Below are 230686 nucleotides of genomic sequence, written 5' to 3' on the forward strand. Positions count from 1 at the left end.
TATGAAAAAGTCTATAATCGGCTGACCGGCCGATATCGCCATGTCGGCGATGTCCTGTCGGCTTCCTCGACGCGATTGATCCATGCGCATTTCCTGCAGGATGGGGCGAACATCCTGTCCCTTGCCGCGCGACGGAACATACCGCTGGTGGTCACCGCCCATGGCTATGATGCAACGGTGACGGCGCGCGAACATGCGCGCCGCACCGAAGGACTTTGGTATCTGATGCTCAAGCCCTTCCTTCTGCGTTACGCCCATGGCATCATCTGCGTATCCCAGTGGATCAAGCAGTGCCTGCTCGACGCAGGTTATCCCGACCACAAGCTGCGCGTCATTCCGCTGGGTATCGACACGTCCAGCCTGCCGCCGCCACCCGCCGCCCATGGCCGCCGGGGCGCCCTCTTCGTCGGCCGTCTGGTCGAAAAGAAGGGGGTCAATTTCCTGCTCGACGCCTGGGCGAAACTGCCAGAACGCGTCCGAAGCGAACCGCTCACCATTATCGGCGACGGCCCCCTGATGCCCGCCCTGGTCGCCCAGGCCCACCGGCTTGGCATCCAGCCGCATTTCCTGGGCGCACGATCTCGCGCGGAGGTCTTCGCGGCCATGGCCCGTCACCGCATCTTCGCGATGCCGAGCGTGCGCGCGTCAAACGGCGATTCCGAGGGGCTTCCTATCGTGCTGATGGAAGCGCAGGCGATGGGCATGGCGGTAATCGCGTTTGACGATGGCCCGATGCGCGAAGCGATCAAACCCGGCATGACCGGGCTGCTCGCACGATCGCGCAACAGCCACGACTTTGCCGACCATTTGCAAACGCTTCTGGGCGCGCCGGACCTGTGCGGCGATTTTGGCCGAGCCGGCCGGTCCCATGTGGCCGCCAAGTTCGACCTCCGCAACCGCGTAGCCGCCCTGGAAGATTATTATGACGAGATTCTTGCCAGCACGGAGGCCCGTTCATGATCGGACAATCCGCCGCAAAGCCACAGCCGGTTCACGCCGAAGGACACCGCGTCCTCATCATCTCGCGCCATGACTATCGGACCCGGCGCCGCGCGAGCGTGCATTTCGTGGCGCGCCATATGGCGCAACAGGGCCATCAGGTGACCTTCATGTCGATCGGCTACAGCTGGCTGTCGCGCCTGCGTGGCGACAGCCGGGCCGATCTGTTTGATCGCGCCAATGCCTGGGAACAGGTGGATGGGCTGCAAGCCTATCTGTGGCGCAGCGCATGGCATCCGGTGAAGTTGCCGGTCTCGGGCAAGGTGGAATCCTGGCTTTACAGCAAATGGGCCAGAAACCGCTGCACCGCGCTGGACGAAGCGGCAGGCGCGGCGGACATCATCATCGTCGAATCCGGCATTGCGCCGGTATTGCTGAAGCGCATCCGAGCCGTCGCACCCTCGGCGCGGATCGTCTATCGGGCCACGGATCTTCTATCCACCGCCGGCGTGCCTGAATGCATTGAAGACATGCTTTGGCAATCGGAGGCCGATATCGACCTGATCGTGGTCGTCGCCCGCTCCATGCTCCCGCATTTCGAGGCCTTCAGCTGCCCCAAATTATTCATTCCGCATGGCGTCGACACTGCTTTGCTTAATCAGGCAACAGACAATCCCTATGCGACCAAGCGCAACGCGGTCACGGTCGGATCGATGCTGTTCGATGCCGGGGCGATCCGCACCCTCGCGCTGGCACGCCCGGAATTCACCTTCCACACCATCGGATCGCCCAAGAGCGTCTTTCCGACCAATGTGATCCAGCATGACGAGATGCCTTTTGCGCAAACGCTCCCCTATCTCCAGCATGCCGATGTCGGGATCGCGGCCTATCAGCGCGCGGCTGCCGCCGCCTATCTCGCCGATTCCAGCCTCAAACTCCTGCAATATAAGGCAATCGGCCTGCCCGCCGTTTGCCCCGATTTCGCCGTTGGCGACCATGCCCTGCGCTTTGGCTACCGGCCTGATCATCCGCAGGAGATCGTCGAGGCTTTTGATCAGGCGCTGAACGCTGGCCGCAGCCCGGTGGCGAGCAAGGATTGGAGCGACGTGGCCGCCAGGCTCGTCGAGGCTTCTCTTGGCTGAGATTGCCCTTTCTCCGCCGGCTCGCGCGCGGCGCGACGCGGTGCATCGACGCAGCCTGATCCATGACAGGCTCGTCAACTATGTCGCCGCCGGACTGCTGGTCGCCACGGTACTCTTCAATCCGGCCTTGGCCTGGGTCAACGCGCATCTGTTCCCGATGACAGCCGGAATCGTGTCCGCCGCGCAGGCGGGCATAGTTCTGACCGCCCTGCTCGTTGGGATCACACAACCGGTCCAATATAGTTTCCGGTGGCTTGCGCTGACCTGGATCATGGTCGTTTCGGCGCTGCTGACGAGCGCGATCAAGGGATATTTCGAACCCAAGATCCTGGGCGACATATTGTTGATCCCCGCCTTCATCCTGCTTGGAACCCGCATTGAAGGCGCGTTGCTGCGTCAGACAATGTTGTCGTTGCAATTGCTGATCATGTTGGTGGGCCTGTGGGAACTGGCGAGCCCTGGCGGCTTTGGTTCGACCTTTCGCGTGATCGACTATTATGTGCAGACCCGTGGCTATGACGCAGATGCCTTCTGGGCTGGCGGCGACCTGTTTCTCAGTTCGGAACGTCCCGGCGGCCGCATGCTGCTCGACGGCCTTGGCCTGCATCGCGGATCATCGCTGTTTCTGGAGCCGGTATCGCTCGGCAACTGGGCGATCGTCGGCACCATCTTCACGGCAGCCATGTGGCGGTCTCTGTCGAACGGTGCGCGACTATTCATGCTGGTTTCGACGGCGGTGCTGCTGGTCACGTGCGATGGCAGGCTTGCGCTCAGCGTGATCCTGCTCTTCTGCCTCTATCTGCCGATCAGCGCCTATGTTCCGGATCAATGGAGCGTCGCCTATCTGCCGTTGCTGCTTCTCGCATTGGTCGGGGGCGAAGCGCTGGGAATTTTGGCGGAGCATCAAGACAATCTTCCCGGACGGCTCAGCGTCGGGCTCGATGCGCTGCGATCGATGGACCTTGACCAGTTGTTGGGCATCCGCGCGGATCGGGTCCGGTTCGATGACGCCGGCTGGGCCGATTTCGTCCAGGCCCAATCCGTGGTGATCGCGATCGGGCTCTGGTTGGCACTCGCCTGCAGCAGCTTCGGCCGCGATCCCGGCAACCGGATGGCAAAGCATGGCATTATGCTCTTCCTCGCACTCTGCCTGCCCATCAGCAATTCACTGCTGTCAATCAAGACAGCCGCTCTGATGTGGGTCGTCTACGGCTTCTGTTATGCCCGCGGACGCCTGACGCGCATGGAAGGAAACGCCGCATGAGCCCTGGCCGTCATATACCGGCGCTCGACGGCATCAGAGGCTTTGCTGCCCTGCTCGTCGTATTCTGCCACTTCCGCACGTTCGGCTATCCCGAACTTCTGCATCCGCGCGCCGGCGATTATGGCGTCCTGCTGTTCTTCACGCTCAGCGGCTTTCTCATGGGCCATCTCTACCTCCCCAGAACGCCCGACCGAGATGCGTTGGCATCCTACGCTGCGGCGCGCATAGCCCGCATCGTGCCGCTCTACGCCTGTGTCTCGCTGCTATCCTTCCTCATCTATCGCTTCGTCTACGCCGATTTCATCTATCCGATCGGACTGATCGAACTGGTCCGGCAGGGAACATTCACCAGTACCGTATCGGTCTTCTGGTCGATCGGGCCGGAGTTCCAATTCTACTTTCTCTTCCCGGCGATCTGGGCGGCAACCTATGCGAACCAACCGCTACGCGGCTGGCTATACTTGGCGATCGGGGTAATTATCGCGATCTGCTATGTAACAAGCCCGTGGTTGCCTGGCATTTTTGCCTTAGCAAAGATGCATATCTTCATGACCGGCATTATCTGCGCCGTCCTGGTCCGAAAGGTTCCCGAAGCGCGCATGGTACGGTTATTCGCGCCGCTACTCCTATTCACCGGCTTGTTCTTCTGGATGCTTATTGCCCCCCCCCTTTCGGCACGGGCGTGGATATTCCCACCGGTGACGGACGATCCCAAGCATATTATCTATTATGCCGATCCATTGAAGATTGCGGCCTGCGCGCTGGTGATCATAGGCGCGACCATTCGTCACCCGCTGAACAATATCCTATGGGGAAACAAGCTCATGCGCCGGCTCGGTGCCTATAGCTTTTCGCTATATCTTCTCCATATGCCAGTCCTGCAGCTTGTCCGCCTGGCTGGCGCAAGGTTGCACCTAAACATGCCGGAACAGATACTCTGCGCGATCATCTTGTCTCTCGCCGTCGCCGGTCTGTCCCATGAACTGTTTGAACGCCCCGTCGGCAACTGGAGCAGGCGCAAGCTGAGCGACGTCTTTAACGGACGAAACCGGCGACAGCTCATGCCCCAAGCGGCAGAGAGCCGCTCGTCCTGATCGGTAAAAATCCCACAGGTTTCGGACGAACGCGAACTGCCCTTGTGCAGACCATTCACGACGCCGGCTTATACCGGGGTGCCGGCCTTCATAGCGAAGCTATCTGGGCAGCGGCCTCATAAATGTCTGAAGGGCGCGACAATGCGCCCCTGCCATGAGTTCCCCACCACCTGCTACAACCGTTTCATGCGAAGGCGGGAGCGTGGGACCGACTAATGGATGCCATCAGCGCCGCCCATGCCGGTGACATCCAGATGATCGACAACAGCTCGCGGTCAACTTCCTCACCATGATGCAACTCGCCTCTATCCGGCTGTACGGCGACCTTATGAAACTACGACCCAATCTGAAAACCGCCGCCGATCGCTAAACCGGCGGCGATGTGTGTCGATAAATGACCCGCGCTTACTCGCAATAGACGTTGCCGCGATCGATCTCACGGCCCAGCGCGCCGCCGACGCCTGCGCCCAGGATCGTGCTCAGCACGCCGGAATCGCCGTCACCCAGCGCATTGCCTAGGAGGCCGCCGACGGCGGCGCCGACAATCAGGCCGGTCGATCCATCATTGCGACGGCAATAATATCGCCCGTTACCACCGCGATAGATGCGCGTGTTCCGGTCGATGCGATAGCGGTCGCGCGACGAACCCGGGCGATAATGCTGGTCAGGATAATATTTGCCGCCGTGAGAGGCGGAATGGGACGGCTTGCCCGGTGCCGGCGGGCGTCCATTATTATGGGATGGCTTGCCGTGGGATGCGCCAGGGCCCGGCCCGCTATTATGGCCCGGCGGTCGGTTGCCCGGACCGTTGCCATTATTGTGCGAAGGCTTGTTCTGCCCATGGCCGGGCGGCTGGGCCGTTGCCGCAATCGGGGCCGCGATCACAGCCAAGGCCAATACCATCGCAAATTTCCTCATGCCTTTCTCCTTCCGCCGGAACATCCGGTCCGCATCGCACAGGCGCAATGCGCAACGGCCTGTCAGCGCAAGAGTTCCCCATTTTCATTGCAGGACCAAAACAAAAAAAGGGCGCTGCCATCGGCAACGCCCTTCCCTGTTTCTCGCCTGTGGTCGCGCCTCAGCTCAGCGCACCATGGCAATGCTTGTATTTCTGACCCGAACCGCAGGGGCAAAGCGCGTTGCGGCTGATGTCGAGATTGGCGAACTCGCCCGGCGCGACATTGTCCACCGGCGCGCGCGGAATGGTGGTGGTGATGCCCGCCAGCTGGCTGCCATCGATATCCGCGCTGTTATCCTCGCCCGAGAAGGGGTCGATATGGGTGGTGATGAAGTCCGGCAGCACCGGCAGGTCGAACTGCGGCTGCGGCGCTTCCATACGGAACTGCACCCGCGCGATCGAGCTGGTCACGTCCTCGCGGATATTCTCGAGCATGCGCTCGAACAGGGCGAAGGCTTCCTGCTTATATTCGTTGATCGGCGTCTTCTGCGCATAGGCGCGCAGATGCACCACCTGGCGCAGCGCGTCGAGCGTCGAGAGATGCTCCTTCCAGTGATGGTCGAGGCTCTGGAGCATGATGCTCTTCTCGATCATGTGCCAGTCGGCCGCTTCGACTTCCTGCGTCTTCTCGGCAATGGCCGCGTCGGCCAGACCGGCAAGCCGCTCCTCGATCATTTCCGGATCGACGGCGTCCTCGGCCAGCCAGGCGTCGAAATCAGGCTCCAGACCCAGCACTTCGGCGGTGCGCAGCTTCAGCCGCTCCATATCCCATTGTTCGGGATAGGTGCCCGGCGGGCAGGATGCGCCGACCAGGTCATTGACCGTTTCATGGCGCATGTCGGTGACGACATCGTCCACCGTTTCGGCGTCCATGATGTCGCTGCGCTGCTCGTAGATCACCTTGCGCTGGTCATTCATGACATCGTCATATTCGACGACCTGCTTGCGGATGTCGTAGTTGCGGGCCTCGACCTTGCGCTGGGCGGTCTCGATCGCCTTGCTCAGCCACTTGGACGGGGGCAGTGCCTCGCCATCCTCCAGGTTGGAACGGATCATCTTGGCGAACATCGTGTCCGGGCCGAAGATGCGCATCAGGTCATCGTCGAGGCTGAGGTAGAAGCGCGACAGGCCGGGGTCTCCCTGACGGCCCGAACGGCCACGCAGCTGATTGTCGATACGGCGGCTTTCGTGCCGCTCGGTCGCCAGAACGAACAGGCCGCCGGCGGCCAGCACTTCCTGCTTCTCCGCCTCGATCTCGACCTCGATGCGGGCGACCGCTGCGTCGCGCTCCGGGCCTTCCGGCATATCACGCAGCTCGTCCTCGACGCGCATCTCCAGATTGCCGCCCAGCTTGATGTCGGTGCCGCGGCCAGCCATGTTGGTGGCGATCGTCACTGCGCCCTTGCGGCCTGCCTGGGCCACGATATGGGCTTCGCTCTCGTGGAAGCGCGCGTTCAGGACCGCATGCTTGACGCCTTCCTGATTGAGGAATTCCGACAGCATTTCCGACTTTTCGATCGACACGGTGCCGACCAGCACCGGCTGACCCTTTTCGGCATGTTCCTTGATGGTGCGCGCGATGCCCCGGAACTTGTCTTCCAGATTCTTGTAGAACGTGTCTTCTTCGTCGACGCGCTGCACCGGCCGATTGGTCGGGATGGTGACGACGTTCATTTTGTAGATTTCGTAGAATTCGGTCGCCTCGGTCGATGCGGTGCCGGTCATGCCCGAAATCTTGGGGTACATGCGGAAATAATTCTGGAAGGTGATCGACGCCAGCGTCTGGTTTTCCGGCTCGATCTGGACGCCTTCCTTGGCTTCCACCGCCTGGTGCAGACCGTCCGACCAGCGGCGGCCATCCATCATGCGGCCGGTGAATTCGTCAATGATGACGACCTTGCCGTCCTTGACGATATAATCGATGTCGCGGCGGAACATCACCACCGCGCGCAGCGCCTGGTTGACGTGATGGACGACCTGCGTGTTCTCGAAATCGTAGAGATTATTGCCCTGGAGCAGGCCGGCGGCCTCCAGCAGGCGCTCGATCTTCTCGGTGCCGTCTTCGGTCAGCGTAATCGTGCGCTGCTTCTCGTCCTTCTCATAATCCTCCTCGACCAGCTGCTTCACGATCGCGTCGACCGCGACATACAGCTCCGACTTGTCGTCGGTCGGACCGGAAATGATCAGCGGCGTGCGCGCTTCGTCGATCAGGATCGAATCGACTTCGTCGACGATCGCATGGTTGAACGGGCGCTGGACCATCGCACCGCGATCGAACTTCATGTTATCGCGCAGATAATCGAAGCCGAGTTCATTGTTGGTCGCATAGGTGATGTCGGCATTATAGGCCTCGCGGCGCTGGTCTTCCGACAGGTTGGGCACGATCACACCGGTGGTGAGGCCCAGGAAGCGATAGACCTGACCCATCCATTCGCAGTCACGGCTGGCCAGATAGTCGTTCACGGTGACGACATGGACGCCCTTGCCCTCAAGCGCGTTCAGATAGGTGGCGAGCGTCGCCACCAGCGTCTTGCCCTCACCGGTGCGCATTTCGGCGATCTCGCCGCGATGCAGGACGATGCCACCGATCATCTGGACGTCGAAGTGACGCATGCCGAGCACGCGGACCGAGGCTTCACGAACGGTCGCAAAGGCTTCGGGCAGCAGGCCGTCCAGCGTTTCGCCATTGGCCAGGCGCTCACGGAAGCGCGCCGTCTGGTTCACCAGTTCATCATCGCTCATCGCCTGGATCGTCGGTTCGAAGGCGGCGATCTGGTCGATGACCTTGCCCAGCGATTTCACATAACGTTCGTTGGACGATCCGAAGATAGACTTGGCGAGTGCGCCGAACATGCAAATTCCTGACAATGAGGGGGCCATGGGTCCAACGGACACATGGGCAGATATGCGCCGCGATTTAGGCACGGCACAGCCGATAGTCAATCAATGCGACGGACTGTCGCACGGCTGTAACGGCTTTGCCCGATGCGGTTTTGCCGCAGCCGCGCCGTCCTGCCGTCGTGCAGGCGCGACGCGCCGCCGAAAATATTTTGCGTTTGGGCGCACGCCGCCGCAAGAGCGCCACGACAACAAGGGTCGCAAACAGGGTGTATCGTTCCATTTCCATGGCGCCGTCGCGCCGATTGCGCCTGCCTCTGGCGGCGCTGCTGGTTAGCGCATTGACCGGCTGGTTCCTGATCGCCGCGATTGCCGCACCCTTCGATCATGACGAAAGCCAATATGTCGCAGGCGCCTATTTCAGCGGCCATGCGGTCATGTTTCGCGACTTTCTCTATCTTCAGCCGCCGCTGCACGCATGGGTGCTGGCACCGCTGAGCCTATTGGCATCGGGCCATATGGTACTGGCGATGCGCCTTGCCACCGCCGTCATGGCACTCGCGACGCTTGCGCTCATCTGGGCGGCCCAGCGTGCGGCAGACATATCCCGCTCCAGCGCTACCCTGGCCATGTTACTGATGGCGGCGACAGCCGCGTTCCAGTTCAGCGGCTCCGTTGTCCGGAACGATATGCTGCCGACCCTACTGGCCTCCGCCGCCATGCTGCTGACCTTGCTTGGCCTGCGCCATCGCTCGGACAGCCACTGGCTTGGGGCCGGCATGCTGTTTGGCCTTGCGATCACGACAAAGCTCAATTTCGCTCCGCTCGGCGCGACCGTCGGCCTGTTCGTCATCGCCAGCGGCGGCCGGCACGCTGTTCGCGCCGCCCTGTTCCTGGCACTCGGCGCGCTGCTGGGCATGGTCCCCATGGTCATTGCCTGGGCATCCGGGCCGGACGGCTTTCTCTACGGCATCCTGACCTATGGCGTGACCGCGCCCCACGCCTGGTATGCCGCCAACGGCGCCGCGCAGGAGCTGGCGACGGCGGAAAAGCTGCGCGACCTTGTCAAATATCTCTGGAAGGGGCCGGCGCTTGTCGCCTTGCTGCTGCTCATCGCCAACTGGATCGCGACCCGTGGCCGCACGCGCTCATCCGGGCGTCGGCTGGCGATCTGGATGAGTGCCGGCGCGCTGATCGGGGCCGCGCTGCCGACCCCTACGCAATTGCAATATCTGATGCCGCTGCTGCCGCCGCTCGCCCTTGCCCTCGGCTATCTGCTCGACGATGCCCGTCACTGGTGGCCGCTGCGGCGCAAGGCGATGCTGGCGCTGCTCTGCCTGGCAGCGATCCCCGGTCTCATTCCCTCGATCCGGGATCTGGCAACGGCCGCCCGTACCGGATCGCCGCTATTGGCTGCACAGGCCAATGCCCATTGGCTGGGCATGACGGTGCGCGCCGCAGGCGGCGCCGATATCCTCACCCTCTCCCCGCATCTCGCAATCGACAGCGGCCTGGCGCTCGATCCGCGCCTTGCAACCGGCCCGTTCGTCTATCGCACCGGTTGGACGCTCCGCCCCGAGCAGGCGCGCCGGCTCCATGCGCTGACGCCTGCCTCCCTGCCAGGCCTGGATCGCGCCATGCCGGCGGCAATCCTTACCGGCTATGAAAATGGCACACGGAAATTGCCGCTGCGGCCCGACGACAGCCTGGAAAATTATGCCCGTCGCCATGGCTATCGCATGCTCCCGATGCCCGATGGCGTCGGGCGCCTCTATCTGCGGGACTAGCGCCCGATCGGGCCATTGACGCAAAGGGGGATTTCGCTCATGCCGCGCCCCATGACCGACCGTTCCCCCCTCGCCCCCGCCGCCTTTCCCGCCCTGCCCGCCATTGCCGGCGTGACGCTGCGTGTCGCCAAGGCGCGATACAAGAATTGGGACCGGTGCGACCTCACCTATGTCGAGCTGGACGCAGGCACGGCGGTCGCCGGCGTGACGACGCAGAGCAAATGCCCCTCGCCCGAGGTCGAATGGTGCCGGGACGCTATCCCGATGGGCCAGGCCCGCGCCGTCGTCGTCAATGCCGGCAACGCCAACGCCTTCACTGGCCATCGCGGCCGCGCCGCCGTGGAGGCGATCGCGGCCAAGGTCGCCAATCACCTGTCCTGCCAGCCCTCCAATATTTTCGTCTCCTCGACCGGCGTGATCGGCGTGCCGCTGCCGATCGACAAGGCCGAGGCAGGCCTCGAAGCCGCCTTCACCGCCGCGCCCTGCGGCTGGGAGGATGCGGCGAACACCATCGGCACCACCGACACCTATGCCAAGGGCGCCCATGTTTCGGCGATGATCGGCGACACTCGCGTCGACCTGGTCGGCATCATCAAGGGATCGGGCATGATCGCGCCCGACATGGCGACGATGCTCGGCTATATCTTTACCGACGCCGCGATCGATCCGGCGCTGCTGCAGCAGATGCTGTCAGCTGCCAACAAGCGGACCTTCTCCTGTATCACCGTCGACAGCGACACCTCGACCAGCGACACGGTGCTGGCCTTCGCCACCGGCAAGGCCGGCAACGCCCCGCTCGCGTCGATGGAAGATGCTGGCGCCGACGCCTTCGCCGCCGCGCTCTCCGACCTCTGCCGCCAACTCGCCCATCTGGTCGTGCGCGACGGCGAAGGCGCCAGCAAGTTCATCGAAATCACGGTCGAGGGCGCCGAAAGCGACGCCAGCGCCCATCGCATTGCCCTCTCCATCGCCAATTCGCCGCTGGTGAAGACCGCGATCGCGGGCGAGGACGCCAATTGGGGTCGCGTCGTCATGGCCGTCGGCAAGGCGGGCGAACCGGCCGAGCGCGACAAGCTGGCGATCCGCTTCGGCGCGACGCAGGTCGCCGCCGGCGGCCTGGCGCTGGACGGCTATGACGAGGCGCCGGTGGCCGCCCATCTCAAGGGCCAGGATATCGTCATCGGCGTCGATATCGGCCTGGGCGAAGGCCGCGCCACGGTGTGGACCTGCGACCTGACGCACGGCTATATCTCGATCAACGCGGATTATCGCAGCTAAGGGGACCGGCGCATGATGGTGGAACTGCATGATCCCGTCGTCGCGCTGATGCGGCAGGTGGGGCGCGACATCGTCATGCCCCGCTACCAGAATCTGGCGGCGGAAGAGATTAGCGAGAAGGCGGCGAACGACTTCGTCACCATCGCCGACAAGGAAAGCGAAATCCGGCTGGCCGAAGGGCTGACGTCGATCCTGCCCGAAGCCGGGGTCATCGGCGAAGAGGCCTGCGCAGCCGACCCGTCGATCCTCGACCGCGCCGGCGACGGCCTCAACTGGATTATCGATCCGATCGACGGCACGGGCAATTTCGCGTCGGGCAAGCCGCCCTTCGGCATCATGATCGCGCTGGCCGACAATGGCGCCACTTTGGCCGGCTGGATCCTCGATCCACTGACCGGGCGGCTATGCCATGCGACCCTGGGCGGCGGCAGCCATGTCGATGGCGAACGGATCATGGCGAAGGAAAGTAGCGGCGACCTGCCGATCGCTGCCATTTCCACCATCTTCATGGAGGCGGCGGAACGGGCCGAGATGGAGCGCAAGTCGCAGGCCATTTTCACCATGGTGGACATTCCCCGCTGCGCGGCGGAGCAATATCCCCGGCTGGTGCTGGGCCAGAATGACGTGTCGATCTTCGCGCGCGTGCTGCCCTGGGACCATGCGGCCGGCACCCTGTTCGTCAATGAGGCAGGGGGCTGCTGCCAGCGGCTCGACGGCAGCGCCTATCGGGTCGGTGAACAGCGTCGGGGCCTGATGGGCGCGTCCTCGCCGCGCCTGTGGGATCTGGCGGCCAAGACCTATTATGCCTGACCGAAGGAAGACCGACTATGCTGACGATCTGGGGCCGCCTCAATTCGCATAATGTGAAGAAGGTCGCCTGGTTCGCGCAGGAAATCGGCCTGCCCTTCGTCCGCCATGATGTCGGCATGGAACATGGCATGTCCGACGCCTATCTGGCGATGAACCCCAACCGGCTGATCCCGACGATCGAGGATGGCGATGTCATACTGTGGGAGTCGAACGCGATCCTGCGCTATCTCGCCCATCGCTATGCGCCGGAGGAGATCTATCCTGCCGACCCGGCATTGCGGGCGCAGGGCGACAAATGGATGGACTGGCAATTCAGCTTTGCCGATGCCCAGCGCGACGCCTTCATCCAGTTGGTGCGACGCCAAGATGGACAGCGAAATTTACAGGTCATCGAGCAATCGGCGCAGGCGTCGGGCGCGGCGATGGCGATCCTCGACCGGGCGCTGGCGGATCAAGAATGGCTTTCGGGTGTCAATTTCGGTGTCGCGGATGTGCCTATGGGCGTCTACGCCCATACCTATTTCACGCTCGAAATACCGCGGCCCGCCCTGCCGCATCTGCGCGCCTGGTATGACCGGCTGCGCGAAAAGCCGGCCTATGCCGAACTGGTGATGATCCCGCTCAGCTAATAAAAAGGGACGGCAGCCCGGCTGCCGTCCCTTTTTTAGATTTACCAGCGACTTAGAGGACGCTTTCGATCCAGCCCTTGAGCGCGCTCTTGGGTGCGGCGCCGACCTTGGTCGCGGCGACTTCGCCATTCTTGAACAGGATCATCGTCGGGATGCCGCGCACGCCATATTGGCCCGGCGCATCGGGATTTTCGTCGATGTTGATCTTGGCGATCGTGACCTTGTCGGCCAGTTCCTCGCTAATCTCTTCCAGAGCCGGGCCGATCATCTTGCACGGGCCGCACCATTCGGCCCAGAAGTCGACAAGGACGGGCTTGTCGGCGTCGATCACGTCCTGCTTGAAGCTGACATCGGTAACTGCCTTGGTGGCCATAACTGCAAACTCCTTAAGTTGGTCGATATCTAGGATGGCTGCGCCCGCTGCTCAACGGGTCACAGCAGCAAATATTGCTGCGTGGGCGAAAAGCCCGGCTTGTAGGGCGCCAGTTGGGCAGCCGGCAGCGCGATGAGCCGCGCCGCGCTGGTATAGAGCAGGGCCGCCTCCACCGTGCGGCCCGGGAAGATCACTTCCAGCGCCGCGACATAGGCCGCCATCTGCCGGACATGGGCGACCGGCACTTCCTCCGCATCGCGCGGCGTCATCCGCCCGGTCTTGAAATCGACCAGCTGGACCCGGTCCGCCTCGACCCGCAGCCGGTCGACGGTGCCGGCAATCACCGCTTCGCCCACCACCGCGGCGATCGGCGCCTCGGCGAGCGCGCCCGGCGCAAACAGGGCGGCGAAATGCGGATCCTCGATAACCCGCAGTGCATGGTCGATCACGTCCCGGCGCAGTGCGGCATCTCCCGCCACCTGCTGTTCCAGCCAGCGTTCGGCGCCCTCGCGCCGCCGCTCGGCCGGCAGGTCGGGCAGGCGCTGGAACAGGGCATGAAGCCAGCGACCGCGTTCGGCCGCCTGGCGCATCGCAGCCGTCGGCGGCGGGTTGGGGACATCATCCTCGACCGGCGCGGACGGCGCCAGCGGCCGGGGCGGACGCTGTTCCGCCGGCGCCTGCGCGCGCAGCCACTCCGGCTCGACCACCACGGGCTTGTCTTCGGCGCTTTCGGGCTGCACGGCCTTGGGCGTCAGCACCTCGGCCCCGCGCCAGCGCCGGCGGGCGCCCCAGAGCGGATCGGCCTCCCAATCACAGCCCATGTCGACCATCGCCGCATCGACCGCGCCATACCAGCTTTGCGCCTTCACCTCGCCCTTCGCCCTTGGCCCGAGCGATCCGGCAACGATCAGTTTCTCCTCGGCACGGGTCAGCGCGACATAGAGAAGGCGCCAATGCTCCTCCCGCTCGATTGCCGCGGCATCGGCCGCGACGTCGCCGATCGGCCCCAGTCGCTCGCCCTTGCGCGGGGCCAGGATCGGCAGGCCGTTCCATTCAAGCGAATCCATGCGGTTGCCGGCGTCGGGATCAAGACAGGCATCGGCGAGGATCACGATCGGCGCCTGCAATCCCTTGGCGCCATGCACGGTCAGCAACCGCAGCGCATCGCCTTGCGCCGCCGCATCGCGGACGATTTCGACTTCGCCGCGATCGAACCAGTCGATGAAACGCTGGAGCGAGGGATGGTCGTCCGCCTCGAAACCTAGCGCGGCGTTCAGCAATTCCTCGATCGGGTCGGCCGCTTCCGCGCCCAGCCGCTCGATCAGCCGGCGGCGCCCGTCCATCGGGCCGGACAGGATCGCCTCCAGATAGCGATAGGGGGTGGTGAAATCCGCCTGCCCCAGCAATTGGCGCAGCGGCAGCAATTGCGCATCATCCAGCCGCTGGAGCAGATGACGCCACAGGCCACCCTTGCGCCCGATCGCCCGCTGCATCAGCTCGTCCTGGGTCCAGCCGATCAGCGGCGACACCAGCAGGGCGGCAAGGTTCAGGTCATCGTCGGGCTGCGTGGCAAAGCGCAGCGCGGCGAGCAGGTCACGGACCGCCAGCGGCGCATTGAGGCGCAGGCGGTCGATGCCGGCAACCGCCACCTTCTCTTCATACAGGCGCGCGACGATCAGCCGGGCCAGTTCGCTGCGGCGGCGGACCAGGATCATGATGTCGCCAGGGCGGACCGGGCGGCCCCGTGCCTCCAGCATCATCTTGTCGTCGATCCATTGCCGGATCTGGCGCGCGATCTTGCCGGCCAGTTCCCGTTCCTGATCGGCGACCCAATCCTCCTCGCCCTCCACCTCGTCGGCCAGGCCCGCAATCGTCGGCTTCCACAGCAGCACCTCGCCGGGATGGCGATTGGCGCTGATATGCCGCACTTCGCCCTCGGTCAGGCCCAGCGACTGCGCCCGCAAGGTGGCGATCGTCCGGTCTACCAGATCCAGCACCGGCGGCGTCGAGCGGAAGCTGCGATCGAGCGATAGGTCGTGGAAGGCATGGCCGGCCATGTCGGCATGGCGGGAAAAGACCATCTGCGCGGCGGCGAAGGCCTGCGGGCTGGTCCCCTGAAAACCGAAGATCGCCTGCTTGAAATCGCCCACGGTGAAGATGGTCCGAACCTTGTCGGCCTTGGCACCGTCACCGGCGAAGAACTCGGCCGCCAGCGCGCCGACGATCGCCCATTGATGGACGTTTGTGTCCTGCGCCTCGTCGACCAGGATGTGGTCGATCCGCTGGTCCAGCTTGTAGCGGATCCATTCGGCGATCCCCTCCTTCTGGAGCAGGGACGCTGTGCGCGCGATCAGGTCGTCGAAATCGACAGCGCCGGCGAGCCGCTTGGCTTCATCATAGGCGCGGGCATAGGCACGGCCGGCATGGAGCGCGCGGGCCAGCAGGGCGGCATAGTCCGCCTGGAGCTTGACCCCGATCAGTTCGGCGCAGCGGGCATGAAGCCGCGCCGTTGCCTCGCCATAGCCGTCGATCGGCGGTACCCAGCCCTTGGCGGAGATGAGATCGCCATCCGCCTTGGCCCAAGCGCTGTGCAAGTCGGTCAGGGTTGCGGCACGCGCGGCGGGATCGCGGCCGCGCCAGGCGGCGATCCGGTCGCAGCGCTCCAGTGCCCGCCCCGTGCCCCAGTCGGCATTGGCCTGCGCCACCCAGGCGAGGCTGCGCATGTCGAACATGGCGTCGCTGCACTGTTCCGCCACCCAGGCGTCGATATCGCCTTCGGGCAAGCCCAGTTCGCGCGCCAGCCAGGGACCGATATCGCCGGGTAGCTCTGTCAGTGCGGAGAGGCGCGCGGCACAGCGCAGCAGGAAAGTCTCGGCCGCCCCCTCTCCCAGTCGCAGGCTCAAAGCCTGCAACGCGTCGATCAGGTCGCCATCGCCCAGTTCCTCGGCGCGGATGACCATGTCGGCCAGCGTCTGGCGGGCCAGCACACCCTGTTCGCGTGCGTCGAGCGGACGAAAGCCGGGGGCGAGATCCGCCTCCAGCGGGAAGGAGGCGAGCAATTGCTGACAGAAGCCATGGATGGTCTGGATGCGCAGGCCGCCACCGGTCGATTCCAGCACTTCGGCGAACAGGCGGCGGGCGCGGTCGCGCGCTTCCGGTCCGCTCTCTTCGCCCAGCGCTTCCAGATCGTTGAACAGATCGCGTTCCTCGGCCTGCACCCAGGTGGCGAGCCGATCATGGATGCGGTCGGCCATTTCCGCCGCGCCAGCCTTGGTAAAGGTCAGGCAGAGGATATTTTCCGGCCGCACACCCTGCAGCAGCAGGCGGAAGACACGCGCGGTCAGCACATGGGTCTTGCCGGTGCCGGCGGAGGCCGACAGCCAGACATGGGCGTCGGGCGCAGCGGCCAGCGCCTGCGCGCCGGCCAGCGGTTGCAAAGGGCTGGAGCCTTTAGCCATCGTCGCGCCCATACCATTCCTCCAGCCGCATCAGTTGGTCATAATCACCATAATTGGCCACTTCCGGATTGACCTGCGCGGCGAAGGGCGCAGCGCCGGTCAGCCAGGTTTCGGCCGCGTCGCGGAACTGGTCGTAGACGAAGGCGGTGAAATCGGCGGTGACCACCTTGTCGCGCTTGCCCATCGGATCGACCGGGCTCTCGCGATAGCCAAAGGCGTCGCCCTTCTTGGCGAGCGACCAATATTCGAAACTGCCCGCCACCCGCGCGCCGGCCACGCCGGGAAAGGCGCCATCGGCGGATTCCGCGATCAGGCCGAGCAGGCCCAATTGCAGCGCATAGCCGCCGCGCACCTGCCTCGCGCTGGGCGGCTTGCCGGTCTTGTAGTCGACGATGCCGATGCTGCCATCGGGCATCCGGTCGATGCGATCGGCCTTGCCGGTCAGCAGCACGCCGGCAATCTCTGCTTTCCCTTCGGTCTCCACAGCCAGGATATGGCGGCCCGCGGACTGATCCTTCGCCACTTCGGCCGCGATCCAGCGGATCGCCTCGATCAGGCGCGGCTGCCATAGGGCGCGGAGCAGCGGATGGACATCGGGCCGGGCGAACATGGCGCGGGCGCGCGCCTCCAGATCGGCCGGATCACGGCTGCCGCCCTGCGCCCAATGCTCCAATATCTCATGCACGACCGTGCCGCGCCAGGCCGGGCCGGCATCGGCATCGACCGGATCGAGGCGATTGAGCTTCAGGATACGCCGGGCATAGAAAGCAAAGGGATCGGCCTTCAGCCGGTCGACATCGGTGACGGGGATGCGGGTCGGACGGACGGCGAGCGGGGGCACCGGCGCGGGGCGCGCGGACGGCCGGTGGCTAGGTGGCAGGTCCAGCGCATCGGCCAGCAGGCGATAGCGATCAGCGGTTTTCCATTGCGGCCCTGCCATCGCCTTCAGGCGCAGCCAGAAGCGCGAGGCGATCGCCGGCCCACCGCTGCCGCGCCGGGCACGGGTGATCAGGACATGCGGGGCGCCGAGCGCGCTCGCAAAATCATGCGCAGCAAGGCCGATCCGGGTTTCCAGGCCCGGCAAGCCCAGTTCGCGGCGGATGCGCGGCGCCAGCCAGGGATCGGGCGACGGCAGGCCCGGCCAGCTACCTTCGTTGAGGCCGCCCAGGATCATCAGGTCCGCCTGCACCAGTTGCGCCTCGACCAGGCCCAATATGGCAATGCGCGGATGCCCGCCCTGCGGCGGGCGCACCGACACGCCGCCCAGCATATGGTCGAGCAGCGCCGGCAGCGATCGGATATCGGCCTGACGCGGCCCTTCGGTGGCGGCCGCCTCCATCTCGGCGAACAGGTCGGCCGCGGCATGGCCCTGATGCCCGGCCCAGAGCGCGTCATTGGTGAGCGCTCCGGCCTGTTCGCGCACCGCCGCCAATTGTCCCGCCAGATCGGGCGCGAGCGCGAAGGCGGCTTCCAGCGGTTCGAGCAGATCGCGCGCGCAGGGCCACCAGGCGCGAGCCTGCGCGCGCAGCTCCTTCTGCCGGTCATCACCCTCGCGCGGCTCCAGCAGCAGGTCGATGCCGCGCAGCCCCGCCTGTGGACGCGGTCCGCGCAGCAGCAGGTCGAGTTGGCGCACGCCCTCCAGCCAGGGCAGGCGCATCTCGCCGCGCATCACCAGCGGATGCTTGAGCAGGGTCAGCAGCGCCACTGGCGCAAAGCGCTCGGCCGCCGCCTCCGCCATCGCGATCAGCAGGGTGCCGGGCGGCAGGCGGGAGAGCGGCTGACCGGCGGAATCGTCGGCTTCTATGCCCCAGCGGCGCAGATGGGCGGAGACGCGCACGGCGAGCTGCCGGTCAGGCGTCACCAGCGCGGCGGTGCGTTCGGGCGTTTCCAGCGCCTCACGCAGCGCAATGGCAATGGCCTGCGCTTCTTCGCCCGGCGTCGCCACCTCCAGCGCCTCGACCCCGGCGAGCGAGCGGTCGGCGGTCTTGAGGTCGCGCCAGCGGCTGGTCAGGCGCGGCGGCAGCATCGCGTTGGAAATATTGCGGCCGCGTACGGCGCGGGCATCATGCTCGCTGCCCCAGCGCCACTGGGCGACATCCTCGCGGCTGGCGCTCATCCGGTCGAGCAGACGCTTCAGAGCATATTGCGGATGGGTCTCATGCCCGGCTGCGCTGCGGCCGGTGACGGGATCGGGCGGGAACGGACCGATCGCCGCCCAGGCGTCCTCGTCCAAATTCTGGTCGAGCCCGGCGAACACCACCTGGCCGTTGGGCAGTTCGGCGATCCGCCGCAGCAGCCCCGCGATCGCCGGCGCGGTGGCGCTGATGCCGGCCGCGACGATGAAGCCCGGCGGCGGGGCCTCAGCCCAACGTGCAGCGACCCGATCGAACAGGCGATTGCGCCGATCCGCAAGGTCGATGAAGCCCAGCCGCGCCAGTTCGGCCGGCCAGCGGGCAATCAGGATGGAGAAGAGGTCGAGCGATTTTTCCCAATGGCTCGACAGCCCCTCGATCAGGTCGAGCTTCGACAGCGCATCGAGCGGCGCCCGCTCCACCTGCATCTGGTCGAGCACGGCGCCGAGCGCCTGCCCCAATTGCAGCGCCTGGCCGGCATCGGCCGCGCCGCCAGCATCCTGCACCATGCGCGCAAGGATCATCTGCCGTCGCATCGGCGGGATGGCGGCGGGAACGGCATCGCCTTCCCACAGCGGATCGAGCGCGCCGCCAACTTCCTCGCCCAGTTCCGGATCGCCCAGCGCGACCAGACGGGGCAGCAGCAGGCCGCCCTCGGCCCGACGGACAAAGGCATCGCTGACGGCGCGGACGGCGCGATTGCTGGGGAGCAGGATCATGCCCTGCGCCAGGCGGACGGGATCGCTTCCTTGCTGCGCCAATATGCCGGCGACCAGCGCGTCGGCGAAGGCGCGGTGCGCCGGGATGGTGTACAGCGCCGGCTTGGTCCGGTCACCCATGGGCGATCATCGACTCCACGACGGGAATGGCCTGCGGCGTGCCCACGTCGAACCACAGCCCCTGATGCACCGCGCCATAGAGACGCCCGGCCGCGATCGCACGGTTCCAGAAGATGTTCGTCGAAAAGACATCCGCCGGCGGATCGACCAGCAAGCGAGGCGAGAGGATCTGGACGCCGGTGAACACGAACGGCGCGACGTGGGCGGTCTTGCGCCGGGTCAGACGGCCATTGGCATCCATATGAAAATCGCCCGGTCCGCTATGGCAATTGGCCCGCGCCAGCGGCACCAGCAGCAGCAGCGCGTCCATCCGTTCGGGATCCCATAGCCGCTGCATCATGCCCAGCGTTTCGGCCGGGCCATCGATCCACAGATTGTCGCTATTGGCGCAGATGAACGGCTTGTCGCCGAGCAGTGGCCTGGCGTGGATCAGCCCGCCGCCGGTCTCCAGCAGCTTGGCCCGCTCGTCCGAGATGCGGAAGTCCATGTCCTTGCGCGTCCTCAGATGCGCCTCGACCGTGTCAGCAAGATAATGGACATTGACCACCACCGTCTTGATGCCGCCGGCCGCGAGCCGATCGAGCGCATGGTCCATCAGCGCCTTGCCGGCGACCTTTACCAGCGGCTTGGGCCGCGTTGCGGTCAATGGCCGCATCCGCTTGCCGAGGCCTGCTGCCATGAGCATGGCGGTATCGATCATGCCTGGGCAAACTCCGCGAGCGCATGATGGCGCTTGTCGGCAGGGATATTGGCGTCGAACCAGACCTTCACCGGCGCCAGCGCCGGATGGGCGAGATCGCGTTCCAGCAGCCCCCACATGCGCGGCAGGTAGGACAGATAGCGCGGCTTGTGGTCGCGCTTCCAAAGGCGGGTGAAGATGCCGATGATCTTGGCGTTGCGCTGAGCGCCCAGCACCGCATAGGCGGCATCGAAATCGGCCGGCGGATTGGCGACCGCATGATAATGGGCGAGCATCGCCGCCTCCAGTTCGGGCGACACGTCGCGCCGGGCATCCTGCAGCAGCGAGACGAGATCATAGGCCGGATGGCCGGCCAGCGCGTCCTGAAAATCGAGCAGGCCCAGGCCTCGCACTTCGGGCCGGTCAATCAGCATGATATTTTCGGCATGATAGTCGCGCAGCACGGTGACGACAGGGCTTGCCGACTGTTCGGCGATCGGCAGCACCGCGTCCCAGGCCGCATGATATGCGTCGGCATCGACATCCAGCTCCAGCGCCGGGCAATACCATTCGGTCAGCAGCCCGACCTCGCGCTGATAGACCGCGCGGTCATAGGGCGGGACATCCGCTGCGGGCAGCTTGTGCAGGTCGGCCAGCAGATCGATCGCGCGGCGATAGACCGCCAGTTCACCCGCCGGATCCTCCTCGACATGCTCCTTCAGGCGCTCGTCACCAAAATCTTCGATCAGGACGAGGCCCTGCGTCAGATCCTGCGCCAGGATTGCCGGCGCGGCAAAGCCCTGACCCAGCAGATGCTGAGCAATCACGATGAACGGACGCGGATCTTCATGCGGCGGCGGCGCGTCCATCAGCACGGCACGGCGGCCGCCGTCGACCACGCGGAAATAACGACGGAAGGAGGCATCGCCGGCAAGCGGCACGATGGCGGCGCCATCCCAACCCGCCTGCGTGAGGAAAGCGGGGGCGGTTGCGGGGGGGATCATATCTGTGACCATCGGTCCGTCCAAGCGTCGGGCACGCGCGCTGTCAAGCGCCGTGCGCCATCCGGCTCGATCATGATGGTCAGAAACAGGGCGTGCGACCAGAGCCCATCGCCCAGCCTGTCGGGCCATTCGATGATCAGCAGGCTGTCCTGCAGATATTCGTCGAGCGCCAGCTCGGCCGCTTCCTCCGCATCATCAAGCCGGTAGAGATCGACATGGGCGACCGGCAGGCGGACATCGGGAATGTCATAGGGCTGGACAATCGCGAAGCTGGGGCTGGGCGCCTCCCCTTCCAGGCCGAGCCCCTCCAGCAGGCCGCGCGCCAACGTCGTCTTGCCGGCGCCAAGGCCGCCTTCCAGCGCGATGACGTCGCCGATGCGGACATGGCTCGCCAGTCGTCGGCCCAGATCGAGCTGAGCACCCTCGCCCTCCAGGATCATATCCAGCTCAGCCACGCGGCAGCTCGATCACGACCATCGTTCCCTGCCCCGGCTCCGACACCAGTTCGAACGTGCCGCCATGGGCTTGTGCCAACTGCTTGACCAACGGCAGGCCGATCGTCGCGCGCGCGCCCTTGCGATTCTGTTCGGCGCGGCTGATCGCATCGAAGATCGTGGCTTGCCGGGTGGCATCGATGCCGGGGCCATTGTCCGACACGACAAGGCGGGCGAGATCGGGACCGCCATCGCCATGCAACAGCACCCGTGCGCCCGAGCCGCAATAGCGCACCGCATTTTCCAGAAGATGATCGACCGCCTGGCCGATCCGGCGTGCATCGCCCTGGATCACCCCCAGCGTATCCTGCAGGGTAACGGCAAGATCGATCCCCTTGGCCTTTGCCTCGGCGTCGATGCGCGCGACGCTGGCGCGCACCAGCGCCGCCAGATCGACCTCGCTGCGTTCGATCGGCAAAGTGCCGGCCTCGCCCTGGGTCAGGTCGAGCACATTGTCGATCAGCATCGACAGGCGTCCGGTGCTCTGCAGGATGCCGTTCACATATTCGACCGCACTGTCGCTGAGTTCGCCGGCATAGCCCGCGCTCATCATCTCGGCAAAGCCGGCTATGGTCGTCAGCGGCGTGCGCAATTCATAGCTCATGTTCGTGACGAAGGCGGTCTTGACCTTGTCGGCCTGTTCCAGCGCCTCATTGCGATCGCGCAGCATCTGCTCGACCCGCCGGCTGTCGGTGACATCCAGCATGGTGAACAGCGCATTGCCATCCGGCAGCGGAATGGCGGCAAATTCGAAGATGCGCCCGTCGGCAAAGCCGACATGGCCGACACGCTGCTTGCGCTCGACCGTTGCCGCGCGGACCAGTTCGCGCACCAGATTGCTCTGCTGCGGCTTGGCAAGCCGGCTCTGCACGGCGCGCATCAACTCATCGATGCGGGGATGCTTGCCCAGCGCCTCTTCACTGATGTCCCAGATTGTGCGGAAACGGCTGTTCCACAGATGCAGGCGCCCATCCGACGAGAAGACGCCGATCGCCTCGAACAGATTGTCGAAGGTCGCTGTCCGCACCCGCAGCAGCGTATCGCGCGCGCTCGACAATTGCACCTGCTCGGTCCGATCCTCGAAGATCAGCAACAGGCCACCGTCGGGCAGCGGCTGGGCATAGACGCGCAAATGCGTGCCATCGACCAGCAGCCAGTTTTCCTCCAGCGGATCAGGCGACAGGAACCAGTCGCGCCGCTCCGCGCGCCAGGCCGGGAAGTCACGATTTTCCGGCAGGCGGCGGGCATCGCGCATCTGATCGAGCACACGCTCGAACAGCGGTGCATCCGTGAGCGCTTCCTGTTTCAGGCCGAACAGGCTGATGAAGGGCTGGTTCCAGAAACGCAGCGCCCGGTCGGGACCAAAGCGCGCAACACCGGCCGACAGACGATCGAGCAGATCGCGCTGCGCCGCTTCCAGCCGACGATGCTCGACCCGCGCCTGTTCCAGTTCATGCTGGTCCATCGCGAAACCTGCGACACCGGCCGCGCCCAGCGGCACGTCGACGACGCGCATCGTCCGCCGTTCGCCGTCGATCGTTGCCGGAACGATACGGGCAAGAGAATTGCCCTCGTCGAGCGCCTGTGCTGCGGCGTCCTGCGGGCTGAAGCCGTTCACATTCTCGACCAGTTCGGTGCCGTTCATGATCACGTCATGGGCGCCAGCGCCGTCGACGGCGCGGACATAGGCGCTGTTGACCAGGCTCAGGCGCAGGTCGGGCGTGCGGTGCCACATCGGGAAGGGCGCCGCTTCCACCAGTCCGGCGAGCGCCTCCAGCGCCTCGCGCAATTGTCCGACGGTCGCGCTCAGCGCCTGGATCTCCGCCTGGCTGTCGGTCGCGTCGAAGATCCACAGCACGACGCCGCCATTGGCGGCCAGCGCCGGCCCGGCGGGCGCACCGCGAACCAGCAGCGTGCGCGACGAGCCGCTGCCCCGGATCGGCAGCGAAAAACTCTTGCCCGCTTTCTGTGCGGCGCCGATCTCGCGCCCCAGTGCAGCCGCATCGGCCGGCTCAAGCCCGCCATCGGGCGCCGTCAGTTCGGACACGAAGGTCGGTACGCGGTCCCGGCCCAGCCATTTGCCCAGCCGGTCGGCGGCCTCCATCCGGCCGTCGGGATGAATGATGACGGGCGCAGCCGGCGCCGACGCGAGCAGCGTCGTCAGTCGATCAAGCTTCCCCTGCGCCTGCATGCCTGCGCGGCGCATGCGCTGACCCGTGATCAGCGCCCATATCGCAGCCCCCAGCCAGCCGGCCATCACCGTGCCCAGCAACAAAGTGGCAAGCGGGCTCATAGACCCCATTGCGCCATTCCCATCCCGTTCGCGACCAGTTGTTTATCGTTCATACAGACCAATGGCCACGGGCCTAACGCAACTTGGCGCCGGCGGAAAGCGCCCAGATATGATGAATGCCCGGCACAGCATGGTCCGGGCATCGGATAAGGTAAAAGGGGGAGGATGGCCTCCCCCTTTCCAATTTTTAGTAGCGGTAATGGTCCGGCTTGAACGGGCCTTCCACCGGCACGCCGATATAGTCGGCCTGACGCTGGCTGAGCTGGGTCAGCTTCACGCCCAGCTTTTCCAGGTGCAGCGCGGCGACCTTCTCGTCCAGATGCTTGGGCAGGACATAGACGTCGTTGCCGTAGGTTTCGCTCTTGGTCCACAGCTCGATCTGCGCCAGCGTCTGGTTGGTGAAGCTGGCCGACATCACGAAGCTGGGATGGCCGGTGGCGTTGCCCAGGTTGACCAGGCGGCCCTTCGACAGGACGATGATCTTCTTGCCATCGGGGAATTCGACTTCGTCGACCTGCGGCTTGATCTCGGTCCACTTCATGTTGGCGAGGCCGGCGATTTCGATCTCGCTGTCGAAGTGACCGATGTTCGACACGATCGCCATATTCTTCATGGCGCGCATATGATCGACGGTCAGAACGCCTTCGTTGCCGGTGGCGGTGACGAAGATGTCGGCGCGCGGCGCGGCTTCTTCCATCGTCACGACTTCATAGCCTTCCATCGCGGCCTGCAGGGCGCAGATCGGATCGATTTCGGTCACGAGAACGCGGGCACCGCCGTTGCGCAGCGATGCGGCCGAACCCTTGCCGACATCGCCGAAACCGGCAACGCAGGCGACCTTGCCAGCCAGCATGACGTCGGTGCCGCGACGGATGGCGTCGACCAGCGATTCCTTGCAACCATAGAGGTTGTCGAACTTCGACTTGGTGACGCTGTCGTTCACGTTGATTGCCGGGAAAGGCAGCTTGCCCTTCTTCGACAGTTCATACAGACGATGCACGCCGGTGGTGGTTTCTTCCGACACGCCCTTGATCGACTGGACGGTCTTGGTCAGGAAGCCAGGACGCTCAGCCAGCACGCGCTTCAGCACGGCGCAGAAGATTTCCTCTTCCTCGTTCGACGGCGTGAACAGCTCTTCGCCGGCTTCGACGCGGGCGCCCCACAGGGCGAACATGGTGGCGTCGCCGCCATCGTCGAGGATCAGGTTGCAGACGCCGCTGTCGTCATTGTGCCAGTCGAAGATGCGCTCGACATAGTCCCAATATTCCTGGAGGCTCTCACCCTTGACGGCGAAGACCGGCACGCCCGACGCGGCGATCGCGGCGGCGGCATGGTCCTGCGTCGAATAGATGTTGCAGGTCGCCCAGCGGACCTGCGCGCCCAGCGCGGTCAGCGTCTCGATCAGCACGGCGGTCTGGATCGTCATGTGCAGCGAACCGGTGATGCGCGCGCCCTTGAGCGGCTGCGACGCACCGAATTCGGCGCGCAGAGCCATCAGGCCGGGCATTTCGGTTTCGGCGATCTCGATTTCCTTGCGACCAAAGGCAGCAAGGCCGATATCGGCGATCACATAATCCTGCGCCTTGTCAGCGGGTACGGTGGCCACGAGCCTGTCTCCATCATTAGAAATTGACCGGCCGCCGGCATAAGGAAGGCGGCGGCGATGGTCGGGCTTTACCAATCGCCGCCAAGCATGGCAACTCAATATAAAGTTTTCTTTATGTGTTAATTGGCCGGACCCCGAGCCTGTGCGGACGGCAGGCGCGCTGCTCCTTCGGCCATGGCGATGGATCGGCCCACAGAGCCGCCGCTTACACCTTCGTCGGCCAGCAGATCATTGGCCAGCGCGATCGCCATGTCGCACTGGGGCGCATCGATCCGCGGCGCGATGCCGGCAGATTCCGACAATTTCCAGATCGCCGCCCGATTGGCCGGGACCGCATTGGCCGCCGCCTGAATCGCCTGAAGATCCCGGCACTCCAGCCCGCCGGCACCCGCGCCATAGCTGTTCGCCAACATGATGACATAATCATCATAGGCATCGAGGCCGCCTTCCAGACCCGCAACATCCGCAAAGTGGCTGCGCAGCGCGTCATTCACCTCGACCAGAGCCGTCCGCTTTTCACGCACGAACTGGTTATAGGCCGGCAGGAAATCATAGGCGCTGGTGTTGCAGCGAAGCGCCGACACCATCAGCATCATCTCGAAATTGCGGACCTGGGCCGCCTCGACATGATCCTTCTTCCAGCAGGTCGCCGCCGACGCCGGCGCGAGCGGCATTGCTGCGGCAAGCGCCGCACAGATAATCTTCTTCATGAAATAAACCCCGCATATTCCCCAGAGACGAAGAATGGGCGGAACCAATTGCTGCAATCTATCGCGCTATGGTTAAGGCGAATTTACCCTAAACGGTTCAGTTACGATGTCAGAACAAGCGGCCAATGGCTGTTGTTGTTATACCCCTGAAACGGCCGAAAATCGACAGCGCAACGGATCGAAAAGTCAGGCCGACCCGCCGCCGCTCACCAGATGGGCCGAATCGACCCCTGCAGCGGCATAGGCCGCGCGCCATTTGCGGTGCGCAGGCGTGTCGAACAGCAGGGCCGCATCACCCTCGGCCAGGAACCAGCTTTCGCCCGCCATTTCCCGTTCCAGCTGGCCCGCGCCCCAGCCCGCATAGCCCAGCGCGACAAGATAGCGGCTCGGGCCGCGCCCTTCGGCAATCGCCTTCAATATATCGAGCGAGCCGGAAAGTCCCCAGTCCGGCCCGGACTGCACCATATCCTGCCCCGCCCAATCGAGCGAATGCAGCACGAAGCCGCGCCGCGGCTCCACCGGCCCGCCCTTCAGAACAGGCTGGTCAGGAATGGCCGAAGCGTCGATATCGAAACTCTGGAGCAAGTCGCGCAAGCCGACCCCCTCGACCTCCTCGCTCAGGGAAATGCCCAGCGCCCCATCCTCGTCATGCACGCACAGCGCAATCACGGAATGGTCGAAGCGCTCATCTTCCATGCCCGGCAATGCCAGTAGGAAGCGGCCGCCATAGAAGCGCGGATCGGTCATGCTGCGGAATATAGGCAGAAACGCGCCAATGCCAATCGGCGACCGTCGCGACAAAGGGGCATCGTGCCATATTCCGCGCCCGCACCCTTGACAGCGAAGGCGCGAGCAACGAACTCCGCGACGCCACAGGCCAGGAGACAAGATATGACCATCGCCAAGGGTGATCGCCTTCCCAGCACGACCTTCATGAAGATGACCGAAAACGGCCCCGAACAGGTTGTTTCGGACGAATATTTCGCGGGCCGCACCGTCGCCCTCTTCTCGGTGCCCGGCGCCTTCACGCCGACCTGCTCGGCCAAGCACCTGCCCGGCTTCATCGAAAAGGCCGACGCCCTCAAGGGCAAGGGCGTCGACGAGATCGCCTGCACCGCCGTCAACGACGCCTTCGTCATGGGCGCATGGGGCAAGTCGGCCGGCGCCGATGACAAGGTGACCATGCTGGCAGACGGCAATGGCAGCTTCGCGCAGGCCGTGGGCCTGACCATGGACGGCAGCAAGTTCGGCCTTGGCGAGCGCGGCCAGCGCTTCTCGATGATCGTCAAGGACGGTGTCGTCGAGGAACTGAACGTCGAAGCACCGGGCGACTTCAAGGTCTCCTCGGCTGACTTCATGCTCGAGCAGCTCTGAATTTTCCGGTCGCGCGCCCGGCCGGATCGGTCGGGCGCGCGATTGTTTCGCTGGCATCTTCCTTCCGTCACACAAGTGCGGTAGCAAGAGGTGATGACACAGAGCATCGGCACAGCGATCGTCGCGCAACTCGACGCCATCTATCAGACATCCATCGAAAATCTGCGGGAGGCCATGCGCGCCTATGCCCGCGATGGCAGCATACCGCCGCCCGAGGCTCGGGCCGACCGGCGCTTCTGCTATCCCGAACTGCGGGTCACCTATCAGGATGACAGCCAGGCACCGCCGCCGGGCCGCTCCTTCGCGCGCCTGTCGAAGCCCGGCCGCTACGTGACCACGGTCACCCGGCCCGCGATGTTCGCCGATTATCTCGCCGAACAGATCGACCTTCTGGTCCGCGATTATGGCGTGGAGGTCGAAACCGGCCTGTCGGATCAACAGATCCCCTTCCCCTATGTCCTCGACGGGCTCGACATCAATGCGCTCGACGGCACGCCGCCGACCGAACTGGCGCGCCACTTCCCGGCAACGGAACTGGCAGAGATCGGCGATGAGATCGCCGACGGACTGTTCACGCCCGATGCCGAAGGGGACCGTCCGCTTGCCCTGTTCGACGGGCTGCGCACCGATTTTTCGCTGGCGCGCCTGAAGCACTATACCGGCACGCCGGCGGAGCATGTGCAGCGCTATATCCTGTTCACCAACTATCATCGTTATGTCGACGAGTTCGTGGACTGGGCCTGCAAGGAACTGCAGCGCCCGGACAGCCGCTTCACCGCGCTGTCGGGTGCCGGTGGCGTCTATGTGACGCCCGAAACCGCCGACCCCGCACAGATGATCGCCGACAGCGCCTGGCGCAAGCACCAGATGCCGGCCTATCATCTGATCGCACCGGGTCGCAGCGGCATCACCCTTGTCAACATCGGCGTCGGCCCGTCCAACGCCAAGACCATCTGCGACCACCTGGCCGTGGTGCGCCCGGAAGCCTGGCTGATGATCGGCCATTGCGGCGGCCTGCGCCCCAGCCAGCGGATCGGCGACTATGTGCTGGCCCATGCCTATCTGCGCGATGACCATGTGCTGGACGAAATGCTGCCGCCGGAAATCCCGGTGCCGGCGATCGCCGAGGTCCAGGTCGCAATGGCGAGCGCCGCCGAAGCGATATTGGGCGGCGGCAATCCGGAGGATTTCAAGCGCCGCCTGCGCACCGGCACGGTCGTCACCACCGACGATCGCAACTGGGAATTGCGCTATTCCAGCTCCGCCCTGCGCTTCAGCCTGTCGCGCGCGGTCGGCATCGACATGGAGTCGGCCACGATCGCGGCGCAGGGTTATCGCTTCCGCGTCCCCTATGGCACGTTGCTCTGCGTATCGGACAAGCCGATCCATGGCGAACTGAAGCTGCCCGGTCAGGCCAACCGTTTCTATGAGGAAGCCATTGCCGGCCATCTGCGCGTCGGCCTGATGGCCTGCGAACTGTTGCGCCAGGAAGGCCCCAAGCTGCACAGCCGCAAGCTGCGCGCCTTCAACGAGCCGCCTTTCCGGTAAAGCGGAAGTCCCCGCGTCGTTGCCCGATCCGACGGATCAGGCGGCGGCGCGGGATACCGTGACCCGGTTCTTGCCCTCGCGCTTCGCGGCATAGAGCGCCGCATCGGCCCGCGCGACAAGGTCGTCCAGTTCCCGATCATCCGGCCGTAAATCGGTAACGCCAAAGCTGGCGCGCAGCAGCGCCTGGGGCGCCTCGCCAAGGCGCAGGCAGCTGATTTCCGCCCGCACGCGCTCCATCGCATCGGCCGCGACTTCGGCGCCGGTATCCACCATCAGCAGGCCGAACTCGTCGCCACCCAGGCGGCCGACCACATCACCGCGCCGCACCGCGTTGGTCAGCAGATGGGCAAAGCCGCGCAGCGCGGCATCGCCCGCCATATGACCATAGCCGTCATTCAGCCCCTTGAAGCCATCCAGATCGCAAATAACCAGCGCGACAGGGCGTCCCTGTCGCCGGGCATTGGCGATCGCCCGTTCGGCCGCTTCCTCGATACCGCGACGATTGAGGATGTTGGTCAGCGGGTCATGCATCATCTGCTGCCGAAGCTGCTGGGCCAGGTCGCCCGCCACGACCAGCACCGCCGTAACCGCCGTGCCGACATAGACGGTTGGCATGAAAAGCCCCAGGATCGCGCGATAGAGTTCCTTGCCCTCCTCGGGGCCGCGGATCAGAGCTGCCGATGTGGCAAGCGCCAACTGACCCAGGGCAAAGGCGAGCAGCGCGGCGAAAAAGGCCAGTTCGGGCGGCGTGAAGGATCGATTGCGCGGCCAGAGCGACAGCGCACTGACCGCCATGAGCAGACCGACATAGGCAGGAATGATCATCCCCTGCATGATCTGACTGCCCACCGGCCCGATCGCAATCGCCATTGCCAGGCTCACCAGGACAGCCGGGACGGCAAAGGCGAGCAACTGCAAGGGGCGGCCCGAACGCTGACGGATGCCGATCGCCAGTAGCGACGCGCTGACAATGAGGCCGATGCCGGTCAGGATGAACAGCCAGCGGCTGTGCAGGAAATAGCCGCCGGCATTGGCGATCCATTGGAGGATGGCGACCGCATAGGATGCGGTCCAGGTCAGCACATGTCTCTGGCGGCCGAAATGCAGCCATGAAACACCCATGGCGATGGTCATCACCAGGGCAGTACCGAAAAGCAGGGAAAGAATAACGGCCGGCGCGCTCATGCGCCGGCCATTTACCAATTTTTACGGCGACTTACCAGCCGCAGGACTTGCCCTTATTCTGCGTCTTCAACCATGTCTGAAGCGGCGAAAAATAATTGACCAGCGCCTTGCCCGACATCTCGCGGCTACCGGTGAAGGCCTGCAGCGCATCGGGCCAGGGCTTGGACGCGCCCATCTTCAACATAGCGTCAAGTTTCTCGCCTACCGCCTTGTTTCCATAGAAGGAACAGCGATGGAGCGGCCCCTTCCAGCCGGACTGGCGGCAGGCCGCCTCGTAGAATTGGAACTGCAGCACGCGGGCCAGGAAATAACGGGTATAGGGCGTATTGCCGGGAATATGGAATTTCGCGCCGGCATCGAACTTCGTCTCGTCACGGGACACCGGCGGGATGATGCCCTGATACTGACGGCGCAGGTCGGTCCAGGCCGACTCATATTTGGATTCCGGGATCGATCCGTCGAACACGCCCCAGCGCCATTTGTCGATCAGCAGGCCGAACGGCAGGAAGGCGACCTTGTCCATCGCCTGGCGCAGCAACAGACCCAGATCCTTGTCGGTGCCCGGCACCTTGGCCGGATCGAGCAGGCCGATCTTCACCAGATAGTCGGGCGTGATCGACAGCGCGATGAAATCGCCAATCGCCTCGTGGAAGCCGTCATTGGCGCCGTCGAGATAGAGCGGCTTCTGGATATTATAGGCGCGCTGGTAATAATTATGGCCCAGTTCATGATGGATGGTGACGAAATCATCGCCATTCACCTTGGTACACATCTTGATGCGGATATCGTCCTTGTTATCCAGATCCCAGGCGGAGGCGTGGCAGATCACTTCACGGTCGCGCGGCTTGGTAATCTGCGACCGCTCCCAGAAGGTCTGGGGCAGCGGCGCAAAACCAAGCGAGCTGTAGAAGCCCTCCCCCGTCTTCACCATCTTGATGGGATCGTAATTCTTGGCCGTCAGCAGGTCGGTGACATCATAGCCGAGGTCACCGGCACCGGCGGGCGCGACGATGTCATAGATATTGCCCCATTCCTGCGCCCACATGTTTCCGAGCAGGTCCGCGCGGATCGGCCCGGTCTTGCCCTGGACCGCATCGCCATATTTCTCGTTGAGCTTGGTCCGGGTATAGCAGTGCAGATCATCGTAGAGCGGCTTCACCTCGGCCCAGATCTTGTCGGTCAGCTTGGCGAAGTCATCGGCCGGCATGTCATATTTCGACCGCCACATCGCGCCGGTGTCGGCAAAGCCCAGTTCCTTGGCCCCCTGGTTGGCGATCGTCACCAGCTTGGCATAGTCGCCGCGCATCGGCGCACCGACATTGTCGTGCCAGCTGACCCACATTTCCTTGAGTTCATCCGGATTGCGGTCCGTGCCCATCTTCTCTTCAATGTCGCTGCCGTTGATCGGCTGGCCGTTCAGCGTGCCCTTGCCCTTGCCATAGGTGGACTGGAGCTTGGTCGCGAGGTCATTCAGTTCCTGCGAGGCGCCCGGCGTGGTCGGCGCAGGCAAGGTCAGCGCCGTGCGCAACAGCGTCAGGCGACGCTTGGTCTCTTCGCTCAGGCCCGGCGCGGTGGCGAACTTGGCGGCCTCCAGTGCATAGTCGACCCGCATCGTCGTATCGATCGCCCCGAAATAGGATGCGAGCGCATCGGTATCGTCGGTGATGTAGGTTGCGTTGATCCAGGCGGCCCGGCTGCTGATCAGCGACTGATCGAACAGCGCCTTCTCCGCCTTGGTCAGGAAGGCTTCGGCCTCGGCCGCGGTCGGCTGCTGCGTGGTCGGCACCTGCTGCGCCAGCACCGGCGATGCAACAAGGGCAGCCGCAAGCGCGGCGATCGAAATGGCGATTTTCATGGAACTTGGCCCCTCAGGTCTTCTTATGGGGCCAAGGTGGATTAGGCGGGCGAGACAGTCAAGCGGTCAGGAAATCGACCATCGCCTGGCCCAGCTCCTTGCGGGTAACGGCGTTCATATGATTGCCCGGAATCTCGACATAGCGGCCGTTGGGGAGCGCATCCACCAGTTCCTGGGCAATGCCGTTGTCCTGATCGTCGGCGCCACAGATCACCTCGGTCGGCTGCTGGAAGCCGGCAATGGTCGCCTCGTCGGTATCGACAAAGGTATTGAGGATATGCAGCATCGCCACCGGGTCGCCCTTGGTGGTCTTGAGGAACGCCTCGGTCATCCATTCCGACGTGCCGCGCTCGAACGTGCCGAGATTGGTCAGCACCTTCTTGTAATAGCCGCCCTTGTCGAGCGTCTTGGTCAGGCCGCGCAGACCCATGCCGGCCAGGATCACCCGGCGCGGGGTCGCGCCGCGCGCCAGCATCCGCACGGTCGTGCGCGCGCCTAGCGAATAGCCGCCCAGATCATAATCGGTCAGCCCCATCTGCTCGACCAGCGCCAGATTGTCGTCGGTCAGCGCATCGGCCGGATAGTCCGCTGCGTCATGTGGCTTGCCGCTTTCGCCATGGCCGCGCAGGTCCGGCATGATCAGGCGGAACCCCGCCTCCACCAGCTTGGCGGCATGACCGTAGCGGATCCAGTTGGTCCAGGCGTTGGAGAAATAGCCATGGATGAGTACCAGGTCGCGCCCCTGTCCCACGACATGCACCGCGATCGGCAGGCCGCCCAGGCCCTTGATATCATGGCGTTCGATCTGCAGGTCGGTCATTGCGCTGGTCCTTTGGGGCTTGGGGTCTCGCCGATAGGATCTCTGCCGCGCCCGCGCAAGAGCGCGATCAGGGCCAGGGTGCTGCCGATCTGGGCGGCGGCCATGTCCTTCTGCGGATCCCACACATCGCCCTGCTGGCCATTATAATAATCGGCGGTCTCGCCGGCGGCGATCACCGTCAGCAGCCATTCGAATATCTCGTAAAGCGCACTGCCAAGGCCGATCGCGGCAAAGGCGAAGGCCAGGCTCCAGCCATGGCGCAGGCTGCCCTTGCGTCGCGCAATCTCCGCCACCGGTGCGGTCAGCAATGCCCCAAAGGCGAAATGGACGAGCCGGTCATAGGCATTGCGATGGAGGCCAAGCAGGCTGGAAATATCATGTCCGCTGAGCATTCGCGCCCAATCGTCATAGGGCAAATAGCTGTAGATCCAGCGCGCGCCGAATGTGTGAAGCAGCAGGAACAGCCAGATGCAGCCGACCGATTGGCTCGACAGCGGCCAGCGTCTCAGCATCCAAGGCGCGCCGATCGTCAGCAGCACAGTCGGCCCATGCTGCAACGGCGCGAGATCGGGAAAGGGCTGCGCGACATTGGCCAGCCCGATTGCCACCAGCAGGGTGGCGATCATCCGGCGCTGCGCGACAGGAAGGGCTTTCCATGTCGCGACAGCGCCGGAGATCATGGTCGGGCTCAGCCCTTCTTGAGGTGGCGACGGCCCAGTAGTTCGGCGATCTGCACCGCGTTCAGCGCCGCGCCCTTGCGCAGATTGTCGCTGACGCACCACAGGTTGATGCCGTTCTCGATGGTCGAATCCTCACGCACGCGGCTGATGAAGGTCGCGAAATCGCCAACGCATTCGATCGGCGTGATGTAGCCACCGTCCTCGCGCTTATCTACCAGCATGATGCCCGGCGCTTCGCGCAGGATGTCCTGCGCTTCCTTGGCCGAAATCTCATTCTCGAACTCGATGTTGATCGCTTCGCTATGGCCGACGAACACCGGCACGCGCACGCAGGTCGCGGTCAGCTTGATCTTGGGATCGAGGATCTTCTTGGTTTCCGCGACCATCTTCCATTCTTCCTTGGTCGAACCATCGTCCAGGAAGACGTCGATGTGCGGGATCACGTTGAAGGCAATCTGCTTGGTGAACTTCTTCGGCTCGGCCGGATCGCCGACGAAGATGTTGCGCGACTGCTCGAACAGCTCGTCCATGCCTTCCTTGCCGGCGCCCGACACCGACTGGTAGGTAGCGACGACGACGCGCTTGATCTTGGCGGCGTCATGCAAGGGCTTGAGCGCCACGACCATCTGCGCGGTCGAGCAGTTGGGGTTGGCGATGATGTTCTTTTTCACATAGCCATCGATCGCGTCCGGGTTCACTTCGGGCACGATCAGCGGCACGTCCGGGTCCATGCGATAGAGCGACGAATTGTCGATCACGACGCAGCCGGCAGCCGCCGCCTTGGGCGCATATTCGGCGGTCGGGCCGGAGCCGGCCGCGAACAGGGCGATGTCCCAGCCGGTGAAGTCGAAATGTTCAATATTTTTGCATTTGAGTGTCTTGCCGGTGTCACCGAAATCAATTTCGGTGCCCTGCGACCGGGGCGATGCAACCGCCGCGATCTCGTCAATCGGGAATTCGCGTTCGGCGAGAATGGTCAGCATCTCGCGGCCCACATTACCGGTGGCACCAACGACGACGACCTTATAACCCATGACTTAACACTCCACTCCATGCAGTATTGCGGGGTGGCGCATAGCGCAGTGGCACGATTTGTCCAGAAAGAAGGGCTATTGCCAGCGATAGTCACGGGGTGGGAGGTGGCGTCAGCACGGCCGACGCCACCCATCCGTTACTCTCTACGCCCGGCCTTCACTTTGCCGGATCGACACCCTGCTCGCGCAGGAAATTTTCGATCGTCGTCCAAAGGTGAACACTGATCTTCGGCCCGCCGACGCGATGCGTCTGCCCCGGATAGACCATCAGCTCGAACGGCACGGCCGCGCCCTGCATCTTCGCCATCAGCGCGGTCGAATTGTCGAAGACGACATTGTCGTCCGACATGCCGTGGATCAGCAGCAGCGGATCCTTGATCTTCACCGCCTCATCGACCGCGTCGGAGCCCGGATAGGCGCTCGGCTTGTCCTGCGGCTGGCCCAGATAGCGTTCGGTATAATGGGTGTCGTAAAACTCCCACTTCGTCACCGGCGCGCCCGAGACGATCGCGGCGAAGGTACCCGGCGCCTTTTCCGCCAGCTTGAGCGACATATAGCCGCCATAGGACCAGCCATAGGTGGCAATCCGCTCGGGATCGACAAAGGGCTGGGCCTTCAGCCATTCGACGCCCTTCAGCTGATCGTCGACCTCGACCGTGCCCATGGCGCGATGGATCTGGTCCTCGAACGCCTTGCCGCGATCGGGCGTGCCGCGATTGTCGATCGAGAAGACGATCCAGCCCTGGTCGACCAGATATTGGTTCAGCGCGCCACTCCATGTGTTGGTCACCTGGCGCCCGGCACCCGGACCGCCATAATGGATCATGAACACCGGATAGCGCTTGCCCGGCTGCATCGGCGGAGTCAGCATCTTGGTGTAGAGGGTACTGCCATCGGCCGCCTTGACGGTGCCGAACACGGTACTGGCGTGGCTCGCCAGATAGGGCGCGTAGGGATGATCGCCCTTCAGCGCATTTTCCGAAATCCACTGCAGCTGCTTGCCGCTGCTATCGGCGAGATAGACCTGCTTGGGCTGATCGGCATTCTGGCGGGTGACGACGATCCGGCTGGCCGCACCATCCATCACCGCGTCGTTCCACCAACCCTTGGCGGTCAGCGCCTTGAGCGGACCGGCCTTGGCCAGCGACGTGACATAGAGCTGCTGCTCCAGCGGCGTGTCGCGATTGCCGGTGAAATAGACCAGGCCCTTGCCCTCATCCACGCCGACAATGTCGCGCACTTCCCACTCGCCGCTGGTCAGCGCGGTCCATTTGCCGTCGCGCACATGATAGAGATGGCCATGGCCGGTCTTTTCCGACCACCACAGGAAGCTGCCGTCGCTCAGCGGCGTGAAATTATTGCTGAGGTTGATCCAGCTTTTCGACGTTTCGGTGAGGATGATCTTCGCCTTGCCGGTCGTCGGATCGACCGCAAGCAGGTCAAGCCGCTGCTGGTCGCGGCTTTCGCGCTGGACATAGAGGGTCTTGCCATCCTTCGACCAGTCGACGCGGGCGAGATAGACATTCTTGTCGGCGCCAAGGTCAACCTGCACCTGGCCCGAACCGTCCGCCTTCATGACGAAGAGATCGACGATGGCGTTGGGCGTGCCGGCTGCGGGATAGCGCTGCTGATAGACCTTGGTCCCCTCGCCGCCGATCGCGGTGCGGGTGACGATGCCGACCGGGCTTTCATCGACCCGCGCCACGGCGATCTGTGCATCGGTAGGCGACCACCAATAGCCGGTGCGCCGGTCCATTTCCTCCTGCGCGACGAACTCCGATACGCCCCAGCTGAGCGTCTCGCTCGCGCCCTGGGTCAGTTGCTTCTCGCGGCCATTCATCGGCTGCACGAACAGGTTGCCGCCCCGCACGAACGACACGAAGCCGCCCTTTGGGCTGACCACGCCGTTGAGTTCGCCATCCGGCGTGTCGGTGAGGCGGGTGACCTTGCCGTCCAGCGCGGCGAGATAGAGGTCGCCATCGACCGGCACCAGGATAGTCTTGCCGTCGGGCGACCAGTCATAGCTTGTAATACCCGTGCTGCCGGCGACCGAGCGGTCGCGCTCGCGCTGCATCTTTTCCGCTTCGCTCAGTTCCGCGCCGCTGCCGGTCTTCTTCGAATCCACCAGCATGCGCTCGGCGCCGGTCGCGGTGTCGATCGCCCACAGGTCGAGCCGCTCCTTCTCGTCAGCGCGCGGCTTGAGCAAGGTCACCAGCTTGCCGTCGGGCGAGAGCTTGAGCGCACGCGGCTGCGGGCCGGCAAGGTCGGGGCTGGCGAACACCTGCTCCAGCGTCAGCTTTTGCTGCGCCTGCGCGGCGGTGACGGGAAGCAGCAGCAAGGCGCCCAACGCAGCGCCGGCCTTCAGATATGGGGACATGCTCATCCTTTCCGGGCAGCGCCCGATCGGGCGCCACGATATCGGCCGGGCTTAGCGCGATGCGACGGAAAAGATCAATCGGTTGGAAGAATATGTCCTCCATCCACGGGAGCCCCTGACACTCAGACCAGCCCGCTCCGCACCTGCCATTTGCGCGCAATCACCGGCCAGTCAGCAAAGGGCTGGGCCGGATCGCCGCGCAGGCCGACGCCATGGCTGCCCTCGTCGAACAGATGCATGTCGATCGCGCCCTGCGCGGCCCGCACCGCCCCGAACAGGGTCAGCGACTGATCTACCGGCACGGTGCGGTCATGGACCGAATGGAACAGGATCATCGGCGGCGTGGTCGACGCCACGATCTTGTCCAGCGAATAGGCAGCTATTTGCGCGTCGGTCGGATCGTCGCCGATCAGCGACCTTCGGCTCCCGCCATTGGTGGCGCCGGCCATCGTCACTACCGGATAGAGCAGGATCGCCCCGTCCGGCCGGGCCGACAGATGGTCTGCGCTTTCGGCCATCGGATAGATGCGGTCATTGGGCCGCATGCACAGGCTCCCGGCCAGATGACCGCCGGCGGAGCCCCCCAGCACCAGCACCCGCTGCGGATCGACGGTCCAGCCGCCGCTGCGCCCGGCCCGGATCAGCCGCATCGCCCGCTGCGCATCCTGTAGAGCGACATCGGCCCCCACCGCCCAGCGATCGGCCGGCAGGCGATAGCGCAGGACGAAGGCATGGATGCCCATGTCGGCCATCCAGCGCGCACATTCATAGCCTTCCCGATCAATGCCGACCCGCGAATAGCCGCCGCCAGGAATGATCAGCACTGCCGCGCCCGTGGGCTTGGCCGCCGCGAACCAGGACAGGGTCGGCCGCGTCACATGAATGCCGACGCGGTAGCGATAGCCCAGCGTGTCGATCTGGTCGTCCACCACTTCGGTGATGGCCGGCATCTTGCCGCCCGGCACGCCGTCGGGCCAGAGCGGGATGATCTGGGTCGGCTCTTCGGTGGCCGCGGAAAAGCGGCCGAACAGCGGTGAACTTGCCACCGCCGCCAGAAATTCGCGTCGACTGCCGATCATCCCGTCTCCCTTTCAGTTCGTGACCTGCGTCAGATAGACGCTGCCGGTGGTGCTGTTCACATCGGTCGGCGCGGCGCCGTAGATGATATCGGTGTCGGCCGACAGCGGCACCGTGGCAAGCCGGGTTATCGCCTTGCCGGGCGCGAGGTCGGTGATGGTCCAGCCCGACGCCGTCGATGTCTTGAGCCCCTGGCGCAGCCCTTCGCCGGTGGTAGCGAAATAGACGCGGACCTGCGCCGCCGTGCGCGATATGCCCAGCGCTGCGGGCACATTGTTGCTGGCCGTGTAGATTTTTTCCCGACTGGTCCAGCCGGAGCCGCTCCAGCGCACGCGCCACACATCGAAATTGGCGTCCCCGCTGCCATCGGTCGGACGATAGCGATAGGCGATGGTCGGCTGGTTATAATCGTCGAGCGCCAGCTTGGCGCTCTGCAGCCCCTTGAGCGTCTGGTTGGTGGTGAAGACCTCGCCCGACTGGAGCGGCAGGAAGAAGAGGTTGGCATTGGCGAGGCCCACCGGCAGTGTCGCCGCCGTGCCATCGGCATAGCTCCAGCCGCCGCCGGTCGGCGAATAGCGCAGATAGCTGCCATAATGGCGCAGCGACCGGGGCAGCGACTTGGCCCATTCCCACAGCAAATGAACGCTGCCGTCGCTACCGAATGTCATGTCGTCGGGATAGACGACCGCGTCATTGGCGGCGGCAAAGGTTCCGACATGGCTCCAGTTGCCACTGCTGCCAGACATCGCCCAGCGATACAGTTCACCCTCGCCATCATAGGTCGCTGCATCATAGCTGCGGATCATCAGATAGACGTCGCCATTGGGCGCCCGCTTGGCGACCGGATAGGTATAGAGGCCGGTCGCGGGGATATCGGTCTGGCGGGTGAAGCTCATGCCACCGGGCGCATCGGCGCGGAAATAGCGCATGCCGTCCGACAGATTATGCATGTCGGCCCAGACATGCAGCACGCCCGCGCCGTCGACCGCGATGGTCGGCTGCTTGTGCCCGATATCGTCCGCCTCGGTCCAGACCGTTCCGTCGGGATTGCGCAGCACGGCGAAGGTCCAGGTGCCACTTGTGTCGCGCTTGCCGATCTTGACCTCATGGCTACCGGTCGCGCCGGAGGCTGGCGGACTGTCGAAGGCGACATAGAGCGTGCCATCGGGCGCCAGCGCGATCGGCACCCACCAGGCGGCCTGGTTGGAGGAGTCCGCGTCGCGCGGCACCCGCTCGACGCTGATGCTGGCGGCGAGCGCAGCGGCCATCGGTTCTTCCGCCGTCGCCTGTAACGGGCTGCCGAGGCTGACCCAGTTGGCGATAGCGCTGGTCGATCCGCCGGTGCCGCCCGTGGTCGTCGCATCGCTCAACAGCAGCGCGGCCGACGCCGTTCCGGCAAGGGCCAGGACCCCTGCCAGTCCATAGAAACGCTTCATCTTCCTCTCCCACTTATTGTTATGCGTGGACGAGTTGGCCTTCCCCATTGGATCGGCGCGCACTGCGCAGCGCCAGGAAGGCAAGCAGAAAGGCGATCGGATGGAGCAGCGCCATCAGCAGGAAGCTGCGTTCAAACGCACCGCCCGCGACAAGCTGGCCAACCAACTGGGTCGAGAGCAGACCGCCAAGCCCGCTGCCCGCCGCCACCACGCCGAACACGGTGGCGACGATGCGGGTGGGGTAGAGATCTACGATCAGCGTGCTGATGTTGATCTGGAACACCAGATGGGCAAAGGCCACGGCAGAAGCGAGCGCGAACAGGATCGGCAAAGCGGGATGGCTGGCCGCGATCGCGCCGAACGGAGCCACCAGCGCGGCGGCGCCCATCACGATGATGCGGCTGGTTGCCGGCGCCACACCGCGCGCGATCAACCGGCTGGAAAAGAAGCCGCCGCCGATACTGCCAAGGTCGGCTGCGAGATAGACGATCCACGCCATGGAGGCGACCGCGATCAGGGTCAGGCCATAGATGTCCGTCAGATATTTGGGGAACCAGAAGAGGTAGAAATACCAGACCGGATCGGCGCCCGCGCGGGCGCCGGCGAGCAGCCAGACCGACCGGTCGCGCAGGATGCGGCCCCACAGCGCGCCTTCGCTGATCCGCTCTTCCTTGGCTTCCGGCGCGCTGCGCGGATAGATTGTCAGCCAGACGACCAGCCAAGCAAGGCCCGCCGCGCCAGTGGCGATGAACGCCGCGCGCCAGCCGAAATGCAGCGCGATGCCGGCGATCAGCGGCGGCGCCAGCGTCGCGCCGATCATCGCGCCGGCCGTATAGATGCCGAGCGCAATGCCGCGTTCCCTGGGCGGAAAATGTTCTGAAACCGCCTTTGGCCCGGCGGTGTAGTTGCCCGCCTCGCCCAGCCCCAGCGTAAAACGCGCCGCGCCCAGCTCCCCTGCCGACCGGACGAAGCCGGTCAGCAGGTTCGCCAGCGACCACCAGCCCACGAACAGCGCCAGCGAGAGGCGCGTGCCCAGCCAGTCGGTCACCCGGCCGGCCATCAGATAGGCGAAGGTATAGGCAATCAGGAAAGCCTGGACGACGCGCGCATAGGCGATGTCATCCATATGCAGGTCTTGCTGCACCGTCGTCGCCAGGATCGAGAGCGCCTGCCGGTCGAGATAGTTGATCACGGTCGAGGCGAACAGCATCGCCAGGATTGCCCATCTGATCTTGCGGGCCTTCCCCTCGATCATGCGGCCGCCGCCTCCATGCGCGCGGCGATCGCCGACAGGCCGGCCAGCGCTGTGCCGTCGCCCGCCGCCTTCTCGGTCGCGATCCCCAGCCGGTCGCAGACCCGGCCATAGAGATCGACCAGCAGCTCCGCGCCGACCAGGACGATGGTGTCCACCGCCATGCCCCGCGCGCGATGGGCGGCGACCGCGTCGCGGACCTCCGCAGCGATCATCAATCCGGACAGGAAGGATGGCGCGGCTTCGCTGGTCAGTTCCCCCATCAAGATACGACTGCGCAGCGCGAACAATCCATGCTCGATCGCCAAGGTCGGATCATCGACCACCAGCCCGGCACCTATATCGAAGGCAGTCATGTCGGTCGGCGCGGCCGGATCATAGGGCTTGGCCAGCGATCGACCCAGCAGGCCATGGGCGAGCAGCAACTCGCGCACTTCCCCCTGCATCGAGGTAACGAAATCCAGCACCGTCCGTCCCCGCGTCCGCACCCATTTGGCGTGGGTGCCCGGCAGGCAGATCAGCCGTTCGGCATCATCATCCGCCACGGCCGCCAGCCAGCCGAACAATTGCACTTCCTCGCCGCGCATCACATCGGGCTGGCCGAAGATGTTGCGGCAGGACAGGCCCGGCACGATCGCGATAGGGCATCCCGCCGCCTCGAACCGCAGCAGCGCGCCGGCCATCGCCTCGGGCCCGGCGGGGCAAGGCAGATAGGCTGCCTCACGCCAGCCGATGGTCGACCCGATCATGCCCGACAGCAGCACCGACATCGGACCATGGCGATCGATCCAGTCACCCGCCGCCGCGCGAAAGGCGGTTTCATGATCGGCCACATCCTTGGCGCCCTTGCCGCGCACCGTCTCGACCGGGATCAGCCGCCCCTCCTCCACCCGGCACAGGTGGAGGCGCATGTTGCTCGATCCCCAATCGCCCGCGATCAGCATAGTCATCCTGTCCTCAGAACTTGAAGTTGGCGCCGATGGCGAAGCGGCGGCCCTGCTCGGCATAGAGGGCGATCGCTTCGGGCGCGCCGGTATAGCGGATCTGCTTCTCGTTGGTCAGGTTGCCGGCCTCGGCATAGATACCAAAGGCGCCAAAATCATAGCGGATCGATGCGTCGATCGTCTCATAGGGCTTGAAGAAGGAGCCTTCGCCGCCCGCCGTCACGCTGTCGAGATAGCCCGAGCGATAATTATAGGCGACGCGCAGGCCGAACCCGTCCTTTTCATAATAGCCGACCAGATTGGCATTATGCTTGGACAGCCCTTCCAGCGGCAGGGTGGCGCCGGTGCGGGCATTCACGAATGGCGTGCTGCTGTCGATATAGCTGTAGTTCGCCAGGATGCCGAAGCCGCTGGCAAAGCCATCCAGGAAGTTGAACGGCAACTGCAGCATCACTTCCGCGCCCTTGAGCTTGCCGCCCTCGCCATTGACCTTGCGCGTGACCAGGAATTGCTGGGTCTCGCCCGGCACATCCTCGAAGGTCGAGCGGGTGGTCAGGAAGGAGCCGATATCCTTGTAGAAAAGGCCGACCGTCAGCGCCGAACCCTGGCGGAAATACCATTCCAGCGACACGTCATACTGGTCCGCGCGGAAGGGCTTGAGGTTCGGATTGCCGCCGGTCCCGGTATAGACGATGCGGTTGAGCAGCAGGCCGGGGCTCAGATCCTGCGAGTCCGGCAGGCCGACGACTTTGGCCGCACCGACACGGGCCACCAGCTTGTCGGTCAGGTCGAATTTCAGCACCGCGCTCGGCAACCAGTCCTCATAGGAGGGCGATGCGGTGACCGGCTGGAACGTGCCGTCGGCGCGGCGCAGCGCGGATACCGCATCGCGATCGGTGCGGGTGTAACGCAGGCCGATATTGCCGGAGAAGGGAATGCTGCCCAGATCACCCTTCAGATTGAGCTTCACATAGCCCGCCTTGGTGACTTCATCGAGCTTGTAGGAGGCGGTGGGGTCCAGCACGCGCGGCGTGCAACTGCCCAATATCGCCTCGCAGGCAAAGTCCGCGCCAGTGCCGAACGGATTGCCGACCAGATAGGATTGGGCGAAGGGCGCCTTGCCACCCAGCAGATCGGGGAAGCTGCCGACCTCATAGAGCGCCGCATCCCGATCGGTCAGGCGGACCGAGGAGGTGAGCTGTGACAGCAGCGAATTGCGCGCGGTCTTGAGCTTGGCGATACGGCCGCCGACCTCGAAGGAGTCCAGCACGCCGCTTTCGATCGCATAGCGCAGGTCGACCCTGCCGGCATATTCCTTCGCATTGGATTCAAAGCGGTTATCGAAGAAGTTGGAATAATTGTAGAGCGATGGATCGAGCAGGTCGACGCCCGACGGCAGGGTCAGTTGCGGCACGCCGCCACCGGTGAAATCGAACGAGGTCAGATAGGATGCCCGCGTCTGGGTGCGGACATAGGTCTGATTGTAGTTGAGCTGGGCGTCCGAATAGCTGCCCTCCGCCTTGATCGTCCATGGCCCCTTCTCATAACGCAGGTTGAGCGCGCTGGAGAGCGAGTCATCCTTGATCGTCAGTCGCTCGTCATTGCCCTGCAGCGGCCGGCGGACCGTGCCCGCGACCAGCACCTCATTGGGCGAGAAGCTGTAGTCGACATAGTCCGCGCCATTGCTGGTCAGCGCGACGGCGAACCAGTTGCGGCGGCGCTTGGCCTTGCCGGCGGCATAGACGGTGTCCAGCGACAGCTCCAGTTCGTCGGTGGGTCGCCATTGCAGCACGACATTGGCGCCCAGTCGCTTGCGGCGTTCGCGCAGCCGCTGATAGCGAAGGTCGGCGATATAGGTGCCGGCCAGACCGTCGCCATTGGGATCATTGTCGGCCACGCCATCGCCATTGGGGTCGAACGCGCCGGTCAGCGGCAGGAAGCCGGCGAAGCTGTTGAAACTGTCTTCCTGGATCGGCCGGTCGGATGCAGTCACATTCACCAGCACGCCGAACCGATCATCGAAATTGCGCGAATAGAGCAGCGAACCGCTGACACCCTTGCGGTCGAGCATGTCGGCATAGCTGCCCTCGATCCGGCCGGCGACCATCGTGTTCGGCGCGTCGAGCGGCTTGCGCGTGATGATGTTGACCGTGCCGCCCAGCGACCCGTCAATCTGGTCGGCCGACAGCAGCTTGGTGACTTCCAGGCGGCTGATCAGTTCGGCGGGATAAAGCGACAGCGGATTGAAATCGGCATCGGCCGGCACGCCGGGACCACGTCCGAAGGGGCTGACCAGCGACCGGCCATTCACCTCGGTCCGGTTCTGACGCAGGCCGCGGATCGACACGCTGGTGCCATCGCCCAGCGAGCGGCGGATCTGCACGCCCGATACGCGTTGGAGCGATTCCGCGATATTCTGGTCCGGCAGCTTGCCGACATCCTCGGCCACGATCGAGTCAACGAAGGTGACAGCCTGGCGCTTGGTCTCGATGCCCTTGCTCAGGCTCTGACGAATGCCGGTGACGACGATATCGGCAACCGCGCCATCGACCGCCTGGGCGGGTTGCGGCTCTGCGGTTTCCTGGGCGGCTACGATCGTCGGAAACGCGGCCGTGGTGGCCAGTACCAACAGGCTCGCGCATTTTGCTACCTTGCGCATCTTCATCCCCTCCTGTGCGAGCGTTGTGCTTCTGAGGGGGAAATTGTTGCACAATTAGCGACGTGTCAATCCCGAAATCTGAAATTTGTTGCTTCTATATCGATTTAATTGGCCAATTTTGTGGAATAAAATCGATATGGCAGCATATTTGTATCACATGAAGCAACACTTACTCCCCGATGCGCTGCGCCGCCTCGCGCAGGGCCTCGACCAGCGGCGCCGTCGCCCCCTCGGGAATCCAGCCCGACATGGCAATGCCGGCATGGACCGGATCGCCCATCGACACGGACACGATATGATGGTCGCGCTCATCCGCGACATGGACGCGCGCATAGCCCAGCGCACGAACCTCGCTCAGCTTGGCGAGCAGGCTGTCGATGCCGTCCGGGAACATCGGAATGTCGCGCCCTTCATACAGCTCGCGCACATCCGCATCCTCCAGTTCCGCAAGCAGCGCGATGCCGATGCCGCTGGTGGTCGCCGGCAACAGGCCGATACGGCCCAGGCCGCGCGACGCCTCGATCCCCGGCGGGGCGTGGAAGAGATAGGAGACGCTGTCGTTCCACAGCACGCCCATCGCCACCGTATGACCGTAGCGGCGCAGTTGCTCCAGTTCCGGCAGGGCGCGGCGGATCAGGCCGGACGCAAACAGGCTTTGCGCGGCCAGCACATGCATGCCCGGCCCGGCGGTATATTTGCGGTTCGCGGTCTGTCGCGCGATGCCCAGATAGGCCAGCGTCTTGAGCAGGCGGTTGATCTTGGTCGGATCGGAATCCAGCTGTCGCGCCAGTTCGCGGCAGCCGATCGGCTCGGGCGAGGAAGCGAGCGCCTGAAGCGTGGTGATCCCATCGATCAGGCTCTGGTTGGGCTGGGCGTTGATTTTCGTGCGCATGGCCGTTTCTAGCGTCCGACCATGGCGTTTAGCCAGCCCAGATATCTCATTGCCGCCCCCGCGTTACATGGTTCCAGAAGGCCGCGTTCGGCGCCACCCCCAGCCCCGGCCCTTCGGGCAGGGCAAAGGCGCCGGCCGTGCAGGACAGGCGCCCGTCGAGCAGCAACGCCGAACGCGGCAGGATCGAATGCTGATATTCATGATAGGGCAGGTCGCGCACCGCTGCGGCGGCATGCAGGCTGGCCGCCGCGAAGATGCCGACGCCGATGGTCGCATGCGGCATCACCCGGACATGATGGGCCTCGGCCAGACGAGCGATGCGCATGAACTGGGTGATGCCGGTATGGCCCATTTCGGGCTGCACGATAGATACCGCGCGCGATTCCAGTCTTGGCCGGGCGTCGAACACGCTGCGCCATTCCTCGCCCGCCGCGATCGGTGTCGCGACGCGGACGGCGACATCGGCCAGCCCCGCCACATCCTCGGGCTTGACCGGCGCCTCGGCGAAATAAAGGTCATGCGGTTCCAGCCGGCGGATGAGCGCCACCGCCTCGGCCGCTGAATACATCCAGTGCAGGTCGACCATCAGCTTGACGTCCGGGCCGATCGCGGCGCGCAAGGCCCGCGCCTCCGCCTCGATCCCGTCGAAGCTGACCACGCCCGCGAACTTGATCGCGTCGAACCCCTGGTCGACGAAGCGCTTCGCCAGTGCGCAGCGCGCCTCCAATGTCGGTTCGGGCAGGCCGGAGACATAGGCCGGAATGGTCTCGCGCCGCTGCCCGCCCAGCACGCGGCAAAGCGGCAGGCCGACGGCGCGGGCATGGATATCCCACAGCGCGATGTCGACCGCCGCCATCGCATCCAGCCAGAAACCGCCCTGATAGCCGCGCACCCGCATCAGGTCGTAGAGATCTTCCCAGATCACCTCGACATCATGGGCCGATCGGTCGATCAAGATCGGCGCGATGACATCGTCAACCAGTTCATGGATCGCCCCCGGCGCGACCAGGCCATAGGTCTCGCCCCAGCCGACCAGCCCTGATCGGGTGGTGGCGCGCACCACGACCGATCGGTCGACCGTCGGATAGATGGTGCCGTTGCGGCGCCGGACGATATAGCCGGCCGCGTTGACTTCCTCGCCCGGCCCCAGCGCGCCCAGATAGGGCACGTCGCGGGGTATGGTGACGGTGAAGACGTCCAGCCGCTCGATCACATCGTCCATCGCGCCCATATCCTTCAGCCCCGCACCACGCCGATACCGGTCCAATCGTCGATCCGTGCGAGGATGCGGTCAAGCTCGCGCTGGTCGCCCTCGTCCAGTTCCGGGCCGAGCGCGCGGGTGAAAGCGTTGGCGATCAGGCCGCGTCGGCGCAGCACTTCCTTGGTCAGGCGCCAGCGAAACACCGCCTGCATCATCAGCAGCGGCAGCATCCGTTCATAATGGGTGCGCACCGCATCACCGTCGCCGGCCAGATGGGCAGCCATCAGCGCGACATGCGCCTCGGGCAGTTCGGCCGCCGGCATGGTGCCGATCGCGCCGCGCGCCAGTTCATCGGTGATGTAACGGCCACCGGCACCGCCGAACACGCCCAGCAGATGATCGGGCGCGGCGGCGCGGATCGCGCTGATCCGCTGGCCACAGGGCATATTCTCTTCCTTGACCCAGTGGATGGCGGGGACGGCGCCGACCACGGCGATGACATCCTCGGCACTCAGGCCCGCCCCCATCGGTCGGGGTGCATTTTGCAGCATCAGCGGCAGGCCGACCTCGCCCAGTTTGCGATAATGGGCGGCCAGCGCGTCATTGTCGCCGGCCAGCGCGCCCGGCGTCATCACCATCGCGCCGGCGGCGCCCGCTTCCTTGCCCGCACGGATCAGCGCCAGGCTTTCTTCGATATCGGGGCTGGATGCACCGATGATGAAGCCGATGCGGCCATCGATGCGCGCGGCGATCCGGGCAATGAGGCCGATCCGCTCGTCGAGCGAGAGCATGTCATATTCGCTGGCGAGGCCCGGAAAGACTGCGCCGTCGACACCGCAATCGACGACGAAATCGACAATCGCATCCATGCCGCTATCGTCGATAGCGCCCGACGCATCGAACGGCGTGGGCAGAACCGGATATACGCCACTGACCTTCATGGAACCCCTTCCTCTCCTGTTTCCGCATCAATTATCGCTCATTTAGCAACACGTCAATCTGACATTGTCAGAATTATGTCATTGCGAGCGCATAGCCAGATGATATGTTGCTTTTATAAATACGAATGGAGAAGATATGCCCCGCCTGTCCGGTAAGATCGCTCTCGTCACCGGTGCAGCCGGCGGCATCGGCGCGGCCATTTGCGTCCGTTTCAAGGCGGAGGGCGCCCATGTCGTCGCGATGGACCGGATCGCGCCTGATGCGGGGGACGAGGCATGGGTCTGCGACCTGGCCGACGACGCCGGCATTGCGCAGGGCGCGGCCGACCTGCTGGCACGGCTTGGGCCGCCGGACATCATCGTCCATGCCGGCGCAGCCACCGAACAGGCGGACATCTTCACCTCCTCGCCCCAGGCCTTCAATGCGGTCTATGACGTGAATGTCGGCGGTGCGGTCCGCCTGGTCCAGGCTTTCGCACCTGCCATGCAAGACGCGGGCCGGGGCAGTTTCGTCTTCATTTCCTCGATCAATGCCCGCATGGGCGCGCCCAGCCTGGCGGCCTATGCCGCATCGAAGGGCGGCCTCGAAACCTTCATGAAGGGCTTTGCGCTGGACGTCGCGGCCGACGGCCTGCGCGCCAATTGCGTCGCCCCGGCCTCGATCGACACGGCAATGCTGCGCGCCTCCTTCGACCGGCAGCCCGATCCGGCGGCCGCGCTGGCCGCCAATATCTTGCGCCACCCGCTCGGCCGGCTCGGCACCGTCGAGGATGTTGCCAATCTGGTGCTGTTCCTCGCGTCCGATGAAGCCGCCTGGATCACCGGTGGCGTGTTCCCGGTGGATGGCGGCGCCGGCATCACCCGGCGATAGGCTGGGGGACAGGGAGCAGGCTGGCGATCGCGCGCCAGCCCCTCCCCTGTCCGGTCGTTACAGCGCCTGCTGTTCCGAATTGAGGTTGCGCTTCGCCGGCAATTTGGCGCCGGCATCGGGCATCGCACCATTGAGGCTCGCCGGCACCTCGACATAGGGCAGGCCCAACGTCTGGCTGGTCATGCGACGGATGCGGTTGGTGAGATCCGGACTGGCATTGAGCTTCTGACCATAGGAAGGCACCATCGCCGCCACCTTGGGCTTCCAGCTGGTCGCCATCTGCTGCGGGAAGGCGCGGCGCATCACTTCCAGCATGATCGCCGGCGAGGTGGAAGCGCCAGGCGAGGCGCCCAGCAGCGCGGCGATACTGGCATCCTTGTCGGTGACGATCTCGGTCCCGAACTGAAGCACCGTGCCCTTCTTGGGATCATATTTGATCACCTGCACGCGCTGGCCGGCGGTGATCAGCTTCCAGTCGCCGCGCTTGGCATTGGGATAATATTTGACCAGTTCGGCCTGGCGCTGGGCATCGGTCAGCGTCGCCTGCTGCGCCAGATAGCGGACCAGATCCAGATTTTCCGCGCCGACCTTCATCATGCCGCCGACATTATTCTTGTAGATGGAGGCGAACAGATCGAGCGGCGAGCCATTTTTCAGGAATTTCGTGCTCTGGAGTGCGAAGGGACCGAACAGGGTGACCGACTTGCCGTCGAGCTTGCGCGCGTCAAGATGCGGCACCGACATGGGCGGCGATCCGGCCTCCGCCTTGCCATAGACCTTCACATTGTGACGGCTGGTCGCGGCCGGCCCCTCGAACGCCAGGAACTGGCCGCCGACCGGGAAGCCGGCATAGTTTTTCGATTCCGGAATGCCCGACATCTGCAGCAGCTTGAGCGAGGCCCCGCCCGCGCCGATGAAGACGAACTTCGCCTTCACCACGGCGTCGCTGTTCTTCTTGAGGTCATGGACGGTGACGTTCCACGTCTTGTCCGCATTCTGATGCAGGCCGCGCACCTCATGGCCAAGCTGCAGGTTGAAATTGGGATTGCGGGTCAGCGCATGGGTCAACTGGGTGGTGATGACACCGAAATTGACATCGGTGCCGAGCGGCATGAACGTCGCCGCCACCTTCTGCTTCGGGTCGCGCCCCTCCATCACCAGCGGCGCCCAGCGGCGGATCTGTGCCGGATCCTGCGAATATTGCATGCCGTAGAAAAGCGGGTTCTTGACCAGCGCATCGCGGCGCTTGTGCAGATAGGCGATATTGTCGTCACCCCAGACGAAGCTCATATGCGGCGTCGGGTTGATGAAGTCGGTCGGCTTGGGCAGGCGGCCCTGCTTGACCTCATGCGACCAGAACTGGCGCGAAATCTCGAACTGCTCGGCGATGTCCACGGCCTTTTCGGTCGCGATCGATCCGTCGTCCTTTTCCGGCGTATAGTTCAGCTCGGCAAAGCCCGAATGGCCGGTGCCGGCATTGTTCCAGCCATTGGAGCTTTCCTGCGCGACCTTGCCCATCCGCTCATAGATGTCGATCCGCCAGTCCGGCTCCATTTCCTGGAGATAGGTGGCCAGCGTCACGCCCATGATGCCGCCGCCGATCACCAGCACATCGACCGGCTTGTCATTGGCGGCCGCCTTGCAGGCGGGCGAGGCCATCGGACGGAACAGGAAGGCGGTGGCGGCGATCGCCAGCACCAGGAGGAGGATGGCGAGGGTAAGGAGGATCTTCTTGAACAGGGGCCGGCGGCGCGGTGCCGCCGGACTGGAGGAGGATGTCATGATCGTGGGTTCCAAATCTGCGTGGAAAGGGGCCGGGCGGCCGGATGCGCGTTCGCCAATCTTGTCCGTCAGGTCATGCGCACCACCCCATCATCCTCAGAAGCGGAAGCTCAGCCAGCCGGCCAGATAGTCGCTGTTGCCATAGCCGGCACGGCTGAGCACCGGTCCCGCATCCAGATGCTCGTAGCGCCCGACAAAGGACAGGCGCGGCGTGATCGACCATGTGATCTGTGCGCGGATCGATTCGCCGATCTTGTGGCCGGGAACCGATTGGGTGCCGGCGAAGATCGACTTGTTGGCGCGATAGACCGCATCATTTTCATCGGCGCGCCAGGCGAACTGATATTCCATCGTCGCCTTCACGCCCTTGAGCGGCGACAGGGTCAGGCTGGGCGCCAGCGTCTTGAGGTTGGTCGGCGTCATGCACAGCTGGTAGCTGTAATAGATATTATTGCCGAAGGGGGCATAGGCGGCCTTCAGCGTACCGCCCTCGAACGTGCCGCCGCCGCTCGCATAATCGGCGTGGAAGCCGATGCGCGGCCCCATCGGCAGGTCGCCCGGCAATTTGTAGCTCTGGTTGAAGAACAGCTGCCAGGCGCTGATATCGCGCCCGTCGAAATCGCCGAACTGGTGGTTGACGGTCCAGTCGAGATTGACCGGGCCAACCTCCCCCCACAGGCGCGCGCCGGCATAGAAACGCTCAACCCGGCCGGTTACGCCGCCCCACAGCGCTTCACTGGTGCGCAACCGCCAGAAAAAGGGATCGAGATAGAGTTCCGATCCGCCCAGCGCCGTTTCCGGAATCCGGATGCCGGTGGTGAAGCCGGAAAAGCGCCGCCCCTGCTCGACCTTGTCATCGTCGATGCCACCATTGCCCAGCGCGGTCGGCTTGAAGTCGAAGGCGTCGATGCGCAGCGATCCCGTCCGTGCCCAGGCCCGCACGCCGTTCAGCGCATAGCGGATCGTATTATTGTCGCGCTGCGACGTCAGCAGATTGGGACCGTCGGTAAATTCCTGCCGCCCATAGCGCAGGCCCAGGTCCATGCCCGCAACCCGGCCCTTCAGTTCGGCGAAGGACTGGAGCAGCACCAGATCATTGCGCAGCGATCCCGACGGCGTGCCGATATTGTCACCGGACATGCCGCCATGGGCGATTTCGCCATAGAAGCGCAGATGCGGCCCGACATGCAGGTCGGCGCCGCCGACCAGCCGGTTGATGTCCTGCCGCTGGCTGCCGGCGTTCCGCAGGTTGAGGTTGGTCGTGTAATTGACCCGCACCCGCGCCTCGCCGCTGAGCGTCAGATAGATGTCACCGTCATCGTCGAGCGGCAGATATTTGAGGCGATCGAACAGGTCGTCGCGCTGCGCCGGATCGGCCTTGCCGCGCCAGTCCTCCGCCCAGCGCGACAGGGCATAGCCGCCCGACACCGATCCTTCGCCGACGGCATCGGCGGGATAGAGGCTGGCGGGTTCAGCGGGCATGTCGTCGGCCCATGCAGGCGTGACGAGCAAGGTGGCCAGGGTCAGAGCGGAGACGGCGACGGGGCGGCGCGTAGCCGCGCAGGAGAAACGAACCATGGTGGCTGCGCCTCATTCCGCCGGTACGGCGCTGGCGAGCGCCGGGGCCGTCGGGGACGGCACCCCGCCCTCGCCCCGCATCGCGGCCTGCAACTGCGTCCGGTCCAGCTTCCCTTCCCAGCGCGATACGACGATCGTCGCCACCGCATTGCCGATGAAGTTGGTGAGGCTGCGGCATTCGCTCATGAAGCGGTCGACGCCCAGGATCAGGGCCATGCCGGCGACGGGCACGGAGGGGACGATGGAGAGGGTTGCCGCCAGCGTGATGAAGCCGGCACCGGTCACGCCCGCCGCGCCCTTGGACGAGAGCATAGCGACGCCCAGCAACAGGATCTGGTCGCCGATCGACAGGTCGACACCGGTAGCCTGCGCGATGAAGAGCGCGGCCAGCGTCATGTAGATATTGGTGCCGTCGAGGTTGAAGCTGTAGCCGGTCGGCACGACCAGCCCGACGATCGACTTGGGGCAGCCGGCCCGCTCCATCTTCTCGATCAGGGCCGGCAGCGCGCTTTCCGACGAGGAGGTGCCCAGCACCAGCAGCAATTCGGTCTTCAGGTAACGGATCAGGCCGAAGATCGAGAAACCGGCGGCACGGGCGACCAGACCCAGGATCACGACCACGAACAGCGCCGAAGTGAGGTAGAAAGTGCCGACCAGGAAGGCGAGATTGGCGAGCGTGCCGACGCCATATTTGCCGATGGTGAAGGCCATGGCGCCGAACGCACCGATGGGCGCGGCCTTCATGACGATGGCGACCAGCTTGAACACGGCGGTCGAGACATCTTCGAGCAGGTCGAGCACGCGCGCACCGCGATCGCCGATCAGCGCCAGCGCGACCCCGAACAGGATCGCGACGAACAGCACCTGCAGGATATTGCCGCTGACGAAGGCGGACAGGAAACTGTCGGGGATGATGCCGGTCAGGAAGCCCGTCAGCGTGCTGTCATGCGCCTTTTCCGCATATTCGCTGACCTTGCTGGCGTCGAGCGTGGCGGGGTCGATGTCGAGGCCCGCGCCCGGCCGCACCACATTGGCGACGATCATGCCGACGACCAGCGCCAGGGTGGAGAAGAAGAGGAAATAGGCGAAGGCCTTGCCCGCGACCCGGCCGACGCTGGCAATGTCGCGCATGCCGGCGATGCCGGTGACGATCGTCAGGAAAATGACCGGGGCGATGACCATCTTCACCGCCTTGATGAAGGCGTCGCCGACCGGCTTCATCGCCTCCCCCAGATGCGGCGCGAAATGGCCGAGCGCCACGCCAGCGATGATCGCCAGCAGCACCTGCGCATAGAGATGGAGATACCAGGGACGCCGGGCGACCGGCGCGTCGGAGAAATCGGAAATCTGCATGACAGTTGTCTTTCTGGCCCTCGCCAAAAGCCTTCCCGCCTTCTTGGTTGGGCGGGTCGGGAATTGAGGGGACCAGTATCGAGCCGTCAGCCATGCGCGACAAATTGCAGGAGGAATGAAATTAAATCATTATAATTCAATATATTGATACGATTTCCATGCCTGCGGCCAGTTCATTTAGTGCATATAATTGCTCACCAATATCACGTGATGTGCCAAAATTTGCACATAGCCTGCCGGCGCGATATGCAGGGCTATGGACAGCGCCCGCTTCCCGAATCGCATCCTGTGGATCGCCCTGTTCCTGGGCGTGGCCGGCGGTCTGCTCTGGCTGTCGGGCGAGGTTGCCGAGCGCAATGCCATTGCCCGGCTGAGCGCGGAAACGCGCGGTGCCGCGATCCTGCGCCAGGCCTATCTCAAGAGCGAGATCGAGCGGTTCCGGCTGTTGCCCATCGCCCTGTCCGACGACAGCGACCTGGTCGCCGGCCTCACCGGATCGCAGACCGCGCTGCGCGCACTAGACCGCAAGCTGCAGGCGCTCGCCCGCACCACCGGCGCGGCGCAAATCTATGTGCTCGATGCATCCGGGCGCACCGTCGCATCGAGCAACTGGGGCAGCGAGCGCAGCTTTGTCGGCCAGGACTATTCCTTCCGCAATTATTTCAAGCTCGCCGCCGCGCATGGATCGGGCGCGCAATTCGCCCTCGGCACGATCAGCGAACGGCCCGGCATGTATCTGTCGCGGCGATCGCGCGGCGGCGGCTATGTCGTGGTGAAGCTGGAATTTGACGGGATCGAGCAGCAGTGGGCGCGGCTCGGCGAGATCACCTTCATCACCAGTCGCGAGGGCATCATCCTGATTACCAGCCGCCCCGACTGGCGCTTCACCACCATCCATCCGTTGTCGGCGCAGGCCAAGCAGCGCTTCCGCGCCGAATTGCAGTCCGGCCGCGGCTCGCTGCTGCCGGTGCCGCTCAGGGGCATGGGCGATGCCGATGGCCGGCAGATCGTCAGCCCCGCCGACGAACCGCGCCGCCGCCTGCTGTGGCAATCGGTCGCGGCCGGCGAACCGGGCTGGCAGCTCAACATGCTGACGCCGCTGCATGGCGTGGAAAGCTTCGTGCGCACGGTGCGGCTGGCGACCCTCTTGCTGCTGCTGCTGCTCGCGGGCGGTATCTGGATATTGCGCGAACGCGCCCATCGCCGCGCCGAACGGGCCGCCATGGCCGCCGCCCGCACCAGCGAACTGGAGGCGATGGTCACCGCCCGCACCCGCGAACTTCGTCGCGAGATGGAGGAACGCGCCGCCAGCGAGACACGCGCCGACACGCTGCGCGAAGGGTTGCGCCAGGCCAATCGCCTGGCATCGCTGGGCCAGATCACCGCCGGCATCGCGCATGAAACCGCCCAGCCCGTCGCCGCAATCCGCAGCTATGCCGCCAATGGCCGACTGTTGATCGAGCGCGGCGATGCCGAGGCGGCGGCCGAGAATATGGCGGCGATCGAACGGCTGACCGACCGGATCGGCAAGGTCACGGCCGAACTGCGCGGTTTCTCACGCAAGGCGACCGGCGCGATCGACGCCATTCCGCTGGCCGGGCCGATCGAGGGCAGCGTGCTGATCCTCAAATCGCGGCTGGCGCGGGTCGACCTGCACCTGCCCGACCTGCCTGCCGATCTGCGCGTGATGGCCGACACGATCCGGCTGGAACAGGTGCTGGTCAACCTGCTGCAAAATGCGCTCGAAGCGCTGGAGGGCGTGGCCGCGCCCGCCATCCGCCTGTCGGTCGCGCTCGATGCGGAGACGGTGCTGTTGTCGGTGATCGACAATGGGCCGGGCATCGATCCGTCGGTGCAGGGCCAGCTTTTCACCCCCTTCGTCACCAGCCGCCCGTCGGGCCTCGGGCTCGGCCTCGTCATCGCCAGCGACATCATGGCCGACATGGGCGGGTCGCTGCGCCTGCTGCCCAGTGAAGTCGGCGCCCATTTCCAGCTGAGGCTGCAACGCGCATGACCGACATGCCCCCGCGTCCGATCGCCCTGGTCGACGATGATGATGATTTGCGCGCCGCCATGGCGCAGACGCTGACGCTGGCAGGCCATGATGTTCGCGCCTTCGCCCGCGCTGCCGATGCGCTGACGGCGATCGATGCGGACTTTCCCGGCGTGGTGGTCAGCGACGTCCGGATGCCGCATATGTCGGGCATCGACCTGTTCCGGGCGCTCCATGCCCGCGACGCGGAACTGCCGGTGATCCTGGTCACCGGCCATGGCGATGTGCCGATGGCGGTGGATGCGCTCAAGGCCGGCGCCTGGGACTTCCTGACCAAGCCCTTTGATCCCGACGCGTTGCTGGCGTCGGTCGCGCGGGCGAGCGAGAAAAGGCTGCTAGTGATCGAGAATCGTCGCCTGCGCGCAATGGTCGATACCGCCGTCGCCTCCCCGCTGATTGGTCATTCCCCGGCGATCGAGCGGCTGCGCGACATGGTGGCGACATTGGCCGACACCAATATCGACATATTGGTCGAGGGCGAGACCGGCACCGGCAAGGAACTGGTCGCGCGCATGATCCATCAGCGCAGCCGCCGCGCCAGCGCCCAGTTCGTCAGCATCGCCTGCGCCGCCGTGCCCGATACGATCGCCGAGACCAGCCTGCATGGCGAAAGCCTGGCCGGACGCGCGCCGCTCGAAGGCCGGCTGGCCCGCGCGCATCAGGGCACCTTGTTCCTCGACGATGTCGACCAGTCCGGCCCGGCGCTCCAGGCGCATCTGATCCAGTTTCTGGAGGATCGACTGGTCCGCCCGGTCGGCGCGCGCGAACCCCAGCCGGTGGACCTGCGCGTGATCGGCTGCATGACGCAGCAGGGCCAGGCGGCGACGATCCAGCCGGCCCTGCTCTATCGGCTGGCGGCGGTGCGGCTGCACATCCCGCCGCTGCGCGAACGGCGCGAGGATATTCCGCTGATCTTCGCCCATCTGCTCGATGCCGCCGCCCGTCGCTTTCGCCGCGCGGTGCCGCCGGTCAGCCGCGCGGTGCTGGCCCATCTGCTGGACCATGACTGGCCCGGCAACGTCCATGAACTGGGGCGGCTGGCCGAACGGCTGGCACTGGGTCTGGAGCAGGAACCGGTTGCCGATGGCGCGACGCTGCCGCTCGACGCGCGCATGGATGCGTTCGAGCGCATGGCGATCATCGAGGCGATCCAGGCGACCGGTGGCGACATGGGCCAGGCCATCGAGCGCCTCGGCCTGCCGCGCAAGACCTTCTATTATCGGGTCCGGCGGCTGGGCATCGACCTGCGGAAGCTGCGCGGGCTGGATGGATAGGGCACCAGCCACATGACAGAAATGTAATGTTTGATATGTTGTAACATCATGGGCATGTTTTTAGAGACGCAAGACAGCCTCCAGCGCGACCGAGCAGGGCGTGGAGGTCAGAATAATGTCGCTCCATCCACCTCGGGGGATCCAAGTCCATGCAATTCCAGTTTCTCGCCGGCTGCGCGCTTGCCGTTCTCGGCGTTTCGACAGCCGCCCATGCGCAAACCGCATCGGATGACGCCGCCGACGGCTATCATCAGGCGGCCCGTTCCGACATCATCGTCACCGGCATATTGCCGACCCGTCGCCAGGACATGCTGTCCAGTGTCGCCGTGGTCGAAGGCAAGGATCTGACCCAGGCGATCCGCCCGTCGATCGGCGAGACGCTGGAACATCAGCCGGGCGTATCCGCCACCTCCTTCGGCCCCAGCGCCTCGCGCCCGGTCCTGCGCGGCCTGCAGGGCGAACGCGTCAAGATGCTGACCAACAGCCTGTCGACCGTCGACGTGTCCAACACCTCGGTCGATCATGCGGTCGTCGTCAATCCGCTGCTTGCCGAACGGATCGAGGTGCTGCGCGGGCCGCAGTCGCTGCTCTACGGATCGTCGGCGATCGGCGGCGTCGTCAACGTCATCGACAAGCGTATCCCCACGGCCATCCCGGATGAGCCGGTCCATGTCGATGCGATCGGCACCTATGGCTCGGCCGCGGACGAGCGTTCGGGCGCGGCCTCGGTCGACGTGCCGCTATCGGGCGGCTGGGTCGCCCATGCCGATGGCAGCTATCTCAAGAACGACGATGTCCGCATCGGCGGCCATGCCCTCACCCCTGCCCTGCGCGATCAGGCGCTGGCATCGAGCCTGCTCCCCGCCGACGACAGCGAGGAAGCGATCGACTTCGCCGGCAATGCCGCGGTCAAGGGCAAGCTGCCCAATTCGGCGGCCAAGACCTGGACCGCCGGCGGTGGCATCGCCTATATCGGCGACACCGGCAATATCGGCATTTCCTACGACCATTATGACAGCCTCTATGGCGTGCCGATCCGCTTCGCGACCCAGCCGGGCGACGAACAGGAAGCCCCGCGCCTCAGCATGAAGCAGGACAGCGTCAACCTGCGCGCCGAAGTGAATGGCGACGGCAATGTACTGGACAAGGTTTCGCTGCGCCTGGGCTATGCGGACTATACCCATGCCGAACTGGAGGAAGATGGCTCGGTCGGCACCGCCTTCTTCAGCAAGGGCATGGAAGCCAGGCTGGAACTGACCCAGGCCAAGCATGGCGCCTGGCGCGGCGCGACCGGGGTGCAACTGTTCAATCGCGACTTCAACGTGATCGGCGAGGAAGCCTTCCTGCCGAAGAATTCGACCACGCAGGTCGGCGTCTTCACCCTGCAGCAGCTCGATTATGGCGCGCTCAAGTTCGAGCTGGGTGGCCGCTACGAACATACCAGCCTGACCGCCAATCCGCTGGAGGATCAGGAGCAGTTCTTCACCGGCCAACGCAGCTTCGACGCCTTCTCCGGCTCGGTCGGCGCCTCCTATGGCCTGACCGACAGCTGGCGCATCGGCCTCAATCTGTCGCATACCGAACGCGCGCCGGCGGCTGAAGAATTGTTCGCCAACGGCCCCCATGCCGGCACCCAGGCCTATGAGGTCGGCAATCCCGACTTCAACCTGGAAAAGGCCAACAGCGTCGAAGCGATCCTGCGCGGCAGCGGCGACAATTACAGCTTCGAGGCGTCGGCCTATCACACCTGGTTCTCGAACTTCATCTATGAGGATCTGACCGGCGAGGAAGAAGATGGCCTGCCCGTCTATGCGTTCAACCAGGCGGACGCCCGCTATTATGGCTTCGAGGTGCAAGGATCGCTGACCCTGGCCAAGCTGGGCGACGGCAAGATCGTCGCTGATGGCTTGGCCGACTATGTCCATGCCAATGTGAAGAGCGTCGGGCCGGCGCCGCGCATTCCTCCGCTCCGTCTGCTCGGTGGCCTAGCCTATCAGGCGACCAAGTTCGACCTGCGCGGCGAAGTCGAGCGTGTCAGCAAGCAGGACCGGGTCGCCGAGTTCGAGACCACGACGCCCGGCTACACCATGGTCAATGCCGAGCTGAATGTTCGCCCGTGGGGCAAGGAACGTCCGCTCAGCTTCGCCCTGTCGGCCAACAACATCTTCGATGTGGTCGCTCGCCGGGCCTCGTCCTTCCTCAAGGACTATGCCCCGCTCACTGGCCGCGACATCCGCGTGACCGCGCGGGTCAGCTTCTGATTTGGAAGAACCGGGGCGGGTCGACCGCCCCGGTTCATCGGGCTCAATTCTCCCTGAGCACAGGATAGAGATGATGATAGGGGCTGCGATCGGGCAGCCGGGCCGACAGCCAGTCGAGCCGCGCGTCGCCATCGGCCGCAAATGTAGCATCAGCGGCCAGTTTCGCCTCGAACTCTGCGCGAAGCTGCGCATCAGCGGCCAGCAGCGCCTCGGCGATCGGCGCCCGGACAAAATCCTCTGCCCCGGAAGGCGCCGCCAATATCTCCGGGAAGAAGCCCCAGGCAAGGAAACTGTCCTGGCTTTCCGGCTCCAGCAGCGCGGCCGCCAGCAGGCCGAGCGGCTGGTCGGCCTGCACCCGCACCGTACCGACGGGCAGCGTTTCGGTCACGGCTTCGTGCCGCAACTTCGTGTCCAGCGGGATACGCGCGTCGCGCACCGGCATCGATTGTGGGTCGACCAGCCGCGCCCGATCGAGCGTCAGCGTGCGCGGCGCGTCCAGCACCTCATAGCGGATGCCGTGCAGCGTCAGCCGGTCGATTACCTCAGCCTGCCCGGCCGGTATCCACCAGGCCCTCGGCAGGCGCACCGTCTCGACCGGTTCCTGGCCGATGATCGGCATCCGCCAGTCGACGGGGCGACCCAGCCATTTCTGTTCCCTGCGTCCGCTCGCTGGTGAGACATAGGTGTCGAAGGCGATGCCCTTGAACCGTTCGACCCAGCCGATCGGCTGCGCAGCGGGTTTCCACCGGGTCAGCATTTCGGCGGGGCGCGATGCCCGGTCGCTGGCCTTCGCCTGCGCAATCGCTCCGGCATCCTGTCCGGCCAGTTTAAGCGCCGCCTCCAGCAGGACATAGGTGCCCAGCACCCGCTGGCGATAGGGCTTCATCATATGGTTTTCGACCAGCACGGTCGGAACGCCGATGAAATCGCCATAGCCGGTCGAATAGCGCGGTCCTTCGGGCGCCTGGCGAATACCCTTGGTCGGCTCGCGGGTATCGATCGGGCTGGGATAGATGGTGGGGACATGCCCGGCCTTTTCCAGCGCCGCCGTCACGCTCGGTCCGAAACGGCCCTGCAGCCAGTCGGCGGTGGCGCGATGATAGGCATAGCGGCCCCAGCCGGCATAGGTGAATGTGATGTCATATTGCATGTCGAAACCGTCGCTGACATGGCAATCGACATAGAGGATCGGGTCCAGCCGGCGCAGCAGGCCGATCATCGCCCGGCTTTCGGGCGCGTCCGCTTTTGCATAGTCGCGGTTCAGGTTGATGTTGCGGCTATTGCCGACATAGCCCTTCTCCGCCGGGCCGCGCAGCGCCGGGAAGTTCCAGCGGCTCATCTTCTCATGCCCGTCGATATTATAGACCGGCACGAACACCAGATCGACCTTGTCGAGCAGGCTGTCCTTGCCGCGCAGCGCGATGTCGCGCAGCAGCATCAGGCCGGCATCCTTGCCGTCAATCTCGCCCGCATGGATGCCCGCCTGCACCAACACGACCGGCTTGCCTGGCCCGCCCTTGCTGGCGCGGACGAGCAGCATGTCGCGCCCTTCGCCGGTGCGGCCGAAGGTTTCGAGGCTGATGAGGGGCGAAGCGGCGTCCAAGCGCTTCAACCACGCCGTAACCTCGGCATAGCGCGGCGTGATGGAAAAACCTGCCTGCTCGGCCGGCGTGATCCAGGGATCATCCTTGCCGACGACCAGCTTCTCGCTGGCGCCGGACCAGGGCAGCGTTGGCGGTAGCACCGAAGCGGGCAGCCCCGGCAGCGGCGCCTCAGTCGGCGGCTGCGCGATGGCGGTGCCCGCGACACAGAAAGCGGCGGCGCCCAGAAGGCGCGTCATCGTCTTGCTCATCTCTCTATCCTTCCGGCTCAGAAGCGGGCGCGCACGCCGACGGTGGCGGTGCGCGGCGTGCCCGGCTGCACCCAGACGGAGCTGTAGCTGCTGGCATACCATGTCTCGTCAAACAGGTTGCTGATCGTCCCGAACAGCTCGACACCCTCGATCACATCGACGCTGCCGAACAGGCGGAACAGGGTGTGCGACGGCAGGGTGAAGTCCGTGCCCGTCTCGCCCAGCCGTTCGCCGACATATTGCATGCCCGCGCCCAGTTGCGCCCCGCGCCCGGCCAGTTCGAAATGCTTGGCAACCTGGATGTTGAGATTGTGATCGGGAATGTTGATCAGCCTGTCCCCCGGCAGGATCTGGGTGGCGAAATTGGGATCGTTCACCGCCTCCCGCGCTTCGGCATCGGTATAGGCGTAGCTCAGCAGGACATCGATGTCGCCGGGCAGATGGCCGTTCACGTCCAGTTCGATGCCACGACTGCGCGCCTTGCCGATCGCAACGGAAAAGCCGGGATTATTATTGTCGCTGGCCAGCACATTATCCTTAGTCAGCTGATAGACGGACAGGGTGCCGGTCAGCGCGCCGCCGAGCGCGGTCAGCTTGACGCCAGCCTCGATCGACTCACTCGTTTCCGGGTCGAAGATATTGTTGAAGAAATCCGCGCCGACATTGGCGCGATAGCCCTGGCCATAAGCGGCATAGAGGGTGATCGGATCGCTGAGGTCATAGACGATGCCGGCCTGCGGGCTGAACCGCTCATATTTGCGGCTGTTGTAACGGTTGGCCTCCGGAAGGGTGCGATTATCGACCTTCAGCGTCAGATTGTCATAACGGCCGCCGATGCGGATCTGGAGCCGTTCGGTCAGTTCGATCTGGTCCTGCACATAGAAGCCAAAGCTGCGCTGGGTATCCAGACGATTTGTCAGCACCGACGTCGCAGGCAGCGGATATTGGCCATAGACCGGATTGTCGATGTCGATGACATAGCCGGCCTGGTCACTGGGGTTGGTACTGACAGCTGGCGGGCGGAAGCGCGTGAAATAATTATCATATTCGAACTGGTCGAAATCGCCGCCGATCAGCACCCGATGGCGCAGCGATCCGGTCTCGAACTTGCCGGCAACTTCGGCGCGGATCACGCTATGTTCCGCATCATAGCGACGCGAGTGGCGCTGGCGCGACAGGGAATGGCCGTCGACATAGAGTTTCTGACGCGACGCGGTCTGCTCCGCGTCGGACGAAAAACCGGTCAGCAGCGTGTCGCGATGGCTGGCCCCGACCAGCAGGCTCCAGTCATCATTGAACTGATGGTCGAGCCGCAACTGGTGGCCGGTGGCGCGCGCCACCGTGTCGCCATCGCCCGGCTCGCCCAAGAAGCGCGAGCGCGGCACGGTGTCGAAATCATTGTTCAGGACGACGATGCCGCGATCAAACGGGACTTCCACGCGGGTCCATTCGAAATCATAGGTCAGGCGCGTCCGATCGCCCAGCGCAACGCCGATCGAGGGCAGGAAGCCCCAGCGCTTTTGCGACACATAGTCGCGGAAGGTGTCGCCCTTCTCATAATAGCCGATCAGCCGCGCGGTGATGCCGTCGGTCAGCGCCAGATTGGCGTCGGCGTCGGCGCGGAACCGGTCATAGCTGCCATATTGCAGCGATCCGCTGCCGAAGGTCCGGCCGATTTCGGCCTGCTTGGTGACGAGGTTGATCGTGCCGCCCGGCTCGCCGCGCCCGATCAGCGCCGCCGCCGGCCCTTTCAGCACCTCGACCCGCTCGATCCCGGCCACGTCGCGCTGGCCGCCAAAGCCGCGCCCGGCGTTGAAGCCATTGACCAGGTAGCCGCTCGGCAGATTTTCATCTCCGGCAAAGCCGCGAATGGCGAAACTGTCCCACAGCCCGCCCAGCGTATTCTGGCGCGCGACCGAGGCATTCATGTCCAGCGCGTCGGTCAGGCGCAGGATATTATTCTGCTGCAGCGTCTCCGCGTCGATCTCGGTGCTCGCCTGGGGAATTTCCTTCACGGAGAAATCCCCGCGATAGGCCTGGCGCACGCCGTCGACCGTGATGGCACCCTCGCCCTCCGGCACATGATGAACCGCGTCGCCGGTCTGCGCCTGGGCTGGAAGCCAGGCCAGGACGGCGGCCAGCGGCAGCGCGCGGGCGATGTGATGGAAGCGACGGGAACGGACGGGCGCAGCGCAGGCGCGCGGCAGGAACTGGATCGACATATTTTCCCCTGAATGAAATGAGACGAAATCTCATTCGCCGTCGCCCCTAGGATAGGCCCGTCGCACCCGTCAATGGAAATGTTATATTATTTCATTGACAGATTGCTGCATCGCCGAAATGGTCCGGCGCAACAGCCAAGGAGCCTTGCCCCCATGTCCCTGACCGCCACCGGCCAGCCCATAATATTGTCCGACGTCAACCTGTCCTATGGCAGCCAGCCTGTGCTGCGCGGCCTGACCCTGCATGTCGATGCCGGCGAAATCTATGCGCTGCTCGGCGGCAATGGCGCGGGCAAGTCGACCACCATGTCGACCCTGCTGGGCTTTGCCCGGCCCGACAGCGGCACCGTGCTGGTGGCCGGTCATGACCCGGCGGAGCAGCCCGACAAGGCGCGCGAGCAGATCGCCTATGTCCCCGAGAATGTCGCCCTTTACGAGCATCTGACAGCGCGCGAAAATGCCGCCTATCTGCTGGCACTGGCCGGCCGCCACCCGGCCTTGCAGGAGATTGACGGCGCGTTCGAGGCGACGGGCCTGCAGGCATCGGCCTGGGACAAGCGGCTCGGCGGCTTTTCCAAGGGGATGCGGCAGAAGGTGGCGATCGCCATCGCCCTGCTGCGCGAGGTGCCGGTATTGCTGCTCGACGAACCCTCTTCCGGCCTTGATCCGCGCGCGACCGCCGACTTCAACCGACTGGTCCATGATGTCGCGCGCAAGGGCGCGGCCGTGCTGATGGTTACCCACGACCTGCTGTCGGCCGCCGACATTGCCGACCGGATCGGCTTCCTCGAATCCGGCCGGATCGTCGACGAGGCATCGGCGCAAGGCACGGACCGCTTTGACGTGCGCGACCTGCACCGCAAGTTCGCGCGGGAGGCTGTCACCGCATGAGCGCCATCACCCTGATCGCGCGCGACGAATTGCGGCTGATGCGGCGAAACCGCGTCGCCGTCATCGCCTTCGCGCTACTCGTCCTGCTGACGCTCGCCGCCGCCCTCATCAGTTGGTCGCACCAGAGCGGCATCGCCGAAACCCGCGCCCGGTTCCAGGCCCAGGCCGCCGAGGCGTTCGAGGCGCAGCCCGACCGCCACCCCCATCGCATGGTCCATTTCGGCAATTTCATCTTCCGCCCGCTGCCACCGCTCGCCGCCTTCGATCCCGGCGTCGATGCGTTCACCGGCAACAGCATCTTCCTGGAAGGGCATCGCCAGAACAGCGCCAATTTCGGCGATGTCCGCCAATCCTCGCTGCTGGTCCGCTTCGGCCAGCTCACCCCGGCCTTCGTACTGCAGGTGATTGCGCCGCTGCTGCTGATCTTCCTTGGCTATGGCACGGTCGCGCGCGAACGCGAACGCGGCACGCTGCGCCAGATGCTGGTGCAGGGTGTGTCCGCCCGCGCGCTCGTCATGGGCAAGCTGCTGGCGCTGGCCATGGTCGCCGCGCTGGTCGGCCTGCCCGCGCTCATCGCCTTCCTGCTGATTGCTGGGCAACCGGGCGCGCTGGCCGGGCCGATGGCGGTGATCGCACTTGGCTATGGCGCCTATCTGGCGCTCTGGTCGATCATCGTCATCCTCGTCTCCGCGCTGGTAAGGCGCGGGCGCGACGCACTGCTCGCGCTGCTCGCGCTCTGGGCGGTGCTGGTCATCCTGCTGCCGCGCGTGGCACCCGACATCGCGGCGCAGGCCCATGGCCTGCCCACCCGCCTGGAAACCGACATCGCCATCCAGCAGGATCTGCATCGCCTTGGCGACGCGCATAATCCCGACGATCCCTTCTTCAACGCCTTCAAGCAGAAGGTGCTGCGCCGCTATGGCGTCGACAAGGTGGAGGATCTGCCGGTCAATTATAACGGTCTGCTCGCGGTAGAGGGCGAAAAGCTGACATCGCGCCTGTTCGACACCTATGCCGATCGCAGCTTCGCGACCCAGCAGGCGCAGAGCCGGCTGACCGATGGCTTCGGCATCATCAGCCCAGCCATCGCGCTGCGTCGCTTGTCGATGGCGGCGGCGGGCACCGATCTGGCCGGCCATCGCCGCTTCCTCGCCCAGGCCGAATCCTATCGCTACACCATGGTCCAGCATCTGAACCAGTTGCAGGCCGATGCCGTCAGCTATGCCGATGACAAGGCCAAGGATGCCGGCGCCGACCAGCGCAAGCGCATCTCCGCCGACCATTGGCAGGCAATCCCGCAATTCCGCTTCATCGCGCCGACCGCCGGCGACCTGGTGACGGCCAGCCTGCCCGGCCTGGGCCTGCTGCTCGCCTGGCTGGCACTCGCGCTGCTGGCGCTGCTGCCCGTCGCCCGCCATCTTCAGAAAGCCCGCCCATGACCCTCCTCACCCATGAACTGCGCCTGCTGCTGCGCTCGCGCATGGCGCTGCTGGCGCTGCTGCTGGTCGCCCTGCTCGCCATCGCCTCGGTCGCCGCCGGCATGGCCGAAGTCGCCCGACAGCGCGCCGTCATCGCCCGCATCCAGCCGAAACAGGCACAGGATATCGCGGCCGTCGTGCAATGGGCCGGCAAGACGCAGGATCCCGGCAATGCCGCCTATTACAGCTTCCATGCCACCTGGGATGCGCCCGCGCCGCTCGCCTTCGTGGCGCTCGGCCTGCGGGACGTCACGCCCTACATCCTGCGTGTCCGCGCGCTGGGGCTGGAGGCGCAGCTTTACGATGGCGAGGCGTTCAATCCCGAACTGGCCCTGCCTGGTCGTTTCGATTTCGCCTTCGTGCTCGTCTATCTGACGCCTTTGTTCGTGATTGCCCTGTTCCACGACCTCGTCTCGGGCGAGCGGGAAGCCGGGCGGCTGCGCATGCTCGATGCGCTCGCAGGATCGGGACGGCATCTCTGGGCGCGGCGCGTGCTGCTGCGTGGCGGCCTGCTGTTCCTCGCGCTCGCCCTGCCTGTCACCATCGGCGCAATCCTCTCGCATGTGAAGCTTCTCCCGCTGCTCGCGGTACTCGGCCTGGTCGCCCTCTATCTCGCCTTCTGGATCGGCGTCACGCTGCTGGTAGGGCGGCTGCGCTGGAGTTCGGTCACCAATGCCGCGACGCTCGCCGGCCTGTGGCTGCTGCTCACCCTGCTGCTGCCGACCATCGCCCATGTCGCGATCAATCGCGCCATCCCGGTCGGCCAGGGCGTGGAACTGACGCTCGCCCAGCGCGAGGCGGTCAACCGCGCCTGGGACATTCCCCGCGAACAGACGATGCGGGCCTTCTATGCCGGCCATCCCGAATGGAAGGACAGCCCGCCGTTAGGCCACGCATTCCACTGGAAATGGTATTTCGCCTTCCACCAGGTCGGCGATGAAAGCGTCGCGCCCAAGGCGACTGCCTATCGCCAGGGGATCGAGGCGCGCGACGCCGCCGCCCGTTCGGTCGGCTGGCTGCTGCCCTCAGTCGGCGTACAGGCGCTGCTCGCCCGCCTCGCCGACACCGACATGCAGGCGCAACTGGCCTATCAGGACCGCATCCGCGCCTTCCATGCCAGGTTGCGCAATTATTATTATGCCTATCTTTTCACCGACAAGCCGTTCGGGCAGGCCGATTTCGAAGGCGCCCCGCGCTTCGACGATATGTGAGAGGCCGTGATGGCCGGGGATGCAGGCGAAATTGCCCGCTTCGCTTCATCCTCGGCGACGACCATCGATTTCCGGATGAATACAGAGGTGCGAGGGCAAGCCTGTGCCCGCGACGATCATCTATCGATGCTGAAATCTCCGACCATGTTCCAACGCAAATCGCTGAAATCATGGTGGGCGCGACAGGGATTGAACCTGTGACCCCACCCGTGTGAAGGGTGTGCTCTACCGCTGAGCTACGCGCCCCCTGTAAGGAGGAGGCGGCCTTTCGCATCCGATGCCTGACCTGTCAAGCGCCGCCTTGCAGCTTTTTGGAAATTATCTCTGTCCAGCGCGTTTGGCCGCATTATACAGGCCCGACCAACATAGATCAGAAAGTGCATCATCCATGCGTCAGACCGTCGCTCTCGTCCTTGCCTCCATGCTCCTGTCCGCGCTCGCCGCCTGCAACACGGTGCAGGGCGTCGGCCGCGACATCGAATCGGTCGGCACTGCCGGCAAGGAAGTCATTCACTGATAGCGGAGACACTGTTAACGGAGACGGGGCGGCGTCCTGCCGCCCTGCATCATTGCAGGATGCGTGGAAAGGCCGACTTCTTGCGCAGCCGCACACCGTCGCAATCCGGCTCGCCGCATTCGCACGCCTCGATCGCATAGCGCACGCCACACATCACCAGAACATCCTGGTCGAACGAATAGTTGGCAATACCCGCGCGCTCGACCTTTTCTTGTGCTCTGGCCTTGAGAGTCATGAGTAGCTTCCCTCCATTTGGGACGACCGACAATGATTGCTGCGTTGCACAATGTCAATTCATCGACATTGGTTCCTTAACCGACAGTCAGAAATCGTCCCGCAAATCGCACGTTTCGGCGGCGGCCTCGTGTTTCTACATAGACGCTTGCAGCGCTTGACTGCCGCTCCCATATGCGGGGTCATGAATGACCATAACCGCTCGTCCATGCCGGTCTGGCATGGCACCACCATCATGTCGGTCCGCAAGAATGGAAAGGTCGTCGTCGCCGGCGATGGCCAGGTTTCCATGGGCCAGACCGTGATGAAGCCCAATGCGCGCAAGGTACGCCGCCTGCATGACGGCAGCGTCATCGGCGGCTTCGCCGGCGCCACCGCCGACGCCTTCACTTTGTTCGAGCGGCTCGAAGCCAAGCTGGAACGCCATAATGGCCAGTTGATGCGCGCCGCCGTCGAACTCGCCAAGGACTGGCGCACCGACAAATATCTCCGCAACCTGGAAGCGATGATGATTGTCGCGGACAAGGACGTGACCCTGATCCTGACCGGCAATGGCGACGTGCTCGAGCCTTTGGGCGGCGTCGCCGCGATCGGCTCGGGCGGCAATTATGCCCTCGCCGCCGCCCGCGCGCTGGTGGAATATGAGGAAGATGCCGAAACCCTCGCCCGCAAGGCGATGGGTGTGGCGGCGGATATCTGCGTCTACACCAACGACCAGCTCACCATCGAAACGCTCGACAGCGCAGCCTGAGATTTCAAGAAAAGACCATGAACGACAATCTGACCCCCAAAGCCATCGTCGCCGCGCTCGACGCGCATATCATCGGCCAGCATGATGCCAAGCGCGCCGTCGCCGTCGCGCTGCGCAACCGCTGGCGCCGCCAGCACCTGCCCGCCGACTTGCGCGATGAGGTGACGCCCAAGAATATCCTGATGATCGGGCCGACGGGCTGCGGCAAGACCGAGATCAGCCGTCGCCTGGCGAAGCTGGCCGACGCCCCCTTCGTCAAAGTCGAAGCCACCAAGTTCACCGAGGTCGGCTATGTCGGTCGCGACGTGGAACAGATCGTCCGTGATCTGGTCGAGGAAGCGGTGCGGCTGGAGAAGGACCGCCGCCGCGAAGCCGTGCGCGAAGCCGCGTCGGAAGCCGCCATGGCCCGCCTGCTCGATGCACTGACCGGCAAGGATGCCAGCGAAGCCACCCGCCTCTCCTTCCGCCAGAAGATCGAGGGCAACCAGATGAACGATGTCGAAGTGGAGGTGGAAGTCGCCGACACCCCGTCGATGCCGATGGAAATTCCCGGCATGGGCGGCCAGGTCGGCATGATCAACCTCAGCGACATGATGTCCAAGGCGTTCGGCCAGCAGCAGAAGAAGCGCCGCAAGATGCGCGTCGCCGACGCCTGGGACAAGCTGGTGGAGGAAGAGCAGGACAAGCGCCTCGACCAGGACGATGTCGCCCGCGTCGCCATCACCAGCGCCGAGCAGAATGGCATCGTCTTCCTCGACGAGATCGACAAGATCGCCGTCAGCGACGTGCGCGGCGGGTCGGTCAGCCGTGAAGGCGTGCAGCGCGACCTGCTGCCGCTGATCGAGGGCACGACCGTTTCGACCAAATATGGCCCGCTCAAGACCGACCATATTCTCTTCATCGCGTCGGGCGCCTTCCATGTGGCCAAGCCCAGCGACCTGCTGCCCGAGCTTCAGGGCCGCCTGCCGATCCGCGTGGAATTGAAGGCGCTGACCGAGGAGGATTTTGTCGCGATCCTGTCCGACACCAAGGCCAGCCTTGTTGCGCAATATCGCGCGCTGCTGGCGACCGAGGAAGTGACGATCGACCTGACCCCGGAGGGCATCCGCGCGGTCGCGAAGATCGCCGCCGAGGTGAATAGCGAGGTCGAAAATATCGGCGCTCGCCGCCTGCAGACGGTCATGGAAAAGCTGCTGGAGGATGTGAGCTTCGAGGCGGAGGATCGCCGCGGCGAGACGCTGGTGATTGATCAGGCCTATGTCGACAAGCAATTGTCGGCGGTCGCCCATGACACCGACCTCAGCAAATATGTGCTGTAACTGAGCGCATAGCTTAAATCCGGGCCGGCCATTGCTTTTGGCCGGCCCGGAATCTTTCCCCCTGCCCGCCATCATGTCAGCCTCCGCCATGCGATTCGCAGGGAGGGAATATGATCCGCACTTCGGCCTGGCTCTTGGCGAGCCTCAGCATTGCCGCACTGTCCACCACCGCCCAGGCGCAGACCGCCCCCAAACCACCCATCGCGGCCAGGAAGCCGCATGAGGTGAAGGCGCCCTTCGGCGCGACGCGGCAGGACCCCTATTATTGGTTGCGCGACGACAGCCGCAAGAACCCCGAGATGCTCGCCTATCTGGCGGCCGAAAATGCCTATGCCGACGCGCTGCTGGCGCCGACCAAGCCGTTGCAGGACAAGCTCTACGCCGAAATCACCGGCCGCATCAAACAGGACGACAGCAGCGTTCCCTATCGCAAGAAGGGATACTGGTATTATAGCCGCTTCGAGACCGGCGGCGACTATCCCATCGTCGCCCGGCGCAAGGGCAGCATGGACGCGCCCGAGCAGATATTGCTCGACGAGCCCAGGATGGGTGCGGGCAAGGGCTATTTCGCGATCGGCGGCAAGGAAGTCAGCCCCGACGACAGGCTGCTCGCCTATGCAGAGGATCTGGTCGGCCGCCGCCAATATGTGATCCGGGTCAAGGGACTCGCTGACGGCAAGCTACTGAGCGACGAAATCCCCAATGCCGAACCTGATTTCGCCTGGGCCGATGACAGCAAGACGATCTTCTATGTCGAGAAAGACCCGACCACCCTGCTCGGCAAGCGGGTGAAGGCGCATGTGCTGGGAACGCCTGTCGGCGCCGATCGGCTGGTCTATGAGGAGAAGGACGATAGCTTCTACATGGGCCTCAAGAAGACGACGTCGGACAAGTTCATCTGCATCGTCCTGCAATCGACCGTTAGCAATGAGGAGCGCTGCGCGCCTTCTGCCAATCCGGCAAGCTTCACGCCGCTCGCGCCGCGGGAACGCGACTTCCTCTACAGCAGCGACAATGTCGGTGGGCAATGGACGATCCGCACCAACTGGCAGGCGCCCAATTACCGGCTGATGACCATATCGGACGCCGATGCCGCCAAGGGCCGCGCCGCCTGGACGGACATCGTGCCGACCAGCGCCAACGTCTTCATCGAGAATTTCCAGCCCTTCGACAGTTTCCTCGCGATCGAGGAACGCTCCGAAGGCAATAAGCGCCTGCGCCTGCTGACCAAGGCCGGCAAGAGCAGCTTCGTCAATGCCGACGAGCCCGCCTATGCCATGGCGCTGGACGTCAATGCCGAAAGCGGCACGCCCTGGGTCCGCTACACCTATGACAGCCTGCGCACGCCCGAAACCACCTATGAGGTGAATGTCGACACGGGCGAACGCAAGATACTGAAGGTTCAGGAGGTTAAGGGCTATGACCCCGCCAAATATGTGACCGAACGGGTCTGGGCAACCGCGCGCGACGGGACGAAGGTGCCAGTCTCGCTCATCTACGCCAAGGGCTTCAAAAAAGACGGCAGCGCCCCGCTCTACCAATATGCCTATGGCAGCTATGGCTATTCGACCGACCCGGCCTTTTCGCCGTTGCTCCCCAGCCTGCTCGATCGCGGTGTCGCCTATGCCATCGCCCATATTCGCGGCGGCCAGGAAATGGGTCGCCAATGGTATGATGACGGCCATCTCAAGAACAAGATGAACAGCTTCACCGACTTCATCGACGTGACCCGCGCGCTGGTGGATCAGGGCTATGCGAAGAAGGGCCGTGTCGCCGCGATGGGCGGCAGCGCCGGCGGCCTGCTGATGGGCGCGGTCGCGAACATGGCGCCGCAGGATTACAGGGTCATCATCGCGCAGGTGCCGTTCGTGGATGTCGTGACCACCATGCTCGACCCGACCATCCCGCTCACCACCGGCGAATATGACGAGTGGGGCAATCCCGAGCAGAAATCCTGGTATGATGTAATGCTGGCTTATTCGCCCTACGATCATGTCGAGGCGAAGGCCTATCCCAGCCTGTTCGTCGGCACGGGGCTATGGGACAGCCAGGTCCAATATTATGAGCCGACCAAATGGGTGGCCAAGCTGCGCGCGACCAAGACCGACAGCAACCCGCTGGTCTTCCGCATCAACATGGAGGCCGGCCATGGTGGCAAGTCGGGCCGCTTCCGCCGCTATCGCGACCAGGCGGAATATAGCGCCTTTGCGCTGGAGCAATTGGGGGTGGAGTAAAGCTTGCTCCCCTCCCTTCCAGGGAGGGGCCGGGGGTGGGTCTGCCGCGTAGCGGCAGCGAAAGGCTCGCTTCGCTCGCTACCCACCCCTTAATCCCCTCCCTAAAAGGGAGAGGAAATAATGTTCAGTAGCTCCGGCCCACCAGCACGCGCTCCACCGCCGTGCCGCCGGTGAAGATGCAGGCGCCGTCCGCCGCTTCCGCATCGGTCGGCACGTTGCGCAGGGTCAGCTTCTCGCCCTTCAGCCACTGCACGACCTTCTCCAGTTCCGCGCCGGTCGGCTTGGCCCACTGGACGAGCGCCCAGCCGGGGTTCTTGCTGGCTTTGAAATAGGCCTTGAGCGCGTCGAGATCGGTGATCGACCTGTTGATATTGCCGTCGAGCCGCGCCTTGGCATCAGCGAACAGCGATGCCTGGATATCTTCCAGCATTGCGGTCGCACCGGCAACGAAATCGCCCTTGGCGACGATCTGGCTGTCGAGCTTGCCATCCGCGCGATAGAGGCGATCACGGCGGATGATCGAGACATTGCCACCGGCCACGTCGCGGCCGCCAACCTCGATCACGATCGGCGCGCCCTTCTTGACCCAGCCCCAGCGCTTGGTCGCGGCCTTGGACGGGCGCTTGTCGAGCAGCGCGCGGACGGGTTCGCGAAACACGTCCAGGCCGTTCAGCTGGTTCACCAGGTCGGTGCAATAATCGACGATCGCGGCGTCTTCCTCGGTATCGCGCAGCATCGGCACGACCACGACCTGATAGGGCGCGACGCGCGGCGGCACGCGCAGGCCATCATCGTCGCCATGCACCATGATCAGGCCGCCGATCATCCGGGTCGACATGCCCCAGCTGGTGGTCTGGGCCAATTCCTGTTGCCCTTCGGCATTCTGGAACTTGATATTCTGCGCCTGGCTGAAGGTCGTGCCCAGGAAGTGCGAGGTGCCGGCCTGCAGTGCCTTGCCGTCCTGCATCATCGCCTCGATCGAATAGGTCGCGACGGCGCCGGGGAAACGCTCATTCTCCGGCTTCTCGCCCGCGACGACCGGCAGGCCGACACATTCCTCGGCAAAGCTGCGATAGACTTCGAGCATCTTCATCGTCTCTTCCATCGCCTCGTCGACGGTCGAGTGCGCGGTATGGCCTTCCTGCCACAGGAATTCGCTGGTGCGCAGGAACATGCGGGTGCGCATTTCCCAGCGGACGACATTCGCCCACTGGTTGATCAGCACCGGCAGGTCGCGCCAGCTCTGGACCCAGCGGCTGAAGGCTGCGCCGATCACGGTTTCCGACGTCGGGCGCACGACCAGCGGCTCTTCCAGCTTCGCTTCGGGATCGGGCACCATCTTGCCGTCCTTCTGGATCAGGCGATGATGGGTGACGACCGCCATTTCCTTGGCAAAGCCGTCGACATGCTCGGCTTCCTTCTCGAAATAGGAAAGCGGGATGAACAGCGGGAAATAGCAATTTTCGTGGCCAGTCTGCTTGATCCGCGCATCGAGCAGGGTCTGGATCCGTTCCCAGATGCCATAGCCCCAGGGACGGATCACCATGCAGCCGCGCACGCCGCTTTCCTCGGCCATGTCGGCTTCGGTGATGACGGCCTGATACCAGGCAGCGAAATCCTGTTCGCGGGTAACGTTAAGGGCGTGTTTCACGGGGTCTGTCGCCTGTATTGAAGTGGATGGGGCGCCATAGGCCAGACCCGCCATCCCTGTCGACCCCCAAGCAGCGGCCGGGCAGCGCTCAGTCGGCGTCGGCGCCCAGTCGCTCCAGCCAGGCCTTGGCCTGCTTGGGTTCGCCCACCGCATCGGCCGCCGGCTTGCCGCGCGCGGCCAGAAACTGTTGGTGCAAGTCAAAGCCTTCGAAACCCAACTGTTCTCGCAGCCGATCTATATCGGCTGCCAGCTCTTCCAGCTGATCCACCATGGGCTTGGCGTTTTCACGCGTCCATCGGTCACTGTTATGGCCAAACAGGCCCCAGCGCCCGCCAGCGGTCACGCGCAGCGCCGCAATCAGCGCCGCGCGATATTCCTCTTCCAGTTCCGCCCGGCGGATATCCAGGCGCTCCAGTCTATCCGCCTTGGCCATGGTGGATCAGCGCAGCTTGTCGATCTTCGCGTTGAGCGCAGCCAGCTGCGCCTTCAGGACGGCGATCTCGTCATCCTTGCTTTCTTCGGTCGCCGCCGGCGTCGGGCTGGGCGTGGCGCCCGGCATGCCCGGAACGCCATTGCCGAACGCGCTCGCCGCGGCCTCGAACATCTGCATGTTGCGCTTGGCGATCTCGGCCAGCGGACCGCCGCCAAAGGCGCCCTTCATGGCTTCCTGGAACTGCTGCTGGTTCTTGCGGAAGGCGTCCATCGACGCTTCGAGATATTGCGGCACCATCGACTGCATGGAATCGCCATACATGGCGATCAGCTGGCGCAGGAAGTTGACCGGCAGCATGTTCTTGCCGCGCTGTTCTTCTTCCATGATGATCTGGGTCAGGACATTATGGGTGATGTCCTCGCCGGTCTTCGCGTCGACGACGACGAACTCGCGCCCCTCGCGGGTCATCTGCGACAAAAGGTCCAGCGTGATATAACTTGAAGTTTCGGTGTTATAGAGCCGCCTGTTAGCGTACTTCTTGATAACCACCGGTTCGGATTCATTAGCAGCCTTCGATTTGGCCATGCCTGTCTCTCCCTCACCTGCTCATCCCGCATTAGCACAGGGCGATGCCGCGCCGCAACATGGCCCGCGTCCTTTACCCCTTTTTCTCAACATTTTATGGCGCGAAACAGAGCATGATCCTGATTTGCGTCGCCGCGCCTTCATCGGCCTGCGTCGCTATCAGGAGGCGCAGCGTCCGTCCCCACCACCATCATGCCCCATTGCCGCAACGGCGGGCAGTGCCCGGCTGCTGCGGTATCAGGCTGATTTGACACCGGAAAGCGATCGGGCGCCGGTCGTCTTCATCCCCTCCCTGATCAACCCGCCACAGGTGCTGGACCTGTCGGAAAGCCGCTCCATGCTGCGCCACATGGCCGCAGCGGGCCATGACGCCTATCTGGTCGATTGGGGCGCGCCGACGGCCGCCGACCGCAGCCTCGGCCTCGACGGCCATGTCACCGAACGATTTATCCCGATGCTCGCTGCATTGCGGCGCCCACCGATCCTTGTCGGCTATTGCCTGGGCGGCACGATCGCCATTGCAGCCGCAGCATTGCATAGGGTCGCAGCTCTAGCGACGATCGCCTCACCCTGGGACTTTGCCGGCTTCCCGCCCGCCGACCTTGCCGAGATCGCCGCCCTGTGGCGCGGCGCGAAGCCGGTGTGCGATCGGCTCGGCTATGTGCCGATGGAGGCGCTGCAATCGGGCTTCTGGGCGCTCGATCCGCAGCGGACCGTGCAGAAATATGCAGCCTTCGCCGACATGACACCCGGCTCCGACGAGGAGCGCGCCTTCCTCGCGGTCGAGGACTGGGCCAATGAGGGCGCACCGCTCACCTATGCCGCCGGGCAGCAATTGTTCGAGATGCTCTATGCGGCAAATGCGAGCGGGCGAAAGGAATGGCACATCGACGGGACCGTCATAGACCCGGTCTCGCTCCCCTGCCCCAGCGTGTCGATCGCTTCTGCAACCGATCGAATCGTGCCCGCCACGGCCGCCCCGTCCCTTACGGAAAGCCGGATATTGAACCTTGGCCATGTCGGCATGATATTGAGCCAGCGGGCACCCGACATGCTGTGGCATCCGCTGTCCCTTTGGCTTTCCCGCCATGGCGGATGATGTTATGTGCGCCTGCGAAAACAACATTACCACTAGTGAGGATCGAGCCTTTGTCAGACATCGTCATTACCGCCGCCAAGCGTACCGCCGTGGGCAGTTTCATGGGCGCCTTCGGCACGACTCCGGCCCATGAACTGGGCCGCCAGGCCATCCTCGCCGCGCTGGCACAGGCCGCCGTCGCGCCCGAAGAAGTGGACGAAGTGATCCTGGGCCAGATCCTCACCGCCGGCCAGGGCCAGAACCCCGCCCGCCAGGCCGCCGTCAACGCCGGCATCCCGGTCGAGCGCACCGCGATCGGCCTCAACCAGCTGTGCGGGTCGGGCCTGCGCGCCGTCGCGCTCGCGGCGCAGGCGATCAAGGCTGGCGACGCCCGCATCATGGTCGCCGGTGGCCAGGAAAGCATGTCGCTCGCCCCCCATGCCCAGATGCTGCGCGGCGGCACCAAGATGGGCCCGGTCAGCTTCGTCGACACGATGATCCATGACGGCCTGACCGACGCGTTCCAGGGCTATCATATGGGCATCACCGCCGAGAACCTGGCCGAGAAATATCAGATCAGCCGCGAGGCGCAGGACGAGTTCGCCGTCGCCAGCCAGAACAAGGCTGAAGCCGCGCGCGCATCGGGCCGCTTCGCCGATGAAATCCTGCCCGTGACCATCAAGGGCCGCAAGGGCGACACCATCGTCGACCAGGACGAATATATCCGCGCCGGCGCCACGATCGAAGCGCTGCAGGGCCTGCGCCCCGCCTTCAAGAAGGACGGCACCGTGACCGCCGGCAATGCCAGCGGCATCAATGACGGCGCCGCCGCGCTGGTGGTGATGAGCGCCGATGAAGCCGCCAAGCGCGGCGCCACCATCCTCGGCCGCATCGCCAGCTTCGCCACCTGCGGCGTCGATCCCTCGATCATGGGCATCGGTCCAGCCCCGGCCAGCCGCAAGGCGCTGGAAAAGGCCGGCTGGTCGGTCGCCGATCTCGACCTCATCGAAGCGAACGAAGCTTTTGCCGCGCAGGCGCTGGCCGTCGGTCAGGAACTGGGCTGGGATCCGGCCAAGGTCAACGTCAATGGCGGCGCGATCGCGATCGGCCATCCGGTCGGCGCATCGGGCGCGCGCGTGCTGACCACGCTGCTCTATGAAATGGCCAAGCGCGACGCGAAGAAGGGCCTTGCCACCCTCTGCGTCGGCGGCGGCATGGGCGTGTCGATGTGCATCGAGCGCTAATCGCCAGCGACTGAATAGCGAAGGGCGCCGGTCTCGCGATCGGCGCCCTTTTCCTTGTTAGAGCCCGTTTGAAAAATCGCGAAAGAGCGATTTTTCGTTACGGTACCAGACCGCTCCCCCGCCCAATCCAGTGTCATCCTGTCGGGTGGTTGGGCGGGGGAGCGGGCCGGAACCGGTTTTCTAAAACGGACTCTCAGGTCCAAATCCGGCCGAACCGTTTGCCCAGGCCCGTCAGCAGCTCATATTGCGACAGGCCCGACGCCTGCGCTGCCTGCGGCAGGTCATAGTCGATCGTCAGCCAGTCGCCCTCCGCAACATCCGGGCGCGCGCCGACATCGACCGCCAGCAGATCCATCGAGACCCGGCCCAGCACCGGCAGGCGGATGCCATCGACCAGCGCCGCGCCGCGCCCCGAAAATCCGCGCAGATAGCCGTCGGCATAGCCGATATTAAGGATGGCGATCTCCATGTCGCGCTCGGCGCGATGGGTCGCGTTATAGCCGATCGTGTCGCCGGCGATCACCGCGCGGCGTTGCAATATCTGGGCCTGCGGCTGGACGACCGGGCGGAGATGCGGCGCCGCATCGGGATGCGGCACGCCGCCATAAAGGGCGATGCCCGGCCGGGTCAGGTCGAAACCATAGTCCGCGCCCATGCAGATACCGGCACTGTTGGCGAGGCTGTAGCGCTGTGCCGGCACTGCGGCCCGGACATCCCGGAAGCGGGCCAGTTGCGTCGGGTTGAGATCGCTGTCCTCGTCCGCAGACGCGAGATGGCTGAGCAGCGTGACAATCTCCAGCCCATCAACCAGTTCGCTGAGGTCGGCGCGCCAGTCGAGGCCCAGCCGGTTCATGCCGGTATCGATCATCAGATCGCAGGCGCCACCACCCGCCGCCTTCCAGCGCGCGACCTGCCCCGGCGTGCAGAGCACCGGGCGCGCCCGCGAGGCCAGCGCCTGCGCCATATCTTCGTCGCGCACGCCGTGCAGGACGGCGAAGTTCACACCGTCCATCTGCGCTTCAAGCGCCGCCGCCTCGCCCCAGTTGGACACGAAGAAATCGCGGCAGCCGGCACTTTTCAGCCGCTGCATGACGCCGGCCGCGCCTAGCCCATAGCCATCGGCCTTGATCGCCGCGCCACAGGCCGGGGCGCCGCCCTGCCGCGCCAGCCAGCGCCAGTTGGAAAGCAGCGCATCGCCATCGAGGCGCAGGCGGAGCGGAGCGATATAGCCAGTCATTGCCCGCAGCCGATAGCGCGCCGGGGCTCAGGCGTCGAGGGGGCGTCCTTTCGTTTCCGGCAAGGCGACGAGGCAGGTGACCAGCGCCAGCGCCACCACGACGATCGTGTACCACAGCCCGGCATAGGGATCGCCTGTCCGCGCGACGATATATTGGCTGACCAGCGGCAGGAAACCGCCGAAATAGCCGGTGCCGATATGATAGGGAATGGAGAGCGAACTGTAGCGGATGCGCGCCGGGAAATATTCCGACAGAAGCGCCGCGACCGGGCCATAGGTCGCGCCCGACAGGGTCCAGAGCAACAGCAACGCGGCGAACAGCATCAGCGCACGCGGCCAGTCGGGGCGGACGACGCCGAAATCATAGCCCTGCGCCGTCAGCACGGCATCGATCCCGTCACTGCTGAGGTCCGCCACGGCCACGCCGCCGATGCTGACCGCCGGGGCCGCGCCGCTGCGCTTCTCATAGGGGATGCCCCGCTTGGAAAAATGATCGAGCAGCTTGCCGCAGGCGGTCGGCTGAATCTTGGCGAAGGGATCGAAACGGCAATCGGGGCCGCTCACCACCACCGGCGCCCGTGCCGCCGCCTGCGTCAGGGCCGGGTTCGCGGTCGCGCCCATAAACTGGTAGAGCGGCATGACCAGCAGCAGCACCAGCGCATAGCCGATGACGATCGGCTTCTTGCGCCCGACCCGGTCGGACAGCCAGCCAAAGAAGATGAAGCTCGCCATGCCGGCAAAGGCGCTGCCGCCGACCAGCAACTGGGCGATGCCCGGCGCGACATGCAGGCCGCTCTGCAGGAAATAGAGCGCCTGGAACATCACCGTATAGGCAATCACGGTGAAGCCTGCCGCGATGCCGATCATCGCCACCAGCATCCGCTTCCTGTTGCCCGGCGCGGTGAAGGCTTCCTTCAGCGGGTTCTTCGCCTGTTGCCCCGCCTTCTTCATCGCGGTGAAGACCGGGCTTTCGCGCAGCATCAGCCGCATCCACAGCGAAATGGCGAGCAGCGCCAGCGAGAAGATGAAGGGAATGCGCCAGCCCCAGGCATCCCAGACCTCCATGCCGACGATCCACTGGGTGCCGACCACGACGATCAGCGACAGGATGAAGCCGCCAATCACGCCGGCCTGGATGAAGCTGGTATAGAAGCCGCGCTTTCCGGCCGGGGCATGTTCAGCGACATAGATGGCCGCGCCGCCATATTCGCCGCCCAGCGCCAGCCCCTGCGCGATGCGGAGCGATATCAGGATTATGGGCGCGGCAACGCCGATGCTGGCGGCCGACGGGGTGAGGCCGACGCCCGCCGTCGCCAGCCCCATCAGGACGATGGTGGCCAGGAACGTATATTTGCGCCCCAGCCGATCGCCCAGATAGCCGAACAGCATCGCGCCCAGCGGCCGGAAGCCAAATCCGATCGCGAAGCCGGCCAGCGAATAGAGAAGTTCGACGGTCGGATTGTCGGTCGGGAAGAAGGTGCGGCCGATGATCGGCGCCAGCACACCGTAGATGTAGAAATCATACCATTCGAACACCGTGCCGAGTGCCGAAGCGGTGATGACCAACCGGTCCCGCTTCGCATCCATCACATAGTCGCCCCCGACCGCCTGCGTCATCCCGCCCCCTTAACTTCCCACTTTTCCCGTATATTTTGACATCTTCATGCGCCAACGGGAAAGGAAATTTCCAACAGCACGCGCATAGCCGCCATGCCGACTGCCTAACATGGCTCGGCCCTTGTAGGACAGGTTCAGAACAGGCGCGAACCGTTCGGCACGGGCTTGTCGGGCGCGAACAGCATGACGGCGCCGGCCGCGTCGGCGAAGCCCAGGGTCAGCACCTCCGACATGAACTTGCCGATCTGGCGCGGCGGGAAATTGACCACGGCGGCGACCTGGCGGCCGGGCAGGCCTTCCAGCGCGTGATTTTCTGTGATCTGGGCGCTCGATTTCTTCTGGCCGATCGTCGGGCCGAAATCGATCAGCAGCTTGTAGGCGGGCTTGCGCGCTTCGGGATAGGGCTCGGCCGAGATGATCGTGCCGACGCGGATATCCACTTTCAGAAAATCGTCGAAGCCGATCGGGTCGGCGGCGGGGGCGCTGGGGTCGTGGGTCAGGTGCATGCAGGAACTCCATCTCCTCCCCGCCTGCGGGGAGGTGGCGGCGAAGCCGACGGAGGGGGCGTGCCCCAAATGCGAGGCCGCGTCCAGAAGCATCCCCCCTCCACCACTTCGTGGCCCCCCTCCCCGTTCCGGGGAGGATTGGTTACTCCAGTTCCAGGATCACCGCGTCCACCGGCAGGCTCTCGCCCTGTGCCGCCGACACGCTCTTGACCGTGCCCGCCTTGCCGGCGCGCAGGATATTTTCCATCTTCATCGCCTCGATCACGGCGAGCGGCTGGCCGATCTCGACCTTGTCGCCCTGCTTGACGTTCAGCGCGACCAGCAGGCCGGGCATGGGGCAAATCAGATATTTCGACAGATCGGGCGGGATCTTCTCGATCATGTGCGCGGCATAGGGCGCGGCGTGGGCGGGCAGGATGCGAAGCTTGTGGCTGGCGCCATGCGCCGTCAGCACGAAGCCCGACCGCATCGGCGCGATCCGCACCGCCAGCTGCTCCTCGCCAAACTCCGCCTCGATCAGGCGATCGCCGGGCGTATATTCCAGCGCCATGTCGATGCTCTCGCCATCGACCGTCACTTCGTCGCCGTCGATCACGACGTCATGAACGGCGTCGCCGATCTTCACCTGCCAGCCGGTGGGCGGCGACAGGCGACGGCCAAGCTGCCCGTCGATCCGCCGCGCGCGGTCGGCCTGCGCCATCGCGGCAAAGGCTCCGATCGCCGAAAGGCGCTGGAGCAGTTCAGGCGACGCGGGCGCGCCGGTGAAGCCTTCGGGATATTCCTCGGCGATGAAGCCGGTGGTGATGTTGCCCGAGCGGAAGCGCTCATGCTGCATCAGGGCGGAGACGAAATCGATATTGTGACCCGGCCCCTCGATCTCGAACTTGTCGAGCGCCTCGATCTGCTTGTCGATGGCTTCCAGACGCGTGGGCGCCCAGGTGATCAGCTTGGCGATCATCGGATCGTAGAAGATCGATACCTCGCCGCCTTCCTGCACGCCGTCATCCACGCGGATCAGCGCGCCGCTCTCATCCGTGCCGGTTTCGGGCGGATTATAGCGGATCAGGCGGCCGGTGGAGGGCAGGAAGCCGCGATAGGGATCTTCGGCATAGACGCGGTTCTCGATCGACCAGCCGTTGATCTTCACATCCGCCTGACCGAAGGACAGCTTCTCGCCATTGGCGACGCGGATCATCTGTTCGACCAGGTCGACACCGGTGATTTCCTCGGTGACGGGGTGTTCGACCTGAAGCCGGGTGTTCATTTCGAGGAAGTAGAAGCCGTCGCCGGTCTTGTCCTCGCCGCTGACGATCAGTTCGACCGTGCCGGCGCTGAAATAGCCGACCGCGCGGGCAAGCGCGACGCACTGTTCACCCATCTTCTTGCGCATCTCCGGCGACACGAAGGGCGAAGGCGCTTCCTCGACCACCTTCTGGTGGCGGCGCTGGATCGAGCATTCGCGCTCGTTCAGATAGACGATATTGCCATGCTGGTCGCCCAGCACCTGAATTTCGATGTGGCGCGGGCTTTCGATGAACTTCTCGATGAAGACGCGGTCGTCGCCGAAGCTGTTGAGGCCTTCGCGCTTGGTCGCCTCGAAGCCTTCGCGGACGTCCTGTTCGGAGTAGGCCAGGCGCATGCCCTTGCCGCCGCCGCCGGCCGAGGCCTTCATCATCACCGGATAGCCGATCTCGTTGGAGATGCGGACGGCGTGCTCGGTGTCGTCGATCACGCCGACGAAACCGGGCACGACATTGACGCCCGCTTCCATCGCCAGCTTCTTGGACTCGATCTTGTCACCCATCGCGGCGATGGCATTGGCCGGAGGGCCGACGAAGATGATGCCCTCGGCGTCGAGCGCCTTGCGGAAGCTCTCACGCTCGGACAGGAAGCCATAGCCGGGATGGACCGCATCGGCGCCGGTCGCCTTGCACGCCTCGATGATCTTGTCGGCCAGCAGATAGGACTGGGCGGCGGGCGACGGGCCGATATGGACGGCCTCGTCCGCCATCAGCACATGCGGCGCGCGGGCGTCGGCATCGGAATAGACCGCGACGGTCTTGATGCCCATCTTCTTGGCCGTGCGCATGACACGACACGCAATTTCGCCACGGTTCGCGATCAGGATCTTGGTGATTGCCATTATATTTCCTGTCCCAGTCCTTGTTCAGTTTCGTTCGCCTCACTTTTTCAAGCGAGGCTCAATCCCATTCCGGTTATCGACCTCTCCAGATCGATTTCAGGAAAATGCCCTGCCCGATCATCAGCATCACACCGAAAATCGCCGCAGCCTCTCCAAAAGGCATCTTCCCACCCGTCGGACACGGGTCCGCATCCGAGCATTCCATCATCGACCAGCCGAACAGCAGCAGGAGAACGGGAACGAGCGAAAGGCTGGTCCACACCGTCACCCATATATGCCGGCGGCGCGTCATTCCTTCCATTCAAACACCAAACCCACCTTCGTCATGCCGGACTTGATCCGGCATCCCGCTTTCTTCCCGCGCGACGGCAAAGAAGAAGCGGGACCCCGAATTAAATCCGGGGTGACGAAGCTGGGCGCGAATTTCACTCCGCCGCCTCCAGTTCGACCTTCACTTCGGCCTGCATCGGCACGACGCCCAGCTTGGCGAACAGCGCCGCGTCGGCATTGTCGCCGGCGTTCGCCGTGGTCAGCAGCTTGTCGCCGGTGAAGATGCTGTTCGCGCCGGCCATGAAGCAGAGCGCCTGGCAGCTATCCGACATGCTCTCGCGGCCCGCGGACAGGCGCACCATCGATTCCGGCATCACGATCCGCGCGACCGCGACCGTGCGCACGAACTCGATCTCGTCAATCTTGGCGAGCGGGGTGTCGGCCAGCATATTGCCCAGCACCGTGCCCTTGACCGGGACCAGCGCGTTGATGGGCACGCTCTGCGGATGGACCGGCAGCACGGCCAGCGCGTGCAGGAAGCCGACGCGATCCTCGCGCGCCTCGCCCATGCCGACGATGCCGCCCGAGCAGACGTTGATGCCCGAATTGCGGACATTTTCCAGCGTCACCAGACGATCGTCAAAGGTCCGCGTCGTGATGACCTTCTCATAATGTTCGGGCGAGGTGTCGATATTATGATTGTAATAATCAAGGCCGGCTTCCGCGAGCATGTCGGCCTGGCTTTCGCTCAACATCCCCAGCGTCATGCAGGTTTCCATGCCCATCTGGCGCACGCCCTTCACCATCTCGACAATGGCGGGCATGTCGCGATCCTTGGGGTTGCGCCAGGCCGCGCCCATGCAGAAGCGCGAGCTGCCCGCGTCCTTCGCCTGCGCCGCCGCCTGCATCACCGCCTGCACGCTCATCAGCTTCTCGGCCTTCAGGCCGCTTTCCGCCGAGGCCGACTGATTGCAGTAACCGCAATCCTCCGGGCAGCCGCCGGTCTTGATCGACAACAGGGTCGACAGCTGCACCTCGTTGCGCGGGAAGTTGGCGCGGTGGATCGACTGCGCTTCGAACATCAGGTCGCCAAAGGGCAGGTCGAACAGCGCGGCGATTTCCTCGCGCGTCCAGTCGTTGCGGGCGGTCAGGGTGCAGGGGGTATTCATTTACGCAGCTTCCTCTAGCCCCGCCGGGGGCATGTTGTGGCCGAGCAGGCGCAGCACATCGGCGGCGCACTCCACGACATTGGAACCCGGCCCATAAATGCCCTGAACCCCTGCGTCACGAAGATAGTCATAATCCTGCGGCGGGATGACCCCGCCCGCGATCACCTTGATGTCGCTGCGTCCCTTTTCGCGCAGCCGGTTGATCAGTTCCGGGATCAACGTCTTGTGCCCGGCGGCCAGAGAAGACGCGCCGACCACATCGACGCCGCTGTCGAGCGCCAGCACCACCGTTTCCTCCGGCGTCTGAAACAGCGGCCCGGACACGACATCGAAGCCCATGTCGCCGAACGCCGACGCGATGATGTTGGCGCCCCGGTCGTGCCCATCCTGCCCCATCTTGGCGACGAGGAGTTTGGGCTTGCGGCCGAGGCGCCGTTCGACGGCCTGCACCCCGTCGAGAACCTGTTTCCAGCGGCTGTCATCCTTGTAGGGCGCGCCATAGACGCCCTTCACCGGCGTCGGCTGCGTGCCATAGCGGTTGAAACTATCCTCCATGGCGGCGGAGATTTCACCCAGCGTGGCGCGCGCGCGGGCGCACTCGACGGCGTGGGCGAGGAGGTTCGTCTCGATCGACTGCGGCGCAGCGGCGGCATCGCGCAGCGATTGCAGCGCAGCCTGGCAGGCATCCTCGTCGCGCTCGGCCTTCACCCGGTTGATGCGGGCGATCTGCGCCTCGCGGACCTTGGTGTTGTCGACTTCCAGCGTTTCGAGCAGATCCTCGTTGGCGAGGCGATATTTGTTGACGCCGACGATGACATCCTCGCCCCGGTCGACGCGGGCCTGACGGGCGGCCGCCGCGGTTTCGATCATCGCCTTGGGCCAGCCCGCGCCCACGGCCTTGGCCATGCCGCCTTCGGCCTCGACGCGGTCGATAATCTCCTGCGCGGCGTCGACCAATTGCTGGGTCAGCGCCTCGATATAATAGCTGCCGCCCAGCGGATCGACGACATTGCACATGCCGGTCTCTTCCTGGATGACGATCTGCGTGTTGCGCGCGATGCGGGCGGAAAAGTCGGTCGGCAGCGCGATCGCCTCGTCCAGCGCATTGGTGTGGAGCGACTGGGTGCCGCCCAGCATCGCCGCCATCGCCTCGATCGTGGTGCGCATGACGTTGTTGTACGGGTCCTGCTCGGTCAGCGAGACGCCCGACGTCTGGCAATGGGTGCGCAGCATCTTGCTGCGCTCGTCCTGCGCGCCGAGCTTGGTCATGACGCGATGCCACAACACGCGGGCGGCGCGCAGCTTGGCGATCTCCATGAAGAAGTTCATGCCGATGGCGAAGAAGAAGCTCAGCCGCCCGGCGAACTTGTCGATGTCGAGGCCGCTCGCCACGCCATAGCGCACATATTCCGCGCCGTCGGCGATGGTGAAGGCCAGTTCCTGCACCTGCGTCGCGCCGGCTTCCTGCATATGATAGCCGGAAATGGAGATGCTGTTGAACTTGGGCATCTCGCGCGACGTATAGCCGAAAATGTCGCTGATGATCCGCATCGAGGGTTCGGGCGGGTAGATATAGGTGTTGCGGACCATGAACTCCTTGAGGATGTCGTTCTGGATGGTCCCGTCGAGCAATTTGCGCTCGACCCCCTGTTCCTCGCCCGCGACGATGAAGAAGGCCAGGATCGGGATCACCGCGCCGTTCATGGTCATCGACACGCTCATCTTGTCGAGCGGAATGCCGTCGAACAGGATCTTCATGTCCTCGATCGTGTCGATCGCCACGCCGGCCTTGCCGACATCGCCGACGACGCGGGGATGATCGCTGTCATAGCCGCGATGGGTGGCCAGGTCGAAGGCGACGGAGAGGCCCTTCTGCCCGGCGGCGAGGTTGCGGCGATAGAAGGCGTTGGATTCCTCGGCGGTCGAGAAGCCTGCATATTGGCGGATGGTCCAGGGACGGCCCGCATACATGGAGGCGCGCACGCCGCGGGTGAAGGGGGCGAAGCCCGGCAGGCCCGGATCGACGGTCACATCCTCGGCGGTGTAGAGCGGCTTCACCACGATACCCTCCGGGGTATCCCAGTTCAGATCCTTGCCCTTCACTTCCTTGGCGGCAGCGGCGGCCCACTGGTCCAATGTCGGCTTCTCGGTCATCCTAGTCCCTACCTTATTCCTCTCCCGCAGGCGGGAGAGGATACGCAGGCTTGCCAACTTGTTGGCTAGCCGAAGTTGGAGTGGGCTGTCCCGTGCCCACCCCGCTGCGACTAGGCGGCAAAGCCGCCAAGTCTCGCTGCCCCTCCCGCAAGCGGGAGGGGTGATATCAATGCGCGCCGTCCTTCGGCGTCTCCATGATCTCGGTCAGCACCCCGTTCATGTCCTTGGGGTGGACGAAGAAGATCGGCGTGCCATGGGCGCCGATGCGGGGTTCGCCCAGCACCTTCTTGCCCAGCCCCTCGAACCAGGCCTTGGCTTCCATGATGTCGGGCACTTCATAGCACATATGATGCTGCCCGCCGGCCGGGTTCTTGGCGATGAAGCCGTGGATCGGGCTGTTCTCGCCCAGCGGCTCGATCAGCTCGATCTGCGTGCCCGCCGTGCCGCCTTCGCCAGGCGTATCCACGAAGCACACCTTCACCCCCTGCGCCGGCAGGTCGAACGGTTCATGCGTCAGCGTCGCGCCCATGATATCGCGATAATAAGCGAGCGAAGCCTCCAGCGAAGGCGTCGCTATGCCGATATGGTTGAGACGGCCGAGTTTCACATCCTATCCTTCGTCATTGCGAGCGAAGCGAAGCAATCCATGCGACGTTTCACCCTTGAGCGATGCCCTGATACAAACCCTGCCAATCGGGATTGAACCCGGTAATCAATGCTAGCTTCTTCGCCCGCGAGCCTGACTTGATCTGCTTCTCGCGGGCGATGGCTACCTCCATCGTTTCCGCCATTTCGTACCAGACCAGCATCTTGCAGCCGTACCGTTGCGTGAACCCGACGGCGATACCCTCCCGATGCTGCCACACACGCTGCGGCAGGTTTGAGGTGACACCGGTATAGAGCGTCCCGTTCCGTCCGCTCGCCATGATGTAGACCGCCGGTCGCATCACCTTCCTTCCATACCCCCGTCATTGCGAGGAGCCGCAGGCGACGCGGCAATCCATACGGCGCGCCAGTGGATTGCTTCGCTGCGCTCGCAATGACGAATGTGGAAGGCGCGGACATCATCTATCACAGCGGAATATTATCGTGCTTCTTCCAGGGGTTCTCCAGCGCCTTGTTCCTGAGCTTGCGCAGGCCCAGCGCGATCCGCTTGCGAGTCGAGTGCGGCTGGATCACCTCGTCGATGAAGCCCTTGCTCGCTGCCACGAAGGGGTTGGCGAAGCGGTCTTCATATTCCTTGGTCTTTTCCGCGATCTCTTCGGGCGTCTTGCCGCGGAAGATGATCTCGACCGCGCCCTTGGCGCCCATCACCGCGATTTCGGCGGTCGGCCAGGCATAGTTCAGATCGCCGCGCAGATGCTTGGAGGACATGACATCATAGGCGCCGCCATAGGCCTTGCGGGTGATGACGGTGATCTTCGGCACGGTCGCCTCGGCATAGGCGAACAGCAGTTTCGCGCCATGCTTGATGATGCCCGAATGTTCCTGCGCGGTGCCCGGCAGGAAGCCCGGCACGTCGACGAAGGTGACGATCGGGATTTCGAACGCATCGCAGAAGCGCACGAAGCGGCCGGCCTTCTTGGACGAGTTGATGTCGAGCACGCCGGCCAGCACCATCGGCTGGTTGGCGATGATGCCCACCGTCTTGCCCTCGATCCGGCCGAAACCGCACAGGATATTGCCCGCATGGGCCGGCTGCACTTCAAAGAAGTCGCCCTCGTCCACCACCTTGCGGATCAGCTCGTGCATGTCATAGGGCTGGTTGGCATTGGCCGGGATCAGCGTGTCGAGGCTGTCCTCCAGCCGGTCCCACGGGTCGGCGCTCGGCCGCTCGGGCACTGGTTCCTTGTTGGACGCGGGCAGGAAGTCGACGAAATCGCGCACCGCCAGCAGCGCCTCGATATCGTTCTCGAACGCCACGTCCGCCACGCCCGACTTGGTCGTGTGGGTGATCGCGCCGCCCAGTTCCTCCTGCGTCACCACCTCGTTGGTCACCGTCTTGACCACGTCAGGCCCGGTCACGAACATGAAGCTGCTGTCCTTCACCATGAAGATGAAGTCGGTCATCGCCGGCGAATAGACCGCGCCGCCCGCGCACGGCCCCATGATGACGCTGATCTGCGGCACCACGCCCGACGCCAGCACATTGCGCTGGAAAATCTCCGCATAGCCGGCGAGCGAGGCCACGCCTTCCTGGATGCGCGCGCCGCCGCTGTCGTTGAGGCCGATCACCGGCGCCCCGACCTTCATCGCGATGTCCATGATCTTGCAGATCTTCATCGCGTGCCGTTCCGACACCGCACCGCCATAGACGGTGAAATCCTGGCTGAAGACATAGACGAGGCGGCCGTTGATCGTGCCCGATCCGGTGACCACGCCGTCGCCCGGAATATGCTGTTCGTCCATGCCGAAATCGATGCAGTTATGCTCTACATACATGTCCAGCTCTTCAAAGCTGTCCTCGTCCAGCAGCACTTCGATCCGCTCCCGCGCGGTCAGCTTGCCCTTGCCATGCTGCGCGTCAATGCGGCGCTGGCCGCCGCCCATGCGGGCGCCCTCGCGCTTGGCTTCCAGCTGTTCGATGATGGCGAGCTTCGACATGAAAGGCTTCTCTCCAAATTCGTGGCGTCAATAGCTTGGCCGACGCCGCCTTGCCCTTCCCCTACCCAGCCGCACGCAAAGTTCGCAAATGTAAATTTGCCAATTTGCAAATCGCGACTTCGCAAATTAGGGTAAGGATTATGGCACGCGGCAATCGTATATTCGCAGGTCCACGCCTGCGCCAGCTGCGCCTGGACCATCGCATGGACCAGGCGACGATGGCGCAGGCACTGGGCATATCCGTATCCTATCTTTCGCAGATGGAAAATGACGATCGCCCGCTGACCGCCAAGGTCAAGGCCGCGCTCGCCAATGCCTTTCCCACCGACTGGGCCAGTTTCGACAGCCGTGAGGATGAGCAATTGCTGGGCGCCTTCGCCTTCGCCCTGTCCCATCCCGAACTGCCCGGCCCGGCGCTGGAACCGGAACGGATCGAGAAGCTGCATCTGCAATTTCCCGAGTTCGCGGCCCGCTATGTCGATCTCTACAACGCCCATATGCGCGCCAATGAGCGGATCAACATGATCGAGGAGGCGATCGCCAACGATCATGAGGTGCAGGCCCGCCTGCCATGGGAGGCGGCGCGCGACTGGTTTCATGAGGCGGGCAATTATGTCCATAGCCTCGACTGCCTGGCCGAGGAGATGGCCGAAAGCTTTGCCCAGGGCCAGGTGCTGGACGAAGGGATGCTGGTCGAGGCGCTGGCCCGCCGCCACGGCATCGAGACGCTGATCGCCGAGACGCCCGACAGCGCGCTGCGCGCCTATCGCGCCGCCGACCGGCAATTGTTCATCAACGCCGCCCTGCCGACCGAAAGCCGCAAGTTCATGCTGGCACACCAGCTGATGATGCTGGAGGGACAGGCGGTGATCGCCGATGTGGTGCGCAAGGCCGGCCTGCCGGTCACCGGCGCCGACCGGCTGCTCGCGATCGGCCTTGGCAATTATGCCGCCGGCGCGCTGCTGATGCCCTATGCCCCCTTCCGCGAGGCGGCGCGGACGATGCGCCATGATATCGACCGGCTGGCCCGCACCTTCGGCGTCAGTTTCGAACAGGCCTGCCATCGCCTGTCCACGCTGCAACGGCCGGGCCTGCGCGGCATCCCCTTCTTCTTCTGCCGGGTCGACATGGCCGGCAACATCACCAAGCGCCACAGCGCCACCCGCCTGCAATTCGCCCGCTTCGGCGGCGCCTGCCCGCTGTGGAACGTGCATGAGGCCGTCGCCGTGCCCGACCGCATCAATGTGCAGCTTGGCGAGACTCCCGACGGCGTGCGTTATGTCTCGATGGCCAAGGGGCTGGTGAAGCCGTCCGGCAGCTACAAACGCACCCCGCGCCGCTTTGCCGTGGTGCTGGGCTGCGAAGTCGCCCATGCGGCCAATTTCGTCTATGCCGACGGCCTGCATCTGAACGAGGAAGGCGCCGCGACGCCGATCGGCATCACCTGCCGCCTCTGCTCGCGCCAGAGCTGCGACCAGCGCGCCTTCCCACCCGCCGACCGCCCGATCCATGTCGATCCCGACAATCGCCAGATCGTGCCCTACTGGATCGGCTGACATGAAGTAATAATTACACGAAAATCCGAAATAAAATCCGACATTACTTTTACATTTCAATACTCATCTTCAACCATGAAGATCGTGCAGCATATTGAAATATAATTCACTTATATGTCGTGTCACTTTTAACAAAATTGTCATAGCGAAATCCCAGTTGCAGGGCGGGACTGTCACGGACAGCTCGGTGCCAGAACAGATAATCGGCACCCTTGTCGCACATGGTAAAAAGGGATTTCGGGTCAATGAAACAGCTATTGATGTGCAGCGCCGCGCTGGTCGTGGCCGCTGCGCCGACGATCGCGCTTGCGCAATCGACCGGCTCGCAGGATTTCGAGGACAGCATCATCGTCACCGGCGCGCAGGGCGACCAGAGCGTCGGCGGCGTCAAGATTCCCGAAACGCCCAAGGCCAAGGTCACGCTGGACCAGGAGATCATCGCCCGCCAGCGCCCCGGCCAGGCGATCAACGAAACGCTGAACCTGGTGCCCGGCGTCAGCTTCTCCAACCAGGACCCGTGGGGATCGCTGGGCGGCAGCTTCACAGTGCGCGGCTTCAGTTCCGACCGCGTGTCGCAGACGATCGACGGCATTCCGCTCAATGACTCGGGCAATTACGCGCTCTACACCAACCAGCAGCTCGACCCGGAAATCATCGAGGCGGCGACCGTCAGCCTGGGTTCGACCGATGTCGACAGCCCGACCGCCTCGGCCGCCGGCGGCACGATCAACATCCGCTCGCTGATGCCATCGGACGAGATGGGCGCGATGATCAGCGCCAGCTATGGCAATATCGTCGCCCGCGGCAATGACGATGATCGCGCCTATCACCGCATCTTCGGCATGGTCCAGACCGGCGTCTTCACGCCCTTCGGCACCAAGGCCTGGTTCGCCGCCTCGCGCGCGACCAACAAGTCGACCTACACCAATTATGGCGGCGTCGATAAGCAGCAATATAATGGCAAGATCTACCAGCCGATCGGCAGCAATGGCGACTTCATCGCGCTGGCCGGCCATTACAACCAGAACCGCAACACCTTCAACGGTTCGACCTATACCACCGCGACCTTCCCCGGCACGACCGACGGCCGCTTCTACGACACCGCGACCTGCACCGTGGACACGCCGCAGACCGGCGTCACCGACTATGCCAATAGCTGCGGCTCGGCGTTCGAGCGGCGCTACAACCCGTCCAACACCGGCAATGTCCGGCTCAATTCGCGCTTTACTCTGGCCAGCGGCCTGACCCTCACGGTCGATCCCAGCTTCCAATATACCAAGGCCAATGGCGGCGGCACATCCTATGCCTATGAAGGGGCCAGCGCCGACGGCAATACGGGCGGCTATTATCTCAAGGACAGCCGCAACACCGCCACCAGCAGCTCGACCCAATATTATTATGTCGGCGGCGTGGACCTGAATGGCGATGGCGACACGCAGGATTTCGTCCGCGTCCTCTCACCCAGCCAGACCGTGACCAAACGCTATGGCGTGATCGCCAACCTGTCCTACGATATCGACCCCGACAACCGCCTGCGCCTGTCCTACACCTATGACCGCGCCCGCCATCGCCAGACCGGCGAAGCCGGCTATCTGGAACTGGACGGCAGCCCGGTCGATGTCTTCCCGATCAACAATCCGATCGTCGATGCCGACGGCAATGTCGTGCAGAAGCGCAACCGCCTGTCCTATGCGACGCTGAACCAGATTTCGGGCGAATATCGCGGTTCCTATCTCGACGATCAGGTCATCCTGTTGCTGGGCGCGCGCATGCCCTTCTTCAGCCGCGACCTCAATCAATATTGCGTCACCACCGACGCATCGGGCAACGTCAACTGCCCGGCGACCCAGGCCGGCATCGATGCCCAGCTCGACGCCAACAGCGCCTATGCCGCGCCGCAGTCGCGCAAGTTCGACTATAACAAGCTGCTGCCCAACCTTGGCGTCACCTACAAGTTCACCAGCAAGGCCAGCGTCTTCACCAGCTATGCCAAGAACCTGTCCGTGCCCGGCACCGACGCCCTCTATGGCGCGCTTTATTTCGACGAAGGCTCCAGCTCGGGCAATCCCAAGCCGGAAACGTCAGACGCCTTCGACCTTGGCGTGCGCTATCAATCCGGCATCGTTCAGGCGCAGCTCTCGGGCTGGTACACCCGCTACAACAATCGCCTGGCAACCGCCTATGACGCCGATTGCGATTGCAGCGTGACCCGCAACCTCGGCCGCGTCGACAAATATGGCATGGATGGCAGCGTCGCGGTGCGGCCGGTCAAGGATCTGATGCTCTACGTCTTCGGCTCCTACCTCAAGTCGGAGATCAAGGACGATGTCCAGACCGGCGCCAGCACCTATGCCGCAACCGCCGGCAAGCGTGAGGCCGGCGCGCCGGTCTATACGCTGGGTAGCCGCATCCAGGGCACGCTCGGCCCGGTCGATCTCGGCCTTCAGATCAAGCGGACCGGCGAGCGCTATGTCAACGACATCAATACGGTGAAGCTGCCCGGCTATACGCTGGTCGATCTCGACGCCCGCTTCTCGCTGGAGCAATGGGGCCTCAAGAAGACCTTCTTCCAGCTCAACGTCACCAACCTGTTCGACAAGGTCTATATCGGCTATTCGGGCACCGGCCTGACCAGCACCGCCACCACCGCCTATCTCGGCTCGCCCCGCGCGATCAGCGGATCGATGGTCGTGGCCTTCTGACCGGACGAAGGGGCGCCGGCATCGGCGGGCGCCCCTTTTTCCTTTCGCATCAAGATCAAGGCTGTGGCTTCGCGCGCGCCTTGGCCGGCAACGGCGCAAAAATGGGGTGAAAGCTGATTTCAACCCGTCGGTTCTGACGTTCGGCGACATTTGCGCCCGTGGCTAAGCGCTGACGTGACGCTCCACGGGCTTTGATATCAATATCATCTTCCGGAATGCCATGCGCTGACAAATAGGCCCGCACCACCTTCGCGCGCCTTCGCCCAAGCGCGGGATTTTCGCGCGTGTCGGCATGCCCTTCAATCACGGTCCGACCATAGCCGCAGTTCGCAGCAAGGCGACTGACCCGGTCAAGAATATTCCGCGCCTCTTCGTCCACATAGGCAATGTCGGAATCGAAGGCGATGATGAAGGGACCGGTAAAACATTCAAAGCTGTTAGCCTGGCTGGGTAGCCCCAATGCGAGCAGCGCGCATGCTACGGATAGAATTTTGCCGGTTGAACGCATATCGTTTCCGCACCCCTCAGGCAGTTGATCATAAAACCCAAACCTGTAGCCGAGAAGCGCTCAGTCAGGCATCTTCATCGCTCCGTCCAGATAGTCGAGAAAAGCGCGCACCCGCGCAGCGGTGCGGTCTTCTGCGGCGTAGAGGGCGTGAATATCCTCGCCGTCGCCGGGGTTATAGTCGGCCAGCACTTCGACCAGGCGCCCCGCCCTGATGTCGCTGGCGACATGGAAATGGCCGTGCCGGGCGATGCCGCCGCCGGCGATCGCCATCTGGCGTACCACTTCGCCCGAATTGCCGTAGAAGCTGCCCTGCACCGGTCGCTGCACCAGCTTTCCGCCGATGCGGAACGGCCAGCCGTCGATCGAGCGGCGGAAGCTGAAGCGCAGGCAGTCATGATCGTCCAGATCGTCCGGCGTCTGCGGCGTGCCGCGCCGGGCAAGATAGGCCGGGCTCGCCACCAGCACCATCGCGCTATGGCCCAGCTTCTTCGCCCGCAGGCTGGTGTCGCGCAGCGGGCCGATGCGGATGGCGATATCGGCCCGTTCCTCGACCAGATCGACGATCGTGTCGGACAGGGTCAGGTCCACCGTCACCGCCGGATAAAGTTCTCGGAAGCCGGGCAGGATCGGGATCAGGCATTCGATGCCGAAGGAGGGCGAGGCGTTGATCCGCAGCAGCCCGCGCGGCGTCGTGCGATCCTCGCCCAGCCCCGCCTCCAGCGCCATCATGTCGCCCAGCAGCACCGCCATCCGGTCGCGATAGGTGACGCCCTCCGGAGTCAGCGCCAGCGCGCGGGTGGTCCGCCGCAGCAGGGTGACACCCAGCCGCTGTTCCAGTCGCGCGATCGACCGGCTGACCGCCGATGGCGTCAGCCGCAGCGCCTTGGCCGCCGCCGCCAGACTGCCCTCGCCCGCCACCATCAGGAAGGTTTCGATGTCGCCGAACCGGTTATCCATGATTTCAAATCACTTCTGAAATGCGAAAGTGCAATCTAATCATCAATGCAAAATGCTCTATCTTGCTGTCAACTTCGCTGTCACTTTTCAGAGGAATGCACCATGGATCTTCAGCTTTCGGGCAAGACCGCCCTCGTCACCGGATCGACCGCCGGCATCGGCTTCGCCATCGCCAAGCGCCTGGCTGAGGAAGGGGTCGAGGTCGTCATTACCGGCCGCAACCAGGCCAAGCTGGACGCTGCCACCGCCGAGCTTTCGCAGGCCGGCACCATCCGCCCGGTGCTGGCCGACCCCGCCACCGCTGCGGGCGCCGACGCGCTGATCGCCGCCGTCCCGGACATCGACATCCTCGTCAATAATCTCGGCATCTACGAGGCCAAGGACTTCACCGACATCACGGACGCGGACTGGCATCATCTGTTTGAGGTCAATGTCGTGAGCGGCGCCCGCCTCGCCCGCCATTATTTCCCGAAGATGCTGGCGAAGAACTGGGGCCGCATCCTGTTCATCGCCAGCGAAAGCGGCCTGCTGCCGCCGGCCGAGATGATCCATTATGGCATGACCAAGTCGGCCCAGCTCGCCATTTCGCGGGGCCTGGCCGAACATACGCGCGGCACCGGCGTCACCGTCAATTCGGTGCTGCCCGGTCCGACCCGCTCGGAAGGCATTGTCGAGTTCATCCGCTCCGTGGTCGAGAATAAGGACGCGTCCGAAGCCGAGCGCGAGGCCGAATTCTTCACCAAGCTGCGCCCGCTCTCGCTGATCAAGCGGCTGATCGAAGCCGATGAAGTCGGCGCGATGACCGCCTATCTCGCCAGCCCGCTGGCGGCCGCCACCAATGGCGCGGCGGTCAAGGTCGAAGGCGGCATGGTGCCGACGATCTACTAGGCCGTAGACTCATAAGCGCGGAGCCAGAGGCGCACTGAGGCAAGTTGGACCATGGCGAGGAAGTTCTCTGCCAGCTTTTCGTAGCGGGTGGCGACGCGGCGGAAGTGCTTGAGTTTGGAGAAGAACCGCTCGATCAGATTGCGCTCGCGGTATAGCCGTTTGCTGAAGCAGGACTTCCACTTTCGATTGGATTTGGCCGGGATGTTGGGCGTGGCGCCCTGTTGCTCGATCAACGCGCGGATGCGATCGGCATCGTAGGCCTTGTCGGCAAGCACGATCATGTGCGGCCCAAGATGGTTGAGTAGATCGTCCGCAACTTGGCCATCATGCGCCTGCCCAGCAGTCAGGCCGAGCCGGATAGGGAGGCCTTGCGTGTCGACGACCGCGTGGATTTTGGTCGTGAGCCCTCCCCGGGAGCGACCGAGACAATGATCTCGATCCCTCTTTTTGCCGTCGCAGCCTGTTGGTGCGCACGGATGGAAGTGCTGTCGATCATCTGGATGTCCCCATCATAGGCAGCGGTGATGGCGTCCATCAACCGCTCCCAAACGCCGGCCTTTCGCCATCGCACGAAACGATTGTAGCAGGTGGTGCGAGGGCCGTAGCGCTCGGGTAAATCGCGCCATGGCGCACCCGATCGCAGCACCCAGAAGATGCCGTTCAGCACACGGCGGTCATCGACGCGCGGAACGCCTCGCGGCTTATTGGGAAGCAGCGGTTCGATCACGCGCCACTCGAAGTCGGTCAGATCATATCGGCTCATATGGAGCCTGAATCCGAATTTTGAGCGATGGGGAAGGCTTCGATGACGAACCCATATTTGGGGAGTGCCGGCCATGTGATACTTGGCATTATGACGAGACTCATTCGCACCATAATGGGCGCCGCTATTCTCGCGCTCTGCTCTTCTCAGGCTGCAGCATATAGCTCGGTTTGCAGTAATCCTAAACGGGCGCGGATCTTCGCCACAGCCGTCATCATTTTGCCTGACGATGATATAAAAAAACTGGAAGCGGCGTTTGAGAAGCTCTCCACGCGGGTTGGCATGACCACATGGGGTGTCGGTAGCTCAGAAGGAGGGCGAACCCTGAGCCAAACGTTGGGGCTTCAAAGTCCTAAAATCAGCGTCAGTATCACTGCTCGTTGGAAACCAGGAAAACGTAACGCGCTGTTGAAAGTCGAGCGGACTTGCATCAACGACGACCTTGAGCCTTGGGCTGGATATTGGCGGAAAGTCCGCAGCGAGCTGACGCAAGCAGGCTACAGATTACAATAGCCCGACGGCCTCACCAATTTATGGGTTCACGACCTAAAAACTCCATGTCCGTTCGTTTCGAGCTTGTCGAGAAACGGAAGCATGGCGCTTGCCGCTTCTCGACTTCGCTCGAAGCGAACGGGAGTTAGCATCCTGCTTGTGGCAACTGGCCCTGTCGCTCGTTTCCTCCTCTGCCTATGAGGATGGAAATGAGCGATACGGACTGCCTGCCCACCATCGACCAGGCGCTGGAACAGGATGGCTATGCCCGCCTGGCCGGCGCCGACCTGCTGCGCCAGCTGGATATCGGCGCGGCCGACTGGGCGCCCTTTGCCCGCAGCTGGGACGATCTTGGCCCCGACCTCTTCATGGCCGATGGCGGCCGTTATCGCCGTCGACGCCACGCCACCTTTCGCTGCGCCGCCGGACAGTTCAGCCGCCAGCCGCACCAGCCCCATTATCAGAGCCGCGACTATAACCCGCTGAACGGCGACGTGCAGCGCTGGTTCGATCCGGTCGAGGACGCGACGATCGCGCTGCCGGCGACGCAGGCGCTGCTGGCCTTTTGCGCCGGCCATTTCGATCCGGCATCATCGGGCGACTGGCATGTCGAGATGCACCAGTTCCGGATCGAGGCGAAGCCCGGCGAGCTTGGCCGTCCCACACCCGAGGGCATGCACCGCGACGGCGTCGACCGGGTCTTCGTGATGCTGGTCGAGCGCCGCAATGTGCGCGAGGGCGTCACCCGCATCGGCGCCGCCGACGGCACGCCGATGGGGGAATTCACCCTGGCCCAACCGGGCGACGCGATGCTGATCGACGACCACCGCATCTTCCACGGCGTAACCGAAATCCACGCCGTCGATCCCGCCCAGCCCGCCTGGCGCGACGCGCTGGTGATCACCTTTCAATCCTCCCCGGCACGGGGAGGTGGCATCGCGCAGCGATGACGGAGGGGGCTGGCCGACGGCACGCCCCCTCCCCCCCCGCGAGCGGGGAGGATTATTTCAGCAGCACCAGTTCTTCGGCCATGCTGGGGTGCAGCGCCACGGTATCGTCGAAATCCTGCTTGGTGAGGCCCGCCTTGACCGCGACGGCGGCTGCCTGCAGGATTTCCGGCGCATCCGGGCCGATCATGTGCAGGCCCACCACCTTGTTGGTGGTCGCATCCACGACCATCTTGTAGAGCGCCCGCTCGTCGCGTCCGGCCAGCACATTCTTCATCGGCCGGAAGTCGGAGGTATAGACCTTCACCGTGCCATATTTGTTCTTGGCCTGCGCTTCGGTCAGGCCGACGCCCGCCAGCGGCGGATGGCTGAACACGGCCGACGGCACGCAGCTATAGTCGACGGTGCGCGGATTGTTGCCGAACGCGGTGTCGGCAAAGGCATGGCCCTCGCGGATCGCCACCGGGGTCAGTTGCAGCCGGTCGGTGACGTCGCCCACCGCATAGATGCTCTCACAGCTGGTGCGGCTATATTCATCGACCTTGATCGCGCCCTTGTCGTCGATCTCGACGCCGGCATTCTCCAGCCCCAGCCCGTCGGTGTGCGGACGGCGACCAGTGGCGAACAGCACGATGTCGGCCGCGACCGGATCGCCATTCTTGAAGTGGACGCACAAGGTGCCATCCTCCTTCTTCTCGATCTTCTCCATCTGCGCGTTGAAGCGGAAATTAATCCCCTTCATCGTCGAAATCTGGAGCAGGCGGTCGCGGATCTGCTCGTCATAGCCGCGCAGCAGCGTGCCGCCCCGGTTGACCATCGTCACATGGCTACCGAACTGATGGAAGATGCCGGCAAATTCATTGGCGATATAGCCGCCGCCGACGATGACGATGCGCTTGGGGCATTCGTCCAGGTGGAACACCTCGTTGGAGGTGATGCCATGTTCGGCGCCCTCCACCTCGGGGATCAGCGGCCAGGCACCGGTCGCGACCAGAATGACCTTGGCCGTCACCTCGCGGCCGCTGGCGAGCTTCACGCTGTGCGGCCCGGTCACCGTCACCCGCTCGGCGATCAGCTCGACCTTATGGCTGTTCAGCGTATTGGTGTAGAGCCCTTCGAGCCGGTCGACATCGGCCAGCACATTGTCGCGCAGCGTCGCCCATTCAAAGCCGCAGTCCGGCACGTTCCAGCCAAAGCGGCGGGCGTCCTTCAGATCCTCGGCGAAATGCGCGCCATAGATGAGCAGCTTCTTGGGTACGCAGCCGCGGATGACGCAGGTGCCACCGACGCGAAATTCCTCGGCCACCGCGACCTTTGCGCCATGCGCGGCGGCGACGCGCGACGCGCGCACCCCGCCCGATCCTGCGCCGATGACGAAAAGGTCGAAATCATAATCGCTCATGCCAGTCTCCGCTCGGCGCACCATCTTGCTTGGCGGCGGATATGGCGGCTGGACGGCGCAGTTACAAATGGGAATTTCCTCCCCGCCTGCGGGGAGGGGGACCATGCGCAGCATGGTGGAGGGGGTGCGCCGCCAGCCCGGCGGAGAAGGATAGCCCCCTCCACCGGCCTGCGGCCGGTCCCCCTCCCCGTGCCGGAGAGGATTATTCGCCCAGTGCGATCTCGATCAGCGCCATGGTCGAGGGGTCGAAGCCGGTCGGGCCGTTGGCCTCGATCGACTTGGCGATCTCCTTGCCCAGCTCGACGCCGAACTGGTCATAGGGATTGATCCCCATCAGCACGGCATTGGCGAAGGTGCGATGCTCGTAGAAGGCGATCAGCGCGCCCAGCGCTTCCGGATTCACATCGTCCATCAGGATGGTGGTCGACGGGCGGTTGCCGGCATAGGCGCGCGCCGGGTCTTCATTGTCCTTGCCGCGCATCAATGCCGCGCCCTGGGCGAAGCAGTTGACCAGCAACGCGCGATGATGCGCCGGGTCGAGCGCATTGCCCGGCTCGATCGAGGCGATGAACTCGACCGGGGTCAGGATCGTGCCCTGGTGCAGCAACTGGAACACGGCATGCTGCGCATCGGTGCCGACACCGCCCCAGGTGATCGGCGCGGTCGGCCCATCCACCGGCGAGCCGTCCAGCTTCACCGACTTGCCATTGCTCTCCATCTCCAGTTGCTGGAGATAGGAGGGCAGCAGCGCCAGCCGCTCGTCATAGGCGAACAAAGCGCGGGTCTCACAGCCCAGCACACGGGCATAATATTGATCGACGAAGGCGGCGATCAGCGGGATATTCTCGCGCGGATCGGTCAGCTGGAAATGGCGGTCCATCGCCGCCGCGCCCTCCAGCAGGCTTTCGAACGCATCCCAGCCCAGCGCCAGCGCGGCGGGGAAGCCGATCGACGACCAGAGCGAATAGCGGCCGCCCACGCTTTCGGGGAAGGGCAGGATGCGGGTCTCGTCGACGCCCCATTCCATTGCCTTTTCCGGCGCGGCGGTGAGCGCAATCACCTTGCCATAAGGGTCTTCGACACCGGCCTCGACCATCCAGTTGATCGCGCTCGCCGCGTTCAGCATGGTTTCGCTGGTGGTGAAGGTCTTGGACGCGATCGCGATCAGCGTGGCGTCGGGATCGAACGCATCCATCGCCTTTTCGAGCGCCGTGCCGTCGACATTGGAGACGATCGCGACATCGTAACGCATGCCGTCGCCGCCCAGCGCATCGACGATCAGGTCGGGCCCAAGCGCCGACCCGCCGATGCCGATATGCAGGATATGCCGGATCGGGCCGAGCGCCTCTGCCTCGATCGCGTCGATCAGCGCGCGGGTGCGATTGTGCAGCGCCTTGGCCAGCGCCACGCTGTCGGCATTGCCGACGCCGCGCTGCGCGGTGTGCTCGGCGGCGCGTCCTTCGGTATTGTTCACCGCCTCGCCGGCGAACAGCGCTTCGCGCCGGCCGGTGAAATCCTGTTCCTGCGCCAGCTTCAAGAAGCCGTCGACCAGATCGTCGGTCAGATGCGTCTTGGACCAGTCGAAGCGCAGCGGCCCATGGCTCAGCACCAGCTTGGACAGGCGGTCGGGATCACTCTCGAAGATGGTCTTGAGTTCAGCTTGAGGCAGGGCGGCAAGGGCCGCCAGTGCGGGACTGGACATGCGGGAGATCCTCTTGGTCGTTGGTCGATATCGACGCTGCACCGGTCGATTCTTCCTCTCCTTATCCAAAAGCGGCACGCATTGCATCGTCCACGCGCTTGACGCGGCGCGGGCGACCCCGCAAAAGCCGCGACAGGCCGCAGTGACACGTCGCAGCGCGGCACGATCTTGAAGGAACATTAGGCAGACATGAGCGCAAAATCGGAAACGCGGGACTTCATCTGGTTCCTCGCCAAGCTGGCGGTGTTCGTCTTCGTCCTGCGCAGCTTCATCGTCTCCCCCTTCAACATCCCCTCGGAATCGATGCAGCCGCGCCTGCTGATCGGCGACTATCTGCTGGTCGCCAAATGGCCCTATGGCTATTCGCGCTATTCGCTGCCCTTCTCGGTGCCGCTGATCCCCGGCCGCATCTTCGCCTCGACGCCGCAGCGCGGCGACGTGGTGGTGTTCAAGGCGCCGCCCAGCCAGAAGAACGACTATATCAAGCGGGTGATCGGCCTGCCGGGCGACATGATTTCGGTCCGGGGCGGCACCGTCTATCTGAATGGCCAGGCAATCCCGAAGCAGAAGGTCGCCGACCTCGTCATCCCCGTGACGCCGAATATGGAAGATGCCGCGCAGAAGGAAGGCAGCCCCTCCCCCTGCTACCGCCCCGAATTCGAGCAGTCCGCGCCGGGCGGTGGCAAGCAGTGCCGCTATCCCCAGTTCCGCGAAACCCTGCCGGGCGGCAAGAGCTACAATGTCCTCGACCTTGTGCCCGATGGCGCCGCCGACGACCGTGACACCGTGCTGGTGCCGCAAGGCCATCTCTTCATGATGGGCGACAATCGCGATCGCAGCGCCGACAGCCGCTTCCCGGCGGTCGAGGGCGGTGGCATTGGCCTGGTTCCCGAGGAAAATCTGGTCGGCAAGGCGCTCGTCTCCGTCTTCTCGACCGACGGCAGCGCCAACTGGCTGCTGCCCTGGACCTGGTTCACCGCCGCACGCTGGAGCCGGATCGGGGAAGGCTTTTGATGGTGGCTTCGCACAGGCCTGATACCGCAGCCTGGCTGATCGCGCTGATCGGCCGTGCGCCGATCAACCCCGCCGCCTTCGAACAGGCGCTGACCCATGGCAGCGCCAAGGCGGAAAATTACGAGCGGCTGGAATTTCTGGGCGACCGCATTCTGGGGCTGCTGATCGCCGAATGGCTTTTTGACCGCTTCCCGGCCGAGCCGGAGGGCAAGCTGTCGCGCCGTTTCAACGCGCTGGTCTCGGGCGAGACCTGCGCGCAGGTGGCCCGCGCTGCCGGCGTGCCCGCCCATCTGGTGCTGGGCAAGCAGGCCCGCGACGATGGCGCCGCCGACAGCGACAATGTGCTGGGCGACGTGATGGAGGCGCTGATCGGCGCCCTCTATCTTGAGGCCGGGCTGGACGAGGCACGCACGCTGGTCCGCCGTCTGTGGGGTGACCGGGTCGACACGCAGACCGCCGCGCCGCGCCATCCCAAGTCGGCGCTGCAGGAATGGGCCGCGTCGAACAAGCGCAAGCCACCCGAATATGTGATGACGGACCGGTCGGGGCCGCACCATGCGCTGCGCTTCACCGTCACCGTCTCGATCAAGGGCGCGGGCGAGGCGAGCGCCACCGGCGGCTCCAAGCAGGAAGCCGAAACCGCTGCCGCGAAAGCCCTGCTGGAGCAATTGGCGGGCTAAGCCTGTCCCCAACATTCATTTTGGTTTAGGAAGACGTCTCCGCGCATTGGCGTGGAGCGAACGGAGCATGTGATTGACCATCGAGTTTGAAAATCAGCGCTGTGGCGTCATCGCCATCGTCGGCGCCCCCAATGCCGGCAAGTCGACGCTGGTCAATGCGCTTGTCGGGCAGAAGGTGGCGATCACCAGCCCCAAGGCGCAGACCACGCGCACCCGCGTGATGGGCGTCGCGATCGAGGGTGACGCACAGATGGTGCTGGTCGATACGCCCGGCATCTTCGCGCCGCGACGCCGGCTCGACCGCGCGATGGTGCAGGCCGCCTGGGGCGGCGCGCAGGGCGCCGACCTGATCGTCCTGCTGGTCGATGGCAAGGCTGGCCTTGGCGCCAAGATGGAGCCGATCATCGCTGCGCTGAAAGCCCGGCCGGAACGCAAATGGCTGGTGCTCAACAAGGTCGACATCGCGGTCAAGGAAAAGCTGCTGGTCCATACCCAGCGCCTCTATGAAGAGCTGGAATTCGAGGAGACCTTCTTCGTTTCCGCCGCGACCGGCGATGGCCTGCCCGAACTCAAGGCCGCCTTTGCGAACGCCATGCCCGAAGGGCCGTGGCACTTCCCCGAGGATCAGGTGTCGGACGCGACCGACCGCATGCTCGCCGCCGAAATCACCCGCGAACAGCTTTATCACCAGCTCCACGCCGAACTCCCCTATGCCGCCGCGGTCGATACCGAGCAGTATAAGGAACGCGACGACGGTTCGGTCGAAATCCACCAGCAGATCCTGGTCGGCCGCTCCAGCCAGCGCGCGATCGTGCTGGGCAAGGGTGGCCAGCGCCTCAAGGAAATCGGGTCCAAGGCGCGCGCCGAACTGGCCAACCTCCTGGGCGTCAAGGTCCATCTCTACCTCCACGTCAAGGTGAAGGAAGACTGGGAAGAAGACCGCTTCATCTATCGCGACATCGGCCTCGACTGGGTCGACTGATCCACTTCGCTGCACAAGCGAAACATAATCGCCGCCCCGGTCGTTGAGCCATCATGCTCAAGACCATCATGGTGGCCACGTGGGATCGCGCACGACTGGCCGAAATTACCAGCGTCGCGACCCGCTTCGGCCTGGACATGCTGCTCGCCCGGCTGGGACTGGCGAAAGGCGATGACAGCGCCACCGCCGATCCGCCCGACCTGCCCCGCCGCACCCGGCAGGCGATGGAAGCGCTCGGCCCGACCTATGTGAAGCTGGGCCAGATCCTCGCCACCCGGCAGGATCTTCTGCCCGAGGCGTGGATCGCCGAATTCGGCAAGCTGCACAGCGACGCGCCGACCCTGCCCTTCGAGCAACTCCGCCCGCGCCTCGAAGCGGTGCTTGGCGAACCGGTCGAGACCGCCTTCGCCCGCTTCGACATGGCCCCGCTCGCCGCCGCCTCCATGGCGCAGGTCCATCGCGCCACGCTGACCGACGGGCAGGAGGTGGTGGTCAAGATCCGTCGCCCCGGCATCCGCAAGGCGATGGAGGCGGACCTGCGCCTCATCACCCATCTGGCCGGCATCGTCGAAGCGAGCAGCCGCGAGGCGCGCCGTTTCCAGCCGCAGGCGCTGGTGCAGCAATTGCTCGACACCGTGCTGGAGGAACTGGATTTCACCCAGGAAGGCCGCAATGCCGACCGGCTGCGCGACGATCTGGCCGACAATCCGGACGTGCTCATCCCGGCGATCCACTGGACCTATTGCGCGGAAACCGTGCTGGTGATGGATTATATCGACGGGGTGCCACCACGCGACGGCGACGCCTTGCGCGCCGCCGGCATCGATCCGGCCGCGATCGCCGACCTTGGCGCGGCGCTGGTGCTCGACATGGTGCTGGTCCATGGCCGTTTCCATGGCGATCCCCATCCCGGCAATCTTCTCTGCCTGCCCGGTGACCGGCTCGCCTTGCTCGACCTCGGCCTGATCGGCCATGTCAGCGCGCGGCGGCGGCAGGAATTTCTCTCCTTCATCCTCTCGCTTCGCTCCGGCGACGCGCGCACCCTGGCCGACACGCTGCTGCTCTGGTCAAAGGCCAGCGCGCCCGATCCCGGCCGGGTGCTGGACGCCGCCGAACAACTGGTCGCGCGCCATGGCAGCGGGCCGCTGGTGCTGACCCGCATGGTCGCCGACTTCTTTCCGCTGCTGCGCAAGGAGGGGCTGGTGCTGCCGCCCGACCTCGCCCTCATCTTCAAGGCGCTGATCACGATGGACGGGGTGCTGGGCGCGATCCAGCCCGGCTTCGACCTGTCGCAGGCGCTGCAAAAGGCGCGCGGCCGGCTGGTGATGAACCAGGTCGCAGCCGCCCATGCCCCGGAAAAGACCGTCGCCCTGCTGCTCGAACTCTCGCGCATCGCGGACGACGCCCCGCGCCTGCTGCGCGCGCTGACCCGCCGGCTGGAGGCAGACGCAACAGCAGCCACGCCACCGTCGCCCGACAATGGCACGAAATGGATCGCCGCCGCCATCCTGGCCGCCGGCGCCCTGATCGCCGCCGCGTACATTTGGGGCTAGGCGATGGCCGGTTCCAATCCGCGCAGCAGCGCCGCGTCGCGCAACGGCGGATTGCCGAACATCCGCGCATATTCGCGGCTGAACTGGGACGGGCTTTCATAACCGACTCTATAGGCGGTCGCGGCCGCATCGCCATGAGTCTCAGTTAGCATCGGGGGCATCGACTGTTATGCCTGTTGCCAGTCGCACACGCTCCTTCTCCAGCAGTTCCAGCGCCGTATCGGTTGCAGCCGTCGCCAATTGCCGATCCCTGGAGTCCCGCAATGTGCGGATCTGATCATCGATCTTCTGGATCTTGTCCATCTTCTCGAACGCTTCGCGTTTCTCCACCGCGTCCATTACGATCTGGAGCCCGGTGCCGAAAGAGCAGGCCTGATGATAGGCGTTCACATCGCGGATCATCGCATCGACATTATATTTGCCGCTATCCAAAGCGAGGTTCGGCTTCATCACATCAAAAATACGGCTTCGTTCCGTATCGATGGCCTTGGTGATCGTCTGGATGATCTGGTTGCGATAAACATGGGTATTCACATGATCGCGACTGCCACTGGTAATGGCCGCCCCGCCTGACAGGATCGATTTCGCCAGTTCCCCGGTAACGATCGTCGATACGGTAGACAGGCCAGTGGTCGCGATGCTGAGCCAGCCATTCACTTCAGCCTGACGCTTGAGCAGCAGCGCCTTTTCCGAGGTGCAGACATCGTCGGCCTGCTTAAGCAGGATTGCGGCCAGACGATTGCGGTCGGCACTATTGCCGGCCGCACGGGCATAAGCCGTCAGCCTTGCATTTTGCTTCTTGTTGGCCGCAGGCTGCTCTGCATCGACATTTTCGTCTTCCGGGAAACGAAAGCAGGACAGGTCGATTGCGCCCGGCCGGAAATCATCAGGCTGGCGATCAGTAAGCCGCACATCCTGCGGCTTTCGCACCTGCCCGCAGCGCTGGCCATCGGGATAGACCGCCATGGTCACCGGCTCAACGCGCGCGGATCCCGCGCTGATACACCCCGAAAGAAGTGAAGAGAGCGGTAAAAGCACCGCAGCCAAATGAATTCTGGAAACCATCATGCACCACCCCCTGATAGTGCGACCTGATTTCTAGAATATTTCGGATTCGAAATGAGGTCAAGAATGGGGTGATATCGGGGCATTGCGCTGCCCTGACATCACCCCTTCGATAATGATCCCTATTCCGCCGCCGCCTTCTTCTTGGCCGGCGCCTTCTTGGCGGCGGGCTTCTTTTCGCCCGCTTCCTTCTTTGCCGCAGGCTTTTTGGCCGCCGCCTTCTTCGCCGGCGCCTTCTTACCCTTCTTGGCCGGGGCCGCCGCTGCGCGCGCGTCGATCAGCTGGGCCGCTTCCTCCAGCGTCAGCGCGTCCTGCTCGATCGTCTTGGGCAGGGTCGCGTTGGTGGTGCCGTCGGTGACATAGGGGCCATAGCGGCCCGCCATCAGCTTGATTTCCGCCTCGGTGCGCGGATGCTTGCCCAGCACCTTCAATGGCTCGCGCGACGAACCGCCACGACCGCCCTTGTTCGCCGCATCGGCGAGCTTGGCGACAGCCATGTTCATGCCCACCTCGAAAATCTCGGCGGTGGAAGACAGGCGGCCATATTTGCCGTCATGCAGCAGATAGGGACCGAAGCGGCCGATATTGGCGACGATCGGCAGGCCGGTTTCCGGGTGCAGGCCGACTTCGCGCGGCAGGCTCAGCAGCTTGATCGCCCAGTCGAGCGTCATCTCACCATCGGGCAGATCCTTGGGGATCGACCCGCGCTTGGCCTCCTTGCCCTCGCCCATCTCGATATAGGGGCCGAAACGGCCGGACTTCTTGACGATGTCCTGCCCGGTTTCGGGATGCTGGCCCAGTATCTCGGGGCCGGTATCAGCGCCATCGCTACCGCCGGGCTGGCCGAACTTGCGGGTATATTTGCACTCGGGATAGTTGGAGCAGGCGATGAACGCGCCAAAGCGGCCACCGCGCAGCGACAACTGGCCATCGGCGCAGAGCGGGCAGGCGCGCGGATTGCTGCCGTCCGCCTTGGGCGGGAACAGCATCGGCTCCAGGAACTTGTCCAGCTCGGCCGTGATGTCCGACGGCTTCTGCTCCATGATCTCGGCGGTCTTGGGCTTGAAGTCCTTCCAGAAGGCTTCGAGCACTTCCTGCCACTGGGCGCGGCCGCCACTAATCTCGTCCAGCTCGTCCTCAAGGCCGGCGGTGAAATCATAGGAGACATAGCGCTCGAAGAAGCGCTCCAGGAAGGCCGTCACCAGCCGCCCGCTCTCCTCGGCGAAGAAGCGGTTCTTCTCGACGCGGACATAGTCGCGGTCCTTCAGAACCTGCAGGGTCGAGGCATAGGTCGACGGGCGACCGATGCCCAGCTCTTCCAGCTTCTTGACCAGCGAGGCTTCGGAATAGCGCGGCGGCGGCTGGGTGAAATGCTGTTCGGCGCTCACCTTCTTCTTGGCCGGCGCGTCGCCTTCGCTCAGGCGCGGCAGCAGCTTGCTGTCATCATCCTCGGCGTCGTCGCGACCTTCTTCGTAAAGGGCGAGGAAGCCGGGGAAGATCACCACCTGGCCGGTGGCGCGCAGCGTGTGGCTGCCGCTGCCGTCGACCATGTCGATGGTGGTGCGTTCCAGCCGGGCCGAGGCCATCTGGCTCGCCAGCGCGCGCTTGAAGATCAGGTCGTAGAGGCGCGCATGATCGCCGCCGCCGACCTTGTCGCGATGAAATTCGGTCGGGCGGATGGCTTCGTGCGCTTCCTGCGCATTCTTCGCCTTGGTCTGATATTGGCGCGGCTTTTCGGGCAGATAGCCGCCGTCATAGCGTTCCGCGATCGCCTTGCGCGCGGCCGAGATGGCGCTTCCGTCCATCTGCACGCCGTCGGTACGCATATAGGTGATCGCGCCATCCTCGTAGAGCTGCTGCGCGATCCGCATCGTGTGGCTGGCCGAAAAGCCCAGCTTGCGCGCGGCTTCCTGCTGCAGGGTCGAGGTGGTGAAGGGCGGCGGCGGATTGCGGGTGAGCGGCTTGGTCTCGACCTTGTCGACGGTGAAACGGCCGGCCTCCACGTCCGCCTTGGCGGCCATGGCATCGCCTTCCTTGCCGATGGTCAGGCGGTCGATCTTCTCGCCCTTCCAGCGGACCAGGCGCGCGGTGAAGCCCTGCCCGCCCTGCTCCATCTCGGCCGAGATCGACCAATATTCTTGGGGGCTGAAGCTTTCGATCTCGCGCTCGCGCTCCACCACCAGGCGCAGCGCGACCGACTGGACGCGGCCGGCCGACTTGGCGCCGGGCAGTTTGCGCCACAGCACCGGCGACAAAGTGAAGCCCACCAGATAGTCGAGCGCCCGGCGCGCCCGATAGGCGTCGATCAGATCCTCGTCCAGCGCGCGGGGCTTCGCCATCGCGTCCAGCACCGCCGCCTTGGTGATGGCGTTGAACGTCACCCGGTCGACCGTCTGCGGCAGCGCCTTCTTGGCGCGCAGCACTTCCTGCACATGCCAGCTGATCGCCTCGCCTTCGCGATCAGGGTCAGTCGCGAGGATCAATCGCGTGGCCTTCTTCGCCTCGTCGGCGATGGCCTTGAGCTGCTTGCCCTTGTCGCCATAATTTTCCCACGACATGGCAAAGCCGTTGTCGGGATCCACCGACCCATCCTTGGGCGGCAGGTCGCGGATATGGCCGTAGCTGGCCAGGACATGGAAATCCCCGCCCAGATATTTCTCGATGGTCTTCGCCTTGGCCGGCGATTCGACAATGACAAGTTGCATTCAGGCCCCGGTTTGGAAGTCTCTCACGTATACGCGCGAGTGTGGAAGGCGATGACGGCGGGCGTCAAGCGGAGGGTTATTGCATCGCGTGGCCGTAGCCAATCACTTCGTTCGCTACTATCGATTTCGATGCTGCGGACCATTTTGCGTGTGATGATCCAATAAGGGAGCAGACGGGATGAACCTACTTCGGGCGTTTGGCCTACTTCCCTCGATCATGGCCGTCACCGGCTGTGGTCCGGTGGAGGTTTGCCAAATTTGTTTAGGAAACGATCCCAACCAAGCCCTCAGCAAGGAGGAGGTCAGCAGGGTATATGTCTATCACAATCGCGAGACGCTACCCTCACTTGCAAAGAACATATATTATGATGAGCATTGCGGCATAGATTGCAGAGCAATCGTCCGCTTTGATGTCCCTTCATGGCAAGCCAACGAAATAGCCGCAAAGCTCAGCGGACAACCAATCAAGCCGCTCAATCCGAACGACGTGCATAATTTTCTAAGAGACAACAACGCCGGCAGGTCGTGGTGGCTACAGCCAAAGACGGAAGATTTACAGGGCGCTGTGGGCGATGTGGGAAGCGGACAATTGGCGCGCGTGGCTATTCTGTCTCAAGGCGCCACATCGCGTATCTATCTTGTCAGTTGGCAAATGTAAGGCCAACGGGTCACGACACGAAACTCACCCGCCCCCCCGCCTGCCGTTCCAGCCCGCCCGCCAGCTCCAGTTCCAGCAGCACCGTCTGCACGATAGCAGGCGACAGGCCGGACAGGCGGATGATCTCGTCCACGGCCACCGCGACCGGTCCCAGCAGGGCGATCACCGCCGCGCGATCGGTATCGGCAACATCGCTCGACACGTGCTGGCCGATGAAGTCGAAGCTGCCCTGCCGCACCATGCGGGGATCAAGCCCGCCGACCGCCTCCAAAATGTCGTCGGCATTCTGCACCAATGTCGCGCCTTCGCGGATCAGCAGGTTGCAGCCCTGGGCGCGGGGGTCGAGCGGCGATCCCGGCACCGCCATCACCTCGCGCCCCGCCTCGGTCGCCAGTCTTGCGGTGATCAGCGACCCGGACTTGGGCGCGGCCTCCACCACCACCGTGCCCAGCGCAAGGCCGGCGATGATCCGGTTGCGCGCCGGAAAATGCCGGGCGAGCGGCTGGGTGCCGGGCGGATGCTCGGTCACCAGCAGGCCGCGCTGCGCCACATCTTCCTGCAAGACTGCATTTTCGGGCGGGAAGCCGATGTCGATGCCGCTGGCGATCACGCCGATCGTGCCGCTGTCGATCGATCCGCGATGCGCTTCGGTATCGATGCCGCGGGCCAGGCCGGACACGACCACCGCACCGCGATCGCCCAGTTGCTGCGCCAATATCCGGGCAAAGCGGCAGGCGGCGCCCGACGCGTTGCGCGCGCCCACCATGGCGATGCAGGGCCGCCCCGCGATCGCAGCATCGCCGCGCACGATCAGCGCCGGCGGCGCGCCCTCCATCTCGGCCAGCAGCGCGGGATAGTCGGCATCGCCCATCAGCAGATAGCGGGCGCCGATCGCGCGGGTCGCGGCAATCTCCCGTTCGATCGCGGCGGCATCGGCCACGCGCGCCTGGCCCCCGCCGCGCGCGGCGAGCATGGGAATGGCGCGCAGCGCCTCGGCCGCGCTGCCGAAACGCGCGAGCAACTGGCGGTAGCTGACGGGGCCGATCCGCGGGGATCGGATCAGGCGGAGACGGTCGAACCGCTCCTGCCCGCTCACTCGGTGGCGGCTTTCTGCTTGGAACTGCCGACCTTGGGCTCCTCGCCCTTCAGCAGCCGGGCGATATTGGCGCGGTGCCGCCACAGCACGATCAGCGCCAGTGCCAGGCTGACCGGCACCAGATCGATCCGGCCAAAGGCAAACATGGCGATCGGCGCACTGACCGCGGCGGACATGCCGCCGACCGACGACCATTTGGTGCCGAACAGCGCGCCCAGCCACACGACCGCAAAGACGATGCCGGCCGGCCAGTACATGGCCGTCACCACGCCCATCATCGTCGCCACGCCCTTACCACCGGCAAAGCGCAGCCAGACGGGGTAGCAATGGCCGATGAACGCCATGGCGCCCGCCATCGGCCCGCCACCATCCACCAGCGCCGCACCGATCAGCACGGCCGCCGCACCCTTGAGCAGGTCGAGCAGCAAGGTCGCCGCCGCCAGCCCCTTGCGCCCGGTGCGCAGCACATTGGTCGCGCCGATATTGCCCGACCCGATCTGGCGCAGGTCGCCCGCGCCGGTGAAGCGCGTCAGCAGCAGGCCAAAGGGGATCGAGCCGAGCAGATAGCCCAGCACCAGGACAAAAGCGGGAAGCAGCCAGGGAGGTGTCATGAAATTCGCCAGTATGATTTGCGCGCGACCATAGCGTGACAGGCGCGGGGAGCAATGGGCAGTATCGGTTTACCGCACCCGCGCGGGATTGCCGATCACGGTTGCGCCGGCCGGCACGTCGCGTGTCACCACGCTGCCCGCACCGATCAGGGCATCGTCGCCGATCGTCACGCCGGGCAGGATGATCGCGCCGCCGCCGATCCACACATTGCGGCCGATGGTGATCGGCACGCCCCATTCGACGCCGGTGGCGCGCTCGGCCGGATCGCGCGGATGGTCGGCGGTCAATATCTGCACCCCGGTGCCGATCTGCGTGCCATCGCCGATCGTCACCGGCACGACGTCCAGGATGACGCAGTTGAAGTTCAGGAACACGCCCGCGCCCAGGAAGATGTTGAAGCCATAGTCGCAGTGGAAGGGCGGCCGGATCGTCGATCCAGCCCCCAGCGCGCCCAGCCGCTCGCGCAGCAGCGCCTCGCGCTCGGGCGGCAGGGTCGCGTTGAAACGCTGCATCCATGCCGCTGCGGCCAGCTGGTCCGCGATGATTTCCGGGTCGCTCGCATGATAGGGCTCACCCGCGATCATCTTCTGCTTCATGCTGGGCTGGGTCATCCTGTACTCCTTCGGTCGGCCCGCGAGGTGGCAGCGACCGGCCCGCTTTGCAAGCACCGGGCGTTGACACTCCCGCCCCATGCCGCGACACAGGCGCGCATGACGGTCGCACCAGACGCTCCCATCCTTTTCTTCGATTCCGGTGTGGGGGGCCTGTCCATCCTCGCCCCGGCCCGCGCCGCCTTGCCGAACGCCCCGGTCGTCTATGCGGCCGACAGCGCCGGCTTCCCTTACGGTACCAAGAGCGAGGCGGAGATCGCCGCGCGCGTGCCTGCCCTGCTCGGTCGGCTGGTGGAGCGCTATCGCCCGCGCCTCGCCGTCATCGCCTGCAACACCGCCTCGACCATCGCCCTGCCGCATGTGCGCGCCGCGCTCGACATTCCAGTGGTCGGCACCGTCCCGGCGATCAAGCCGGCGGCGCTATTGTCCAAAAGCCGGGTGTTCGGCGTGCTGGGCACCAATGCCACCGTGCGCCAGCCCTATGTCGACCGGCTCGCAGCCGAACATGGCGCCGACTGCACCGTGCTGCGCCATGGCAGCGCCGCGCTGGTGCAACTGGCGGAAGCGAAGCTGCGCGGCGAAACGCTCGATCCCGCCATCGCCCGCGATGCGCTGGCGGGGCTTCTCGACCAGCCGGGCGGCGACCGGATGGACATGGTGGTGCTAGCCTGCACTCATTTTCCATTGGTGGAACAGGAACTTGCCGCCGCCGCGCCGCATCCGATGGGCTTCGTCCATGGCGGCGAAGGGATCGCCCGGCGCATCGCCTTCCTGACCGATGGCCAGCCCTGGCCGGACGCGCCCTCGCCCGGCATCGCCGTCTTCACCCGTGTCGATGACAAGGTCGATGCGCTGCGCGGCGCACTGGCCGGCTATGGCCTCGATCGGATCGATGCGCTCTGAAACAGGGGTAGGCCATTTGTCCAATGGCAAAGCATTTCGATCACACTGATAGGGAATCTGCGTATCGTTGCGAGCGGTTATCGCTGGCAATGGCAGACGCGCGCAGGTAAATGCACTCCTCAGGCAGAGGATGGCGCGACCATAGAAGAACCGGCGCGCGAGCAACGGGAAGAACGGCGTAGTGAATTACAAGCATATCTTTTCGCAGGCGATCGATCGGCTCCACAGCGAGGGCCGCTATCGCGTGTTCATCGACATCTTGCGTAACAAGGGCGCGTTCCCCAACGCCCGCTGCTTCCACGGCCATAACGGCCCGAAGCCGATCACCGTCTGGTGCTCGAACGATTATCTCGCCATGGGCCAGCATCCCAAGGTGGTCGCCGCCATGGAGGAAGCGCTCCATGATGTCGGCGCCGGATCTGGCGGCACCCGCAATATCGGCGGCAACACCCATTATCATGTCGATCTGGAGGCCGAACTCGCCGACCTGCATGGCAAGGAAGCGGCCCTGCTCTTCACCTCGGGCTATGTCTCGAACGAAGCGACGCTCTCGACCCTCGCCAAGATCCTGCCGGGTTGCATCATCTTTTCGGACGAGCTGAACCACGCCTCGATGATCGCGGGCATCCGCAATTCGGGCTGCGAAAAGCGCGTCTTCCGTCACAATGATCTCGATCATCTGCGTGAACTTCTCGCCGCCGAGGATCCCGAGGCGCCCAAGCTGATCGCCTTCGAAAGCGTCTACTCGATGGACGGCGACGTCGCGCCGATCGCGGAAATCTGCGACCTGGCCGACGAGTTCAACGCGCTCACCTATCTTGACGAAGTCCATGCCGTGGGCATGTATGGTGCGCGCGGCGGCGGCATTTCGGAGCGCGACGACGTCGCCGATCGCCTGACCATCATCGAAGGCACGCTGGGCAAGGCGTTCGGCGTGATGGGCGGCTATATCGCCGCCGACCAGATGATCGTCGACGTGATCCGCAGCTATGCGCCCGGCTTCATCTTCACCACCTCGCTCTCGCCCGTGCTGGTCGCCGGCGTGCTGGCGAGCGTGCGCCACCTGAAGGGCTCCAGCGCCGAGCGCGAAGGCCAGCAGGCATCGGCGGCCAAGCTCAAGCAGTTGATGCGCGACGCGGGCCTGCCGGTGATGAACTCGGTCACCCATATCGTGCCGCTGATGGTGGGCGATCCGGTCAAGGCCAAGCGGATCAGCGATATCCTGCTCGCCGAATATGGCGCCTATGTACAGCCGATCAACTATCCCACCGTGCCGCGCGGCACGGAGCGGCTGCGCTTCACCCCCGGCCCAGCCCATAATGAAGAGATGATGCGCGACCTCGTGTCGGCGCTGGTCGAAATCTGGGATCGGCTGGAACTGGAACTGCTGGAACGCCAGGCAGCCTGACGGTCCCGACAGGTCACTTACCTCTTCCAAGGCCCAGGGCAGGACAGCGTGTCTGCCCGGGTCTTTCGGGCGCGAATATGTTATAGCGGCAGCGCGAACGCGCCGGAGTCGCGCGTCCTGCGAGAGGAGCGCGCCATGTCCGCACCGATCGACGAAGCCAAATTACACGCTTTTACGAGCAAGATGCTCGGGGATCTTGGCGGTGCGATGAGCGTGCCGACCGTGCGTATCGGAGTAAGGCTCGGCCTTTTCGATATATTGGCGAACGGACCAGCATCCGCGGCCGAACTGGCGACGCGCGCCGGCAATCTGCACGAGCGCTATGTCCGTGAATGGGCCTATGCCCAGGCTGCAAATGGCTATGTCGATTTCGACCCTACGACGCAGCAATTCAGCATGACGCCCGAACAGGCGATGATCTTCCACCATGTCGACAGCCCGGTCTATCTGGTCGCGGCTTTCGAGATGGTCGCCGCGATGATCGAGGCGGAATCCAAGGTGGAAGAATGTTTCCGAAACGGCAGCGGTGTACGCTGGGGCGATCATGCTGGCTGTCTTTTCTGTGCGACCGGCGCCTTCTTCCGCCCCGGCTATGTCAATAATATCGTCCAATATTGGATCCCTGCCCTGCAAGGCGTGGAAGCGAAATTGCGCGTGGGCGCCAAGGTGGCCGATGTCGGATGTGGCGTGGGCTTTTCGACCCTGCTGATGGCGCAGGCCTATCCGGAGAGTCGTTTCATCGGCTATGATTTCCATGCGCCATCGATCGAGGAAGCGCGGCGCCATGCCGCAGCCCATGGGCTGGCGGACAGGGTTCAGTTCGAGGTTGCCACGGCAAAGGAGGTGCCGGAAGGCGACTTCGACCTGGTGACCATGTATGATTGCCTGCATGACATGGGCGATCCGCGTGGCTGCGCGAGCCATATGCGGCGGATATTGGCCGCCGGTGGCAGCTGGATGATCGTGGAGCCAGCGGCCGGCAATCGCCCGCAGGACAATTTCAATCCGGTCGGCCGGCTCTATTACAATGCCTCCACCATGATCTGCGTCCCGACCTCGCTGGATCAGGAGGTCGGCGAGGGCCTGGGCGCCCAGGCAGGCGAAGCCCGACTGACGGAGGTTATCCGCAGCGGCGGGTTTGCAAATGTGCGTCGCGCTGCCGATGGGCCGTTCAACATGGTGCTGGAAGCCTGGTAGCCCGCTCACTCAAACCCGGATCAGCCCGCCCCTGACCGCATAGCCGCGATAGAGCGTCCGGACATGGGGGAAGCCGCCCATATCCTGTGCCAGCCGGTTGATCGCGCCGTTGAGTTCGCGCCGGGGCGAAACGTGGAACCGCTCCAGCCAGCCGAACAGCGCCCGTTTCCAGAGCGCTGGCAGTTCGTCCTGCTGGCCGAAATCCACGATCTCCAGCTTGCCGCCGGGCGCCACGCAGCGCGCCGCCTGGACCAGCGCCATTTCCCATTCGGGGATCATCGACAGCGCATAGCTGATGAACACCCGCTCGAAGCTCGCCCGACCGAACAGCGCCTGCGGATCGAAGCCGCAGGCATCGCCCTGCGCCAGCGTCACCTGATCCGCCATGCCCGCCTTCGCGACCGAAGCCCGCGCGGTGTCCAGCATCGCATCGCTGATATCGACGCCATAGAGCCGCGCCTTGGGCCATGCCTTGCCGACCGCGATCAGGTTGCGGCCAGTGCCACAGCCAATCTCCAGCACAGCGCCGCCGGCGGGCGGATCGAGATCGGCGATCAGTCCGTCACGGCCCAGCAGATAATATTTGCGGGTCAGGTCATAAATGTGCCGCTGGTAGCGATAGACCCCGTCCATCAGCTGCCCATGACCACTCATGCGTCGGCGCCCTTCAGCACATAGAGATGCACGCCGCCATAGATGGCCGACCGGTCGCGCGCGGTATAGTCCCGCGAGGCATCGGCCCGATAATCCCAATGGGCCAGCACATCATCGGCAACCCGGCCGGGCAGGATGCTGGGTTCGCCAGCCGTGCGGAACAGCACGCGGGCGCCGGGCTTGGCGGTGCGGGTAATCTGCGACCAGAGCGCGTTCAACTGCTCGTCATCCATCCAGTCCTGCGCGTCGAGCAGGATATAGCGGTCGCACGATGCCGCTGGCTGGTTGGCGAGGAAGTCGGTGAAGTTGATATGACGGACATCGACCCGCTCGGCCCGGTCGCGCACCGCGCGATGATTGGTCGCCTGCAGATAGGGCGGCAACGGTCCCTCGCCACCTGCATAGCCACGGCCGAACGCCTGAACCGCGAAATAATTGTCCTGCAGGTCGAAGTCGCAGGCCAGTTTCTTCAGCCGCGCCTTCAGCACATTGTCCATCCGGTCGTCGCCGGCCAGCGCCTCGAACTGGGCAGGCGGGATGCCGAGGCCGAACAGCGAGGCTGGCTGGCTGGTCAGCCAGCGGACGAAACCCTTGTCGAAGATCGGCGCCAGTTCGCGCTCGAAGATCGCAAGCTGTTCGTCACGGCTTTGCGCGTCCAGCATCCGCTTGGGGTTCACGCCATGCAGCCGGGCGAGCAGATGGGCTGCGCCGATGAAGCGGCCGAGCAGGCCATGCCTGTAGATGCCCCGCGCAAAGCCGCCGATGCGGCGGCGACCGGTCATGTCGCGGCCTTCCCAATAGCGGCGCGTCGCCTCATCCAGGCGCGGCGCCACGATCTCGCGATAGGCGGCGATATTCGCCTTGTCGTCCGCCCGCGCGAAGAAGCGGTGGAAGGCGGCATGATCGGGCAGCGCCTGCGCCGCCATCAGCTTCAGCCGGTTAAGCGCGATATGCGCCGTATTGAGGTCGACCGCGGTGATCTTCGCCGGATCGGCGGTGAGATAGGACAGAACATTGCAGCCGCCCGACGCGATCGTCACCACATGGCTGTCGGGCGTGATCGCCAGCGCTTCCATGTCGACCGCCGGGTCTTCCCAGATCTGGGCATAGACTAGGCCACGGAAGGCGAAGGTGAAGGCGCGTTCCAGCAGCCCCTGCTTCGACAGATGGCGGTGACGATGTACTGCGTTGGTGACTTTCTTGTGGGCCGATGCGGCCATGGGCGCACTCCTCGCTGCCGGGTCGTTCGGTCGGCCGATAGGGCAGACGCGTGTCGTGCGCATGACCGCCCGATGACGCAACGATGACGGCCCTTGCGGAACCGGGACCGCCCCTCCCATCTTCTGCATCTGATGGCGCACTGGATCGAACCCCACCCCACCGGCATCTATGTCCGCCCCGCCAATGCGTGGATCGACCCGTCCCAGCCGCAGGAACGGGCGCTCGTCACCCATGGCCATGCCGATCATGCGCGTGGCGGCCATCGCCATGTCTGGGCCACGCGCGAAACGCTTGCGATTATGGCGCTGCGCTATGGCACGGCCAGCGGCACGGCGGTCGGCTATGACGAAGAGATCAGGCTGGGCGGCGTCACCATCCGCTATGTCCCCGCCGGTCATGTGCTGGGGTCGGCGCAGATCATCCTGGATCATGCCGGCGAGCGGGTGGTGGTGACCGGCGACTACAAGCGCCGCGCCGACCCCACCTGCCTGCCGTTCGAACCCGTCCCTTGCGACATCTTCGTGACCGAGGCGACCTTCGGCCTGCCCGTCTTCCGCCACCCCGACACCGGCAGCGAGATGGACCGGCTGCTCCATGCGCTCCATGCCAATCCCGATCGCTGCGTGCTGGTCGGCGCCTATGCGCTGGGCAAAGCGCAGCGGGTGATCTGCGAGTTGCGGGCGCGCGGCCATCATGACCCCATCTATATCCATGGCGCGCTCGAACGCATGTGCGCGCTCTACCAGGATTTAGGCGTCGACATGGGGCAGTTGCGCGGCGCGACTGGCGTGGCGGCCAAGGATATGCGCGGCGCGATCGTGCTGGCGCCGCCCTCCGCGCTCAACGATCGCTGGAGCCGTCGCCTGCCCGACCCGATTGCCGCCATGGCGTCAGGCTGGATGCGGGTGCGCCAGCGCGCCCGGCAGCGCAATGTCGAACTGCCTTTGGTCATTTCCGACCATGCCGACTGGGACGAACTGACCGACACGATCCGCGAGGTCGCGCCGAGCGAGACCTGGATCACCCATGGCCGCGAGGAAGCCCTGCTCCACTGGTGCATGACCCACCAATATCGCGCCCGCGCGCTCGCGCTGGTAGGCCGCGAGGATGAGGAGGAAGGGTGATGGACATTGGGTCACCACGTCCGTTCGGTTCGAGCCTGTCGAGAACCGGTGCGCATGGGTTCTCGACAGGCTCGAACCGAACGGGACAAGAAGGATGAGGCAATTCTCCCAACTGCTCGACGGCCTCGTCTACACCCGCTCGCGCAATGGCAAGCTGGCGCTGATCGCCGCCTATATGCGCGAAGCGCCCGATCCCGACCGGGGTTGGGCGCTGGCGGCGCTGACCGGCAATCTCGACCTCAAGGCGGTGAAGGCGTCGGCCATCGGCGAGATGATCCGCGCCCGCACCGATCCCGTCCTGTTCGAGATGAGCCGCGACTATGTCGGCGACCTGGCCGAGACCGTCGCGTTGCTCTGGCCCCGCCCCGGCAATGAACCCGCCGAACTGGACGACGGCTCGCTCAGCCTGTCCGGCGTCATCGACCGGCTGCACAATGTCAGCCGCGCCGCCGCGCCGGATGCGCTGGCGCAGATGATGGACCATCTCGACGCATCGGGCCGCTTCGCCCTGCTGAAGCTTGCCACTGGCGGCCTGCGGGTGGGCATTTCCGCCCGCCTCGCCAAGACCGGCTTTGCTCAGGCTTTCGGGCTCGACGTCGATGATGTCGAACAGGTCTGGCACGCCCTCGCCCCGCCCTATGCCGCGCTGTTCGACTGGGCGGAGGGCCGCAGTGCCCGTCCCGATCCGGAAGGCACGCCCTATTTCCGCCCGTTCATGCTTGCCCATCCGCTGGAGGCCGACAGCGTCGACCTTGCCGACTATGCCGCCGAATGGAAATGGGACGGGATCCGCATCCAGATCGTCGGCACCGGCCCAAAAAATGGGGGCGAAACCCGGCTCTACAGCCGCGCGGGCGACGACATCACGGGCAGCTTCCCCGAAATCGCGCAAGCCTTCACCGGTCACGCCGTGCTGGACGGCGAATTGCTGGTGAAGGGGGAGTTTCAGGGCGCCAAAGAACATGGAGGCGCTGCGGCCAGCTTCAACGCCCTGCAACAGCGGCTCGGCCGCAAGGCCGTGAGCGCCAGGATGATGGCCGACTATCCCGCCTTCGTCCGCCTCTACGACCTGCTGATCGAGGGCGACGAGGACGTGCGCGCCCTCCCCTGGACGCAGCGTCGCGCGCGCCTCGAAGCCTATATGGCGCAACTATCCCCCGACCGTTTCGACCTCTCCGCCGTCATTGACGCGCCCGATTTCGCGGCGCTGGCCGACATCCGGGCCGGCGCCCGCGATGCCGCGATCGAGGGTGTCATGCTCAAGCGCCGCGACAGCCCATATGTCGCCGGGCGCAAGGCGGCGCTCTGGTACAAATGGAAGCGCGATCCGCTGACCGCCGATTGCGTCATGATGTATGCCCAGCGCGGCCATGGCAAACGCTCCTCCTTCTATTCCGACTATACGTTCGGCTGCTGGACGGGTGATCCGGAAAATGGGGGCGAATTGCTGCCGGTGGGCAAGGCCTATAGCGGGTTCACCGACGAGGAACTCAAATGGCTCGACCGCTTTGTCCGGGGCAATACGGTGAACCGCTTCGGCCCGGTCCGCGAAGTCGAGAAGACGCTGGTGCTGGAAGTCGCGTTCGACTCCATCCATGACAGCAAGCGCCACAAATCCGGCCTCGCCATGCGCTTCCCCCGCATCGCCCGCATCCGCAAGGACAAGCCGGCAGCGGAGGCGGATACAGTCGAGGGATTGAAGCGTCTGGTCAGCTGAAGCATAAGGACCAGAAGGAGAAAGAGGATGGCCTATAGCGGAAGCTGTCATTGCGGCGCCGTCACCTTCACGGTCGATGCCGATCCGCCCAGCGAGGCGATGAGCTGCAACTGCTCGCATTGCGGCCGCAAGGGCTTCATCCTGACCTTCGTTCCGGTCGACCAGTTCCGCCTCGACAGCGGCGCCGATCAACTGACCGACTATCTCTTCTACAAGCACGCCATCACGCATCAATTCTGCAAGACCTGCGGGACGGAAGCCTTCGCGCTCGGCAAGTCGCCCCAGGGTGAAATGCGCGCGATCAACCTGCGATGCGTGCCTGCGATCGATATTGAAGCACTGACCATCCAGAAGATCGACGGGGCCAGCTTCTAACTCTGACTTTGCTCTGTCACGCGACGCCCCTATATGGGCGCTTTCGCGCGTCCGGCGCGACCACAGTTATGGAGCAGTTGAATTGAGCAAGGTTCTGGTCATCGGCGCAGGCGGCGTCGGGTCTGTCGCGGTCCACAAGATGGCGATGAACCCTGATATTTTCAGCCACATCACGCTGGCCAGCCGCCGCCTCATCAGCTGCGAGAAGGTCGCCGAATCGGTGAAGAAGCTGGTCGGCGTGGATATCGACGTGGCCCAGGTCGACGCCGACAATGTCGAAGAGACCATTGCCCTCATCCAGAAGGTCCAGCCCAAGCTGGTCGTGAACCTGGCGCTGCCCTATCAGGATCTGGCGATCATGGACGCGTGCCTGGCGACCAAGACCGACTATCTCGACACCGCCAATTACGAACCGCGCGACACCGCCAAGTTCGAATATAGCTGGCAGTGGGCCTATCAGGAGCGCTTCAAGGAAGCCGGCATCATGGCGCTGCTGGGTTCGGGCTTCGATCCGGGCGTTACCAGCGTGTTCGCCAGCTACATCAAGAAGCATTTGCTCGACACGATCGACACGCTCGACATTCTCGACTGCAATGGCGGCGACCATGGCCAGCATTTTGCCACCAACTTCAATCCGGAAATCAACATCCGCGAAGTGACCGCCCCGTCGCGCCACTGGCTGAACGGCGAATGGGTCGAAGGCCCCGCGCTCAGCCACAAGCAGGTGTTCGACTTCGACCAGGTCGGCGAAAAGAACATGTACCTCATGTATCATGAGGAACTGGAAAGCCTTGCCACCCACTATCCCGAAATCAAGCGCATCCGCTTCTGGATGACCTTCGGCGACGCCTATCTCAAGCATCTCGAAGTGCTGCAGAATGTCGGCATGACCCGGATCGATCCGGTCATCTATAATGGCCAGGAAATCATCCCGCTTCAGTTCCTGAAGGCCGTTCTACCCGAACCGTCGAGCCTGGGTTCGACCACCAAGGGCAAGACCAATATCGGCGACATCGCGACCGGCCAGAAGGATGGTCAGGAAAAGACCGTCTATATCTATCAGGTCTGCGACCATGAGGACGCCTATGCCGAAACCGGTAACCAGGCGGTCAGCTACACCACCGGCGTGCCTGCGATGATCGGCGCCGCCATGATGCTGACCGGCGCCTGGAAGGGCGAAGGTGTGTTCAACATCGAGCAGTTCGATCCCGATCCCTTCATGGATATGCTCAACAAGCATGGCCTGCCCTGGCAGGTGAAGGAACTGGACGCGCCGCTGGCCTTCTAAGCGACACGCGATATCACATGCCGCTCCACTCATTGAACCTCGCGTTCATAGGAGTGGGGCGGCATGTTGTTCCGTGACAGCGGGATGATGGAGGGGATGGAATGCGAAAGCTGATGAGCGCCGTTCTGGCGCTTTCTCTTTTTGGAGCGCCGGTTTCTGCGCAGCAGCCCGCCGATCCCTATGCCCCTGCCAAGGCCATCGTCGCCGACGTCAACCGGATCGTGACGCCGAATGGCGTCCAGGAAAATCTGGTCGTGACCTTGGGCGGCGCGCGGCAGGCGATCAATGTGCGCGGCGCCGATCGCGCCAACCCGATCCTCCTCTATGTGCATGGCGGCCCCGGCGCGGTGGAAATGCCCTTCGCCTGGTCGTTCCAGCGGCCATGGGAGGATTTTTTCACCGTCGTCCAGTGGGACCAGCGCGGCGCTGGCAAAAGCTATGCGCTCAACGATCCCAAGGTGATCGCGCCGACCATGACACTGGATCGCTATCGCGACGATGCGATCGAACTGATCGACTATCTCAAGGCTCGCTATGCCAAGCGCAAGGTCTTCCTGCTCGGCCATAGCTGGGGCTCCGCCGTCGGCCTGTCGGTCGCGATCAAGCGGCCCGACCTGCTCTATGCCTATGTCGGCATGGGCCAGGCGATCGACTTCCGCGCCGGCGAACGCATGGGCATGGACTGGACCATCGCGCAGGCGAGGAAAGCCGGCAACGCCGAAGCCGTCAAGGCGATCGAGGCGCTTGCTCCTTATCCCGCCAGCGGGCCGTTCACGATCGACAAGGCGGACGGCTGGCGCCGCTATGCCATTCCTTACGGCTCGCTGATGGCCGACCGGCCCGACCCGACGCTCTATTTCCAGACGCCGCGCCTGTCGCCCGACTATACGCCTGAAGACCGAAAAGCCTGGGGCGTGGGCAGCGAATTTTCGACCACGACCCTGTGGCCGCGCGTCGCCGATGTCAGCTTCGCCAAGGTTCACGAGATGAAGCTGCCGGTGATCATGCTGCTCGGCCGCACCGACTATACCGTGCCCTCGCCGCTCGCCGCGCAATGGATGGACCGGTTGAAAGCCCCCGCCAAGAAGACCATCTGGTTCGAGCATTCGGCCCATATGCCGATGGTCGAGGAACCCGGCCTGGTCCTCAAGGCCCTGATCAACGATGTCCGCCCGCTGGCGGATCAGGAGTAATAATTTCATGGAAACCAAGGCTGGCGATCCCGCCGCTTTCGCCCATTTCGACCTGTACCGCGTCCCCTCGCCCGCCTTCGTCGTCGATGAAGCGGCGGTGCGACGGAACCTGTCGGTGCTGCGCGATATCGGCGACCGCGCCGGGATCAAGGTTCTGGGCGCGCTCAAGGCCTTCTCCATGTGGTCGCTGGGCGGCGTGCTGGGCGAATATCTCGACGGCGTCTGCGCCTCGGGCATCTACGAGGCACGCCTCGGCCGCGAGGAATATCAGGGCGAGGTCGCGACCTATTGCGCTGCCTACAAGCCCGATGATCTCGCCGAAATCCTCAAGATTTCCGACCATGTGATCTTCAACAGCCCCGGCCAGATCGCCCGCATGAAGCCGGTGATCGACGCCGCGCGCGCAGAAGGTCGCATCTTCGACATCGGCCTGCGCATCAATCCGCTCCACCCGGAGGGCGAGGTACCCAAATATGACCCCTCGCAGCCGCACAGCCGCCTTGGCTTCCCGATCGACCAGCTGCGCGCCGAGCATCTGGAGGAGGTGGACGGCCTCCACGTCCACAATCTGTGCGAACAGGATTTCCTGCCGCTCCAGCGCACCTGGGCGGCGATCGAGCCGTTCGTCATGCCCCATGTCGCCGGCCTCAAATGGCTGAACTTCGGCGGTGGCCACCATGTCACCCGCGCCGACTACCAGATCGACGAGCTGATCGCCTTCCTTCAGGCGATCAAGGCGCAGACCGGGCTTGAACTCTATATCGAGCCGGGCGAAGCGATGGCGCTCGATGCGGGCATCCTGATCGGCGAGATCCTCGACGTGATCGACAATGGCATGCCCGTCGCGATCACCGACATCAGCGCCACCTGCCACATGCCCGACGTGATCGAGGCACCCTATCGCCCCGCCATGCTGCATGAGCAGGACGAAGGCCCGGTCACGCGCCTGGGCGGTCCATCCTGCCTGGCGGGCGATATCATCGGCGATTATCGGGTGCCTGGCGGCGCCGAACCGGGCGCCCGCATCGCCTTCCTGGACCAGGCCCATTATTCGATGGTGAAGACCAACACCTTCAACGGCGTGCCCCTGCCCGCCATCTGGCTGTGGAATTCCCAGAGCGATGAACTCCGGGAAATCCGCAGCTTTTCCTACGCGGATTTCAAGAGCCGCCTGTCCTGATTCCATTCCTGTTTCTGTCCGGCCGGGCGTGTGAAATTCCGCGTTAATTTTGCGGAAACTATCTTTCGTCCGGCCGAAATATCCTGCCTTTTCAACGACCCATCCAGGATGACGCACGTTTCATAGCGGGCTGCGCAACAAAATTTTCATATGCGCTTTACAGGGGGGACCCCACCGCATATATCGGCCGCTCGCTGCCCCATGGGACTTCCACCGCAAGGCAGCTTTTTCGCCCTGAACTACACTGGAGGTCCCTTGAGTTGCACAAGCATCATAGCGCGCTGGGGGTAGCGACCGCCCTCACACCGGCAGCACCGGTAACGCTGATCCGTCCCGAAGCCGCAGCTCGGGCCGCCCGTTTCTTCACTGAGAAGTTTCCGGGTCGCTCGCTCTATGCAGTCAAGGCGAATCCGTCTCCTGATCTGATCCGTACGCTTTTCGATTCGGGCATCACGCATTTCGACGTGGCCTCGATCGCCGAAGTGCGTCTCGTTGCCGAAACGCTCGAAGGCAAGGCCAAGCTCTGCTTCATGCACCCGGTCAAGGCCGAGGAAGCGATCGCAGAAGCGTACCATGTCCATGGCGTGCGCACCTTCTCGCTCGACACGATCGACGAGCTGGAAAAGATCATGCGCGCCACCGGTGATGCGACCGATCTGGAGCTGTGCGTGCGTCTGCGCGTCTCGTCCGAACATTCGGAACTCAGCCTGGCGTCGAAGTTCGGCGCGGAGCTGGGCGAGACCCGCGAGCTGCTGATGGCAACCCGTCAGGCCGCCGATGCGCTGGGCATCTGCTTCCATGTCGGCAGCCAGGCGATGAGCCCCCAGGCCTATAGCGATGCGATCGAGCGCGTGCGCGCCGCGATCGTGGACGCAGCCGTCACGGTCGACATCATCGATGTCGGCGGCGGCTTCCCGTCCATCTATCCGGGTATGGAGCCGGTCGCGCTCGAAAATTATTTCGAGGCGATCCATCGCGGCTTTGAAAGCCTGCCGGTCAGCTACTCGTCGGAACTGTGGTGCGAACCCGGCCGCGCGCTGTCGGCGGAATATAGCTCGATCATCGTGCGCGTCGAACGCCGCCGTGGCCAGGAACTCTACATCAACGACGGCGCCTATGGCGCGCTGTTCGATGCCGCGCATATCGGCTGGCGCTTCCCCGTCGCCCTGCTGCGCGAGGATGAGAGCGAGGAAGAGTTGGAAGGCTTCTCCTTCTATGGCCCGACCTGCGACGACATGGACCATATGGTCGGCCCGTTCATGCTCCCGGCGGACGTGAAGGTCGGCGACTATATCGAGATCGGCATGCTCGGCGCCTATGGCGCGGCGATGCGTACCGGCTTCAACGGCTTCACCTCGGAATCGACGATCGAAGTGTCGGACGAGCCGATGGCCAGCCTCTATGCCGAAACGCTGCCGGCCCGTCGTCGCGCAACTGTCATCAAGCTCGGTTAAGACGGGCGTCGCTCCCCTTTAGGAGAGGATGCCCGTCCAACGGCCCGCATAGGCCGAGGATCGAACGAAAGACTATATCCCTCGCTGCCGCCCCCTCGCAGCGAGGGATTTTCTTTGGGGCATTTGCCCCCTCAACGACGGTGTGAACTTCGCAGGAAATCGCTCAGGGGCGCCGGAAAATCCCGACCAGTTCGACATGGGTCGACCAGCGGAACTGGCCGACCGGCATGACGCTGTCGAGCACATAGCCACCCGCCACCAGATGCGCGGCATCGCGGGCAAAGCTGCCCGGATTGCACGAGACATAGGCAATCAGCGGCACGGTCGACTGCGCCAGTTGCATCGCCTGTTCGCGCGCACCAGCACGGGGCGGATCGATCACCACGGCGGCAAAGCGGTTCAGTTCCTCGGGCGTCAGCGGCCGGCGGAACAGATCGCGATGATCCGCCACCATGCGCCGCTGCGCGCGATGGCCGGCAAGCTTGAGCGACAGCACCAGATCGCGCGCGCCCTCCGCCGCATAGACCGGCCGATTGGCGCCGATCGCCAGCGCAAAGGTGCCGAGACCGCAGAACAGGTCGGCGACAGCCCCGGTTGCCGGCAGCGCATCCTGCACTGCCTTCACCAGCGCCGCCTCGCCATCAGGTGTCGCCTGCAGGAAGGAATAGGGCGGAAAGCCGACCGCGACGCCACCAAAGCTGACGGTCACCGGTTCCGGCTCCCACCGCGTCTCCGGGCCATCGCCCTGGTCGATGGTCAGCCGTGCCAGAGCGTGCCCGCGGGCGAAATCGCCCAGCGCCTCGTCCGCCGCCAGCCCCTCGACCTTCACGCCTTCCAGCAGCAGGTCGACGCCCTGATCGGTCAGCGACATGCGCACATGCGCGGCGCGCTTGTCGGGCAGGCAGGTCAGCAGCATCGTCCGCAGCGGCGCGATCAGTGCAAACAGGCGCGGATCCAGTATCTCGCACATCGTCAGGTCGACCAGAACATGGCTGCCCTGCTCGGCAAAGCCGATGGTGATCCGCTTGCCCTGCCGCGCGGCACGCAGCGAGGCACGGCGACGCGTGCGCGGTGGCGAAACATGGGCCGGCAGCACCATCTGCGGCACTACGCCCTGCCCGGCCAGCGCGCCGGTCACGCGGGCGCTGACGAAATCAGCCAGGCTCGGCTCGTCGATCTGCTGCAGTTCGCAGCCACCGCATCCGGGAAAATGGATGCAGGGCGCGTCGACATGATGCGGGCCAGCGATGATGCTGCCGTCGGCAGCGATCCGGTCGCCCGGTGCTACCAGTGCGAAATGCCGCCCATCGGCGGTGACGCCATCGCCCTTGGCGGCGATGCGGAGGATGAGATCATTATCTTGGGTCACAGCCGCGAGCCGATAGCGGCTGGAAGCGCGGCAAGCAAATCATCCGCGACAAAAGCCGGCCCGGCTCGCCGTGCGGCCTCCCCATGCAGCCAGACCGCCTCGCACGCCGCGCGAAACGGATCGCCGGTCACGGCCAGTCGCCCGGCGGCTAGCCCCGCCAGCACATCGCCCGTGCCAGCGGTCGACAACCAGGTCGAAGCACTCCGCGCCACGGCTACCCGGCCATCCGGCGCGGCGATCACGCTGTCCGCACCCTTGTAGACCACAACCGAGCTCGCCATGCGCGCACCGGCCAGCGCCCGATCGATCTTGCTGCCCGGCAGATCGCCGAAAAGCCGGACGAATTCGCCCTCATGCGGGGTCAGGATCGATCCGGCCGGGACATGGGTAGCCGCCCTTCCTGCGAGCAAGGTGAGCGCGTCGGCGTCCAGCACCAGCGGCCGTCCGCATGCCAGCGCTGCATCAAGCCGCGCCTGCGCCCCATCCTCCCGACCCAATCCCGGACCGACCAGCACGGCCGCCAGCCTAGGGTCGGAAAGAGCGTCGCTCAGGACAGCCTCATCCTCAACCTGCTGATGAACGATGGCATGTGGCCCGGCCTCACAAGGCGATGCGTCATAGCGCCTCACCATGCCAGCACCGGAATGGGCCGCCGCGGCTGCCGCCAGCGCCGCCGCGCCCGGCATAAGACCGCCGACAACCCCGACCAGACCTCGGCTATATTTATGCGCAGCAGCGTCAGGCGCACGAAGCTGCGGCGGTGCAAGCATATGCATGTCCTGCGGCATGGCGAGGCCAATGTCCGCCCGCACCAGCTTTCCCATAAGACTAGCCGCCGGTTGCAACAGATGCGCGGGCTTGAATGCGCCCAATGCGATCGTCACGTCGAACTTCGGCACCGCCGACAATAGCCGGCCATCATCCGTCCCCACCCCGCTGGGCAGATCAATCGCATAGCTGTGATTGGCATGCGCCACCAATTCGCCCAATCGGTCCGCCACCGCCGCATCCAGGCCGCGCGTCAGCCCCGTGCCGAACAGCGCGTCGACCAATTGTGCCGCCGGCGCGGCATCGGCCAGCGCCTCTACCGGGCCGTCCCATAATGCCCTGGCCCGCTGGGCCGATGCGGTTCGGCTGTCCCCCAGGGAGGAGACCCGCACCGGCACGCCCAGTTCGCGCAATATACGCGCGATAACAAAGCCATCACCGCCATTATTGCCAGGACCACAGAGGATCAGTGCATCGCGTCGATGCCCGGCACGCCAGATGATCTGCGCCGCCGCAGCCCCCGCCCGTTCCATCAATGCATATGGATCGACACCAGCATCAAAAGCCGCCTGCTCGGCCGCGCGCATGGCCTCTGCCGTCAATATCGGGTCGGGCACCATCAATTCGGCTTGGCCGCCACGGTAGCGGGCAGCCGATACCGGTCGGCACCGATCGTCACTTCGACCAGCCCCTTGTCGATAATGGTGAGCTTCGCCTCCTCGGCGCCATCGGCCGAAACCAGGCCACGCCCGTCCTGCACGATCCTGAGCCGCCGGAACCCGCCATCGGGATGGCGCAGGGTCAGCATGTCGCCCTCGCGTTCGACGCCGCAGGCCCGCGACCAATCACCCTTGCCGATCGCGCAGTCGGTCAAGCTTTCGTCATCGGCGATCGCCCCGCTCCCGCCGCCCTTGCCGTCACATCCCGCCAAGGCCAGCCCCGCCAGCAATAATGCGCCAGACAATCGCAGCCCCATCAGAACATCCCCTTTCGACATCCTTATAACCCGGCGCGCCAGGCCCGACCATCAACTCAGTCGGTTACGGCACTCCAGCACGATCGGTCCGAGCAGATCGGCAAAGCGGCGCTGCCCCGCAGCCTCGTCAACCAGATCCTGCCGCATCTCGATCCCCAGATAGGGGATGCCATTGGCTTCCGCATGGCGGTTCATGGTCGCGTTGAGCAATTGCCCCGAATAGGGCAGTTGGTCGCCGACATTCAGGCCGGCCGCCTCCAGCATCGGAATGGCGATCCGCGCCGCCCGATCATCCTGATTATAGAGAATGCCGATATCCCAGGGCCGCTGCTGCGCCGGATCGCTCGCCAGGCGCGGCGTGAAACTATGCACGGACAGGATGAAGGGTGACGTCATGCCGTCAAGCATGGCCGCCACCTGATGATGATAGGGATGATGGAAGCGACGCATCCGTTCGGCCAGATCAGCGTCCCGATTACCCGGAATGGCATGGCCGTCGCTCATCACCGGCAACAGGCCAGGCGCATTCTCTTCGCGGTTGAGATCGATGACCAGGCGAGAGATACCGGCCAGGATCGCCGAGCAGTTCAGTTGCGCCGCGAGCAACTGGCTGACCTCCGCCACGCCGATGTCGATCGCGATATGTTCACGAAGCAGCGTCGGATCGATGCCCAAGTCGATATCGTCGGGGACATGGGCCGAGGCATGATCGACGATGATCAGCAGGTCGAGATCGCCCTCGCGCACGGTGATGAAGGCTTCGCTCATGATGTCCTGATCCTCGTTTCCATCACCCACCAATCCGGATGATCATGGCGGAGGGCCGTCGCGGCCTGCGTCATTGCCTGCCCGTCATCGAACAACGCGAAACAGGTCGCGCCCGACCCGGACATACGCACCAGCCGGGGAGCTTGCGCCTGCAATGCCTGCAGCACATCACCGATCACCGGCGCCAACAGCCGGGCCGGCGCCTCCAGATCATTGCGGCCGGCGCGCGCAAGCCCGTCAATATTCCGAGCATCGAGCGGGCCACGATCGATCCTGTCCCAGCCGGCAAAGACCGATGCCGTCGACACGCCGACCCGCGGATTGACCAGCAGCATCGGCCGGCACGACAGGTCATCCAGTGCCTGCGCCTCCAGCAGTTCGCCACGGCCGCGCACCAACTGCGTGGTACTGGCCAAGCAGGCCGGCACGTCCGAGCCAAGCGACAGGGATAATTGCTGTAATACAGCGCCTTCCACGGTGATATTCCAGAGACGCATCAGCAGGCGTAGCGTCGCAGCCGCATCCGCCGAACCGCCACCGATACCCGACGCAACCGGCAGTCGCTTATCGAGCCGAATATCGGCGCCGGCCGTTATCCCGGTGGCCGCCTGAAGACTTCTCGCCGCTCGCATGACCAGATTGTCCTCGTCGCCGCTCAGGCCAGCACCACAAGGGCCTTCCACGGCGAGCGTGATAACGCCATCGTCGCGATGCCCGGCGCGGAGAATGTCCCCATCCTCGGCAAAGACGAACAGGCTTTCCAGCGCATGATAGCCATCCGCGCGACGCTCTCGCACATGCAAGGCAAGATTGACCTTTGCATAAGCAATTTCAGTTAGTTGATCAGATATATTCACAGAATTTCAATGCAATCTCAGGGCGCGGCATATTCGGGTTTCAGCCCTTCACGGGCCTTGGCGTCAAGCCGGTTGGCGACATCCCCTTCCGCGAAGACGGCCGCTGCGCGCCATGCATAGCGGGCTTCGTAGCGGCGACCGGCGGTCCACAGCGCATCGCCCAGATGCTCGTTGATCGTCGCATCGCCGGGCGCTCCGGCTGCGGCGCGTTCCAGCACCGGGACAGCGCCCTTGACGTCCCCGGTCACGAACTTGGCCCAGCCAAGCGAGTCCGTGATCGAGGCATCCTGGGGCTTGAGCGCACTCGCCTTTTTCAGCAGGTCGAGCGCCACATCGACATTCTGCCGCCGTTCGATCTGGGCATAGCCGAGATAATTGAGGATGACCGGTTCATTCGGGGCCATGACGGCCGCCTTTTCGAGCACCGCACGGGCTTCGTCCCACCGCTTGCCCTGCTCCAGCGCACTGCCTTCAAACAGCAGCAGCGCCCAGGGCAGGCTGTCCGCCGAATAGCCCGCCTGCGCACGATGAAAGGCCGACGCAGCGCCGTCGAAATCACCGGAGTCTGCCAGCAATCGTCCAAGCCTTACAAGGCGTTCCGGCTCAGCGTTGAGAGCCGATGCCAGGCTCTGTGCCAGTGCAATCGCGCCGTCGCGATCTCCTGATGCCGCCAGTGCCTCGACCAGTTCCGCCTGGGCGAGCGCGCCATACCAGCCAGTCGCCGGCACCTTGCGCGCTTCCGCCGCCGCATAATTGGCAAGATCACCCGCCACCAGCAGTTTCGCCGCCACCAGATGCGGCTCGGCAGCGGCCGGATCGGCAAAGGTCGCGATCCGCGCCAGACGAATGCCCAGCGCCGTGCCCGTTTCATCAGACGCGATGTCGACCGCGAGGCGGGCCAACAATTGCGCAAAGCCCTGCCTGGGTGTGAAGGGCGCGGCAATCGCTCCCGGCACCTTGCCGCGGGCAACGTCCGTACGGGCCTTGGCGAAGCTCGCCTCATCGGCGGGCAGCAGGGCCAGGGCATCCGCCTTCGCCCGGCGCCCGGCCAGTTGCGCGGCGAAGGTCAGGCGCAGCGCTTCGTCGTCCGTCACGCGCAAGGCCAAGGCGCGACGCATCGCGCCGATGGCCTCTTCCTTGTCGCCCCGCGCCATGGCCTGCAACGCCACATGTTCGTCAAGATAGCGGGCGCCCAGCGCGCCGAACTTGTCCTTGCTGTCGATGACGGGCGCCACATAGCGGCGCTGGCCCAGCGATATCCAGCTTTGCACGATCGGGGCGAGGAAGGAGAAATTGCCCTCCTCCACCAGGCGATCGGTGAAGGTCTGCGCCGTCGCCCAATCCTTGCGGCCCAATGCGTCGCAAATCCGCAGCAAGGTGCCGTCGCGCGGCAGCATGCCGCCCTCATCCAGCAATGCGGCCGATTGCAGCGCCAGCGGCATGTCGCCACTTTCCAATGCCTGCACATAGGAACGGCGGGCAATGGCGAGGCTCGTCGGATCGCCGGCGAGGGCCACACGATAGCTGTCGACCGCAACGCCCAACGCGCCTTCACCATCGGCAAGGCGCGCGCGGGCATAGGCATGCAAGGCCATATCGGGATCAACCGATGCGCCGGCCGCAGCCGGCAGCATCAGCAACAGTCCTGGAATCAGGCCCCTACATGTTCGGATAATTCGGTCCTCCACCGCCCTCGGGCACGACCCAGTTGATATTCTGGGTCGGGTCCTTGATGTCGCATGTCTTGCAGTGGACGCAATTCTGCGCGTTGATCTGGAAGCGAGGCTCCCCTTCTTCCAGACCGACCACTTCATAGACACCGGCAGGACAATAACGCTGAGCCGGCTCGTCATAAAGGGGCAGATTGTAGGAAATCGGGACCGACGGATCCTTGAGCTGCAGATGGACCGGCTGGTCCTCCTCATGATTGGTGTTCGACAGGAACACAGAGGACAGACGGTCGAAGCTGATCACGCCATCAGGCTTGGGATAGGCGATCTTCTCGCACTGGTCCTTGCGCCACAATTTCTCGCAATCGGGCTTGTGCTTCATGGTGAAAGGCAGGCCGATCTTGAGCGTGCGCATCCACATGTCGATGCCCGCCAGCAGCGTGCCGATGGTGTTGCCGAACTTGGCCAGCAGCGGCTCGGCATTCTTCACCAGCTTCAGTTCGTCCGCGATCCAGCTGGAACGCAGGCGATCCTCATAATCGTGCAGCACGTCGCGCGCGCGCTCGTCCTGGATCGCCTCGAACGCGGCCTCGGCGGCCAGCATGCCCGACTTCATGGCGGTATGGCTGCCCTTGATGCGCGGCACGTTGACGAAGCCGGCCGAGCAACCGATCAGAGCACCGCCGGGGAAGACCAGCTTGGGGATCGACTGCCAGCCGCCCTCGTTGATCGCGCGCGCGCCATAGGAAACGCGGCGACCGCCCTCCAGGAACTTGCGGATTTCCGGATGCTGCTTCCAGCGCTGGAATTCCTCGAACGGATAAAGGTGCGGGTTGCGATAGCCCAGCCCGACAACGAAGCCGAGCGCAACCTGGCCATTGGCCTGATGATAGAGAAAACCGCCGCCATATGCGTCAGTTAGCGGCCATCCCTGCGTATGGATGACAAGGCCCGGCTGATGCTTGGCGGGATCGATGTCCCACAATTCCTTCATCCCCAGACCATAGACCTGCGGCTCGCAATCGGCCTCCAGGTCGAACTGGCGCTTGAGGATCTTGGTCAGGTGGCCGCGCGCGCCCTCCGCAAAGAAGGTATATTTGGCGTGCAGTTCCAGGCCCGGCTGATAGTCCGCCTTGCGCTCGCCATCACGGGCAATGCCCATGTCGCCGGTCGCGACGCCCTTCACGCTGCCATCCTCATTGTAGAGGATTTCGGCAGCGGCGAAGCCGGGGAAGATTTCGACGCCAAGACCTTCGGCCTGCTCGGCCAGCCAGCGGCACAGATTGCCCAGCGATCCGGTATAGGTACCCTTATTGTGCATCCAGCCCGGCGTCATGATGTGCGGCATCGCCATCTTGCCCGCCTTGGACAAGACCCAATGCTGGTTGTCGGTGACCGGAACATCGGCCATCGGGCAGCCCTGTTCCTTCCAGTCGGGGATCAGCTCATCCAGCGCCCTGGGATCGACCACCGCGCCCGACAGGATATGGGCGCCGATTTCCGACCCCTTTTCCAGCACGCAGACGGCCAGTTCCTGCCCGGCGGCATTGGCCAATTGCTTCAGCCGGATCGCTGCAGACAGGCCAGCCGGTCCCCCACCGACGATGACGATGTCATAGGGCATCGAATCCCGTTCGCTCATAATCCCTCCATAAAGGCGCCCGCCAGCACATGCCCGGCCATCCGGTCGCCTTATTACTCCAACGTTTTGACATTCCACGCGATGAAGATTCTTGACCCTCGCGTCAACCTCTGGCCCAAGGGCATCGTGATGCGGGGATTAGAGCGGGACTTTGGAGCCGCAGCGCCTGACGCCTATCTGGCGTGGTGGTCGCTGGCGGGGGTGGACGGCGCCGTAGCGGAAGCACCAGTCAACTGGTTGCGGCCCCAGCCGACACGCGCGCAGCTGGCCGAGCAGGCTGCGAAAGCCTTTGCCCCGCCACCGCCCGAAAAACCCAAGACGCTCGACGCCTATCTCGAATGGCTTGCCAGTGATTCGGCCCAGCCCGAACGCAAATGGCCCGGCACCCCGATCCTGCCGACCGGCCCGGCCGAAGCGCCGCTGATGGTCATCACCGACATGCCCGACATGGCAGATGCCGGCGCGGGCCATTTGTTCGCCGATCGCGCTGGCGCTTTGTTCGATGCCATGATGCGGGCCATCGGCCTGCGCCGCGACGATATCTGCCTGGCCTCGCTGTTTACCGTCCGCCCCGCCGGCGGCATGGTGGAGGCAAGCGATCTGGCCCATGTCGCCGATCGTATCAGGCTGCATGTCCATCTCGCCGCACCGCGCCGCCTGCTCCTGCTCGGCGATCGGACGGCCCGTGCGCTGCTTCCGACCGATGGCGCCGACCGGCCCGCCGGTTTACGCCCCTTTAACCATGATGGCGGCACTGTGCCCGCCATTGCCACATTCCATCCGCGCCTGCTGCTCAGCCAGCCCGCGGCCAAGGCGGAATGCTGGCGCGCCCTGCAAAGCCTGATTGAGGAAGATCGCCCGTGATTCGCGTTGCAACCCGCATTTCCAGCCTTGCCCTGCTCAGCATGAGCGCGGCGCTGGCGATCCCGGCCAGTGCCAAGGCGGCCGAAACCCTCCCCACCTTGCCGACCAGTTCCACCGCCGGCACGCCGCTGCAGCTGTCCGATGGCGACAAGGCGCGCTACAATGCCATCTTCGCCGCCCTGCGCGACCAGAAATGGTCGGATGCCAAGGCGATGATCCTGGCACTTGACCCCCAGGACGCGGTCCGTCCGCTCGCCCTGTCGGAACTTTATCTTGCCAAGGGGTCGCCGCGCGTCGAGCTGTTCGATCTGCTCGACCTCGTCAACAAGGCGGCCTGGCTGCCCAAGGCCGACCAGCTTTCCCGTCTGGCGCAGAAGCGCGGCGCGACCATCCTGCCCGATCTGCCGCAGGTGCAGAAGCTGGTATGGCTCGGCTCCGCCCCCCGCCGCCAATATGTCAGCGGCAGCAAGACGGACGTTCTCGCGCAGAGCCTGTCGGCCCAGATCCTGACCTTCATCAAGAATGACGATCCGGCCGGCGCGGAAGGACTGCTCACCGCTGGCGAAGCGGGGCTGACGCCCGAAGGCCTGACCGAGGTGCGCCAGCGTGTAGCCTGGGCCTATTATATCGAGAGCGACGACCTCAACGCGCGCCGCATGGCCGCGCGCGCGCTCGAAACCCGTACCGGCGGCGACTGGACCGTGCAGGCCCACTGGACGACGGGCCTTGCCGCCTGGCGCCAGAATGATTGCCGCGCTGCGGCCCCGGCCTTCGCCAATGTCGCGGCGCTGGCGGGCGATGCGGACATGCGCGCGGCCGGCGCCTATTGGGCATCGCGCGCCTATATGGTCTGCGGCGAGGCCGAGAAGGTCGAGAATATGCTGAAGCTCGCGGCGCGATCCGACGAGACCTTCTATGGCCTGCTCGCCCGCGAGAGCCTGGGCATGCCGCTGGGCGGCGCGACCATGAACGCGCGTTTCAGCGACAATGACTGGCGCCAGCTCAAGGACAGCCCCAATGTCCGCAGCGCGATCGCACTGGCCGATATTGGCGAGAATGGCCGCGCCGACGAGATTCTGCGCTATCAGGCGAAGCTGGGCGGCACCGCCCAATATGATGCGCTGCTGCGCCTGGCCAGCGCGCTCAACCTGCCCGCAACCCAGCTCTGGCTCGCCCATAATGGCCCGGCCGGCAAGCAGCCCGACAGCTTCGCCCGCTTCCCGGCGCCGGCCTGGCGGCCGGACGGCGGCTGGCGTGTCGACCCGTCGCTGATCTACGCCCATACGCTGCAGGAATCCGGCTTCCGTTCGGACGTCGTCTCCAGCGCCGGCGCCCGCGGCCTGATGCAGGTGCGCCCCGGAACCGCCGGCGATGTCGGCCTTTCCAACGCATCGCAATTGTTCGTGCCGTCCACCAACATGGAATATGGCCAGCGCTATCTGGAATCGCTCCGCGACATGAGCGCAACCGGCGGCCTGCTGCCCAAGGTGATGGCCGCCTATAATGCCGGCCCGCTGCCGGTCGAACGCTGGAACAGCGAGGTGAAGGACAAGGGCGATCCCCTGCTCTTCATCGAATCCCTGCCCTATTATGAAACCCGCGCCTATGTGAACATCGTCATGCGCAACTATTGGATGTACCAGATCCAGGCAAAGGGCGAGGCGGATTGCCTGACCGGTATGGCGCAGGGCATGTGGCCAACCTTCCCCAATGCCAAGGGCGTCAAGCTGGTGCGTCTCAGCAAGGCCGATGGCCGGGCGATGATTGCCGGCGGATCGGATTGATGCCGATCGACGAGGGCCGGACCTTCCTGCCCGTCCGCATTGCCGTCCTGACCGTTTCCGACACCCGTACCTTGGCCGACGACCGGTCCGGCGACACGCTGGTCGATCGCCTGACCGGCGCGGGCCATGTCCTGGCCGACCGACTGATCGTCACCGATGATCGCAGCGCCATCGTCGCGCGCCTTCACGCCTGGATCGACGATCCGCAGGTCGATGTTATCCTGACTACTGGTGGCACCGGCGTCACCGGCCGGGATGTCACACCCGAAGCACTGGCCCAGGTGCAGGACAAGGAAATTCCCGGTTTCGGCGAACTGTTCCGGTGGCTCAGCTATCAGTCGATCGGCACATCGACCATCCAGTCGCGCGCCACCGCCTGCGTCGCGCGCGGCACCTATATCTTCGCCCTGCCCGGCTCGACCGGCGCGGTGCGGGATGCATGGGACGGCATTCTCGCCAGCCAACTCGACAGCCGGTTCCGCCCCTGCAATTTCGTCGAGCTGATGCCGCGCCTCACCGAGCGCTAAACGCCTGTTTGAAAAATCGCAAAAGGGCGATTTTTCGTTACGGCTCCAGCCCGCTCCCCTTCACTTCTTGAGCGTGGGCGCCGGGTTCTCCTTGAAGAATTTGCTGAGTTCGCCGAGCATCACTGACCACCAGTCGACCACATCGGCAAAATTCTCCTGATTGAGACCGCCGATCGTGCTGACATCATAAGACACGTCCAGCGTCTTGTCGTCGGCCAGCGACATCTGGATGAAGCGCTTGGACTGGTTCCACTTGTTCGCCAGCTCGACCGTGTTGCCGCCATCATCCGCGAAATTGATACCGAACTGCAACGAGTTGCAGTCCTTCATTTCTTCGCAGCCATAGAAATAGATGGTGAAATTATAGCCGCTGGCAGCGCTCTCGATCATCGGGTTACCGGTCGACTTGCTCTTGGTCAGCGCCGCCTTGTAGCCCGCCGCCTGTAGCGCATCGACCACCGACTGTGGCCGGCTGGCGCAGACCATATTTGCGGCACAATCCGTCGTCGGCGTCGCGGCATCGGCCGCGCCTGCCATCATCATCAGAGCCGGAACAAGCCACCAGGCACGCATGATATTTCCCCCTGCTTTCAAGGGGGCAGCCATGACGCGTCGGAAGCGACCTTGTCAATAAGTTCATGATATGTTCTTATTCCCAGATGGCAAACATCCCCGGACGCGGCGCAACGCACAACCAGGCAAGCAGCCGGTTCAACCTGGCCGCGCGCGAGGCGGACGGCGACTGGCTCGACGCCGCGCAGGCAATCGACGGACCGGCCCAGAAGCTACGCACCAGCGTTTCGCTGATCACGCCCCGCACGATCATCTCGCGCAACGCGTCGCCCGACATCGCCTTCTCCCAGTCGATCAACGCCTATGCCGGCTGCGAGCATGGCTGCATCTATTGCTTTGCCCGGCCGACCCACGCCTATCATGACCTGTCGCCGGGACTGGATTTCGAGACGCGCCTGTTCGCCAAGCCGGATGCAGCGACATTGCTGCGCAAGGAATTGTCGCACCGGAACTACAGCGTCTCACCGATCGCCATGGGCACGAATACCGACCCCTATCAGCCGATCGAGAAGGATTGGGAGGTCACGCGCCAATTGCTGGAGGTGATGGTGGAATGCCGCCATCCGGTGTTCATCACCACCAAGTCCGACCGCATCCTGCGCGACATCGACCTGCTGGCCGATCTGGCGCGCGACAATCTGGTCGCGGTGATGATTTCGGTAACCTCGCTCGATCCCAAGGTCGCGCGCACGCTGGAGCCGCGCGCGCCCCATCCCGAACGACGGATCGCCGCGATCAATCGCCTGGCCGAAGCCGGCGTGCCGGTATCGGCCAACATGTCCCCGATCATCCCGGCGATCAACGATCATGAGATCGAACAGGTGGTGGCGCGACTTGCCATGGCCGGCGCGCAGGACGTCAACTACATCCTCGTCCGCCTGCCGCATGAGGTCGCGCCGCTGTTCCGCGCCTGGCTGGAAACCCATTATCCCGATCGCGCCGCCAAGGTAATGGCGATGATCCGCGACATTCGCGGCGGCCGCGACAATGATCCCGATTTCGGCAGCCGGATGCGCGGCCAGGGCGTCTGGGCCGACCTGACCCGCACCCGCTTCATCAAGGCACGGCGCAAGGCCAATCTGGGGCAGGCGCGAATCAGCGTCCGCACCGACCTGTTCAGGCCGCCCGAGGGCGCGCAGATGCGGCTCTTCTAGAGGTCGATCAAATCTCGACCTGGCTGCCCAGTTCAACCACGCGGTTGGTCGGCAGGCGGAAGAACTCCATCGCGCTTTCCGCGTTGCGGAGCATCCAGGCGAAGATCTTCTCGCGCCACAGCGGCATACCGGGATTGGCCGAAGGCAGCAGCGTCTGGCGCGCCAGGAAGAAGCTGGTGTCCATCATCTTGAACGCCTGGCCGCAGCCGGTCACATTCTTGAGCGCGGCCGGAACATCCGGCTCCTGCATGAAGCCATATTGCAGCACCAGACGGAAGAAGCCGCGCCCCAGATCCTCCAGCTTGCAGCGGCCGTCATCCTCGACCACCGGCACATCCTTGATCTTGACGGTCAGCAGGATCACCCGCTCATGCAGCACCTTGTTGTGCTTGAGATTATGCAGCAGCGCATGCGGCACGCCATCGGGCGTCGAGGTCATGAAGACAGCGGTGCCCGGCACGCGCACCGCACTGTTAGCGGCCGAAGCCACGAATACCGGGATCGGCATCGCTGCCTCGCGCAGCCGTTCCTGCACCAGCCGGCGCCCGCGCGACCAGGTGGTGAGCAAGGTGAAGACGACGAAGCCGATCAGCAGCGGGAACCAGCCGCCGTCGGGTACCTTGGTCAGATTGGCCGCCAGATAGGCGCCATCGACCAGGTAGAAGACGGCAAGCAGCGGCGCGGCATAATACCATTTCCAGTGCCACAAGCGGTACAGCACCACGGTCAGCAGCACATTGTCGATGAACATCGCACCGGTGACGGCAATGCCATAGGCTGCGGTCAGGTTGGACGAGGTCTTGAACACCAGCACAAGCAGGATGACCATCACCATCAGTCCCCAGTTGATCAGGGGAATGTAGATCTGGCCGGCCGTCGAGGCGCTGGTATGCTCGATCCGCAGACGCGGCATGAAGCCGAGCTGGATCGCCTGCTGCGTGACCGAGAAGGCACCGGATATCACCGCCTGCGACGCGATGATCGCCGCCAGCGTGGCAAGGCCGATCAGCGGCAGCTGCATCCATTGCGGCGCGAGATTGTAGAAGGGGCTGTGCAGCGCCGCGGCGCCCTCCCGGAAGAGCAGCGCGCCCTGCCCCATATAGTTGAGCATCAGCGCCGGCAGCACGAAGATCAGCCAGGACACGCGGATCGGGCTGCGGCCGAAATGGCCCATATCGGCATAGAGCGCTTCGGCGCCCGTCACCGCCAGCACGACCGAGCCCAGCGCCAGGAAGGCGGGCAGCGGATCGGTGGCGAAGAACATGACCGCCCAATAGGGATTGAAGGCGTAGAGAATGCCCGGCGTCTTGACGATGCTGAGCACGCCGAGCGACGCGATCGTCACGAAATAGATCAGCATGATCGGGCCGAACAGGGTCGCGACTTTGTTGGTCCCCAGACCCTGGATCCAGAACAGGCCGAGCAGGATCAGCACCGCAACCGGCAGGATCGCCGGTGCCAGGTTGGCGTTGTAGACCGCCAGACCTTCCACCGCCGACAGCACGGAAACCGCCGGCGTGATCATCGAATCGCCGTAGAAGAGGGCGGTCGCGAACACGCCCAGCAGCACGATGCCGCGCGACCAGCGCTGTGTCTTGGTCTGGCCGTTGATCAGCGCCAGCAGGGCCAGGCTGCCGCCTTCGCCCTTGTTGTCGGCGCGCATGATGATGCTGACATATTTGAGCGTCACGACCAGCATCATCGACCAGAACATCAGGCTGATGACGCCCAATATATGGTCGGGATCGAGGTCGAGATGATGGTGCCCCGCAAAGGTTTCGCGGAAGGCGTAGAGCGGGCTGGTGCCGATATCGCCGAAGACGATGCCGATCGCGCCGACGACCAGCTTGGCCGTGGCTTTCTGGCGGGCATGGCCATGCCCTTCCTGCTCGCCGTCTTCGGGGACGGCGACCGCGCTGTCATCAGCCATGAAGGAAATGCCCGATCATCAATATCATGTCGCAACCCTTGCCAGGGCAATTCTCATTCCAAGGACGGAGCCCAGCAAACCGCCGGCCCCTACCATGGGCACAGGGTTCACGCAATGATCGCCCCGATGCGGATCATCGCGAAGCCGCATCCATCGCCAGCATAGCATCGATACGCGCGATATTGGCCTGCAGTTCCGCCTTGATCTTGCTGCCTTCGGGCGCCGATTGCGCCAGCGGCAACCATTGTTTGCGCGCGGCGTCCAACTGCCCGGCTTGCGCCAAAGCAAGCCCATAGAAATAGCGTGGCGCCGGCCCTTCCGGGTCCAGCCGCAACGCCTGGCGATAGGCATAGTCCGCCGCTGGCGCGACCACGCCATCGGCATGCGCGACCAGCGCATTGCCCATGCCCAGCCACAGATTGGCGTCTTCCGGCGTCTGCTTGAGGCCGGAGAGCAGGATATTGGCCGCCTCCTTGGTCAGGCCGCGCCGCCCGTAGGAATCCGACATGATCAGCCATTGGCCAGCCGGGCCATAGCGCTCCGCCAGACTGCGGCGTCGCTCCGCCAGTTTCTCATCGAACTGCGCTTCCTTCTCGGCCGCGACCTGACGCGGCGCGCCAGCAAGGCCGGGATGCCCCTGCCAGGCATAGCCCGCGAGGCCGACCAGAAGAGCGGCGGCAACGATCTCCCGCGTCACGCGCGGGATACGCCCGATGAAGCAGAGCGCCGCCATGGCGAGGATGGCGATGCCGAAAGCGATGATCCAGCCCGTCATGCCCGCGGCCTCCGCTTGATCCGTCCGCGCATCAACAACAGCCCTAATGCAAGCAACACGATCGGCGCCGCCCAGAGCGGCCAGAGGATCGGCGCGGTCGTCGGCTCATAGCTCACCCAGTCGCCATAGCGCTCGATCAGCCAGCGCCTGATATGCTCCGGCTCCTCCCCCGCCCTGATCCGCTCGCGTATCTCGGAGCGCATGTCGCCCGCCATGCTGGCGTTCGAATCGGCGATCGACTGGCTCTGGCAGGTAAGGCAGCGGATGGTTTCCATCAGCGCCTTCGCCTTGCGCTCCAGCACCGGGTCATCAAGCTGCCGGTCGGCATAGGGCGCGGGCGGCAGAGCGGTCTGCGCCTGAACCGGCGCTGTCAGCATCAACAGGAGAAGAGAAAGCAGCCCCCGCATCATTGCGCGTCCTTCAGCCGTTGCAGCAGCATCGGCACGTCATCGGCGCGGATGTCGCCAATATGCTGATAGGCAATCCTGCCCTTGCCATCGATCACGAAGGTTTCCGGCACGCCCGACGAGCCCAGCGCGATCTGCACGCCACTGCGCGCATCCAGGCCGATCCGGCCATAGGGATTGCCGTTGCGCGCCAGGAAGGCGTCGACATCGGGCCGGGCATCACGGATTGCAATCGCATCGATTTCCACCCCAGCCTGCTTGAGCGCCATCAGTTGCGGCGCCTCCGCCGCGCAGGGAATACACCAGCTGGCAAAGATATTGAGCAAACGCGGCTTGCCATCCGCCAGTTGCGTGCTGGCAAGCGCCGGCCGATCGCTGGCGGCAGCCGGCAGGGTGAAGGCCGGCAAAGCCTGGCCGATCAGCTTGGAGGTGATGACACGGTCATCCGGCTTGAACAGGCCGGTGGCGAACAGCGCGAAGAAGCCGAGGAACAGGACAAGCGGTAGCCAGATTAGCAGCTTCCTCATGCCATTACCCTCCGCGCCCGCCATTTCATCAGCCAGCCGCGCCGCTCTCGCCCGACCAGCGCCAGCAGACCGCCCAGCGCGATCATGATGCCGCCCAGCCAGATCAGCGTCACGAACGGCTTCCACCAGATCCGCATCTGCCAGCGGCCGGCATCGGCTTCCTGCCCCAGCACGACATAGAGCTGGCCATTCCACCGGGTCAGCAGGGCCGCCTCGGTCGTGGTCGTCGGCGGCGAGGCGAAGAAGCGCGACTGCGGATGGATCACCACCGCCCGGCCGCTGCGCTCCGCAATGACGTCCGCCTGCAAAGCCGTCCAATTGTCGCCGGCAAGTGGCAGGATACGCTGGAAGCGCAGCGTCCAGCCGGCCGTCTCGATGCTGTCGCCCGGTCGGACTGCCACCAGCTTCTCGACCGTGAACGCCGAATCGCAGGCCATGCCCGCCAGGCTGACGGCACAGCCCAGATGGGCGATCACCATGCCATAGGTGAAGAGCGGCGTGCGGCGCAGGTTGCGCTTCCACAGCGGCGCGAGCGATCCTACGCCGACGGCCAGCGCCACCACCAGCCCGCAATAGGGCAACAGGCCGATCCGCCCCCAGGCCAGCGCACCGACCAGCACCACGGCCGCCAGTGCGACCGCCGCCGGAATGAGCATCCGCCCGGCCACGGCGCGTGCCTGATCCCGGCGCCAGCGGGTGAGCGGCCCCGCCGCCATCACGATCAGCAGGATGAGCGCGATCGGCCCGGCAATGCGATCGAAATAGGGCGCGCCAACCGACACCTTGTGCCCGAATGCTTCGGTCATCAGCGGGTAAAGCGTGCCGATCAGCACCAGCCCGAGGATCACCGAGAGTAACAGGTTGTTGACCACCAGGAAGGTTTCGCGGCTGACCAGTTCGAACGGCGCGCCCTCGCGCACCGTGCCGATCCGCCAGCCGAACAGGGCCAAGGCTCCGCCAATATAGAGTGCCAGCAAGGCCAGGATGAAGCTGCCACGCTCGGGATCGACGGCGAAGGCATGGACGCTGGTCAATATGCCCGACCGGACCAGGAAAGTGCCGACCATCGACATGGAGAAGGCGACGACGGCCAGCATCACCGTCCAGGCGCGCAGCGCGTCGCGGGTCGCGAGCACGGTCACGCTGTGCAGCAGTGCGGTCGCCGCCAGCCAGGGCATCAGCGACGCATTTTCGACCGGATCCCAGAACCACCAGCCGCCCCAGCCCAGCTCATAATAGGCCCAATAGCTGCCCGCCGTGATGCCAAGCGTCAGCATCACCCAGGCGGCCAGCACCCAGGGCCGCATGGCGCGTGCGAACGCCGCATCCACCTGCCGCGTCAGCAAGGCCCCGACCGCGAAGGAGAAGGCGACCGACAGACCGACATAGCCGAGATAGAGCGTCGGCGGATGGAAGGCGAGGCCGGGATCCTGCAGCAACGGGTTGAGCCCCTGCCCGTCCGCCGGTGCCGGGGAAATGCGGGCGAAGGGATTGGAGGAGAAGAGCAGGAAGGCATAGAAGCCCAGGCTGATCGCCGCCTGCGCACCCAATGTTGCCATATGCGCGTCACGCTTCAACGCCCGCTCGAACAGCGCCACGGCCGCGCCGGCGACGCCCATCACCGTGACCCACAGCAGCATCGACCCTTCATGATTGCCCCAGGTTCCGGCGAACTTGTAGAGCCAGGGCTTGGCCGAATGGCTGTTGGTCGCCACCAGCAGCACCGACATGTCGGACCGCAGGAACAGGCTGATCAGCGCGACAAAGGCAGCGGCCGTCAGCACGCCCTGCAAAATAGCGACGGGTCGAACGGCGCCCAGCACCTCGCCCTTGCCGCCCGCCAGCCCCATGCCGACCAGAAACAGCTGGAGCAGCGCGAGGACCGCGGCAAACCACAGGGCGGCGAGACCGGCTTCGGCGATCATGGCGCGGCCTTCATCTCATGCGTGGTTTCATTATAGGTCATGCCGTCCAGTTCGCGCGGCATGTAGCGTTCGTCATGCTTGGCCAGCAAATTGGTCGCGACGAACCGCCCCTGCCGGTCGAAAGCGCCCTCCGCCACGACACCGCTGCCTTCCTTGAACAGGTCGGGCGCGATGCCGCTGAAGGTCGCCGGCACGGTCGCCTTGCCGTCGGTCACGTCGAAATTGATCGTTACGCCATCGGCCGCACGCTTGAGGCTGCCCTTCACCACCATGCCGCCCAGACGGATCGCCTTGCCGGGTTCCACACCCTTGGTCTTCACGTCGTTGGGCGCATAGAAATAGGCCGCCTCGTCCTTCAGCGCCGATACGGCGAGCAGCCCGGCGCCGATGATCGCCACCAGCGCCGCGAGCGCCAGGATCAGCCGTTGATGCTTGGCCTTCATGTCCGGTCAGACAGTCGTTCGGCCTGACGTTCCGCCGATCGCATCGCGCGCCAGCTGGCGATGGTGACGATCGCCGTGCCTACGGCCGTCACGGCATAGGCGGCGATCACGAAAGCCCATTGGTTCATCTCTACCCTCTTGTCAGGCGCTGCATCCGCGCCTCGACCTTATTTTGTGCCAATATTGCCCGCATCCGCATCAGCACGATCGCCGCGAACAACAAGGTGAAACCGAACAGCGTCAGGCCGAGTGGCCAGAGCAACGATCCGTCGATGCTCGATCCCCGCATCGTGATGCTGGGCCCCTGGTGCAAGCTGTTCCACCAGACCACGGAACGGTTGATGATCGGGATGTTGATCGCGCCGACCAGGCCGAAGATCGCCGTCACCGGGCTGACCCCGCCTTGCCCCTGCCGCGCCGATGCGTTGGCCAGAGCGATATAGCCGAGATAAAGGAAGAGCAGGACCAGCATGGAGGTCATGCGCCCGTCCCATTCCCACCAGGCGCCCCAGGTCGGCCGGCCCCAGATCGAACCGGTCATCAGGCAGATGGCGGTGAACAACGCGCCCGGCGCCGCGATCGCGCGTCCGGCCACGGAAGCCAGCGGATGGCGCCACACCAGTTGCATCAGCCCGGACACGGCAATGCCGGTCCAGCCAGCCATGCCCAGCCACGCGGCCGGCACATGTATATAGAGTATGCGCACCGTATCGCCCTGCAGATAATCCGCCGGCGTCAGGAACAGGCCCGAAGCGCAGCCGGCCAGCAGCAGCACGAGGCCGGGCCAGAACAGCCAGCCCGTCATCGGACGAGCGATCTTCAGGAAGCGGGCGGGATTGGCAAAACGGTGCATGAGTACAGGTTTCTTAGCGACACCCGAACGCCAACGCCAGTGGCCGTTTAGCCCATGGAAAAGCCGGCAAAACGCAGCGTTGCCACGATTGGCCACGCTTTTTTGTTACAGGCAGGCGACAAATCGACCGGGAAGGACTATATGCGCGCGAAAGGTCGCCCCAGAGGGGTGGTCAGGAACGGCAATGGACCCGCTCACACCCATGATTACGACGAATCCTTTCGACGACGACAAGTTGCGCGAAGAATGCGGCATTTTTGGCGTATCTGGCGCAGAAACCGCGTCCGCGATGGTAGCGCTCGGCCTTCACGCCCTGCAGCATCGCGGCCAGGAAGCGGCAGGCATCACCAGCTGGGACGGGCATGATTTCCATACCCATCGCGCCATGGGTCATGTCGCCGGCAATTTCGACCGCGACGAGGTGATTCGGGGCCTTCCCGGCGACACAGCCTGCGGCCATGTCCGTTACTCGACTACCGGCGAGACCTCGCTGCGCAACGTCCAGCCGCTCTATGCCGAACTCAATTCCGGCGGTTTCGCGGTTGCCCATAACGGCAATATCTCCAACGCGATGAAGGTCCGCCGCGAACTGATCCGCCGCGGCTCCATCTTCCAGTCGACCTCGGACACCGAAGTCATCATCCATCTGGTCGCTACGTCCAATTATCGCACCCTGCTCGACAAGTTCATCGACGCGCTCAAGCAGATCGAAGGCGCTTATTCGCTGATCGTGATGACCCCCGAGGGCATGATCGCCTGCCGCGATCCGCTCGGCATCCGCCCGCTGGTGATGGGCAAGCTGGGCGATTCGACCATCTTCGCTTCGGAAACCGTCGCGCTCGACGTGGTCGGCGCCGACTATGTCCGCTCGATCGATCCGGGCGAACTCGTCATCGTCACAAAGGATGGCGAAATGCGCTCGATCCGCCCGTTCGGCGAAGTGCATCCGCGTCCGTGCATCTTTGAGCATGTCTATTTCAGCCGCCCCGATTCGATCATCGACAATTCCAGCGTCTATTCGGTCCGCAAGGCGATCGGCGCGCAGCTGGCGATCGAAAATCCGGTCGAGGCCGACTATGTCATCCCGGTGCCCGACAGCGGTGTGCCGGCCGCCATCGGCTATGCGCAGGAATCGGGCATCCCGTTCGAACTGGGCATCATCCGTTCGCACTATATCGGCCGCACCTTCATCCAGCCGGGCGACAAGGTCCGCCACCTGGGCGTCAAGCTGAAGCATAATGCCAACCGCGCCCTCATCCAGGGCAAGCGCATCGTGCTGATCGACGACTCGATCGTGCGCGGCACCACCTCGCTGAAGATCGTGCAGATGATGCGCGAAGCGGGCGCCGCCGAAGTGCATATGCGCATCGCCTCGCCGCCGACCAAGCATAGCTGCTTCTATGGCGTCGATACGCCCGAGCGCACGAAGCTGCTGGCGCACAAGCTGGACATTGGCGGCATGCAGGACTTCATCCACGCCGACAGCCTGGCCTTCATCTCGATCGACGGCCTGTACAAGGCGCTGGGCGAGGCGAAGCGCGCCGACATCCGTCCGCAATATTGCGACGCCTGTTTCACCGGCGACTATCCGACCAAGCTCACCGACCAGGATGAAGCCGTGGTCGAAAACCAGTTCGAACTGCTGGCAGAACGGGTCTCCTGATCCACGGGCAAGGCCCGACCGGGCGGGGTCGCACGACCCCGCCCTTTCCTTTTCCCACGACGACACCCGGCATCGGTCGGGGCGAACGGAGAGCCGATGTCTGATACCTTGCCGCTGTTCGGAAAACTTGCGCTCGTCACCGGCGCCAGCCGGGGCATCGGCGCCGCGACGGCAGAGGCACTGGCCGCAGCCGGCGCCCATGTGATCCTGACCGCGCGCACCAGCGGCGGACTGGAAGAGGTGGAAGACCGCATTCACCAGGCCGGCGGCAGCGCCACCATCGCGCCGCTCGACCTGATCGACGGCGAAAGCATCGGCCGCCTGGCCCAGGCCATTTCGGGCCGCTGGAAGGCACTGGACATCCTTGTCCTCAACGCAGCGACGCTCGGGTCGCTGGCATCGGTTCCGGCGATTGATGCCAAGGAATTTGCCCGGCTGCTGATGCTCAACATCGCTGCGCCCCAGGCGCTGATCGCCGCCTTCGATCCGATGCTGCGGGCCAGCGCCGACGCGCGGGTGATCGCGCTGACATCCTCGGTCGGCGCCACGCCGCGCGCCTATTGGGGCGCCTATGGCGCGTCCAAGGCGGCACTCGAAACGCTGGTCGGCGCCTATGGCGAGGAGGTGAAGAACATCTCCGCCATCCGCACCCATATCGTCGATCCCGGCGCCACCCGCACCGCGATGCGCGCCCGCGCCTTCCCCGGCGAGGATCCGGCAACGCTCAAGGGGCCGGAGACGGTCGCCAGGGCCATCCATGATCTGGCGCTGAGCGATGCGCCGAACGGCCATCGCCTGCGCGTCGAGGGTTAAGCGGCCGGCTTTGCCAGCGTGACCTGGGCGACATCAATGGTCCCGCCCCGGAAACCGCCTTCGCAATACATCAGATAATAGCGCCACAAGCCGACGAAATGCTGGTCGAAACTGGCCGGCAACCGTCCCTCGTCGATCGCCCGATCGAACCGCTCGCGCCAGCGGCGCAGCGTTTCGGCATAATGACCGCCGAAATGGCGCGCGTCGCGCCATTCCAGCCCCCGCTCCTGCGCCAAGGCCCGAAAACGACTTTCGGATATCAGCATGCCGCCGGGGAAGATGTAGGTCTGGATGAAATCGGCGCCGCGCACATAATGATCGAAGATCGCATCGTCGATCAAAATATACTGGATCGCGGCGCGCCCGCCGGGCTTCAGCAGGCGCGCAACCGCATCCAGATAGTCGGGCCAATAATGCTGGCCGACCGCCTCCACCATTTCCACGCTGGCAATGGCGTCATATTGGCCCTGCGCGTCGCGATAGTCGGTCAGGTGGATCTGCGCGCCGGATCCCAGCCGATCGCGCGCATAATCAGCCTGCTCGACCGACAGGGTCAGCCCGTCATATCGGATGGCGCAGCGCTCCATCGCCTGTTCGGCGAGGCCGCCCCAGCCGCATCCGATTTCCAGCAGCGCCTGTCCGTCGCGCAGGTCCAGCCGTTCCAGCAGGGCATCTACCTTGCGCTGCTGCGCCCGTTCCAGACTTTCGATCCGATCCTCAGGATTGAGGAACAAGGCACTGGAATAATTCATATTCCTGTCCAGCCATAGGCTGTAGAAGTCATTGCCCAGATCATAATGGAAGGCGATGTTCCGACGCGAGCCGTTACGGTTGTTCCGCCGCGCCCAGTGCAGCAACCGTCCTGCCCAGCGGGCCGGCCCATGAGGCCGGGCAACGCGGCCCAGCGATACCGCATTGGCCATGAACAGCGCGAACAGCGGCACCGGATCGGCACTGCGCCACTCGCCCGCCGCCCAGGCGCGATACCAGCCCGCCGAGCCACCCATCGCCAGTCGCACCAAGGCGCGCCAGTCGACCAAGTCCACAACACAGTCGAACCCTGGCGCCCGCCCGCCCAGCAGCCGGCGCGTGCCGTCCGGCAAAGTGGCGTCCAGCGAGCCCTGCTCCAGTCCCAGGTCGATCCGATCGAGCATGCGATGGAAAAGCGGCGCGAACAGGCGCGCGCGCCATCCCGGCGTCCGGTCTGCCGGCGGTCGCCGGATCGACAATGCGGCCTTGCCGCGACGGGGGTCGACTGCATTCATCGGGCCTCTTTCTGCCCCATGCCGCGCGTCGCTGCAATCACCCCTTCATCTGGCGATAGGCCGCCAGCGCGCGCTCGCGACCCTCGCGATGGCCAATCCGCTTTTCGGGATAGGATGATGGCCTAACCCCATGAAAATCCGGATCATGGATGACGCGATCGTCCAGATGCGCCAGTTCCGGCACCCATTGGCGGATATAGTCGGCGGCATCGAACTTGTCCGACTGGGTCAGCGGCGCCATGATCCGGGTGAAGAGATTGGCATCGACGCCGCTGCCCGCCACCCACTGCCAGTTGACGCTGTTATTGGCATAATCCGCGTCGACCAGCGTGTCCCAGAACCAGCGCGCGCCATGGCGCCAGTCGATCAGCAGATGCTTGATGAGGAAACTGGCCGCGATCATCCGCACCCGATTGTGCATCCAGCCCGTCTGCCAGAGCTGGCGCATGCCGGCATCGACGATCGGATAGCCGGTTTGCCCTCGTTTCCACGCGGTCCAGTCGCCCCGCGCCTCGCGCAGATCCCGCCAGTGCATCGCATCGAAGGCCGGCTGGGCATTTTCCGATCCATAGGTCGGCAGGGCCGAGACCTGATTATGCGCGTAATCACGCCAGATCAGTTCCTTGAGATAGACGGTCGCGTCCCCCGGCGCCTGCGCCACCCGATGCCAGACCTTGGCGGGCGAAATTTCCCCGAAATGGAGATGCGGGGACAGGCGGGACGTTCCCTCCTGCGACGGCAGATCGCGCGCGACCGCATAGTCGCCGACCTCGCCCAGAAAACTGTCGAGATAGCGCTTTGCCCCTTCTTCGCCCGGTGACCAGTCGGCAGGGAAGCCGCTCGCCCAGTCCGGATCGCGCGGCAGCAGCGTCCAATCCTCCAGCCTGTCGCTAACCGGCCAGTGCGATGGCGCCGCGATCCGCTGCGGCGCTGGCTGTGGTGGCGCGGGTGGCATGTGCAGCATCACCGCGCGGAAAAAGGGCGTGTAGATGCGATAGGGCGTCCCGCCACCCGTCCGCACCGCCTCCACTGGCAATAGCAGTCCGCCGTCATGAAGCCGCAAGTCGATCTGCCTTGCGACCGCCTTTTCAGCATTGCGCCACCAGGGCTCATGATGGCGGATGGCATGCACGACCTGCGCACCACTTTCCTCGGCCACCTGCGCCAGAACATCGGCGCAGCGTCCGCGCCGCAGGATCAATCGCGAGCCCTTGGTCCCCAGTCGCTCGTCCAGGCTGGCAAGGCTGTGATGCAGCCACCAGCGCGACGCACCACCCATCGCCCATTGGCGCGGGCTTTCATCGTCAAGGATATAGAGCGGAATGACCGGGCCGGCCTGCGCGGCAGCGGCAAGCGCCGCCTGATCCGAGAGGCGCAGATCCTGGCGGAACCAGATTATGGTGGGGGATGGCATGATCGCCAAATGCCTGCCTAGTCCCCCGGTTCCAAATGAATTTTCCGCGCCCTTCCGGGAGATGACCTGCAAATCCGATGAATGTCGATTCGGCCAATGGACGCGCGCATCGCCGCCGCCTATTCTGGAACCCAATACACTAGCCATGGGTCGCCAACCGGCCATGGCTGCAGCGATGCAGGGGAAGACATGGCGTCGATGCCAGATAATGCAGAACTGAATTACCGGCCGTGCGTCGGGATCATGCTGGTCAACATGGCGGGCAAGGTCTTCGTGGGTCAGCGCCTCGATAATGTCGTGGAAGCCTGGCAGATGCCGCAGGGCGGGATCGACGAGGGCGAAGACGCCAAGGCGGCGGCGCTGCGTGAGCTGGGCGAAGAGACCGGCATCACGCCCGAACATGTCGAGATCATCGCCAAGAGCCGCGACGAGCATTTCTACGACCTGCCGCCCGAACTGATCGGCAAGCTGTGGGGCGGCAAATATCGCGGCCAGCGCCAGATCTGGTTCCTCGCCCGCTTCCTGGGCAAGGACAGCCATATCGACATCCAGACCAAGCATCCCGAGTTCCGGGAATGGAAATGGGCAGCGCCCGAAACGCTGCCGGAACTGATCGTGCCGTTCAAGCGCAAGCTTTACCGCGACATATTGCAGGAATTCCACGACTTGATCTGATGGGGGCTTAAAATCCCCGGTCGGTTCGCTATGACAGCGGGATGCGTCACTGTCTGGCTATCCTGCCCTTCCTCTTTGCCACCCAGGCGTGGGCCAATGCGCCCGCGCTGCTGCCGCCGTCCGTCCGCGAAATGCTGGAGGCGGCGATTGCCAATGGCAATGAGACGGAAATCGCGACCGTCGCCAAGATCGCCAAGCAGACCAATCCGCAATCGGCCGACCAGATCCAGCAGATGGTCAACAGCTGGAAGGAACGGACCAAGGCGACCCATGACACGGTGATTCGCGAAGCGCGCTTCACCGAATTATGGACCGGCAAGCTGGAGGCCGGCGGCTTCCGCTCGACCGGTTCGACGAGCGAAATCGGCATCAGCGCCGCGGCGCAGGTCAAGCGCGAAGGGCTGGAGTGGAGCCATAAGCTTAGCGCCACGGTCGATTATCGCCGCGCCAATGGCGTCACCTCGCGCGAACGCTACACCGCCAGCTATGAGCCGCGCTATCAGTTCGATCCGCGCGGATTCGCCTATGGCCTGACCCAGTTCGAACGCGATCCCTCGATCGGCTATGACGAGCGCTACACCGCCTCGGCCGGTATCGGTTACAAGGTGATCGTCAGCAAGCCGATCGACCTGTCGCTCGATGTTGGCCCGTCCGTCCGTCATGCCAAATATGTGATCGGGCCGCGCGAAACCAAGCTCGGCGCGCGTGCATCGATGGACCTGGCCTGGCGCCTGGCGCCCAATGTCACCTTCAAGCAGACCGCTGCAGGTTATGCGGAAACTGACGTATTTTCAGTCAATTCCCTGACACAGTTGCAAACCAAGGTGAGCACGCGCCTGTCCGCTGGCCTCTCCTATACGGTGCAGTATGAGTCGGAGACCCTGCTGTCCGCGCGCGACTTCGACACGCTCAGCCGCCTGACCCTCAGCTACGATTTCTGATCGGGGTGGAGCAGGCGCCCGCGCTCTGATAGACCTCCGGGATGAACGGCATCCACCCGCCCGTAACTGCCCCTGAAACCGCCCTGCTGGAACAGGCCGCCGCCGCGCCGATGCTGGCACAGGTCGAGGCATGGGCCAGCATCAACAGCGGATCGCGCAACCTGACCGGGCTCGCCGCCATGGCTGCCACGCTCGCCGACGCCTTTTCGGTGCTGCCGGGCGAGGTAGACTTGATCGACCCCGATCCGGTCGAAACCGTGGCGCCCGATGGGGGGATATCGGTGATCCGTCATGGTCAGCATCTTCGCCTGACCGTCCGCCCCGATGCGCCGGTCCAGCTGCTGCTGACGGGCCATATGGATACGGTCTTCCCGGCCGACCATCCATTTCAGACGCTTCGCTGGCTAGAACCCGGCGTCCTTAACGGCCCCGGCGTCGCCGACATGAAGGGCGGCATCGCCGTCATGCTCGCCGCCCTGACGGCAATCGAGCATAGCGAGGCGACCCGGACGCTCGGCTATCAAGTCGTGATCAACAGCGACGAGGAAGTCGGCAGCCCCTCCTCCGCCGCCCTGCTCCGTCAGGCCGCAGCCGGCAAGCGCGCCGCCTTCACCTATGAACCCGCCCTGCCCGATGGGACGCTGGCCGGCGCGCGGGCGGGCAGCGGCAATTTCTCGATCATCGTCACCGGCCTCAGTGCCCATGCCGGTCGCAATCCCGACGATGGCCGCAATGCCCTGCTCGCGGCCGCCGACCTTGCCCTGCGGCTGAAGGCTGGCAGCGGCAGCGGCTTTTCCTGCAATCCCGCCAAGATCGACGGCGGCAGCCCCAATAATGTCGTGCCCGACCATGCCGTGCTGCGAGTCAATTTCCGCCCGCGCACGCCGGACGATGAAATCGCAGCCCGCGCCTTGCTGGATCAGGCCATGGCCGATGTCGCCCGCGACCATGGCGTCAGCCTGCATCTCCATGGCGGCTTTGGTCGCCCACCCAAGCCCATGGATGCCAAGGCCGAGCGCCTGTTCGGCCTGGTCAGGCGCTGCGGCACGGACCTCGGCCTCGACATCGGCTGGCGCGACACCGGCGGCGTGTGCGACGGCAACAATATCGCGGCCTGCGGCGTCCCGGTGGTCGACACCATGGGCGTGCGCGGCGGCAGCATCCATAGCGATGCCGAATTTCTGATCAGCGACAGCCTGGCCGAACGCGCGCAACTGTCCGCTCTGGCGCTGCTGCGGATCGCCCAAGGACAATATTGAGAGAGAGGACCGCCTTTTGAGTTTCTACATGCGCACCGCGCGAGCGGACGACCTGCAGACCCTGTATGAAATGGCGAAGCTGACCGGCGGTGGCTTTACCAACCTGCCGCCCGATCGCGCCGCCCTGACCGCCAAGCTGGAACGCACCGAACAGGCGCTCAGCCGGCAGGATGGCGGGATCAAGGATGATCTGATCGTCTTGGTGCTGGTCAATGCGCAGACCGGCCAGGTGCGCGGCACCTGCCAGATTTTCAGCACGGTGGGGCAGAGTTGGCCCTTCTATTCCTATCGCCTGGGCGTGCTGACCCAGCATAGCCGCGAACTGGCCCGCACCTTCCGCGCGCAGATGCTCTCGCTCACGACCGATCTGGAAGGATCGACCGAGGTTGGCGGCCTCTTCCTCCACCCGCGCGAACGGGCCGAGGGGCTTGGCCTGCTGCTCGCGCGCAGCCGCTATCTCTATATCCGCAACCATCGCGATCGCTTCGGCGACCGGGTGATTGCCGAATTGCGCGGCGTGATCGACGAAGCGGGCGGCTCGCCCTTCTGGGACGGTCTTGCCGGTCGTTTCTTCGGCATGAATTTCCAGGAAGCCGACGAGTTCAACGCCGTCAACGGCAACCAGTTCATCGCCGACCTGATGCCCAAGACGCCGATCTACACCGCGATGCTGACCGACAGCGCCCGCGCCGTCATCGGCCTGCCCCATCCCAATGGTCGCGCGGCTATGCGGATGCTGGAGACCGAGGGCTTCACCAACGCCGGCTATGTCGACATTTTCGACGGCGGCCCGACCATGGTGGGCCAGATCGACCAGCTCCGCACCGTGGCCCAGGCACGCGACGTGACGCTGGCGGCCACCCATGACAAGGGCGGCGACAAGATGCTGGTGTCGACCGGCCTGCTGGCCGATTATCGCTGCACCTATGGCTATGTGCAGGAGGGCGAGGATGGCAGCATCTCGCTCGACGCAGCCAGCGCCACGCTGCTGCAACTGGACGTCGGACAGGCATTCACCATGGCGGGGCGGGCATGAGCGTGCGCGAGATCAATTTCGACGGGCTGGTCGGCCCCAGCCATAATTATGCCGGTCTCAGCCTTGGCAATCTGGCGTCGTCCCGCAATGCCGGCGCGGTATCGCACCCCCGTGCGGCGGCCCTGCAAGGGATAGAGAAGATGCGCGGCAATCTGCGCCTCGGCCTTGCCCAGGGTATTTTCCTGCCGCAATGGCGTCCTGACGGCGCCTGGCTCGCGACCCTTGGCACCGACATCAGCAATGCCGATCCGCATGTCCGCGCCGCCGCCATGTCGGCCTCGTCGATGTGGGCCGCCAATGCCGCGACCGTTTCGCCGGCCGCCGACACGGCCGATGGCCGCATCCACCTGACCGTCGCCAATCTCGTCACCATGGCGCATCGCAGCCATGAATGGCCCCAGACGCTGGCGCAACTGCGCCTCGCCTTTTCCGACACCCGCGCCTTTGCCGTGCATGGCCCGATCCCCGCCCCCTTTGGCGACGAAGGCGCGGCCAACCATATGCGCCTGAGCGACAGCCATGGCGCACCGGGCGTCGAGGTGTTCGTCTATGGCCAGTCGGGCGGCCCCTTCCCCGCCCGCCAGCATGTCGAGGCCAGCAAGGCCGTGGCCCGCATCCACGGCCTCGATCCGGCCCGCACCCTGTTCGTGCAGCAGTCGCAGGAGGCGATTGCCGCCGGCGCCTTCCACAATGACGTCGTCGCCGTCGCCAATGAGCGCGTTCTCTTTACCCATGAACAGGCCTTTGCCGACAAGCAGGCCTTCTACGCCTCGCTGCGCACGCTGTTGCCGTCGGTCGAGATCGTCGAAGTGCCTGCCAGTGCCGTCAGCCTGGCCGACGCGATCAAGAGCTATTTGTTCAACGCGCAGCTCGCCACGCTTCCTGACGGCACCATGGCGCTGATCCTGCCGAGCGAGGCGCAGACGGTCCCGGCCGTATGGACCTGGCTGGAACAGATGATCGCCGGCAATGGCCCGATCCGTCGCCTCATCCCGGTCGATGTGCGTCAGTCCATGGCCAATGGGGGCGGCCCCGCCTGCCTGCGCCTGCGCGTGGTCGCGGATCCAAAGGATATCGACCCGCGTTTCCTGGTCGATGAGGCGCGCCTGGATGAAATCGCCCGCATCGTTTCGGACTATTGGCCCGAAACCATTGCGCCCGACGACCTGTCCGACACGCGCCTTATTGCCCGGATCGAACAATCATGGTTAAGCCTTGTTGACCATTTGCAACTTTCGGGCGACTTAATGCCTTAGAAGATGGACGAAAGCCTCGGATGAGTCTGATGGAACGGATCAAACGCCTCTTCACGATCAAGACCAAGTTCGAGGCTTTCCTCGTCATCTATGCGCTTGCGCTGGGCGCCAGCGAGCGCGGCGTCGTCTATATGCATCAATATCCCGGCGTCGGCGGCCAGTTGCTGGCCCTCGCCTGCTCCGGTGCCGTCTTCATGGCGGGCGGAAAAATGCTCGATGCCCTGGAACTCCAGCGCAGTTACGGCTCTTTACACTGTTTGAACACCATTGCTCGCAAAGCAACACCAGTTCGCCGCACATAAGGGATATTACTTAGCCGTCATCCGTTGGTGGGGGTCTTTGTGCCTGCACCCAGATTTGGGAGAGGGTCAATTATGCCGGACGACATAAGCGACAGGAGTGTCACCGCTGCGGAGCTGGTCCGCAACTTCGCCCATTGGCGCGAGATCGGTGCGCGACACCCCCTGCTGATCACCCATCATGGCCGCGAAACCCATGTGTTCATGGGGCTGGACCGGTTCAAGGCGCTCGCCAGCCAGGACGAGTTCGACCAGAATCCGGATCGATTGCGCGAACTGGCGGTGCGCATGGCCCAGGGCCTGATCCTGTGCCGCGCCGATTTTCGCATCGACCTGATCAATCCGGTCGCACTGGCCATGGCACGGCGCTGGGACCGTCGGCTGGAAGGACAGATGCTTTGGGACGCGCTGCCCGAACTGGTCGGCACGCTGACCGAGGCGCATGCCCGGCATAGCCAGGTGTCCGGCGAAATCAGCGCTGCGGATATTCCCTCCCCCTTCCGCGACGATAGCTGGCTCCACGTCGAAACCTTTCCCTTCGCCGACGGGATCGGCCTGCTGCTGCGCGACATCACGTCGGACGTGCAACGCCATCGCCTGGCCGACGTCAAATCGGCCATTCTCAAGGCGATGGGCATTCATGGCGGCGTTGGTTATGCCCGCCTCTCCAACCGGGGTTTCATCGAATATGTCGATGCCACCATCTGTACCCTGGTCGGGCTACCCGAAGCTCGCCTGATCAACGCCTATATGACCGACCTCATCGCCCTGCCACAGCGGCCGCAATTCCGCCAGGAACTGGAAGCCGTGCTGCGCGGCGAGGGCGACCGCCGGGTCCAGGCCCATCTGCTCACCAATGGCGGCGCCTTGCTTCCCATGGAGGGCGCCCTCGTTCAACTGCGCGGCACCTACGGAACGGAGGGCGTCGTGCTGGTAATGACCCCGCCCTGCTTGAGCGAAAACGACCAAGCCGGACCCCAATGATGTAAAATCCAGCGGTCATAGCGGATTTGTCCGTGTAGACCGTTCAGTATCTCCCCGAAATGTCCGAAAAGCCCCGAAAATGCGGCTTCGGATTTACACAATTCGCACAAAATGTGCGCGAATTTCGCATACCGCTTTTTGAATGTTGCGCCTTTATTGGAGTGACATGCGGAACCCTCCCCTCCATGCGGTGCTTCGCCTCGCCCGACTAGGCCAGGCCATGTCCCGTCATGAGCGTGGCAGCGTGCTTGTCGAAGCCGCCTTCGCCCTCCCCCTGATGATCATCCTGTTGCTCGGCATCCTGCTCTATGGTGGCTGGTTGATGACCGCCCATAGCCTGCAGCAGGCGGCCAATGACGCGGCACGCGCGGCCGTGGCCGGCATGACCGCGACCGAGCGCCGGGCGCTGGTCGACGAAAGCGTCAATGCCAGCCGCCCATCCTTTCCGCTGCCGGGGGCACAGACGATCGGCGTCGCCGCCAATTCCAATAGCGGCTATTATACGGTCACCCTGACCTATAATCTCAGCAACGCGCCCTTCTTTTCCGCCGCCATCTTTCCGATGCCCGCTGCCCAGATCCAGCGGAGCGCCGTCGTGCGGATCGCATCATGAGCCAGCCGCACAAGCGCATGCGCAACCTGCTCGTCGACAAGCGCGGCGGCATCAGCGTTCTGCTGGCGGGATCGCTATTCATGCTCGCCGGCGCCGCCACGGTGGCCGTCGATCTGGGATCGGTCTATCTCGCCAAGCGCCAGTTGCAGGGCGTGGCCGATGCGGCTGCGCTGGCGGCCAGCAGTGGCGGGCGATCGGCCGCCGAAGCCTTGCTGACCAAGAGCGGCGTGCCTGGCGTGTCCCTGGTGGCGGTCCAGACCGGTTATTATGACCAGAACAGTGCAGTCGCGGTCGGCAATCGCTTCGTATCGGGCGACCCGCGTGCCAGCGCGATCCAGGTCCAGGTCCAGCGACGCACCCCGCTGTTCTTCGGCCGCCTGCTGGTCGGCAAGGATGGCGTCGATGTGCGCGCCCATGCCACCGCCGCGCGCTCCGACGCCGCTGCCTTCTCCATCGGCACCGGCCTTGCCTCGCTCAGCGGCGGCCTGCCAAACATGCTGCTGTCCGCCCTGGCCGGGACGGAACTCAATCTGTCGGTCATGGACTATCAGGGGCTGGCCAATCTGAACGTCGACCTGCTCCATTTCGCCGACGCGCTCAAGGTCCGCACCGGACGCAATGATGCCGCTTATGGCGAATTGTTCGGCGCCAATATTCCCTTGTCCGACGTCATCGGCGCCATTGCCGACACTGCGGACAATAGCGGCACGGCCGCCCTGCTCCGCAATATCGGCGGGAAACTGCCGGGCAAGAGCGTCCGCCTCAGCGATGTCATAGATCTGGGACCGATGAAGGGGACCGGAAGTTCGACCGGCCAGCCCAGCCTGCTGCTCGACTCCTTCTCGATGCTGCGCATGGTGCTGAGCCCGCCATCCTCGACCGCCGTGCCACTGGACCTGACCCTGAATGTTCCGGGTCTCACCAGCACGCGGCTGAAGCTCATCACCGGCACCGGCCAGGCCAGCACCCCCCTGATCAGCATCACCAACGACAAGAATTTCATCCTGCGCACGGCGCAGACCCGCATCTTCCTGGAGAGCCGGGTCGCAACCTTGCTGACCGGGATCGCGACGATCCGCATCCCGCTCTATGTCGAACTGGCATCGGCCGAAGCGCAATTGTCGAATATCGTCTGCGATCAGGGTGCCATCAACAATGGCGTGACGCTGGCGGTCAAGCCGTCGATCGGCACGGCGGTGATCGGTGACGTCGATGAAGCCGCGCTCACCAATTTCGCGACGCCCGCCAATCCGCGTACCGCGACTCTGGCCTCGGTCCTCGGATCGCTGACCCAGGTCCATGCCTATGCCAATGTCGCGCTGGGCGGCGTGACCCAGCAGAATGTGCTGTTCACGCCCAGCGATATTTCCGGGCAGCAGAGCAAGACCATCAGCACCCAGGATCTGACCCAGGGGGTCGCCTCCAGCCTGGCCAACCAGACCAAGGTCACGGTCACGCTCGCGGGCCTGCAACTGCCGCTCAGCCCCCTGATCTCGCCCGTCATGGGCCTTCTGGGTGAAACGGCGCAGATTCTCGACGGCTTGCTAAACAACCTCACCGCCATCCTTGGCGTGAAGCTCGGAACCGCAACGGTCAAGGTCCACCAGATGCGGTGCGGGATGCCCACCTTGGTCGCCTGATGCGCTAAGCGCTTGCCATCATTGCCGCCGGCTTGCAGGAACAGGCCATGGGCGCAATCATGCTGCAGGGAACCGGATCGGACGTCGGCAAATCGGTGCTGGTGGCGGGGCTATGCCGCGCCCTGCTCCGCCGGGGTTATCGCGTCCGGCCATTCAAGCCACAGAATATGTCGAACAATGCGGCCGTCACCGTGGACGGCGGCGAGATTGGCCGCGCACAGGCGCTGCAGGCGATCGCGTGCGGGGTGGAGGCGCATACGGACATGAATCCGGTGCTGATGAAGCCCCAGGCCGACCGAACGTCCCAGTTGATCGTCCATGGCCAGGTACGCGGCACATTGGGCAGCGGCAATTTCCGCAGTGCGCGCGGGCAGCTATTGGGCGCCGTGCTGGAAAGCTATGAGCGGCTGAAGGATCAATGCGACATCGTCGTGGTCGAAGGCGCGGGATCGCCGGCCGAGATCAACCTGCGCGCCGGCGACATTGCGAACATGGGCTTTGCCCGCGCCGCCGATGTACCGGTGCTGCTGGTCGGCGATATCGACCGGGGCGGCGTGATCGCGGCGATCGTCGGCACCAGGGCCGTGATCGACCCGGACGATGCCGCGATGATCCGCGGCTTCCTGATCAACAAGTTCCGGGGCGACCCCGCGCTGTTCGAAGATGGCTATCGCCAGATCGAGGTGCTGTCAGGCTGGCGCGGCTTTGGCGTCGTCCCCTGGCTGGAGGATACCGCCCGCCTGCCCAGCGAGGATGCGGTTGTGCTGGAGCGGACAGCACAGCCCGGAACCGCGCGCACCGTCATCGCCTGCCCGATCCTGCCGCGCATTTCCAATTTCGACGATCTTGACCCGTTCAAGCTCGATCCCGGCGTGGAGTTGCGCATGGTGCCACCCGGCCAGCCAATACCGGCCGAGGCCGCGCTGATCGTCCTGCCCGGCTCCAAGGCGACGATCGCCGACATGGCGGCTATGCGCGCGCAGGGCTGGGACATCGACATCTTGGCGCATCATCGCCGCGGTGGCGCGATCCTGGGCATTTGCGGGGGATATCAGATGCTGGGGCACCATATCGCCGATCCCGACGGCATCGAGGGACCGGCCGGCACGGTCGCGGGCCTGGGCCTGCTCGACGTCGAGACGCGACTGTCGACGGGCAAACGGCTGGAACGGGTCGAAGGCTTGGCGCTGGGCGCCGTCTTTGGCGGTTATGAGATGCATATCGGCGAAACGAGCGGCCCCGACAGCGACCGCCCCTTCGCACGCCTGGGCAGCAATGCAGACGGCGCGATCAGCACCGACGGCCGGGTGATGGGCACCTATGTCCATGGCCTGCTCGCCAGCAGCCCGCTGCGCGCTGCCCTGCTTGCCCGGCTGGGCGCCGATGGTGGCGTGGCGAATTATGACCAGTCGGTCGACAGGGCACTGGATGCCATCGCCGCGCAATTGGAGGATCATCTCGACATCGAGGCAATCGTCGCCTTGGCACTCGGCTGATCGCCTAGCTCCAGAAAGCCAAATGGGCCGGAAACCTTACGGTTTCCGGCCCATTTTATTCCTGTGAAGGAATGGTGCACCCGGAACGATTCGAACGTCCGACCCTCAGATTCGTAGTCTGATGCTCTATCCAGCTGAGCTACGGGTGCGTTGTGGAGGCGCAGATATAAGGGCCCGGCTGATCTGGCAACCCCCAAAAATCATCAATGTGAAATTTATGCGAAAATTGCCGACAAAAGCCCGTATTTCCGGGACTTGCCCCTCGCCGCCTATTGCTTGCGTCGCGGCCAGGGATGGAGAATCGGGATGTAGATGGCGGCAATGATGCCCAGCGCCAGGAAAGTGAGGCCGATCGCCAGCGCAATCACCCAGTAGCGCGGGTCTTCCTGCGACACGAACCATCCCGCAATCAGCGACGGAATGAACAGAAGGAGGCGTGCGATCCAGACCATGGATATTCCCCGCATGTCGAACGATGCACCGATCCTAGCATGCTGACTTCGGCAGGGAAAATAATCTGGAAGCCGCTTTGGCCTCTGATCGGTCATTCCCGATAGGGCGGCCGCAGCCGCATGCCCTTGGTCCGGCTGGTCAGATGATATTGGCGACACAGCGCACAGCGATAAGGCCGCAGAACGATATCGGCCCGATGGACGACCGCCCAGGCCTCCTCTTCCGTGGCATAGCGTGCCTTGCGGGTGCAGATGCCCAATGTCGTGCGCATGATGGAATGCTTCGCCAGATCGCGCCCGGCGTCAATGCCGATTTACGCAGCAAAATCTAAAGCAACTACAGTCAGTTGCGTTCGATCGTTCAGCGATGAAGGAAAATGGTGCACCCGGAACGATTCGAACGTCCGACCCTCAGATTCGTAGTCTGATGCTCTATCCAGCTGAGCTACGGGTGCGTTGGATGGCGCTGTTAGAAGCGTCCGGCGGTGCTGGCAAGCACTTTCTTTCACTTTTTTCGACAATGCCCGAACGACGGGCGTTTTCGGCAACTTCCCGGCGGGCTGATCGTTTCGACGCTGGAAAGGATGCCGACATGAGCTTCACACCCAATGAGATTGCGCTGCTGCTGGTGGCGCTGCTGGCCGGCCTGGTTCTTGGCCTGATGATGAGCGGCCGAGGCAAATATAAGCGCCTGTGGCGCGAGGAGCAGAGCGCCCACCATCACGCCATCCGGGATCGCGATGCGCGGCTGAATGCCGCCAATGAACGGATCGCCGAGTTGGAGCGCCAGTCTGCCCCGATCGGCCCCGGCACGGCCACCGCCGTGGCCGGCGGCGTGCATGGCCGCGATGACCTCAGCCGGATCAACGGCATCAGCCAGACACAGGAGGTCGCGCTCAACGAGGCGGGCTATCACCGCTATGGCCAGATCGCGGCGCTGAATGGCGAGCAGGAGGCGACGCTGGAAGCCCGCCTGGGCCTCAAGCCCGGCACGATCGCGCATGAGGACTGGCGCGGCCAGGCGCATGATCTGGAACGGGGCGAGAAGCCGGGCCTGCTGAGCCGCCTCACCGGCCAGGCCTGACCCCCTGAAACGAAGAAGGGCGGGAGTTGCCTCCCGCCCTTTCCGCTTACTTCTTCGCCAGAGCGGCCTGCGCCGCGGCCAGGCGGGCGATCGGCACGCGATAGGGCGATGCCGAGACATAATCGAGGCCGGTCGCCTCGCAGAAGGCGATCGAGGCCGGGTCGCCGCCATGTTCGCCGCAGATGCCCAGCTTGATGCCGGGGCGGGTCGCCCGGCCGCGTTCGGCCGCCAGTTCGATGAGCTGGCCCACGCCCTCCACATCGATGCTGACGAACGGGTCGCGGGCGAAGATGCCCTTGTCGACATATTGCGTCAGGAAGCGGCCGGCGTCGTCACGGCTGATGCCGATCGTCGTCTGGGTCAGGTCATTGGTGCCGAAGGAGAAGAATTCGCCGACTTCGGCGATCTCGCCAGCCTTCAGCGCAGCGCGCGGCAGTTCGATCATCGTGCCGACCAGATAGTCGACCGACGCCCCCTGCTCGGCGAACACGTCCTTGGCGACCTGATCGACGATCGCCTTCATCAGTTCCAGCTCCTTCTTCGTCGCGACGAGCGGGATCATGACTTCGGGGATCGGCGCTTCGCCGCTCCGTTCCTTCACGATCAGCGCGGCTTCGAAGATGGCGCGGGCCTGCATCTCGTAGATTTCGGGATAGGTCACGCCCAGGCGGCAACCACGATGGCCCAACATCGGGTTGAATTCGTGCAGTTCGGCGGCGCGACGCTTGAGCGCCTCGACACCGACGCCGGCCGCCTTGGCCACTTCCTCGAACTCCGCTTCGCCATGCGGCAGGAATTCGTGGAGCGGTGGATCGAGCAGGCGGATGGTCACGGGCAGGCCGGCCATCACCATGAAGATCTGGGCGAAATCGTCACGCTGTTCGGGCAGCAGCTTGTCGAGCGCGACGCGGCGGCCCTTCTCGCTGTCGGCCAGGATCATCTCGCGCACGGCGGTGATGCGGGCCGCGTCGAAGAACATATGCTCGGTCCGGCACAGGCCCACGCCTTCGGCCCCGAAGTCGCGTGCGGTCTGGCAGTCGAGCGGGGTTTCGGCGTTGGCGCGCACCTTCAGGCGACGAACCTTGTCGGCCCAGGCCATCAGGATGCCGAAGTCACCGGCCAGTTCGGGCTGCACGGTCGGCACTTCGCCCGCCATGACTTCGCCGGTGGCGCCGTCGATGGTCAGGATATCGCCTTCCTTCAGCTCGCGGCTGCCGATGCGCAGGATCTTGTTGGCGTTGTCGATCGACAGGCTGCCCGCGCCCGAGACGCAGGGACGGCCCATGCCGCGCGCCACCACGGCGGCGTGGCTGGTCATGCCGCCACGCGCGGTCAGGATGCCCTTGGCCGCGTGCATGCCGTGAATATCTTCGGGGCTGGTTTCGACGCGGACCAGGATGACGGCATCGCCCAGTTCGTTGCGACGCTCGGCCGTGTCGGCATCGAACACGATCGCGCCGCTGGCCGCGCCCGGTGAGGCCGGCAGGCCCTTGGTCAGCACATCGCGCGGCGCCTTGGGATCGAGGGTCGGGTGCAGAAGCTGGTCGAGCGCGGCGGGATCGACGCGGGCGACGGCTTCTTCCTCGGTGATCAGGCCTTCACTGGCCATTTCGACCGCGATCTTGAGCGCGGCCTTGGCGGTGCGCTTGCCCGAACGGGTCTGGAGCATCCAAAGCTTGCCCTGCTGGACCGTGAACTCGATGTCCTGCATGTCGCGATAATGGGTTTCGAGGATGTCGAACACCCGTGCCAGTTCGGCATAGGTTTCGGGCATCGCCTCTTCCATCGACAGTGGCTTGGCCCCTGCCCGCTCGCGCGCCTGCTTGGTGAGGTACTGCGGCGTGCGGATGCCGGCAACGACGTCCTCGCCCTGGGCGTTGATCAGATATTCGCCATAATAGGCGTTCTCGCCGGTGGCGGGGTCGCGGGTGAAGGCAACGCCGGTGGCCGAGGTGTCGCCCATATTGCCGAACACCATCGCCTGCACATTGACCGCAGTGCCCCAGTCGCCGGGGATCGAGTTCAGGCGGCGATAGACCTTGGCACGGTCCGCCTGCCAGCTGCCGAACACGGCCGAGATCGCGCCCCAGAGCTGGTCGGCGACATCCTGCGGGAAAGGCTTGTTCCAGAGCTTGGCGACCAGCGCCTTATATTCCGAAACCAGCGCCTTCCAGTCGTCGGCCGTCATTTCGGTGTCGAGCGTGTAGCCCTGATCTTCCTTAGCGATTTCAAGGGCTTCCTCGAAAGCGCCATGATCGAGTTCGAGCACCACGTCCGAATACATCTGGATGAAACGGCGATAGCTGTCCCAGGCGAAACGCTCGTCGCCCGATGCGGCGGCCAGGCCCAGCACGGTCTCGTCATTGAGGCCGAGGTTGAGGACCGTGTCCATCATGCCCGGCATCGAGATGCGCGCGCCCGAGCGGACCGAGACCAGCAGCGGATCGGCCGCGTCGCCGAACTTCTTACCGGTGACCGCCTCGATATGGGCGATGCCATTGGCGACTTCCGCCTTCAGGCTTTCGGGATAGACGCCGCCATCGGTATAATAGCGGGTGCACATTTCGGTGGTGATGGTGAAGCCCGGCGGCACCGGCAGGCCGATCGCGGCCATGCCGTTAAGGTTCGCGCCCTTGCCGCCCAGCAGATTCTTGTCGCCCTTGCCCCCGTCGTTCACGCCACCGCCGAAACGATAAACATAGCGCGTCGAAGTGGTGCTCATCTGGGCCTCTTCCGTCATAACCATATACCGGCTCTCCCTGCACTGATTGCCGAGTTGTGCGTTGCAATAATAATGCCGCAATTAGCGGCTCAAGCCATTAGGGGATAGGACTTATCCCGCTTAACTTCGCATATTTCCCGCAGATTTTGGAATTTCGTTTCCTTATCCTGTAATCTTCGAAAAGTCGGCGACATTGTGCACTGCATCACGGACCCGCGCCAGCAGCGCGAGGCGAGTCGTGCGCTTCGCCGGATCAGCATCATTCACCGTCACGGTCTCAAAGAAGGCGTCGATCGGCGCACGGAGCGTCGCAAGCGCAGCCATGGCGCCTTCGAACTCCTCGGCCGCGACAGCCTGTGCCGCCTGCGGCTCCGCCGCGTCGAGCGCAGCGATCAGATCAGCCTCGGCCTTTTCGGGTTCATAGGAAAGCCCCAAATTCGTCATGCCAGCGGAAGCTGGCATCTCAGGCGTCGGCGCGCCATCGCTCGAGACCCCAGCCTTCGCTGGGGTGACGGTCAGATCGGGCGCTTCCTTCTTGAGGATATTGGCGGCGCGCTTGTAGCCGGCGAGCAGATTGGCACCGTCATCGGTCGCGATGAAGGACTGAAGCGCCTTCACGCGGGCCAGCAGGCGGACAAGGTCGTCCTCGCCACCCAGCGCGAACACCGCGTCGATCAGGTCATGACGAACGCCCGCTTCCTTCTGCTGCACCTTGAGACGGTCAGCGAAGAAGTCGAGCAGGTCGCCCTCTGCAACAGGCATACGCAGACCATTGGCGGTCACGATCTGGATCACGCCCAGTGCTGCGCGGCGCAGCGCAAACGGGTCACGCGAACCAGTCGGCTTTTCATCGATACCGAAGAAGGAGCGCAGCGTATCCAGCTTGTCCGCCAGGCTGACCGCGACCGTGACCGGCGCGGTGGGGACGTCATCGCCCTGCCCGACCGGCTTATAATGGTCGCGGATCGCGTCGGCGACGGCGTCGGGCAGGCCTTCGGCGCGGGCATAATAGCCGCCCATAACCCCCTGTAATTCAGGGAATTCGCCGACCATTTCGGTGACGAGGTCGGCCTTGCACAGTTCCGCCGCCTGACGCGCCAGCGCCGGGTCGCAGTTCGGCACGATGCCTTCGCTCGCCAGCCATTCGGCCAGCTTGGCAATCCGCTCCACCTTGTCGGCGACGGTGCCCAGCTTTTCATGGAAGGTGATGCGGCCGAGCTTCTTCGCCTGCTCGGCGAGCGGGGTCTTGCGGTCCTGCTGCCAGAAGAAGCGGGCGTCGCTTAGGCGTGCAGCCAGCACCTTGCGGTTGCCGGCGACGATCGCCACGCCGCCATCCTTTGCCTCGATATTGGCGGTGCAGATGAAGGCCGGAGCCAGCTTTCCGCCCGCATCACGCAGAACAAAATATTTCTGGTTGATACGCAGGGTTAGCTGAATGACTTCAGGCGGAACCTCAAGAAATTCCGGATCAAAATCGCCCAGCAAGGGCACCGGCCATTCGGTAAGGCCGGCATTTTCCGCGACCAGGCCCTTGTCCTCAATCACGCTATAGCCCTTGGCCGCCGCAGCCTCGCCGGCCTTCGCCTCGATGATCGCCTGACGCTCCTGATGCGAGACGATGACATAGGCGGCGCGCAGCTTGTCGGCATAGTCGTCGGCGCCGTCGATGCGGATCGCCCCGGTCGAATGGAAGCGATGGCCCACCGTCTCGCGGCCAGCCTCGATCCCTTCGATCGACAATTGCACGATCTCGCCGCCGAGCAGCGCGATGATGCCCTGCAGCGGGCGGACCCAGCGCAGGCTTTCGGTGGTGGCACTGGCCGCGCCCCAGCGCATCGACTTGGGCCAGGGGAAGGCACGGATGACTGCCGGCACGGCTTCGGCCAGCACGTCGGTGGTGGCGCGGCCGGGCTTGTTCACCACGGCGAACCAGACGCCGTCGCGATCCTCCAGCTGCTCCTGGGTCAGGCCGGTCTTGCGCAGAAAACCTTCAAGCGCCTGCGCCGGGGCGCTGGTGCGGGGGCCCTTGAACTCCTCGCTGACCGCCGCGGTTTCCAGCGGCAGGTCGCGGGCGATCAGCGCCAGGCGGCGCGGCGTGACGAAGCTGTCGATCGACGCGGGCTTGAGCCCGGCCTTGGCCAGTTCCTCGGTGAAGAGGCGGGCCAGATCGTCAGACGCCTTCAATTGCATGCGCGCGGGAATTTCCTCGCAGCGCAGTTCGAGGAGGAAATCGGTCATCAGGCGGTCCATCCGTTGGTCTTCATCCACGCTTCGCAGCTACCCTTGGCCATGTCGCGGACCTGGCCCATATAGCTGGCGCGTTCCTGCACGGAGATCACGCCGCGCGCCTGCAGCAGATTGAAGGTGTGGCTGGCCTTGATCGCCTGCTCGAAGGCCGCGAGCGGCACATCATTGGCGATGCACTGGTCATATTCGGCCTTGCAGTCCTTGAACCAGCGGAACAGTTTCTCGGTGTCGGCGACCTCGAAATTCCATTTCGACATCTGCCGCTCATTTTCCAGGAACACGTCGCCATAGGTGACGCCCTGGTCGTTGAACTTCAGATCATAGACGCTGTCGACGCCCTGAATATACATGGCGAGGCGTTCGAGGCCATAGGTCAGCTCGCCCGCGACCGGCTTGCAGTCATAGCCGCCCATCTGCTGGAAATAGGTGAACTGGGTGACTTCCATGCCGTCGCACCAGACTTCCCAGCCCAGGCCCCAGGCGCCCAGCGTCGGGCTTTCCCAGTCATCCTCGACAAAGCGGATGTCGTGGACCAGCGGGTCGATGCCGATTTCCCGGAGGCTGCCCAGATACAGCTCCTGCAGGTTTGCAGGGCTGGGCTTCATGATCACCTGATATTGGTAATAATGCTGCAGCCGGTTCGGGTTCTCGCCATAGCGGCCGTCGGTCGGACGGCGGCTCGGCTGGACATAGGCCGCGTTCCAGGGCTTGGGCCCCAGGCTGCGCAGCGTGGTCGCCGGGTGAAATGTACCCGCCCCCACTTCCATGTCGTAGGGCTGAAGAATGACACAACCCTGCTTGCCCCAATAGGCGTGCAGGGTGAGAATGAGGTCCTGGAAGGAAAGCGCTTTGCCCTCGGCCACCGGTGGTCCTTGCAATAATGACAGATTATGGTCGGCCGCGCCTTGGCGCAGCGCGGGCCAAGGGTCAAGGAAAAGCCGCGTCGAACAGGGTTAAGCCGCTTGCCCTGCGCGCCCGGCGCCCGCATGGAAGGGATATGAGACTGACCGCTTTCCCGTCCCGCTGGCTTTCCGCGGGACTTTTGCTGCTCGGCGCCTGGGGCCAGGCCCAGCCCGTCACCGCCCGCGAACCCGTCAACATCGCTGTCAACGTCGCCCCTGCCCTGTGGCAGGTGAAGGATGCCGACACGACCATCTATCTGTTCGGCACCGTCCATGTGCTGAAACCGGGGATCGACTGGTTCAAGGGCGGGGTGAAGCAGGCGTTCGACGCAGCGGACGAACTGGTGCTGGAAATCATCGAACCCGACAATCCCGGCGAGATGGCGCAGATGATGGCGGGCAAGGCGATGGCAACCGACCGGGTCGCCCTGTCCACCCGGCTCGCGCCCGACGCCGCACAGAAATATCGCGCGGCGATGGTGGCAGCCGGCGTGCCATGGCAGTCGTTCGAGGCGTTCAATCCGTGGATGGCCGGCATGATCCTATCGGTCGCGCCATTGCAGAAGCTGGGCTACCAGTCCGACATCGGCGCGGAAAAGATATTGCGCGCCGCAGCCGAGAAGGCCGGCAAGAAGGTCGGCGCGCTGGAAACGGTGGAGCAGCAGCTCAATTTCTTCGCCGACCTGCCGATGGCGCAGCAGGTCCAGTTCCTCAACGCCACGGTCGAGGGGATGGACGGCATGGAAGGCGAGTTCGCCGCCCTGCTCAACCATTGGCAGACCGGCCAGCCGGAAAAGCTGGCGGACGAGATGAATGATTCGCTCAAGGCCACACCCGAACTGGCGCAGGTGCTGCTGATCAACCGCAACGCCAATTGGGCCAAGTGGATCAAGGCGCGACTGGATCAGCCCGGCACCGTGTTCGTCGCGGTCGGCGCGGGCCATCTGGCCGGCAAGGGCAGCGTGCAGGATCAGTTGAAGACGCTGGGCATCGCCAGCGCGCGTGTGAAGCAGGGGGAATAAGGCCATGAAAAGCTGGGTGATCCGTTTTCTGGCCCTTTGCGGTCTTGCCCTCATCGCCGCGTGCGGCAGCGAACAGAAGGCCCCTGCCCCCAAGGTCGAGGCCGGCCAAGGGCCAGCGCTGTGGCGGATCGAACGCGCGGGCCTCGACGGCTGGATCTTCGGCACCATCCATGTCCTGCCCGAAGGGGTCGACTGGCAGACGCCGACGATCAAGCAGGCCTGGAAGGATGCCGACCAGTTGGTGCTGGAGGCCGCCGACCTGCAGGACCAGCAAAAGACGCTGGGTCTGTTCGAAAGCATGGGCCGCAGCCCCAACCTGCCTGCGCTCGACGCGCGCGTGCCGGCGGGCGAGCGCCCCGAACTCGACCGCATCGTCAAGGAAGGCGGCACCAGCGCGCAGGCGCTGTCGGGCTATGAAAGCTGGGCGGCCGCCATGCTGCTGTCGGCCGCGTCGCAGGAAAGCCTGAACGTCAGCCAGGCCAATGGCGTCGAGCCGGTACTGATCGCCGCCTTCAAGGGCCGGCCGATCGGTGGCCTCGAAACCGTCGAGCGCCAGTTCGGCGCCTTTGACGGCCTGCCCGAAGCGGCGCAGCGCAAGCTGCTGATCCAGACCATCCATGAAGCCAAGGATATGAAGGCGCTCTATAATCGCATCCTGACCGCCTGGGCCAAGGGCGACATGGAGGCGATCGCGAAAGAGGACCAGAATGGCGAGCAGCCCGACCCCGTGGTCGAGGACGCGATCCTGACCGCGCGCAACCGCGATTGGGTCGGCGCGGTCGACAAGCTGAAGGGCCGCCCCTTCATCGCGGTGGGCGCCGGCCACCTGACCGGCAAGGACAATCTCGTCGATCTGCTCAAGGCCAAGGGCTACAAGGTCACGCGCGTGCAATAAGCCAACGCTAAACTTGCTTTATCGCCGCTTTCTGCTACAGGGCCGCCTTCCCGCGATGGTCATCCCTGGAGGCGTGGCGGGAAAATTGTATCAAATTTGCTTTTGGAGACACGCAATGAGCGAGCAGCTTACGCTGTCGGCCGAGGCACGCGATCGGGCAGGCAAGGGAGCCTCCCGCGCCCTCCGCCGTGAGGGCCGCGTACCCGCCGTCATCTATGGTATGAACGAAGAACCCCTGTCGATCCACGTCGAGGAAAAGCTCCTCAACAAGCAGCTCGGCACCGGTCACTTCTTCAATTCGGTCATCATGGTCGAAGTCGGCGGCAAGACCGTCCGCACCCTCGCCAAGGATGTGGCCTTCCACCCCGTGACCGATCGTCCGCTGCACGCCGACTTCCTGCGCGTTTCGGAACATGCCACCGTGACCGTCGCTGTCCCGGTGCGCTTCGAGAATGAAGACGCCTCGCCCGGCCTCAAGAAGGGTGGCGTGCTGAACGTCGTCCGTCACGACGTCGAACTGGTCGTCGATGCCGCCGAGATCCCCGATGACGTCGTCGTCGACCTCAAGGGCTTCGAAGTCGGCGATTCGATCCACATCAGCGCCGTGACCCTGCCCAAGGGCGCGAAGGCTGCGATCGAAGACCGCGACTTCACCATCGCCACCATCGTCGCTCCCTCGGCTCTCAAGAGCGCCGAAGGCGAAGCCGCCGAGGGCGAAGGCGAGTAATCGTCTTACAGCTTGCTTGCAGGCTGGAAATTCCGATCCCGTCCGCCTAACCGGCGGGCGGGATTTTTCTTTTCATGCGAGATAGACGATGCAGATCTGGGCCGGCCTCGGCAATCCGGGGCAGCAATATGCGATGCACCGGCACAATGTCGGCTTCATGGCCGCGGACCTGATCGCCGACATGTATCGCTTCTCGCCGCCCAAAAAGCAGTTCCAGGGCTGGGTGCAGGAAGGGCGGATCGGCCCGGAGAAGATCATCCTGCTCAAACCCGCCACCTTCATGAACGAAAGCGGCCGCGCGGTCGGCGAGGCGATGCGCTTCTACAAGCTGACACCGCAGGACGTGACCGTCTTTCATGATGAGCTCGATCTCGCGCCGATGAAGGTCAAGGTGAAGCGCGGCGGCGGCAATGCCGGCCATAATGGCCTGCGTTCGACCGACGCCCATATTGGCAATGATTTCCGCCGCGTGCGGCTCGGCATCGGCCATCCCGGCCATAAGGACAAGGTCCATGGCTATGTGCTGGGCAATTACCACAAGAGCGAGATGGACGCGCTCGCCGACATGCTGGGCGCGATCGGTGCCGAGGCGGAATGGCTGGCGAAGAATGACGACGCCCGCTTCATGAACGAAGTGGCGCTGCGGCTGGCCGACTGAGGCCGATCAGAATCGGGCCGAGAGGCCCAGTAGCGGCCCTTCCTGCGAGACGTTCCAGCGAAATTGCTGGCCGGTAAAGTCGCGCATCCGATATTGCTGGTGAACGAATCGATAGCCAGCGCGCACGGTCAGCGGCAGGCCGGCGAGGCGCAGCCGGTAGCCAATCGTTCCTTCGCCATCCATGCTGGATTTGCGGTCGCTAAAGCCGCCGGCATTCAGGCGCGCGTCGATCACCCAGTGACGGTCGATATCGCCGGCCGTGCGGACGCCGGCCAGCACCTCCGTCCAGTCGGCCTTGCGATTGGCCGTCAGGCCCAGCGCCGCGACATCGGCCGACAGTTTCGACCAGCGCAGACCGACGACCGGCGCAAAGGTGAAGCGGCGCCGATCCCCATGAACGGTCCGCTCCGCCATGCGATGGTCGATGATATTGTAGAAGAGGCCGCCCGACACATGGGTCTTCCTGATGCCCAGTCCCACCTGCTGATGATAGACGGATGCGTCCTGGCTGGTCTTCACATATTGGCCGTCGACATAGGCGCCAACCTTGCCATTGCTCAGGACGACTTCGCCCATGGTAACGAAGTCGAGATGGTCGAATATCTCGGAGAAAGGCATGTCGACCCTGGTGCGGACCCCCGCCAGTTCCGCATTGCCGTGCAGCGACGCCGCCCAGACATAGGGCGAGACGGTGAGATGCCAGCCCTGATCGGGCGTGTCATCGGACAGGTGCGCCGGCGCCTCCTGCGCCAAGGCCGGTCCGGCATAGACAAGGGCATTGGCGAGCAGGCAGCATAGAGGAAGATATCGCATGGCGGCGCCCCCAGCCGATCAGGACAGTCCCAGGAATTTGAAGGCCGGCGCATCCTTGAACTGGCCGCCGACCTCGCCTGAATAGGTCTTCGTCTGGTTCGGACCAAGATCGAGCTTCTTCACCTTGGCCGACGGCGCAAAGTCGATCGTCTTGAGGTCGACCCAGAAGCTGTTCGGCGTCATGGCGGATTCGAAGAAATAGAGCTTGCGCTTGTGGTCCGCGACCGTGCGCCAGCGGGTCGAGGAGATATTGGGCTGGTCCGGGGTCGAGATGCCGAATGGCACCGAGACATTGCGGATCACGCTGAACACGCTGGCCAGCGCCGTCACCGGGTCTTCGCTCTTGGGAATGGCCTTCACATAGAAGGAGGCGCGGGCGAAGCGATCGGCCGAGCGGTTGGTGCCCGGCAGCATGGTGGTGCCGCCAATATCCTTCCAATAGGCGTTGAGCGCCAGTTGCTCGTCGAAGATCGGCGAATTGGTCATCACCGGATATTGCGGGCCGTGATGGATCACCAGCTTGCCCTTGATATATTCGAAGATGGCACTGTCGCCCGACGCATCCGAAATCGCGAGGTGGAGCGTGCCGAGCCGTTCCTCGCCGGGAATATTGTCGGTGACGACGACGAAGCTTTCCTTGGACAGCGCGTCGACTGCCTCCTTCACCGTGGCAAAATTGTCGAGCACATATTGGGTCCAGATGGCGATGCTCATGCCCGGCTGCTTGCCGTCGAAATGCGGATATTCGGATTCGACCAGCCACAGGAGATTGGCGGTCAGCCCCGCCTCGTTCATGCCGTCGGTGGTGGAAATGTCGTAACCGGTGGCGATCACACTGCCATAGCGGGACGTCCATTTGACCGAATTGGGGCCCGCCTCCCCACTGCGCGCGATGCCGCGTGGAAAGATCCAGAGGTTGGTGCCGACATCGACCTTCCAGTCCATTGACCGGGCGGTGATCACATCGTCATTGGCGCCATGATAGACCAGGCGCGTGCAGGCATCGGCCGATACCGACGCCAGTTGCGCCGAGAGCAGCGCAAGACCGGACAGGAAAGCAGGCAGACGAGACATGGAACCTCCTACAAAGGTCACGATACTGTCACTGAAAATGCCGATTTTCTGAATAGTTGCCATGGGTGATAACCCGCATGACGGCTTTGGCCAACCCGCCTCTTGCGCAGTAATCGCATGCGATCACGGCCGCCCGCACCTTCGGCGCGACAAAGCGCATTGCGCAGTGCAGCATGAACAAGCCATAGAGGCGTAACGACTTATTAGGCAAAGCAGGGGACAGAGGTGATCCAGACCGTCGCGACCACGCCTTTCGACGACCAGAAGCCCGGCACATCGGGCCTGCGCAAGAAGGTTCGGGTCTTCCAGCAGCCCCATTATGCGGAAAATTTCATCCAGTCGGTGTTCGACAGCCTGGACGGCTATGCCGGCCAGACCTTGGTGATCGGCGGCGATGGCCGCTATCTCAATCGCGAAGTCATCCAGATCGCACTCAGGATGGCGGCGGCCAATGGCTTTGGCCGGGTGCTGGTTGGTCAGGGCGGTATCTTGTCCACCCCGGCCGCGTCGCACCTGATCCGCTCGTCCGGCGCCTTTGGCGGGCTGGTGCTGTCGGCCAGCCATAATCCGGGTGGCCCGGACGAGGATTTCGGCATCAAATATAATGTGTCGAACGGCGGGCCAGCCCCCGAAAAGGTGACCGACGCGATCCACGCGCGGACACTGACGATCGACAGCTATCGCATCCTCGATGCCGCCGATGTCGATATCGACACGCTGGGGACCAGCCAGCTTGGCGCCATGACCGTCGAAGTGGTCAATCCGGTCGCCGGCTATGCCGCGCTGATGGAAAGTCTGTTCGATTTCCCTGCGATCAAGGCGATGATCGCCAGTGGCTTCACCCTCGCCTTCGACTCGATGAGCGCGGTGACCGGCCCCTATGCGACCGAGATTTTCGAAAAGCGCCTCGGCGCGCCGGCCGGCACGGTGATGAACGGCACCCCCCTGCCCGATTTCGGCCATCATCATCCCGATCCCAATCTGGTCCATGCCAAGACGCTCTATGACCGGATGATGGCCGCCGACGCGCCCGACTTCGGCGCCGCATCCGATGGCGACGGCGACCGCAACCTGATCATCGGCCGCCATTGCTATGTGACGCCCTCGGACTCGCTCGCGGTGCTGGCCGCCAATGCCCATCTGGCGCCGGGCTATGCCGGTGGCCTCAAGGGTATCGCCCGCTCCATGCCGACCAGCGGCGCAGCCGATCGGGTGGCGGAGAAGCTGGGCATCCCGCTCTACGAGACGCCGACCGGCTGGAAATTCTTCGGCAACCTGCTCGACGCCGGCATGGCGACGATCTGCGGCGAGGAAAGCGCCGGCACCGGGTCCGACCATGTGCGCGAGAAGGACGGCATCTGGGCGGTGTTGCTGTGGCTCAATATCCTGGCCGCGCGCCAACAGAGCGTGGCGGACATCATGGCCGATCATTGGGCGACCTATGGCCGCAACTATTATGCCCGCCACGACTATGAAGCGATCGCCAAGGACAAGGCCGAAGCGCTGATGGCCGCTCTGCGCGACACGCTCGCCAGCCTGCCCGGCACCGGCAACAGTGGCGGCACGGTGAAGGCGGCGGACGATTTCGCCTATACCGATCCGACCGACCAGTCAGTGAGCCGGAACCAAGGCGTACGTATATTGTTCGAGGATGGATCGCGCGTGGTGTTCCGCCTGTCGGGCACCGGCACCGAAGGGGCCACCTTGCGCGTCTATATCGAGCGCTATGTCGGGCCGGGCGGCGATCTGGCGCTGGCAACCGGCGATGCGCTGGCACCGCTGGTGGCGGCCGCACAGGAACTGGCCGACATTGCCGGCTATACCGGCATGGACCAGCCCAGCGTCATCACCTGAACCGGTTCACCATCGCTTACCCCGCAGCAACGGGACAGCAATGACAGCAACCTAAAGGCGGTGGGAATGTCGCTTTCCACCGCCAGAGGTTTCATGCGTTTCCCGTCTCTTGCTGTCGCCCTGTCCCTTCCCGTCCTGCCCCTTGCCACCCTCGCCCTGCCCGCCCAGGCCGCGACGCGCGAGGACGAGCAGCTCTGGGTCAATCTGACGGCGATGGGGTCGATCAAGGACGAACTGGTCTATTTTGCGGAAATCCAGCCGCGCCTCGGCGACGGCGTGTCGCGCATCGACCAGGCCCTGTTCCGCGGCGCGCTCGGCGTCAAATTGTCGCGCGACGTCACCCTCTATCAGGGCTACGCCCATGTCGTCGTGCCGATCGAGGGCGGCAAGGACGTCAATGAGGAACGCAGCTTCCAGCAGCTGAGCTGGACGCTGGCGCGGCCAAAGGACGCCGAGATTTCCTCGCGCACCCGGCTGGAGCAGCGCTGGCGCTCGAACGGCAGCGACATGGGCTGGCGCCTGCGCGAAATGCTGCGGGTGGAACATGCGCTCAAACCCGGCAGCGACGCGGTCAATGCGCTCGCCTATGGCGAGGTCTTCTTCGCCCTCAACGACACCGATTGGGGCGCCCGCAAGGGCTTCGACCAGCTCCGCAGCTTCGCCGGGGTCGAGATCGGCCTGCCCGGCGCCTCTACCATGGAAGTCGGCTATCTCAACCAGCTGATCGACCAGGGCGGCAGCCGCCAGCGCGTCAACCATGTCGCATCGGTGACGCTGTTCTTCCGCCACTGATCCTCCCGATCAGACAAATTCGTTGGTGGCGGCGGAATAACGTTTCTGCCCCAGCCGCCCATCGTCCTTGGCGACCTTGATTGCCGCGCGCAGCCGATTGTTACGCCCGCTCCAGGCGGCATCATTGACCTTCAGCAGCGCCTCGACCGGATTGGCGCTGCTGAGCAGCGGCTTGACGGCGGCGAAGGTCGAGCGCCCCTGATGGAAAATATCCGCCACGATCGCGCAGATGATGTCGGACTTGCCGTCCAGCGGCAGCTTCCGGGCGTAGCGCGCGGACATCTTGCGCTGCAGGATATCGGCGGCGGTCCGCACCTGGGCCAGCCGGGCAGCCGGATCATGCTGCGTCCAGTGGATCAGCCGCGCCGCCTGCAAGACTTCCTGGCGGTCGATCGGCACACGCTGGGGGTTGAGATAGTTCATGAACAACATGATCTGCCGTTCGCCGTTGCTGGCGGTGAATTCCTGCTCCAGATCCGTAGCTCCGCCATCGGAATCGACCCGGAACAGGCGCCCGCCCCGCAGTTCCAGCTCGGGAAAATAGCCCTTGAAATCCGGCAATTCGGCCAGCCGGTGGAACATCAGGATCAGATTGTCCTGCGGCGTGTGCGCGGCCAGTTGATAGAAGCCGAAGGTGAATTTCGCCCGATCATAGGTGTTGACCAGATTGAAGTGATTTTCGCTCTCACAGGCCCCCGTCACTTCCAGCAGCGTCGCCCAGGTCCGTAAGCTGGGTCGATAGTCCTCTGCCCGATAAATCTCGCCCCAATAGCTGGCGCCCGGCATGAAGATGCCGTGATATTTGCGGACGGCGTCATTGACCTCCTTGCCTACCAGGAAGAAATCGGGTTCGCCCATCAGTCGCGCTTTCCAGCGACCATCGACGGGATCGGGCAGTTCGAACTTCTTGTCGGCGCTCACCGATTGCGGTTCCGCCTGCACGTCGAGCCGCAGATTTTCGCCCGGTATCCAGCCATAGAATAGCCCCTGATTACCGGCATAGAGCGCCTGGAACTTGGCAAGGAAGCTGTCGGGCGATTCCGATGTTACCTGATCGGCAGTGTTGCTGTAATGATAGACCTTCCCGCCATGATAGACGCCGATATGCTTTTGCGGGATGTTGACCATCTCTTTGCGGGCAATGTCGACATTGCTGGCCAGCGTCACGAAAATCAGCTGGGTCTTGGTGATATCGGCATCATCCCAGCGCCCCACACGTGGGCATTGGGCAAATATCTCATGCACCCGGACATTGGCGCCAGGCTTGCCTCCACCAGCGAACTGCTTGCAGTTAAAGGAAAATGTCAGATCACATATGTGCGAAACGAAATGCGCACAGTGATTCGCTGCCGGATCGTGAAATTTGTTTCCGCATATCTTGTTGATGTTCTTGCCAAGAGCCGCATCAAGCCTTGTCGCGATGGTCATAATCGTCTCCCGATTGCCAGCGCGACCCGCTTATTTTTCAGCCATATTAGAAAAAGGCTTCTTCCCCACAATAAGGGCCACCCCGGAGGAATGCCCGAAACAGCAGCCGCATCCACTGTTTTCCTCCCCCGCATCGTGGAAATGCTGGCCTTGCAGGCGGGAAGGCGCTAGCGGGCAGAGCATCAATCTGCGTCTTCAAAGGTTTCGATAATGGGTTTTCGTTGCGGTATCGTCGGGCTTCCCAATGTGGGCAAGTCCACCCTGTTCAATGCGCTGACCGAGACGCAGGCGGCGCAGGCGGCGAATTATCCCTTCTGCACGATCGAGCCGAATGAGGGCCGCGTCGCCGTGCCCGACGACCGATTGCAGACCATCGCCAGGATCGGCGGCAGCGCCAAGATCATCGAGACGCAGCTTGCCTTCGTCGACATTGCCGGCCTGGTGCGCGGCGCGTCGAAGGGCGAAGGACTGGGCAACCAGTTCCTGGCGAACATCCGCGAGACCGACGCCATCGTCCACGTCCTGCGCTGTTTCGAGGATGACGACATCACCCATGTCGAAGGCAAGGTCGATCCGATCGCCGACGCCGAGACGGTGGAAACCGAACTGATGCTCGCCGACCTCGAAAGCCTGGAAAAGCGGGTTCCCAACCTGCTCAAGAAGGGCGCGCAGGGCGACAAGGAAGCCAAGGCCGCCGCATCGGTGCTGGGCCAGACGCTGGAACTGTTGCGCGACGGCAAGCCCGCCCGCCTGACCCAGCCGCGCGACGAGGAAGAAGCCCGCCTGTTCGCCCAGGCGCAGCTGCTGACCGCCAAGCCGGTCCTCTATGTCTGCAATGTCGAGGAAGGCGCTGCGGCCGAGGGCAATGCATTTTCCGCCCGCGTGTTCGAGAAGGCAGCCGCCGAGAATGCCAGCGCGGTCATCGTGTCGGCGGCGATCGAGGCCGAACTCATCACCATGCCAGTCGAGGAACGCGGCGAATATCTCGAAGCGCTGGGCCTGACCGAAGCCGGTCTCGCCCGCATCATCCGCGCCGGCTACGAACTGCTGGGCCTCATCACCTTCTTCACCGTCGGCCCCAAGGAAGCCCGCGCCTGGACCGTGGCCAAGGGCAGCAAGGCCCCGCAGGCCGCCGGCGCGATCCATTCGGACTTCGAAAAGGGCTTCATCCGCGCCGAGACCATGGCCTATGCCGACTATGTCCAGTTCAATGGCGAAGCCGGCGCCAAGGAAGCAGGCAAGTGGCGTTCGGAAGGCAAGGATTATGTGACGCAGGACGGCGACATCATGCTGTTCCGCTTCAACGTCTGACAGCAAAAGATACGCTGACATGGAAAGGGCCGGAGGAGCGATCCCCCGGCCCTTCTTCGTTCAGCGCGGCGCGCTTTCCTCTTCCGGGGCGTCAGCGGCTACTGGCTCCGGCTCTAGCGGAGCGACCTCCTCCTCGCCCTTGCCCAGGCGGCGCTTGATCCAGCGCCAGCCGCCACCAAAAACCAGGATGATCGGGATCAGCAGTTTCTTGCCAAAGGCCAGGATCAGCGCGATCAGGCCCAGCTTCTTGGCCGCCAGAAGGCCGGCACCCGCCGCGATCATCCCGCCAATGCCATATTCGGCGACCTTGTCGACATTGGGCACATAATCGGCATAGCGCGCGCCTGCATCATAGCTGACCGAAGCACCGAACTTGGCTGCCGCCGCCTTCACCGATGGCAGTTGCGACATGGTCGACACCATGTTGAGGCTGAGCACGCCATAGCGCCCGAGCAGGCGGACGTCATAGTTCAGCGTATCCTCCTGCGCATTGCCAAAACGCATGTCGCGCGCCCAGATGACGCTGTGATGCGCCTTGTCATAGGCCGGGCGCTCGGCCCAGCCGACCAGCTGGATGGCGGGATATCCGGCGTCGGCACGCTCCTTGTTGCGTTCCTCCTCACCCGACTTCATGTCGGCCATCAGCGCGTCATAATCGGTCGAGGCGGCGTCATCGTCCTTCACATAGCCGCTCTGCTCATAGGTGATGACCGCGCCCCAGGCATCGTCATCGACGAAGGTCTTGCCGGCCGGAAAGACCAGGCCCAGCACACCATCGGCCTGGGCCGACGGATTGCCCCACATGTCGACGATCACCTCGCGCGCCTGCGCCGCGTCGAGATAATAATAATCCTGGCCCAGATGCAGCACGGCCTTGGCTTCGGTCAGGGTGATGTCGCCATTTTGCGGGCGCTGCTTCGCCAGCACCGCCTTCACCTTGGCCTCATAGGCGCGCTGTTCCGCGCTCGCCGCCGGACCGGCAGGCTGGTCCGACTGGGCAAAAACCGCTACCGGCATGGCGCCGATCAGCAACATGGCGCCAATGGCGCTCCACATCTTCTTCATCAGATCCCCCCTTGTGACGCGCAATCTTTTAGAAACAAAAGCTTGGAAGGCAATGACCCAACCGCCCCGCATCATGCCCGTCCGCCGCAAGATCGCCTTTCCGCCCAGCGTGGACGCGGAAACGCGGCTGCTGATCCTGGGCAGCCTGCCCGGCGACGCCTCGATCAAGCAGGGCGAATATTACGCCCATCGCGGCAATGCCTTCTGGGCGCTGGTCAGCGATTTACTAAGCGAGGATCTGCGCAGCGCACCCTATGCGATGAAGCTCAAACGGCTGCGCGCACGGGGCGTCGGCCTGTGGGACGTGATCGAGAGCGCCGATCGCGACGGCAGCTTGGACAGCAGCATCCGGGGTGCGGAACTGCGCGACCTCAGCGCCTTCCTGTCCCGCCTGCCCAATCTCCGCGCGATCGCCTTCAACGGCAAGACCGCCGCCCAGCATGGCCGCCGCCAATTGGGGGAAAGGTCCGATCTGGTGATGATCGACCTCCCCTCCTCCAGCGGCGCCTATGCCAGCCTTTCACGCGATGCCAAACGACAGGCCTGGAACGCGCTGGCCCCCTATGTCGATCCGACATGAACCATTCGTCACTTTACCGACATGGTTAGACTGCTAAGCAGCGGTCAAATCTTCCCTTTTGCCATGAGGCCTTGATGTCCGCCCGTCGCCTGTCGCTCGCGTTTGCCCTGTCCGTTTCCACCCTGCTCGGCGCCTGCGCCCCGGTGCAGCAGCATCCCGCCAGCGTCGCTGCCGCCCCGGCCGAACAGCGCGCGCCGGTGACGATCCTCGTGTCGATCGACGGCTTCCGTCCCGATTATCTGACCCGCGGCGTCTCGCCCCATCTCAACGCGCTGGCGGCCGGCGGCACCGAGGCGTCAATGCGCCCCTCCTTCCCGACCAAGACCTTCCCCAATCATTGGGCGATCGTGACCGGCGACCGGCCGGACCGCAGCGGCATCGTCGCCAATAATATGGAAGATGACAGCCGGCCCAAGGACAAGTTCACCATGGCCAGCGACGATCCATACTGGTGGAACGAGGCCGAGCCGATCTGGATCACCGCCGAAAAGCAGGGCGTGCGCACCGCGACCATGTTCTGGCCCGGCTCCAACGTCGCCTGGGGCGGCAACAAGGCGGCCGAATGGCCCTACAGGATCAGCGGCGGATCGCGCCCGAGCGACTGGGCACAGTTCAACGAGGCGATCAGCCCGACCCAGCGCGTCAATGGCGTGCTGGACGTGCTGCGCCGCCCGGCCGACATCCGCCCGCGCTTCGTCACCCTCTATTTCGATGAGGTCGATACAGCTGGGCATGTGAACGGACCGGCCGCACCGGAAACCACCCAGGCAGTCGCAGACGTCGATGCCCATATCGGCGACCTCCTCGCCGGCCTCAAGGCGCTGGGCCAGTCGGCCAATATCGTCATCGTCTCCGACCATGGCATGGCCGCCAAGGCCAACGACCGCGTGCTGCCGATCGACAAGATCGCCGACCCGGCCGACTATCGCGTGGTGGAGGCCGGCCCCTATGCCAGCCTGGTCGCCAATCCCGGCCGCGAAAAGGCGCTGGAGGCGGCGCTGTTCAAGCCGCGCGACCATATGCAGTGCTGGCGCAAGAGCGAAATCCCGGCGCGCTTCCACTATGGCACGCATCGCCGCATCCCGCCCTATTTCTGCCTGGCTGATACCGGCTGGGTGTTCCAGAATACCACCCCGACCAAGCCGGTCACCGGCGGCGACCATGGCTGGGACGATCGCGCGCCCGAAATGCAGGCTTTGTTCATCGCGAACGGCCCGGCCTTCGTCGGCGGCTTCCGTCCCTCGGCCGATTTCACCAATGTCGATGTCTATCCGCTGCTCGCCCGCCTGCTGGGCGTGACGCCGGTGGCGAGCGACGGCAACCCGGCGGTGCTGCAGGGGCTGGTGAAGCCCTGATCGGGCGACATGCATTTGTCATAGAGCGGTTCTAGGCGGCGCGTCATGTTCACGCGCCGCTCGCTCCTCTCCGCCGCCGCCATCGCCCCGATCGCCGGCGCGCCCGCCCTCCTTCGCGCCCAGAGCTGGTTCGCCGGCTATCCCTTCGCTTTGGGCGTGACATCGGGCGATCCGGCGCCCGACGGCTTCGTCATCTGGACCAAGCTGGCGCCGCGCCCGTTCGAGCCGCATGGCGGCATGCCGATGACGCCGATCCCGGTGAAATGGGAGGTCGCGGCCGATGATCGCTTCAGGACCATCGTGGCCGGCGGCGAAGCGATCGCCCGGCCGGAACTGGGCCACAGCGTCCATGTCGAGGTGACCGGCCTTCAGCCCGACCGGCCCTATTGGTATCGCTTTGCGCTCGGCAATGACCAGTCGACGCGCGGCCGCGCCCGCACCCTGCCGCTGGCGTCGGCCAGCCCCAAGCTGCTGAAATTCGGCGTCGCGGGCTGCCAGAATTACCAGGACGGCCTTTTCACCGCCTTCCGCCATCTGGCGCGCGAGGACGATCTCGCCTTCGTCTATCATTATGGCGACTTCATCTATGAATATAGCCAGCGCGGCCCGGACTATGACAAGAACGGTCTGCCCGGCCCCCAGGTGCGCGACCATATCGGCCAGGATTGCTACGACCTTGCCGACTATCGGCTGCGCTACGCCCAATATCTGAGCGATTATGATCTGCAGGCGGCGCGCTGCCGTCATAGCTGGTTCCCGACCTTCGACGATCATGAGGTCGCGAACAACTGGGTCGGCGACATCGACGCCAAAGGCGCGCCGGCCGATGCCTTCCGCATGCGTCGCGCCGCCGGCATGCAGGCCTGGTATGAATATATGCCGGTCCGCGCGGCGATGGCGCCCCGCAGCGAGATGATCGGCACCATGTATCGCCAGGCGCGCTTCGGCGACCTGTTGTCGATCGACTTCCTCGACACCCGCACCTTCCGCACCGACCAGCCCTGTGGCGACAATTTCAAGCCGGCCTGCGCCGAAATGGCCGCCACCCAGGCGCAGGTCATTTCGGCCGAGGAGGAAGGCTGGCTGACCCACAACCTCGCCCGCCGCGACGCCAAGTGGAACTGCCTGGCCCAGCAGGTGATGATGATGGCGCTCGACCGCCGCAACAGTGCCGACGCGGCAGAGCCGATCTACAATATGGACACCTGGGCCGGCTACAAGGCGCAGCGCCAGCGGCTGCTCGGCCGGATGAAGGGGCTGGACAATGTCGTGGTCCTAACCGGCGACGAGCATCAGAATTTCGCCGGCCTGTTGGATGACGGCACAAAGCCGGTCGCGGTCGAGTTTGTGTCGACCTCCATCTCCTCGGGCGGCGACGGATCGGACCTGCGGCCGGGCAGCGACATCATCCTAAAGAACAACCCGCAACTCAAATTTATCAACGACCAGCGCGGCTATCTGACCTGCGAAGTGACGGCCGACGCCTGGACGACGCGGGCGATGGTGATGGATCAGGTATCGGCGCCGGGCGGCCATATCCGCACCCGCGCGACCATGACCGTGCCGCGCGCCGCGCCAGGGTTGAGCATCAACTGACAGTTGACGTAAACGGAAAGCCCCCATACACCATGTCCGTTGCAATGGGAGACGGATAGATGGACGACATTCTCTATTTCGAGGATATCGAGATAGGCGACAGCTTCGCGTTCGGGCCGCTGACCCTGTCGCGGGAGGAAACGATCGCCTTTGCCGCGGAGTTCGACCCACAGCCCTTCCATCTGTCCGACGAGGCCGCCGCCACCACCCATTTTCGCACCATCTCGGCCAGCGGCTGGCACACCACCGCCCTGTTCATGAAGATGTTCGTCGCCGAAATGCGGAAGCAACCCGGACGCCAGGCGGCCAGCCTGGGCGCGATGGGCGTCGATGAACTGCGCTGGCTGCGCCCGGTCCGCCCCGGCGACACGCTGCGCGGCACCAATGAGGTGATCGACAAGAAGATTTCGCAGAGCCGCCCGGAAATGGGCATCGTCCGCAACAAGGTGACGCTCTACAACCAGAAGGACGAACCCGTGCTGACCATGTGCCCGATCGCCATGTGGCGCACCCGCCCGGCATAAGGCCACCCCATCCGGGGTGGCCAATTGCAGTCTCCCGGACCTGTCGGCGCGGATCATTCCCCCCTAGGCGAGGCCAAACGCTCATCCGGGGAACCCAGCCATGCCCAGCGCCGCGCATCTTGCCGCCTTCGCCCTCATCTCGCTCGGCATGGTGCTGACGCCGGGTCCGAACATGATCTACCTGATCTCCCGCTCGATCAGCCAGGGGCGCGCCGCCGGCATGGTCTCGCTGCTCGGCGTCGCCTGCGGCTTCCTCTTCTACATGGTCGCCGCCGCCTTCGGCATCACCGCGCTGCTGATGGCGGTGCCCTTCGCCTATGACGTGCTGCGCCTGGGCGGCGCGCTCTATCTGCTGTGGCTCGCCTGGAATGCGGTGCGGCCCGGCGGCCGTTCGCCTTTCCAGGTGAAGCAATTGCCGCTCGATGGCCCGCGCAAGCTGTTCGCCATGGGGCTGCTGACCAATCTGCTCAATCCCAAGGTAGCGATGATCTATCTCTCGCTGCTGCCCCAGTTCGTCGATCCGGCGCGCGGCCATGTGCTTGGCCAATCGCTGATCCTCGGCGCGACCCAGATCGCGATCAGCCTGTCGGTCAACGCGATCATCGCCTGCCTCGCCGGATCGATCGCCGGCTTCCTCGGCACCCGGCCGCGCTGGCTCACGATCCAGCGCTGGTTCATGGGCACGGTTCTGGGCGGCCTCGCCGTGCGGATGGCGGTGGAGCGCTAGTCAGCCTCAGCCGTCACGCCGCCAGCTTGCGCGCCCGTTCGCGCCAGGCTTCGGCCAGTTGCGGCATCTCGGCCAGCGCGCGCACCGCATCAGGATCGGCCTTGTGCCCGCCGCCGATCAGCAGGCGAAAGACCCGCTCGATGCTCCAGTCGGGCAAGGGCCGCTCCAGCAACCCCATCCGCGTGCCGGCCTCCGCCTCACCTTCGCGGATCACCCGGAAATAGATGCCGCAGCGCGCGGTCTTGACGATCGTCGCCATCACGTCGCGGGCACCGAAACGATGGTCGAGCTTCCAGCAGGGCTGGCGGCCATGGCTCACCTCCACCACCGCGCTGCCCAGACTGAACCGGTCGCCCAGGCAGATGTCGCTTTCGGTCATGCCGCGGCTTGCGATATTCTCGCCAAAGGCGCCGGGCGCGTCGAGCAGTGGATGATCGGGCTTGCGATCGCGCCACCAGCCATAATGGTCCTGCGGATAGAGATGGATCGCCTTGTCCCAGCCGCCATGATGAACGGTATCGGCCACCCCGTCGCCCGCGAACCCCAGCCAGTTGATGCGGATCGGGCCGGCGACCGGCTGCTTGGCGATGGCGCTATGCTCGTCATCGCGAAAGGGCCGGGGCATGCCGATCAGCAGCGCATCGATGGTCATGAAAAGCTGGGTCATGCCGCTCCATGCCACGCCTGCAACGCGATGACGATGGCCAGTTGCGGCCAGCTTGCCCTGCCCGATCGCCGGTCACGCGGCGCTCAGTTCCGATCTCAGCTTGAGCACCAGGTCGCCCTTGTCGGTATGGACCAGATAGGCGGGATCGCGCGGCGATCCGTTACGACGGATCAGCGAGCCGGCGATCATCCGCTCCACATGCCGCTCGAACCGCTCTGCTATGCGTCCCCGGCCGACACCCTGCCCCCAATTCCACCTGACCCGTGTTCCCTTGCGGAATCTCTCGGCCATCAGCAGACATCCTCTCCTTCGGGGGCAATCATGCCGGCCGGCTTTCCCGGTCAGCCTCAGCAAAATTCCCGAGACCCGCTCTGGTTCCTTGGGTTTTTCGCCGGTCTGGTCTAAGGGGCCGCGATGGATGTTACCGGACTTTGTGTCGCGCTGTTCAGCGGCAATTATAATTATGTGCGCGATGGCGCGAACCAGGCGCTCAATCGCTTCGTCGGCTATCTGCTGCGTCAGGGTGCGCAGGTGCGCGTCTATGCCCCGACCACCGATACGCCCGCCTTTCCGCCGACCGGCGACCTGGTCAGCGCGCCGTCCATTCCCGTGCCCGGCCGCCCGGAATATCGCATCCCTACCCGCCTGTCGCGCGCGCTGCGCCGGGACTTGAAGGCGTTCGCGCCCAACATGATCCATCTGTCGAGCCCCGATCCGCTCGGCCATCGGGCACTGACCTGGGCGCGCGATCATGACCTGCCCGCCGTCGCTTCGGTCCATACCCGGTTCGAAACCTATCCGCGCTATTATGGCCTCGCCTTCCTGGAGCCGGCGATCGAGGGCATTTTGCGCCGCTTCTACCGCCGCTGCGACGCCATCGTCGCCCCGTCGGAATCCATGGCCCAGTTGCTGCGCGAGCAGCGGATGAGCTATGATGTCGGCATCTGGACCCGTGGCATCGATCGCGAGATATTCACCCCTCAGCGCCGCGATCTCGACTGGCGCCGGTCGCTCGGCTTTGCCGACGATGTGCCGGTGATCGGCTTCATCGGCCGTCAGGTGATGGAGAAGGGGCTGGACGTCTTTTCCGACACGATCGACCAGCTGACCGCGCGCAAGGTGCCACACAAGGTGCTGGTGGTCGGCGAAGGGCCGGCCCGCGAATGGTTCCAGAACCGCCTGCCCGATGCCGTCTTCACCGGCTTCCAGGGCGGGGCCGACCTCGGCCGCGCGGTCGCCAGCATGGACATGCTGTTCAACCCGTCGGTCACCGAGACGTTCGGCAATGTCACGCTGGAGGCGATGGCCTGCCGCCTGCCCACCGTCGCGGCCCGTGCCACCGGCAGCGAAAACCTGGTCCAGGAAGGCATTACCGGCCGGCTGATCCGCCCCGGCGCCATCGGCAAGTTCGCCGATGCGCTGCAAATCTACTGCACCGACGCCGCCGCCCGCGCCAGCGCAGGCGCCGCCGCCGAGGCGCAGGCCGAACATTTCGGCTGGGACCAGGTGAACCAGGCGCTGGTCGATACCTATTTGCGGATCATCCGTCAGCGCGCCCAGGGTGCCAAGATTCGTTCCAGCCCTGTTCCCTGATCGGCCCGGCCGACCTATATCGGGGACGATGGCTGATCTTTTCTCTTCCGACGATGTCCTTCCCGCCGGCATCGACCATGCCCCGCTGGCCGATCGGTTGCGTCCGGCCGTGCTGGCCGATGTGGTCGGCCAGGAGCATCTGACCGGCCCGGACGGCGCGATTGGCCGCATGGTAGCGGCCGGCCGCCTGTCGTCTCTCCTCTTCTGGGGACCGCCCGGTACCGGCAAGACCACGATATCGCGGCTGCTCGCCGATGCCGTCGGCATGCGGTTCGAGCCTATCTCGGCCGTCTTTTCCGGTGTCGCCGACCTCAAGAAGGTGTTTGCCGCCGCAAAGGACCATGGCCGGCGCGGCGAAAAGACCTTGCTCTTCGTGGACGAGATCCACCGCTTCAACCGCGCCCAGCAGGACAGCTTCCTGCCCTTCGTCGAGGATGGCACGGTCACGCTGGTCGGCGCCACGACGGAAAACCCGAGCTTCGAACTGAACGCCGCGCTCCTGTCCCGCGCGCAGGTGCTGATCCTGCGCCGGCTCGATGCCGCCGCGCTCGAACAATTGCTGGACCGGGCCGAAGCGCTGATCGGCCGCCCGTTGCCGCTGGATATGGCCGCGCGTGAAGCGCTGCTGGCCAGCGCGGACGGCGACGGCCGCTTCCTGCTCAATCAGGTCGAAACTCTCTATTCGATCGACATTCCCGCGCCGCTCGACCCGGCGGGCCTCTCCGCCCTGCTCCACCGCCGCGTCGCGGTCTATGACAAGGATCGCGAAGGCCATTACAACCTCATCTCCGCCCTCCATAAATCGCTGCGCGGCTCCGATCCGCAGGCGGCGCTCTATTATCTCGCCCGCATGCTGACCGCGGGCGAGGAACCGCTCTATGTGCTGCGCCGGCTCGTCCGCTTCGCCACTGAAGATATCGGCCTAGCCGACCCGCAGGCAGTGGTGCAGTGCCTCGCCGCCAAGGACGCCTATGAATTTCTCGGTTCGCCCGAAGGCGAACTGGCGATCGTTCAGGCCTGCATCTATTGCGCCACCGCGCCCAAGTCGAACGCCGGCTATATGGCGATGAAGACGGCCTTCCGCACCGCGCGCGAAACCGGGTCCCTGATGCCGCCGATGAACATCGTCAATGCCCCCACCAAGCTGATGAAGCAGGTCGGCTATGGCAAGAATTACCAATATGACCATGATGCCGAGGGCGGTTTTTCCGGCGCCAATTACTGGCCAGCGGAGATGAGCCCGCAGACCTTCTACACGCCGACCGAGCGCGGGTTCGAGGCGCGGATCGCCGAGCGCATTGCCTATTGGAACAAGCTGCGCGCCGAACGCGGCGCGGCGTGACGCCCCGGTTCGCGCGCTTCGCCGCGATCGACTGGTCGGGCGCCAAGGGCACGCGCCACAAGGGGATAGCGGTCGCCATCTGCGGCATCGGTCAGGATGCGCCGGAACTGGTCGAGGCGCCGGGCGGCATCTGGTCGCGCCAGGCGATCGCCGACTGGCTGATCGCAACGGCGCGCGAGGCACCGACCCTGTTCGGCTTCGACTTCAGCTTCGCCCCACCCTTCATAGCGCGCGGCGCCTATCTGCCCGGCGATCCGACGCCCACGAACGGTCCCGCTTTCTGGGCCTATGTCGATTCGGTCTGCGACGATCCGGATCTGGGCGCCGCCAGCCTGCTGGAAACCACCCATCGTCGCCATTTCTATTTCGGCAAGACCGATGGGATGAAGGCCGACTTTTTGCACAACCGCGCCTGCGAAGCCCATTATAATGCCGGAGGCGGCGGCAAGCCCTCGACCATCTATGACGCGATCGGCGCGGCGCAGGTGGCCAAGGCCAGCTTTGCCGGCATGCGCCTGCTCCACCAGATCCGCCCGCATGTGCCGGTCTGGCCGTTCGATCCGCTGCCTGCCACCGGATCGCTGGTCGTCGAAATCTATACCAGCATCGCCGCACGCGCCGCCGGCCGTCCGAAGGGCCGGACCAAGATGCGCGATCTCGCCGCCCTCAATCACGCGCTGACCATGTTCGCAACCGCCCCTTACGCCGGCCCGATCGCCACCGACCATCAGACCGATGCCTTGCTGACCGCCGCCTGGATGCGCGAAAGCGCAGAAAATCCGGCACTTTGGGCACCATTGCCCCTGACCGACGAAATTGCGCGCACAGAGGGCTGGACGTTCGGCGTGATCTGATAGTAAGGGCGTCCGGCCCGTCGGGTGCGCCGGCTTAGCACAGCGGTAGTGCAGCGGTTTTGTAAACCGAAGGTCGGGGGTTCGATCCCCTCAGCCGGCACCGACGAAGACAGGGCGCCCTATCCCGGACACCGGCCCTTTTCCCCGCGAATCCCGCCATAAGCGCCTGCGACCTCAGCTATATGGCCAGCCGCAAATGGCGGCGCTATACTGGCCGTCGAAACGGCTCACCGCGGATTTGGGATAATGGCTGCAGGCAATGACTTTTCCGCCGGGTTGAGCCGACTGGGTTTTGGCGCCTGGAGCGGCGGCGATATGCCTGCGGCCCGGTCCGACCTGCTCGCCCCCGGATTGAAAGCAGCAACCGCCCCCATCAGCAGCAAGCGCGCCCTTCCGCCATCCGACCAGGCCCTGCGCGACATGCTCGGCGCCCGCAAGGAACGGCGGCGCGGCAACAGGCAGGACGATGATGCACCAGCCGATGCCAAGCCCGCCCTGCGGACATCGCCGACCGTCGAACTCTGGGCCACATTATCCGCATCGCAACGCCCCGATTTCGGTTTCGGCGAGCGGCTGGTGCTGCATTGGGCCAATTATTTCACCGTGGCCGCGGTCAAGGGAAAGGTTGGCTGGACAGTCGGGCCGTTCATGCGCGAAGCGATCCGGCCCAATGTCGCTGGCCGGTTCGAACAGCTTCTCACGGCCGCCACCTTGCATCCTGCCATGCTGTTCTACCTCGACAATGCCGGTTCGATCGGGCCTCAGTCGATTGTCGGCCGGAAAAAATCGCGCGGCCTGAACGAAAATCTCGCCCGCGAACTGCTGGAACTGCACACGCTGGGCGCCGATGGTGGCTATAATCAGGCTGACGTCATCAGCATGGCAGGCATATTGACCGGCTGGGGCGTCAACCTGAACCTTGAAAGTCCCGATTGCGGCACCGTCGTCTTCGATCCTCGCAAGCATCAGCCAGGCAGCAAGATGCTGCTGGGCCAGCGCCTGCCGGACGAAGGCCCCGACCAGCTCCGCCGGGCCTTGGCGCTGCTCGCCGCGCATCCCTCCACCGCACGCAATGTGTCCCGCCGCATGCTGCTCGCCTTCGCCGGCGACAGCGTGCGGCCGGACGATCTGACCCTGATGACGCGCAGCTTCGAACAGTCGCAGGGCGATCTGCGCGCATTGACAGCGACCATGTTGTCGCTCGACACGATGTGGACGCCGCCGCTCGGCAAATTGCGGCCGCCGATCGAACTGCTCCATATCGCCGCCGGCATCGTCGGTGCGGTCCCGCAACCGATGGAGGTCGGGCGCGCCCTCACCGCCATGGGTCAACCCTCGCTGCAGGCGCCCTCGCCCAAGGGCTGGCCAGAGGCCGACAATAGCTGGCTGCTGTCGGACGGCATCAAGAGCCGACTGGACTGGGCCGCAGATCTGGGCCGGCGTTTTGGCGACCGGGTGGACACCGGTGCGATCGCGAAGGGCACCGGCGGCTGGCTATTGACCGACGAGACCGGCACCACTCTTCGCCGTGCAGCAACCCCGCAGCAGGCACTTGCCCTGTTGCTGATGTGCCCCGAAGTGCAACGGAGATAGGCATGGATCTATATCGCAGAGACATGCTGACCGGGGCCGCATTACTGGCCGGGTCAGCGCTCATTCCCAGGGCGGCGATAGCGGCTGGCGGACGCGACCGCCGTCTGGTGGTGGTGATGCTGCGCGGTGGCATGGACGGGCTGGCCACGATCATGCCGGTCGGCGATCCGGCCTTTGCCGATCTGCGCCCCGGCCATGCCCAGTCAGGCACCCTCCCGCTCGATGGACTGTTCCACGCCCACCCCGCCCTCAAGACCCTTGCCGCAATGGTCGCCAGCAAGGAAGCCATCATCTTTCACGCCACCGCCTCTCCCTATCGAGGCCGGTCGCATTTCGACGGCCAGGAAGTGCTGGAAAGCGGGCTGGCGCGCGAAGGGCTGGGCGCGGACAGCGGCTGGCTCAACCGCGCGCTGGCCGCCATTCCGATGCTCGAGGGGGAGCGCGCCGACGCCGTGGCAGTGGCCGCGACCACTCCGCTGCTGCTGCGCGGCGCAGCACCGGTCGAAAGCTGGCAGCCACAGGTTCTGCCCTATGCAGATCCCGATCTGTGCGAGCGACTGCTTGCGCTCTACAGCGCGCGCGACCCTGGGCTGGCGCAGGCGCTGCAAAATGGCATTGGCGTCGATGCCTTTCTCGGCGCCACAAATGATCAGGGCATGCAAAGCCGCAAGGCGCCCGCGGATTCGCCTGCCGGCTTCCCTACAGCGATGACATCCCTCGCCGCGCTGATGACCCGCCCCCATGGCCCCCGCATCGCCATGCTCAACTATGATGGCTGGGATACCCATGCGATGGAGGAAGGTCGACTGGCGGGCCAGTTGAGCGGCCTGGACCAAGGTCTGGCCAATTTGCGCCAGGGCTTGGGCGCCGTCTGGCAGGATTGCGCCGTCCTGCTCGTCACCGAATTCGGGCGGACCGCGCGGCTCAACGGCACGAAAGGAACCGATCACGGCACGGGCGGCGCGGCCTTTCTCGTCGGCGGCGCCGTACGAGGCGGTCGTGTGATCGCCGACTGGCCGGGCGTCGGCGATCCTGCCCTGCTTCAGGGACGCGACCTGCGCCCGACCATCGATATCCGCGCCGTCGCGAAAGGCATACTGGCCGATTGCTTCGGCATGGAACCCAAGCTGCTGGACGACAGGATATTTCCCGACAGCGCAGATGTTAGCCCTATAAAAGACCTGTTAAAAACCTGACCTTTACTGCACCTTTTCCAGGCCGGTTGAGAGCCACAAACTAACCACCTCCATTTTTATTGACGAGCAGGACCAGCAGCACAAACGTCGCCTCTTGTTGTCCAGAATAACGCCGTCTAAACCCGCATCATAACGGGGGGAATATTGATGGAAGCGGAAGAATCGGTCGTTTCGAAAAGGCTGATGGCGTTCTGGCGCAAGCAGGATCGCCAAGGCGCGCAGGCTTATGCGGAGGAACTGCGGGAGGAGGATGGGAACCCCTGGCAGCAGGTGCTGCGCAGCTATGATGCGCTTTGGGAACTGGATGACCTGGCCGCCCAGCATGATGTGCCCGATCGGTTCCGGCCGAACATCTGGTGGATGCGAGGCCCCTTCCCCGGAAATTTCGGAGACATATTAACCCCCTATGTGCTCTGGCACGCCTTTGGTATCATTCCGCGCTGGATAGCCGCCAACCGATCGCAGGGCCTGTGCATCGGCAGCATCGCCAAATTCGCGCGCAAGGGCACGATGGTCTGGGGATCGGGCATGCCGCGCGCAAGTGATCCTCTGGCCGCCAATGCCGTCTGGGCGGCCGTGCGCGGCCCGCTCTCACGCGAAGCCGTGCTGGCATCGGGTGGCGACATTCCCGAAATTTATGGCGATGGCGCCGTGCTGCTGCCAGAAATCTACGCGCCACAGGTGGAGAAGACCCATCGCATCGGCATCATCCCGCATGTATTGCAGGAACAGCAATTGCGCGACGCGCTCGAAAAGGCTGGCAAGACACACGAGGTCAAGGTGATCTCGCTCTTGGCCGCCGATTTCGCCGATATCGAGCGAGTGATCCGCGACATCATATCGTGCGAAGAGATCGTATCGACATCGCTCCACGGCGTCATCGTTTCCCACGCCTATGGTGTGCCATGCCAGTCGGCCCGCATCATCGCCCCGGAGGAAGACGCCGAAGATTCGTTCAAGATGCGCGATTACAAGGCTTCGGTGGGATTGGAAGACGGCCCGATCGGCATCCCCGAAAGCTTTACCGACATGGACTGGCTCGACGCCAGACAGTGCCGCTTGCCGCCGCGACCGATCAATACGGCGGCCCTGCGCGCTGCCTTCCCCTTCGACACGCCGGAAAAGGAGCGGCGGGCGGCCGCCGAAGCTGCGGAGGCAGAAAAGGCGCTCCGCCAGAAAGCCAATGCCGCGCTATTTCTGGCCCGCGACCATGTCCGGGACGGACAGCACGACGCGGCGAAGCAAGCCTCGTCCGACCGCCAGTTGCAGGTCGCGCAGCCGCAACTCCTCCTGATCCACGTGGCCGCGCTCATCCAGTCCGGCGAGGCCGACGCGATCGCAGCATTTGCGCATGATGCCATCGACCTGCCGGTCGAACCCGCGATCAAGTTCGCCATGCTCCGTCAACTCGCGCTCAGCGGCCATGCCGAACTCGCTGCCTCCATCCTCATCCCACAGGTTGACCTGCGCTCGCACCATGCCTTTGTCCGGGTCAAGCGCCTGATCCTGGTAAATGTCTCCACCCCCGATCTTCGCGACAGGCTCCGCAAGACGATCGGCACGGAAGGTCAGACCAAAGTCGTACCGATGCAGGCGCGCCCGACGGAATTCCGTTTTCAGAAGCCCCCGGCACAAAATATCTGGGGTTCCGTTCGCCTGGAGGCCGCGCCGGCAACCCCCGCCCATCATGCCGCGCAATTGCGCGCCGAGGCCGATGCGTTTCAGGCTAAGATGACGACGCCCCGCCAGCCCGGCGTACTTGAATATCACGACGTCTATACCGATGCTCGCGGTCAGGTTTGGCGGACGGATGGGAGTTTCCTGGTCTATCGTTCGGCACCGGTCGAAAATTTTGCGCCCATACCGGCGGCTTCGTTCGACATCGCCTTTGCCGCCAATCGTGGATCGCGGGGCATCTATCACTGGCTCGTCGATTATCTGCCGATGTTCGCCTGGATCATGGACGAAAAGGCAGCGGGCCGGCCCGTGCCGCCAATCCTGATCAACGCCGGCAATGGCAGCTTCGAACGTCAATCGCTCGATCTGCTGGGGCTGAGCGACGACATTGTCGAAGTCGTTGCTGGCGCGCCGGTCAAGGTCGAGCGACTGATCACGTCGCGTGTGGGCTTCCGCGGCATGGTCGGCTGGCAGCATCTGGAATCGGTCTTCTCACCGATCATCGAACGCGCACTTGCCCTGGCGAAAGAACAGGACGTCATCCTGCCGCGCCGGGTCTATATTTCTCGTCGCGCCGTCCCGCGGCGACCGATGCTCAACGAAAGCCATATCGAGGATCATGCGCGTTCGGCGGGCTTCGAGATCCTCGATTTCGCGACATTACCGCTGTGGCATCAGATCGCGATCTCGCACAATGCCGAAACGATCATGTCCCCCCATGGCGCAGGTCTGTCGCACCTGATCTTCGCAAAGCCAGGTACGCAGGTGATCGAACTGCTCCCCATCCAGGATGGAACCTACCAGTTGCGGTTCAACTATGCTCGACTGTCGATCCTCAAGGGGCTGGATTACACGGCGTGGCTGGAACCCCAGCAGCCGCAGATCAATGAATGGCAGGTCGACACAAGCCGCTTCCCCCCCTTTCTCGACGATCTGCTTGCGAGCAAGGTTCGGTAGACTTCTTCCGCCAGAATCGGAGAGCTAGGGGCGAGAGTGGAATGATCGGATGCGATTGCCCGCATTGGTCCAGCATCAGACCTCCACACCAACAAAATGGGGGCCGACATCACTGTCGGCCCCCACTAACGTCGGTTCCTTTCGGCCACATGCCCTTGCGGGTTGCGCCTTCCGGTCCGGCGATGTGATGTGTTGCCACATCTTCGCGCGGGAGAACGAGCCCTAAGGTCTGTTCACCTCTGCTATCCTTCCGTTTGAAGCCCGACGTTCACTTTCGCGCGTACCCGGCATCATCCTGAAAGGCTTGGATCCGATCGTCCCTGCCATCCTCGCGCATGGCAGCTCCCAACGGATCATCAGGGCAAAAAATCCTTGATTTCTCTTGGATTTTCCGGCTTTGGATCGCTCCTTGCCGACTGTCCCGATAAGAGGATGCTGTCACGATCCGCGAGTCGCACAAAGCGGATTCAGACAGTTTGAAGACAGGCCGCGCCACAAATCTGTGGATAACTTTGGATAAGTCTGAAAATCGGCGGAAATCCGCGCGCTTCAGGCGGGCGCCCAATCGGGCGGCGCGAGCGTGAAGCCCGCAAAGTCGAAGCCCGGCGTGACCGTGCAACTGACGAGCGCCCATCCGCCGACCGGCCGCGCCGCCTGCCAATGATGCGCCGGGACCAGGCGTTGCGGCATCTGTCCCGCGGCGATATCCGGGCCGAGGTGATGATCGACCGCCGGCCCCTGCGGCGGAGCAATGCCCAGGATGATCGGTGCCCCCGCATGCCAGAACCACATCTCGTCGGCATCGACCCGATGCCAGTGCGATCGCTGATGCGCCTCCAGCAGGAACAGGATCGCGGTGCCCGCCGCTCTCTGGCCCGCAGCCGCCTCTGCCCGCCAGGTTTCGCGATACCAGCCGCCTTCGGGATGCGGGGCCAGGTCGAGCGCCCGGATCAGTGCGGCAGCATCCTGCCCGTCGCCTGCGTTCATCGCTTCACCTCAAATTTAATTTCCGCTGAAACAAAAACTTATGCCGTTGTCAGAGGTTCATGCAACCTAGGTCAATAGGCAGGGGTTCAATCGGCTGACAACGCAATTCGGAGGAGATTTCATGCGTAACGCCCTTATGGCCATGGCCGCCCTGTCGCTGGCCATTCCCGTGTCGATGGCCGTTCCCACGGACGGCGCACAGGCCCGCAAACATTATCGTTACAAGGAATGGCGCGGTCGCGACGGTCGCACCTATTGCCGCAAGTCCGACGGCACGACCGGCCTGATCATCGGCGGTGTCGGCGGTGCGCTGGTCGGCCGCGCGATCGACACCCGCGGCGACCGTGCGACTGGCACGATCCTCGGCGCTGCCGGCGGCGCGCTGCTCGGCAAGGAAATCGACAGCAAGCGTCGCTGCCGCTGATCCCGTCGTCAAGGACAACGAAAAAGGGCGGCTTCCCATCGGGAAGCCGCCCTTTTTGATGGCCGAAGCCAAATGGCTTAGTTGGTCGCGCCCGAAGCCGCGCCGCGCGCGTCATCGACCTTGAACGACACGGTCTGGCCGCCCGAGACGCCCGAAACCTTGTCACCCTTGACCTGCAGGTTGAAGGCGACGGCGTCCGGGTAACGACGACCCGAGATCACCTTTCCGGTCTTGGTATCCTTGACGTCATAGACGTAGGTGTAGCCTTCGTGGGTGAAGCGCTGCTTGGCGGCATCCTGCGCATTGGCGGGGGCAGCGACGGCAACGATGGCGCTCAGGGCGCCGGCGACAACAAACTTGGACAGCATTCGCATGGGTGTGCTCCTTGTGAATGCCCTCAAACACCTCTTGGACATTCTGTTCTGTTGCCACCCATATGTTGCAGCGCAAAAACTCATACAATCGCAAAAAACGGCGTTCCAGTTGCGCGGAACGCAATCGAGATTGTCTCGTTTTTCTAAGCCTTTGACAAGGCGACAATATGCTCGAACTGCTGCGGCGTCAGCGGCGCGACGGACAGGCGCGATTGCCGCAACATCACCATGTCGGCCAATGCCGGGTCCGCCTTCATCGTCTTCAGCGTCACCGGGCGATCCAGTTTCTTGTGCGGCGCAACATGTACCGCGATCCACTTGCCGGTCTCGTCGGTGCTGTCCGGCGCCGCTTCCTCGACGATCTCCATGATGCCGACCGCCTCGACGCCGATATTGCTGTGATAGAAGAAGGCCAGGTCGCCCTTGCGCATCGCCTTCATATGCAGTTGGGCCGCGTGGTTGCGCACCCCGTCCCATTCCGCCTTCCCCTTCTTGACCAGGTCGGCATAGGAAAAGACGTCGGGTTCCGATTTCATCAGCCAGTAGTTCATGCCGCATCCTTGCATCAGGCGCCAAGGACGATCAAGGATGGGAACCAGCGCGGCTGATCGCTATATCATCCGCAAGCAAATCGATCTGGAGAACATACGTGTCGCAATCCGTGCTGGACCAGGTGCCCGTCCTGTCCATGGCAGAGATGAGCAAGGGCGATTTCGCCGCCGCCTTCGGCGGCTCCTTCCAACGCTTCGGCTTCGCCATGGTCAAGGACCATGGCATGGACCAGGCGCTGGTCGACAAGGGATGGGCGCTGGCCCGCGAATTCTTCGCCCAGCCGGTCGAGATGAAGCGCGCCTATGATGCCAAGTTCAATGGCGGCCAGCGCGGCTACACCGCTTTCGGCGTGGAAATCGCCAAGGGCGCGAGCGAGAATGACCTCAAGGAATTCTGGCATGTCGGCCGCGACCTTGCGCCGGGCGATCCGCTTGCCGAAACCATGCCGCCCAATGTCTGGCCGACCGAAATGCCGGCGTTTCGCGACGTGTTCGCGCCGCTCTATGCCGAGTTCGACCGGGTCGGCGCGGAACTGCTGTCGGCGATCGCCCTCTATCTGGGCCTGCCCGAACGCTGGTTCGACGGCCCCATCAAGGATGGCAACTCGATCCTGCGCCTGCTCCATTATCCGCCGGTGTCGCCGGAAGCACCGGGCATCCGTGCCGGCGCGCATGAGGATATCAACCTCATCACCCTGCTGCTGGGCGCCGAGGAAGGCGGGCTGGAACTGAAGGATCGCGACGGCAATTGGCTACCGGTCGTGCCGCCGCCGGGCGCGCTCGCGATCAATGTCGGCGACATGCTGCAGCGGCTGACCAACCATGTGCTGCCCTCGACCAGCCACCGCGTCGTCAACCCGCCGCCGGAACGGCGCGGCCATTCGCGCTATTCCATGCCCTTCTTCCTGCATCTGCGCCCCGACTTCATGATCGACGCGCTGCCGCAATGCGTGACGCCGGACAATCCGCGCCGCGAAGAGCCGATCAGTGCGCATGATTATCTGACCGAGCGGCTGATCGAGATCGGCCTGATCAAGAAGGCATAAGAAAAGGCCCGCCGCTGCATCCGGCAGCGGCGGGCCTTTATATTTCCGTCGTCAGCGGCACTTATTTCCGGCCGCGGCCGAGAGTGATGCCGATTTCCTCGCCCCGCTCGCTCAGCGCCAGCTTGACGATCTTCACCTCGACATGGCGGACCTTGTCGTCCTGCAGGAAGATGGTCTCGATGATATGGTCGGCCACGCCCTCGATCAGGGTGAAATGCAGCCCCTCGGGCAGCGCGGTCGACGCGGCATGCTTGAGGTCCATGTAATTTTTCGATTCGCTGAGCGGCGTATCGGGATCATAATGGTCCGCAATCCGCAGCTTGGCCCGGATCGAGATGCGCAGCGGCTGAGGCAGATGCGTCTCTTCCGAATAGATGCCGGTCAATACGTCGACGTGCAGGTTGTTGACCTCCAGCGTCAGATAATCGTCAAAAATGCTGTCCATAGCTCGCCATGTCCGGTCGCGCGAAGGGCGCGGGTCCAGTTTGATCTTTCCTTTTGCGGCATGGACGCTATAGGCCCGCCGCTTCCGGCGCGGTCCATGCGCCATTGATGGCGGATCGGCAAGACATGTCAGCAATTCTTCCCCTCGACAGCCAGCCCGCGGACGCGATCGAGGGCCTGCTGGACGCCGCCTTCGGTCCCGACCGGCACGGCCGCACCGCCTATCTGATCCGTGACGGCATGCCCTGGCTGCCCGCCTTGTCCTTCGCGGTGCTGGACGAAAAGGGCGACCTGATCGGATCGCTGCAAAGCTGGCCGGTGGCGCTAACTCACGAGGATGGCAGCCAATTGCCGCTGATCATGGTCGGCCCGGTCGCGGTTGCGCCGGCGCATCAGAAGGGCGGCCACGGCCGCGCGATGATGGATGCAGTGGTCGCCGCCGCCCGCGCCCAGGCCTGCGAACCGCTGATGATGATCGGCGATCCGGAATATTATGGCCGCTTCTGGGGCTTCGCCGCCGACGGCACCGCCGGCTGGGATTGCCCCGGCCCGTTCGAGCCCCGGCGCCTGCTCGCCTTGTCGGTCGATGGCCGCCCGGTCGGCGGAACCGGCATGCTGTCGCCGCGAATCACCGTTACCGCCTGACCCGACCGAAAGACCTTTGCCAAGCGGGCCGGCCGCTCCTATCTGCTTTCCATGCCGATGGAGCCCCTGCCCGACCTTACCGACCTGTCGCTCGCCGACATTGCCCGCCTTGCCGCCGAAAAGCGCCTGCCGCCGGTCGAGAAATGGAATCCCGACCATTGCGGCGACAGCGAGATGCGGATCGCGCGCGACGGCACCTGGTTCCATCAGGAATCGCCGATCGGGCGCGAAGCGATGGTGCGGCTCTTTTCCACCATATTGCGGCGTGAGGGCGACGGCGCCTATGTGCTCGTCACCCCGGTCGAGAAGCTGAGCATCGCGGTCGAGGATGCTCCCTTCGTTGCGGTCGAACTCAAGAGCGAGGGCGAAGGCGCCAGCCGGAACCTCGCCTTCCGGCTCAACACCGGCGAACTGGTGCCGGCCGGTCCCAACCATGCGCTGACCCTGCGCGAGAAGGATGATGGCCCCCATCCCTATCTCCATGTCCGTGCCGGGCTCGACGCGCTGATCGTGCGCAGCGTCTATTATGAACTGATGAACCTGGCCCTGGATGAAGAAGGCGAGCGGGTCGGCCTGTGGAGCGAAGGCCGCTTCTTTCCGCTGGACGGCGCGGCATGACGCTGGCCGAGCGGCTGCGCGCCGCACTGATCGACGGGCATAGCCGCGACATCCAGTTACTTCCGTCCGAAACCCGCGATCCCCGCATCGTCGGCGACATGGCGCTGGCGCCGGCCGCCGTGCTGGTCGCGATCACCGATCGGGCCAATCCCGGCCTGATCCTGACCCAGCGCTCCGAAAAGCTGCGCAAGCATGCGGGGCAAGTCGCCTTTCCCGGCGGCCGGGTCGACCCCGACGATGCCGACGAGATTGCCGGCGCGCTGCGCGAGGCCCGCGAGGAAATCGCCCTCCCCTCCGACCGGGTCGACATCATCGGCACGTCGGACCGCTATCATACCTTCACCGGCTTCGACATCGTGCCGGTCCTGGGTGTCATCCCGCCCGACCTGCCGCTGCGCGCCCAACCGGGCGAAGTGGCCGACTGGTTCGAACTGCCGCTTGACTATGCGCTCGATCCGGCCAATCGGGTGCGCCGCAGCCTGATGTTCGAAGGCATCGAGCGGCAATATTATGAAATCGACTGGCAGGGCCGCCGCATCTGGGGCGTGACCGCTGCCATCCTCGCCAATCTTTCCCGCAGGCTCGGCCATGACCCGCATTCTTCCTGACGCCCCGTGGCGCCACCGTTCCGGCCTTTCCGGCCTTCTCGCCGCACTCGACGCCGACCAGGGCCGTGCCCGCTATGTCGGCGGCGCGGTGCGCGACGGGCTGCTTGGCCTGCCGGTCAATGATCTCGACATCGCCACCAGCCTGATGCCGCAGGATGTGGTCGATCGGCTGAAGGCGGCCGGGATCAAGGCGGTGCCGACCGGGATCGAGCATGGCACGATCACCGCCGTGCTGCCCGACGGGCCGGTCGAGATCACCACGCTGCGCCGCGACGTCAGCACCGACGGCCGCCGCGCCACCATCGCCTATACCGATGACTGGCAGCAGGATGCCGCCCGGCGCGACTTCACCTTCAACGCCCTCTATGCCGATCCGCTGACCGGCGCGATCAGCGACTATTTCGGCGGCGTGGCCGATCTCGATGCACGGCACCTGCGCTTCATCGGCGATGCCAGCGCGCGGATCGCCGAGGATCATCTGCGCATCCTGCGCTATTTCCGTTTCCTGGCCCGCTATGGCGACAACGAAGTTGACGCATCGGCCTATGATGCGTGCGTCGCCGCGGCCAACAGCCTGATGGCGCTGTCACGCGAGCGGATCGCCGACGAACTGCTCAAATTGCTGGTGGTGCGCGATCCCGTGCCTGCGCTGCGGCTGATGGTGGACGGCGGCATCTGGCTGCCGGTGCTGCCCGAAATCACGCACGAAGGCATCGACCGACTGGCGAAGCTGATTGCGCGGGAGAATGAGGCGAGCATGGCACCATCGGCGCTACGCCGACTGGCCGCGCTGGTGCCGGCCGACGCGGCGCTGGCGGACCAGATCGGCGCACGGCTCAAACTCTCCAACAAGGCGCGCAAGCGGCTGATCACCGCGCTCGAAACCGCCTCTGCCCCAGAAGGCCCGCGCGCGCTGGCGCACCGGGTCGGCGTGGAAGGCGCGATCGACCGCATCCTGCTCGATCCTGCCGCGCCCCTGTCGGCACTGGTCCCGCTCGACGGCTGGACCCCGCCCAGCCTGCCGATCGGCGGCGGCGCGCTGATCGCGCGCGGCCTTCAGCCCGGCCCGGACGTCGCCCGTGCCTTGCAGGAAGTGCAGAAATCATGGGTCGCGGAGGATTTCCCCGACGCCGACCGGGTCGGCGAAATCGCCGATCAGATCGTCTCGAAATTCCAGCGCACGCGCCAATAGTCGAAGGCATCGGCTTCGCTCATCGGGCGGGCGAAATAATAGCCCTGCCCCTGCCAGCAGCCCATCTTCTGCAGCATGTCGGCCAGTTCCTGGGTTTCGATACCCTCGGCCGTGACCCGCAGATTGAGCGATTCGGCTAGCGACAATATGGTGCGGACGATCACAGCTTTATCGTGGTCTTCCAGCATGTTGGACACGAAACTTCGATCGATTTTGAGGATGTCGATCGGCAGGCTGTGCAGGCTCGCCAGGTTGGAGAAGCCGGTGCCGAAATCGTCCATCGCGATCGGCATCTGCAGATCCTTGAGCGCGAACAGCAATTTGCGCGCCTTGTCCGGATCGGCAATGATCGCGCTTTCGGTCAGTTCGGCAGTCAGGCGATGGCCGCCAATGCCCGAATAGCGCAGCGCTTCCTCGAACATCGATGCGACATCGTCGCGCGCCATCTGGATCGGCGACAGGTTGACGTTGACGCCGACCGGCAGGGCCTGGCCGAATTTCGCGTCCCAGCGGCTCAGCGCCTGCGCCGCTTCATAGGCGGCCCAGCGGCCGAGCGGGGTGATGAGACCGCTCTCTTCCGCGACCGGCACGAACTCGACCGGCGAGACATGGCCCAGTTCCGGGTCATCCCAACGCGCCAGCGCCTCGAAACCCGTAATTTCGCCGGTCTGGAGATGGATCAGCGGCTGATAGGCCAGGGTCAGCCCGCCATGGGCCAGCGCATCACGCAGCCGGCTCTCGATCGAAAAGCGGCGCTGTGCTTCCTTGAGCACGCCATTGCGATAAATCTCGACCTTGCCGGTGCGCTTGGCGATCTTGACCGCCGCCTGCGCCTTGCGGACGACATCATCCGGATCATCCTCCAGATGCGTCGACAGGGCGCAGCCGATGGCGCAATCGACGCGGATCTGCAGGTCGGACAGCCTGATCGGCGAACTCAGCGCCTCCCTGATCCTCTGAACGATCTGAAGAGAGTCAGACAAGCCGTTGTTCAAGCGTGCAAAAATGGCAAAGTCATTGCCGCCAATGCGGGCCAGCACATCGCCCTGACGCAGGCAGGATTTGAGCCGCTTGGCGACCGTGATCAGCAGTTCGTCACCGGCCATCGGACCCAGCGATTCATTCACCCGGCTGAACCGGCTGAGATCGATCGCGATGATGCCGAACTGGGCATTGTCCGGCCAGCTGCCATTGGCCAGCCGATCGTCAATCTCCTCGCCGAAGCCGGTGCGGTTGGGCAGTGCGGTCAGGCCGTCCGAAAGCAGCTCGCGCCGCAAATTCTTCTCCATCGTCCGCTCGCTCGTGCGATCGATCGCGGTGAAGAGAAATTGTTCGGTGCGCGCGCCGGTGGCCCGCAGCCGTCCGAGCGTGCAGAGAAAATATTCAGGGCCAAGCTTGCCGTCGCGGCGGATTTCGAAACTTTCCGAATCGCGATCCGACTGGGCAAAACCGGTCACGCGCGCGCGCCATTCGGCCGATGCCTGGGCCGTTGCGGCCGTCCGTTCGCGATGTTCCCGGAACGCCTTGAGGAACGGCTCATTCGCCTCGACAATGTTTATCGCATTGTTTTCACATGTTAAAATTGCCGCCGCCTGCGACAGGGCGGTGAGCCATTCGCTCGCTCCGATCATGTGCGGCAGATGCGCGTCATCCCCCCCGGGCAAGGGGAGGCCACTGGTCTGTTCAGGGGGCCAGCTACGCACCGACATGGCTTTCATGCCTCTGCCTTATCCGCCAAGGGTAAATATTCGGGAAACGAACATCTGCCGATGGTGCTGAATTTGCGTCAAAACTTGTTGTCGCGCGGGAAGCCTGTCGGTGGCATGCGACCGGCGGCGCCGCGGGCGACCCGCCATGGCGTCATGTCGGCTTCGGTCCGGGTCCGGCCGGTCTCGCCGCCCATCGCCCAGCTGATCCCGTCGCTCAGGCGGAAGGCGATCGCGTCGGACAGGCCGCCGTCGCGATAGCGCTGCATCTGCACCCCCTGCCCGCGCGCCATCTTGGGCATTTCGATGATCGAATAGACCAGCAGCTTCCGGTTCTCGCCGATGACGGCAATGCTGTCCGCCTCCGGATCGACTGCATGCACCACGGCAAGCTTCGCGCCCGTCCGGACATTGACCACCTGCTTGCCCTTGCGCGTCTCCGCCAGGATATCCGCCACATCCGCCAGGAAGCCGCGTCCGTCGGACGAAGCCAGCAGCAATTGCCCGCCCGTCCTGGCCGGCATCAGCGCGACGATGCCGCCCTGGTCATCCATGTCGACCATCATCCGCACCGGATCGCCAAAGCCACGCCCGCCCGGCAGCTTGTCCGCCCCCAGCGTGTAGATGCGCCCGCTCGACGTCGCCATCAGCAGCTTGTCGGTGGTGTAGGCGTGGAAGGCGAATTGCGGCCCGTCGCCTTCCTTGAACTTCAGCGTATCGGCGGCGGCCAGGTCGCGATGCCCGCTCATCGCGCGGATCCAGCCGCGTTCGGACAGGATCACCGTCACCGGCTCGCGCTCGATCATCGCTTCCAGCGGGATTTCGCGCGCCGGGCCGGCTTCCTCGACCAGCGTGCGGCGCCGGCCGATCACCGTGTCTGGGCCATAGCGCTTGCGCAGGTCGGCAATGTCGCGCTTCAGCCGGGTGCGCTGCCGGGCCGGGCTCTCGACCAGCTTTTCCAGCTCCGCCTGTTCCTTGACCAGCTCGGCATGCTCGCGCCGCAGCTCCATTTCCTCCAGCTTGCGCAAGCTGCGCAGCCGCATGTTGAGGATCGCCTCGGCCTGACGGTCGGTCAGGCTGAATTCGTCCATCATCACCTGCTTGGGCTCATCCTCGGTGCGGATGATCTCGATCACCCGGTCGAGGTTGAGATAGGCGATGATATAGCCGTCGAGCAGCTCCAGCCGCGCGGCGATCTTCTCCAGCCGGTGCTGCGCCCGGCGGACCAGCACCTCGATCTGGTGCTTGAGCCATTCGACCAGCACCGCGCGCAGCCCCAGCACGCGCGGCGTATGGCTGGCGTCGAGCACGTTGAGGTTGAGCGGAAAGCGATTTTCCAGGTCGGTCAGCCGGAACAGGCTGTCCTTGAGCACATCGACCGGGACATTGCGGCTCTTGGGGACGATGACGATGCGGATCGCCTCATCGCTCTCGTCGCGCACATCTTCCAGGATCGGCAGCTTCTTGTCGTTGATCAGCGCCGCAATCTGCTCGATCAGCTTCGACTTCTGCACCTGATAGGGGATTTCGGAAATCACCAGCTGCCAGGTGCCGCCGGCCAGCTTCTCGATCCCCTCCGCTTCCCAGCTGCCATCCTCGTTGCGGCCGGTGGAGAAGCGGGCACGGGTGCGGAAGGAGCCGCGCCCGGTGCGGTAGGCTTCGGAAATGATCGCCTGATTATCGACCAGCACGCCGCCGGTCGGGAAGTCCGGCCCCTTGACGATCTCCATCAGCGCGGCGTCGTCCGCCTCCGGGCTGTCGATCAGCAGGGTGGCGGCATCCAGCAGTTCGCCGACATTGTGCGGCGGGATGCTGGTCGCCATGCCGACGGCGATGCCGCTGGCGCCATTGGCCAGCAAATTGGGGAAGAGGCCGGGAAAAACCTCCGGCTCCTCATCCTCGCCATTATAGGTTGGACGGAAATCGACCGTGCCCTCGTCCAGGCCCGCCATCAGGTCGGCCGCCGCCTGGGTCAGCCGCGCCTCGGTATAGCGCATGGCCGCCGCATTATCGCCGTCGATATTGCCGAAATTGCCCTGGCCATCGACCAGCGGCGTGCGCAGCGAGAAATCCTGCGCCAGGCGCACCATCGCGTCATAAACCGACGCGTCGCCATGCGGGTGATATTTACCGATGACGTCGCCGACGACACGAGCGCATTTCTTGTAGCTGGTGGTGTTGCGCGCCGGATTGGCGACCAGCACGTCCGGGTTCGCGCCACCGGGCTCCATCCGCAACAGCCGCATCGCCCAGAGCAGGCGCCGATGCACCGGCTTCAGCCCGTCGCGCAGGTCCGGCAGCGAACGCGCGGTAATGGTGGAGAGCGCATACACCAGATAGCGCTGCGAGAGCGCCGCGTCGAAAGGATGGTCCTTGATAGCGTCGAACGGGTCGCGAAAATCGGTCATCGGGAGTGGCTTAGCAGGACGGAACGTGAACGGAAACGAGAATTATTCAGCCCAGAGGCTGGGCGCCGCGATCAAAAATTTCGATATTTATCGAGCGGGAGGCCATGCTTCTCGACATACGCATTCCAACTTTCCATCGCGTCCCTATTGGCTTCCATCCAGCGCTGGCGAACTTCCTCCACGAAACCGGGCTCGGACCGTAGACTGAGATCCATCCCCAGTTCTTCGGCAGCAGCAATCAGGTTTCGCTCTCGCGCGGCTTCGACCCGCGCCCCGCTTACCGCGAACTCATCGTCATCCATTGGCCGATCACCTTTTGCAGGACGATATCATGCCATGGATCAACGCGGCAAGAAACGCGCCTCCGGGTCGGCGGCGATGGCGGCAGCAAACTCGGCGCTGATCCAGTCGCGAAAGGCCTTGATCTTGGGCGTGTTGCGGGCGTGGGGCGGATAGACCAGCCAGTAGCTGGCAATCTCGCGGACATAGGAGGGCACCGCCTCCACCAGTTGCCCGGCCTCCACCTCCGCCTTCCAGAGGAAATGGTTGAGGATGGCGACCCCCTGCCCGGCGATCGCGGCGCGCCCCTCCATCACCTGGCTGTCGAGCGCGATGCCGGGCGGGCCATCGGCCGGGTCGGCCTCCACGCCCATCGCCGCGAACCATTCATGCCACCACATGTCGTCGGGCGACAGGCGCGGTAGGGCGTGGAGCGCCTGCGCATCGGCGATCGGCCCGTGCCGGTCGCGCCAGGCCGGACTGCACATCGGCACCAGCCGGTTATGGGTCAGCAGCTTCGCCTCCAGCCCCGGCCATTCCCCCTTGCCGCCGCGCACCGCCAGATCGATACCGTCGCGCGCCAGATCGATCACCGCGTCATCCGCCATGATCCGCACGGCGAGGTTCGGGTGGCGCATCTGGAATGCGCCAATCCGCGGCGCCAGCCAGAGATGCGCGAAACTGTTGGTGCAGCTTATGCTCAGCACCGCCGAATGATCCTGGGTCAGTGCGGCAAAACCCTGACGCATCTGGTCGAAGGCGCGGGTCAGGATCGGCGCGATCTCGCGCCCCTTCTCGGTCAGCGCCACCTTGCGCCCGGTTCGCTGGAACAGGCTGATGCCCAGACGCTCCTCCAGCAATTTCACCTGATAGCTGACCGCCGCCTGGGTCATCCCCAGTTCCTGCGCGGCGGCCGTGAAATTCTCCAGCCGCGCGGCGGCCTCGAACACACGAATGGCGGACAGGGGCGGCAGCGGGGGCATGCGCCATTCGATAAGCCAGGCTTATCTATGCTGTCCATGCTTTTGTTGGCACCAAGGGTGCCGTTCGGGCAGAGACAGCGGTGCCGGCGGCCCTCCGCGCCCGGCGATGATCATGGACGGAAGGAACAGTGATGCGCGATCAATATGACGCCCGGCTGTGGAACGACAGCCATGAAGAAATCAGCAAGAGTGCCGACCATTTCCTGCATCGCGTGATGCAGGCATTTCGGGTGCTTCACCGCATCGAATGGAGCGCACCCTGGGCCGATGAACGCCAATGCAAGCGCCCCTGCCAATCGTGAAAATCCCGGCAAGGGGCAAAACAGGGGTTGCGGTTTCTGGTACAGGCGCCACCTTTAGGCCGTGCCCGAAACCGCTCTTCCCCCTCTGCCCGATCTTCCCGCTCCCTCGCCCGCGCTGCTGACCGGCGCCGCCCTGTTCCTCGATTTCGACGGGACATTGGCGCCGATTGCGGACACGCCCGACGGGGTGCATGTCGATGACGATCTGCTCGCCCTGCTGGCGGCGCTGCGGAGCAAGCTGGACGGGCGCCTCGCCATCGTCAGCGGCCGGTCGATCGCCACGCTGCGCGAATTCGGCTTTGAGGATTTCCTGCTCGCCGGCACCCACGGCCTTGAATTTGCCGCGCCCGGCGAGGCGCCGGATGCGCCGCCCCGCCCGCCCGCCATCGATGCGGTCGAACGGGCCTTTCACATCTTTGCCGATACCCGTCCCGGCGTGCTGGTCGAACGCAAGTCGATCAGCGTCGGCCTCCATTTCCGTGGCGCCCCTGATTGTGGCGAGGCCGCCGGCCTGCTCGCCCATCAGCTTGCAGAAGAACATGGCCTTGCCGTGCAGGCGGGCAAGATGCTGTTCGAACTGCGCCCCGGCGGCGCCGACAAGGGCAGCGCCGTCACCCGCCTGATGCAGCAGGCGCCGATGGCCGGCGGCACGCCGATCTTCATCGGCGACGATGTCACGGACGAGGAAGGTTTCGCCGCCGCCGCGCAATTGGGCGGCCATGGCATATTGGTCGGGCCCGCGCGGCACACGCACGCGGCCTTCGGCTTGGAACAGGTTGCCGCCGTCAGGCATTATCTGGCGCAGGGGGTCGCCGCGATCATCTGACCGGCGGCCACCATTCGCATGAACGAAGGGGGCCGAACATCATCGATACCAGCGACCATATCCTGGCCGGAAACGAGCGCGATCTCGACCTCTGGCCGATCGGAAACTGCCAGGCATCCGCCCTGATCGACCGCGCCGGGCGCATGATCTGGGCCTGCGTGCCGCGGGTCGACGGCGACCCCGTCTTTTCCGCCCTGCTCGACAACAAGCATTGGGACAGCAAGGAAGCGCGCGGCTTCTGGGCGATCGAGCTGGAAAATTGCGTCGCGGTCGAGCAGCATTATATCCGCAACACGCCGATCCTGGTCACCCGCCAGAGCGACGGCCAGGGCAATGCGATCGAGATTTTCGATTTCTGCCCGCGCCACAAGCATAAGGGCCGCATGTATCGCCCGGTCGCCTTCGCCCGCATCGTCCGCCCCGCCGCCGGCAGCCCGCGCATCCGCGTTCGCCTGCGCCCCACGACCAGCTGGGGCAAGGAAAATGTCCCGGTCACCTACGGCTCCAACCATATCCGCATGGTCCTGTCCTACATGGCGATGCGGATATCGACCAACGCACCGATCGGCCTGATCGCACAGGAAAGCTGGTTCCGGCTGGAATCCGACATGCATTTCTTCATGGGGCCGGACGAAGGTTTTTCCGACGCGCTGCGCCCGGCGATCGAGCGGATGCTGGACGACACCATCCTCGAATGGCAGCTCTGGGTGCGCGGCCTTGCCATCCCGCCCGAATGGCAGGAGGCGGTGATCCGTTCCGCCATCACGCTCAAGCTCTGCCAGCATGAGGAAACCGGCGCGATCGTCGCCGCGCTCACCACCTCCATCCCCGAACATGCCGACAGCGGCCGCAACTGGGACTATCGCTACTGCTGGGTGCGCGACGCCTATTATACGGTCGAGGCGCTGAACCGGCTCGGCGCCCTCGACGTGCTGGAAACCTATCTCGTCTATCTGCGCAACATCGTCGACGGCGCCAAGGGCGGCCATATCCAGCCGCTCTACGACGTGCGCGGCAATGCCACGCTGCATGAATGGGAGGCCGCGCATCTGCCCGGCTATCGCGGCATGGGGCCGGTGCGGGTCGGCAATGCCGCCTATGAACAGATCCAGCATGACGCCTATGGCCAGATCGTCCTGTCCTCGGTCCAGGGCTTCATCGACCGGCGCCTGTTGCGCATGGCCGGCCATGCCGATTTCGAGGCGCTGGAGGCGGTAGGCGAACGCGCCTGGCAGGTCTACGATCAGCCCGACGCCGGCCTTTGGGAATTGCGCACCCGCTCCCATGTCCACAGCTATAGCGCGGTGATGTGCTGGGCCGCCTGCGATCGGCTGGCCCATGCCGCCACCGCGCTCGACCTGCCGCTGCGCGCCGCCCATTGGGAAAATCGCGCCGAAACCATGCGGGCCCGCATCCTCGAATCCGCCTGGCGCGCCGACAGCAAGGCGATTTCTGCCAATTTCGAGGATGACGCGCGCGACGCGTCTTTGCTGCAACTGCTCGACCTGCGCTTCCTGACCGCTGATGATCCGATGTTCACCGGCACGCTCGAAGCACTGGAAAAAGATCTGCGTCGCGGCAACGACATGCTGCGCTACAGCGCGCCGGACGATTTCGGTGAGCCTGTCACTGCCTTCAATGTCTGCACCTTCTGGCTGATCGAGGCGCTGCACCGCACCGGCCGGACCGAAGAGGCGCGCGAACTGTTCGAGGAGATGCTGTCCCGCCGCACCGCCGCCGGCCTGCTGTCCGAAGATATCGATCCCCATAATGGGGAACTCTGGGGAAATTACCCGCAAACCTATTCGTTGGTCGGCATCATCAACTGCGCCGTCTTGCTGAGCAAACCGTGGAGCGTGATGCGATGAGCCGCCTGATAGTCATTTCCAACCGGGTCAGTCGCCCCAATGGCGCCGCCAATCAGGGTGGCCTTGCCGTGGCGCTGGCGCAGGCGCTGCGCGAAAGCCGCGGCATCTGGGTCGGCTGGTCGGGCGGCACGACCGACAATTTCACCGGCCATATCGGCTTTGCCGACGATGACGGGGTCAAGACCGCGACGATCGACCTGGAAGAACAGGATGTCGACGAATATTATAATGGCTATGCCAACAAGACGCTGTGGCCGCTGTTCCATTATCGCATCGACCTGGCCGAATATGCCCGCGATTTCGAGGGCGGATATAACCGCGTCAACCAGCGCTTCGCCGACACCGCCAGCCCACTGATCGAACCGGAAGACATTATCTGGGTGCAGGATTATCACATGATCCCGCTGGGCCAGATGCTGCGCGACCGGGGCCATCAGAACCGGATGGGCTTCTTCCTGCACATTCCCTGGCCGCCGACCCGCCTGCTGGTCTCGCTGCCCCATCATACCAAGCTGGTCAGCACCCTCTTCGCCTATGACGTCATCGGCTTCCATACCGAGGAATGGCTGGAATCCTTCCGCCATTATGTCGAGCGCGAGATGGGCGGCACCGTCGATGGCGATTTCGTCACCGTCGGCGGTCGCACCATCCAGGCCGTCGCCTGCCCGATCGGCATCAATGCCGAGGAGTTCAAGCAGGCCGCCGCCAGCGACGCAGCGGTGGAGATGCACCGCCAGGTCCGCGCCTCGCTGCAGGATCGCTCGCTGATCGTCGGCGTCGACCGGCTCGACTATAGCAAGGGTCTGGAAGAGCGGTTCAACGGCTATGCCCGCTTCCTGAAGGATCATGCCGAACATCATCGCCGCGTCGTGCTGGCGCAGATCGCCCCGCCCTCGCGCGGCGAGGTGGAAAGCTATCAGCAGATCCGCGCCACGCTGGACTCGCTCGCCGGGCGGATCAACGGCGAGTATAGCGATGTCGACTGGACTCCGATCCGATACGTCAACCAGGGCTATCCGCGCGACAAGCTGGCCGGCATCTATCGCTCCGCCCGGATCGGCCTGGTGACGCCGCTGCGCGACGGCATGAACCTGGTCGCCAAGGAATATGTCGCGGCCCAGAACCCGGACGATCCCGGCGTCCTGATCCTGTCCCGCTTCGCCGGCGCGGCGATGCAACTCAAGGACGCGCTGCTCATCAACCCCTATAGCCCGGAGGAGATGTCCGACGCGATCGACCGGGCGTTGGCCATGCCGCTCGACGAGCGCAAGCGGCGCTGGCGGGCGATGATGGACAGCGTCGAGCAGCAGGATATCAGCTGGTGGCGCAGCGCCTTCACCGATCGGCTGGCGGCCACCCGCCAGGAAGAGCCGGAGGCCGAACCGGAACCGGCGACCGAATGATTGAGATCAGGCACCGGTCCCGCTAGGCCGGTGCCATGCATAGCGAAGATGATGACGAACCGCGCGGCCTGTGGGCCGCCATCAGCGCCAAATCCGGCGTGATCATTGGCAGCATCGGCCTGATCGCCTGGCTGGCGCTGATCTGGTTCATGTTCGGCGACGTGCTGTAGCGCGCCCTGCGGATTTCCCCTTGCGCCTCGTTGAACCAGCGGCAGACATGATGCCGCTCCGGCTTCGGGAGCGCCAAATGGGGGATGTCCATGCTCGATCGCCGCTCCTTCCTCGGCAGCGCCGCTGCCGCCTCGCTCGCCGCGCCGATCGGGGCACAAGCGCTGACCAGCGTGCCGCTGCCGGCCGCCGATCTCCATGCGAAGAATGAAGACGCCTATTGGGCGGCGCTGCGCAAACAGTTCCTGATCCCGGCCGATGTCGTGAACCTCAATGTCGGCACCGTCGGCTCCTCGCCGCGCCCGGTATTGAAGGCGATCTTTGACGGGTTCGAGACGACCGAGCAGATGACCCAGGAAGGGTCGGAGGATTATCCGATCTGGGGCTATGGCGCCTGGGACCAGTATCGCAAGCCCTTTGCCGACTTCATGGGCGCGAAGGTCGAGCAGATGGCGATCCTGCGCAACTGCACGGAGGCCAACAGCTATATCGCCAATGGCTTCGACATGAAGCCGGGCGACGAGGTGCTGATATCGGACGAGGAGCATGGATCGGGCGAAATGCCCTGGATGCTGCGGTCGCGCCGCTATGGCGTGGTGGTTAAGAAATTCGCCATGCCCAAGCCGGCGAAGAACGCAGCCGAAATCCTCAACCGCATCAGCGACGCGATCATGCCGAAAACCCGGATCATCTTCGTCAGCCATATCAGCACATCGACCGGCGTGGTGCTGCCGGCCAAGGAGATCGCCGCGCTCGCCCGGTCGAAGGGGATCATCTCCGCCTTCGATGGCGCCCATGCGCCGGGCATGATGAAGGTCGACCTCAACGATATCGGCTGCGACCTCTATACCGGGTCGATGCACAAGTGGCTGTTCGCGACCAAGGGCACCGGCTTCCTCTATCTGCGCGACAGAAGCGTGATGGACCGGGTCTGGAACACGATCGCGACCGGCGGCTATGACGACCCGGCCCGCATGGCGGACCGTTACATGCAGATCGGCTCCTCCTGCATCCCGACCTTGATGGGCCTCAACGCCGCGATCGGCTTCGCCAGCAGCATCGGCATGGACCGGATCGAGGCGCGCAACCGCATGCTTGCCGACTATATCCATGCCGAGATGATGAAGCGCGGCGCGCAGGACTGGACCTCGCCCGATCCGGCGCTGCGCTGCGCGATCGCGACCGTCAACGTGCCGCCGGTGCAGCGGATGGAATTGCAGGACTGGCTCTGGAAAAATCACAAGGTGCGCATTCGCGGCGGCAACCCCAGCAAGCTGCGCCTCGCTACCCCCTATTTCCTGAGCAAGGCGGACATCGACCGCTTCCTTGGCCTGTTCGACGAATATCGGAAGATGAAGGGGGCGTAATCCTCCCCGCTTGCGGGGAGGTGGCATCGCGCAGCGATGACGGAGGGGCGGTGCGTCGTGGCGCACCTCCTCCACCACCGCTACGCGGCGGTCTCCCTCCCCGCTTGCGGGGAGGAACAATTGCACCCTCGCGCGCTTTGCTCTATGGGCCACCCCAAGCAGCCCCGGCACCCGCTGATCCTTTCCGATTCGCGTTTGCCGGGGCAAAATCTTTTGTAAGAAAAAGACAGGAACGCGCATGGCCCGTCGCCGCCAGATCTACGAAGGCAAGGCAAAGATCCTTTACGAAGGCCCCGAGCCCGGCACGATCATCCAATATTTCAAGGATGATGCGACCGCCTTCAATGCCCAGAAGAAGGGCACGATTTCGGGCAAGGGCGTGCTCAACAACCGGATTTCCGAGCATATCTTCACCCTGCTCGGCCAGATCGGCGTGCCGACCCACTTCATCCGCCGCCTCAACATGCGCGAGCAGCTGGTCCGCCAGGTCGAGATCGTACCGATCGAAGTCGTGGTGCGCAACGTTGCCGCCGGTTCGCTGTCGAAGAAGCTCGGCATCGAGGAAGGCACCCAGCTGCCCCGCACGCTGATCGAATATTGCTACAAGGATGATGCGCTGGGCGACCCGCTGATCTCCGAAGAGCATATCGCCTGCTTCGGCTGGGCCACGCAGGAAGAGATGCACGACATCGCCGACATGGCGATCCGCATCAACGACTTCATGTGCGGCCTGTTCGCCGGCATCGGCATCCGCCTGATCGACTTCAAGCTGGAATTCGGCCGCCTCTATGACGGCGACTACAGCCGCATCATCCTGGCCGACGAGATCAGCCCCGATGGCTGCCGCCTGTGGGACATGGCGACCAACGAGAAGCTGGACAAGGATCGCTTCCGTCGCGACCTCGGCGGCGAAGTCGAAGCCTATCAGGAAGTGGCGCGCCGTCTGGGCCTGCTGCCCGAAGGGCTGGACACCACCGTCCTCGACCTCGACACGCATCGCAAGAAGCGCGAAAAGGACTGATCTACGAAAAGGCCGGCCGCAACGCCGGCCTTATGGGATGGCCCGCCCCTTTTCCCCGGCATCGGATATGATGCTGGTGCTTGAAGAGGAAAGGAGCGGACCGATGTCTATTGTGATCCTTGGCGTTGATTTGGGCAAGAATGCCTGCAGTGTGGTGGGCGTGGATGCGTCGGGAGCTGTCGTCGTACGCAGGTCGATGCGCCGCCAGACGCTGGTCGACTACGTTGCCAAGCTTCCTGTGTGCGTGGTCGCGATGGAGGCATGTTGCGGTGCCCATTATCTGGGGCGCCTGTTCGCCGCGCACGGACATGAGATCCGGCTGATGTCGCCGGAGTACGTACGGCCGTATGTCAAAGCACAGAAGAACGATGACCGCGACGCCGAGGGGATCGCCGAGGCCGCCTCGCGTCCAACGATGCGCTTCGTCGAACTCAAGACCCAGGAGCAGTTGGACATCCAGACGCTCCACCGGGTTCGCTCGCGCCTGGTGGCTGAGCGCAGGAGCCTGACCAACCAGTTGCGGGCGATCCTGCTGGAGCGCGGGACCATTTTCCCGGTTGGGCGGCGCAAGCTGGAACTCGGCATCGATGCCCTGCTGGCCGATGAGGATACGACCTTGTCACCGCGTCTGCGCCAGTTGGTGGCCGAACTGCGTGCCGAATGGCGCGAACTCGATACCAGGGTGGAAACGCTGAACGGCGAGTTTGTCGAGCTGGCGCGCAATGACGCGGCTGCCCGGCGGCTCACATCCATCCCCGGCGTCGGGGTGCTGAACGCAACTGCCCTGATTGCAGCCGTGGGCGATGCCAGCAGCTTTGCCAAAGCCCGAGACCTGGGTGCCTGGCTCGGTCTGGTGCCCCGTCAGCATACTACCGGCGGCAAGCCGCGGCTGCTCGGCATCTCCAAGCGAGGCAACACCTACTTGCGCACCTTGCTCATCCACGGTGCCCGAGCAGCATTGCCGTCGCTGGCGCGAAGCGAGACCCCGTTGGGGCGCTGGTTGACAGGAATGATCGAGCGAGGAGTCCACCGCAATGCTATCGTCGTCGCGCTGGCCAACAAGCTGGCGCGGATCGCATGGGCGGCCTTGCGCAAGGACGCGACGTTCGAACGCGGCTACCCAGTCGCGGCATAACCGGATCGGCCGCACGCATCTTCGTGCATAGGCCAACGATGTTTGCAGGAAGGATCGTGAAGATGGCCTGACAGTCGATCGGCGTCTGGAAAGCCCGGCCAAAAAAATGGCACTCGTTGCCGGCGTCTTTATTGTGGCTCCAGACGTGCGGATGTCCATCTTGGCCATGGGGTCACCCATGAGACCGCATACGTTGACGCAGACTGATCAGAACACTTCAAAATCCCCCTTGCAGACGGGGCGGGCCATACGTTTTTTTATGCGCCTTTGGCGCGCCTGCACCGCTTCCGAAATGCGCTCTTTCGCGCATTTCGAGACAGCCTCTCAACCGATCAGCGCATCCACCATCAGCTTGAGCCCCAACAGCACCATCAGCACATAGATGAGCGTATAGAAGCGCGCAGCGTCCACCCGCCGCACCAGCCATACCCCGGCAAAGGTCGAGACCACCGCCACCGGCACCAGCAGCGCCGTCGCCATCAGATTGGCATGGGTGAACTGGCCCAGCGCAGCATAGGCGGGCACCTTCATCCAGTTCATGACAGCAAAGGCAACAGCCGTGGTGCCAACCAGCATGTCGCGTGGCAGCTTTTTGGGCAGCACCCACATCTGGAAGGGCGGCGATCCGGCATGGGCGATCTGGCTGGTGAAGCCGCTCGCGACGCCAAACAGCGTGCCGACCCAGCCCGGCGAGGTCGAGGGCAGGACGATCGCCCCGCCCCGCTCCACCCAGAGCCGCTGCAGCCCGAACAGGGTGGAAATGGCGCCAAGCGCGCCCAGCACCGCGGTTTCGGAAACCTGCGCCGCGAACCAGTAGCCCAGCCCGACGCCGATCGCCATGCCCGGCAGCATCACCGCCAGGATATGCCCGTCCCAACTGCGGCGGAACGCCCAGACGCTGACCGCATCCTGCAGGATCAGGATCGGCAGCAGGATCGCCGCGCCGCGTACCGGGTCGACGCCCAGCGCCATGATCGGCATGGCCAGCGCCCCGACCCCGGCAAAGCCGCCCTTGGCAAGCCCCGATATGATGACGGCGATGATGGCACAGGCGAGATAGAGAAGGTCGGGACTCATGCCCCAGCCTTATAAGCAGTTGCCGGCAAAGAGAATAAGCGGCGCGACCTGGGCCACCCCGCCCGTGACATTCAGTTCCGTTCGCGCCCCAGATTGGGCAGGAAGGCGGTGAGCAGGCCGATCGCCGGCAGGAAGGCGCAGACCCGGAACACCATCTCGATGCTGCTATGGTCCGCCAGCCAGCCCAGCCCGGCCGCGCCCAGCCCGCCCATGCCGAAGGAGAAGCCGAAGAACAGGCCCGAGATCATGCCGACCTTGCCGGGCACCAGTTCCTGCGCGAAGACGACGATCGCGGGGAAGGCGGAGGCGAGGATCAGACCGATGACCACGGTCAGCGGCCCGCTCCAGAACAGCCCCGCATAGGGCAGCGCCAGGGTGAAGGGCAGCGCCCCCAGGATCGAGAACCAGATCACATATTTGCGCCCGAACCGGTCGCCCAGCGGCCCGCCCGCGACCGTACCGACCGCCACCGCCGCCAGGAAGGCGAACAGATGGAGCTGCGCATTCTGCACCGACAGGTCGAACCGCTGGATCAGGTAGAAGGTATAATAACTCGTCAGGCTGGCGAGATAGACATATTTGGAGAAGATCAGCGCCAGCAGGATGGCGATGCCCCGCGCCGCCTGCCCACGCGGCAGTTCGACATGCAGCGCGCCGGCGCCACCGACCTGCAACCGGCTGAGGCCATGATGGCGATACCAGTTGGCGACATTCCACAGCACCGCGCCCGACAGCAACGCCAGCAGCGCGAAGAAGGCCAGGCTCGACTGGCCCCAGCGCACCACGACCAGCGCCGCCGCCAGCGGCCCCAGCGCCTGCCCCGCATTGCCGCCGACCTGGAACAGCGACTGGGCAAGGCCATGGCGACCGCCCGCCGCCATCCGCGCCACGCGCGAGGATTCGGGATGGAAGACCGAGGAACCGACGCCCAGCAGCGCCGCGCCGACCAGCACCAATCCATAGCTGTGCGCGATCGACAGCACGGTCAGGCCCGCCAGCGAGAAGAGCGTGCCGCCCGGCAGCGCCATCGGCGTCGGCCGCTTGTCGGCATAGAGGCCGATCATCGGCTGCAGGATCGACGCGGTAATCTGATAGACCAGGGTCACCATGCCGATCTGGCCGAAGCTCAGATGTAGCTCGCTCTTGAGGCCCGGATAGATGGCGGGAAGCAGCGACTGCATCATGTCGTTGAGCAGATGGCAGAAGCTGATCGCCACGATCACGCCAAATGCCGTGCCGCCCACTGCCAATTGTGCGCCTGCCTTATCTATCCCAACCCTGTCTATCCGCGTCTCTTTCATTGTCCGTTCCTTTCTGAGGCCGGACCGATTAGCGCTTCCCTTCCCGTCCCGCTCCCGCATATGGGTCAATCTCTTTTGCGATCGGGACAATCATGGATCAGCGGCACCCGGACGATCATGAGCATGTGCCCCGGCCGGTGGTCGGCATCGGCAATGATTATCCGCCCTCCTTCGAACTGGCCGAGCATCAGCATCGCCGCGGGCAATTGCTTTATGCCGCGTCCGGCGTGGTCGCGGTCAGCACGCCGCAGGGCGCCTGGGTCGCCCCACCCGAACGGGCCGTCTGGATTCCGGGCGGCACGCCCCATGCGGTGCGGATGGTCGGCGCGGTGCAGACGCGCAGCGTGCTGGTCGACCAGGCCGTCTATCCCGGCCTGGCCCGATCCTGCCGGGTGCTCGGCGTGTCACCATTGCTGCGCCAGCTATTGGTGGAGGCCGCCCATGTTCCGATCGAATATGAGGAAGCGGCGCGCGATGGCCTGGTCATGCGGTTGCTGGTGGCGGAGATCGAGCGGGCGCCGCTGATCCCGCTCGCCGTGCCCTTCCCGCGCCATGCCGCGCTTGCGTCGCGCTGCCACGCCTTTGTCGAACAGCCACAGGCCCATGTGACGATCGACCAATGGGCCGACGCGCTGGCCATGAACCGGCGCCGCTTTACCCGGCTGTTCCGGCAGGAAACGGGGATGAGCTTCGCGCAATGGCGGCAACAGGCCTGCCTGTCGGCGGCCCTGCCCCGGCTGGCGGCGGGCGAAGCGATCACGACGATCGCGCTGGATCTGGGCTATGACGGGCCGGCCAATTTCTCGACCATGTTCAAGCGGGCGCTGGGCGTCTCGCCCAGCCGCTATCGCCCATGATCCTCAGGCGGACTTGGCGCGATAGCCCACCAGCAGGCCGAAGCAGAAGGTTGCAAACAAAGCGAGCTGGACCCGCCCATGCGGGTCATCATAGCCCACAATCTGCTGCCCCCAGGCAAAAAGCCCCACAAACATTGCCAGTGCCAGACCGGACATGCACCATATCCCTGTAAAAACGCTGCCGTCAGATTATCCTCAGCTTCCTAAGAAAGTCATAATCTCTTGCCTGCGCGCCGCGCCGCGCCTAGGGGGAGCGGCAAAGTTCATCCCCCCGCATCGGCGGGCGGCATGCCAAGGAGTTTGCACCTCATGAAAGCCCGCATCTTCGTCACTCTCAAGGGCGGCGTCCTCGATCCGCAGGGCCGTGCGATCCATCACGCGCTCGAAGGCCTGGGCTTTGGCGGCGTCAACGACGTGCGCGCCGGCAAGCTCATTGAGCTGGACCTGGCCGATGGCACCAGCGACGAAGATATCGACGCCATGTGCCGCAAGCTGCTGGCCAACACGGTCATCGAAAATTATCGCATCGAAAAGGTGGCCTGAGCCATGAAGAGCGCCGTCATCGTCTTTCCGGGCAGCAATTGCGACCGCGACCTGGCGGTGGCGTTCGAGGCTGCGACCGGTTCCAAGCCCACCATGGTGTGGCATCGCGATACCGAACTGCCCGACGACATCGACCTGATCGGCGTACCCGGCGGCTTTTCCTATGGCGACTATCTGCGCTCCGGCGCGATGGCCGCCCGCTCGCCGGTGATGCAGGCCGTCGCCCGCGCCGCCGACCGGGGCGCCTTTGTCCTGGGCATCTGCAACGGCTTCCAGGTGCTGACCGAAAGCGGCCTGCTGCCCGGCGCGCTGCTGCGCAACGCCGGCGGTCATTTCGTCTGCCGCGACGTCGCCCTGACCGTCGAGAACGCCCAGAGCGCCTTCACCAGCCGCTATGCCGCCGGCGAAGCGATCAGCTTCCCGGTCGCCCATCATGACGGCAATTATTTCGCCGACGACGCCACGCTCGATCGGCTGGAAGGCGAAGGCCGCGTCGCGCTGCGCTACGCCCAGAACATCAACGGCTCGGCCCGCAACATCGCCGGTGTGCTGAACGAAGCCGGCAATGTGCTGGGCATGATGCCCCACCCCGAGCGCGTGATCGAACCGGCCCATGGCAACACCGACGGCCAGCGCCTGTTCGCCGGCCTGGTCGAGGGCCTTCTCGCCCGCGCCTGATCCTCCGGATCGAGATCACAAAAAAGCCCGCCGCGCATCAGCGCGGCGGGCTTTTTTTACGTCCGGCTGCGGCGATGCCGGCATCGGTCCTGACTTGCATCATTCCCCCTTCGTTCTACACGAGATGGACAATCACCAAGGGGGATCAATGATCAGCCAATCGCGCGCGCAGCTGATGGCCTTGCTGCTATTGCCGACGGCCGCTCAAGCCGCCGAATCCGGCACGATCGCGGTTCCCGAAGCGGTCCTTGCGCTAAATGGCTGCTGGCAAGGCGAAGGCAACGTGATGGGCAAGCCGGTCCGTGTGTCCATCCGCAGTCAGCCCATAGCGCTCGATGCCATGCTCGCACTCGATGTGGAAAGCAGCGCCCTGGCCGATCCCAAGGATCGCTACGCCGCGCATCTGATCTTCGGCGGCACCAAAAAATCCCATCCGATCATCGGTTTCTGGGCCGATAGTTTCGGCGGCGCCTTCACCGCCCTTGGCGAAGGCGAAAGCCAGCCCGATGGCTTCGACATCGGCTATGCCTATCCCGACGCGACCTTCGTCAACCGTTGGCGCATCAAAGGCGCGCAACTGACATGGAGCATCGTCGCGCGGGATGAGGCAAATGCCGAAAAGCCCTTCGCCAGCTACAGCCTCCACAAGGTTGCGTGCGCGCCCGCCAAGGCGCCCTAAACGATCAGGCTCTAGCCGCCCCGGTGATAGTCATAGTCATAGGCCCGGCCATGCGCCTTGGTCAGCACGGCGCCGACGATCGAGCCGCCGGCCCGGCGCAGTCGTTCCACTGCCACCCGCAGGCCGCCATGATGGTTACGGCCCCATTCGACCACCAGCAGCGTGACCTGCACCTTGGCGGCGAGCAGTTGCGCGTCGGACATGCCCAGGATCGGCGGCGCATCGATCAGCACCGTGTCATAGCGGTCGCGCACCGCGCCCAGCAGCGCGTCGAGCGCCGGGGTGGAGAGCAATTCCGCCGGATTGGGCGGCACCGCGCCACAGGGCAGCAGTGATACGCCCGCGACACCGCTGTCGAGGATCAGATCCTCGACCTTGCCCTGCCCGGTCAGCACCTCGCTGATGCCGCGCGTCGCGGTCACCCGGAACAGACTGTGCTGCACCGGCCGGCGCATGTCGGCGTCGATCACCAGCACCTTCTTGTCCAGCCGCGCCAGCGCGCGGGCCAGCGCGTTGACGGTCAGCGACTTGCCTTCCTCCTCCTGCGCGCTGGTGACGAGAATGGAGCGCGGCAGGCCGGCAACCGATGCCAATTGCAGCGACGCCGCGATCGGCGCGAAGATGTCCGGTGCGCTCGGCTGGTCGCCCGTGGTCGGCACTGCGCCCAGCAGCGGCAGATCGACCCGCTCCGCCAGCGTATCGGCCGACGTCACCGCATCGTCGAACATGTGCCGCGCCGCGATCAGCAGCAGGCCCAGCAGCATGCCGCCAAGCAGCGCGACCAGCATGATCTGGCCGGCATGGGGGGCAAAGGGCGTGGTCGGCACCGCCGCCCGGTCGAGCGGCTGGATGCGGCCGGCCTGGAAGCCCGCCTGCGACGCCATGTCGCGATAACGCTGCAACAGGCTGTCATGCAGCAGACGATAGGTTTCGACCGACCGGCTCATCATGCTCATCTGCATGTCGCGGCCGCGCTCGACCCGTGCATCGCCTTCCAGCGCGGCGATTTCCGAAGCGATCTGCTTCTCGCCATGCGCCGCGACCTCATATTCCTGGCGCAGCGACGCGCGGATAGTGTTGGCCATGCTCTCGGCCTGATCGTCAAGCGCCGCCAGCCGCGCCCGCGCCTCGCGCATTTCGGGGTGGGCATCCTTGCGGAACTGCCGTTCCTCGACCAGCGCCGCGCGCGCCTGCGCCCGCTCCGCCATCAATTGCTGCATGGCGCCGTTGCCCAGCACCTCGGGCAGCGTCTCGGCGCTCGCCGCCTTCGCGCTTTCCCAGCGCTTCTGCGCGGCGATACGGTCAGCGACGGCCTGCGCGCGGAAGGCGTTGAGCTGCGCCAGACGCGCCGCGGTCGACCCTTCCGGCACCGGTGCGGCGTCCGGCTTTGCATCCTTGCCGTCGCTCTTCTTGTTCTCGTCCGTGACCGCCTCGGCCGGCACAGCGCCGGTGCGCGAGGCATAGACCGCCAGATCGCGCTCGGCCCGTTCCAGATCCTTGCGCGCGCCATCCAGCTCGCCCAGCAGGAAGCGACGCGCCTGCACGCCGGATTCAAAGCCGCGCTTCAGGTCCGCCCGGATCAGGCTGTCGGCATAGCTGTTCGCCACCCGCGCCGACAAGGCCGGATCGGCGCTGACGAAGCTGATGCGCAGCACCCGCGACTTGCCCGGCAATTCGACCTGCAGATTGTCGCGCAGCAGCTTGATGACCTGCTCATGTTCGACCTGGCGCTGGGTCAGGCTGCCCTGCCCCTGTGCCGGCCGGCGCGCATCCATGCCCTGGAAGAAGACCGGGCTGCCGACCAGCGCCAGATCGCGCGCAACATCCTCGGCCAGTGCCCGGCTGCGCAGCACTTCCAGCTCGGTCTGCATCATGCTTTCCGTGTCGGCCGCGCTGACCGGCTTCTGCATCGCGCCGGCCCCGGCGGCCCCCGCCGGCACATCCTCCACCTCGACCGAGGCGGTCGCGCGATAGTCAGGCGTCGACAGCAGGATATAGATGACGCCCGCCAGCACGCAGAGCGCCATGGTGACGAACAGGATGACGCGGTGCCGCCGCACCACGGTCCATGTGCCGCGCGCGCTCTCGACAAAGCGGGTGGTGCGATCTTCCTCGCCGGCCTGACGCTGTTCCAGTTCGATGATCCGGGACACCATCAATTGCCTCCGTCTATGGCGATGAAGCCGGTCGCGACGGCGGGAATGGCGATCAGCGCGCCGCCAAGGATAGCCTTGGCACGCGACAGGCCGACGATCACCAGATCGCCGGGCAATATTTCAGGATCGGGCGCTTCGCCCTTGCGAATGGCGCCCAAGTCGAAGGTCGCGGCCTGGCGCTGCCCCTCGACGGTGCGGACCACCACCACCTGCCCCAGGCTCGCCAGCCGGGTCGGGCCATGGGCCAGCGCCACCGCCTGGATGAGGCCGATCCGTCCTTCGACCGGGAACAGGCCGGGCTCGCGCACCTCGCCATCGACGGTGATGCGGCGGCCGACCGCCTGCTTCACGAACACCGTCACCTGCGGCGACACCAGATAGCGCTCGCCCAGCCTACCGGCGATCACGTCCGATGCCTCGCCGGCGGTCAGCCCGCCGATCGACACATCGCCGACCAGCGGCATGCGGACCATGCCCGCCGCGCTGACCCGCGCATCCTCCAGCGACAGGTCGGGCTCATGATAGACCTGGATACGCAGCACATCGTCGGGGCCGATGACATAGTCTCGGCCCACCGCGGCGGGCGCAGGCATCAGCGCATAGGCAGCCTCGCCGCGCGGGGCATCCTCCACGGTCGAGCAGCCGGCAAGCAGCATCGCCGCTGCCGCGACGGCGCCGCCCTTCATGCCCTTGCCATAGTGCCCCAAAATCTGGCGCTTCATGCGCATCAACACCCCATTGCGAACCGGGTGCGGCCCGCAAAAGGGCCGCTCGGCTCGGGGGTTAGCGACGCGGCACCGTCATGGCAACCGCGCGGGGGGCAGGACGAACCGCCCGGCCGACGATCAGACCGCGATGCGTTGCGCGGCCGGCTCGGGCTGACGACGCGGCTGGTCGGGCCAGATGCCGCGCGTATCATAGACGGCCTTGCCGGCACGTTCGTCGACGGGAACGGATTTGAACATGTCATGATCGACAAGAATGATGAACACGCCGCATTGTTCCAGAGCCGTATCGAGATCGATCAGTTCGGCGCCGGTGCCGGCGAACTCCATCGGCAGATCCTGGGCATAGGGTTCGACCAGCTTGACCCGCTTGCCGTAGCGGCGGGCGAGCCGGCTGGCGACCTTGACCGCCGGGCTTTCGCGGAAATCGTCGATGTTCGGCTTGAAGGCGAGGCCGAGGCAGGCGACATCCTCGCCGGCAAAGGCGTCGATCATGTCCGAAGACTTGGCCACGACATAATCGGTCTTGCCGTCATTCACTTCGCGCGCGGTGCGGATGATGCGCGCATTTTCCGGGTCACCGTGGACGATGAACCAGGGATCGACGGCGATGCAATGCCCGCCAACGCCCGGCCCCGGCTGGAGGATGTTGACGCGCGGATGGCGGTTGGCCAGGCGGATCACTTCCCACACGTCGATGTCCATGCGGTCGGCAATCACCGACAATTCATTGGCAAAGGCGATGTTGACGTCGCGGAAGCTGTTTTCCACCAGCTTCACCATCTCGGCCGCGCGCGCCGTGGTGGTGATGCAGGCGCCGCGCACGAACTGGCGATAGAAGCCCAGCGCCTTGCGCGCGCAACGCGGCGTGATGCCGCCGATGCAGCGATCATTGTCGATCAGCTCGACCAGGATGCGGCCGGGCAGCACCCGCTCGGGGCAATAGGCGATGGCGATGTCGCCCGCGACGCCCGGCGCCGGCATCCTGAGGTCGGGGCGCAGCTCGGCGATCAGGTCGCGCATCGCCTCGGTCGTGCCGACCGGCGAGGTAGATTCCAGGATCACCGTATCGCCGTTCTTCAGCACCGGCGCGACGGTCCGCGCCGCCTGCAGCACATAGGAGATGTCGGGCGCGCGGTCCTCGGCCACCGGGGTCGGCACCGCAATGATGAAGACGTCACTGGCCTCTACGCTGAGCGAGGCGCGCAGATTACCGCGTGCCACCACACCCTGCACCAGGCCGTCCAGATCGACTTCCTCAATATGGACCCGGCCCGAATTGACCGTCTCGACCACATGGGCGCTGACATCGACACCGACGACCTGCGCCCCGCCGCGCGCGATCAGCGCCGCAGTCGGCAGGCCGATATAGCCCAGGCCAATGACGGAAACCTTCTGCTTGCTGTCGACGGGCATGGGGGAGATAATCCTTCATTCACCAAAATTCGGAGCGACATTGCCCGGAAATGTTGAAGATTCCGGTAATGTCAGGCGGCAAGATGCGCCGCGCCGGCCGTTCCTGCAATGATATCGGCAATCCGCTCGGCCGCCTTGCCGTCGCCGAACGGGTTATGGGCACGGGCCATCGCCTGATAGGCGGCATCATCGTCGAGCAGCGCCAGCACCTCGCGCACGATCCGGTCCCGGTCCGCGCCGACCAGCTTCGCCGTGCCCGCCTGCACCCCTTCGGGCCGCTCGGTCGTCTCGCGCATCACCAGCACCGGCTTGCCGAGCGAGGGCGCCTCTTCCTGCACGCCGCCGCTGTCGGTCAGAACCAGATGGCACAGGTCGAGCAGGCGGACGAAATGCGGATAGTCGAGCGGTTCGATCATCGCGACATTGGGCAGGTCACCCAGCACCGCATCCATGACCGGACGGACATTGGGATTGGGATGGACGGGGAAGATCACCGCGACATCGGGCCGCGCGGCAATGTCCGCGATGGAACGGGCGATCGCCTCCATCCCGCCGCCGAAATTCTCGCGCCGGTGGCTGGTGACGGCAACGATCCGCTTGCCGGCGAAACGCGCCGCCAGATCGTCGAGGCCGCTGGCCAGCGCCGGTTCGCCATGGACCCGATCGACCGTCGCCAGCAGCGCGTCGATCACGGTATTCCCCGTAACATGAATGCCGGCCGCATCGCGATTTTCCCGCAGCAGCGCATCGGCCGCCGCCTGGGTCGGCGCGAAATTCATGTCGGCAATGCACGCCACGACGCGGCGATTGACCTCCTCGGGCCAGGGATGATGAATGTCCCCGCTGCGCAGCCCCGCCTCGACATGGGCGACCGGGATCTTGCGATAATAGGCCGCCAGGCTCGCGACCATCGTCGTCAGCGTATCGCCATGCACCACCACCCGGTCCGGCTTTTCCGCGTCGAACGCCTCGCCCAGCGCGACGACCAGCTTGGCGGTCAGCCCGTCCAGCGTCTGGTTGGGCGTCATGACGTCCAGATCGATGTCGGGCACGATGCCGGCAATCTCCAGCACCTGGTCCAGCAGGCCGCGATGCTGCGCCGTCACGATCACGCGGGTGTCGATATCGGCACGCGCCTTGAGCGCGTGGATCACCGGAAACAGCTTGATCGCCTCCGGCCGTGTCCCAAATACCAGCGCTACTTTCACTCTGTGCCCTTTCGTTCGGATGCGCCTTCCCTGGCAAAAAAGGGTAACCAGCCGCTAAACGGTAGCATGGTAATTACGCAAAGGCGCGAATTGTATTGCGTTATGACTATGCTAGAGCCTCAAACCAATCACTTCCCGTTTGGAGTTCCACCAACTCATGAAAATCACCATGATCGGCACCGGCTATGTCGGCCTCGTCTCCGGGGCCTGCTTTGCGGATTTCGGCCATGATGTCGTCTGCGTCGACAAGGATGCGGGCAAGATCGCCGCGATCGAGGCCGGCACGATGCCGATCTACGAACCCGGCCTCGACCAGCTGGTCGGCACCAATGCCGCCGCCGGTCGCCTGACCTTCACCACCGACCTGCCCGAAGGCGTGAAGGGCGCCGACGCGATCTTCATCGCCGTCGGCACGCCCTCGCGGCGGGGCGATGGCCATGCCGACCTCAGCTATGTCTATGCCGCCGCCAAGGAGATCGTCGAATCCCTCGATGGCCCGGCGGTCATCGTCACCAAGTCGACCGTGCCGGTCGGCACCGGCGACGAGGTCGAGCGGATCGCGCGCGAACTGCGCCCGGACCTCGACATCCAGGTCGTGTCGAACCCCGAATTCCTGCGCGAAGGCGCCGCGATCGGCGACTTCAAGCGCCCCGACCGCGTCGTCGTGGGCACCACCGGATCGGAACGCGCCATTTCGGTGATGAGCCAGGTCTATCGCCCTCTGAACCTCAACCAGGCGCCGCTGATGTTCACCGGCCGTCGCACGGCCGAACTGATCAAATATGCCGCCAACGCCTTCCTGGCGACCAAGATCACCTTCATCAACGAGATGGCGGACCTGTGCGAGGCGGTCGGCGCCGAAGTGCAGGACGTGTCGCGCGGTATCGGCCTCGACAAGCGGATCGGCAGCAAGTTCCTGCATGCCGGTCCGGGCTATGGCGGCTCCTGCTTCCCCAAGGATACGCTGGCCCTGGTCAAGACCGGGCAGGATTATGACGCGCCGATCCGCATCGTCGAAACCGTGGTGCAGGTGAACGACCTGCGCAAACGCGCCATGGGCCGCAAGATCGTGAAGGCGCTGGGCGGTGAAGCGCGCGGCAAGACCGTCGCCCTGCTGGGCGTCACCTTCAAGCCCAACACCGACGACATGCGCGACGCGCCCAGCCTGGCGATCGTGCAGGCGCTGGAGGATGCCGGCGCGAAGGTCGTCGCCTATGATCCCGAGGGCATGGACGTCGCCGCGCCGATGATGCCCGGCGTCACCATGGCCGGCTCGGCCTATGAGGCCGCGTCCGGCGCCGATGCGCTGGTGCTGGTGACCGAATGGGACGCCTTCCGCGCGCTGGATCTCAAGCGCCTGGCCAGCTCGATGAGCGCGCCGGTACTGGTCGACCTGCGCAACATCTATCCGGTCGCGGAAGCGGAAGCCGCCGGCTTCACCGTCACCCGCGTGGGTGGAAAGGGCAGCGCCGCCTGATGTGGCCATGGGAAGAGGAGGGCGTCAGCGCCCTCCCCCGACTGCGCCACTGGCTGCTGGCCGCCCTACTGATTCTGGGCGCGATGCTGGCCGTGCCGATCTTTGCCGCGCTCACCTGACGCCGTCAGGCCTTGAGCTTCCAGCCCTTGCGCAGCAGCACATAGCAGAGCAGCGCCAGCCCGGCATTGAGCGCCAGCAACACCACGCTGCCGACCAGCACATTGCCATCCGCCGCCGCGACGAAGCCATAGCGGAAACCGGAAATGGCGTAGAAGAAGGGGTTGGCGTGGCTGATCGCCCGGAAGAGCGGCGACAGGCGGTCGATCGAATAGAAGGTGCCCGACAACAGCGTCATCGGCCCGATCACGAAATTGGTGATGGCCGCGGCATGATCGAATTTTTCCGCCCAGATCGACGTCATCACGCCGATGAACGCGGTCAGGCTGGCCCCCATCAGGCCGAACCAGATCACCGCCCACAGATGCGTCGGCGTCACATGCACGCCGGGCCAAAGCGCCATCGCCCCCCACAGCGCCAGACCGACCGCCACCGCGCGCGTCACCGCCGCGCCGACCAGCGCCAGCAGCAATTCGCCCACCGACAGCGGCGGCATCAGATAGTCGATCAGCGTCCCCTGCATCTTGCCCGCCAGCAGCGAGAAGCTGCTGTTGGCAAACGCATTGTTCATCATGCCCATCATCATCAGGCCCGGCGCGATGAAATCGGCAAAGGGCACACCCAGCACCTGGCGGTTCGCACCGCCCAGCGCGATGGTAAAAATCACCAGGAACATAAGCGTGGTAACGGCCGGCGCCCAGATCGTCTGGAGCTGCACCTTCATGAAGCGCCGCACCTCCTTGCGGTAGAGCGCGCGCATGCCGGCCCAATTGACGTTGCGGATCACCAACTCCCCCGGTTCATGGAAGGGAACGGGTGCGGGATGGGCGGCTGCAATTTTGGGCTGGTCGTTCATGATGGGATCGACTATCGGCTGGTCCGTTATGCCGCAAGGGCGTTCTGCGCGGTTGGAAGTCGCGCCTGCATGCCCCATATAGGGCGCATAGCACAGATTGTGAGGAGTTTTCATTGTCCTGGACCGACGAACGTATCGACCAGCTCAAGGCGATGTGGGAAAAGGGCCTGACCGCGAGCCAGATCGCGGACGAACTGGGCGGCGTCAGCCGTAACGCGGTGATCGGCAAGGCGCATCGCCTTGGCCTGCAGTCGCGCCCGTCCCCGGTGAAGGCCAACGAGGCGCCCAAGAAGGCCGCACCCGCCCGCAAGCCGGCAGCCCCTGCCCCGGAAGCCGAAGCGCCCCGCGCCGCAGCCCCCGTGGCCGCCCCGCCGCCGCCGCCGCGTCCGGCCCCGGTCGCCGCACCGGCTGCGCCTGCCGCACCGGCTGCCGTCGCTGCCCCCAGCGACGCGCCTGCCGCGCCGCAGCCGCGCATCGTGTCGGTCGGCCCCGGCGGCTTCCTGCGTCAGGGCCCCGGTGACCAGCAGGCGCCGATCCCGCCGGCACCGCCGCGCCGTCTGGTGCCCGCCAAGCCGAGCGCCGAAATTGCCGGCAAGACCAGCCTGCTCGACCTGACCGAGCGGATCTGCAAGTGGCCGATGGGCCATCCGGGCGAGCCGGACTTCCATTTCTGCGGCGAAGCGGTGAACCCCGGCTTCCCCTATTGCGTCGAACATTGCGGCCGCGCCTATCAGGCGCAGCTGCCGCGCGGCACGCGCCGCCCGCCCCCGCCGCTGCCCTTCGGCGGCCCGCGGGTCCGCTGAGCCAACCGAGACAAGGAAGGCCGCCCCACCGGGCGGCCTTTTCTTTTGCCCCTATTTACCGACCAGTTGCGGATTTTCCGCCTTCCAGACCATCGCGGCATGGATGCGCCGTTCGACGCTGGGATGGTCGTAGAACAGGATTTCCTCCAGCCGCGAGGGCGATGAGGCGCGATATTCGATCGTCTTGACCAGCGCCTTGGCAAGGCCATCGGGCTCATGCGCGACCTTGAGCGAGAAACGGTCGGCGGCATTCTCGTCATAGCGGCTGATGCTGTTCATCAGCGGCACCAGGAATATCCCGACCACCGCCGCCACCGCCCAGGCGACTGGCATATGCGCCGGATCGCTGATCGCGCTGCCCGCGCCGAACCAGCGCGCCGCGACCGGATAGAGCCGGTCGACCAGGAAGAAGAGCAGCATCGCCAGCAGGCTCATGCCGCCGGCCAGCCACAGCACATGATGTTCGGCATAATGGCCCATTTCATGGCCCACCACGCCGCGCACCTCGGCCAGGTCGGCGCCGCGCTTGAACATGGTGTCGCTCATCGCCACCCGCGCCGTGCCGAACAGGCCAGAGACATTGGCAGTATAGCGTTCGGACTGCTTCGACCCGTCATAGATATAGATTTTGTCGCCCGGCACGCCGGCACGATGGGCCAGTTCGACCACCGCATCGCGGGTCGGCCCGGCTGGCGCGGGGGTATATTTGTTGAACAGCGGCTCGATCGCCACCGGCGCAATCACCACCATCAGGATGATGCCCAGCACGACCACCAGCCCCGACCAGGCCCACCACCAGCGCGGCGTGCGGCGCATCAGCGCATAGATGGCGACCGCCAGCAGCGCCACCAACGGAATGCTGATCGCGCTCGACAATATATCCTCGCCCAGCCAGCCGCCAAAACCCTGGCTGGTCAGCCCATAGCTGCGCTCGCGCGCCCAATTGGCATAGATGGACCAGGGCAGCTCGATCAGCCAGTCGAGCAAAAAGAAGAGCAAGGCGGACAGGAACACCGCCAGATTGGGGCGCCGCACATGCACCCGCCGCCCCAACCGCACCAGCAGGCCGCTGCGCCAGATCAGCGCCATGGCGACCAGTGTCACCAGCATGCCCCACAGCAATAGCCAGTGGCCGCCCTGGGTATAGGCGATCGCCCGTTCATGCTGGGCCGGCGACAGCGTCGCCAGATAGGAGGTGGTCGCCGCATCGGGGTTGAAACCTGCCGCCATTTTTTCGACCTCCCGCCATATCCTGTCGGCGGGAAGCTATGTCGGGCGCGGGATCAGGTAAAGATCACAAGAGGAAAGGGCCGGAGCATCGCCCCGGCCCCTTCATTGCGGCGGATCAGAAGCGGAAGCTGGCGGTCGCCATCAGGCTCTGATTGTCGAACTTGTCGCCACGGTTGATGCTGGTGCCGCCGGATGGCGTGATGATGAAGGGGTTGGTCGCGGGCGCGCTGCCCTGCCCTACATCGACGCGATAGTCGCCCGTGTTATAACGGGTCCAAAGATAGCGGGCGCCGATCGAGAAATTCTGCGCAACCTTCGCCTCAATGCCGCCGCCCATCGTGTAGCCCCAGGCATCTTCCTTGCGGTCATATTCGGTGAAGCTGTTGGCGGTGTTGCTGGTGTCGAAATGATTCTTCACCTTGGCATAGGCCAGGCCGCCGGTGATATAGGGCATGACGCCGCCATCGGTGGTGTAGCCCAGCCGCGCGCGCAGATTGGCGTTCCAGCCGATCCGCCGGGTCATGGTATAGCTGGCCGGCGTGGTCGAATATTCGGTCACGCTGTCGCTGACATAGGCCTTGCCCGCTTCGCCGACGATGCCCGCGACGATATTACCGAACTGCCGGTCATAGCCGACATGGCCCATCCAGCCGATCGCATCCTTGTCGCCATTGCAGCCGCTCGCCGGCGTCGCGCCCCGTGCCGAACCACCACAGGTGCCGGGCGAAAAGGCATTGGCCCCGGCCGCCGTGGTGACGACATTATCATAATCGCCGTCCCCGTCCGTGTCGAAGCGCAGATGTTCGCCACCATCACCCTTCGACCAGTTATAGCCGAAGGAGCCGCCGACATAGGGGCCGGTCCAATCGACCTTGCCGCTATCCTGCTGCGCCATTGCCGGCGTCGCCAGGGCGAGCGCCAGCGTGGCGCCGATCGGCGCAAAATGCTTGAATGTCATGAATTTCTCCAGCCTGACCTTGGGAATATACCCTGATGGAGGCAACCGACCGGACGGCCGATTTGTTGCACCACGCCTTGTAACAATTGATTGCTGACGATCGCGTGCGCGCAGCGCTTGCGCCCGACGCCCGGCTGCCTATAGCTTGGCGGAATGTCCGAAGACCTGTTCGCCTCCGCCCAGTCCACCACCTCGCCGGGCTATGACGCCTCCACCATCGAAGTGCTCGAAGGGCTGGAGCCGGTCCGGCGCCGTCCGGGCATGTATATTGGCGGCATCGACGAGCGCGCCTTCCACCATCTCGCCTCCGAAGTGCTCGACAACAGCATGGACGAAGCGGTGGCCGGCCATGCCACCCGGATCGAGATCAGCCTGGAACCGGGCAACAAGCTCACCATCACCGACAATGGTCGCGGCATCCCGGTGGACGACCACCCCAAATTCCCCGGCAAGTCGGCGCTGGAAGTCATCCTCACCACGCTCCATTCGGGCGGCAAGTTCGAGGGCAAGGCCTATGCCACCTCGGGCGGCCTGCATGGCGTGGGCATCAGCGTCGTCAATGCCCTGTCGATCAAGACGGTGGTCGAGGTCGCGCG

Annotated in this window: 205 protein-coding genes, 4 tRNA genes and 2 pseudogenes (2 of these 211 cut by a window edge); 103 read left to right on the forward strand and 108 right to left on the reverse strand. The window is 64.5% G+C overall.

Annotated features, from left to right (window positions below; all coding sequences use genetic code 11):
• The 5 genes and pseudogenes from U0025_RS09665 to U0025_RS09685 form a co-directional block, all read left to right on the forward strand.
• Nucleotides 1-960: the 3' portion of a glycosyltransferase gene (locus U0025_RS09665; protein ID WP_004207153.1), read on the forward strand. The gene continues 192 nt to the left of window position 1, outside the view; the window shows 960 of its 1152 coding nt (coding positions 193-1152); the start codon falls outside the window, past its left edge; its stop codon occupies nt 958-960.
• Nucleotides 957-2081, forward strand: coding sequence for a GumK N-terminal domain-containing glycosyltransferase (locus tag U0025_RS09670; RefSeq protein WP_004207154.1), 1125 nt, complete (start codon nt 957-959; stop codon nt 2079-2081). Before U0025_RS09665 ends, U0025_RS09670 begins: the two co-directional genes overlap by 4 nt.
• Entirely contained in the window at nt 2074-3345 is a 1272-nt protein-coding gene (locus U0025_RS09675; RefSeq protein ID WP_037491600.1) for a hypothetical protein, read from the forward strand. The genes U0025_RS09670 and U0025_RS09675 overlap by 8 nt, the downstream gene beginning before the upstream one ends.
• Complete coding sequence (locus tag U0025_RS09680) at nt 3342-4439, forward strand: acyltransferase family protein (RefSeq protein WP_004207158.1); 1098 nt, start codon at nt 3342-3344, stop codon at nt 4437-4439. The genes U0025_RS09675 and U0025_RS09680 overlap by 4 nt, the downstream gene beginning before the upstream one ends.
• A gap of 165 nt (nt 4440-4604) precedes the next feature.
• Nucleotides 4605-4711 (forward strand): annotated as a pseudogene (locus tag U0025_RS09685) (IS5/IS1182 family transposase); the annotation flags it as partial.
• A 133-nt stretch (nt 4712-4844) separates the two neighbouring features.
• On the opposite strand, the gene U0025_RS09690 reads toward U0025_RS09685, so the two are convergent.
• Entirely contained in the window at nt 4845-5357 is a 513-nt protein-coding gene (locus U0025_RS09690) for a glycine zipper 2TM domain-containing protein (protein WP_004207160.1), read from the reverse strand.
• Between the two features lie 160 nt (nt 5358-5517).
• The gene (gene secA, locus U0025_RS09695; RefSeq protein ID WP_004207161.1) at nt 5518-8250 is read right to left on the reverse strand and encodes a preprotein translocase subunit SecA; all 2733 of its coding nucleotides are present in this window, start codon (nt 8248-8250) and stop codon (nt 5518-5520) included.
• Nucleotides 8251-8504: 254 nt separating this feature from the next.
• Here secA and U0025_RS09700 point away from each other — a divergent pair, with 254 nt between their 5' ends.
• From U0025_RS09700 to U0025_RS09715, 4 genes are read left to right on the forward strand one after another with little or no spacing between them, the layout of a single operon-like run.
• A complete protein-coding gene (locus tag U0025_RS09700; RefSeq protein ID WP_257010908.1) occupies nt 8505-10022 on the forward strand; it encodes a glycosyltransferase family 39 protein in 1518 nt (505 codons plus the stop codon).
• A 51-nt stretch (nt 10023-10073) separates the two neighbouring features.
• Complete coding sequence (gene argJ, locus U0025_RS09705; RefSeq protein WP_037490145.1) at nt 10074-11300, forward strand: bifunctional glutamate N-acetyltransferase/amino-acid acetyltransferase ArgJ; 1227 nt, start codon at nt 10074-10076, stop codon at nt 11298-11300.
• A 12-nt stretch (nt 11301-11312) separates the two neighbouring features.
• On the forward strand, nt 11313-12110 hold the full coding sequence (locus tag U0025_RS09710; protein ID WP_004207164.1) for an inositol monophosphatase family protein: 798 nt from the start codon (nt 11313-11315) through the stop codon (nt 12108-12110).
• A 17-nt stretch (nt 12111-12127) separates the two neighbouring features.
• Entirely contained in the window at nt 12128-12739 is a 612-nt protein-coding gene (locus tag U0025_RS09715) for a glutathione S-transferase family protein (protein ID WP_004207166.1), read from the forward strand.
• 52 nt (nt 12740-12791) lie between these two features.
• Here U0025_RS09715 and trxA read toward each other — a convergent pair whose 3' ends face one another.
• From trxA to U0025_RS09765, 10 genes are all read right to left on the reverse strand, one after another.
• The gene (gene trxA / locus U0025_RS09720; protein WP_257011054.1) at nt 12792-13139 is read right to left on the reverse strand and encodes a thioredoxin TrxA; all 348 of its coding nucleotides are present in this window, start codon (nt 13137-13139) and stop codon (nt 12792-12794) included.
• 32 nt (nt 13140-13171) lie between these two features.
• Nucleotides 13172-16582 (reverse strand): double-strand break repair helicase AddA, encoded by a 3411-nt coding sequence (gene addA / locus U0025_RS09725; RefSeq protein WP_004207169.1) that lies wholly within the window; start codon nt 16580-16582, stop codon nt 13172-13174.
• Nucleotides 16563-19541, reverse strand: coding sequence for a double-strand break repair protein AddB (gene addB, locus U0025_RS09730; protein WP_004207170.1), 2979 nt, complete (start codon nt 19539-19541; stop codon nt 16563-16565). Before addB ends, addA begins: the two co-directional genes overlap by 20 nt.
• A complete protein-coding gene (locus tag U0025_RS09735) occupies nt 19534-20241 on the reverse strand; it encodes a nucleotidyltransferase family protein (RefSeq protein ID WP_004207171.1) in 708 nt (235 codons plus the stop codon). Before U0025_RS09735 ends, addB begins: the two co-directional genes overlap by 8 nt.
• Entirely contained in the window at nt 20238-21224 is a 987-nt protein-coding gene (locus U0025_RS09740; RefSeq protein WP_037490147.1) for an aminoglycoside phosphotransferase family protein, read from the reverse strand. The genes U0025_RS09735 and U0025_RS09740 overlap by 4 nt, the downstream gene beginning before the upstream one ends.
• Nucleotides 21221-21664, reverse strand: a complete 444-nt coding sequence (gene tsaE / locus U0025_RS09745) for a tRNA (adenosine(37)-N6)-threonylcarbamoyltransferase complex ATPase subunit type 1 TsaE (RefSeq protein WP_004207174.1) — start codon at nt 21662-21664, stop codon at nt 21221-21223. Before tsaE ends, U0025_RS09740 begins: the two co-directional genes overlap by 4 nt.
• A 7-nt stretch (nt 21665-21671) precedes the next feature.
• The gene (locus tag U0025_RS09750) at nt 21672-24020 is read right to left on the reverse strand and encodes a sensor histidine kinase (protein WP_004207175.1); all 2349 of its coding nucleotides are present in this window, start codon (nt 24018-24020) and stop codon (nt 21672-21674) included.
• A gap of 178 nt (nt 24021-24198) precedes the next feature.
• Nucleotides 24199-25617, reverse strand: a complete 1419-nt coding sequence (ahcY, locus tag U0025_RS09755; RefSeq protein WP_004207176.1) for an adenosylhomocysteinase — start codon at nt 25615-25617, stop codon at nt 24199-24201.
• 119 nt (nt 25618-25736) lie between these two features.
• Complete coding sequence (locus tag U0025_RS09760; protein WP_004207177.1) at nt 25737-26327, reverse strand: hypothetical protein; 591 nt, start codon at nt 26325-26327, stop codon at nt 25737-25739.
• A gap of 186 nt (nt 26328-26513) precedes the next feature.
• Nucleotides 26514-27074, reverse strand: a complete 561-nt coding sequence (locus U0025_RS09765; RefSeq protein ID WP_004207178.1) for a YqgE/AlgH family protein — start codon at nt 27072-27074, stop codon at nt 26514-26516.
• A gap of 144 nt (nt 27075-27218) precedes the next feature.
• Here U0025_RS09765 and U0025_RS09770 point away from each other — a divergent pair, with 144 nt between their 5' ends.
• On the forward strand, nt 27219-27701 hold the full coding sequence (locus U0025_RS09770; protein ID WP_004207179.1) for a peroxiredoxin: 483 nt from the start codon (nt 27219-27221) through the stop codon (nt 27699-27701).
• A gap of 93 nt (nt 27702-27794) precedes the next feature.
• On the forward strand, nt 27795-29249 hold the full coding sequence (locus U0025_RS09775; protein WP_004207180.1) for an AMP nucleosidase: 1455 nt from the start codon (nt 27795-27797) through the stop codon (nt 29247-29249).
• Nucleotides 29250-29285: 36 nt separating this feature from the next.
• Here the strand turns inward: U0025_RS09775 and U0025_RS09780 are convergent, their stop codons facing one another.
• The 14 genes from U0025_RS09780 to U0025_RS09845 form a co-directional block, all read right to left on the reverse strand.
• Nucleotides 29286-30434 (reverse strand): GGDEF domain-containing protein, encoded by a 1149-nt coding sequence (locus U0025_RS09780; protein ID WP_004207181.1) that lies wholly within the window; start codon nt 30432-30434, stop codon nt 29286-29288.
• A gap of 31 nt (nt 30435-30465) precedes the next feature.
• Nucleotides 30466-32289 carry a M2 family metallopeptidase gene (locus U0025_RS09785; protein ID WP_004207182.1) on the reverse strand — a complete coding sequence of 608 codons (1824 nt, stop codon included), beginning with the start codon at nt 32287-32289 and terminating at the stop codon, nt 30466-30468.
• A 58-nt stretch (nt 32290-32347) separates the two neighbouring features.
• The gene (locus U0025_RS09790; RefSeq protein WP_004207183.1) at nt 32348-33109 is read right to left on the reverse strand and encodes an alpha/beta fold hydrolase; all 762 of its coding nucleotides are present in this window, start codon (nt 33107-33109) and stop codon (nt 32348-32350) included.
• Complete coding sequence (locus U0025_RS09795) at nt 33106-33789, reverse strand: DUF2238 domain-containing protein (protein ID WP_004207184.1); 684 nt, start codon at nt 33787-33789, stop codon at nt 33106-33108. The genes U0025_RS09790 and U0025_RS09795 overlap by 4 nt, the downstream gene beginning before the upstream one ends.
• Nucleotides 33790-33797: 8 nt before the next feature.
• Complete coding sequence (locus U0025_RS09800; protein WP_004207185.1) at nt 33798-34823, reverse strand: aspartate-semialdehyde dehydrogenase; 1026 nt, start codon at nt 34821-34823, stop codon at nt 33798-33800.
• A gap of 157 nt (nt 34824-34980) precedes the next feature.
• Nucleotides 34981-37200, reverse strand: a complete 2220-nt coding sequence (locus tag U0025_RS09805) for a S9 family peptidase (protein WP_004207186.1) — start codon at nt 37198-37200, stop codon at nt 34981-34983.
• A 122-nt stretch (nt 37201-37322) separates the two neighbouring features.
• Entirely contained in the window at nt 37323-38279 is a 957-nt protein-coding gene (locus U0025_RS09810) for an alpha/beta hydrolase (RefSeq protein ID WP_004207188.1), read from the reverse strand.
• 12 nt (nt 38280-38291) lie between these two features.
• The gene (locus U0025_RS09815; protein WP_004207189.1) at nt 38292-39713 is read right to left on the reverse strand and encodes a BNR-4 repeat-containing protein; all 1422 of its coding nucleotides are present in this window, start codon (nt 39711-39713) and stop codon (nt 38292-38294) included.
• 19 nt (nt 39714-39732) lie between these two features.
• Nucleotides 39733-40968, reverse strand: coding sequence for an MFS transporter (locus U0025_RS09820; RefSeq protein WP_004207190.1), 1236 nt, complete (start codon nt 40966-40968; stop codon nt 39733-39735).
• Nucleotides 40965-41915 (reverse strand): 2-dehydro-3-deoxygalactonokinase, encoded by a 951-nt coding sequence (locus U0025_RS09825; RefSeq protein ID WP_254792287.1) that lies wholly within the window; start codon nt 41913-41915, stop codon nt 40965-40967. The genes U0025_RS09820 and U0025_RS09825 overlap by 4 nt, the downstream gene beginning before the upstream one ends.
• Nucleotides 41916-41922: 7 nt before the next feature.
• On the reverse strand, nt 41923-44568 hold the full coding sequence (locus U0025_RS09830; protein ID WP_004207193.1) for a TonB-dependent receptor: 2646 nt from the start codon (nt 44566-44568) through the stop codon (nt 41923-41925).
• 169 nt (nt 44569-44737) lie between these two features.
• Nucleotides 44738-45460, reverse strand: a complete 723-nt coding sequence (locus U0025_RS09835; RefSeq protein WP_004207194.1) for an IclR family transcriptional regulator — start codon at nt 45458-45460, stop codon at nt 44738-44740.
• A 46-nt stretch (nt 45461-45506) separates the two neighbouring features.
• Nucleotides 45507-46727 (reverse strand): mandelate racemase/muconate lactonizing enzyme family protein, encoded by a 1221-nt coding sequence (locus tag U0025_RS09840; protein WP_254792286.1) that lies wholly within the window; start codon nt 46725-46727, stop codon nt 45507-45509.
• The gene (locus U0025_RS09845) at nt 46697-47602 is read right to left on the reverse strand and encodes a dihydrodipicolinate synthase family protein (RefSeq protein WP_004207196.1); all 906 of its coding nucleotides are present in this window, start codon (nt 47600-47602) and stop codon (nt 46697-46699) included. Before U0025_RS09845 ends, U0025_RS09840 begins: the two co-directional genes overlap by 31 nt.
• A gap of 136 nt (nt 47603-47738) precedes the next feature.
• Between U0025_RS09845 and U0025_RS09850 the strand changes: the two genes are divergently transcribed.
• The gene (locus U0025_RS09850; protein ID WP_004207198.1) at nt 47739-48473 is read left to right on the forward strand and encodes an SDR family NAD(P)-dependent oxidoreductase; all 735 of its coding nucleotides are present in this window, start codon (nt 47739-47741) and stop codon (nt 48471-48473) included.
• Nucleotides 48474-48530: 57 nt separating this feature from the next.
• On the opposite strand, the gene mqo is transcribed toward U0025_RS09850, so the two are convergent.
• The 3 genes from mqo to U0025_RS09865 form a co-directional block, all read right to left on the reverse strand.
• Nucleotides 48531-50255 (reverse strand): malate dehydrogenase (quinone), encoded by a 1725-nt coding sequence (gene mqo, locus U0025_RS09855; protein ID WP_004207199.1) that lies wholly within the window; start codon nt 50253-50255, stop codon nt 48531-48533.
• Nucleotides 50256-50351: 96 nt separating this feature from the next.
• Nucleotides 50352-51833 (reverse strand): alginate export family protein, encoded by a 1482-nt coding sequence (locus U0025_RS09860; protein WP_004207200.1) that lies wholly within the window; start codon nt 51831-51833, stop codon nt 50352-50354.
• A gap of 12 nt (nt 51834-51845) precedes the next feature.
• The gene (locus U0025_RS09865) at nt 51846-53186 is read right to left on the reverse strand and encodes a dicarboxylate/amino acid:cation symporter (RefSeq protein ID WP_004207202.1); all 1341 of its coding nucleotides are present in this window, start codon (nt 53184-53186) and stop codon (nt 51846-51848) included.
• A 256-nt stretch (nt 53187-53442) separates the two neighbouring features.
• Here U0025_RS09865 and U0025_RS09870 point away from each other — a divergent pair, with 256 nt between their 5' ends.
• From U0025_RS09870 to U0025_RS09880, 3 genes are all read left to right on the forward strand, one after another.
• Nucleotides 53443-55200, forward strand: a complete 1758-nt coding sequence (locus U0025_RS09870) for a sensor histidine kinase (RefSeq protein WP_004207203.1) — start codon at nt 53443-53445, stop codon at nt 55198-55200.
• On the forward strand, nt 55197-56513 hold the full coding sequence (locus U0025_RS09875; protein ID WP_004207204.1) for a sigma-54-dependent transcriptional regulator: 1317 nt from the start codon (nt 55197-55199) through the stop codon (nt 56511-56513). Before U0025_RS09870 ends, U0025_RS09875 begins: the two co-directional genes overlap by 4 nt.
• Nucleotides 56514-56662: 149 nt before the next feature.
• A complete protein-coding gene (locus U0025_RS09880; protein ID WP_004207205.1) occupies nt 56663-58774 on the forward strand; it encodes a TonB-dependent receptor in 2112 nt (703 codons plus the stop codon).
• A 43-nt stretch (nt 58775-58817) separates the two neighbouring features.
• On the opposite strand, the gene U0025_RS09885 is transcribed toward U0025_RS09880, so the two are convergent.
• Both U0025_RS09885 and U0025_RS09890 read right to left on the reverse strand, forming a co-directional pair.
• On the reverse strand, nt 58818-60626 hold the full coding sequence (locus tag U0025_RS09885; RefSeq protein ID WP_004207206.1) for a M14 family metallopeptidase: 1809 nt from the start codon (nt 60624-60626) through the stop codon (nt 58818-58820).
• A gap of 17 nt (nt 60627-60643) precedes the next feature.
• A complete protein-coding gene (locus U0025_RS09890) occupies nt 60644-62848 on the reverse strand; it encodes a TonB-dependent siderophore receptor (RefSeq protein WP_004207208.1) in 2205 nt (734 codons plus the stop codon).
• Nucleotides 62849-63001: 153 nt separating this feature from the next.
• Between U0025_RS09890 and U0025_RS09895 the strand changes: the two genes are divergently transcribed.
• The 4 genes from U0025_RS09895 to U0025_RS09910 are packed head-to-tail and all read left to right on the forward strand — an operon-like array spanning nt 63002 to nt 66629.
• On the forward strand, nt 63002-63739 hold the full coding sequence (locus U0025_RS09895; protein ID WP_004207209.1) for an ABC transporter ATP-binding protein: 738 nt from the start codon (nt 63002-63004) through the stop codon (nt 63737-63739).
• Complete coding sequence (locus U0025_RS09900) at nt 63736-65178, forward strand: ABC transporter permease (protein WP_004207210.1); 1443 nt, start codon at nt 63736-63738, stop codon at nt 65176-65178. The genes U0025_RS09895 and U0025_RS09900 overlap by 4 nt, the downstream gene beginning before the upstream one ends.
• Entirely contained in the window at nt 65175-66428 is a 1254-nt protein-coding gene (locus U0025_RS09905; RefSeq protein WP_004207211.1) for a DUF3526 domain-containing protein, read from the forward strand. The genes U0025_RS09900 and U0025_RS09905 overlap by 4 nt, the downstream gene beginning before the upstream one ends.
• Before the next feature lie 9 nt (nt 66429-66437).
• Nucleotides 66438-66629 (forward strand): hypothetical protein, encoded by a 192-nt coding sequence (locus tag U0025_RS09910; protein WP_139278775.1) that lies wholly within the window; start codon nt 66438-66440, stop codon nt 66627-66629.
• On the opposite strand, the gene U0025_RS09915 is transcribed toward U0025_RS09910, so the two are convergent.
• A tRNA-Val gene (locus U0025_RS09915) sits at nt 66600-66674 on the reverse strand. The genes U0025_RS09910 and U0025_RS09915 overlap by 30 nt on opposite strands.
• Before the next feature lie 142 nt (nt 66675-66816).
• On the opposite strand from U0025_RS09915, the gene U0025_RS09920 reads away from it, so the two are divergent.
• Complete coding sequence (locus U0025_RS09920) at nt 66817-66945, forward strand: entericidin A/B family lipoprotein (RefSeq protein ID WP_004207212.1); 129 nt, start codon at nt 66817-66819, stop codon at nt 66943-66945.
• A gap of 49 nt (nt 66946-66994) precedes the next feature.
• Here the strand turns inward: U0025_RS09920 and U0025_RS09925 are convergent, their stop codons facing one another.
• Complete coding sequence (locus U0025_RS09925; protein WP_004207213.1) at nt 66995-67180, reverse strand: hypothetical protein; 186 nt, start codon at nt 67178-67180, stop codon at nt 66995-66997.
• A gap of 183 nt (nt 67181-67363) precedes the next feature.
• Here U0025_RS09925 and hslV point away from each other — a divergent pair, with 183 nt between their 5' ends.
• The 3 genes from hslV (at nt 67364) to U0025_RS09940 (ending at nt 71483) form a co-directional block, all read left to right on the forward strand.
• Nucleotides 67364-67930, forward strand: coding sequence for an ATP-dependent protease subunit HslV (hslV, locus tag U0025_RS09930; protein ID WP_004207214.1), 567 nt, complete (start codon nt 67364-67366; stop codon nt 67928-67930).
• Nucleotides 67931-67947: 17 nt separating this feature from the next.
• Complete coding sequence (hslU, locus tag U0025_RS09935; protein ID WP_004207215.1) at nt 67948-69249, forward strand: ATP-dependent protease ATPase subunit HslU; 1302 nt, start codon at nt 67948-67950, stop codon at nt 69247-69249.
• A 110-nt stretch (nt 69250-69359) separates the two neighbouring features.
• On the forward strand, nt 69360-71483 hold the full coding sequence (locus U0025_RS09940) for a S9 family peptidase (protein ID WP_004207216.1): 2124 nt from the start codon (nt 69360-69362) through the stop codon (nt 71481-71483).
• Between the two features lie 124 nt (nt 71484-71607).
• Here the strand turns inward: U0025_RS09940 and proS are convergent, their stop codons facing one another.
• The 3 genes from proS to phaR all read right to left on the reverse strand — a co-directional run bounded on the left by proS (nt 71608) and on the right by phaR (nt 74152).
• Entirely contained in the window at nt 71608-73134 is a 1527-nt protein-coding gene (gene proS, locus U0025_RS09945; RefSeq protein ID WP_037490153.1) for a proline--tRNA ligase, read from the reverse strand.
• 88 nt (nt 73135-73222) lie between these two features.
• Nucleotides 73223-73567, reverse strand: coding sequence for a hypothetical protein (locus U0025_RS09950; RefSeq protein WP_004207218.1), 345 nt, complete (start codon nt 73565-73567; stop codon nt 73223-73225).
• 6 nt (nt 73568-73573) lie between these two features.
• Nucleotides 73574-74152 (reverse strand): polyhydroxyalkanoate synthesis repressor PhaR, encoded by a 579-nt coding sequence (gene phaR, locus U0025_RS09955; RefSeq protein ID WP_004207219.1) that lies wholly within the window; start codon nt 74150-74152, stop codon nt 73574-73576.
• Nucleotides 74153-74276: 124 nt separating this feature from the next.
• On the opposite strand from phaR, the gene U0025_RS09960 reads away from it, so the two are divergent.
• Together U0025_RS09960 and U0025_RS09965 are read left to right on the forward strand one after the other, a co-directional pair.
• A complete protein-coding gene (locus tag U0025_RS09960) occupies nt 74277-75251 on the forward strand; it encodes an alpha/beta fold hydrolase (RefSeq protein WP_004207220.1) in 975 nt (324 codons plus the stop codon).
• Nucleotides 75252-75301: 50 nt separating this feature from the next.
• Complete coding sequence (locus U0025_RS09965) at nt 75302-76474, forward strand: acetyl-CoA C-acetyltransferase (protein WP_004207221.1); 1173 nt, start codon at nt 75302-75304, stop codon at nt 76472-76474.
• Nucleotides 76475-76667: 193 nt separating this feature from the next.
• Here the strand turns inward: U0025_RS09965 and alr are convergent, their stop codons facing one another.
• From alr to U0025_RS10015, 10 genes are all read right to left on the reverse strand, one after another.
• Nucleotides 76668-77711, reverse strand: coding sequence for an alanine racemase (gene alr, locus U0025_RS09970; RefSeq protein ID WP_004207222.1), 1044 nt, complete (start codon nt 77709-77711; stop codon nt 76668-76670).
• A 27-nt stretch (nt 77712-77738) separates the two neighbouring features.
• Nucleotides 77739-79328 (reverse strand): MFS transporter, encoded by a 1590-nt coding sequence (locus U0025_RS09975; RefSeq protein WP_004207223.1) that lies wholly within the window; start codon nt 79326-79328, stop codon nt 77739-77741.
• Between the two features lie 134 nt (nt 79329-79462).
• Complete coding sequence (locus U0025_RS09980; protein ID WP_037490156.1) at nt 79463-79834, reverse strand: tRNA-binding protein; 372 nt, start codon at nt 79832-79834, stop codon at nt 79463-79465.
• Between the two features lie 142 nt (nt 79835-79976).
• Nucleotides 79977-81977, reverse strand: coding sequence for an acetyl-CoA carboxylase biotin carboxylase subunit (locus U0025_RS09985; protein WP_004207225.1), 2001 nt, complete (start codon nt 81975-81977; stop codon nt 79977-79979).
• 73 nt (nt 81978-82050) lie between these two features.
• Nucleotides 82051-82278: a hypothetical protein gene (locus U0025_RS09990; protein ID WP_004207226.1), complete on the reverse strand. Its 228-nt coding sequence runs from the start codon at nt 82276-82278 to the stop codon at nt 82051-82053.
• A 124-nt stretch (nt 82279-82402) separates the two neighbouring features.
• Complete coding sequence (gene bioB / locus U0025_RS09995) at nt 82403-83416, reverse strand: biotin synthase BioB (protein ID WP_004207227.1); 1014 nt, start codon at nt 83414-83416, stop codon at nt 82403-82405.
• Nucleotides 83417-85570, reverse strand: coding sequence for a methylmalonyl-CoA mutase (gene scpA / locus U0025_RS10000; RefSeq protein ID WP_004207228.1), 2154 nt, complete (start codon nt 85568-85570; stop codon nt 83417-83419).
• A gap of 166 nt (nt 85571-85736) precedes the next feature.
• A complete protein-coding gene (gene mce, locus U0025_RS10005; protein ID WP_004207229.1) occupies nt 85737-86177 on the reverse strand; it encodes a methylmalonyl-CoA epimerase in 441 nt (146 codons plus the stop codon).
• A gap of 49 nt (nt 86178-86226) precedes the next feature.
• Nucleotides 86227-86517, reverse strand: coding sequence for a GIY-YIG nuclease family protein (locus U0025_RS10010; protein ID WP_004207230.1), 291 nt, complete (start codon nt 86515-86517; stop codon nt 86227-86229).
• Nucleotides 86518-86641: 124 nt separating this feature from the next.
• The gene (locus U0025_RS10015) at nt 86642-88174 is read right to left on the reverse strand and encodes an acyl-CoA carboxylase subunit beta (RefSeq protein WP_004207231.1); all 1533 of its coding nucleotides are present in this window, start codon (nt 88172-88174) and stop codon (nt 86642-86644) included.
• A gap of 140 nt (nt 88175-88314) precedes the next feature.
• Here U0025_RS10015 and U0025_RS10020 point away from each other — a divergent pair, with 140 nt between their 5' ends.
• Together U0025_RS10020 and U0025_RS10025 are read left to right on the forward strand one after the other, a co-directional pair.
• The gene (locus U0025_RS10020) at nt 88315-89730 is read left to right on the forward strand and encodes a helix-turn-helix domain-containing protein (RefSeq protein WP_004207232.1); all 1416 of its coding nucleotides are present in this window, start codon (nt 88315-88317) and stop codon (nt 89728-89730) included.
• A gap of 245 nt (nt 89731-89975) precedes the next feature.
• The gene (locus tag U0025_RS10025) at nt 89976-92432 is read left to right on the forward strand and encodes a TonB-dependent receptor (protein ID WP_004207233.1); all 2457 of its coding nucleotides are present in this window, start codon (nt 89976-89978) and stop codon (nt 92430-92432) included.
• A 55-nt stretch (nt 92433-92487) separates the two neighbouring features.
• On the opposite strand, the gene U0025_RS10030 is transcribed toward U0025_RS10025, so the two are convergent.
• Both U0025_RS10030 and U0025_RS10035 read right to left on the reverse strand, forming a co-directional pair.
• Nucleotides 92488-92940: an OmpA family protein gene (locus U0025_RS10030; protein ID WP_004207234.1), complete on the reverse strand. Its 453-nt coding sequence runs from the start codon at nt 92938-92940 to the stop codon at nt 92488-92490.
• A gap of 60 nt (nt 92941-93000) precedes the next feature.
• Entirely contained in the window at nt 93001-93897 is an 897-nt protein-coding gene (locus U0025_RS10035) for a LysR family transcriptional regulator (protein ID WP_004207235.1), read from the reverse strand.
• Nucleotides 93898-93999: 102 nt separating this feature from the next.
• On the opposite strand from U0025_RS10035, the gene U0025_RS10040 reads away from it, so the two are divergent.
• A complete protein-coding gene (locus U0025_RS10040) occupies nt 94000-94785 on the forward strand; it encodes an SDR family NAD(P)-dependent oxidoreductase (RefSeq protein WP_004207236.1) in 786 nt (261 codons plus the stop codon).
• Here the strand turns inward: U0025_RS10040 and U0025_RS10045 are convergent.
• Nucleotides 94782-95548 (reverse strand): IS5 family transposase gene (locus tag U0025_RS10045; RefSeq protein WP_139278774.1). Its coding sequence is split into 2 segments (ribosomal slippage): nt 94782-95227 and nt 95227-95548, totalling 768 coding nucleotides; the frame shifts between segments, so codons are not numbered across the junction. The two genes, U0025_RS10040 and U0025_RS10045, sit on opposite strands and share 4 nt — an antisense overlap.
• A gap of 42 nt (nt 95549-95590) precedes the next feature.
• Here U0025_RS10045 and U0025_RS10050 point away from each other — a divergent pair.
• Nucleotides 95591-96061: a hypothetical protein gene (locus U0025_RS10050; RefSeq protein ID WP_139278773.1), complete on the forward strand. Its 471-nt coding sequence runs from the start codon at nt 95591-95593 to the stop codon at nt 96059-96061.
• A gap of 188 nt (nt 96062-96249) precedes the next feature.
• Nucleotides 96250-96990 (forward strand): 2OG-Fe dioxygenase family protein, encoded by a 741-nt coding sequence (locus U0025_RS10055; RefSeq protein ID WP_004207239.1) that lies wholly within the window; start codon nt 96250-96252, stop codon nt 96988-96990.
• 52 nt (nt 96991-97042) lie between these two features.
• On the opposite strand, the gene gor is transcribed toward U0025_RS10055, so the two are convergent.
• Together gor and pgi are read right to left on the reverse strand one after the other, a co-directional pair.
• Complete coding sequence (gor, locus tag U0025_RS10060; protein ID WP_004207240.1) at nt 97043-98389, reverse strand: glutathione-disulfide reductase; 1347 nt, start codon at nt 98387-98389, stop codon at nt 97043-97045.
• Between the two features lie 202 nt (nt 98390-98591).
• The gene (gene pgi, locus U0025_RS10065) at nt 98592-100091 is read right to left on the reverse strand and encodes a glucose-6-phosphate isomerase (RefSeq protein WP_004207241.1); all 1500 of its coding nucleotides are present in this window, start codon (nt 100089-100091) and stop codon (nt 98592-98594) included.
• Nucleotides 100092-100280: 189 nt separating this feature from the next.
• Between pgi and lepB the strand changes: the two genes are divergently transcribed.
• The 4 genes from lepB (at nt 100281) to U0025_RS10085 (ending at nt 104320) form a co-directional block, all read left to right on the forward strand.
• On the forward strand, nt 100281-101105 hold the full coding sequence (gene lepB, locus U0025_RS10070; protein WP_004207242.1) for a signal peptidase I: 825 nt from the start codon (nt 100281-100283) through the stop codon (nt 101103-101105).
• The gene (gene rnc / locus U0025_RS10075; protein WP_004207243.1) at nt 101105-101785 is read left to right on the forward strand and encodes a ribonuclease III; all 681 of its coding nucleotides are present in this window, start codon (nt 101105-101107) and stop codon (nt 101783-101785) included. Before lepB ends, rnc begins: the two co-directional genes overlap by 1 nt.
• A gap of 73 nt (nt 101786-101858) precedes the next feature.
• Nucleotides 101859-102767 (forward strand): GTPase Era, encoded by a 909-nt coding sequence (gene era / locus U0025_RS10080; RefSeq protein ID WP_004207244.1) that lies wholly within the window; start codon nt 101859-101861, stop codon nt 102765-102767.
• A 53-nt stretch (nt 102768-102820) separates the two neighbouring features.
• Nucleotides 102821-104320, forward strand: a complete 1500-nt coding sequence (locus tag U0025_RS10085; protein ID WP_004207245.1) for an ABC1 kinase family protein — start codon at nt 102821-102823, stop codon at nt 104318-104320.
• Here U0025_RS10085 and U0025_RS10090 read toward each other — a convergent pair.
• The 3 genes and pseudogenes from U0025_RS10090 to topA all read right to left on the reverse strand — a co-directional run.
• Nucleotides 104317-104451: pseudogene (locus U0025_RS10090) on the reverse strand (AraC family transcriptional regulator); the annotation flags it as partial. The gene U0025_RS10085 and the pseudogene U0025_RS10090 overlap by 4 nt on opposite strands.
• A 10-nt stretch (nt 104452-104461) precedes the next feature.
• Entirely contained in the window at nt 104462-105388 is a 927-nt protein-coding gene (locus tag U0025_RS10095; RefSeq protein ID WP_004207247.1) for a hypothetical protein, read from the reverse strand.
• 119 nt (nt 105389-105507) lie between these two features.
• Nucleotides 105508-108090, reverse strand: coding sequence for a type I DNA topoisomerase (gene topA / locus U0025_RS10100; protein WP_004207248.1), 2583 nt, complete (start codon nt 108088-108090; stop codon nt 105508-105510).
• 178 nt (nt 108091-108268) lie between these two features.
• Between topA and U0025_RS10105 the strand changes: the two genes are divergently transcribed.
• On the forward strand, nt 108269-108748 hold the full coding sequence (locus U0025_RS10105) for a hypothetical protein (RefSeq protein ID WP_004207249.1): 480 nt from the start codon (nt 108269-108271) through the stop codon (nt 108746-108748).
• 10 nt (nt 108749-108758) lie between these two features.
• On the opposite strand, the gene dprA is transcribed toward U0025_RS10105, so the two are convergent.
• The 3 genes from dprA to U0025_RS10120 all read right to left on the reverse strand — a co-directional run bounded on the left by dprA (nt 108759) and on the right by U0025_RS10120 (nt 111067).
• Nucleotides 108759-109844 (reverse strand): DNA-processing protein DprA, encoded by a 1086-nt coding sequence (dprA, locus tag U0025_RS10110; RefSeq protein WP_004207250.1) that lies wholly within the window; start codon nt 109842-109844, stop codon nt 108759-108761.
• Nucleotides 109841-110455 carry a glycerol-3-phosphate 1-O-acyltransferase PlsY gene (gene plsY, locus U0025_RS10115; RefSeq protein ID WP_004207251.1) on the reverse strand — a complete coding sequence of 205 codons (615 nt, stop codon included), beginning with the start codon at nt 110453-110455 and terminating at the stop codon, nt 109841-109843. The genes dprA and plsY overlap by 4 nt, the downstream gene beginning before the upstream one ends.
• Nucleotides 110456-110524: 69 nt before the next feature.
• Complete coding sequence (locus U0025_RS10120) at nt 110525-111067, reverse strand: sugar O-acetyltransferase (RefSeq protein ID WP_004207252.1); 543 nt, start codon at nt 111065-111067, stop codon at nt 110525-110527.
• Between the two features lie 99 nt (nt 111068-111166).
• On the opposite strand from U0025_RS10120, the gene murI reads away from it, so the two are divergent.
• From murI to U0025_RS10135, 3 genes are all read left to right on the forward strand, one after another.
• Nucleotides 111167-111970, forward strand: a complete 804-nt coding sequence (gene murI, locus U0025_RS10125; RefSeq protein ID WP_004207254.1) for a glutamate racemase — start codon at nt 111167-111169, stop codon at nt 111968-111970.
• A gap of 181 nt (nt 111971-112151) precedes the next feature.
• On the forward strand, nt 112152-113378 hold the full coding sequence (hemA, locus tag U0025_RS10130; protein ID WP_004207255.1) for a 5-aminolevulinate synthase: 1227 nt from the start codon (nt 112152-112154) through the stop codon (nt 113376-113378).
• Between the two features lie 135 nt (nt 113379-113513).
• Nucleotides 113514-114575, forward strand: a complete 1062-nt coding sequence (locus U0025_RS10135; RefSeq protein ID WP_004207256.1) for a class I SAM-dependent methyltransferase — start codon at nt 113514-113516, stop codon at nt 114573-114575.
• A 9-nt stretch (nt 114576-114584) separates the two neighbouring features.
• Here U0025_RS10135 and U0025_RS10140 read toward each other — a convergent pair whose 3' ends face one another.
• Complete coding sequence (locus U0025_RS10140) at nt 114585-115229, reverse strand: class I SAM-dependent methyltransferase (protein ID WP_004207257.1); 645 nt, start codon at nt 115227-115229, stop codon at nt 114585-114587.
• Nucleotides 115226-116449, reverse strand: coding sequence for a BtaA family protein (locus U0025_RS10145; protein WP_004207258.1), 1224 nt, complete (start codon nt 116447-116449; stop codon nt 115226-115228). The genes U0025_RS10140 and U0025_RS10145 overlap by 4 nt, the downstream gene beginning before the upstream one ends.
• A 132-nt stretch (nt 116450-116581) precedes the next feature.
• Here U0025_RS10145 and U0025_RS10150 point away from each other — a divergent pair, with 132 nt between their 5' ends.
• The 7 genes from U0025_RS10150 (at nt 116582) to U0025_RS10180 (ending at nt 124781) form a co-directional block, all read left to right on the forward strand.
• The gene (locus U0025_RS10150) at nt 116582-117574 is read left to right on the forward strand and encodes a ligase-associated DNA damage response exonuclease (RefSeq protein WP_004207259.1); all 993 of its coding nucleotides are present in this window, start codon (nt 116582-116584) and stop codon (nt 117572-117574) included.
• A 94-nt stretch (nt 117575-117668) separates the two neighbouring features.
• On the forward strand, nt 117669-119291 hold the full coding sequence (locus U0025_RS10155) for a cisplatin damage response ATP-dependent DNA ligase (protein ID WP_004207260.1): 1623 nt from the start codon (nt 117669-117671) through the stop codon (nt 119289-119291).
• A gap of 27 nt (nt 119292-119318) precedes the next feature.
• Nucleotides 119319-119666, forward strand: a complete 348-nt coding sequence (locus U0025_RS10160) for a GFA family protein (RefSeq protein ID WP_004207262.1) — start codon at nt 119319-119321, stop codon at nt 119664-119666.
• A gap of 82 nt (nt 119667-119748) precedes the next feature.
• Nucleotides 119749-120954, forward strand: a complete 1206-nt coding sequence (locus U0025_RS10165; RefSeq protein WP_004207263.1) for a saccharopine dehydrogenase family protein — start codon at nt 119749-119751, stop codon at nt 120952-120954.
• A 101-nt stretch (nt 120955-121055) separates the two neighbouring features.
• The gene (locus tag U0025_RS10170) at nt 121056-122147 is read left to right on the forward strand and encodes an alpha/beta fold hydrolase (protein ID WP_004207264.1); all 1092 of its coding nucleotides are present in this window, start codon (nt 121056-121058) and stop codon (nt 122145-122147) included.
• Nucleotides 122148-122154: 7 nt separating this feature from the next.
• Nucleotides 122155-123327, forward strand: coding sequence for a carboxynorspermidine decarboxylase (locus U0025_RS10175; protein ID WP_004207265.1), 1173 nt, complete (start codon nt 122155-122157; stop codon nt 123325-123327).
• A gap of 260 nt (nt 123328-123587) precedes the next feature.
• The gene (locus tag U0025_RS10180; RefSeq protein ID WP_004207266.1) at nt 123588-124781 is read left to right on the forward strand and encodes a type III PLP-dependent enzyme; all 1194 of its coding nucleotides are present in this window, start codon (nt 123588-123590) and stop codon (nt 124779-124781) included.
• Between the two features lie 163 nt (nt 124782-124944).
• On the opposite strand, the gene U0025_RS10185 is transcribed toward U0025_RS10180, so the two are convergent.
• From U0025_RS10185 to U0025_RS10215, 7 genes are read right to left on the reverse strand one after another with little or no spacing between them, the layout of a single operon-like run.
• Nucleotides 124945-126150: a class I SAM-dependent RNA methyltransferase gene (locus U0025_RS10185; protein ID WP_004207267.1), complete on the reverse strand. Its 1206-nt coding sequence runs from the start codon at nt 126148-126150 to the stop codon at nt 124945-124947.
• On the reverse strand, nt 126147-127538 hold the full coding sequence (locus U0025_RS10190) for a bifunctional ADP-dependent NAD(P)H-hydrate dehydratase/NAD(P)H-hydrate epimerase (RefSeq protein ID WP_004207268.1): 1392 nt from the start codon (nt 127536-127538) through the stop codon (nt 126147-126149). The genes U0025_RS10185 and U0025_RS10190 overlap by 4 nt, the downstream gene beginning before the upstream one ends.
• Nucleotides 127538-127894: a hypothetical protein gene (locus U0025_RS10195; protein ID WP_004207269.1), complete on the reverse strand. Its 357-nt coding sequence runs from the start codon at nt 127892-127894 to the stop codon at nt 127538-127540. Before U0025_RS10195 ends, U0025_RS10190 begins: the two co-directional genes overlap by 1 nt.
• A gap of 51 nt (nt 127895-127945) precedes the next feature.
• The gene (locus U0025_RS10200; protein WP_004207270.1) at nt 127946-128662 is read right to left on the reverse strand and encodes an N-formylglutamate amidohydrolase; all 717 of its coding nucleotides are present in this window, start codon (nt 128660-128662) and stop codon (nt 127946-127948) included.
• Entirely contained in the window at nt 128659-129519 is an 861-nt protein-coding gene (locus U0025_RS10205; protein ID WP_051156871.1) for a 4-(cytidine 5'-diphospho)-2-C-methyl-D-erythritol kinase, read from the reverse strand. Before U0025_RS10205 ends, U0025_RS10200 begins: the two co-directional genes overlap by 4 nt.
• A 17-nt stretch (nt 129520-129536) precedes the next feature.
• Nucleotides 129537-131153 carry a tetratricopeptide repeat protein gene (locus tag U0025_RS10210; RefSeq protein WP_004207272.1) on the reverse strand — a complete coding sequence of 539 codons (1617 nt, stop codon included), beginning with the start codon at nt 131151-131153 and terminating at the stop codon, nt 129537-129539.
• Between the two features lie 25 nt (nt 131154-131178).
• Nucleotides 131179-132831 (reverse strand): electron transfer flavoprotein-ubiquinone oxidoreductase, encoded by a 1653-nt coding sequence (locus tag U0025_RS10215; RefSeq protein WP_004207273.1) that lies wholly within the window; start codon nt 132829-132831, stop codon nt 131179-131181.
• Nucleotides 132832-132912: 81 nt separating this feature from the next.
• Here U0025_RS10215 and U0025_RS10220 point away from each other — a divergent pair, with 81 nt between their 5' ends.
• Genes U0025_RS10220 through moaB form a run of 3 tightly spaced genes read left to right on the forward strand, consistent with a single transcriptional unit; the run spans nt 132913 to nt 136006 of the window.
• Nucleotides 132913-133695: a uracil-DNA glycosylase family protein gene (locus tag U0025_RS10220; RefSeq protein WP_004207274.1), complete on the forward strand. Its 783-nt coding sequence runs from the start codon at nt 132913-132915 to the stop codon at nt 133693-133695.
• Nucleotides 133692-135479 (forward strand): lytic transglycosylase domain-containing protein, encoded by a 1788-nt coding sequence (locus U0025_RS10225; protein WP_004207275.1) that lies wholly within the window; start codon nt 133692-133694, stop codon nt 135477-135479. Before U0025_RS10220 ends, U0025_RS10225 begins: the two co-directional genes overlap by 4 nt.
• Nucleotides 135479-136006 (forward strand): molybdenum cofactor biosynthesis protein B, encoded by a 528-nt coding sequence (gene moaB / locus U0025_RS10230; protein ID WP_004207276.1) that lies wholly within the window; start codon nt 135479-135481, stop codon nt 136004-136006. The genes U0025_RS10225 and moaB overlap by 1 nt, the downstream gene beginning before the upstream one ends.
• A 60-nt stretch (nt 136007-136066) precedes the next feature.
• Here the strand turns inward: moaB and U0025_RS10235 are convergent, their stop codons facing one another.
• A complete protein-coding gene (locus U0025_RS10235; protein WP_004207277.1) occupies nt 136067-136579 on the reverse strand; it encodes a YbjN domain-containing protein in 513 nt (170 codons plus the stop codon).
• 86 nt (nt 136580-136665) lie between these two features.
• Between U0025_RS10235 and U0025_RS10240 the strand changes: the two genes are divergently transcribed.
• Entirely contained in the window at nt 136666-137733 is a 1068-nt protein-coding gene (locus U0025_RS10240; RefSeq protein ID WP_004207278.1) for a PA0069 family radical SAM protein, read from the forward strand.
• Nucleotides 137734-137740: 7 nt separating this feature from the next.
• On the opposite strand, the gene U0025_RS10245 is transcribed toward U0025_RS10240, so the two are convergent.
• The 8 genes from U0025_RS10245 to ccmC all read right to left on the reverse strand — a co-directional run bounded on the left by U0025_RS10245 (nt 137741) and on the right by ccmC (nt 144593).
• Nucleotides 137741-139663: a potassium transporter Kup gene (locus tag U0025_RS10245; protein ID WP_004207279.1), complete on the reverse strand. Its 1923-nt coding sequence runs from the start codon at nt 139661-139663 to the stop codon at nt 137741-137743.
• A gap of 133 nt (nt 139664-139796) precedes the next feature.
• The gene (locus U0025_RS10250) at nt 139797-140438 is read right to left on the reverse strand and encodes a tetratricopeptide repeat protein (protein ID WP_004207280.1); all 642 of its coding nucleotides are present in this window, start codon (nt 140436-140438) and stop codon (nt 139797-139799) included.
• Nucleotides 140435-140845, reverse strand: coding sequence for a cytochrome c-type biogenesis protein (locus U0025_RS10255; RefSeq protein WP_037491606.1), 411 nt, complete (start codon nt 140843-140845; stop codon nt 140435-140437). The genes U0025_RS10250 and U0025_RS10255 overlap by 4 nt, the downstream gene beginning before the upstream one ends.
• A complete protein-coding gene (locus U0025_RS10260; RefSeq protein ID WP_004207282.1) occupies nt 140845-141372 on the reverse strand; it encodes a redoxin family protein in 528 nt (175 codons plus the stop codon). Before U0025_RS10260 ends, U0025_RS10255 begins: the two co-directional genes overlap by 1 nt.
• Nucleotides 141369-143297: a heme lyase CcmF/NrfE family subunit gene (locus tag U0025_RS10265; RefSeq protein ID WP_004207284.1), complete on the reverse strand. Its 1929-nt coding sequence runs from the start codon at nt 143295-143297 to the stop codon at nt 141369-141371. The genes U0025_RS10260 and U0025_RS10265 overlap by 4 nt, the downstream gene beginning before the upstream one ends.
• On the reverse strand, nt 143294-143740 hold the full coding sequence (gene ccmE / locus U0025_RS10270) for a cytochrome c maturation protein CcmE (protein ID WP_004207285.1): 447 nt from the start codon (nt 143738-143740) through the stop codon (nt 143294-143296). The genes U0025_RS10265 and ccmE overlap by 4 nt, the downstream gene beginning before the upstream one ends.
• Nucleotides 143737-143868, reverse strand: a complete 132-nt coding sequence (gene ccmD, locus U0025_RS10275) for a heme exporter protein CcmD (RefSeq protein WP_004207286.1) — start codon at nt 143866-143868, stop codon at nt 143737-143739. The genes ccmE and ccmD overlap by 4 nt, the downstream gene beginning before the upstream one ends.
• A 2-nt stretch (nt 143869-143870) precedes the next feature.
• A complete protein-coding gene (ccmC, locus tag U0025_RS10280; RefSeq protein WP_004207287.1) occupies nt 143871-144593 on the reverse strand; it encodes a heme ABC transporter permease CcmC in 723 nt (240 codons plus the stop codon).
• Between the two features lie 202 nt (nt 144594-144795).
• Between ccmC and purF the strand changes: the two genes are divergently transcribed.
• Nucleotides 144796-146256, forward strand: coding sequence for an amidophosphoribosyltransferase (gene purF, locus U0025_RS10285; RefSeq protein WP_017499557.1), 1461 nt, complete (start codon nt 144796-144798; stop codon nt 146254-146256).
• Between the two features lie 96 nt (nt 146257-146352).
• Nucleotides 146353-147069 (forward strand): SDR family NAD(P)-dependent oxidoreductase, encoded by a 717-nt coding sequence (locus U0025_RS10290; protein ID WP_004207289.1) that lies wholly within the window; start codon nt 146353-146355, stop codon nt 147067-147069.
• Here the strand turns inward: U0025_RS10290 and U0025_RS10295 are convergent.
• Together U0025_RS10295 and U0025_RS10300 are read right to left on the reverse strand one after the other, a co-directional pair.
• Nucleotides 147066-148334: an SAM-dependent methyltransferase gene (locus U0025_RS10295; RefSeq protein ID WP_004207290.1), complete on the reverse strand. Its 1269-nt coding sequence runs from the start codon at nt 148332-148334 to the stop codon at nt 147066-147068. The genes U0025_RS10290 and U0025_RS10295 overlap by 4 nt on opposite strands.
• 37 nt (nt 148335-148371) lie before the next feature.
• The gene (locus tag U0025_RS10300) at nt 148372-149748 is read right to left on the reverse strand and encodes a cryptochrome/photolyase family protein (protein ID WP_004207291.1); all 1377 of its coding nucleotides are present in this window, start codon (nt 149746-149748) and stop codon (nt 148372-148374) included.
• A gap of 189 nt (nt 149749-149937) precedes the next feature.
• Here U0025_RS10300 and U0025_RS10305 point away from each other — a divergent pair, with 189 nt between their 5' ends.
• The 10 genes from U0025_RS10305 to U0025_RS10350 all read left to right on the forward strand — a co-directional run bounded on the left by U0025_RS10305 (nt 149938) and on the right by U0025_RS10350 (nt 159947).
• Nucleotides 149938-150423 carry an RNA pyrophosphohydrolase gene (locus U0025_RS10305; RefSeq protein ID WP_004207292.1) on the forward strand — a complete coding sequence of 162 codons (486 nt, stop codon included), beginning with the start codon at nt 149938-149940 and terminating at the stop codon, nt 150421-150423.
• Nucleotides 150424-150464: 41 nt separating this feature from the next.
• Nucleotides 150465-151364: a DUF481 domain-containing protein gene (locus tag U0025_RS10310; protein ID WP_004207293.1), complete on the forward strand. Its 900-nt coding sequence runs from the start codon at nt 150465-150467 to the stop codon at nt 151362-151364.
• Between the two features lie 41 nt (nt 151365-151405).
• Nucleotides 151406-152623 carry a hydrolase gene (locus tag U0025_RS10315; RefSeq protein WP_004207294.1) on the forward strand — a complete coding sequence of 406 codons (1218 nt, stop codon included), beginning with the start codon at nt 151406-151408 and terminating at the stop codon, nt 152621-152623.
• A gap of 16 nt (nt 152624-152639) precedes the next feature.
• Nucleotides 152640-153659 carry an arginine N-succinyltransferase gene (locus tag U0025_RS10320; RefSeq protein WP_037490166.1) on the forward strand — a complete coding sequence of 340 codons (1020 nt, stop codon included), beginning with the start codon at nt 152640-152642 and terminating at the stop codon, nt 153657-153659.
• A complete protein-coding gene (locus tag U0025_RS10325) occupies nt 153656-154915 on the forward strand; it encodes an N-succinylarginine dihydrolase (protein ID WP_004207296.1) in 1260 nt (419 codons plus the stop codon). The genes U0025_RS10320 and U0025_RS10325 overlap by 4 nt, the downstream gene beginning before the upstream one ends.
• A 29-nt stretch (nt 154916-154944) precedes the next feature.
• Nucleotides 154945-155217, forward strand: coding sequence for a hypothetical protein (locus tag U0025_RS10330; RefSeq protein WP_004207297.1), 273 nt, complete (start codon nt 154945-154947; stop codon nt 155215-155217).
• A gap of 72 nt (nt 155218-155289) precedes the next feature.
• Nucleotides 155290-156198 (forward strand): PAS domain-containing protein, encoded by a 909-nt coding sequence (locus tag U0025_RS10335; protein WP_004207298.1) that lies wholly within the window; start codon nt 155290-155292, stop codon nt 156196-156198.
• Between the two features lie 220 nt (nt 156199-156418).
• Entirely contained in the window at nt 156419-156811 is a 393-nt protein-coding gene (locus tag U0025_RS10340; protein WP_004207299.1) for a TadE/TadG family type IV pilus assembly protein, read from the forward strand.
• The gene (locus tag U0025_RS10345) at nt 156808-158451 is read left to right on the forward strand and encodes a TadG family pilus assembly protein (protein WP_004207300.1); all 1644 of its coding nucleotides are present in this window, start codon (nt 156808-156810) and stop codon (nt 158449-158451) included. Before U0025_RS10340 ends, U0025_RS10345 begins: the two co-directional genes overlap by 4 nt.
• Nucleotides 158452-158498: 47 nt before the next feature.
• The gene (locus tag U0025_RS10350; RefSeq protein WP_004207301.1) at nt 158499-159947 is read left to right on the forward strand and encodes a cobyric acid synthase; all 1449 of its coding nucleotides are present in this window, start codon (nt 158499-158501) and stop codon (nt 159945-159947) included.
• Nucleotides 159948-160019: 72 nt separating this feature from the next.
• Here the strand turns inward: U0025_RS10350 and U0025_RS10355 are convergent.
• The 4 genes from U0025_RS10355 to U0025_RS10370 all read right to left on the reverse strand — a co-directional run bounded on the left by U0025_RS10355 (nt 160020) and on the right by U0025_RS10370 (nt 160854).
• Nucleotides 160020-160096 (reverse strand) — tRNA-Arg (locus U0025_RS10355).
• Nucleotides 160097-160216: 120 nt separating this feature from the next.
• The gene (locus tag U0025_RS10360) at nt 160217-160399 is read right to left on the reverse strand and encodes a hypothetical protein (RefSeq protein WP_004207302.1); all 183 of its coding nucleotides are present in this window, start codon (nt 160397-160399) and stop codon (nt 160217-160219) included.
• A gap of 92 nt (nt 160400-160491) precedes the next feature.
• Nucleotides 160492-160671: a hypothetical protein gene (locus U0025_RS10365; protein ID WP_004207303.1), complete on the reverse strand. Its 180-nt coding sequence runs from the start codon at nt 160669-160671 to the stop codon at nt 160492-160494.
• Between the two features lie 106 nt (nt 160672-160777).
• Nucleotides 160778-160854 (reverse strand) — tRNA-Arg (locus tag U0025_RS10370).
• A gap of 137 nt (nt 160855-160991) precedes the next feature.
• Between U0025_RS10370 and U0025_RS10375 the strand changes: the two genes are divergently transcribed.
• Nucleotides 160992-161483, forward strand: coding sequence for a hypothetical protein (locus U0025_RS10375; RefSeq protein WP_004207304.1), 492 nt, complete (start codon nt 160992-160994; stop codon nt 161481-161483).
• A 46-nt stretch (nt 161484-161529) separates the two neighbouring features.
• On the opposite strand, the gene ppdK is transcribed toward U0025_RS10375, so the two are convergent.
• The 3 genes from ppdK to U0025_RS10390 form a co-directional block, all read right to left on the reverse strand.
• Entirely contained in the window at nt 161530-164229 is a 2700-nt protein-coding gene (gene ppdK / locus U0025_RS10380; protein ID WP_004207305.1) for a pyruvate, phosphate dikinase, read from the reverse strand.
• A gap of 138 nt (nt 164230-164367) precedes the next feature.
• Nucleotides 164368-166443, reverse strand: coding sequence for a glycine--tRNA ligase subunit beta (gene glyS / locus U0025_RS10385; protein ID WP_004207306.1), 2076 nt, complete (start codon nt 166441-166443; stop codon nt 164368-164370).
• A complete protein-coding gene (locus U0025_RS10390) occupies nt 166443-167315 on the reverse strand; it encodes a glycine--tRNA ligase subunit alpha (RefSeq protein WP_004207307.1) in 873 nt (290 codons plus the stop codon). The genes glyS and U0025_RS10390 overlap by 1 nt, the downstream gene beginning before the upstream one ends.
• Nucleotides 167316-167449: 134 nt before the next feature.
• Here U0025_RS10390 and U0025_RS10395 point away from each other — a divergent pair, with 134 nt between their 5' ends.
• From U0025_RS10395 to pth, 4 genes are all read left to right on the forward strand, one after another.
• Nucleotides 167450-168376, forward strand: a complete 927-nt coding sequence (locus U0025_RS10395) for a TraB/GumN family protein (protein WP_004207308.1) — start codon at nt 167450-167452, stop codon at nt 168374-168376.
• 4 nt (nt 168377-168380) lie between these two features.
• A complete protein-coding gene (locus U0025_RS10400) occupies nt 168381-169271 on the forward strand; it encodes a TraB/GumN family protein (protein ID WP_004207309.1) in 891 nt (296 codons plus the stop codon).
• 115 nt (nt 169272-169386) lie between these two features.
• The gene (locus U0025_RS10405) at nt 169387-169998 is read left to right on the forward strand and encodes a 50S ribosomal protein L25/general stress protein Ctc (protein ID WP_004207310.1); all 612 of its coding nucleotides are present in this window, start codon (nt 169387-169389) and stop codon (nt 169996-169998) included.
• 88 nt (nt 169999-170086) lie between these two features.
• Complete coding sequence (gene pth / locus U0025_RS10410; RefSeq protein ID WP_004207311.1) at nt 170087-170656, forward strand: aminoacyl-tRNA hydrolase; 570 nt, start codon at nt 170087-170089, stop codon at nt 170654-170656.
• Nucleotides 170657-170662: 6 nt separating this feature from the next.
• On the opposite strand, the gene U0025_RS10415 is transcribed toward pth, so the two are convergent.
• Both U0025_RS10415 and U0025_RS10420 read right to left on the reverse strand, forming a co-directional pair.
• Nucleotides 170663-171469: a porin family protein gene (locus U0025_RS10415; RefSeq protein WP_004207312.1), complete on the reverse strand. Its 807-nt coding sequence runs from the start codon at nt 171467-171469 to the stop codon at nt 170663-170665.
• A gap of 18 nt (nt 171470-171487) precedes the next feature.
• Nucleotides 171488-172543, reverse strand: coding sequence for a linear amide C-N hydrolase (locus U0025_RS10420; protein WP_004207313.1), 1056 nt, complete (start codon nt 172541-172543; stop codon nt 171488-171490).
• Nucleotides 172544-172768: 225 nt separating this feature from the next.
• Between U0025_RS10420 and U0025_RS10425 the strand changes: the two genes are divergently transcribed.
• On the forward strand, nt 172769-174397 hold the full coding sequence (locus tag U0025_RS10425) for an alpha-D-glucose phosphate-specific phosphoglucomutase (protein ID WP_004207314.1): 1629 nt from the start codon (nt 172769-172771) through the stop codon (nt 174395-174397).
• A 93-nt stretch (nt 174398-174490) separates the two neighbouring features.
• Entirely contained in the window at nt 174491-175189 is a 699-nt protein-coding gene (locus U0025_RS10430; RefSeq protein ID WP_174320764.1) for a DUF2490 domain-containing protein, read from the forward strand.
• A 9-nt stretch (nt 175190-175198) separates the two neighbouring features.
• Here the strand turns inward: U0025_RS10430 and U0025_RS10435 are convergent, their stop codons facing one another.
• The gene (locus U0025_RS10435) at nt 175199-176404 is read right to left on the reverse strand and encodes a hypothetical protein (RefSeq protein ID WP_254792284.1); all 1206 of its coding nucleotides are present in this window, start codon (nt 176402-176404) and stop codon (nt 175199-175201) included.
• A gap of 24 nt (nt 176405-176428) precedes the next feature.
• Between U0025_RS10435 and U0025_RS10440 the strand changes: the two genes are divergently transcribed.
• Nucleotides 176429-176788, forward strand: coding sequence for a hypothetical protein (locus U0025_RS10440; protein WP_254792283.1), 360 nt, complete (start codon nt 176429-176431; stop codon nt 176786-176788).
• A gap of 39 nt (nt 176789-176827) precedes the next feature.
• Nucleotides 176828-177928, forward strand: a complete 1101-nt coding sequence (ychF, locus tag U0025_RS10445) for a redox-regulated ATPase YchF (RefSeq protein WP_004207317.1) — start codon at nt 176828-176830, stop codon at nt 177926-177928.
• Nucleotides 177929-177988: 60 nt separating this feature from the next.
• Here the strand turns inward: ychF and U0025_RS10450 are convergent, their stop codons facing one another.
• The gene (locus U0025_RS10450) at nt 177989-178993 is read right to left on the reverse strand and encodes a DUF2167 domain-containing protein (RefSeq protein ID WP_004207318.1); all 1005 of its coding nucleotides are present in this window, start codon (nt 178991-178993) and stop codon (nt 177989-177991) included.
• A 52-nt stretch (nt 178994-179045) separates the two neighbouring features.
• Between U0025_RS10450 and U0025_RS10455 the strand changes: the two genes are divergently transcribed.
• The 5 genes from U0025_RS10455 (at nt 179046) to U0025_RS10475 (ending at nt 183775) form a co-directional block, all read left to right on the forward strand.
• Nucleotides 179046-179573, forward strand: a complete 528-nt coding sequence (locus U0025_RS10455) for a DNA-deoxyinosine glycosylase (RefSeq protein WP_004207319.1) — start codon at nt 179046-179048, stop codon at nt 179571-179573.
• Nucleotides 179574-179647: 74 nt separating this feature from the next.
• Nucleotides 179648-180928, forward strand: a complete 1281-nt coding sequence (locus U0025_RS10460) for an alkaline phosphatase family protein (protein ID WP_004207320.1) — start codon at nt 179648-179650, stop codon at nt 180926-180928.
• 45 nt (nt 180929-180973) lie between these two features.
• The gene (locus tag U0025_RS10465; RefSeq protein WP_004207321.1) at nt 180974-182524 is read left to right on the forward strand and encodes an alkaline phosphatase D family protein; all 1551 of its coding nucleotides are present in this window, start codon (nt 180974-180976) and stop codon (nt 182522-182524) included.
• Between the two features lie 59 nt (nt 182525-182583).
• On the forward strand, nt 182584-183048 hold the full coding sequence (locus tag U0025_RS10470; RefSeq protein WP_004207322.1) for a MaoC family dehydratase: 465 nt from the start codon (nt 182584-182586) through the stop codon (nt 183046-183048).
• Between the two features lie 100 nt (nt 183049-183148).
• Nucleotides 183149-183775, forward strand: coding sequence for a LysE family translocator (locus tag U0025_RS10475; protein ID WP_004207323.1), 627 nt, complete (start codon nt 183149-183151; stop codon nt 183773-183775).
• A gap of 13 nt (nt 183776-183788) precedes the next feature.
• On the opposite strand, the gene U0025_RS10480 is transcribed toward U0025_RS10475, so the two are convergent.
• Both U0025_RS10480 and U0025_RS10485 read right to left on the reverse strand, forming a co-directional pair.
• A complete protein-coding gene (locus tag U0025_RS10480) occupies nt 183789-184442 on the reverse strand; it encodes an MOSC domain-containing protein (protein ID WP_004207324.1) in 654 nt (217 codons plus the stop codon).
• A gap of 72 nt (nt 184443-184514) precedes the next feature.
• The gene (locus U0025_RS10485) at nt 184515-184733 is read right to left on the reverse strand and encodes a hypervirulence associated TUDOR domain-containing protein (RefSeq protein WP_004207325.1); all 219 of its coding nucleotides are present in this window, start codon (nt 184731-184733) and stop codon (nt 184515-184517) included.
• Nucleotides 184734-184856: 123 nt separating this feature from the next.
• Here U0025_RS10485 and U0025_RS10490 point away from each other — a divergent pair, with 123 nt between their 5' ends.
• The 7 genes from U0025_RS10490 to U0025_RS10520 all read left to right on the forward strand — a co-directional run bounded on the left by U0025_RS10490 (nt 184857) and on the right by U0025_RS10520 (nt 193654).
• On the forward strand, nt 184857-186035 hold the full coding sequence (locus tag U0025_RS10490; RefSeq protein WP_004207326.1) for a glycosyltransferase family 4 protein: 1179 nt from the start codon (nt 184857-184859) through the stop codon (nt 186033-186035).
• A 28-nt stretch (nt 186036-186063) separates the two neighbouring features.
• Nucleotides 186064-187377, forward strand: a complete 1314-nt coding sequence (locus tag U0025_RS10495; RefSeq protein WP_004207327.1) for a replication-associated recombination protein A — start codon at nt 186064-186066, stop codon at nt 187375-187377.
• Nucleotides 187374-188231 carry a hypothetical protein gene (locus U0025_RS10500; RefSeq protein WP_004207328.1) on the forward strand — a complete coding sequence of 286 codons (858 nt, stop codon included), beginning with the start codon at nt 187374-187376 and terminating at the stop codon, nt 188229-188231. The genes U0025_RS10495 and U0025_RS10500 overlap by 4 nt, the downstream gene beginning before the upstream one ends.
• 28 nt (nt 188232-188259) lie before the next feature.
• A tRNA-Thr gene (locus tag U0025_RS10505) sits at nt 188260-188331 on the forward strand.
• 146 nt (nt 188332-188477) lie between these two features.
• Nucleotides 188478-189824, forward strand: coding sequence for a DUF1800 domain-containing protein (locus U0025_RS10510; protein ID WP_004207329.1), 1347 nt, complete (start codon nt 188478-188480; stop codon nt 189822-189824).
• A gap of 2 nt (nt 189825-189826) precedes the next feature.
• Nucleotides 189827-191020 carry a DUF1501 domain-containing protein gene (locus tag U0025_RS10515; protein WP_004207330.1) on the forward strand — a complete coding sequence of 398 codons (1194 nt, stop codon included), beginning with the start codon at nt 189827-189829 and terminating at the stop codon, nt 191018-191020.
• 147 nt (nt 191021-191167) lie between these two features.
• Nucleotides 191168-193654, forward strand: coding sequence for a glycosyltransferase 61 family protein (locus U0025_RS10520; RefSeq protein WP_004207331.1), 2487 nt, complete (start codon nt 191168-191170; stop codon nt 193652-193654).
• 549 nt (nt 193655-194203) lie between these two features.
• On the opposite strand, the gene U0025_RS10525 is transcribed toward U0025_RS10520, so the two are convergent.
• Nucleotides 194204-194641: a cupin domain-containing protein gene (locus U0025_RS10525; protein WP_004207332.1), complete on the reverse strand. Its 438-nt coding sequence runs from the start codon at nt 194639-194641 to the stop codon at nt 194204-194206.
• Between the two features lie 121 nt (nt 194642-194762).
• On the opposite strand from U0025_RS10525, the gene U0025_RS10530 reads away from it, so the two are divergent.
• On the forward strand, nt 194763-195065 hold the full coding sequence (locus tag U0025_RS10530; RefSeq protein WP_004207333.1) for a glycine zipper 2TM domain-containing protein: 303 nt from the start codon (nt 194763-194765) through the stop codon (nt 195063-195065).
• A 77-nt stretch (nt 195066-195142) separates the two neighbouring features.
• Here the strand turns inward: U0025_RS10530 and U0025_RS10535 are convergent, their stop codons facing one another.
• Complete coding sequence (locus U0025_RS10535; protein WP_010337758.1) at nt 195143-195433, reverse strand: hypothetical protein; 291 nt, start codon at nt 195431-195433, stop codon at nt 195143-195145.
• Nucleotides 195434-195582: 149 nt separating this feature from the next.
• The gene (locus U0025_RS10540) at nt 195583-195990 is read right to left on the reverse strand and encodes an EVE domain-containing protein (RefSeq protein ID WP_004207335.1); all 408 of its coding nucleotides are present in this window, start codon (nt 195988-195990) and stop codon (nt 195583-195585) included.
• A gap of 98 nt (nt 195991-196088) precedes the next feature.
• Between U0025_RS10540 and U0025_RS10545 the strand changes: the two genes are divergently transcribed.
• The gene (locus U0025_RS10545) at nt 196089-197036 is read left to right on the forward strand and encodes an isopenicillin N synthase family dioxygenase (protein ID WP_004207336.1); all 948 of its coding nucleotides are present in this window, start codon (nt 196089-196091) and stop codon (nt 197034-197036) included.
• Between the two features lie 61 nt (nt 197037-197097).
• On the opposite strand, the gene U0025_RS10550 is transcribed toward U0025_RS10545, so the two are convergent.
• Nucleotides 197098-197481, reverse strand: coding sequence for a dihydroneopterin aldolase (locus U0025_RS10550; protein ID WP_004207337.1), 384 nt, complete (start codon nt 197479-197481; stop codon nt 197098-197100).
• A gap of 125 nt (nt 197482-197606) precedes the next feature.
• Between U0025_RS10550 and U0025_RS10555 the strand changes: the two genes are divergently transcribed.
• Genes U0025_RS10555 through U0025_RS10570 form a run of 4 tightly spaced genes read left to right on the forward strand, consistent with a single transcriptional unit; the run spans nt 197607 to nt 200543 of the window.
• On the forward strand, nt 197607-198125 hold the full coding sequence (locus tag U0025_RS10555; RefSeq protein ID WP_004207338.1) for a GNAT family N-acetyltransferase: 519 nt from the start codon (nt 197607-197609) through the stop codon (nt 198123-198125).
• 51 nt (nt 198126-198176) lie between these two features.
• Complete coding sequence (locus U0025_RS10560; RefSeq protein WP_004207339.1) at nt 198177-198743, forward strand: DUF1285 domain-containing protein; 567 nt, start codon at nt 198177-198179, stop codon at nt 198741-198743.
• Nucleotides 198740-199351, forward strand: a complete 612-nt coding sequence (locus U0025_RS10565) for a CoA pyrophosphatase (RefSeq protein WP_004207340.1) — start codon at nt 198740-198742, stop codon at nt 199349-199351. The genes U0025_RS10560 and U0025_RS10565 overlap by 4 nt, the downstream gene beginning before the upstream one ends.
• Nucleotides 199332-200543: a CCA tRNA nucleotidyltransferase gene (locus tag U0025_RS10570; RefSeq protein WP_004207341.1), complete on the forward strand. Its 1212-nt coding sequence runs from the start codon at nt 199332-199334 to the stop codon at nt 200541-200543. The genes U0025_RS10565 and U0025_RS10570 overlap by 20 nt, the downstream gene beginning before the upstream one ends.
• Here U0025_RS10570 and U0025_RS10575 read toward each other — a convergent pair.
• The 4 genes from U0025_RS10575 to U0025_RS10590 all read right to left on the reverse strand — a co-directional run bounded on the left by U0025_RS10575 (nt 200507) and on the right by U0025_RS10590 (nt 205919).
• Nucleotides 200507-202261, reverse strand: coding sequence for a putative bifunctional diguanylate cyclase/phosphodiesterase (locus tag U0025_RS10575; RefSeq protein WP_037490180.1), 1755 nt, complete (start codon nt 202259-202261; stop codon nt 200507-200509). The genes U0025_RS10570 and U0025_RS10575 overlap by 37 nt on opposite strands.
• A 68-nt stretch (nt 202262-202329) precedes the next feature.
• A complete protein-coding gene (gene parC / locus U0025_RS10580) occupies nt 202330-204657 on the reverse strand; it encodes a DNA topoisomerase IV subunit A (RefSeq protein WP_004207343.1) in 2328 nt (775 codons plus the stop codon).
• 71 nt (nt 204658-204728) lie between these two features.
• On the reverse strand, nt 204729-204959 hold the full coding sequence (locus tag U0025_RS10585) for a type II toxin-antitoxin system CcdA family antitoxin (RefSeq protein WP_004207344.1): 231 nt from the start codon (nt 204957-204959) through the stop codon (nt 204729-204731).
• Between the two features lie 39 nt (nt 204960-204998).
• Nucleotides 204999-205919 carry a LysR substrate-binding domain-containing protein gene (locus U0025_RS10590; protein ID WP_004207345.1) on the reverse strand — a complete coding sequence of 307 codons (921 nt, stop codon included), beginning with the start codon at nt 205917-205919 and terminating at the stop codon, nt 204999-205001.
• Nucleotides 205920-206050: 131 nt separating this feature from the next.
• On the opposite strand from U0025_RS10590, the gene U0025_RS10595 reads away from it, so the two are divergent.
• The 8 genes from U0025_RS10595 to U0025_RS10630 all read left to right on the forward strand — a co-directional run bounded on the left by U0025_RS10595 (nt 206051) and on the right by U0025_RS10630 (nt 214009).
• The gene (locus tag U0025_RS10595) at nt 206051-206221 is read left to right on the forward strand and encodes a hypothetical protein (protein ID WP_004207346.1); all 171 of its coding nucleotides are present in this window, start codon (nt 206051-206053) and stop codon (nt 206219-206221) included.
• A 61-nt stretch (nt 206222-206282) separates the two neighbouring features.
• Nucleotides 206283-207047, forward strand: coding sequence for a trehalose-phosphatase (gene otsB / locus U0025_RS10600; protein ID WP_004207347.1), 765 nt, complete (start codon nt 206283-206285; stop codon nt 207045-207047).
• Between the two features lie 98 nt (nt 207048-207145).
• Nucleotides 207146-208915 carry a glycoside hydrolase family 15 protein gene (locus tag U0025_RS10605; protein WP_257011055.1) on the forward strand — a complete coding sequence of 590 codons (1770 nt, stop codon included), beginning with the start codon at nt 207146-207148 and terminating at the stop codon, nt 208913-208915.
• Nucleotides 208912-210318 (forward strand): alpha,alpha-trehalose-phosphate synthase (UDP-forming), encoded by a 1407-nt coding sequence (gene otsA, locus U0025_RS10610; protein ID WP_004207349.1) that lies wholly within the window; start codon nt 208912-208914, stop codon nt 210316-210318. Before U0025_RS10605 ends, otsA begins: the two co-directional genes overlap by 4 nt.
• A 35-nt stretch (nt 210319-210353) precedes the next feature.
• Nucleotides 210354-210488 (forward strand): hypothetical protein, encoded by a 135-nt coding sequence (locus U0025_RS10615; RefSeq protein ID WP_004207350.1) that lies wholly within the window; start codon nt 210354-210356, stop codon nt 210486-210488.
• 90 nt (nt 210489-210578) lie between these two features.
• Nucleotides 210579-211853 (forward strand): aminotransferase class V-fold PLP-dependent enzyme, encoded by a 1275-nt coding sequence (locus U0025_RS10620; protein WP_004207351.1) that lies wholly within the window; start codon nt 210579-210581, stop codon nt 211851-211853.
• Between the two features lie 238 nt (nt 211854-212091).
• Nucleotides 212092-212874, forward strand: coding sequence for a phosphoribosylaminoimidazolesuccinocarboxamide synthase (gene purC, locus U0025_RS10625; RefSeq protein ID WP_004207352.1), 783 nt, complete (start codon nt 212092-212094; stop codon nt 212872-212874).
• Nucleotides 212875-212977: 103 nt separating this feature from the next.
• Nucleotides 212978-214009 carry an IS110 family RNA-guided transposase gene (locus U0025_RS10630; protein ID WP_004207353.1) on the forward strand — a complete coding sequence of 344 codons (1032 nt, stop codon included), beginning with the start codon at nt 212978-212980 and terminating at the stop codon, nt 214007-214009.
• 324 nt (nt 214010-214333) lie between these two features.
• Here the strand turns inward: U0025_RS10630 and U0025_RS10635 are convergent, their stop codons facing one another.
• Complete coding sequence (locus U0025_RS10635; RefSeq protein WP_004207354.1) at nt 214334-215086, reverse strand: sulfite exporter TauE/SafE family protein; 753 nt, start codon at nt 215084-215086, stop codon at nt 214334-214336.
• Nucleotides 215087-215157: 71 nt separating this feature from the next.
• On the reverse strand, nt 215158-216387 hold the full coding sequence (locus U0025_RS10640; RefSeq protein ID WP_004207355.1) for an MFS transporter: 1230 nt from the start codon (nt 216385-216387) through the stop codon (nt 215158-215160).
• Between the two features lie 92 nt (nt 216388-216479).
• On the opposite strand from U0025_RS10640, the gene U0025_RS10645 reads away from it, so the two are divergent.
• The gene (locus U0025_RS10645; protein WP_004207356.1) at nt 216480-217244 is read left to right on the forward strand and encodes an AraC family transcriptional regulator; all 765 of its coding nucleotides are present in this window, start codon (nt 216480-216482) and stop codon (nt 217242-217244) included.
• 3 nt (nt 217245-217247) lie between these two features.
• On the opposite strand, the gene U0025_RS10650 is transcribed toward U0025_RS10645, so the two are convergent.
• Nucleotides 217248-217400 (reverse strand): hypothetical protein, encoded by a 153-nt coding sequence (locus U0025_RS10650; RefSeq protein ID WP_004207357.1) that lies wholly within the window; start codon nt 217398-217400, stop codon nt 217248-217250.
• A 153-nt stretch (nt 217401-217553) separates the two neighbouring features.
• Here U0025_RS10650 and purS point away from each other — a divergent pair, with 153 nt between their 5' ends.
• The 3 genes from purS to U0025_RS10665 are packed head-to-tail and all read left to right on the forward strand — an operon-like array spanning nt 217554 to nt 219144.
• Nucleotides 217554-217787 (forward strand): phosphoribosylformylglycinamidine synthase subunit PurS, encoded by a 234-nt coding sequence (gene purS, locus U0025_RS10655; RefSeq protein WP_004207358.1) that lies wholly within the window; start codon nt 217554-217556, stop codon nt 217785-217787.
• 3 nt (nt 217788-217790) lie between these two features.
• A complete protein-coding gene (gene purQ, locus U0025_RS10660) occupies nt 217791-218465 on the forward strand; it encodes a phosphoribosylformylglycinamidine synthase subunit PurQ (RefSeq protein WP_004207359.1) in 675 nt (224 codons plus the stop codon).
• Nucleotides 218401-219144, forward strand: coding sequence for a hypothetical protein (locus U0025_RS10665; protein ID WP_254792282.1), 744 nt, complete (start codon nt 218401-218403; stop codon nt 219142-219144). Before purQ ends, U0025_RS10665 begins: the two co-directional genes overlap by 65 nt.
• An 11-nt stretch (nt 219145-219155) precedes the next feature.
• On the opposite strand, the gene U0025_RS10670 is transcribed toward U0025_RS10665, so the two are convergent.
• The 4 genes from U0025_RS10670 to wecB all read right to left on the reverse strand — a co-directional run bounded on the left by U0025_RS10670 (nt 219156) and on the right by wecB (nt 224649).
• A complete protein-coding gene (locus tag U0025_RS10670; protein WP_004207361.1) occupies nt 219156-221300 on the reverse strand; it encodes a GumC family protein in 2145 nt (714 codons plus the stop codon).
• Nucleotides 221300-222028 carry a polysaccharide biosynthesis/export family protein gene (locus U0025_RS10675; RefSeq protein ID WP_004207362.1) on the reverse strand — a complete coding sequence of 243 codons (729 nt, stop codon included), beginning with the start codon at nt 222026-222028 and terminating at the stop codon, nt 221300-221302. The genes U0025_RS10670 and U0025_RS10675 overlap by 1 nt, the downstream gene beginning before the upstream one ends.
• A 117-nt stretch (nt 222029-222145) precedes the next feature.
• A complete protein-coding gene (gene wecC / locus U0025_RS10680) occupies nt 222146-223441 on the reverse strand; it encodes a UDP-N-acetyl-D-mannosamine dehydrogenase (RefSeq protein ID WP_004207363.1) in 1296 nt (431 codons plus the stop codon).
• Nucleotides 223442-223512: 71 nt separating this feature from the next.
• On the reverse strand, nt 223513-224649 hold the full coding sequence (gene wecB / locus U0025_RS10685; protein ID WP_004207364.1) for a non-hydrolyzing UDP-N-acetylglucosamine 2-epimerase: 1137 nt from the start codon (nt 224647-224649) through the stop codon (nt 223513-223515).
• A 157-nt stretch (nt 224650-224806) separates the two neighbouring features.
• Between wecB and U0025_RS10690 the strand changes: the two genes are divergently transcribed.
• A complete protein-coding gene (locus tag U0025_RS10690; RefSeq protein ID WP_004207365.1) occupies nt 224807-226126 on the forward strand; it encodes a UDP-glucose dehydrogenase family protein in 1320 nt (439 codons plus the stop codon).
• 124 nt (nt 226127-226250) lie between these two features.
• Here U0025_RS10690 and U0025_RS10695 read toward each other — a convergent pair whose 3' ends face one another.
• A complete protein-coding gene (locus tag U0025_RS10695; RefSeq protein ID WP_004207367.1) occupies nt 226251-227099 on the reverse strand; it encodes an ABC transporter permease in 849 nt (282 codons plus the stop codon).
• Nucleotides 227100-227212: 113 nt separating this feature from the next.
• On the opposite strand from U0025_RS10695, the gene U0025_RS10700 reads away from it, so the two are divergent.
• Nucleotides 227213-227902, forward strand: a complete 690-nt coding sequence (locus U0025_RS10700; protein WP_072894408.1) for a GcrA family cell cycle regulator — start codon at nt 227213-227215, stop codon at nt 227900-227902.
• 51 nt (nt 227903-227953) lie between these two features.
• On the opposite strand, the gene U0025_RS10705 is transcribed toward U0025_RS10700, so the two are convergent.
• Nucleotides 227954-229132 (reverse strand): M48 family metalloprotease, encoded by a 1179-nt coding sequence (locus tag U0025_RS10705; RefSeq protein ID WP_004207370.1) that lies wholly within the window; start codon nt 229130-229132, stop codon nt 227954-227956.
• 115 nt (nt 229133-229247) lie between these two features.
• A complete protein-coding gene (locus U0025_RS10710) occupies nt 229248-230090 on the reverse strand; it encodes an outer membrane protein (protein ID WP_004207371.1) in 843 nt (280 codons plus the stop codon).
• A 153-nt stretch (nt 230091-230243) separates the two neighbouring features.
• On the opposite strand from U0025_RS10710, the gene parE reads away from it, so the two are divergent.
• Nucleotides 230244-230686, forward strand: partial view of a DNA topoisomerase IV subunit B gene (gene parE / locus U0025_RS10715; RefSeq protein WP_004207372.1) — the beginning only. It continues 1537 nt past the right edge of the window; the window shows 443 of its 1980 coding nt (coding positions 1-443); the start codon lies at nt 230244-230246; the stop codon falls past the right edge of the window.

The sequence above is a fragment of the Sphingobium yanoikuyae genome, assembly GCF_034424525.1.
In the GTDB taxonomy this organism is placed as follows: domain Bacteria; phylum Pseudomonadota; class Alphaproteobacteria; order Sphingomonadales; family Sphingomonadaceae; genus Sphingobium; species Sphingobium yanoikuyae.

Excerpts from the sequence above, each read along its gene's own strand:
- U0025_RS09670 (WP_004207154.1), top strand. The coding sequence starts at position 957 with ATGATCGGACAATCCGCCGCAAAGCCACAGCCGGTTCACGCCGAAGGA.
- U0025_RS09680 (WP_004207158.1), top strand. The coding sequence starts at position 3,342 with ATGAGCCCTGGCCGTCATATACCGGCGCTCGACGGCATCAGAGGCTTT.
- U0025_RS09690 (WP_004207160.1), bottom strand. The coding sequence starts at position 5,357 with ATGAGGAAATTTGCGATGGTATTGGCCTTGGCTGTGATCGCGGCCCCG.
- secA (WP_004207161.1), bottom strand. The coding sequence starts at position 8,250 with ATGTTCGGCGCACTCGCCAAGTCTATCTTCGGATCGTCCAACGAACGT.
- argJ (WP_037490145.1), top strand. The coding sequence starts at position 10,074 with ATGACCGACCGTTCCCCCCTCGCCCCCGCCGCCTTTCCCGCCCTGCCC.
- U0025_RS09710 (WP_004207164.1), top strand. The coding sequence starts at position 11,313 with ATGATGGTGGAACTGCATGATCCCGTCGTCGCGCTGATGCGGCAGGTG.
- U0025_RS09715 (WP_004207166.1), top strand. The coding sequence starts at position 12,128 with ATGCTGACGATCTGGGGCCGCCTCAATTCGCATAATGTGAAGAAGGTC.
- addA (WP_004207169.1), bottom strand. The coding sequence starts at position 16,582 with ATGGGCGCGACGATGGCTAAAGGCTCCAGCCCTTTGCAACCGCTGGCC.
- addB (WP_004207170.1), bottom strand. The coding sequence starts at position 19,541 with ATGGGTGACCGGACCAAGCCGGCGCTGTACACCATCCCGGCGCACCGC.
- U0025_RS09735 (WP_004207171.1), bottom strand. The coding sequence starts at position 20,241 with ATGATCGATACCGCCATGCTCATGGCAGCAGGCCTCGGCAAGCGGATG.
- U0025_RS09740 (WP_037490147.1), bottom strand. The coding sequence starts at position 21,224 with ATGATCCCCCCCGCAACCGCCCCCGCTTTCCTCACGCAGGCGGGTTGG.
- tsaE (WP_004207174.1), bottom strand. The coding sequence starts at position 21,664 with ATGATCCTGGAGGGCGAGGGTGCTCAGCTCGATCTGGGCCGACGACTG.
- U0025_RS09750 (WP_004207175.1), bottom strand. The coding sequence starts at position 24,020 with ATGGGGTCTATGAGCCCGCTTGCCACTTTGTTGCTGGGCACGGTGATG.
- U0025_RS09760 (WP_004207177.1), bottom strand. The coding sequence starts at position 26,327 with ATGAAGAAGATTATCTGTGCGGCGCTTGCCGCAGCAATGCCGCTCGCG.
- U0025_RS09765 (WP_004207178.1), bottom strand. The coding sequence starts at position 27,074 with ATGACCGATCCGCGCTTCTATGGCGGCCGCTTCCTACTGGCATTGCCG.
- U0025_RS09770 (WP_004207179.1), top strand. The coding sequence starts at position 27,219 with ATGACCATCGCCAAGGGTGATCGCCTTCCCAGCACGACCTTCATGAAG.
- U0025_RS09775 (WP_004207180.1), top strand. The coding sequence starts at position 27,795 with ATGACACAGAGCATCGGCACAGCGATCGTCGCGCAACTCGACGCCATC.
- U0025_RS09780 (WP_004207181.1), bottom strand. The coding sequence starts at position 30,434 with ATGAGCGCGCCGGCCGTTATTCTTTCCCTGCTTTTCGGTACTGCCCTG.
- U0025_RS09785 (WP_004207182.1), bottom strand. The coding sequence starts at position 32,289 with ATGAAAATCGCCATTTCGATCGCCGCGCTTGCGGCTGCCCTTGTTGCA.
- U0025_RS09790 (WP_004207183.1), bottom strand. The coding sequence starts at position 33,109 with ATGACCGACCTGCAGATCGAACGCCATGATATCAAGGGCCTGGGCGGC.
- U0025_RS09795 (WP_004207184.1), bottom strand. The coding sequence starts at position 33,789 with ATGATCTCCGGCGCTGTCGCGACATGGAAAGCCCTTCCTGTCGCGCAG.
- U0025_RS09800 (WP_004207185.1), bottom strand. The coding sequence starts at position 34,823 with ATGGGTTATAAGGTCGTCGTCGTTGGTGCCACCGGTAATGTGGGCCGC.
- U0025_RS09805 (WP_004207186.1), bottom strand. The coding sequence starts at position 37,200 with ATGTCCCCATATCTGAAGGCCGGCGCTGCGTTGGGCGCCTTGCTGCTG.
- U0025_RS09810 (WP_004207188.1), bottom strand. The coding sequence starts at position 38,279 with ATGATCGGCAGTCGACGCGAATTTCTGGCGGCGGTGGCAAGTTCACCG.
- U0025_RS09815 (WP_004207189.1), bottom strand. The coding sequence starts at position 39,713 with ATGAAGCGTTTCTATGGACTGGCAGGGGTCCTGGCCCTTGCCGGAACG.
- U0025_RS09820 (WP_004207190.1), bottom strand. The coding sequence starts at position 40,968 with ATGATCGAGGGGAAGGCCCGCAAGATCAGATGGGCAATCCTGGCGATG.
- U0025_RS09825 (WP_254792287.1), bottom strand. The coding sequence starts at position 41,915 with ATGACTATGCTGATCGCGGGCGATTGGGGATCGAGCAACATGCGCCTC.
- U0025_RS09830 (WP_004207193.1), bottom strand. The coding sequence starts at position 44,568 with ATGCGCAAGGTAGCAAAATGCGCGAGCCTGTTGGTACTGGCCACCACG.
- U0025_RS09835 (WP_004207194.1), bottom strand. The coding sequence starts at position 45,460 with ATGCGCACGAAAATCAACGCCCAGCCCAACCAGAGCCTGATCGATGGG.
- U0025_RS09845 (WP_004207196.1), bottom strand. The coding sequence starts at position 47,602 with ATGAAGGTCAGTGGCGTATATCCGGTTCTGCCCACGCCGTTCGATGCG.
- U0025_RS09850 (WP_004207198.1), top strand. The coding sequence starts at position 47,739 with ATGCCCCGCCTGTCCGGTAAGATCGCTCTCGTCACCGGTGCAGCCGGC.
- mqo (WP_004207199.1), bottom strand. The coding sequence starts at position 50,255 with ATGACATCCTCCTCCAGTCCGGCGGCACCGCGCCGCCGGCCCCTGTTC.
- U0025_RS09860 (WP_004207200.1), bottom strand. The coding sequence starts at position 51,833 with ATGGTTCGTTTCTCCTGCGCGGCTACGCGCCGCCCCGTCGCCGTCTCC.
- U0025_RS09865 (WP_004207202.1), bottom strand. The coding sequence starts at position 53,186 with ATGCAGATTTCCGATTTCTCCGACGCGCCGGTCGCCCGGCGTCCCTGG.
- U0025_RS09870 (WP_004207203.1), top strand. The coding sequence starts at position 53,443 with ATGGACAGCGCCCGCTTCCCGAATCGCATCCTGTGGATCGCCCTGTTC.
- U0025_RS09875 (WP_004207204.1), top strand. The coding sequence starts at position 55,197 with ATGACCGACATGCCCCCGCGTCCGATCGCCCTGGTCGACGATGATGAT.
- U0025_RS09880 (WP_004207205.1), top strand. The coding sequence starts at position 56,663 with ATGCAATTCCAGTTTCTCGCCGGCTGCGCGCTTGCCGTTCTCGGCGTT.
- U0025_RS09885 (WP_004207206.1), bottom strand. The coding sequence starts at position 60,626 with ATGAGCAAGACGATGACGCGCCTTCTGGGCGCCGCCGCTTTCTGTGTC.
- U0025_RS09890 (WP_004207208.1), bottom strand. The coding sequence starts at position 62,848 with ATGTCGATCCAGTTCCTGCCGCGCGCCTGCGCTGCGCCCGTCCGTTCC.
- U0025_RS09895 (WP_004207209.1), top strand. The coding sequence starts at position 63,002 with ATGTCCCTGACCGCCACCGGCCAGCCCATAATATTGTCCGACGTCAAC.
- U0025_RS09900 (WP_004207210.1), top strand. The coding sequence starts at position 63,736 with ATGAGCGCCATCACCCTGATCGCGCGCGACGAATTGCGGCTGATGCGG.
- U0025_RS09905 (WP_004207211.1), top strand. The coding sequence starts at position 65,175 with ATGACCCTCCTCACCCATGAACTGCGCCTGCTGCTGCGCTCGCGCATG.
- U0025_RS09910 (WP_139278775.1), top strand. The coding sequence starts at position 66,438 with ATGGCCGGGGATGCAGGCGAAATTGCCCGCTTCGCTTCATCCTCGGCG.
- U0025_RS09920 (WP_004207212.1), top strand. The coding sequence starts at position 66,817 with ATGCGTCAGACCGTCGCTCTCGTCCTTGCCTCCATGCTCCTGTCCGCG.
- U0025_RS09925 (WP_004207213.1), bottom strand. The coding sequence starts at position 67,180 with ATGACTCTCAAGGCCAGAGCACAAGAAAAGGTCGAGCGCGCGGGTATT.
- hslV (WP_004207214.1), top strand. The coding sequence starts at position 67,364 with ATGAATGACCATAACCGCTCGTCCATGCCGGTCTGGCATGGCACCACC.
- hslU (WP_004207215.1), top strand. The coding sequence starts at position 67,948 with ATGAACGACAATCTGACCCCCAAAGCCATCGTCGCCGCGCTCGACGCG.
- U0025_RS09940 (WP_004207216.1), top strand. The coding sequence starts at position 69,360 with ATGATCCGCACTTCGGCCTGGCTCTTGGCGAGCCTCAGCATTGCCGCA.
- U0025_RS09950 (WP_004207218.1), bottom strand. The coding sequence starts at position 73,567 with ATGGCCAAGGCGGATAGACTGGAGCGCCTGGATATCCGCCGGGCGGAA.
- phaR (WP_004207219.1), bottom strand. The coding sequence starts at position 74,152 with ATGGCCAAATCGAAGGCTGCTAATGAATCCGAACCGGTGGTTATCAAG.
- alr (WP_004207222.1), bottom strand. The coding sequence starts at position 77,711 with ATGACTGGCTATATCGCTCCGCTCCGCCTGCGCCTCGATGGCGATGCG.
- U0025_RS09975 (WP_004207223.1), bottom strand. The coding sequence starts at position 79,328 with ATGACGCAGGCGGTCGGGGGCGACTATGTGATGGATGCGAAGCGGGAC.
- U0025_RS09980 (WP_037490156.1), bottom strand. The coding sequence starts at position 79,834 with ATGCACCTGACCCACGACCCCAGCGCCCCCGCCGCCGACCCGATCGGC.
- U0025_RS09985 (WP_004207225.1), bottom strand. The coding sequence starts at position 81,977 with ATGGCAATCACCAAGATCCTGATCGCGAACCGTGGCGAAATTGCGTGT.
- U0025_RS09990 (WP_004207226.1), bottom strand. The coding sequence starts at position 82,278 with ATGGAAGGAATGACGCGCCGCCGGCATATATGGGTGACGGTGTGGACC.
- bioB (WP_004207227.1), bottom strand. The coding sequence starts at position 83,416 with ATGAATACCCCCTGCACCCTGACCGCCCGCAACGACTGGACGCGCGAG.
- scpA (WP_004207228.1), bottom strand. The coding sequence starts at position 85,570 with ATGACCGAGAAGCCGACATTGGACCAGTGGGCCGCCGCTGCCGCCAAG.
- U0025_RS10010 (WP_004207230.1), bottom strand. The coding sequence starts at position 86,517 with ATGCGACCGGCGGTCTACATCATGGCGAGCGGACGGAACGGGACGCTC.
- U0025_RS10015 (WP_004207231.1), bottom strand. The coding sequence starts at position 88,174 with ATGTCGAAGCTCGCCATCATCGAACAGCTGGAAGCCAAGCGCGAGGGC.
- U0025_RS10020 (WP_004207232.1), top strand. The coding sequence starts at position 88,315 with ATGGCACGCGGCAATCGTATATTCGCAGGTCCACGCCTGCGCCAGCTG.
- U0025_RS10025 (WP_004207233.1), top strand. The coding sequence starts at position 89,976 with ATGAAACAGCTATTGATGTGCAGCGCCGCGCTGGTCGTGGCCGCTGCG.
- U0025_RS10030 (WP_004207234.1), bottom strand. The coding sequence starts at position 92,940 with ATGCGTTCAACCGGCAAAATTCTATCCGTAGCATGCGCGCTGCTCGCA.
- U0025_RS10035 (WP_004207235.1), bottom strand. The coding sequence starts at position 93,897 with ATGGATAACCGGTTCGGCGACATCGAAACCTTCCTGATGGTGGCGGGC.
- U0025_RS10040 (WP_004207236.1), top strand. The coding sequence starts at position 94,000 with ATGGATCTTCAGCTTTCGGGCAAGACCGCCCTCGTCACCGGATCGACC.
- U0025_RS10050 (WP_139278773.1), top strand. The coding sequence starts at position 95,591 with ATGACGAACCCATATTTGGGGAGTGCCGGCCATGTGATACTTGGCATT.
- U0025_RS10055 (WP_004207239.1), top strand. The coding sequence starts at position 96,250 with ATGAGCGATACGGACTGCCTGCCCACCATCGACCAGGCGCTGGAACAG.
- gor (WP_004207240.1), bottom strand. The coding sequence starts at position 98,389 with ATGAGCGATTATGATTTCGACCTTTTCGTCATCGGCGCAGGATCGGGC.
- pgi (WP_004207241.1), bottom strand. The coding sequence starts at position 100,091 with ATGTCCAGTCCCGCACTGGCGGCCCTTGCCGCCCTGCCTCAAGCTGAA.
- lepB (WP_004207242.1), top strand. The coding sequence starts at position 100,281 with ATGAGCGCAAAATCGGAAACGCGGGACTTCATCTGGTTCCTCGCCAAG.
- rnc (WP_004207243.1), top strand. The coding sequence starts at position 101,105 with ATGGTGGCTTCGCACAGGCCTGATACCGCAGCCTGGCTGATCGCGCTG.
- U0025_RS10085 (WP_004207245.1), top strand. The coding sequence starts at position 102,821 with ATGCTCAAGACCATCATGGTGGCCACGTGGGATCGCGCACGACTGGCC.
- U0025_RS10095 (WP_004207247.1), bottom strand. The coding sequence starts at position 105,388 with ATGATGGTTTCCAGAATTCATTTGGCTGCGGTGCTTTTACCGCTCTCT.
- topA (WP_004207248.1), bottom strand. The coding sequence starts at position 108,090 with ATGCAACTTGTCATTGTCGAATCGCCGGCCAAGGCGAAGACCATCGAG.
- U0025_RS10105 (WP_004207249.1), top strand. The coding sequence starts at position 108,269 with ATGAACCTACTTCGGGCGTTTGGCCTACTTCCCTCGATCATGGCCGTC.
- plsY (WP_004207251.1), bottom strand. The coding sequence starts at position 110,455 with ATGACACCTCCCTGGCTGCTTCCCGCTTTTGTCCTGGTGCTGGGCTAT.
- U0025_RS10120 (WP_004207252.1), bottom strand. The coding sequence starts at position 111,067 with ATGACCCAGCCCAGCATGAAGCAGAAGATGATCGCGGGTGAGCCCTAT.
- murI (WP_004207254.1), top strand. The coding sequence starts at position 111,167 with ATGACGGTCGCACCAGACGCTCCCATCCTTTTCTTCGATTCCGGTGTG.
- U0025_RS10135 (WP_004207256.1), top strand. The coding sequence starts at position 113,514 with ATGTCCGCACCGATCGACGAAGCCAAATTACACGCTTTTACGAGCAAG.
- U0025_RS10140 (WP_004207257.1), bottom strand. The coding sequence starts at position 115,229 with ATGAGTGGTCATGGGCAGCTGATGGACGGGGTCTATCGCTACCAGCGG.
- U0025_RS10145 (WP_004207258.1), bottom strand. The coding sequence starts at position 116,449 with ATGGCCGCATCGGCCCACAAGAAAGTCACCAACGCAGTACATCGTCAC.
- U0025_RS10150 (WP_004207259.1), top strand. The coding sequence starts at position 116,582 with ATGGCGCACTGGATCGAACCCCACCCCACCGGCATCTATGTCCGCCCC.
- U0025_RS10155 (WP_004207260.1), top strand. The coding sequence starts at position 117,669 with ATGAGGCAATTCTCCCAACTGCTCGACGGCCTCGTCTACACCCGCTCG.
- U0025_RS10160 (WP_004207262.1), top strand. The coding sequence starts at position 119,319 with ATGGCCTATAGCGGAAGCTGTCATTGCGGCGCCGTCACCTTCACGGTC.
- U0025_RS10170 (WP_004207264.1), top strand. The coding sequence starts at position 121,056 with ATGCGAAAGCTGATGAGCGCCGTTCTGGCGCTTTCTCTTTTTGGAGCG.
- U0025_RS10175 (WP_004207265.1), top strand. The coding sequence starts at position 122,155 with ATGGAAACCAAGGCTGGCGATCCCGCCGCTTTCGCCCATTTCGACCTG.
- U0025_RS10190 (WP_004207268.1), bottom strand. The coding sequence starts at position 127,538 with ATGGTGCCCGACCCGATATTGACGGCAGAGGCCATGCGCGCGGCCGAG.
- U0025_RS10195 (WP_004207269.1), bottom strand. The coding sequence starts at position 127,894 with ATGGGGCTGCGATTGTCTGGCGCATTATTGCTGGCGGGGCTGGCCTTG.
- U0025_RS10200 (WP_004207270.1), bottom strand. The coding sequence starts at position 128,662 with ATGAGCGAAGCCTTCATCACCGTGCGCGAGGGCGATCTCGACCTGCTG.
- U0025_RS10210 (WP_004207272.1), bottom strand. The coding sequence starts at position 131,153 with ATGCTGCCGGCTGCGGCCGGCGCATCGGTTGATCCCGATATGGCCTTG.
- U0025_RS10215 (WP_004207273.1), bottom strand. The coding sequence starts at position 132,831 with ATGAGCGAACGGGATTCGATGCCCTATGACATCGTCATCGTCGGTGGG.
- U0025_RS10220 (WP_004207274.1), top strand. The coding sequence starts at position 132,913 with ATGAAGATTCTTGACCCTCGCGTCAACCTCTGGCCCAAGGGCATCGTG.
- moaB (WP_004207276.1), top strand. The coding sequence starts at position 135,479 with ATGCCGATCGACGAGGGCCGGACCTTCCTGCCCGTCCGCATTGCCGTC.
- U0025_RS10235 (WP_004207277.1), bottom strand. The coding sequence starts at position 136,579 with ATGCGTGCCTGGTGGCTTGTTCCGGCTCTGATGATGATGGCAGGCGCG.
- U0025_RS10240 (WP_004207278.1), top strand. The coding sequence starts at position 136,666 with ATGGCAAACATCCCCGGACGCGGCGCAACGCACAACCAGGCAAGCAGC.
- U0025_RS10245 (WP_004207279.1), bottom strand. The coding sequence starts at position 139,663 with ATGGCTGATGACAGCGCGGTCGCCGTCCCCGAAGACGGCGAGCAGGAA.
- U0025_RS10250 (WP_004207280.1), bottom strand. The coding sequence starts at position 140,438 with ATGACGGGCTGGATCATCGCTTTCGGCATCGCCATCCTCGCCATGGCG.
- U0025_RS10255 (WP_037491606.1), bottom strand. The coding sequence starts at position 140,845 with ATGCGGGGGCTGCTTTCTCTTCTCCTGTTGATGCTGACAGCGCCGGTT.
- U0025_RS10260 (WP_004207282.1), bottom strand. The coding sequence starts at position 141,372 with ATGAGGAAGCTGCTAATCTGGCTACCGCTTGTCCTGTTCCTCGGCTTC.
- U0025_RS10265 (WP_004207284.1), bottom strand. The coding sequence starts at position 143,297 with ATGATCGCCGAAGCCGGTCTCGCCGCCCTGTGGTTTGCCGCGGTCCTC.
- ccmE (WP_004207285.1), bottom strand. The coding sequence starts at position 143,740 with ATGAAGGCCAAGCATCAACGGCTGATCCTGGCGCTCGCGGCGCTGGTG.
- ccmD (WP_004207286.1), bottom strand. The coding sequence starts at position 143,868 with ATGAACCAATGGGCTTTCGTGATCGCCGCCTATGCCGTGACGGCCGTA.
- ccmC (WP_004207287.1), bottom strand. The coding sequence starts at position 144,593 with ATGCACCGTTTTGCCAATCCCGCCCGCTTCCTGAAGATCGCTCGTCCG.
- purF (WP_017499557.1), top strand. The coding sequence starts at position 144,796 with ATGATTACGACGAATCCTTTCGACGACGACAAGTTGCGCGAAGAATGC.
- U0025_RS10290 (WP_004207289.1), top strand. The coding sequence starts at position 146,353 with ATGTCTGATACCTTGCCGCTGTTCGGAAAACTTGCGCTCGTCACCGGC.
- U0025_RS10295 (WP_004207290.1), bottom strand. The coding sequence starts at position 148,334 with ATGAATGCAGTCGACCCCCGTCGCGGCAAGGCCGCATTGTCGATCCGG.
- U0025_RS10300 (WP_004207291.1), bottom strand. The coding sequence starts at position 149,748 with ATGCCATCCCCCACCATAATCTGGTTCCGCCAGGATCTGCGCCTCTCG.
- U0025_RS10305 (WP_004207292.1), top strand. The coding sequence starts at position 149,938 with ATGGCGTCGATGCCAGATAATGCAGAACTGAATTACCGGCCGTGCGTC.
- U0025_RS10310 (WP_004207293.1), top strand. The coding sequence starts at position 150,465 with ATGCGTCACTGTCTGGCTATCCTGCCCTTCCTCTTTGCCACCCAGGCG.
- U0025_RS10315 (WP_004207294.1), top strand. The coding sequence starts at position 151,406 with ATGAACGGCATCCACCCGCCCGTAACTGCCCCTGAAACCGCCCTGCTG.
- U0025_RS10325 (WP_004207296.1), top strand. The coding sequence starts at position 153,656 with ATGAGCGTGCGCGAGATCAATTTCGACGGGCTGGTCGGCCCCAGCCAT.
- U0025_RS10330 (WP_004207297.1), top strand. The coding sequence starts at position 154,945 with ATGGAACGGATCAAACGCCTCTTCACGATCAAGACCAAGTTCGAGGCT.
- U0025_RS10335 (WP_004207298.1), top strand. The coding sequence starts at position 155,290 with ATGCCGGACGACATAAGCGACAGGAGTGTCACCGCTGCGGAGCTGGTC.
- U0025_RS10340 (WP_004207299.1), top strand. The coding sequence starts at position 156,419 with ATGTCCCGTCATGAGCGTGGCAGCGTGCTTGTCGAAGCCGCCTTCGCC.
- U0025_RS10345 (WP_004207300.1), top strand. The coding sequence starts at position 156,808 with ATGAGCCAGCCGCACAAGCGCATGCGCAACCTGCTCGTCGACAAGCGC.
- U0025_RS10350 (WP_004207301.1), top strand. The coding sequence starts at position 158,499 with ATGGGCGCAATCATGCTGCAGGGAACCGGATCGGACGTCGGCAAATCG.
- U0025_RS10360 (WP_004207302.1), bottom strand. The coding sequence starts at position 160,399 with ATGGTCTGGATCGCACGCCTCCTTCTGTTCATTCCGTCGCTGATTGCG.
- U0025_RS10365 (WP_004207303.1), bottom strand. The coding sequence starts at position 160,671 with ATGCGCACGACATTGGGCATCTGCACCCGCAAGGCACGCTATGCCACG.
- U0025_RS10375 (WP_004207304.1), top strand. The coding sequence starts at position 160,992 with ATGAGCTTCACACCCAATGAGATTGCGCTGCTGCTGGTGGCGCTGCTG.
- ppdK (WP_004207305.1), bottom strand. The coding sequence starts at position 164,229 with ATGGTTATGACGGAAGAGGCCCAGATGAGCACCACTTCGACGCGCTAT.
- glyS (WP_004207306.1), bottom strand. The coding sequence starts at position 166,443 with ATGACCGATTTCCTCCTCGAACTGCGCTGCGAGGAAATTCCCGCGCGC.
- U0025_RS10395 (WP_004207308.1), top strand. The coding sequence starts at position 167,450 with ATGAGACTGACCGCTTTCCCGTCCCGCTGGCTTTCCGCGGGACTTTTG.
- U0025_RS10400 (WP_004207309.1), top strand. The coding sequence starts at position 168,381 with ATGAAAAGCTGGGTGATCCGTTTTCTGGCCCTTTGCGGTCTTGCCCTC.
- U0025_RS10405 (WP_004207310.1), top strand. The coding sequence starts at position 169,387 with ATGAGCGAGCAGCTTACGCTGTCGGCCGAGGCACGCGATCGGGCAGGC.
- pth (WP_004207311.1), top strand. The coding sequence starts at position 170,087 with ATGCAGATCTGGGCCGGCCTCGGCAATCCGGGGCAGCAATATGCGATG.
- U0025_RS10415 (WP_004207312.1), bottom strand. The coding sequence starts at position 171,469 with ATGCGATATCTTCCTCTATGCTGCCTGCTCGCCAATGCCCTTGTCTAT.
- U0025_RS10420 (WP_004207313.1), bottom strand. The coding sequence starts at position 172,543 with ATGTCTCGTCTGCCTGCTTTCCTGTCCGGTCTTGCGCTGCTCTCGGCG.
- U0025_RS10430 (WP_174320764.1), top strand. The coding sequence starts at position 174,491 with ATGCGTTTCCCGTCTCTTGCTGTCGCCCTGTCCCTTCCCGTCCTGCCC.
- U0025_RS10440 (WP_254792283.1), top strand. The coding sequence starts at position 176,429 with ATGCACCCGGACATTGGCGCCAGGCTTGCCTCCACCAGCGAACTGCTT.
- ychF (WP_004207317.1), top strand. The coding sequence starts at position 176,828 with ATGGGTTTTCGTTGCGGTATCGTCGGGCTTCCCAATGTGGGCAAGTCC.
- U0025_RS10450 (WP_004207318.1), bottom strand. The coding sequence starts at position 178,993 with ATGAAGAAGATGTGGAGCGCCATTGGCGCCATGTTGCTGATCGGCGCC.
- U0025_RS10455 (WP_004207319.1), top strand. The coding sequence starts at position 179,046 with ATGACCCAACCGCCCCGCATCATGCCCGTCCGCCGCAAGATCGCCTTT.
- U0025_RS10460 (WP_004207320.1), top strand. The coding sequence starts at position 179,648 with ATGTCCGCCCGTCGCCTGTCGCTCGCGTTTGCCCTGTCCGTTTCCACC.
- U0025_RS10465 (WP_004207321.1), top strand. The coding sequence starts at position 180,974 with ATGTTCACGCGCCGCTCGCTCCTCTCCGCCGCCGCCATCGCCCCGATC.
- U0025_RS10470 (WP_004207322.1), top strand. The coding sequence starts at position 182,584 with ATGGACGACATTCTCTATTTCGAGGATATCGAGATAGGCGACAGCTTC.
- U0025_RS10475 (WP_004207323.1), top strand. The coding sequence starts at position 183,149 with ATGCCCAGCGCCGCGCATCTTGCCGCCTTCGCCCTCATCTCGCTCGGC.
- U0025_RS10480 (WP_004207324.1), bottom strand. The coding sequence starts at position 184,442 with ATGACCCAGCTTTTCATGACCATCGATGCGCTGCTGATCGGCATGCCC.
- U0025_RS10485 (WP_004207325.1), bottom strand. The coding sequence starts at position 184,733 with ATGGCCGAGAGATTCCGCAAGGGAACACGGGTCAGGTGGAATTGGGGG.
- U0025_RS10490 (WP_004207326.1), top strand. The coding sequence starts at position 184,857 with ATGGATGTTACCGGACTTTGTGTCGCGCTGTTCAGCGGCAATTATAAT.
- U0025_RS10495 (WP_004207327.1), top strand. The coding sequence starts at position 186,064 with ATGGCTGATCTTTTCTCTTCCGACGATGTCCTTCCCGCCGGCATCGAC.
- U0025_RS10510 (WP_004207329.1), top strand. The coding sequence starts at position 188,478 with ATGGCTGCAGGCAATGACTTTTCCGCCGGGTTGAGCCGACTGGGTTTT.
- U0025_RS10515 (WP_004207330.1), top strand. The coding sequence starts at position 189,827 with ATGGATCTATATCGCAGAGACATGCTGACCGGGGCCGCATTACTGGCC.
- U0025_RS10520 (WP_004207331.1), top strand. The coding sequence starts at position 191,168 with ATGGAAGCGGAAGAATCGGTCGTTTCGAAAAGGCTGATGGCGTTCTGG.
- U0025_RS10525 (WP_004207332.1), bottom strand. The coding sequence starts at position 194,641 with ATGAACGCAGGCGACGGGCAGGATGCTGCCGCACTGATCCGGGCGCTC.
- U0025_RS10530 (WP_004207333.1), top strand. The coding sequence starts at position 194,763 with ATGCGTAACGCCCTTATGGCCATGGCCGCCCTGTCGCTGGCCATTCCC.
- U0025_RS10535 (WP_010337758.1), bottom strand. The coding sequence starts at position 195,433 with ATGCTGTCCAAGTTTGTTGTCGCCGGCGCCCTGAGCGCCATCGTTGCC.
- U0025_RS10540 (WP_004207335.1), bottom strand. The coding sequence starts at position 195,990 with ATGAACTACTGGCTGATGAAATCGGAACCCGACGTCTTTTCCTATGCC.
- U0025_RS10550 (WP_004207337.1), bottom strand. The coding sequence starts at position 197,481 with ATGGACAGCATTTTTGACGATTATCTGACGCTGGAGGTCAACAACCTG.
- U0025_RS10555 (WP_004207338.1), top strand. The coding sequence starts at position 197,607 with ATGTCAGCAATTCTTCCCCTCGACAGCCAGCCCGCGGACGCGATCGAG.
- U0025_RS10560 (WP_004207339.1), top strand. The coding sequence starts at position 198,177 with ATGCCGATGGAGCCCCTGCCCGACCTTACCGACCTGTCGCTCGCCGAC.
- U0025_RS10565 (WP_004207340.1), top strand. The coding sequence starts at position 198,740 with ATGACGCTGGCCGAGCGGCTGCGCGCCGCACTGATCGACGGGCATAGC.
- U0025_RS10570 (WP_004207341.1), top strand. The coding sequence starts at position 199,332 with ATGACCCGCATTCTTCCTGACGCCCCGTGGCGCCACCGTTCCGGCCTT.
- U0025_RS10575 (WP_037490180.1), bottom strand. The coding sequence starts at position 202,261 with ATGAAAGCCATGTCGGTGCGTAGCTGGCCCCCTGAACAGACCAGTGGC.
- parC (WP_004207343.1), bottom strand. The coding sequence starts at position 204,657 with ATGACCGATTTTCGCGACCCGTTCGACGCTATCAAGGACCATCCTTTC.
- U0025_RS10585 (WP_004207344.1), bottom strand. The coding sequence starts at position 204,959 with ATGGATGACGATGAGTTCGCGGTAAGCGGGGCGCGGGTCGAAGCCGCG.
- U0025_RS10590 (WP_004207345.1), bottom strand. The coding sequence starts at position 205,919 with ATGCCCCCGCTGCCGCCCCTGTCCGCCATTCGTGTGTTCGAGGCCGCC.
- U0025_RS10595 (WP_004207346.1), top strand. The coding sequence starts at position 206,051 with ATGCGCGATCAATATGACGCCCGGCTGTGGAACGACAGCCATGAAGAA.
- otsA (WP_004207349.1), top strand. The coding sequence starts at position 208,912 with ATGAGCCGCCTGATAGTCATTTCCAACCGGGTCAGTCGCCCCAATGGC.
- U0025_RS10615 (WP_004207350.1), top strand. The coding sequence starts at position 210,354 with ATGCATAGCGAAGATGATGACGAACCGCGCGGCCTGTGGGCCGCCATC.
- U0025_RS10620 (WP_004207351.1), top strand. The coding sequence starts at position 210,579 with ATGCTCGATCGCCGCTCCTTCCTCGGCAGCGCCGCTGCCGCCTCGCTC.
- purC (WP_004207352.1), top strand. The coding sequence starts at position 212,092 with ATGGCCCGTCGCCGCCAGATCTACGAAGGCAAGGCAAAGATCCTTTAC.
- U0025_RS10630 (WP_004207353.1), top strand. The coding sequence starts at position 212,978 with ATGTCTATTGTGATCCTTGGCGTTGATTTGGGCAAGAATGCCTGCAGT.
- U0025_RS10635 (WP_004207354.1), bottom strand. The coding sequence starts at position 215,086 with ATGAGTCCCGACCTTCTCTATCTCGCCTGTGCCATCATCGCCGTCATC.
- U0025_RS10640 (WP_004207355.1), bottom strand. The coding sequence starts at position 216,387 with ATGAAAGAGACGCGGATAGACAGGGTTGGGATAGATAAGGCAGGCGCA.
- U0025_RS10645 (WP_004207356.1), top strand. The coding sequence starts at position 216,480 with ATGGATCAGCGGCACCCGGACGATCATGAGCATGTGCCCCGGCCGGTG.
- U0025_RS10650 (WP_004207357.1), bottom strand. The coding sequence starts at position 217,400 with ATGTCCGGTCTGGCACTGGCAATGTTTGTGGGGCTTTTTGCCTGGGGG.
- purS (WP_004207358.1), top strand. The coding sequence starts at position 217,554 with ATGAAAGCCCGCATCTTCGTCACTCTCAAGGGCGGCGTCCTCGATCCG.
- purQ (WP_004207359.1), top strand. The coding sequence starts at position 217,791 with ATGAAGAGCGCCGTCATCGTCTTTCCGGGCAGCAATTGCGACCGCGAC.
- U0025_RS10665 (WP_254792282.1), top strand. The coding sequence starts at position 218,401 with ATGGCAACACCGACGGCCAGCGCCTGTTCGCCGGCCTGGTCGAGGGCC.
- U0025_RS10670 (WP_004207361.1), bottom strand. The coding sequence starts at position 221,300 with ATGGTGTCCCGGATCATCGAACTGGAACAGCGTCAGGCCGGCGAGGAA.
- U0025_RS10675 (WP_004207362.1), bottom strand. The coding sequence starts at position 222,028 with ATGCGCATGAAGCGCCAGATTTTGGGGCACTATGGCAAGGGCATGAAG.
- wecC (WP_004207363.1), bottom strand. The coding sequence starts at position 223,441 with ATGCCCGTCGACAGCAAGCAGAAGGTTTCCGTCATTGGCCTGGGCTAT.
- U0025_RS10690 (WP_004207365.1), top strand. The coding sequence starts at position 224,807 with ATGAAAATCACCATGATCGGCACCGGCTATGTCGGCCTCGTCTCCGGG.
- U0025_RS10695 (WP_004207367.1), bottom strand. The coding sequence starts at position 227,099 with ATGAACGACCAGCCCAAAATTGCAGCCGCCCATCCCGCACCCGTTCCC.
- U0025_RS10705 (WP_004207370.1), bottom strand. The coding sequence starts at position 229,132 with ATGGCGGCAGGTTTCAACCCCGATGCGGCGACCACCTCCTATCTGGCG.
- U0025_RS10710 (WP_004207371.1), bottom strand. The coding sequence starts at position 230,090 with ATGACATTCAAGCATTTTGCGCCGATCGGCGCCACGCTGGCGCTCGCC.